This window comes from Epilithonimonas zeae (assembly GCF_023278365.1).
Classification (GTDB): Bacteria; Bacteroidota; Bacteroidia; order Flavobacteriales; family Weeksellaceae; genus Epilithonimonas; species Epilithonimonas zeae_A.
In genome coordinates, this window is the sequence record NZ_CP075338.1 from 3,171,022 (window position 1) to 3,401,707 (window position 230,686).

209 protein-coding genes, 5 tRNA genes, 6 rRNA genes and 1 other RNA gene (2 of these 221 running past the window's edge) are annotated in these 230,686 nt (G+C 35.6%); 124 read left to right on the forward strand and 97 right to left on the reverse strand.

Annotation, left to right across the window (positions count from 1 at the left end; translation table 11 throughout):
- The 6 genes from KI430_RS14440 to KI430_RS14465 all read right to left on the reverse strand — a co-directional run.
- Nucleotides 1–866 carry the 5' portion of a DUF4421 family protein gene (locus KI430_RS14440; RefSeq protein ID WP_248875644.1) on the reverse strand. It extends 133 nt beyond the left edge of the window, so 866 of the gene's 999 nt are visible here — the first part of the coding sequence; its start codon is at nt 864–866; its stop codon lies off the left edge, out of view.
- Between the two features lie 47 nt (nt 867–913).
- Nucleotides 914–1,057: a FeoB-associated Cys-rich membrane protein gene (locus tag KI430_RS14445; protein ID WP_248875645.1), complete on the reverse strand. Its 144-nt coding sequence runs from the start codon at nt 1,055–1,057 to the stop codon at nt 914–916.
- 7 nt (nt 1,058–1,064) lie between these two features.
- Nucleotides 1,065–3,092 carry a ferrous iron transport protein B gene (feoB, locus tag KI430_RS14450; protein WP_248875646.1) on the reverse strand — a complete coding sequence of 676 codons (2,028 nt, stop codon included), beginning with the start codon at nt 3,090–3,092 and terminating at the stop codon, nt 1,065–1,067.
- Entirely contained in the window at nt 3,092–3,346 is a 255-nt protein-coding gene (locus tag KI430_RS14455; RefSeq protein WP_248875647.1) for a ferrous iron transport protein A, read from the reverse strand. Before KI430_RS14455 ends, feoB begins: the two co-directional genes overlap by 1 nt.
- A 97-nt stretch (nt 3,347–3,443) precedes the next feature.
- Nucleotides 3,444–4,340, reverse strand: coding sequence for a GLPGLI family protein (locus tag KI430_RS14460; RefSeq protein ID WP_248875648.1), 897 nt, complete (start codon nt 4,338–4,340; stop codon nt 3,444–3,446).
- Nucleotides 4,341–4,399: 59 nt separating this feature from the next.
- Nucleotides 4,400–5,149 (reverse strand): Rossmann-like and DUF2520 domain-containing protein, encoded by a 750-nt coding sequence (locus tag KI430_RS14465; RefSeq protein WP_248875649.1) that lies wholly within the window; start codon nt 5,147–5,149, stop codon nt 4,400–4,402.
- 139 nt (nt 5,150–5,288) lie between these two features.
- Here KI430_RS14465 and KI430_RS14470 point away from each other — a divergent pair, with 139 nt between their 5' ends.
- The 13 genes from KI430_RS14470 (at nt 5,289) to serS (ending at nt 18,572) form a co-directional block, all read left to right on the forward strand.
- On the forward strand, nt 5,289–5,846 hold the full coding sequence (locus KI430_RS14470) for an RNA polymerase sigma factor (RefSeq protein WP_248875650.1): 558 nt from the start codon (nt 5,289–5,291) through the stop codon (nt 5,844–5,846).
- A 66-nt stretch (nt 5,847–5,912) separates the two neighbouring features.
- Nucleotides 5,913–6,488 carry a hypothetical protein gene (locus KI430_RS14475; protein WP_248875651.1) on the forward strand — a complete coding sequence of 192 codons (576 nt, stop codon included), beginning with the start codon at nt 5,913–5,915 and terminating at the stop codon, nt 6,486–6,488.
- 17 nt (nt 6,489–6,505) lie between these two features.
- Nucleotides 6,506–7,105, forward strand: a complete 600-nt coding sequence (locus KI430_RS14480; protein WP_248875652.1) for a hypothetical protein — start codon at nt 6,506–6,508, stop codon at nt 7,103–7,105.
- A gap of 128 nt (nt 7,106–7,233) precedes the next feature.
- Nucleotides 7,234–9,378, forward strand: coding sequence for a SurA N-terminal domain-containing protein (locus tag KI430_RS14485; protein ID WP_248875653.1), 2,145 nt, complete (start codon nt 7,234–7,236; stop codon nt 9,376–9,378).
- Between the two features lie 121 nt (nt 9,379–9,499).
- Nucleotides 9,500–10,453 carry an MlaD family protein gene (locus KI430_RS14490; protein ID WP_248875654.1) on the forward strand — a complete coding sequence of 318 codons (954 nt, stop codon included), beginning with the start codon at nt 9,500–9,502 and terminating at the stop codon, nt 10,451–10,453.
- Between the two features lie 3 nt (nt 10,454–10,456).
- Nucleotides 10,457–11,773, forward strand: coding sequence for a 4Fe-4S dicluster domain-containing protein (locus tag KI430_RS14495; RefSeq protein ID WP_248875655.1), 1,317 nt, complete (start codon nt 10,457–10,459; stop codon nt 11,771–11,773).
- Between the two features lie 50 nt (nt 11,774–11,823).
- Nucleotides 11,824–12,609 carry a (Fe-S)-binding protein gene (locus KI430_RS14500; protein ID WP_248875656.1) on the forward strand — a complete coding sequence of 262 codons (786 nt, stop codon included), beginning with the start codon at nt 11,824–11,826 and terminating at the stop codon, nt 12,607–12,609.
- A gap of 28 nt (nt 12,610–12,637) precedes the next feature.
- On the forward strand, nt 12,638–13,774 hold the full coding sequence (locus tag KI430_RS14505) for a hypothetical protein (RefSeq protein WP_248875657.1): 1,137 nt from the start codon (nt 12,638–12,640) through the stop codon (nt 13,772–13,774).
- A 24-nt stretch (nt 13,775–13,798) separates the two neighbouring features.
- The gene (locus tag KI430_RS14510; protein WP_248875658.1) at nt 13,799–14,287 is read left to right on the forward strand and encodes a hypothetical protein; all 489 of its coding nucleotides are present in this window, start codon (nt 13,799–13,801) and stop codon (nt 14,285–14,287) included.
- A gap of 36 nt (nt 14,288–14,323) precedes the next feature.
- Nucleotides 14,324–15,451 (forward strand): glycosyltransferase, encoded by a 1,128-nt coding sequence (locus KI430_RS14515; protein WP_248875659.1) that lies wholly within the window; start codon nt 14,324–14,326, stop codon nt 15,449–15,451.
- A gap of 11 nt (nt 15,452–15,462) precedes the next feature.
- Nucleotides 15,463–16,710, forward strand: coding sequence for a polysaccharide biosynthesis C-terminal domain-containing protein (locus tag KI430_RS14520; protein ID WP_248875660.1), 1,248 nt, complete (start codon nt 15,463–15,465; stop codon nt 16,708–16,710).
- Between the two features lie 6 nt (nt 16,711–16,716).
- Nucleotides 16,717–17,226, forward strand: coding sequence for a hypothetical protein (locus tag KI430_RS14525; protein ID WP_248875661.1), 510 nt, complete (start codon nt 16,717–16,719; stop codon nt 17,224–17,226).
- A gap of 77 nt (nt 17,227–17,303) precedes the next feature.
- The gene (serS, locus tag KI430_RS14530) at nt 17,304–18,572 is read left to right on the forward strand and encodes a serine--tRNA ligase (protein WP_248875662.1); all 1,269 of its coding nucleotides are present in this window, start codon (nt 17,304–17,306) and stop codon (nt 18,570–18,572) included.
- Nucleotides 18,573–18,666: 94 nt separating this feature from the next.
- On the opposite strand, the gene KI430_RS14535 is transcribed toward serS, so the two are convergent.
- On the reverse strand, nt 18,667–20,793 hold the full coding sequence (locus tag KI430_RS14535; protein WP_248875663.1) for a helix-turn-helix domain-containing protein: 2,127 nt from the start codon (nt 20,791–20,793) through the stop codon (nt 18,667–18,669).
- A 122-nt stretch (nt 20,794–20,915) separates the two neighbouring features.
- A complete protein-coding gene (gene ruvC / locus KI430_RS14540; RefSeq protein WP_248875664.1) occupies nt 20,916–21,470 on the reverse strand; it encodes a crossover junction endodeoxyribonuclease RuvC in 555 nt (184 codons plus the stop codon).
- A 101-nt stretch (nt 21,471–21,571) separates the two neighbouring features.
- Here ruvC and KI430_RS14545 point away from each other — a divergent pair, with 101 nt between their 5' ends.
- Both KI430_RS14545 and KI430_RS14550 read left to right on the forward strand, forming a co-directional pair.
- The gene (locus KI430_RS14545; protein ID WP_248875665.1) at nt 21,572–24,304 is read left to right on the forward strand and encodes a M16 family metallopeptidase; all 2,733 of its coding nucleotides are present in this window, start codon (nt 21,572–21,574) and stop codon (nt 24,302–24,304) included.
- A gap of 320 nt (nt 24,305–24,624) precedes the next feature.
- A complete protein-coding gene (locus KI430_RS14550; RefSeq protein WP_248875666.1) occupies nt 24,625–26,739 on the forward strand; it encodes a hypothetical protein in 2,115 nt (704 codons plus the stop codon).
- An 86-nt stretch (nt 26,740–26,825) separates the two neighbouring features.
- On the opposite strand, the gene KI430_RS14555 is transcribed toward KI430_RS14550, so the two are convergent.
- From KI430_RS14555 to KI430_RS14565, 3 genes are all read right to left on the reverse strand, one after another.
- Nucleotides 26,826–27,275: a DinB family protein gene (locus KI430_RS14555; RefSeq protein ID WP_248875667.1), complete on the reverse strand. Its 450-nt coding sequence runs from the start codon at nt 27,273–27,275 to the stop codon at nt 26,826–26,828.
- Between the two features lie 17 nt (nt 27,276–27,292).
- Nucleotides 27,293–28,327 carry a ferrochelatase gene (hemH, locus tag KI430_RS14560; protein ID WP_248875668.1) on the reverse strand — a complete coding sequence of 345 codons (1,035 nt, stop codon included), beginning with the start codon at nt 28,325–28,327 and terminating at the stop codon, nt 27,293–27,295.
- A gap of 135 nt (nt 28,328–28,462) precedes the next feature.
- Nucleotides 28,463–29,341, reverse strand: a complete 879-nt coding sequence (locus tag KI430_RS14565) for a NifU family protein (protein ID WP_248875669.1) — start codon at nt 29,339–29,341, stop codon at nt 28,463–28,465.
- Between the two features lie 279 nt (nt 29,342–29,620).
- On the opposite strand from KI430_RS14565, the gene KI430_RS14570 reads away from it, so the two are divergent.
- Entirely contained in the window at nt 29,621–30,139 is a 519-nt protein-coding gene (locus tag KI430_RS14570) for a gamma carbonic anhydrase family protein (protein ID WP_074235694.1), read from the forward strand.
- Between the two features lie 38 nt (nt 30,140–30,177).
- Entirely contained in the window at nt 30,178–31,122 is a 945-nt protein-coding gene (locus KI430_RS14575) for a YihY/virulence factor BrkB family protein (protein ID WP_248875670.1), read from the forward strand.
- Here KI430_RS14575 and KI430_RS14580 read toward each other — a convergent pair.
- The gene (locus tag KI430_RS14580) at nt 31,112–31,552 is read right to left on the reverse strand and encodes a hypothetical protein (protein WP_248875671.1); all 441 of its coding nucleotides are present in this window, start codon (nt 31,550–31,552) and stop codon (nt 31,112–31,114) included. The two genes, KI430_RS14575 and KI430_RS14580, sit on opposite strands and share 11 nt — an antisense overlap.
- Nucleotides 31,553–31,727: 175 nt before the next feature.
- On the opposite strand from KI430_RS14580, the gene KI430_RS14585 reads away from it, so the two are divergent.
- On the forward strand, nt 31,728–32,786 hold the full coding sequence (locus KI430_RS14585; RefSeq protein ID WP_248875672.1) for a DUF4407 domain-containing protein: 1,059 nt from the start codon (nt 31,728–31,730) through the stop codon (nt 32,784–32,786).
- Between the two features lie 32 nt (nt 32,787–32,818).
- Here KI430_RS14585 and KI430_RS14590 read toward each other — a convergent pair whose 3' ends face one another.
- Nucleotides 32,819–33,166 (reverse strand): hypothetical protein, encoded by a 348-nt coding sequence (locus tag KI430_RS14590; RefSeq protein WP_248875673.1) that lies wholly within the window; start codon nt 33,164–33,166, stop codon nt 32,819–32,821.
- A gap of 102 nt (nt 33,167–33,268) precedes the next feature.
- Here KI430_RS14590 and KI430_RS14595 point away from each other — a divergent pair, with 102 nt between their 5' ends.
- Nucleotides 33,269–33,469: a KTSC domain-containing protein gene (locus KI430_RS14595; protein ID WP_248875674.1), complete on the forward strand. Its 201-nt coding sequence runs from the start codon at nt 33,269–33,271 to the stop codon at nt 33,467–33,469.
- Nucleotide 33,470: 1 nt separating this feature from the next.
- Here KI430_RS14595 and guaB read toward each other — a convergent pair whose 3' ends face one another.
- The 10 genes from guaB to KI430_RS14645 all read right to left on the reverse strand — a co-directional run bounded on the left by guaB (nt 33,471) and on the right by KI430_RS14645 (nt 43,040).
- Nucleotides 33,471–34,931 (reverse strand): IMP dehydrogenase, encoded by a 1,461-nt coding sequence (gene guaB, locus KI430_RS14600; RefSeq protein WP_248875675.1) that lies wholly within the window; start codon nt 34,929–34,931, stop codon nt 33,471–33,473.
- Between the two features lie 168 nt (nt 34,932–35,099).
- On the reverse strand, nt 35,100–36,707 hold the full coding sequence (locus tag KI430_RS14605) for a hypothetical protein (protein ID WP_248875676.1): 1,608 nt from the start codon (nt 36,705–36,707) through the stop codon (nt 35,100–35,102).
- A gap of 67 nt (nt 36,708–36,774) precedes the next feature.
- Nucleotides 36,775–37,119 (reverse strand): GIY-YIG nuclease family protein, encoded by a 345-nt coding sequence (locus KI430_RS14610; RefSeq protein WP_248875677.1) that lies wholly within the window; start codon nt 37,117–37,119, stop codon nt 36,775–36,777.
- A gap of 107 nt (nt 37,120–37,226) precedes the next feature.
- Nucleotides 37,227–38,021 carry an SDR family oxidoreductase gene (locus tag KI430_RS14615; RefSeq protein WP_248875678.1) on the reverse strand — a complete coding sequence of 265 codons (795 nt, stop codon included), beginning with the start codon at nt 38,019–38,021 and terminating at the stop codon, nt 37,227–37,229.
- Nucleotides 38,022–38,681 carry a hypothetical protein gene (locus tag KI430_RS14620; RefSeq protein WP_248875679.1) on the reverse strand — a complete coding sequence of 220 codons (660 nt, stop codon included), beginning with the start codon at nt 38,679–38,681 and terminating at the stop codon, nt 38,022–38,024.
- A 10-nt stretch (nt 38,682–38,691) separates the two neighbouring features.
- Nucleotides 38,692–39,186, reverse strand: coding sequence for a hypothetical protein (locus KI430_RS14625; protein ID WP_248875680.1), 495 nt, complete (start codon nt 39,184–39,186; stop codon nt 38,692–38,694).
- Between the two features lie 10 nt (nt 39,187–39,196).
- Nucleotides 39,197–40,414: a 3-phosphoshikimate 1-carboxyvinyltransferase gene (locus KI430_RS14630; RefSeq protein ID WP_248875681.1), complete on the reverse strand. Its 1,218-nt coding sequence runs from the start codon at nt 40,412–40,414 to the stop codon at nt 39,197–39,199.
- A gap of 73 nt (nt 40,415–40,487) precedes the next feature.
- Complete coding sequence (locus tag KI430_RS14635) at nt 40,488–40,814, reverse strand: nucleotide pyrophosphohydrolase (RefSeq protein WP_248875682.1); 327 nt, start codon at nt 40,812–40,814, stop codon at nt 40,488–40,490.
- Complete coding sequence (locus tag KI430_RS14640; RefSeq protein ID WP_248875683.1) at nt 40,814–42,205, reverse strand: hypothetical protein; 1,392 nt, start codon at nt 42,203–42,205, stop codon at nt 40,814–40,816. Before KI430_RS14640 ends, KI430_RS14635 begins: the two co-directional genes overlap by 1 nt.
- A gap of 220 nt (nt 42,206–42,425) precedes the next feature.
- Nucleotides 42,426–43,040 (reverse strand): T9SS type A sorting domain-containing protein, encoded by a 615-nt coding sequence (locus KI430_RS14645; protein ID WP_248875684.1) that lies wholly within the window; start codon nt 43,038–43,040, stop codon nt 42,426–42,428.
- 163 nt (nt 43,041–43,203) lie between these two features.
- Here KI430_RS14645 and KI430_RS14650 point away from each other — a divergent pair, with 163 nt between their 5' ends.
- The 11 genes from KI430_RS14650 to KI430_RS14700 all read left to right on the forward strand — a co-directional run bounded on the left by KI430_RS14650 (nt 43,204) and on the right by KI430_RS14700 (nt 55,589).
- Nucleotides 43,204–45,279, forward strand: coding sequence for a thiamine pyrophosphate-dependent enzyme (locus KI430_RS14650; RefSeq protein WP_248875685.1), 2,076 nt, complete (start codon nt 43,204–43,206; stop codon nt 45,277–45,279).
- Between the two features lies 1 nt (nt 45,280).
- Nucleotides 45,281–45,880, forward strand: coding sequence for a TetR/AcrR family transcriptional regulator (locus tag KI430_RS14655; RefSeq protein ID WP_248875686.1), 600 nt, complete (start codon nt 45,281–45,283; stop codon nt 45,878–45,880).
- A 107-nt stretch (nt 45,881–45,987) separates the two neighbouring features.
- Nucleotides 45,988–47,070, forward strand: coding sequence for a 1,2-phenylacetyl-CoA epoxidase subunit PaaE (gene paaE / locus KI430_RS14660; RefSeq protein WP_248875687.1), 1,083 nt, complete (start codon nt 45,988–45,990; stop codon nt 47,068–47,070).
- Nucleotides 47,071–47,269: 199 nt separating this feature from the next.
- On the forward strand, nt 47,270–48,229 hold the full coding sequence (paaA, locus tag KI430_RS14665; protein ID WP_248875688.1) for a 1,2-phenylacetyl-CoA epoxidase subunit PaaA: 960 nt from the start codon (nt 47,270–47,272) through the stop codon (nt 48,227–48,229).
- A 144-nt stretch (nt 48,230–48,373) separates the two neighbouring features.
- Nucleotides 48,374–48,661, forward strand: a complete 288-nt coding sequence (paaB, locus tag KI430_RS14670; protein WP_248875689.1) for a 1,2-phenylacetyl-CoA epoxidase subunit PaaB — start codon at nt 48,374–48,376, stop codon at nt 48,659–48,661.
- Nucleotides 48,662–48,745: 84 nt separating this feature from the next.
- Complete coding sequence (gene paaC / locus KI430_RS14675; RefSeq protein WP_317231433.1) at nt 48,746–49,501, forward strand: 1,2-phenylacetyl-CoA epoxidase subunit PaaC; 756 nt, start codon at nt 48,746–48,748, stop codon at nt 49,499–49,501.
- Nucleotides 49,502–49,574: 73 nt separating this feature from the next.
- Nucleotides 49,575–50,060 (forward strand): 1,2-phenylacetyl-CoA epoxidase subunit PaaD, encoded by a 486-nt coding sequence (gene paaD / locus KI430_RS14680; protein WP_248875691.1) that lies wholly within the window; start codon nt 49,575–49,577, stop codon nt 50,058–50,060.
- Nucleotides 50,061–50,111: 51 nt separating this feature from the next.
- A complete protein-coding gene (locus KI430_RS14685) occupies nt 50,112–51,269 on the forward strand; it encodes a 3-hydroxyacyl-CoA dehydrogenase NAD-binding domain-containing protein (RefSeq protein WP_248875692.1) in 1,158 nt (385 codons plus the stop codon).
- Between the two features lie 117 nt (nt 51,270–51,386).
- Nucleotides 51,387–52,592 carry a 3-oxoadipyl-CoA thiolase gene (gene pcaF / locus KI430_RS14690; RefSeq protein ID WP_248875693.1) on the forward strand — a complete coding sequence of 402 codons (1,206 nt, stop codon included), beginning with the start codon at nt 51,387–51,389 and terminating at the stop codon, nt 52,590–52,592.
- 113 nt (nt 52,593–52,705) lie between these two features.
- Complete coding sequence (paaZ, locus tag KI430_RS14695; RefSeq protein WP_248875694.1) at nt 52,706–54,751, forward strand: phenylacetic acid degradation bifunctional protein PaaZ; 2,046 nt, start codon at nt 52,706–52,708, stop codon at nt 54,749–54,751.
- A gap of 82 nt (nt 54,752–54,833) precedes the next feature.
- Nucleotides 54,834–55,589 carry an enoyl-CoA hydratase/isomerase family protein gene (locus tag KI430_RS14700; RefSeq protein ID WP_248875695.1) on the forward strand — a complete coding sequence of 252 codons (756 nt, stop codon included), beginning with the start codon at nt 54,834–54,836 and terminating at the stop codon, nt 55,587–55,589.
- A gap of 41 nt (nt 55,590–55,630) precedes the next feature.
- On the opposite strand, the gene KI430_RS14705 is transcribed toward KI430_RS14700, so the two are convergent.
- The 7 genes from KI430_RS14705 to KI430_RS14735 all read right to left on the reverse strand — a co-directional run bounded on the left by KI430_RS14705 (nt 55,631) and on the right by KI430_RS14735 (nt 61,247).
- Nucleotides 55,631–57,133: a T9SS type A sorting domain-containing protein gene (locus tag KI430_RS14705; RefSeq protein ID WP_248875696.1), complete on the reverse strand. Its 1,503-nt coding sequence runs from the start codon at nt 57,131–57,133 to the stop codon at nt 55,631–55,633.
- A 134-nt stretch (nt 57,134–57,267) separates the two neighbouring features.
- Complete coding sequence (locus KI430_RS14710; RefSeq protein ID WP_248875697.1) at nt 57,268–57,801, reverse strand: phage tail protein; 534 nt, start codon at nt 57,799–57,801, stop codon at nt 57,268–57,270.
- Between the two features lie 186 nt (nt 57,802–57,987).
- Nucleotides 57,988–58,335, reverse strand: a complete 348-nt coding sequence (locus KI430_RS14715) for a hypothetical protein (protein ID WP_248875698.1) — start codon at nt 58,333–58,335, stop codon at nt 57,988–57,990.
- 95 nt (nt 58,336–58,430) lie between these two features.
- Nucleotides 58,431–59,111, reverse strand: coding sequence for a response regulator transcription factor (locus KI430_RS14720; RefSeq protein ID WP_248875699.1), 681 nt, complete (start codon nt 59,109–59,111; stop codon nt 58,431–58,433).
- A gap of 6 nt (nt 59,112–59,117) precedes the next feature.
- Nucleotides 59,118–59,804: a sensor histidine kinase gene (locus tag KI430_RS14725; protein WP_248875700.1), complete on the reverse strand. Its 687-nt coding sequence runs from the start codon at nt 59,802–59,804 to the stop codon at nt 59,118–59,120.
- A gap of 59 nt (nt 59,805–59,863) precedes the next feature.
- Nucleotides 59,864–60,490, reverse strand: coding sequence for a hypothetical protein (locus KI430_RS14730; protein WP_248875701.1), 627 nt, complete (start codon nt 60,488–60,490; stop codon nt 59,864–59,866).
- Between the two features lie 4 nt (nt 60,491–60,494).
- On the reverse strand, nt 60,495–61,247 hold the full coding sequence (locus KI430_RS14735) for a hypothetical protein (RefSeq protein WP_248875702.1): 753 nt from the start codon (nt 61,245–61,247) through the stop codon (nt 60,495–60,497).
- 261 nt (nt 61,248–61,508) lie between these two features.
- Between KI430_RS14735 and KI430_RS14740 the strand changes: the two genes are divergently transcribed.
- From KI430_RS14740 to rrf (KI430_RS14810), 15 genes are all read left to right on the forward strand, one after another.
- Complete coding sequence (locus KI430_RS14740) at nt 61,509–61,760, forward strand: type B 50S ribosomal protein L31 (RefSeq protein WP_116037167.1); 252 nt, start codon at nt 61,509–61,511, stop codon at nt 61,758–61,760.
- Between the two features lie 139 nt (nt 61,761–61,899).
- Nucleotides 61,900–63,060 (forward strand): GlmU family protein, encoded by a 1,161-nt coding sequence (locus KI430_RS14745; RefSeq protein ID WP_248875703.1) that lies wholly within the window; start codon nt 61,900–61,902, stop codon nt 63,058–63,060.
- 139 nt (nt 63,061–63,199) lie between these two features.
- Nucleotides 63,200–64,852, forward strand: coding sequence for an Ig-like domain-containing protein (locus tag KI430_RS14750; RefSeq protein WP_248875704.1), 1,653 nt, complete (start codon nt 63,200–63,202; stop codon nt 64,850–64,852).
- The gene (locus tag KI430_RS14755; protein ID WP_248875705.1) at nt 64,849–65,289 is read left to right on the forward strand and encodes a heme-binding domain-containing protein; all 441 of its coding nucleotides are present in this window, start codon (nt 64,849–64,851) and stop codon (nt 65,287–65,289) included. The genes KI430_RS14750 and KI430_RS14755 overlap by 4 nt, the downstream gene beginning before the upstream one ends.
- Nucleotides 65,290–65,350: 61 nt before the next feature.
- Complete coding sequence (locus KI430_RS14760) at nt 65,351–66,097, forward strand: DUF3575 domain-containing protein (protein ID WP_248875706.1); 747 nt, start codon at nt 65,351–65,353, stop codon at nt 66,095–66,097.
- A 723-nt stretch (nt 66,098–66,820) separates the two neighbouring features.
- Nucleotides 66,821–68,337 (forward strand): 16S ribosomal RNA (locus tag KI430_RS14765).
- A 152-nt stretch (nt 68,338–68,489) separates the two neighbouring features.
- Nucleotides 68,490–68,563 (forward strand) — tRNA-Ile (locus KI430_RS14770).
- An 80-nt stretch (nt 68,564–68,643) separates the two neighbouring features.
- Nucleotides 68,644–68,717 (forward strand) — tRNA-Ala (locus KI430_RS14775).
- 157 nt (nt 68,718–68,874) lie between these two features.
- Nucleotides 68,875–71,633, forward strand: a 23S ribosomal RNA gene (locus tag KI430_RS14780).
- Between the two features lie 159 nt (nt 71,634–71,792).
- Nucleotides 71,793–71,900 (forward strand): 5S ribosomal RNA (gene rrf / locus KI430_RS14785).
- 1,132 nt (nt 71,901–73,032) lie between these two features.
- Nucleotides 73,033–74,549: ribosomal RNA gene (locus KI430_RS14790) — 16S ribosomal RNA — on the forward strand.
- Between the two features lie 152 nt (nt 74,550–74,701).
- A tRNA-Ile gene (locus KI430_RS14795) sits at nt 74,702–74,775 on the forward strand.
- 80 nt (nt 74,776–74,855) lie between these two features.
- Nucleotides 74,856–74,929 (forward strand) — tRNA-Ala (locus tag KI430_RS14800).
- 157 nt (nt 74,930–75,086) lie between these two features.
- Nucleotides 75,087–77,845, forward strand: a 23S ribosomal RNA gene (locus tag KI430_RS14805).
- Between the two features lie 159 nt (nt 77,846–78,004).
- Nucleotides 78,005–78,112 (forward strand): 5S ribosomal RNA (gene rrf, locus KI430_RS14810).
- The 16S, 23S and 5S rRNA genes sit together here with 4 tRNA genes alongside, the layout of an rRNA operon.
- A gap of 445 nt (nt 78,113–78,557) precedes the next feature.
- Here the strand turns inward: rrf (KI430_RS14810) and rnpB are convergent.
- The 3 genes from rnpB to KI430_RS14825 form a co-directional block, all read right to left on the reverse strand.
- Nucleotides 78,558–78,854, reverse strand: an RNA gene (gene rnpB, locus KI430_RS14815) — RNase P RNA component class A.
- 26 nt (nt 78,855–78,880) lie between these two features.
- Nucleotides 78,881–80,242, reverse strand: coding sequence for a M64 family metallopeptidase (locus tag KI430_RS14820; RefSeq protein WP_248875707.1), 1,362 nt, complete (start codon nt 80,240–80,242; stop codon nt 78,881–78,883).
- Between the two features lie 2 nt (nt 80,243–80,244).
- Nucleotides 80,245–80,685, reverse strand: a complete 441-nt coding sequence (locus tag KI430_RS14825) for a hypothetical protein (protein WP_248875708.1) — start codon at nt 80,683–80,685, stop codon at nt 80,245–80,247.
- A gap of 164 nt (nt 80,686–80,849) precedes the next feature.
- On the opposite strand from KI430_RS14825, the gene KI430_RS14830 reads away from it, so the two are divergent.
- The 5 genes from KI430_RS14830 (at nt 80,850) to yajC (ending at nt 83,975) form a co-directional block, all read left to right on the forward strand.
- Nucleotides 80,850–81,344, forward strand: coding sequence for an RNA polymerase sigma factor (locus KI430_RS14830; protein ID WP_248875709.1), 495 nt, complete (start codon nt 80,850–80,852; stop codon nt 81,342–81,344).
- A complete protein-coding gene (locus tag KI430_RS14835) occupies nt 81,337–82,023 on the forward strand; it encodes a beta-carotene 15,15'-monooxygenase (protein ID WP_248875710.1) in 687 nt (228 codons plus the stop codon). The genes KI430_RS14830 and KI430_RS14835 overlap by 8 nt, the downstream gene beginning before the upstream one ends.
- Nucleotides 82,024–82,207: 184 nt before the next feature.
- Nucleotides 82,208–83,113, forward strand: coding sequence for a transcription antitermination protein NusB (locus KI430_RS14840; protein ID WP_248875711.1), 906 nt, complete (start codon nt 82,208–82,210; stop codon nt 83,111–83,113).
- A 21-nt stretch (nt 83,114–83,134) separates the two neighbouring features.
- The gene (locus KI430_RS14845; RefSeq protein WP_248875712.1) at nt 83,135–83,641 is read left to right on the forward strand and encodes a DUF1573 domain-containing protein; all 507 of its coding nucleotides are present in this window, start codon (nt 83,135–83,137) and stop codon (nt 83,639–83,641) included.
- Nucleotides 83,642–83,645: 4 nt separating this feature from the next.
- Nucleotides 83,646–83,975 (forward strand): preprotein translocase subunit YajC, encoded by a 330-nt coding sequence (yajC, locus tag KI430_RS14850; protein ID WP_248875713.1) that lies wholly within the window; start codon nt 83,646–83,648, stop codon nt 83,973–83,975.
- Nucleotides 83,976–84,073: 98 nt separating this feature from the next.
- Here the strand turns inward: yajC and KI430_RS14855 are convergent, their stop codons facing one another.
- The 3 genes from KI430_RS14855 to aroC form a co-directional block, all read right to left on the reverse strand.
- Nucleotides 84,074–84,631: a TlpA family protein disulfide reductase gene (locus KI430_RS14855; protein WP_248875714.1), complete on the reverse strand. Its 558-nt coding sequence runs from the start codon at nt 84,629–84,631 to the stop codon at nt 84,074–84,076.
- Nucleotides 84,632–84,791: 160 nt separating this feature from the next.
- A complete protein-coding gene (locus KI430_RS14860; protein ID WP_248875715.1) occupies nt 84,792–85,358 on the reverse strand; it encodes a thioredoxin family protein in 567 nt (188 codons plus the stop codon).
- The gene (gene aroC / locus KI430_RS14865) at nt 85,358–86,419 is read right to left on the reverse strand and encodes a chorismate synthase (RefSeq protein ID WP_248875716.1); all 1,062 of its coding nucleotides are present in this window, start codon (nt 86,417–86,419) and stop codon (nt 85,358–85,360) included. Before aroC ends, KI430_RS14860 begins: the two co-directional genes overlap by 1 nt.
- 48 nt (nt 86,420–86,467) lie before the next feature.
- Between aroC and KI430_RS14870 the strand changes: the two genes are divergently transcribed.
- Together KI430_RS14870 and KI430_RS14875 are read left to right on the forward strand one after the other, a co-directional pair.
- Nucleotides 86,468–87,196: an SDR family NAD(P)-dependent oxidoreductase gene (locus tag KI430_RS14870; protein ID WP_248875717.1), complete on the forward strand. Its 729-nt coding sequence runs from the start codon at nt 86,468–86,470 to the stop codon at nt 87,194–87,196.
- Nucleotides 87,197–87,273: 77 nt separating this feature from the next.
- Nucleotides 87,274–88,185, forward strand: a complete 912-nt coding sequence (locus KI430_RS14875) for a cupin-like domain-containing protein (protein WP_248875718.1) — start codon at nt 87,274–87,276, stop codon at nt 88,183–88,185.
- A gap of 35 nt (nt 88,186–88,220) precedes the next feature.
- Here KI430_RS14875 and KI430_RS14880 read toward each other — a convergent pair whose 3' ends face one another.
- Genes KI430_RS14880 through aspS form a run of 3 tightly spaced genes read right to left on the reverse strand, consistent with a single transcriptional unit; the run spans nt 88,221 to nt 90,772 of the window.
- Nucleotides 88,221–88,448 (reverse strand): hypothetical protein, encoded by a 228-nt coding sequence (locus tag KI430_RS14880; RefSeq protein ID WP_248875719.1) that lies wholly within the window; start codon nt 88,446–88,448, stop codon nt 88,221–88,223.
- A 6-nt stretch (nt 88,449–88,454) separates the two neighbouring features.
- Nucleotides 88,455–88,985, reverse strand: a complete 531-nt coding sequence (locus KI430_RS14885) for a hypothetical protein (RefSeq protein WP_248875720.1) — start codon at nt 88,983–88,985, stop codon at nt 88,455–88,457.
- Between the two features lie 32 nt (nt 88,986–89,017).
- Complete coding sequence (aspS, locus tag KI430_RS14890) at nt 89,018–90,772, reverse strand: aspartate--tRNA ligase (protein ID WP_248875721.1); 1,755 nt, start codon at nt 90,770–90,772, stop codon at nt 89,018–89,020.
- Nucleotides 90,773–91,129: 357 nt separating this feature from the next.
- On the opposite strand from aspS, the gene KI430_RS14895 reads away from it, so the two are divergent.
- Nucleotides 91,130–91,348 (forward strand): 30S ribosomal protein THX, encoded by a 219-nt coding sequence (locus KI430_RS14895; RefSeq protein ID WP_248875722.1) that lies wholly within the window; start codon nt 91,130–91,132, stop codon nt 91,346–91,348.
- A 29-nt stretch (nt 91,349–91,377) separates the two neighbouring features.
- On the opposite strand, the gene KI430_RS14900 is transcribed toward KI430_RS14895, so the two are convergent.
- Both KI430_RS14900 and KI430_RS14905 read right to left on the reverse strand, forming a co-directional pair.
- Nucleotides 91,378–92,031 carry a DUF937 domain-containing protein gene (locus tag KI430_RS14900; protein ID WP_248875723.1) on the reverse strand — a complete coding sequence of 218 codons (654 nt, stop codon included), beginning with the start codon at nt 92,029–92,031 and terminating at the stop codon, nt 91,378–91,380.
- A 66-nt stretch (nt 92,032–92,097) separates the two neighbouring features.
- Nucleotides 92,098–92,598 (reverse strand): DUF2480 family protein, encoded by a 501-nt coding sequence (locus tag KI430_RS14905; protein ID WP_248875724.1) that lies wholly within the window; start codon nt 92,596–92,598, stop codon nt 92,098–92,100.
- A gap of 292 nt (nt 92,599–92,890) precedes the next feature.
- On the opposite strand from KI430_RS14905, the gene lpxB reads away from it, so the two are divergent.
- The 6 genes from lpxB to KI430_RS14935 all read left to right on the forward strand — a co-directional run bounded on the left by lpxB (nt 92,891) and on the right by KI430_RS14935 (nt 97,533).
- Entirely contained in the window at nt 92,891–93,997 is a 1,107-nt protein-coding gene (gene lpxB, locus KI430_RS14910; protein ID WP_248875725.1) for a lipid-A-disaccharide synthase, read from the forward strand.
- 5 nt (nt 93,998–94,002) lie between these two features.
- Nucleotides 94,003–94,452: a DUF1569 domain-containing protein gene (locus KI430_RS14915; protein ID WP_248875726.1), complete on the forward strand. Its 450-nt coding sequence runs from the start codon at nt 94,003–94,005 to the stop codon at nt 94,450–94,452.
- Nucleotides 94,453–94,553: 101 nt separating this feature from the next.
- The gene (locus KI430_RS14920; protein ID WP_248875727.1) at nt 94,554–94,934 is read left to right on the forward strand and encodes a GxxExxY protein; all 381 of its coding nucleotides are present in this window, start codon (nt 94,554–94,556) and stop codon (nt 94,932–94,934) included.
- Between the two features lie 100 nt (nt 94,935–95,034).
- On the forward strand, nt 95,035–96,831 hold the full coding sequence (locus KI430_RS14925) for a ComEC/Rec2 family competence protein (RefSeq protein WP_248875728.1): 1,797 nt from the start codon (nt 95,035–95,037) through the stop codon (nt 96,829–96,831).
- A gap of 42 nt (nt 96,832–96,873) precedes the next feature.
- Nucleotides 96,874–97,146: a hypothetical protein gene (locus KI430_RS14930; RefSeq protein WP_248875729.1), complete on the forward strand. Its 273-nt coding sequence runs from the start codon at nt 96,874–96,876 to the stop codon at nt 97,144–97,146.
- Between the two features lie 3 nt (nt 97,147–97,149).
- Nucleotides 97,150–97,533, forward strand: coding sequence for a hypothetical protein (locus tag KI430_RS14935; protein ID WP_248875730.1), 384 nt, complete (start codon nt 97,150–97,152; stop codon nt 97,531–97,533).
- A gap of 391 nt (nt 97,534–97,924) precedes the next feature.
- On the opposite strand, the gene KI430_RS14940 is transcribed toward KI430_RS14935, so the two are convergent.
- The 4 genes from KI430_RS14940 to ppk1 form a co-directional block, all read right to left on the reverse strand.
- Nucleotides 97,925–98,944, reverse strand: coding sequence for an LLM class flavin-dependent oxidoreductase (locus KI430_RS14940; RefSeq protein WP_248875731.1), 1,020 nt, complete (start codon nt 98,942–98,944; stop codon nt 97,925–97,927).
- A 241-nt stretch (nt 98,945–99,185) separates the two neighbouring features.
- A complete protein-coding gene (locus tag KI430_RS14945) occupies nt 99,186–102,236 on the reverse strand; it encodes a choice-of-anchor I family protein (RefSeq protein ID WP_248875732.1) in 3,051 nt (1,016 codons plus the stop codon).
- A gap of 189 nt (nt 102,237–102,425) precedes the next feature.
- Nucleotides 102,426–103,310 (reverse strand): exopolyphosphatase, encoded by an 885-nt coding sequence (locus KI430_RS14950; protein ID WP_248875733.1) that lies wholly within the window; start codon nt 103,308–103,310, stop codon nt 102,426–102,428.
- A gap of 42 nt (nt 103,311–103,352) precedes the next feature.
- Nucleotides 103,353–105,422, reverse strand: coding sequence for a polyphosphate kinase 1 (ppk1, locus tag KI430_RS14955; protein WP_248875734.1), 2,070 nt, complete (start codon nt 105,420–105,422; stop codon nt 103,353–103,355).
- Nucleotides 105,423–105,656: 234 nt separating this feature from the next.
- Here ppk1 and KI430_RS14960 point away from each other — a divergent pair, with 234 nt between their 5' ends.
- The 4 genes from KI430_RS14960 (at nt 105,657) to KI430_RS14975 (ending at nt 110,535) form a co-directional block, all read left to right on the forward strand.
- On the forward strand, nt 105,657–106,904 hold the full coding sequence (locus tag KI430_RS14960) for a M43 family zinc metalloprotease (protein ID WP_248875735.1): 1,248 nt from the start codon (nt 105,657–105,659) through the stop codon (nt 106,902–106,904).
- A 146-nt stretch (nt 106,905–107,050) separates the two neighbouring features.
- Complete coding sequence (gene dnaK / locus KI430_RS14965) at nt 107,051–108,940, forward strand: molecular chaperone DnaK (protein ID WP_248875736.1); 1,890 nt, start codon at nt 107,051–107,053, stop codon at nt 108,938–108,940.
- 333 nt (nt 108,941–109,273) lie between these two features.
- On the forward strand, nt 109,274–109,789 hold the full coding sequence (locus KI430_RS14970) for a thioredoxin family protein (protein WP_248875737.1): 516 nt from the start codon (nt 109,274–109,276) through the stop codon (nt 109,787–109,789).
- Between the two features lie 104 nt (nt 109,790–109,893).
- Nucleotides 109,894–110,535: a hypothetical protein gene (locus KI430_RS14975; protein WP_248875738.1), complete on the forward strand. Its 642-nt coding sequence runs from the start codon at nt 109,894–109,896 to the stop codon at nt 110,533–110,535.
- Nucleotides 110,536–110,572: 37 nt separating this feature from the next.
- Here the strand turns inward: KI430_RS14975 and KI430_RS14980 are convergent, their stop codons facing one another.
- A complete protein-coding gene (locus KI430_RS14980; protein ID WP_248875739.1) occupies nt 110,573–110,887 on the reverse strand; it encodes a hypothetical protein in 315 nt (104 codons plus the stop codon).
- 800 nt (nt 110,888–111,687) lie between these two features.
- On the opposite strand from KI430_RS14980, the gene KI430_RS14985 reads away from it, so the two are divergent.
- The 6 genes from KI430_RS14985 (at nt 111,688) to KI430_RS15010 (ending at nt 119,655) form a co-directional block, all read left to right on the forward strand.
- Complete coding sequence (locus KI430_RS14985) at nt 111,688–113,121, forward strand: T9SS type A sorting domain-containing protein (protein WP_248875740.1); 1,434 nt, start codon at nt 111,688–111,690, stop codon at nt 113,119–113,121.
- Nucleotides 113,122–113,257: 136 nt separating this feature from the next.
- Nucleotides 113,258–114,286: a nucleoid-associated protein gene (locus KI430_RS14990; RefSeq protein ID WP_248875741.1), complete on the forward strand. Its 1,029-nt coding sequence runs from the start codon at nt 113,258–113,260 to the stop codon at nt 114,284–114,286.
- A 181-nt stretch (nt 114,287–114,467) separates the two neighbouring features.
- Nucleotides 114,468–114,827, forward strand: a complete 360-nt coding sequence (locus tag KI430_RS14995; RefSeq protein ID WP_248875742.1) for a hypothetical protein — start codon at nt 114,468–114,470, stop codon at nt 114,825–114,827.
- Nucleotides 114,828–115,190: 363 nt separating this feature from the next.
- Complete coding sequence (locus KI430_RS15000) at nt 115,191–117,572, forward strand: TonB-dependent receptor (protein ID WP_248875743.1); 2,382 nt, start codon at nt 115,191–115,193, stop codon at nt 117,570–117,572.
- A 28-nt stretch (nt 117,573–117,600) separates the two neighbouring features.
- Complete coding sequence (locus KI430_RS15005; RefSeq protein WP_248875744.1) at nt 117,601–118,161, forward strand: hypothetical protein; 561 nt, start codon at nt 117,601–117,603, stop codon at nt 118,159–118,161.
- Between the two features lie 159 nt (nt 118,162–118,320).
- Nucleotides 118,321–119,655: a trigger factor gene (locus tag KI430_RS15010; protein WP_248875745.1), complete on the forward strand. Its 1,335-nt coding sequence runs from the start codon at nt 118,321–118,323 to the stop codon at nt 119,653–119,655.
- A gap of 48 nt (nt 119,656–119,703) precedes the next feature.
- Here KI430_RS15010 and KI430_RS15015 read toward each other — a convergent pair whose 3' ends face one another.
- Nucleotides 119,704–120,225 carry a DUF4269 domain-containing protein gene (locus KI430_RS15015; RefSeq protein WP_248875746.1) on the reverse strand — a complete coding sequence of 174 codons (522 nt, stop codon included), beginning with the start codon at nt 120,223–120,225 and terminating at the stop codon, nt 119,704–119,706.
- Nucleotides 120,226–120,271: 46 nt separating this feature from the next.
- The gene (locus KI430_RS15020) at nt 120,272–121,102 is read right to left on the reverse strand and encodes a M23 family metallopeptidase (protein ID WP_248875747.1); all 831 of its coding nucleotides are present in this window, start codon (nt 121,100–121,102) and stop codon (nt 120,272–120,274) included.
- 242 nt (nt 121,103–121,344) lie between these two features.
- Between KI430_RS15020 and KI430_RS15025 the strand changes: the two genes are divergently transcribed.
- Nucleotides 121,345–122,361, forward strand: a complete 1,017-nt coding sequence (locus KI430_RS15025) for an NAD(P)H-dependent glycerol-3-phosphate dehydrogenase (protein ID WP_248875748.1) — start codon at nt 121,345–121,347, stop codon at nt 122,359–122,361.
- Between the two features lie 97 nt (nt 122,362–122,458).
- Nucleotides 122,459–122,797, forward strand: a complete 339-nt coding sequence (locus KI430_RS15030) for a YkvA family protein (RefSeq protein WP_248875749.1) — start codon at nt 122,459–122,461, stop codon at nt 122,795–122,797.
- Nucleotides 122,798–122,852: 55 nt separating this feature from the next.
- On the opposite strand, the gene KI430_RS15035 is transcribed toward KI430_RS15030, so the two are convergent.
- From KI430_RS15035 to KI430_RS15055, 5 genes are all read right to left on the reverse strand, one after another.
- Nucleotides 122,853–123,101 carry a NifU family protein gene (locus KI430_RS15035; RefSeq protein ID WP_074236980.1) on the reverse strand — a complete coding sequence of 83 codons (249 nt, stop codon included), beginning with the start codon at nt 123,099–123,101 and terminating at the stop codon, nt 122,853–122,855.
- A gap of 4 nt (nt 123,102–123,105) precedes the next feature.
- A complete protein-coding gene (locus KI430_RS15040) occupies nt 123,106–124,215 on the reverse strand; it encodes an Mrp/NBP35 family ATP-binding protein (RefSeq protein WP_248875750.1) in 1,110 nt (369 codons plus the stop codon).
- Between the two features lie 519 nt (nt 124,216–124,734).
- The gene (locus KI430_RS15045; protein ID WP_248875751.1) at nt 124,735–126,183 is read right to left on the reverse strand and encodes a serine hydrolase; all 1,449 of its coding nucleotides are present in this window, start codon (nt 126,181–126,183) and stop codon (nt 124,735–124,737) included.
- A gap of 280 nt (nt 126,184–126,463) precedes the next feature.
- The gene (locus KI430_RS15050; protein WP_248875752.1) at nt 126,464–127,021 is read right to left on the reverse strand and encodes a hypothetical protein; all 558 of its coding nucleotides are present in this window, start codon (nt 127,019–127,021) and stop codon (nt 126,464–126,466) included.
- 42 nt (nt 127,022–127,063) lie between these two features.
- Nucleotides 127,064–128,299 (reverse strand): dicarboxylate/amino acid:cation symporter, encoded by a 1,236-nt coding sequence (locus KI430_RS15055; RefSeq protein ID WP_248875753.1) that lies wholly within the window; start codon nt 128,297–128,299, stop codon nt 127,064–127,066.
- A 373-nt stretch (nt 128,300–128,672) separates the two neighbouring features.
- Here KI430_RS15055 and KI430_RS15060 point away from each other — a divergent pair, with 373 nt between their 5' ends.
- Entirely contained in the window at nt 128,673–129,497 is an 825-nt protein-coding gene (locus tag KI430_RS15060) for a UDP-2,3-diacylglucosamine diphosphatase (protein ID WP_248878328.1), read from the forward strand.
- A gap of 156 nt (nt 129,498–129,653) precedes the next feature.
- The gene (locus KI430_RS15065; protein ID WP_248875754.1) at nt 129,654–130,622 is read left to right on the forward strand and encodes a glycosyltransferase family protein; all 969 of its coding nucleotides are present in this window, start codon (nt 129,654–129,656) and stop codon (nt 130,620–130,622) included.
- Nucleotides 130,623–130,665: 43 nt separating this feature from the next.
- Here KI430_RS15065 and KI430_RS15070 read toward each other — a convergent pair whose 3' ends face one another.
- From KI430_RS15070 to pncB, 4 genes are all read right to left on the reverse strand, one after another.
- Nucleotides 130,666–133,320: an outer membrane beta-barrel protein gene (locus KI430_RS15070; RefSeq protein ID WP_248875755.1), complete on the reverse strand. Its 2,655-nt coding sequence runs from the start codon at nt 133,318–133,320 to the stop codon at nt 130,666–130,668.
- Between the two features lie 81 nt (nt 133,321–133,401).
- The gene (locus KI430_RS15075) at nt 133,402–133,818 is read right to left on the reverse strand and encodes an SH3 domain-containing protein (protein ID WP_074236974.1); all 417 of its coding nucleotides are present in this window, start codon (nt 133,816–133,818) and stop codon (nt 133,402–133,404) included.
- 6 nt (nt 133,819–133,824) lie between these two features.
- Complete coding sequence (locus KI430_RS15080; RefSeq protein ID WP_074236973.1) at nt 133,825–134,304, reverse strand: BON domain-containing protein; 480 nt, start codon at nt 134,302–134,304, stop codon at nt 133,825–133,827.
- A gap of 170 nt (nt 134,305–134,474) precedes the next feature.
- Complete coding sequence (gene pncB / locus KI430_RS15085; RefSeq protein ID WP_074236972.1) at nt 134,475–135,650, reverse strand: nicotinate phosphoribosyltransferase; 1,176 nt, start codon at nt 135,648–135,650, stop codon at nt 134,475–134,477.
- Between the two features lie 289 nt (nt 135,651–135,939).
- Between pncB and KI430_RS15090 the strand changes: the two genes are divergently transcribed.
- The gene (locus KI430_RS15090) at nt 135,940–136,272 is read left to right on the forward strand and encodes a hypothetical protein (RefSeq protein WP_248875756.1); all 333 of its coding nucleotides are present in this window, start codon (nt 135,940–135,942) and stop codon (nt 136,270–136,272) included.
- A gap of 167 nt (nt 136,273–136,439) precedes the next feature.
- Here KI430_RS15090 and KI430_RS15095 read toward each other — a convergent pair whose 3' ends face one another.
- Nucleotides 136,440–137,537 carry a DUF3667 domain-containing protein gene (locus KI430_RS15095; protein ID WP_248875757.1) on the reverse strand — a complete coding sequence of 366 codons (1,098 nt, stop codon included), beginning with the start codon at nt 137,535–137,537 and terminating at the stop codon, nt 136,440–136,442.
- 214 nt (nt 137,538–137,751) lie between these two features.
- On the opposite strand from KI430_RS15095, the gene rplM reads away from it, so the two are divergent.
- From rplM to rpsB, 3 genes are all read left to right on the forward strand, one after another.
- Nucleotides 137,752–138,207, forward strand: a complete 456-nt coding sequence (rplM, locus tag KI430_RS15100) for a 50S ribosomal protein L13 (protein WP_074236969.1) — start codon at nt 137,752–137,754, stop codon at nt 138,205–138,207.
- A gap of 5 nt (nt 138,208–138,212) precedes the next feature.
- Nucleotides 138,213–138,599, forward strand: coding sequence for a 30S ribosomal protein S9 (rpsI, locus tag KI430_RS15105; RefSeq protein ID WP_074236968.1), 387 nt, complete (start codon nt 138,213–138,215; stop codon nt 138,597–138,599).
- 185 nt (nt 138,600–138,784) lie between these two features.
- Nucleotides 138,785–139,546, forward strand: coding sequence for a 30S ribosomal protein S2 (gene rpsB, locus KI430_RS15110; RefSeq protein WP_074236967.1), 762 nt, complete (start codon nt 138,785–138,787; stop codon nt 139,544–139,546).
- Nucleotides 139,547–139,897: 351 nt separating this feature from the next.
- Here the strand turns inward: rpsB and KI430_RS15115 are convergent, their stop codons facing one another.
- On the reverse strand, nt 139,898–140,854 hold the full coding sequence (locus KI430_RS15115; RefSeq protein WP_074236966.1) for an acetyl-CoA carboxylase carboxyltransferase subunit alpha: 957 nt from the start codon (nt 140,852–140,854) through the stop codon (nt 139,898–139,900).
- 99 nt (nt 140,855–140,953) lie between these two features.
- Nucleotides 140,954–142,462 carry a glutamate--tRNA ligase gene (gene gltX, locus KI430_RS15120; RefSeq protein ID WP_248875758.1) on the reverse strand — a complete coding sequence of 503 codons (1,509 nt, stop codon included), beginning with the start codon at nt 142,460–142,462 and terminating at the stop codon, nt 140,954–140,956.
- Nucleotides 142,463–142,601: 139 nt separating this feature from the next.
- Here gltX and KI430_RS15125 point away from each other — a divergent pair, with 139 nt between their 5' ends.
- The 3 genes from KI430_RS15125 to KI430_RS15135 all read left to right on the forward strand — a co-directional run bounded on the left by KI430_RS15125 (nt 142,602) and on the right by KI430_RS15135 (nt 145,006).
- Complete coding sequence (locus KI430_RS15125) at nt 142,602–142,943, forward strand: phosphomannose isomerase type II C-terminal cupin domain (RefSeq protein WP_248878330.1); 342 nt, start codon at nt 142,602–142,604, stop codon at nt 142,941–142,943.
- A 102-nt stretch (nt 142,944–143,045) separates the two neighbouring features.
- The gene (locus KI430_RS15130) at nt 143,046–144,179 is read left to right on the forward strand and encodes a glycosyltransferase family 4 protein (RefSeq protein WP_248875759.1); all 1,134 of its coding nucleotides are present in this window, start codon (nt 143,046–143,048) and stop codon (nt 144,177–144,179) included.
- Complete coding sequence (locus KI430_RS15135; protein WP_248875760.1) at nt 144,176–145,006, forward strand: glycosyltransferase family 2 protein; 831 nt, start codon at nt 144,176–144,178, stop codon at nt 145,004–145,006. Before KI430_RS15130 ends, KI430_RS15135 begins: the two co-directional genes overlap by 4 nt.
- Before the next feature lie 81 nt (nt 145,007–145,087).
- On the opposite strand, the gene KI430_RS15140 is transcribed toward KI430_RS15135, so the two are convergent.
- Nucleotides 145,088–146,053, reverse strand: a complete 966-nt coding sequence (locus tag KI430_RS15140) for a glycosyltransferase family 2 protein (protein ID WP_248875761.1) — start codon at nt 146,051–146,053, stop codon at nt 145,088–145,090.
- Between the two features lie 209 nt (nt 146,054–146,262).
- Between KI430_RS15140 and KI430_RS15145 the strand changes: the two genes are divergently transcribed.
- Nucleotides 146,263–147,132, forward strand: a complete 870-nt coding sequence (locus KI430_RS15145) for a hypothetical protein (RefSeq protein ID WP_248875762.1) — start codon at nt 146,263–146,265, stop codon at nt 147,130–147,132.
- A gap of 30 nt (nt 147,133–147,162) precedes the next feature.
- Here KI430_RS15145 and KI430_RS15150 read toward each other — a convergent pair whose 3' ends face one another.
- From KI430_RS15150 to pdxA, 7 genes are all read right to left on the reverse strand, one after another.
- Entirely contained in the window at nt 147,163–147,915 is a 753-nt protein-coding gene (locus KI430_RS15150) for a glycosyltransferase family 2 protein (protein WP_248875763.1), read from the reverse strand.
- Between the two features lies 1 nt (nt 147,916).
- Nucleotides 147,917–149,155: an ornithine--oxo-acid transaminase gene (rocD, locus tag KI430_RS15155; protein ID WP_248875764.1), complete on the reverse strand. Its 1,239-nt coding sequence runs from the start codon at nt 149,153–149,155 to the stop codon at nt 147,917–147,919.
- A gap of 101 nt (nt 149,156–149,256) precedes the next feature.
- Entirely contained in the window at nt 149,257–150,615 is a 1,359-nt protein-coding gene (gene accC / locus KI430_RS15160) for an acetyl-CoA carboxylase biotin carboxylase subunit (RefSeq protein ID WP_248875765.1), read from the reverse strand.
- A gap of 87 nt (nt 150,616–150,702) precedes the next feature.
- Nucleotides 150,703–151,179: an acetyl-CoA carboxylase biotin carboxyl carrier protein gene (accB, locus tag KI430_RS15165; protein WP_248875766.1), complete on the reverse strand. Its 477-nt coding sequence runs from the start codon at nt 151,177–151,179 to the stop codon at nt 150,703–150,705.
- A 105-nt stretch (nt 151,180–151,284) separates the two neighbouring features.
- The gene (rpmF, locus tag KI430_RS15170; protein ID WP_027383684.1) at nt 151,285–151,488 is read right to left on the reverse strand and encodes a 50S ribosomal protein L32; all 204 of its coding nucleotides are present in this window, start codon (nt 151,486–151,488) and stop codon (nt 151,285–151,287) included.
- 43 nt (nt 151,489–151,531) lie between these two features.
- Complete coding sequence (locus KI430_RS15175; protein ID WP_248875767.1) at nt 151,532–152,059, reverse strand: YceD family protein; 528 nt, start codon at nt 152,057–152,059, stop codon at nt 151,532–151,534.
- Nucleotides 152,060–152,161: 102 nt separating this feature from the next.
- Complete coding sequence (gene pdxA, locus KI430_RS15180; protein ID WP_248875768.1) at nt 152,162–153,250, reverse strand: 4-hydroxythreonine-4-phosphate dehydrogenase PdxA; 1,089 nt, start codon at nt 153,248–153,250, stop codon at nt 152,162–152,164.
- A 220-nt stretch (nt 153,251–153,470) separates the two neighbouring features.
- Between pdxA and KI430_RS15185 the strand changes: the two genes are divergently transcribed.
- The 3 genes from KI430_RS15185 to KI430_RS15195 all read left to right on the forward strand — a co-directional run bounded on the left by KI430_RS15185 (nt 153,471) and on the right by KI430_RS15195 (nt 156,392).
- Nucleotides 153,471–154,085, forward strand: a complete 615-nt coding sequence (locus tag KI430_RS15185; protein WP_248875769.1) for a riboflavin synthase — start codon at nt 153,471–153,473, stop codon at nt 154,083–154,085.
- Between the two features lie 52 nt (nt 154,086–154,137).
- The gene (locus tag KI430_RS15190) at nt 154,138–155,592 is read left to right on the forward strand and encodes a sensor histidine kinase (protein ID WP_248875770.1); all 1,455 of its coding nucleotides are present in this window, start codon (nt 154,138–154,140) and stop codon (nt 155,590–155,592) included.
- Nucleotides 155,593–155,687: 95 nt separating this feature from the next.
- Nucleotides 155,688–156,392: a tRNA1(Val) (adenine(37)-N6)-methyltransferase gene (locus KI430_RS15195; protein WP_248875771.1), complete on the forward strand. Its 705-nt coding sequence runs from the start codon at nt 155,688–155,690 to the stop codon at nt 156,390–156,392.
- 42 nt (nt 156,393–156,434) lie between these two features.
- Here KI430_RS15195 and KI430_RS15200 read toward each other — a convergent pair whose 3' ends face one another.
- Complete coding sequence (locus tag KI430_RS15200) at nt 156,435–157,145, reverse strand: cell division ATP-binding protein FtsE (RefSeq protein WP_248875772.1); 711 nt, start codon at nt 157,143–157,145, stop codon at nt 156,435–156,437.
- Between the two features lie 135 nt (nt 157,146–157,280).
- Nucleotides 157,281–157,439, reverse strand: coding sequence for a 50S ribosomal protein L34 (rpmH, locus tag KI430_RS15205; RefSeq protein ID WP_039365072.1), 159 nt, complete (start codon nt 157,437–157,439; stop codon nt 157,281–157,283).
- A gap of 297 nt (nt 157,440–157,736) precedes the next feature.
- Between rpmH and KI430_RS15210 the strand changes: the two genes are divergently transcribed.
- The gene (locus tag KI430_RS15210) at nt 157,737–158,081 is read left to right on the forward strand and encodes a cupin domain-containing protein (RefSeq protein ID WP_248875773.1); all 345 of its coding nucleotides are present in this window, start codon (nt 157,737–157,739) and stop codon (nt 158,079–158,081) included.
- A gap of 3 nt (nt 158,082–158,084) precedes the next feature.
- Nucleotides 158,085–159,353: a 3-deoxy-D-manno-octulosonic acid transferase gene (locus KI430_RS15215; RefSeq protein ID WP_248875774.1), complete on the forward strand. Its 1,269-nt coding sequence runs from the start codon at nt 158,085–158,087 to the stop codon at nt 159,351–159,353.
- A gap of 90 nt (nt 159,354–159,443) precedes the next feature.
- Here KI430_RS15215 and KI430_RS15220 read toward each other — a convergent pair whose 3' ends face one another.
- Complete coding sequence (locus tag KI430_RS15220; protein ID WP_248875775.1) at nt 159,444–160,070, reverse strand: deoxyuridine 5'-triphosphate nucleotidohydrolase; 627 nt, start codon at nt 160,068–160,070, stop codon at nt 159,444–159,446.
- A complete protein-coding gene (locus tag KI430_RS15225) occupies nt 160,070–160,825 on the reverse strand; it encodes a glycosyltransferase family 2 protein (protein ID WP_248875776.1) in 756 nt (251 codons plus the stop codon). The genes KI430_RS15220 and KI430_RS15225 overlap by 1 nt, the downstream gene beginning before the upstream one ends.
- A gap of 458 nt (nt 160,826–161,283) precedes the next feature.
- On the opposite strand from KI430_RS15225, the gene leuS reads away from it, so the two are divergent.
- The 10 genes from leuS to KI430_RS15275 all read left to right on the forward strand — a co-directional run bounded on the left by leuS (nt 161,284) and on the right by KI430_RS15275 (nt 171,142).
- Nucleotides 161,284–164,094 carry a leucine--tRNA ligase gene (leuS, locus tag KI430_RS15230; RefSeq protein ID WP_248875777.1) on the forward strand — a complete coding sequence of 937 codons (2,811 nt, stop codon included), beginning with the start codon at nt 161,284–161,286 and terminating at the stop codon, nt 164,092–164,094.
- Nucleotides 164,095–164,380: 286 nt separating this feature from the next.
- A complete protein-coding gene (locus KI430_RS15235; RefSeq protein ID WP_074236944.1) occupies nt 164,381–165,244 on the forward strand; it encodes a MotA/TolQ/ExbB proton channel family protein in 864 nt (287 codons plus the stop codon).
- Between the two features lie 77 nt (nt 165,245–165,321).
- Nucleotides 165,322–165,924, forward strand: a complete 603-nt coding sequence (locus KI430_RS15240; protein WP_074236943.1) for an ExbD/TolR family protein — start codon at nt 165,322–165,324, stop codon at nt 165,922–165,924.
- Between the two features lie 11 nt (nt 165,925–165,935).
- Nucleotides 165,936–166,475, forward strand: coding sequence for an ExbD/TolR family protein (locus KI430_RS15245; RefSeq protein WP_248875778.1), 540 nt, complete (start codon nt 165,936–165,938; stop codon nt 166,473–166,475).
- A gap of 33 nt (nt 166,476–166,508) precedes the next feature.
- Nucleotides 166,509–167,330 (forward strand): energy transducer TonB, encoded by an 822-nt coding sequence (locus tag KI430_RS15250; RefSeq protein ID WP_248875779.1) that lies wholly within the window; start codon nt 166,509–166,511, stop codon nt 167,328–167,330.
- 71 nt (nt 167,331–167,401) lie between these two features.
- Nucleotides 167,402–167,587 carry a C4-dicarboxylate ABC transporter gene (locus tag KI430_RS15255; protein WP_248875780.1) on the forward strand — a complete coding sequence of 62 codons (186 nt, stop codon included), beginning with the start codon at nt 167,402–167,404 and terminating at the stop codon, nt 167,585–167,587.
- A 2-nt stretch (nt 167,588–167,589) separates the two neighbouring features.
- Nucleotides 167,590–168,462 carry a PstS family phosphate ABC transporter substrate-binding protein gene (locus KI430_RS15260; RefSeq protein WP_248875781.1) on the forward strand — a complete coding sequence of 291 codons (873 nt, stop codon included), beginning with the start codon at nt 167,590–167,592 and terminating at the stop codon, nt 168,460–168,462.
- A gap of 118 nt (nt 168,463–168,580) precedes the next feature.
- The gene (locus KI430_RS15265; RefSeq protein WP_248875782.1) at nt 168,581–170,224 is read left to right on the forward strand and encodes a tetratricopeptide repeat protein; all 1,644 of its coding nucleotides are present in this window, start codon (nt 168,581–168,583) and stop codon (nt 170,222–170,224) included.
- Nucleotides 170,225–170,308: 84 nt separating this feature from the next.
- Nucleotides 170,309–171,031 carry a bacillithiol biosynthesis deacetylase BshB1 gene (gene bshB1 / locus KI430_RS15270; protein WP_248875783.1) on the forward strand — a complete coding sequence of 241 codons (723 nt, stop codon included), beginning with the start codon at nt 170,309–170,311 and terminating at the stop codon, nt 171,029–171,031.
- Between the two features lie 35 nt (nt 171,032–171,066).
- A tRNA-His gene (locus KI430_RS15275) sits at nt 171,067–171,142 on the forward strand.
- Between the two features lie 104 nt (nt 171,143–171,246).
- On the opposite strand, the gene KI430_RS15280 is transcribed toward KI430_RS15275, so the two are convergent.
- Complete coding sequence (locus KI430_RS15280) at nt 171,247–171,582, reverse strand: DUF3276 family protein (protein WP_063971170.1); 336 nt, start codon at nt 171,580–171,582, stop codon at nt 171,247–171,249.
- Nucleotides 171,583–171,721: 139 nt separating this feature from the next.
- Complete coding sequence (locus KI430_RS15285) at nt 171,722–173,410, reverse strand: ABC transporter ATP-binding protein (RefSeq protein ID WP_248875784.1); 1,689 nt, start codon at nt 173,408–173,410, stop codon at nt 171,722–171,724.
- A 170-nt stretch (nt 173,411–173,580) separates the two neighbouring features.
- Between KI430_RS15285 and mqo the strand changes: the two genes are divergently transcribed.
- Both mqo and KI430_RS15295 read left to right on the forward strand, forming a co-directional pair.
- On the forward strand, nt 173,581–175,062 hold the full coding sequence (gene mqo / locus KI430_RS15290) for a malate dehydrogenase (quinone) (RefSeq protein ID WP_248875785.1): 1,482 nt from the start codon (nt 173,581–173,583) through the stop codon (nt 175,060–175,062).
- Entirely contained in the window at nt 175,062–175,457 is a 396-nt protein-coding gene (locus tag KI430_RS15295; RefSeq protein ID WP_074236933.1) for a hypothetical protein, read from the forward strand. The genes mqo and KI430_RS15295 overlap by 1 nt, the downstream gene beginning before the upstream one ends.
- 31 nt (nt 175,458–175,488) lie before the next feature.
- Here the strand turns inward: KI430_RS15295 and KI430_RS15300 are convergent, their stop codons facing one another.
- The 3 genes from KI430_RS15300 to dapA are packed head-to-tail and all read right to left on the reverse strand — an operon-like array spanning nt 175,489 to nt 178,413.
- A complete protein-coding gene (locus KI430_RS15300; protein ID WP_248875786.1) occupies nt 175,489–176,550 on the reverse strand; it encodes a M48 family metallopeptidase in 1,062 nt (353 codons plus the stop codon).
- Nucleotides 176,551–177,510: a YjgN family protein gene (locus KI430_RS15305; protein ID WP_248875787.1), complete on the reverse strand. Its 960-nt coding sequence runs from the start codon at nt 177,508–177,510 to the stop codon at nt 176,551–176,553.
- A 24-nt stretch (nt 177,511–177,534) separates the two neighbouring features.
- Nucleotides 177,535–178,413, reverse strand: a complete 879-nt coding sequence (dapA, locus tag KI430_RS15310) for a 4-hydroxy-tetrahydrodipicolinate synthase (protein ID WP_248875788.1) — start codon at nt 178,411–178,413, stop codon at nt 177,535–177,537.
- 236 nt (nt 178,414–178,649) lie between these two features.
- Here dapA and KI430_RS15315 point away from each other — a divergent pair, with 236 nt between their 5' ends.
- From KI430_RS15315 to KI430_RS15345, 7 genes are all read left to right on the forward strand, one after another.
- Nucleotides 178,650–179,417, forward strand: a complete 768-nt coding sequence (locus tag KI430_RS15315) for a 5'-nucleotidase C-terminal domain-containing protein (RefSeq protein ID WP_248875789.1) — start codon at nt 178,650–178,652, stop codon at nt 179,415–179,417.
- Nucleotides 179,417–180,367, forward strand: a complete 951-nt coding sequence (locus tag KI430_RS15320) for a bifunctional metallophosphatase/5'-nucleotidase (protein ID WP_248875790.1) — start codon at nt 179,417–179,419, stop codon at nt 180,365–180,367. Before KI430_RS15315 ends, KI430_RS15320 begins: the two co-directional genes overlap by 1 nt.
- A 1-nt stretch (nt 180,368) precedes the next feature.
- Complete coding sequence (locus KI430_RS15325) at nt 180,369–182,675, forward strand: T9SS type A sorting domain-containing protein (protein ID WP_248875791.1); 2,307 nt, start codon at nt 180,369–180,371, stop codon at nt 182,673–182,675.
- 3 nt (nt 182,676–182,678) lie between these two features.
- Entirely contained in the window at nt 182,679–183,356 is a 678-nt protein-coding gene (gene recO / locus KI430_RS15330; protein WP_248875792.1) for a DNA repair protein RecO, read from the forward strand.
- Between the two features lie 3 nt (nt 183,357–183,359).
- A complete protein-coding gene (locus KI430_RS15335) occupies nt 183,360–183,854 on the forward strand; it encodes a GNAT family N-acetyltransferase (RefSeq protein WP_317231434.1) in 495 nt (164 codons plus the stop codon).
- A gap of 696 nt (nt 183,855–184,550) precedes the next feature.
- The gene (locus tag KI430_RS15340) at nt 184,551–186,014 is read left to right on the forward strand and encodes a hypothetical protein (protein ID WP_248875793.1); all 1,464 of its coding nucleotides are present in this window, start codon (nt 184,551–184,553) and stop codon (nt 186,012–186,014) included.
- A 13-nt stretch (nt 186,015–186,027) separates the two neighbouring features.
- Complete coding sequence (locus KI430_RS15345; protein WP_248875794.1) at nt 186,028–186,561, forward strand: hypothetical protein; 534 nt, start codon at nt 186,028–186,030, stop codon at nt 186,559–186,561.
- Nucleotides 186,562–186,573: 12 nt separating this feature from the next.
- Here the strand turns inward: KI430_RS15345 and recG are convergent, their stop codons facing one another.
- The 6 genes from recG to KI430_RS15375 all read right to left on the reverse strand — a co-directional run bounded on the left by recG (nt 186,574) and on the right by KI430_RS15375 (nt 194,452).
- Entirely contained in the window at nt 186,574–188,661 is a 2,088-nt protein-coding gene (recG, locus tag KI430_RS15350) for an ATP-dependent DNA helicase RecG (RefSeq protein ID WP_248875795.1), read from the reverse strand.
- 87 nt (nt 188,662–188,748) lie between these two features.
- On the reverse strand, nt 188,749–189,483 hold the full coding sequence (locus tag KI430_RS15355) for a hypothetical protein (RefSeq protein ID WP_248875796.1): 735 nt from the start codon (nt 189,481–189,483) through the stop codon (nt 188,749–188,751).
- Between the two features lie 33 nt (nt 189,484–189,516).
- A complete protein-coding gene (locus KI430_RS15360) occupies nt 189,517–190,257 on the reverse strand; it encodes a hypothetical protein (RefSeq protein WP_248875797.1) in 741 nt (246 codons plus the stop codon).
- Nucleotides 190,258–190,486: 229 nt separating this feature from the next.
- Complete coding sequence (locus tag KI430_RS15365; RefSeq protein ID WP_248875798.1) at nt 190,487–191,020, reverse strand: thioredoxin family protein; 534 nt, start codon at nt 191,018–191,020, stop codon at nt 190,487–190,489.
- A gap of 61 nt (nt 191,021–191,081) precedes the next feature.
- The gene (locus KI430_RS15370; protein ID WP_248875799.1) at nt 191,082–192,557 is read right to left on the reverse strand and encodes a peptide MFS transporter; all 1,476 of its coding nucleotides are present in this window, start codon (nt 192,555–192,557) and stop codon (nt 191,082–191,084) included.
- 179 nt (nt 192,558–192,736) lie between these two features.
- Nucleotides 192,737–194,452 (reverse strand): peptide MFS transporter, encoded by a 1,716-nt coding sequence (locus tag KI430_RS15375; RefSeq protein ID WP_248875800.1) that lies wholly within the window; start codon nt 194,450–194,452, stop codon nt 192,737–192,739.
- Nucleotides 194,453–194,584: 132 nt separating this feature from the next.
- Between KI430_RS15375 and KI430_RS15380 the strand changes: the two genes are divergently transcribed.
- The gene (locus KI430_RS15380) at nt 194,585–195,094 is read left to right on the forward strand and encodes a GNAT family N-acetyltransferase (protein ID WP_248875801.1); all 510 of its coding nucleotides are present in this window, start codon (nt 194,585–194,587) and stop codon (nt 195,092–195,094) included.
- 81 nt (nt 195,095–195,175) lie between these two features.
- Here KI430_RS15380 and KI430_RS15385 read toward each other — a convergent pair whose 3' ends face one another.
- From KI430_RS15385 to KI430_RS15395, 3 genes are all read right to left on the reverse strand, one after another.
- Nucleotides 195,176–196,846, reverse strand: coding sequence for a peptide MFS transporter (locus tag KI430_RS15385; RefSeq protein WP_248875802.1), 1,671 nt, complete (start codon nt 196,844–196,846; stop codon nt 195,176–195,178).
- An 83-nt stretch (nt 196,847–196,929) separates the two neighbouring features.
- Complete coding sequence (locus KI430_RS15390; RefSeq protein WP_248875803.1) at nt 196,930–197,637, reverse strand: hypothetical protein; 708 nt, start codon at nt 197,635–197,637, stop codon at nt 196,930–196,932.
- A gap of 95 nt (nt 197,638–197,732) precedes the next feature.
- The gene (locus KI430_RS15395; RefSeq protein ID WP_248875804.1) at nt 197,733–199,868 is read right to left on the reverse strand and encodes a S9 family peptidase; all 2,136 of its coding nucleotides are present in this window, start codon (nt 199,866–199,868) and stop codon (nt 197,733–197,735) included.
- 332 nt (nt 199,869–200,200) lie between these two features.
- Between KI430_RS15395 and KI430_RS15400 the strand changes: the two genes are divergently transcribed.
- The 3 genes from KI430_RS15400 (at nt 200,201) to KI430_RS15410 (ending at nt 202,558) form a co-directional block, all read left to right on the forward strand.
- Nucleotides 200,201–201,571 (forward strand): rhodanese-related sulfurtransferase, encoded by a 1,371-nt coding sequence (locus KI430_RS15400; protein ID WP_248875805.1) that lies wholly within the window; start codon nt 200,201–200,203, stop codon nt 201,569–201,571.
- Nucleotides 201,572–201,638: 67 nt separating this feature from the next.
- On the forward strand, nt 201,639–202,163 hold the full coding sequence (locus tag KI430_RS15405; RefSeq protein ID WP_248875806.1) for a 5-formyltetrahydrofolate cyclo-ligase: 525 nt from the start codon (nt 201,639–201,641) through the stop codon (nt 202,161–202,163).
- A 158-nt stretch (nt 202,164–202,321) separates the two neighbouring features.
- A complete protein-coding gene (locus tag KI430_RS15410) occupies nt 202,322–202,558 on the forward strand; it encodes a hypothetical protein (RefSeq protein WP_074236910.1) in 237 nt (78 codons plus the stop codon).
- A 33-nt stretch (nt 202,559–202,591) separates the two neighbouring features.
- Here the strand turns inward: KI430_RS15410 and KI430_RS15415 are convergent, their stop codons facing one another.
- On the reverse strand, nt 202,592–203,188 hold the full coding sequence (locus tag KI430_RS15415) for a hypothetical protein (RefSeq protein ID WP_248875807.1): 597 nt from the start codon (nt 203,186–203,188) through the stop codon (nt 202,592–202,594).
- Entirely contained in the window at nt 203,172–204,263 is a 1,092-nt protein-coding gene (locus KI430_RS15420; protein WP_248875808.1) for a hypothetical protein, read from the reverse strand. The genes KI430_RS15415 and KI430_RS15420 overlap by 17 nt, the downstream gene beginning before the upstream one ends.
- 165 nt (nt 204,264–204,428) lie before the next feature.
- On the opposite strand from KI430_RS15420, the gene KI430_RS15425 reads away from it, so the two are divergent.
- The gene (locus KI430_RS15425) at nt 204,429–204,644 is read left to right on the forward strand and encodes a hypothetical protein (protein ID WP_248875809.1); all 216 of its coding nucleotides are present in this window, start codon (nt 204,429–204,431) and stop codon (nt 204,642–204,644) included.
- Nucleotides 204,645–204,694: 50 nt separating this feature from the next.
- On the opposite strand, the gene KI430_RS15430 is transcribed toward KI430_RS15425, so the two are convergent.
- Nucleotides 204,695–205,465, reverse strand: coding sequence for a TrmH family RNA methyltransferase (locus KI430_RS15430; RefSeq protein WP_248875810.1), 771 nt, complete (start codon nt 205,463–205,465; stop codon nt 204,695–204,697).
- Nucleotides 205,466–205,724: 259 nt separating this feature from the next.
- Here KI430_RS15430 and lptB point away from each other — a divergent pair, with 259 nt between their 5' ends.
- Nucleotides 205,725–206,453 carry an LPS export ABC transporter ATP-binding protein gene (lptB, locus tag KI430_RS15435; RefSeq protein ID WP_074236905.1) on the forward strand — a complete coding sequence of 243 codons (729 nt, stop codon included), beginning with the start codon at nt 205,725–205,727 and terminating at the stop codon, nt 206,451–206,453.
- A 193-nt stretch (nt 206,454–206,646) separates the two neighbouring features.
- Nucleotides 206,647–207,129, forward strand: a complete 483-nt coding sequence (locus KI430_RS15440; protein WP_248875811.1) for a DinB family protein — start codon at nt 206,647–206,649, stop codon at nt 207,127–207,129.
- A gap of 151 nt (nt 207,130–207,280) precedes the next feature.
- Here the strand turns inward: KI430_RS15440 and KI430_RS15445 are convergent, their stop codons facing one another.
- Nucleotides 207,281–208,237, reverse strand: a complete 957-nt coding sequence (locus KI430_RS15445) for a helix-turn-helix transcriptional regulator (RefSeq protein ID WP_248875812.1) — start codon at nt 208,235–208,237, stop codon at nt 207,281–207,283.
- Nucleotides 208,238–208,376: 139 nt separating this feature from the next.
- Nucleotides 208,377–210,104 (reverse strand): ABC transporter ATP-binding protein, encoded by a 1,728-nt coding sequence (locus KI430_RS15450; RefSeq protein ID WP_248878350.1) that lies wholly within the window; start codon nt 210,102–210,104, stop codon nt 208,377–208,379.
- Nucleotides 210,105–210,376: 272 nt separating this feature from the next.
- Here KI430_RS15450 and KI430_RS15455 point away from each other — a divergent pair, with 272 nt between their 5' ends.
- The 5 genes from KI430_RS15455 to KI430_RS15470 all read left to right on the forward strand — a co-directional run bounded on the left by KI430_RS15455 (nt 210,377) and on the right by KI430_RS15470 (nt 213,854).
- Nucleotides 210,377–210,949, forward strand: a complete 573-nt coding sequence (locus KI430_RS15455) for a cob(I)yrinic acid a,c-diamide adenosyltransferase (RefSeq protein WP_248875813.1) — start codon at nt 210,377–210,379, stop codon at nt 210,947–210,949.
- 4 nt (nt 210,950–210,953) lie between these two features.
- Nucleotides 210,954–211,082, forward strand: a complete 129-nt coding sequence (locus KI430_RS18060; RefSeq protein ID WP_262494443.1) for a hypothetical protein — start codon at nt 210,954–210,956, stop codon at nt 211,080–211,082.
- Nucleotides 211,072–211,707 (forward strand): thiamine diphosphokinase, encoded by a 636-nt coding sequence (locus KI430_RS15460; protein WP_248875814.1) that lies wholly within the window; start codon nt 211,072–211,074, stop codon nt 211,705–211,707. Before KI430_RS18060 ends, KI430_RS15460 begins: the two co-directional genes overlap by 11 nt.
- Before the next feature lie 34 nt (nt 211,708–211,741).
- Complete coding sequence (locus tag KI430_RS15465; RefSeq protein ID WP_248875815.1) at nt 211,742–212,392, forward strand: hypothetical protein; 651 nt, start codon at nt 211,742–211,744, stop codon at nt 212,390–212,392.
- A gap of 70 nt (nt 212,393–212,462) precedes the next feature.
- Nucleotides 212,463–213,854: an arginine decarboxylase gene (locus KI430_RS15470; RefSeq protein WP_248875816.1), complete on the forward strand. Its 1,392-nt coding sequence runs from the start codon at nt 212,463–212,465 to the stop codon at nt 213,852–213,854.
- 150 nt (nt 213,855–214,004) lie between these two features.
- Here the strand turns inward: KI430_RS15470 and KI430_RS15475 are convergent, their stop codons facing one another.
- Complete coding sequence (locus KI430_RS15475) at nt 214,005–214,637, reverse strand: nitroreductase family protein (RefSeq protein ID WP_248875817.1); 633 nt, start codon at nt 214,635–214,637, stop codon at nt 214,005–214,007.
- Nucleotides 214,638–214,806: 169 nt separating this feature from the next.
- Between KI430_RS15475 and KI430_RS15480 the strand changes: the two genes are divergently transcribed.
- The 6 genes from KI430_RS15480 to KI430_RS15505 all read left to right on the forward strand — a co-directional run bounded on the left by KI430_RS15480 (nt 214,807) and on the right by KI430_RS15505 (nt 224,492).
- Entirely contained in the window at nt 214,807–215,154 is a 348-nt protein-coding gene (locus KI430_RS15480; protein ID WP_248875818.1) for a winged helix-turn-helix transcriptional regulator, read from the forward strand.
- Between the two features lie 87 nt (nt 215,155–215,241).
- On the forward strand, nt 215,242–216,723 hold the full coding sequence (locus KI430_RS15485) for a helix-turn-helix domain-containing protein (protein WP_248875819.1): 1,482 nt from the start codon (nt 215,242–215,244) through the stop codon (nt 216,721–216,723).
- Nucleotides 216,724–216,725: 2 nt separating this feature from the next.
- Nucleotides 216,726–217,811 carry a tetratricopeptide repeat protein gene (locus KI430_RS15490; RefSeq protein ID WP_248875820.1) on the forward strand — a complete coding sequence of 362 codons (1,086 nt, stop codon included), beginning with the start codon at nt 216,726–216,728 and terminating at the stop codon, nt 217,809–217,811.
- 157 nt (nt 217,812–217,968) lie between these two features.
- A complete protein-coding gene (locus KI430_RS15495; protein WP_248875821.1) occupies nt 217,969–219,399 on the forward strand; it encodes a GEVED domain-containing protein in 1,431 nt (476 codons plus the stop codon).
- Between the two features lie 108 nt (nt 219,400–219,507).
- A complete protein-coding gene (locus KI430_RS15500; protein WP_248875822.1) occupies nt 219,508–221,487 on the forward strand; it encodes a T9SS type A sorting domain-containing protein in 1,980 nt (659 codons plus the stop codon).
- A 101-nt stretch (nt 221,488–221,588) separates the two neighbouring features.
- A complete protein-coding gene (locus KI430_RS15505) occupies nt 221,589–224,492 on the forward strand; it encodes a reprolysin-like metallopeptidase (RefSeq protein ID WP_248875823.1) in 2,904 nt (967 codons plus the stop codon).
- 184 nt (nt 224,493–224,676) lie between these two features.
- Here KI430_RS15505 and KI430_RS15510 read toward each other — a convergent pair whose 3' ends face one another.
- The 5 genes from KI430_RS15510 to KI430_RS15530 all read right to left on the reverse strand — a co-directional run bounded on the left by KI430_RS15510 (nt 224,677) and on the right by KI430_RS15530 (nt 229,693).
- Nucleotides 224,677–226,335 (reverse strand): serine hydrolase domain-containing protein, encoded by a 1,659-nt coding sequence (locus KI430_RS15510; RefSeq protein WP_248875824.1) that lies wholly within the window; start codon nt 226,333–226,335, stop codon nt 224,677–224,679.
- Nucleotides 226,336–226,348: 13 nt separating this feature from the next.
- A complete protein-coding gene (locus KI430_RS15515; RefSeq protein ID WP_248875825.1) occupies nt 226,349–226,921 on the reverse strand; it encodes a hypothetical protein in 573 nt (190 codons plus the stop codon).
- A gap of 4 nt (nt 226,922–226,925) precedes the next feature.
- Nucleotides 226,926–227,192, reverse strand: coding sequence for a DUF2089 family protein (locus KI430_RS15520; protein WP_248875826.1), 267 nt, complete (start codon nt 227,190–227,192; stop codon nt 226,926–226,928).
- Nucleotides 227,193–227,336: 144 nt separating this feature from the next.
- Nucleotides 227,337–228,029, reverse strand: coding sequence for a hypothetical protein (locus tag KI430_RS15525; RefSeq protein ID WP_248875827.1), 693 nt, complete (start codon nt 228,027–228,029; stop codon nt 227,337–227,339).
- Nucleotides 228,030–228,064: 35 nt separating this feature from the next.
- Nucleotides 228,065–229,693, reverse strand: coding sequence for an acyl-CoA carboxylase subunit beta (locus tag KI430_RS15530; protein WP_248875828.1), 1,629 nt, complete (start codon nt 229,691–229,693; stop codon nt 228,065–228,067).
- A 291-nt stretch (nt 229,694–229,984) separates the two neighbouring features.
- Here KI430_RS15530 and KI430_RS15535 point away from each other — a divergent pair, with 291 nt between their 5' ends.
- Nucleotides 229,985–230,686: the 5' portion of a DMT family transporter gene (locus tag KI430_RS15535; protein WP_248875829.1), read on the forward strand. Its footprint extends 198 nt past the window's final position; the window shows 702 of its 900 coding nt (coding positions 1–702); its start codon is at nt 229,985–229,987; the stop codon falls past the right edge of the window.

Genomic DNA, 230,686 nt, shown 5'->3' on the forward strand with positions numbered 1-230,686 from the left:
TGATTTCCAGCGTAATTGAACTTGGATCCAAAAAATATTTTCTCTGAATTGTAACCTAAATGAAGTCCGGCGCCAAAGTTTTGAGTGAAATAGTTAGCTTTATCTCTTTCACTTTGATTGACATCATTTTTATAATTGCTCCATTTTTTTCCCAATCCACCATATAAATAAGGCGCAATATTGATTTTTTCTGTAAGAAGATAATTGTAATGATAACCCAAATCTACACTCAGATCCAAACGTTTTTCACGAGATTTTATATCATTCTGAATGTCGGAGAATATAACATATTCATAATTGAAAGCAGGAACGAAACTTCCATTGCTTTTCGTTTGCCATTCTTTTTTATAGTAAATTCCTTTCAAGGAAAAATCTTTATTAATAATGTAAGAAGTGGAACCTCCGAAGCTCTGAAATCTCAAATTAGGAAAAGTCAAATAAGAATCTCTATTTTTTCTCCAGTTATCAATATAATCCTGTGTATTTCTCAAATAATAACCTTTGCTGTTTTTGTAAGAAATTGTCTGGATCAAGTTTTTTGGAAAAAATCTGAAAGTATAACTGGTAAAACTGCTTTTTCCCTTTAGGTGATTATTGTTTCCGATTATAAATTTTGGCGCAAAAGATATGCTTGCACTTACGAATTTGTAATCGACGCCAATCGTTGTATTAATCTGATTGTTGAGTGCTAATCTTGGAGTAATGCTTAAGTCTTTGGATATGATGACGAGTTCATTTGTATTCGTATCAATATTTAGCCGAAGCATCAATTTTTCATGGTAAGAAATCAAATTATTATTAATGCTGTCATTTTGTGCAAGTGTAAAAATGCAGAAATGAAGCAAAATAATAGCAAGAATCCGCATTGTTTAGTTCTAATTTTCTAAAACTAAAATACTAAAAACATTCTGGATTAAGAACATCCGCAATCCGGACCGCAGTTTTTTCCTTTGTCTTTCTTAGAAAACGTTTTTGAGAATTTTCGGACAATCGCATAAACAGCAGCTAAAACGATAACGCCAACTATAATATATTGTATAAGTAATGAATTGTCCATTTTAAAATTACTTTAAAATCTGATAAACAATCAACGCCGAAAAGTATGCCAAAAAGGTCATTGAAACAGTTTGTAACATTGTCCACTTCAAGCTTCTTGTTTCTCTATAAACTACGGCAATTGTCGAAATACATTGCATCGCAAATGCATAGAAAATCAAAATCGAAACGCCTGTTGCAAAGCTGAAAACTTTTTCGCCGTTTGGATGAACGTCTAGTCTCATTTTCTCGATCAGTTTTCCTTCAGGTGCTTCATCATCCAGACTGTAAAGTGTTGATAATGTACCAACGAAAACCTCTCTTGCTGCAAAACTTGTCAGGATTCCAATTCCCATTTTCCAATCATAACCAAGCGGAGCAATCGCAGGCTCCATCGTTCTTCCGATTCTTCCAAGATAAGAATGGTCAAGTGAAGAATCTGTTGCTAAAACTTCGTTTTTATGTTGTGGCGGACCAAAATAACTCAAAGCCCAAAGAATAATACTGACTGTGAAAATTACTTTTCCGGCTCCCGAAATGAATTCCCAAACTTTACCCAATACCAATTTGAAATCATATCCGAACAAAGGCATTTTGTAAGTTGGTAGATCCATTACCAAGAAACTTTTAATTTTAGTTTTAATGAAACTTTTCAGAACAAATGATGATAACAAAGCCATTAGAAAACCTAACAGATACATTATCATCAAGGCGATTGCTCTGTATTTGATACCATAAAAATTCTCGTCAGGAATAATCAATCCGATGATAATACTATAAATCGGAAGTCTCGCAGAACACGTCATAAAAGGTGTTACAAGAATCGTAATCAATCTTTCTTTAACGTTTTCGATGTTTCTTGTAGACATAATCGCCGGAATTGCACAAGCTGTCCCGGAAACCAAAGGAACGATACTTTTTCCATTGAGTCCGAAAGGTCTCAGCATTCTATCCATCAGGAAAACAACTCTCGCCATATATCCCGAATCTTCCAAAAGATAAAGGAAATATAAAAGAATTCCAATTTGAGGCGCAAAAACCAAAATCCCACCAATTCCCGGAATAATTCCGCTGGAAACTAAAGAATTGATTGGTCCTTCCGGAAGATGCTTACCTGAAAATTCTGATAACCAAGTGAAGAAATCCTCAATCCAAGTCATTGGATATTCTGCTAGGAAGAAAACACTTTGGAAAATCAATAATAGGATTAATAAGAAAACAACGTAACCCCAAAATTTGTGAACCAAAACTTTGTCCAATTTTTCAGTTAATAACTCTTTTAACTGAGGTTTTTTCTCCGTTATTTCAGAAGTAATTTTATCAATATTCTGATAACGTCTTACCGTTTCTGTGATTTGTAATCTTTTTGGAACACTACATTTGTTATCTTCCTGAGTGATGATTTCGTGGATATTTTCAATTTTTCCAAGATAAGTGTCGGCTGCTAACAGTGTCCAGATTTTGTAAAGATTCTTTTCTGAGGTATTAGACGAAATCTTATAAACCAAAGACTTCTGTTCTAATGGAATTTCGAAAGAGTTGGTCTTGGCAATTTTGAACTCGTTATTGAAAACCGCTTCGCGAACCGTTTCTATTCCAACATTATTTTTGGCGTTAGTCTCAAAAACCGGAATGTTCAGAACCTCTGAAAGCTTGGAAATATCAATTTTAATCCCTCGTTTTTCAGCTTCATCCACTTGATTGACAACCAAAATCGCAGGAATTCCCAAATCCTGAATCTGCTGAAAGAGAAGTAAACTTCTTCTCATATTGATTGCGTCGACAATGTAAACAACACCAGAATAATCTTCCTGAATCAGATAACGAGAAAAAATAGCTTCGTCCTCAGAAGTTGGATAGATGCTGTAAGAACCAGGCAAATCGATAACCTCGACTTCCTCGTTTTTGTAAATGTAATTTCCGGAATGGCTGGCAACTGTAACACCAGCATAGTTTCCCGTTTTTTGTTTTCTGTTACAAAGGATATTAAAAAGAGTAGATTTCCCAACATTGGGATTCCCTACCAAAAGAATTTGTTTTTGCTTTTTGTCCTGCATTATTCTGAAACTTCTACCTGGATAAATCTTGCTTCTGCTTCTCTCAGGGCGATTTTGGTTTTATCCGAACCATATTCTATATAAAGCGGTCCGTTAAAAGGAGCTTGATATAGAACTCTGAAAGTGGTTTCCGGAAGCAATCCCATTTCGATGATTTTGGTTGGCATCTGAAGGTTTTCATTATCATAACCAAGAATTTTCCCGATTTTATTTTTCGGAAAACAACAGAGTTTATCGATGTGTTTTGTTTGCAAGACTAAAATTTTTGGACTACAAAGATAGCTTATTTCAAATTAATCTAAATAAGATGTTTGTCATAAAAAAAGCCGGAATTAATTTCCGGCTTTATGTTTATTTTTTCTTTTTCTCTGTAACCTGCTGAACTTCTATTGGGTTGTCTGTAGATTTGAAGAAATCGTTTAGCATTTTCTCCTGATTCTTCAACATTTCTCCAATGGTAAGGTCGCTTCCTGGCATTTTCATAGAAAGCATATTTTGCGGAACCTGAGTTCTTACTTCTGCCATCGGATCTTGTTTGAAGGCAGCATAAGCTTTTTCGAATTTATCTTTAGCAATCGTTTTCTTCTCATTGCTCATCCCGTATTTTGCATTAACTTCTTCAGCGTAAGTGAATTCTTTCCAGTCTTTCACCGATTTGTTACCAGATAATAACCAAGAGTAATTTTTTTCATCATCTTCAATCTTCACAATTAATCCTGGCAATCCGTAGAATTTGTAAGGTCCATCTTGGAAAGGAATATCAGTTGAGAACCAAGCAGTCCATTTTCTTCCTCCAAACTCAGTTGTAGCTTTTTGGGTGTTGTAAGTTCCAATTTTTTCTTTGTCAGTCAGGATTTTCCAATCAAATTTTAGACTTTCCTCGTAGGCAAAAAGATTTCTGTTGATTCTGTCAACGTACATTTCTGCCATTGCAGGATAATTCTTGTAGATTTTATAGGAAAATTTAGGCCATTTTATCATTTTGGACATATCCTTGAAGGTTTTTGTTTTCTCCATTTCTTCAACTGCAGATTTGATGATAGAATCTTGCGCAGGCAAAGTAAAATCCTGATAAATCGATTTGTCTTTAGCAATGTCAAGCGTTGTCATTACTTTATCCAATCTTGTTGAATCTTTTTTCGGTTTATATGTCAGTTCATAGAAGAAACGGTTGGCTGTTTCTTGTGCGGAAACCATTAATCCTAATAATAACAAAGGAAGAATGACTAATTTTTTGAGAGATTTCATAATTTCTATATTTTCTGTTTTCAAATAATTAGTGTAAGATTATAGAAAATGTTACAGAATTATTGATACATTTTTTTAATTGATTCATTCATCAGTTTATAAATCTTCAAATGCTCTTCATCTGCAATCAAGTCTTCGTGAAGCTTCAGGACTCTTTCGTCACCTCTTACTGCCGGACCGGTTTGAGCCAATTTTGGTTCCAAATGATGAATCTTCTCAACAGTTTCATCAATCAACGGAATAAAATAATTGAAATCTAAATTCTGAGAATCTGAAATTTCTTTAGCTCTTGCAAAAAGATGATTCACGAAATTGCACGCAAAAACGGCTGTCAGATGAATGTATTTTCTCTTTTTATAGTCTGAGGTTTCGACATTCTCAGAAATAATTGAGGCCAGTTCAAATAATGATTTTTCATCAATCTGATTTTCAGCCTCAACGAAAAAAGGGATTTTGGAATAATCCAGATTTTTGGTCTTAGAAAAAGTCTGTAGAGGATAGAAACTTGCTTTCCTATAATTACCTTTCAGTATTTCCATTGGCAACGAACCGGAAGTGTGGGCAACTAAAGCATTTTCTTTTTTAATTAATTCAGAAACATTTTCCACGGCAGAATCGGAAACGGCAATAATATAAAGTTCTGCATCTCCCAATTGATTAGTTGAAAAAGGAATGTTGAATTCAGTCGAAATTTTTAATAATTCAGCTTCATTTCTGCCAAATATCTGATGAATTTCAATATTATTTTGCTTAAAAGCTTTCACAAGATGATAAGCTACATTCCCCGAACCGATAATTACTGTTTGCATCTAACAAAGGTAATAATTTGATGAATTGAAACCACCTATTAATAGGAAAGGCTTGATTTTGGATAGAGGTTTTCAGAGAAAATTGAAAAAATAATTTAACTTTGGTTTTATTTTTTAATCAAAACAACGAAACATCTGAATGAAGCTCAAGGATGAGGACATTGTAAAGCTTTTAACTGCACCTCAGACTGTAGAGAAAGGTCTGCGCGCGATGATGGATAACTATCAGAGTCGCCTTTATTGGCATATCAGACGGTTGATTGTGGATCACGACCAAGCTCAGGATGTTTTGCAGGATACTTTCATCAAGGCGTATCAGAATATTCACCAGTTCAAGAGTGACAGCAAATTGTACACTTGGCTCTACAGAATTGCAACCAATGAGGCTTTGCAGCAACTCAACAAAATGAACCGGATGAGGAAGACAGATGAGGATGCAGAATATTATATGCAGAATCTAGTCGCTGATAATGCTGGAAGAGATGGAGAAGAGATTATGATATTGCTCCAAAAAGCAATTCAGACGTTGCCAGAAAAGCAGAAGTTGGTTTTCAACATGCGTTATTATGATGATTTACCTTATGAAGAGATTTCGAAGATTTTGGATATGTCCGTTGGAACTTTGAAAACCAATTATCATTACGCCAAAGATAAGGTAGAGCAGTATATAAAGGACAATTACTCGGAAGAGTTTTAAAATAATAAGAGAATAATGATGAAATGTTTTTGACATTTCATTTGATAAAAAATAAAATAAGAGCAAATGAAAATTGATATAGAAAAACTGAACAGAAAAACACCGTATCCTGAACCTTCGGATGAGTTTTTCAAAACGCTTCAGGATCAGGTGATTTCGAAAACGATTGGTGAGAAAACTCCTGTCGTTCAGAAAGAAGCAAAAGTTTTCTCTCTGAATTTCAAATGGATGGCTGCCGCTGCAGTTGTTTTGATTGCGGGACTTACAGCGTTTTTAGGCTTCGATAATTCTTCTGAAACACAGAGCTTTGCTAGTCAAAAACCAATTGTAGATTCTGTTTATAATATTAATGAGCCTAAAAGCAATACATCGGAACAATTGGCAAATAACACTGTGACTGAAGATCATCATACAGATGTTATCAAAAAACAAAATGTTAAAAATCATCACATCACTTCTGCTAAAGTAAATGTTTCTAATGCAAAATCTTTTAATAATACCGACCGACAAGATTACGCTGTAGAAACTAAAAGAAAATCTGAGTCAGAAGTGGAGAAGGTTTTAGTGGCTTTTACGCCAGACCAGTTGAAAGACTTAGATAGAAATAGTGAGCAAGATGTTTATCTTGATCTTTATAATTAATAACAAAATAGAGAGAAATGAAAAAATTGTTATTGACTATTTTAATTGCCGGATTCTTTTCTGCTCACACAGTTAGTGGACAAGACAGAAGATCCGGGACTACAAATTTAAGGTCTAATTCGGGTTCGAATTCTAGCTTGCGTGGCACTTCTTCATCGTTATCGCCAGTTGGAACTATGCAAAGACAGACCAATATTCCTAGAACTTCTGAGTGGAGAAGTATGAATACACAGGAGAAAAGAGAAGTGGTGAACAATATGTCTACAAAAGAACGCTCTCTTTTTCTACAAAAAATGAAGGAAAATATTGTCATCGATGATATTGATATTTCTGCAGATAAACAAGACGAGTTCAAGGCGCTTTATGCTGAATATCAAACCAATCAGAAGCAGATTAAAGAAAAATTCCTTGTAGAAAATAACATTGGAAATCTTTCGGACGAAGAAGCTACGAGAAGACTTAATCAAAGTTTTGATGTTGGTCAGCAACTTCTAAACAACAGAAGAACTTATGCTGATAAATTTTTAAAAATTCTTACACCACAACAGGTTCTGAAATTATTCCAGACGGAAGGAAAAATGCGGGAAAAAGTTCTCGATAAGAAAAACGATAAGTAAACAAAAAACCTCTAAATCTAGAGGTTTTTCTTATTTTATATTGCACATTCACAAATGTATCCAAATAATTTTCCTATTCTGCTAAAAATATGTATTTTCGCAAACTGATTATAAACACATAATATAAAATGGCAATTTTAGGCGAAATTAGAAAGAGATCATGGCTTCTGTTAGGTGTAATAGCCTTAGGGTTGGTGTCGTTTCTTTTCAACGCAGATACTTTTGATAAGATGTTCTCAAAAAACCCGAATGTTTTTGGTAAAGTGAATGGCGAAGATATTACAAGAGATGAGTACAACGACCAGTTATTCATCATGCAGCAACAGGCTCAGCAGCAGGGTCAACCTACAAAAGGTCTTGAAGAGCAGGCTTGGCAGATTCTTGTACAGTCAAAATTAATCAAACAGCAGTTTGATAAAATGGGTCTTCAGTTGACTGATGATATTTTCTGGAGCCAATTGCAATATGATCCAATGTTCGCTCAGAATCAACAATATTTTGATGAGAAAGGTAATTTCAAACTTCAGGAAATTAAATCTGAAATAGAAAAGGCACAAGCGTCTAGCCCTGAAAATTATTCTTATTGGTTGAAAAATAAAAAGTCTATCGAGTACAGAATGATGGCCAGAATGTTATTCGGAAATATCACTTCAGGAATCACAACCAGCAAAAAAGAAGCTGAATTGATGATCAAATTCCGTGATGATATGGCAAACATCGATTTTGTGAAAGTTGACTACCTTGAGTTTGCTAAAAAGAATAACGTAAAAGTGACGACTCAAGATCTTGCAGATTATATCAAATTGCATCCAACAAGATTCAAAGCTACGGCTAGCAGAAATTTGGCTTATGCTTATTTCCCAGCTGCACCAAGTGCTCAGGATGATGCTGCAACTTTGAACGAAATCAACAAATTATACCTTAAAGGAACAGATGCTTCTAATGGAGCAGAAAATTTCCAGAATACAAAGAACGATTCTATGTTCGTAGAATTGAATTCTGATGTACCTTTCATTCCTCAGTATGTAAGCCCTGCTCAATTGCCAGCTGAATTGAAAGATAAAATTGCAACTGCAGCGATTGGACAAACTTTTGGTCCTTATAAAGAGCAAACGCTTTATGTTGTTTCTAAATTGCTAGATAAAAAAGCGTCTGATTCTACATTGTCAAAACATATCTTGATTGGATACAAAGGAGCGGAAAGATCTACAGCAACCAGAACAAAAGAAGCAGCGAAGAAAACTGCAGATAGTTTGTTAGCAGTAATCAAAGCTGATCCTACAAAATTCGCTGAAGGACTAAAATTGTCTGATGAGCCAAATGCCGTAGAAAGAAACGGAAGTGTGGGTTGGACAACACCAGCAAGTCAGTTTGCGCCAGGTTATTTAAGCTTTTTAGCAAATAATCCTAAAGGAGCAACTGGATTACAAGAAACAGCTTTCGGATACCATATCATCAATATTGAAGATAAAAAAAGTGGTGCTATGACTTATAAAATTGCACACTTAGCTAAAAATATCAAAGCTTCTGACAAAACAGAAAATCAAGTTCTTACTCAGGCAACGAGATTTATTCAACAAACTGAAGGTAAAAGTTTCAATCAATTCAAAAGCTTAGCTGAGAAAAACAAATACAGATTTGATAATCCTAAAACAGTTGGTCGTTTCCAAGGAACGCTTCCAGGTCTTAACACAGACAAGGATGGAGATGTGATTGCGTGGGCTTTCGATAAGAAAAGAAATATTGGAGATACAGATATCTTCACAGTGGAAGGAACAGGTGACAGAATTGTGGCTTACGTTGTAGGAAAACAGGATGAAGGTCTTGCTGATCCGGAAACTGTAAGAGATCAAATTGAGCCAATTGTAAAAAATAAAGTTCTTGCTAAGAAAATCATTGAGAAAATCAACTCAGGGAAGTATTCTACTCTTGACCAAGCAGCGAAAGCATTTGGAACTACAAAAGGAAATGCAGATGTTAACTTGTTCAACCCAGCTGTAAATGGCGCTATGGAACCTAAAGTTGCAGGTGCAGCATTTGGAGTAGCAACAAACAAATTGTCTCAGCCAGTTGAAGGGATGACAGGTGTTTATCTGGTGGTTAAAAAATCTGTTAAGACTAACAAATTGCCAGGTGATATCAAACAGATTACAGAATCTATCAACCAGCAAAACTCTCAGCAGTTTACAGGTGCATTCTTGAAGAGTCTTCAGGATAATGCTAACATCAAAGATTTTAGAATCGAAGTTTGGGATAAGGCAGCTCAGCAATAATTTCCCAACATTTATCAATATAAACAAAAGCGGCATAATTGTCGCTTTTGTTGTTTTTTATTTATATCAATTATAAACCCAATATTCTTATATTTGCTAATTAGTAAAACCCAAATAAAACGTGAAGTTAAGTAAAGAATTAAAAACAGGATTAATCGCTATATTCGCCATAATTGGTTTCGTTGTACTTTATCAGTTTATGAAAGGAAAAAACCTTTTTACAACAGATAATGCTTTCTATGCCAAGTATGATAATGTAGAAGGACTTTCTGTTTCCAATCCGGTTTCTATAAATGGATTGAAGGTAGGACAAGTAGATGAGATAAAACCGATAACTACAAAAGATGGCAGATTACATTTTGTTGTTAAGTTGACAATAGATGATAATTTTGAGTTTTCAAAAAATTCTACATTAGAGATTTTTGAACCAGGATTGATGTCTGGGAAAGAAATGAAAATCAATCTTGCTTATGGAGGAGGAATTGCAAAAGATGGTGATACGCTGAAAGGAAATTATCAATTGTCTATGCTTAACTCTCTTTCTTCACAAGTAAAACCAGTTAAAGATCAACTTTCCGGAGTACTACTGAAGTTGGATTCAACTTTAGCAAGTACAAACAAAATTGTCGATGAGCAAAACAGAAGAGAGATCAAATTATTATTAATGAATCTCAACAGAACCATCGAGTCTTTCAAAGGCGCATCTGACAGAACAAATGCTATCCTTGCCAACAATGAAAAAGGTCTGCACGAAGTTGTGGCTAATGCTAACAATGCGATGATGACAGCCAATAAAACTTTGGATAAATTTGGATCTGTTGCAGAACGTGTAGATATTGATAAACTGAACGGCACAATTGACCAATTCAACCAAACCGCAGGGAAACTGAATAACGTTATTTCCGGCATACAAAACGGTGAAGGTTCTCTTGGTAAATTGGCGAAAGATGAAGAGCTTTACAATAATCTTGAAAAGACTTCTAAAAACCTGAATGCTCTGGTAGAAGATTTCAAGGCTAATCCGAAAAGATATGTGAACTTCTCGGTTTTTGGTAAAAACGCTGATAAAAAATAATCTATGCAATATATTGACAATGTAATATTTCTGATTTTATTGATTGCAGGTTTCGGCTTATTTGCTAAAAGCCTGAAAGAATTATATCGCAATATAAAACTCGGAAGAGAAATTGACCGAACCGACAGAAAAGCGGAACGCTGGGCAATAATGACCAGAGTGGCGCTAGGACAGAGCAAAATGGTGAAACGTCCTATTGCAGGGATTTTACACATTTTCGTTTATGTTGGGTTTGTCATTATCAATATCGAGTTATTAGAAATTATCATTGATGGTATTTTTGGAACGCACAGATTTTTGCAAAGTGTTTTAGGAGATTCTTTCTATGCATTTTTCACAGGATTTTTAGAAATTTTAGCGGCTTTGGTTGTCTTAGCAGTGGTCGTATTTTTTATCAGAAGAAATTTCTATGGTGTCAAAAGATTAACGATGAAAGAATTATTCGGTTGGCCAAAACAAGATGCCAATTGGATCTTGATTATTGAGTTTGCTTTGATGGTTGCTTTCTTCACAATGAACGGAGCAGATTTCTATGCAGATTCAACTCGTTTCAGTTCAAACTTTCCAATCTCAAAACATCTATTTCCATTCTTTGGAAATTTCAGTATAGAAACACTTCATATTTTTGAAAAATCAGCTTGGTGGTTTCATTTTGTCGGCATTCTTTTCTTTATGAATTATCTATATTATTCTAAGCACCTTCATATTATTTTAGCGTTTCCTAATACTTGGTTTGCGAATCTTGAGAAAAAAGGGAAATTCAATAATCTGGATTCTGTAACTAAAGAAATCAAGTTAATGATGGATCCGAATGCTGATCCTTATGCAGCTCCTGCAGAAGGCGAGGCAGAAATTCCTTCAAAATTCGGAGCAGAAGATATTTTTGATCTGAATCAACATCAATTGATGAGCGCTTATTCTTGTACCGAATGTGGAAGATGTACTTCGGTTTGTCCGGCTAATATCACTGGCAAAAAATTATCTCCAAGATTGATTATGATGAAAACCAGAGATCGTCTGGAAGAAGTCGGAAAAAACCTTAATAAAAACGGAGGTAAGTTCGTCGATGATGGCAAAAAGCTACTGAACGATTATATTACCAAAGAAGAACTTTGGGCTTGTACGACTTGTAACGCTTGTGTAGAAGCTTGTCCTGTTTTGATTGATCCACTTTCCATCATTTTTGAAATGAGGAGATTCTTGGTAATGGAACAATCTGCAGCACCACAAGAATTAAACTTAATGATGACAAACGTCGAAAATAATGCTGCACCTTGGCAATATAATCAGGCTGACAGATTGAATTGGGCTAACGATTAATTTTGAAGTAAAAGTACATCTTACATTAATACAAAATACATTTATAACAAATGGATTTCACTATAAAAACAATGGCAGATTATGCTGCTGAAGGCAAATCTCCCGAAGTTCTCTTCTGGGTAGGTTGCGCTGGAAGTTTTGATGATCGTGCGAAAAAAATAACACGGGCATTCTGCAAAATCCTTAATAAAATCAATGTGGAATTTGCTGTTCTGGGACAAGAAGAATCTTGTACGGGCGATCCTGCAAAACGTGCCGGAAACGAGTTTGTCTTCCAAATGATGGCTTTGACCAACATCGAAGTTCTGAATGCTTACGAAGTCAAAAAAATAGTTACAGCCTGTCCGCATTGTTTCAATACTTTGAAGAACGAATATCCAAGTCTTGGCGGAAATTATCAAGTTTTGCATCATACTCAATTCCTGAAAGATTTGATGAATGAAGGCCGATTGAAAATCGAAGGCGGAAGTTTCAAAGGAAAAAAAATCACATTCCACGATCCTTGTTACCTTGGAAGAGCTAATGACGAATATGAAGCGCCAAGAATGCTTTTGGAAAAACTTGATGCAGAATTAGTAGAAATGAAGCGTTGCAAAACCAATGGACTATGTTGTGGAGCTGGTGGGGCGCAAATGTTTAAAGAACCTGAAAAAGGAAATAAAGACATCAATATCGAAAGAACAGAAGAAGCACTTTCATTCGAACCTAAAGTGATTGCTACTGGTTGTCCGTTTTGTAATACAATGATGACAGATGGTGTGAAGCACTTCAATAAAAATACAGAAGTAGAAGTTAAAGATATTGTAGAACTTTTGGCAGAAGCGGAAGATCTCTGATTAATTCTTTGGTTTTGATTTATTATTCATGAAAAGTAAATGGACATTTTCTTTTTTCTTTTTGTTACCTGTTTTATTTGTTCTTTGTCTTTGGAATTATAATAATAGAGTCTATGATTGGGATATGCCAGGCTATATTGGCAGTATGTACACTTCTCAATATCCCAACAATCCAGAAAAAGTAAAAGAATTAACCTTTAGTTCCATACAAAAAGAAGCGCCAATAGATCAATATAATGATGTTATTGGCAAAAATCCTAAAGATGTTGCAAGACAATATTTTGAAAAAAGTACCAAAGCTTTTTCCGAACAACTTCCTTATTTTCAGATAAAAGTCGGGTATAATCTTGCAATTACCATTTTATACAAAATAGGTTTTACTGCCCCTATGTCGGTTCTTTTTTTGAGCCTTCTCTCGTATTTTTTCTCAGGAATACTTTTGTTTTTTGTATTTAAGATTATTTTTCCAAATAACATTTTAATAGTTTTTTTCATAACATTGGCAATTTTATTATTACCACCTATGACATATATGGCCAGAGTTTCTACACCAGATATGTTTATTCTGCAATTTTTATTAATCTTTATGATAGGATTGTTTAGCCGGTGGAAAAGATGGATAATGTTTTCCATTTTATTTGCGATTACTTTTATAAGACCAGATTATATTACGTTTACATTGACTTATCTTATTACTGATTTTCTTTTTAATTTTTATGAAAGAAAGAAAATAAATTTTAATGTTATTTTACAAACAAGTATTCTCTTTTTCTTATATATTTTCATAGTGAAGTTTTATCATTACCCAGGTTGGAAAAATCTTTTCTATGATTCTTTTATTTGCAGACGACCAATTATTTCTGAAGAACTTGCAGACTTTGGGATAACTGATTATTTAAGAATATTATTAAGAAAAATTATCTATTTTAAGAAAGTAAGTTTAATTGCATTTGGTAGTCTAGGATTGATTTTCTATCTATCGAAAGATAAGTGGACAAGATTTTATTCAGTTTTTATTTTTGCTAATATCTATATCAAATTTGTTTTTTTTCCACATTCTTCTGGACTAAGATTTTTCTTTGGATTTATTTTATTATTACTAATCATGCTGATGTATTCTATCAGTCAAAGATATAATCGGTATGAACTCGATAAAAATTCTTAATTTTACTTATTTAAAATCATTATAATGAAAATCGAGGCATCCAGTATTGTAGAAACAAACGATTACCGTGTAATTATATATCCAGCGTCTAGACCCTTTACAGCAAAAGAGAGTAAAGTGATTGCAGAGAGATTGTATGATTTCTTGGGCGATTGGGCAGCTCACGGAAAAGAATTATCTTCTTCTTTCAAAATTGAAAAAAATCAATTTATTATTATTTGTGTTGACGAAGAGAAAGAAGCAGCTTCTGGCTGTAGTATAGATGCACTTGGGAAAGTAATGAGAGAGCTGGACGCCCAATTTGATCTTGGATTATTTGATAGGATGAAAGCAAGCTACGTAGAAAATGGAGAGGTGAAAACTTTGAAATTATCAGACTTTAAAAGTAAGATTAGAAATGGTGAAATATCAAAAGATATCGAGGTTTTCGATTTCTCTAAAAACACTTACCTAGACTTTCTTAGTCACTTCTTACAACCTTTTGCAAGAAGTTGGGCTTCAACAATTTCTTAATCTTTAATTAATTTCTATTAATTTCAAAATAATACTTTGAAAGTACTTTTTCTGACTACGGCTCACAAATATAATGATGATCGTATATATTATCATCAAGCAACGGAACTTGTGAAACGAGGTTTTGATGTGAAAATTTGTAGTTTGTGTTCAGATTTCCAAGGAGATTTTAATAATATTAAAATCGAATCTTATCCAATTCTGGATTCTAATGCAAAAGAAAAAATTAATACTTTTCTGAAGGTTTGTCAGGATTATCAGCCGGATTCTATTATTTGCTCAGAGCCTCTTGCTGTCATTGCAGCAGGAAAATTCAACAAAAAGAAAAAAACAAATATCACTTATGATATTACAGAATGGTATCCATCTTTTAGGATGATAGAAGAATATTCTATCTTTTTAAGATTTATTCACGCTATCAAATTTTTTCTTATCCAGATTTATGCAGGCTTCTTAAGTCATAATTTTATTTTTGGCGAGAAAACAAAAAAATTTCCATTAGCATATTTTTTTCCATTTAAAAAAAGTATGATTCTGCCTTATTACCCAGATCATATTTATATTCATGAAAATAAAAAAAGTTTAGATCCTAATAAAATAAATCTTTGTTATACAGGAGTTTTCTCAAAAGAAAAGGGAATTGGCAATTTCTTTGAAACGGTCAATCAATTACAACAAGAAAGACCGAATTTACAAATTGACATTACATTGATTGGTGGTTCTCGCAGGAAGAAAGACGAAGATTATTTTTCAGAATTACTTAAGAAATATAATAAGTTTAATATCAATATAAAAAAGCCTACATCATTTGAAAATTTTACAAAAGCTTATGCTAATGCGGATATTTGTTTTGACTTAAGGGAAATCAGTTTGGAAAATCATCATTGTTTACCAATTAAAATATTCTATTATGCCGCTTCTGGGAAACCTGTAATTTATACAGATTTGAAAGCTACCAGACAGTTTGTAGAAGTTTCAAAGTTTGGATTTTTGGTTGATCCTGAAAACGCTTTTCAGATTGCGGATTGTATTGGGAAATATATTGATAATCCTAATTTATATAGTACTCACGTCCATAATGCAAGAATGTTGTATGAGGAAAAATATAATTGGGATATGATTCGGGATTCTTTTGTAGATTTTGTAAAAAGCTCAATAAAATAAAATTTCAGAGGATGAATATTATCCAGACTTTTGTTTCTCGATTCTTGATATTGATTCTCAATTTTGGTCTTGTCATCTATTCTACTAATATGTGGGGGAGTGATGGTAAAGGTATTATTTCTATTGTTATTGCAGATCTTACGATTATCAGTTTCATTAGTAATATTTTCTCAGGAAGCAGCGTTACCTATTTTGCATCAAAATATAAATCCGAACAGATTTTATTATATGGATATCTTTGGTCTCTCACAGTTGGTATTTTAGTTCCACTGATACTTCTATTATTTCATGATTCAGAATACACTTTTTATCTCATAGCATTATCAATTTTATCATCTTTATTAACTACCAATATCAATCTTTTTGTAGGGCAGAAGAATATAAAAATGTTCAATTTATACACAATTCTGCAACAAGCTGTTCATATTGTTTTTCTGATATTAATAATCTATGCTTTAGGTATTCTGTCTGTTAAGGCCTATTTTATGGCACAAATTGCATGTTGTGCAATTTTGTTTTTGGTAAGTTCTTATCAGATTCTGAAAAACTGTAGATTTTCAAAAATTAGATTCTCTGGTAAAGTCCAGAATTTACTCTTTAGCTATGGTTGGAAAACACAGCTTAGTGCATTTATTCAATTCCTAAATTACAGGTTGTCATTTTATTTTTTAGAATTTTATAAAGGTATTGCTAGTGTTGGTATTTTCTCAATTGGTGTAGCATTCTCAGAAGCCATTTGGACAGTCAGTAGGAGTTTGTCGGTTATTCTATACTCAGATGTCGTTAATAATAGCAATGAAAACGAGATTTTGGTCAAAGCCAAAACTTCTCTCAAAATAAGTTTTCTGATCACCTTAGTATTCATTATTTTTGTTGTAATAATACCATCACAATTTTACTCGATGATATTTGGCAAAGATTTTAGTCAGACGAAAAAGATTATTTTGCTTTTGTCACCCGGTATTTTGGCAATAGCTGTAAGTAATATTATTGGTTTTTATTTTGCAGGAATTAATAAACTTCGGATACTGAATATTAAATCTATATTTGGATTGATATTCACAGTAATAGCTTCTGTTTTTATAATTCCAAGATGGGGTATTGTAGGTGCTTGTATTGTTACATCTATTTCATATTGCTTATCTTCGTCAGTATTATTTTGGAAATTTTATCAAATAACGGATTTTCGAATCAAAGATTTTTTCTTTTCGAAGTTGGAAATTCAAATATTGACTCAAAAATTATCCGGAAAAAAATAGCGATAAATGAAACTAAGAATATCCATAATTTTAACAGCAGTTGTTTTATTATTTTCTTGTAGAGGAGATGAGGAAAATGTACAGGCAATTGACCAAGTTTTGATGCTTTATGTTAGAAGTGCGACTAATAATCAGGACTTATTGAACTCAAAAATTGATGGTTCCTACTCAACTGTTGCTTTGTTGGACCAATTGGATGAAACGACTGCGAATAAACCAATTACGGGATATTCTCTTCTCAAAGATGCAGATACAGTTGTTTATATGGATTACGCTGCAGGAGCAGTGAGGGAACTTAAGGATTCTATCAGCCCTGAGCTAAAAACCTACAGATCCAGATTTATAATTCGATATTCAAAGACTGTGAATTCGCAGACTGTAAATGACGACGACATTATTGAAATCGAATATAACTGGACTCCGTCATTGTTTCAAATATCAAAACTTTGGTACGACAATGAACTAAAATTCACAAAAGTTCCAGGTCAGAGAAATGTGGTTCAAATCGTGAAATAAAATCCTTAAATTTGCAATTGTCGGAAAATTAGAATAATTATTCTGATAACGAAATACTATCAACCAACAACCAAACTATGTTACAGGTTAATTTTTTGCGCGAGAACAAAGAGCGCGTTTTGGAAGGCTTGAAGAAAAGAAACTTCAAGGAATTAGATTTGGTCGATGCAGCGGTAAATGCTGACGACGAAAGAAAAAGATTACAGTTTGAGCTAGACTCACAACTTTCCGAAATGAACAGAATTTCCAAAGAAATTGGAATTCTGATGAAAGAGGGAAAGAAAGAGGAAGCAGAAGCTGCTAAATCCCAAACGTCGCAATACAAAGAGTCCAGCAAAGAATTACAAAATGAATTGAATGAAGCTGAGAAAACACTTCTCAATATTCTTTATCAAATTCCGAATATCCCTTACGAAAAAGTAGTTGCCGGAGTTTCTGCCGATGACAACGAGATTGTTTACGAATCTACAACTGTGGAAGGTCTTGGTGAAGGTGCAATTCCACATTGGGAGTTGGCTAAAAAATATAATTTGATTGATTTTGAATTAGGAGTGAAAGTCGCTGGTGCTGGTTTTCCTGTTTATTTCGGGAAAGGTGCTAGATTGCAGAGAGCTTTGGTTCAATATTTCTTAGACAAAAATATAGATGCAGGTTATCAGGAAGTGAACGTTCCACATGTTGTGAACGAAGCTTCTGGTTACGGAACTGGACAATTGCCTGATAAAGAAGGACAGATGTACTATGTTGGAGCAGATGATTTGTACTTGATTCCAACTGCTGAAGTTCCAGTGACCAATATCTACAGAGATGTGATTATTGACGAGAAAGATTTGCCAATCAAGAATACCGCTTTTTCGCAGTGTTATAGAAGAGAAGCGGGAAGTTACGGTGCGCACGTAAGAGGTTTGAACAGACTTCACCAATTTGAAAAAGTGGAGATTGTAAGAATCGAGAAGCCTGAAAATTCTTATGCTGTTTTGGAAGAAATGGTAGAGCACGTAAAATCTATTTTGGAAGATTTGGAGTTGCCTTACAGAATATTAAGACTTTGCGGTGGTGACACAGGTTTTGCATCTGCAATGACTTACGATTTCGAAGTTTGGAGCGCTGCACAGGAAAAATGGTTGGAAGTAAGTTCTGTTTCCAACTTCGAAACTTTCCAGGCAACTCGTTTGAAATGCCGTTACAAAGGTGATGGCAAAACTCAGTTGGTTCATACACTGAACGGTTCTGCAATGGCTTTGCCAAGAATTATGGCTGCTCTTTTGGAAAATAACCAAACACCAGACGGAATCAAATTGCCAAAGAAAATCGCAGAATATGCAAGATTTGAATTGATTAATTAATTTGAATTTTTTTAATAATATGAAAGTCGCAAAGTAAAATTTGCGACTTTTTTGTTCAATATTTAAAAAAACTTTGTCGCCTTTGCGTTTAAAACTACTTCTTCAAATTCAAAAAGTAATTCCAAATCAATCGGATCTCACCATAATCAAAATCCGAAGGCAAGACAGACTTCCAATCATTGATATTCTCTTTTGGATCAGCCTTGAATTGTTTTTCGAAAGCTTCAACTTTATTTTTCGGATAAATTCTTAAAAGGTCACTTCTGTCCAGTAAACTTTGCTCAGCATATTTTGAAAGATGCCCGAAAATAGTCGAATTCACCAAACCTCTTTCTTTTGCAATCTCAGAAACCGTTTTTCCATTTTGGAATAGTTGGTAAGTCAAAACGTGCGTCGGAACTTTCTTGATGGCCATAGAAACTTCAACATCTTTTTCTTTATCGAATAATGGCGTTTCCAAAAGATAAACATCTTTCAGATCCTTCAGGTAATCTTCTATATCATCCAGCCATACACGAAAATCTTCGTTGAAGGCTTTCAAACCTTTTACGCCTTTGGTTTCAGAATAGAAATCTTTGAGTGGAGAAAATATTTTCTCATTCACATTCGAGAAAAAGAAATTGACAGCACCTTTTGCCTTGATTTCAATCTCTGGCCATTCTTCTTCTCCCTGAAGGAATTTTTGGGTTTTCTGAATTAGTATTCGTTCAAATTTTTGGAAAATAGTAATGTAATTTTCGATATCAGCTTTTAAACAATGATAGAGATAATCTGCTTTTTCTTTGTCAATGAATTTGCTGCTTCGGCTGATGACCATCCAGTTTTCCAAAGCGGACTGAAACCAAACACAGTCAATCCTTCTAATGACTTTTTGGATGCTGTAATCGTATTTTTCAGAATTAAGGATTTCCTCGATTTTTGCGTTAGCGTGCGTCTCATCCTGAAATTTAGAAACTCGTTTGTCAGAGAAAATCACTTCAGGCGTAATCTTAGATTTCAAGACGATTCCTTCCAAAGTTCGGCAACGTGACAATGCAACATAAACCTGTCCGGAAGCAAAACTTTTTCCTGCATCAATAATTAATCTATCAAATGTCAAACCTTGACTTTTATGAATCGTAACCGCCCAAGCTAAGCGAATCGGAAACTGTTTGAAACTCCCCAAAACTTCTTCCTTGATGTTCTTTTCATCATCCAAAGAATATTTTTTCTGTTCCCAAGTCTCTGCTTTTAGCGTGATTTCTTCTTCACTTCCATCTAGAATTACCGAGATTTCATCTTCATCGAGATAAGAAATCTGAGCTAGTTTTCCGTTGTAATATTTTTTGTCAGGCGAAGTGTCATTTCGGATAAACATAATCTGTGCACCGACTTTCAGTTCCAGAACCTCATCATTTGGATATTGTGTTTCCTTGAAATCTCCAACAACATCGGCTGTATAAGAATGAGCTTTTCCGCCCAACTCTTTTATTTTTTTCTGGTTGATGTCATCTGCAATCTTGTTGTGCGAACAGAGGTAAACGTAAGCTTCATCTTTCGGGTCGAAGTCAGGCTGATATCTTTCGTTCAAAGCTTCAAAGTCTATATCTTCTGTTATTCCGTCACGGATGGCATTGAGAATTTCAAGAAAATGTTCATCGGTTTGTCGGTAAACTTTGGTCAGTTCCAGCGTGATGAAATTACTTTCTTCCAAAGCTTTAGCGTGAAAGAAAAACGGAGAAGAATAATACATTGATAAAATGTATTCGTCTCTTACAACTGGTGGTAACTGATAAAGGTCGCCAATAAACAACATCTGAACTCCACCGAATTTCTGCTGATTTCTACGAACGTGACGGAGAGAAAAATCCATCATATCCAGAACATCTGCTCTCAACATTGATGCTTCATCAATAATAATGATTTCGATTTCACGGAGAAGTTTTAGTTTGTCTTTTCGGTACTTGAAATGTGGCATCAAGTCGGCAATGTTGTTTGCCAGATTTTGATCGATTCTTTCCGTAGTTGGAAGAAAAGTTCTAAGCGGCAAACCGAACATAGAATGGATAGTTACGCCACCAGCGTTGATGGCAGCAATCCCAGTTGGCGCTACAACAATGTGTTTTTTCTTGGTTTTTTTTACAAAATCATTTAGAAATGTAGTCTTTCCGGTTCCTGCTTTCCCGGTGAGAAAAATGTTTCGGTTGGTGTGTTCTACGATTTCAAAAAGAGAGTCATTCATCGATTCAAAGATAGAGAATCAGGAGACAAGAATCAAGAGATAAGAATCAAGAAAAAAGGAAAAAGATTTAATGAAATGGCTTCGAGAGCCTGAGCTTAACAAAAATAATTACTTTTAAGAAATTACTTAATCCTATCCGGATTCTGTTTCAAAAAACTATCCCAACCAGAGTAAGATTTATCTGTGGCAATACTTCCTGAGTTGAAGTGGTGACAAACAGCAACTGCTAATCCATCAGAGGCATCAAGGTATTTTGTAGGGAATTCTTTCAGTTTCAAAAGATTCTGGAGCATTCCTGCAACTTGTTCCTTGCTGGCATTTCCATTACCCGTGATAGCCATTTTGATTTTCTTGGGAGAATACTCGATGATGGGAATGTTTCTGTGGAGACTTGCTGCCATTGCAACGCCTTGAGCTCTTCCCAATTTTAGCATACTCTGGACATTCTTTCCAAAAAAAGGTGCTTCCAAAGCGGTTTCGTCGGGATGATATTCATCAATCAAAGCTAAGGTTTTATCGAAAATAACTTTAAGTTTAGTCTCGTGGTTCTCATATTTTTTTAGGATCAATTCGTGGATAGCTATTAACTCCATTTTACTCCCTTTTACGGAAATAATTCCAAAACCCATAATACTTGTTCCAGGGTCAATCCCTAAAATGACTTTTTCAACTAACATATCGGCAAAATTACGTTAAGATTTTCATAAATATCGAATCCAAAATGTATTTTAAACGAAAAGTATTTAATTTTAGAAACTTAAAAATTAACAATCAAAATATGAAGAATCTTCTACTGACTGCGGCGGTCGTATTTTATGCAGGTTATGCGACACCTGTGTTTTCTCAAAAAGCCGAAACACCCAAATTTATTAGTAATACAGAAGGAATCAAAGAATATTCCTTGAGCAACGGAATGAAAGTTCTTTTGCTATCAGACCCATCTCAAAGTAACGCCGTTGTGAATATCGTTTATAATGTTGGTTCTAAACACGAAGGCTATGGAGAGAAAGGTATGGCTCACTTGCTGGAACATATGTTGTTCAAAAGCACAAAAAAATTAGGTGATATCAAAAAAATGTTGTCTGACAAAGGTGGAAACGCCAACGGAACAACTTGGTATGACAGAACCAATTATTATGAAGTTTTCCCTTCTAATGATGAGAATTTAAAATGGTTCTTGGAAATGGAAGCAGACAGAATGATTAATGCAACCATTCTTCAATCCGATCTGGACAAAGAGTTCTCTGTGGTGAGAAATGAATTTGAAATTGGGGAAAATAGCCCGAGTGGTGTTTTGATGGAGCGGGTTATTTCTGCCGCTTATCTATGGCACAACTACGGAAACAGCACGATTGGAAGCAAAGAAGATGTAGAAAGAGTAAAAGCGGTAACGCTTAGAAAATTCTATGAAAAATATTATCAGCCAGACAATGCAACTTTGATAGTTGCGGGAAAATTTGATGAGAAAAAAGCATTGGAATATATTTCCCAGTATTTTTCAACTATTGCAAAACCAGCGAGAGTTTTGGATGCGCCTTATACAGTAGAACCAGCTCAGGATGGAGAACGTTTTGTAGAGCTGAAACGTGCCGGGGACAGCAAAGTGATTGGAGCGCTTTATCACACTGCGCCTTACGCAGATAAAGACTATGCAGCGTTGGATGCTTTGCAGGAGATTTTAACGGCTGACCCTTCCGGTTACCTTTACAAAGCGATGATTGATTCTCACAAAGCAGCTTCTGTTTATGCTTATCAGCCATTGGTGAGAGATGCGAGTTTTATGTACTTTGGTTTGGATATTCCGGCGGATAAAGATTTGAAAATAACGGAGAATGATTTCCGGGCCGAGTTGGACAAAATCGCCACTATCAAATATACAGACCAAGACGTTGCAAGAGCAAAAGCAAAAATCCTTAAGCAAGTAGAAAATATCAAGAACAACACAATTGGTTATGCTGTTAATTTGACAGAAATTGTTGGCGCTGGAAACTATAAATTGGGAATGATTTATCGTGACACAGTGGAGAAGCTAACAGCCGCAGATATTCAGAGAGTAGCTGCCAAGTATTTCAAGACCAACAACAGAACGGTTGGTGTTTTCATCCCTTCAAAAGATGAGGTAAGAGTCAAAAATGTAGAATATACAGATGACCAAATTGCTACTTTGACCAAAGATTATAAAGGAAAAGCATTGGAAAAAGAAGCTGCACCTTTCGAAGCAAGCATCAAAAATCTGAAAGCTAATTTGACAGAAGGCAAACTGAGCAACGGAATGAAATACGGCTTAATCAAAAAAGATATCAAAGGAGGTAAGGTTCTTGGAAGTTTCAAATTCCCGGTAAGTAATGCTAAAGATTTGAACGGAAAATCTGATGTAGGCTCTCTAATGGCGCAAGTTCTGAAAACAGGAACTAAGTCTCACACCAAAGAACAAATCCAGGACATGTTGGATGAGTGGAAATCTAATATTAACTTTGGATTCAGCGGTCAGACTTTGTTTGTGAACTTTAGTACTTATAAAGACAGCTTGCCAAAAGTAATGTCATTAATTAAAGAAATCTTGACCGAATCTACTTTCCCGGATGCAGAATTGGCAAAAACAGTGAACGAGTACAATACTTATCTCGAAAGTTCTTTGAATGACCCTCAGTCTATCGCTTTCACAGAAATAGAAAAAATCACTGAGAATTACCCTAAAGAAAGCATCTATTATACAGCTTCTACTCAGGAACAAATTGATAATAACAAGAAAGTGAAGAGAGAGCAATTGGTAGATTTCTATAACAAAATCTTAGGAAGTAACAATGGTGTAGGTTCTGTAATTGGTGATGTAGATGCAAAAACAACGGCTGCATTATTAGAATCGACTTTCGGAAAATGGAATTCCAAATCCAATTACGAATACATTAAGCCAGAATTATTTGCAACAAAAAAACAAGATAAAGATTATCTGACGCCGGACAAAGAAAATGGTGCTGCAGTTGGAAAAATCAGTTTCTCTATGGATAGAAAATCTCCTGATTATCCAGCTTTCGTTATTGCCAACGAAATGTTAGGAAGCGGTGGTTTCTTGACTGCGAGAATACCTACAAGACTTCGTGAGAAAGAAGGAATCAGTTATGGTGCAGGTTCTTACGTTAATATTCCTATTGATAATAATGTAGCGTCTTGGGCTTGGTATGCGTTCTTTAACCCAACCAAGAAAGATGCAGTGAACAAGGCTTTGAAAGAAGAAGTTAACAAAGCGGTGAAAGATGGTTTCACAGAAGAAGAATTCAAATCCAATTTGACTTCTTGGTTAAACTCCAGAAAAACAGGCTTAGGAAACGACAATACTTTGATGGGATTAGTCAATTCTCAGCTTCAGTACGGTCAATCTTTGGATGAGTATGACGCTTTGGAGGCGAAAGTTTCTGCGTTGAAAGTTTCTCAAGTGAATGATGTTCTTAGAAAGTACATCAGCGAAGATAAAATGACTTCCGTATTCGCAGGAGATTTTAATAAGAAATAATTATTTGTCACGTCCAAAAAAACCGTCTCATTATTGAGACGGTTTTTTTATTTTTTTTAATTTACAAATTACTTTTCGAAGCCGGGAACCTGCTTTCCGCTGCAATCTTTTTTGCATCACATTTAGTCAATCAAAATATCCGAAAGTAAACGCAAAAAAGGATTTCCACTACAATCAGGGCTATGTGTTTTCAGGGTAAAATGAGATTCTTTGATTTTTTTTATTACGTCAAGTTTTGGCGTTGGCTCCATATACATTTGTTTCAGAAAATAATTCTTGCAAGAATTCAATTAATTATTAACACTTAAAAATTTTATAAAATGACATATACAGAAGATTTTTTCATCTATGGCTATTCTAATCAAAATGATGATTTAGTACAATTAATAGACAGCTACACAAAAGAAAATGTAAATTACATCAAAACAACATTAGGCTTCGATGGATTACCCGCCGATCCAAATAATCCAGCTGGGAGCAATCTGGATGGTATCATATACAGACAAAAAGGACCAAATCTTTACTATAAGCGAGTATTTGAAAATGAAATTAATGTTTTATGGTTTAAAGCGAAAGCAGGTGGTGTTGCCAGCGATTGGGAAGCATTTCAAACAGCGCATTTTTTTGCTTCTAAAACAAATCACAAAACTATTTTGATTCCAGAAACTTGCGATTTAGATTTTGGGGGAGCATCTCAATCCTTTGGTAGCAACATTACCTTAAAATTTGATGGTGGGACTATCAAAAATGCAATACTTACAGGCGGACAAACGATGATAATAGCCGCCCCTTATCATATTTTTGACAATGTAACACTTGATGGGAGCTGGAAAACCCCAGACAATTTTGCGTACCCTGAATGGTTTGGGACTATTGCTAATGATAAAACATCTGTAGACCTTAAAGTAAGTCTTGAAAAATTAAATGTATTTTGGAATATTAAATTTGGGCATGGAGAGTATTTTTCAAAATTAGGAGAAATCCCTGTTAGACATTTTGAAGGTACATCAAGAAAATTATCCAATATAACAATACTTCTTGACGAGACTAATCAGCAGATAAAATATGGTTTGTGTCTTGGAGAATACGAGGGACTTGTTCTTAGCCCTCATACAAGGAGTGAGTATAATACATTGAAAGAAATAATTGTTAGAACAGATTCTACTGTCAGAAAGACACATTATTCTGGAGTTGTAATGGGGAATGCTCATATGGGAAGAATTGAAGATATAACTGTTTTGCAGAATACACCCGAAATGCAGTTGTCAAAATCCGAATTGGAATTTTTGCTAGAAGATGTTGAAAATAATTATAAAATGGCAAATATTGGCGTTGAGTTCAGAGGTTGTTCGGAGCTTTGCATAATCAATAATTTAGAAACTTACTCTGATGTAGGAATTGGATTCAATACAACATTGATTGACTCATCACAGATTCAGGGTGTTGATTTTCCATCCATCTATAATTTTTATTCTGCTTGTGGAATTTTTGGTTTAGCTAGTGTTTTCTTTGGAGCTCCAAATGTTTTTAATCTAACTATGAAAGGAATACAAAGCTGGGCTCAAGGAATGTACGGTCTATATTCTTGTAAAAGTCCAGCGGGTATGTATACCTCTTTAATGCATTGCGAAATCAACAATGTAAGAGTAGAACAATTGACCCAACTAAAAGATTCCAACAACAGAACCAGATCAACAAGTATCTACATCGATGAACAGGATAATATTGAAAATTTTATTATTAATAATATTAGATTTTCTGGTCTTTCTAATGGATTATATCTTGGTGGTGCAGTCCGTGGATATTTTGAAATTAATAACGTTTCAATAGGAGGTGATAATGTGGCGCTTCAATATTTCATCCAAACCAACCATAGTGAATATTCTTCATTTGCTGTGAAAATGAGAAATGTCACTGCTGATATGAATTATCCAATTTTGCATAACAACGGAACAGTTATAGATAATCATTATTATGAAAAATCTCCAGTTGCCCCGGATAAAATTAATTATCATGATGTTACCGTTCTTAGAAAAACAAACGCAATTTTTAAGAAGGAGATTGATGGCACTAGAAAATTTGTACAGACAGATGTAAGTCCATCACAGCAATGGGTGAAACTTTATCATGGACATATTAAAAATCTAAATCCTAGTTTGAACTATGAAATTTGGGATGCAGATGAAGATTTCACAGTGTTTAATATTGAAGCTATTGCATCATCTTTTTATGCCAAGGCTACAATGACTTTGTTTAAAGATGGATCCCATACTAATGAACCTTATGATTCTAATAAAATTCATATTGGAGAGACATCAAATATTCAATCTGAAAAAATTAATATTGTTTACGAAAACTCCACTGGATTTTGGTTCTTAATTAATACTTTGACCAACAAAGAGGTACAATATAATATTGAAGGTTTAATTAACTAATGAAATGAAAATATTCTAAAAATACTCTATTAAACCAAACAAAAACCACTTCAACTAGTTGAAGTGGTTTCTATTTTTATAAATTTCTAGTACTTTTCTATCAATCGTCTGTGGTAATTGATTTGTCCTAAATGATAATTCAAATGCGTTGCGAGATGAACTAAGAAATATTCGGTTGAAGTTTTCCCCGACAACACCAAAAGCGGATATTCTTTCTTCAAATCATCATCTGATACAGATTTCAAAGAATCTTTTATTATCACAATCGTATTCCTCAAATCGACAACGATTTTTTCTCTCAGAACATTCTTATCTGAAAACTCCAAATCCCTGTTTCGCACATAGTCAAATTTCCCAATCTCTTTCCCTATATAAGTTTTGAGATTCCCAACAAGATGCAAAGCTAGATTTCCTGCCGAATTAGAAATATTCCCTTCAACTTGCCAAATATTAGACTCCGATTGATAAAGATTAAGTTCATCAATCACTTTATTCAAATCTCGTTCGAAAAGAGAGATTAAGGTATTGGATAACATAATTCTATTAGTATAAATTAAAATTCAGCTAACTTCTCCTCACTCAAAGTCTTTACCACATTCACCCAATTTGAGTCTTCATTCAGGCAAGGGATATAGTCGAATCTCTCGCCTCCACCGTGTAGGAAAATCTCTTTCCCTTCTACAGAAATCTCCTCCAGAGTCTCAAGACAATCAGAAACAAAAGCTGGACAAACAATCGCCAGTTTCTTGATGCCTTTCTTTCCAAGACCTTCCAAAGTAGTGTCGGTGTAAGGTTCCATCCATTTGTCTTTCCCCAACCTAGATTGGAAAGTGACTAAAACTTTCTCCTTAGGCAAACCTAATTTCTCACGAACCAACTCCGTCACTTTATAACATTGATGTCTATAACAGAATTTATGCGACGGATGATCATCTTTTTGACAACAGTTGTCCATACTACAGGTCTTCGTTGGGTCGGTTTTATAAATATGTCTTTCCGGAACACCGTGATAAGAAAACTGAAGCAAATCATAATCTGACGGCAACTTTTCGCCAATACTTTTCGCCAAAGCATCGATATAAATCTCACGATTATAAAACGGCTGAACATAATTGATTTTAATATCGGGAAAGAATTTCAGTCGAACTTCTTCGGCTTTATCAATCACAGTTTCTGTCGTGCTCATCGCATATTGTGGATAAAGCGGAACCAAAGTGATTTCTGTAATACCTTTGTCAACCAACTCCTGAATTCCGGTTTGTATAGATGGTTCGGCATAACGCATTCCCAATCCAACAGGAACATCCACTAATTTCTGAAGTTCTTTCTGCAGATTCTTAGAAATCACAATCAAAGGTGAACCTTCATCTGTCCAAACCGTTTTGTAAGCTTCTGCAGATTTTTTCGGCCTGGTTTTCAGGATAATTCCTTGAACCAATAATGCTCGGAAAATCCAACGGTAATCAATGACTTTTTCATCCATCAGAAACTCGTCCAGATAGTCTTTTACATCTTTTACATCAGTCGATTTTGGCGAACCTAGGTTTACGAGTAGAATTCCTTTTTTGTTATGAACTGGTTGATTCAAAATAATATATTTTTAGAAATAAACGCAAATTTGTCATTCCGTAGGAATCTCTATTATCTAGATTTCTTTGGAATGACAAATTTAAGATTAAATTAATTCTTTTTACACATTGTCAGGCTGAGGCTCTCGAAGCCATTATCCATTTACTGCTTCCACGTTCTCTACCAATTCAGGTACGAACTGTTTCAGAATGTTCTGGATGCCGTTTTTCAAAGTTGCTGTGGAAGATGGGCAACCACTGCAAGCGCCTTGTAGAAGCATTCTGGCGGTTTTGTTTTCTCCGTCGTATTCAATCAGAGAGATTTTCCCACCGTCATTTTCTACTGCAGGCGCAACATATTCGTTAAGAATATCACTGATTTTCTGCTCGTCATTCGTATATTCTCTGTTGATGATTTTCAAAACAGGATTCTCGTGCTGATGAGGTTCTGCATTAGAAATTGTTTTTCCAGCCTGCAAAAATTCTGCGATGAAAGAACGAACTCTGTTCATAATTTCGTGCCATTCAAATTGACTGTCTCTGGTTACCGCCACGAAGTTGTCACTCACATAAATTTCTTTCACAAAATCAAAAGCTTCATATAATTCTTTTGCCAAAGGCACTTCATCGGCTTCTTCTCTGTTTTTAACTTCTATAAATCCATCCATCAGCATTTTGCTGGAAATGAATTTCATAACAGCAGGATTTGGTGTCATCTCAGAATAGATTTGATACATCTCTTTTCTTTTCTGAAGATAGATTCTTGGGTTTGCCAGTAATTCGTCTTCGATGACGTTCTTCAGACTTTCTGCAACGTGTTCCCATTCTACAGTGTCTTCTTTTGCTACCGCAATGAAATTGGCTGTAATGAAAATTCTGTTCACGAATGGATAATTGAACAACTCTTGAGCTAACGGAATTTCAGAAACGTCAGAATCTCTGTCTAATTCCAATGAACCGGGAATCAAAGTGTAGTCCGTCACGAACTTCATCACTTTTTTATTTTCCGTAGGTTCTATAATGATTTCTCTCATTTTAAGTAAATTGAACTACAAAATTATCGTAATTTGGTGGAACAAAAAAGCTGATAAATCCCAATGTTATGTTAAGTTTTGATTATGAGAAGCTTTGCGGATTTTCGATTTTTTCTATTGGTTTGATTTTGGCTCAATGAATACCGAAATTGGATTGAAAGACCAATCTGCGCCCCGGCCTGAACGGAGCTCTTTTTATTTTTTCTTTGGAAAAATAAAAAAGCGGGAGTGGAGGACGGATAAAGGCGCCCAAAATAATTAACATAAATCAGTTAAAAAATGGCAATTATTAGAGAACTTTTAGGCAAGACGCCTCAACTTGGAGAGAATACTTTTGTAGCAGAAACGGCTGTGATTATCGGCGATGTGACAATGGGTAAGGATTGCAGTATCTGGTACAATGCAGTTTTGAGAGGCGATGTTCATTTCATCAAAATGGGAGATAAAGTGAATGTTCAGGACAATGCGATGATACACTGTACTTATCAAAAAAGCCCAACGACAATTGGAAATAGTGTTTCGATTGGTCACAATGCGATTGTGCATGGCTGTACAATAAAAGATAATGTTCTGATAGGAATGGGCGCTATTGTAATGGATGACTGCATTGTAGAAAGCAACTCGATTGTAGCCGCAGGCGCTGTGGTAACGGCCAATACACACATCAAAGAAGGCGAAATCTGGGCTGGCGTTCCGGCAAAAAAAGTGAAGGATGTGTCTCAAAATCTGATTACAGGCGAGATTGATAGAATCGCCAATAATTATGTTAAATACTCCAGCTGGTACAAAGAAGACTAAGTTGGTATAAAGATTGAATTTCCCAATAAAAATAAGCAATGAAAAAACTTAATTCTTTTTGGGAAGTTCTCAAACAAACCTTCGGTGAATGGATGTCTTCCTCTGCAGCCAAAGACAGTGCAAGTATGGCTTACAATGCGATATTTTCTTTGCCCGGTTTGATGATTATCGTGATTTGGGTTGCAGGACATTTCTTTGGCGAAGAAGCTGTAAATGGTGAAATCCGCCGACAACTGCAAGGTATAATGGGCTATGACGGCGCAAAAAGCATTCAGGATATTATCAAAAGTGCAATGGTTGATAAACAGAATTTCTGGATGAAAGCTCTTGGAGTTGGAACCTTGGTTTTTGGTGCCACCAGCTTATTTTTTCAAATGCAGAGCACGCTTAACAATCTTTGGGATGTAGAAGCGGCTCCTAAAAAAGCCTGGCAAAAATTCATTCTTGATAGAGCTAATTCTCTGGGAATGATTCTTATTATCGCATTTCTTCTTCTCGTAAGTATGCTTTTATCTTCTGCTATTGGACTTGCAAATAATTTAATTACTCAATATTTTGGACTGGAAACTTATGTGATTATCCAGGCAAGTAATTTTATTTTAGGATTAGCAATCGTTACTATTTTATTTGCTTTTATGTTCAAGGTTTTGCCCGATGTGGAAATCAAATGGAAATCTGTTTGGATTGGTGCAATTGTAACGGCATTGCTTTTTAATCTTGGAAAAATGCTGATGAGTTTCTACTTCGATGTTTCTAAGCCAACTTCCATTTTTGGAGCAGCAGGAACAGTGATTTTATTAATGATGTGGATTAATTATTCTTGTCAATTAATATTTTTTGGTGCTGAGTTTACCAAGATTTATGCATATAGAAAAGGACACACAATTATTCCTTCCAAACACGCCAAATGGAGTAAAGAAAAATTATACAGAGATTCTGAAGCACAAAAGATTACGCCTCAGAATCCGGATTCTAATATTTGAAGACAGGATTTCCGTTTTCACACTCGATTTTTTCGGGTGGCATTACCAGCATACAATCTGAAACCAGATTGTATTTTTTATTATATTCTGTTGATTTCTGATTATATAAATTGACTTTTTCCAAAAATCTGGCTTCATCTATTTTTGACGAATAAGCAATATAAGAAACAGGTCCACCACAAGCTTTCACACCTAACCCGACAGTTTTCCAATCAGCAGAGCTGGTGCATTTTTCACTTTTTGCCATTGTGAGAATTTCTGATTTCAAACCCTCCATTTCCTGCTCTTCTTGTTGCGTCAGATTTGTTGTATCATCCGGGTTTTGTTTTGGTCTTTCTGGAAGAGGTTTTGGGAGATTATCTGGATTAATTGTGGATTTACAAGACAATGAAATCGTTGCAATTGCTGCTAAGAACAGTAGATTTTTCATAAAACATTTTTAAATCTGTCATCAAATATAATACCTACAAATTTAATACTAATAAAAATAAATTGGTACAGATTTAGTTATTAGGTAAAACCTAATACTATTTGTAACAAATTAACGTTTTAAATGACAAATTATGATGAATTGTAATTAAATGAAAAATACTAACACACATAAAATGAATTGGTTTCAGCATTTTCTGATGATTTGTTCCGGAGGGAATATTCATCTGCTGAAAAAATCGCCATCCGAATGGAACAAGTTTGCCGGAATCGGCGGTATCGTTTTGTTCACTGCTATTTTTGCGACGTTGTCTGCGGGATATGCAATGTTTACAGTTTTCGATAATCTTTGGGCATCTGTAGGATTCGGGGTTCTTTGGGGATTGATGATTTTCAATTTGGACAGATATATTGTTTCCTCAATCAAAAAAACTGGAACTTGGTGGAATCAGGTTTTGATGACTATTCCGCGTTTGATTTTAGCGACTTTTCTTGGAATCATTATTTCAAAACCTTTGGAGTTGAAAATCTTTGAGAAAGAAGTTAACAAACAACTGAATACAATTATTCAAAGGAATAAAAAACAATTGCAGGCAGAAATGAGCGGAAGAATTCTGCAACAATCCGGGCCTTTTGATTTGGAAAAGAAACAAATCCAAAATCAAATCAAAAATTATCAGATGGCTTATGATTCTGCTTCTGTAGAATTAGAGAAAGAAATTCTTGGAAAACAATCTGGCTTAACCAGTGGAAAAGTGGGTTACGGAACCAATGCCAAAAGAAAAGCAGAACTTAAAGAACAAAAACGAGCTGACCTAGAAAATTACCAAAAGCGACAACAGGAAAGATTGCAATATCTCGATAAAGAAATTTCGAAAGTTTATTCTAATCTTGAAACCGAAAGAAAATCGACTGAAGGAGTTGAAGATAAATTCAATGGTTTTGCAGCGAGATTGCAGGCTTTGGATGAATTAGGAAAGAATTCAGCCATCATCGCTCTGGCGGCAAGTTTCATTATGGGATTATTTGTCTGTCTGGAAATTTCGCCGGTTTTGATTAAACTGATTTCTTCGGTTGGCCCTTACGATTTTCTTTTGGAAAAAACGGAGAATGAATTCAAACTTTATTCTAAAGAGAAAATCAGAAAAGGAAACTCATTGACGGATTATCGGATTGATGATTTTGAAGATGACCTGAAAATCAGGAAAGAAAGAAAACGACATCAAAATACATAAAAGAAAAGCTTCCAAATTTGGAAGCTTTTCTTTTATTTTAAATTACCTACAACAAAAGGCTGTTCGGCATTGTCATTATAGTCTCGCATAAAACCAATTTCTGTGTTTTTTGTAATCACAGATTTTGACGTTCCTGAAAAACCATCCCCAAAATCGATACTGAAATCGATATAACTCAATCTATTTTTAGTGAATTTCATTTTGTTAAAAACCAGGATGATGTTTTTATCCTTCAGGTTTTTCTGAAGACTCATTAGGTCCTGTCTTGTCATCTCTTTGTTGAAAACAACGGCAATTACTTTCTTGTTTGATGTGAAAGAAAGCATTCCGAAAACAAAAACGGTTAAGAATAATAGTGGGAAAAGTGTAGTCTTCTTCATTGGTTTAATAACGCTGCAAAATTATAAAATTATCATCAAACTTGACACCAAAGTTTTTGTTTTTTAATGATTTATAGGAATATTTTTTGTAATTAAGAAATTATGCCTTCGTCAGTTGTCAACAATTACAATTATCTCGAGGATAAAAAAATACTCCGAATCGTTTACCAATCCGGAGCAGTTTATGATTATCTGAATGTGTCTCAGAAAATTTTTGATGAATTCAAATCGGCTTTCTCAAAAGGAATTTATCTGAATAAAGTGATTAAACCAAAATTCAAATTCAAGAAAATCAGCGATTGAATTACAAAGAATAATTCGGCGCTTCTTGCGTAATAATCACATCGTGTGGATGCGATTCTTTCAATCCGCTTCCGGTAATCATAACCAATTTTGAATCTTTCTGCAACGCTTCGATATCTTTCGCACCACAATAGCCCATTCCAGCACGTAAACCACCTGTTAATTGGAAAATCACATCTTCCAATTTTCCTTTGTGAGGAACTCTGCCTTCGATGCCTTCCGGAACAAATTTCTTCGCTTCACTTTGGAAATAACGCTCTTTTCCGCCACGTTTCATTGCCGAAAGAGAACCCATTCCCTGATAAGATTTGAATTTTCTTCCCTGGAAAATAATTTCTTCTCCCGGAGCTTCATCTGTTCCAGCTAAAAGAGAACCAAGCATTACAGCACCTGCACCACTCGCAATAGCTTTTACAATATCACCAGACAATTTGATTCCACCATCAGCGATAACAGCAACATTTTTCTTTTTAGCGAATTCGTAAACGTTGTAGATGGCTGATAATTGAGGAACTCCAACTCCGGCAACAACTCTGGTTGTACAAATTGAACCTGGTCCAACACCAACTTTCAAAACATTAGCTCCTGCTTTTATCAAATCTTTAGCAGCATCAGCGGTTACAATATTTCCACCAACGATATCTAAATCTGGAAACGTTTTTCTGATTTCAGAGATTTTGTCCAAAACACCTTTCGAATGTCCGTGAGCTGAATCAATTGCAACAATGTCAACGCCTGCTTTTACCAATGCTGTGATTCTTTCGATTGTATCTTCGCCAACGCCAACGCCAGCGCCAACAATCAATCTTCCGTTTTGATCTTTGTTGGCATTTGGGTATTCTAATTGATTGTCAATATCTTTAATGGTAATCAATCCAACCAGTTTATTTTTCTTATCAACGATTGGAAGTTTCTCGATTCTGTTTTTTAGCAAAATTTCTTTCGCCTTTTCAAGATTCGTGTTTTTATCAGAAGTAATGAGATTTTCTTTGGTCATAATTTCCTCAACTTTAATATCAAGGTTTTCCTGATATTTCACATCACGGTTGGTAATGATCCCGATAAGGTAATTGTTTTTGTCTACAACGGGAAGTCCGGAGATTTTATAATTTGCCATCAGCGCTTTAGCTTCTGCCAAAGTATGGTCTTTTGACAAAGTGACTGGGTCGGCAATCATCCCGTTTTCGGAACGTTTTACGCTGTTGACCTGCGCAGCCTGTTCTTCGATGGTCATATTTTTATGAATAAAACCCAAACCACCAACTCTTGCCAATGCAATTGCCAAATCTGCTTCCGTAACTGTATCCATCGCTGCGGAAACTATCGGAACATTAAGCGAAATTTTGTCTGTAAGTCTTGATTTTAGGGAAACCTGATTAGGTAAAACTTCTGAATAAGAAGGAACTAGAAGCACGTCATCGAAAGTGATGGCTGTCTCTACAATTTTGTTATGAATAGACATCTTTACTTTCTTTGCAAAATTAAGTTATTTTTATTGAATTTGAAAATATCATAATTTATTTGATAAATAATTAATATTCAGAGAAATGATGACGAATTAAATTGATGGTTGATAAATGATTTTCAAATTCTTATTAGTATCAACTATCATTTTATAGTTTATCAATTATCAAAACCTACTGAGGATTCCCCAATGAATTTTAATTTCATTGAATTTGAAAGGATTACCAAATTCATTTCCATTGGAAATCTGAAAACTCATCAAACCGACGGGAAGAAAAAAGTTGAAACCTAAACCTAAGCTATAAAGCTTGGGCGTGATTCCAAGTGCTTTGTTGGACATTTGTCCGTACTGTGCAAAGATGTCGAAAAATGCCTGATCATTGACGAGATAGCGATATTCAGCGCCGGCAAATGCATAAAAATCGCTGATGAGACTTTGTTCATTGAAACCTCGCATCGAGTTCCAGCCTCCAAACCGAAAAAGTTCGTTGGTTGATAATTCGTTTTTGGAACTGAGCAAAGCGGATTCTCCTTTGATGTTGAGAAAGTGATTTCCTGACAAATTGAAGTTATGCTCCGCAAAAAGAAAATACCGGATTTGGTCAAATTTTTCCTGCGTATCGTCATAAGTTGTTTTGAGAAAATCAGCTTCAAGACGAATGTTGCTCTTGTTGATGAACAGCGGAATGTCGCTTCCTTCCTGATATTGATAATAAACACCAATCCCTTTTTTGCTGTAATCTCGACCGCTTGTATAAAGTGAATCCAGAATTGCAGAAGATTCGAAAGTTCCTTTGAGACCGAGTTTTTGTTTCGGAGAAAGATGATAATAAACCGCGGGCAGAAATTTGACATTTGCAAAAGTGGAATCCTGACGGAAAATATTGACATTGACATTCAAGCCGACGTTGCTTCCAAATGTGTAAGGGATATCGGTCTGCAAATCAAAAGTCTGGCCTTTGTCAGGATTTCTTTGCCAATAGATACCAATGCTTTCGAAGCTGTTGAACATATTTTTCATCTGGACATTCAAAGTTCCGTTGACTGTGAATTTTTCTGTTTTATCGTTTCCGAAGCCAATCATTCCGTCAAACGTGTTGGTTTTTCGTTTCTGAGTGAAGAGAAAAACTTGCGTGGAATCTTTGGTAAATAATGTCTGTGGTGGTTTTTCCAAAGCGACAAACTGATGATTTTGCAAAGATTGATTCATCGAAACCAAATTCCTGTCATCATAGTTTTTACCAAGATATTGCTTGTTGAGGTTTTTAACGAATTGTTTCGGTAAACGTGTGTAACCTTTAAAAACAATGCCATCAATTTTTCTTTGAGAAGCCGGAACAACTGAGATTTTAACCGATGGGATTCCATTTTCCATTTTCCGGAATTTGGTTTTCACACGGTTGAAAGCGAAACCTTTATCGCGGTATTTTTGATTAATGTTTTTCTTAAGTGAATCTAAATTCTTGGTGTAAATTTCATTCTTCTGCAACTTCAAATCTGTCATCAAAGAATCTGAAAACTGGACTTTAGCCTGATTGAAATTGGGGCCTTTGTCATAATAGATTTCTGTCCGATTGTCTATTCTTTTGACTTCTTTCAGTTCTGTAAAGAAGTAAGAGGTTTCTGCTAAAGAATCAAGAAATTTGACTGCTTTTGCTGAATCGGAAACGATTTTTTTTGCGCTGGTTTCTTTATCGATGAGCCAATATTCTTTTTTCTGTGCATAAGAAAGTACGCTCAGTAAAAAGAAAAATATGTAAAATGTTTTTTTCAATTAGGGTTGCATCTTTAAACGCTTCGACTCCGCTCAGCGTGACATCTCTAGTATTAAACGGTTTGTTTTAAACAGTGTCAGGCTGAGCGGAGTCGAAGCCTTTATACATATTATCTGAGTGGCTATTATTTCGACAAATAGATAATCCTTTTAATTTCTCCCAATTGTCATTGATAATAGCTTCCTTTTTCTTTTTACTCCAACCTTTTACCTGTTTTTCGAAAGCAATAGCTTGTTCAATTTCATTAAATTCATTGTATAAAACCAATTGAACAGGTCTTCTACTATGTGTATAACTTTCAGGATAATATCCTGATTGATGTTTGATAAGTCGAGACTCAAAATCGCTTGTAACTCCTGTGTAATAAGAGTTATCAGAACATTTTAATATGAAAAGAAAATATTGTTTCATTTTGTGGGAAGCACTTCGACTCCGCTCAGTGTGACATCGCTAATACCAAATGTTTTCAATTCCGGTCTGAGTGGAGTCGAATACTTTGTCAATTTAAAAACAAAAAATCAATCCATTTTATTATACTTCTTCATCAGATTTTCGTAAGTATTCTGAGGAAGAATCCATTTCAAAGGAACACCAATTTTTTGTCCGAATTTACCAAAATAATAATGGGCTTTCCATTTTGACTTTCCTAAAAGCTGGTCCACGTAAACTGCAACATCCAAAGGTTCTGTTCCGTCACCAACGTGAGAATTCATCAAAGCATAAACTTTATCAAAGACATTTTTATAAGGCTCAGAAACTTTTGTTTTCACACGGTTTTCTGCAATATTGGTTTTGATATCGCCTAAATGAAGCGAGCAAACGTGGATGTTCCAAGGATAAACTTCGTAGCGCATTGCTTCCGTCACTTTATCTAATGCCGATTTGGAAGCAGAATAAAATCCACGGAAGGGCAATCCCATTTCTGAACCGATGCTGGAAACATTGATGATTTTTCCGGATTTCTGTTCTCTCATCTTTGGAAGAACAGCCGTCATCATTTGGACAGAACCAATTAAATTAAGGTTGAATAATTTCGAAATATCTTCTTTCGTAGAATCTTCAACTGCACCTACCATTCCCATCCCGGCGTTATTAATCAGAATATCAATTCTGGTTTCCGTTTTCAGTATTTCAGAAATCGCATTATCGATCTGTTCTTTCTCTGTAATATCCGTTGGAATCGAAACGAAATAATCGGAGCTGACGACTTTTCTGCTCAACCCGTAGACTTTGTTGCCTTTCTTTCCAAAATATTCTGCCAAGGCATACCCAATTCCGGATGAAGCGCCTGTGATGATAATAACTTTTGACATTTAGTAATTAAATGATTTTGTTGAATTAGGGATTTTGATTTCATTTTCACCAATCCTGAAATCGTTCATCTTGATGAGTTTAGGAAATTTTTGCGTAAATTCTTTGTAATAGTTTTCCGGTATTTTTCTATCTGAGCCGTCATCACAATATGAAAATTGCTCATCAATAATGATTTTTCCTGTCGAGAAATTAACTTCATTTTTAAAGTTAAATTCACAAGTATCATCAAACTGAATCGATGCGCCTATCAAATAAAAATCGCCGTTTTGAAAACGGAAAGTGTATTTTGACGTATCGGTATGACGCGAATTGGTAAAATACATTTGAGAAATATTAAGGCTGTTATTTTTGATGTTGATGTTCAGTTCGTTGTCAACAGGATAAAATCCCAATTTGTTGTCAAAAATCAAGGTTGAGTTTTCTTTCCAGATTTTGAGTTTTCCATTGATGTTTTTAAGGATGTAAAATTTCCTTCCCGAAACTTCTGCTTTTGGAGTTGTATTGAAAACCATCACGACTTCATCTTTTCCATCTTTATCCAAATCACCTTTTGTTTCCAAGATTTTTTCATAAGTTTTTGGAATTGCGAAATCTTTCAATTCCTGAGATTGGAGAACTGAACAAAGTACTAAGGCTAAAAAAGAAAAGAGATATTTCATTTTCTGTGATTTAAAAACTTAATCCAATATCTTCTATTTCAATCATTCCCGTGTCTTGCAAATTGCATATGCAACCTTTTACGGTCTTATAATTTCCAATGATCCGAGTTGTTTTTTTAGTTTTATTAGTGACAATTATTCCCGCTGAATATACCTCACCTTCAGCATGATAAGTTCTAAAAAGTAAATATTCTACACCATTATTGAAGAATTGCAGATTATCTATTTCCATTCCTGCATTGGCTACACCGCCACCACGCCAATAAGAATTGTAGTGGAACTGTTTCCAACTTTCTTTTGTTCTCTCTTTCGGAAATTCCATTTCAATTTTACTTTTGGTTCCAAAGCGGTACTGAATGTACTTGTTGGTTTTATCCTTGACCAAAGCCATTTTCTTCCCATTCTTTGTTTCAAAAGAATACACGATTTCCTCATTTGGTAAAAGATATTGAGACCAAATCGTGGATGGAATTAGAAACAGTAAAATGAGAATATAGTTTTTCATTAATGTAAAATTAATTCGTTGTTACCTTCTCAAAATCCTCCCAAAATTCGGGATAAGATTTTTCTACAACATCTTCGTTTTCGATATTCAATTCCTTAATCAGAGCAAACGGCGCAAAAGCCATCGCCATTCTATGGTCATTGTAAGTCGCAATAGAGATATTTTCTTCTGGTTCGATGAATTCACAAGATTCAATTTTCTCAACCGTAATATGTGTTTTTCCTCCGATTTTCAATAATTCATTTTGAAGCGCCACCAATCTATCTGTTTCTTTCACTTTCAAAGTGTGAAGTCCTGTGATGACAAAAGGGATTTTCAATGCCGTCGCCGTCACACAAAGCGTTTGAGCGATGTCCGGACAATCGTTCATATCCAAAGAAATCGATTCAGGATATTGAAAGGCCGGTTCTGGCAACAATGAAATCGAATTTTCCGCATAATCCGAAACTGTATTGATTCCGAAATATTTCCAGTAGATTTCCTTAATCACGCTATCGCCTTGTAAAGACAATGTGTGATAACTTCTAAGGTTGATAGATTTTCTACCAATTGCCGCCAAAGAATAAAAATAGGAAGCTGAAGACCAGTCGCTTTCTACTTCGTAATGTTCGATTCTTGCATTTTCAGGGTGAGGTAGGATTTCAATTGTATTTTCAGCAAAATGAGACTTGATTCCGATTTCGTTTAGGATTTTCAAAGTCATTTCCAGATAAGGACGAGACGTAATTTCGCCTTCCAATTCCAATGTTAATCCGTTTTCTAATTTTCCTCCAATTAAAATCAAAGAAGTTAAAAACTGGCTTGAAACATTGGCGGAAATTTTAACCGAATCTTTTTCAATCTTTTTTCCGATGATTTGTAATGGTGGATAACCTTCTTTTTCAAGGTAAGTAATATCAGCACCAAGCAATTGAAGAGCGTCTACCAAAGGTTTGATAGGGCGATTTTTCATCCTGTCAGAACCTGTCAAAATGGTTTTTCTGCCTTCAAAAATGGAATAATAAGAAGTCAGAAATCTCATCGCAGTTCCAGCGTGGTGAATATCAATGGTTTCGGAATCTGATTCCAAAGCTTTTTTCAATAAAGTTGTGTCCTGAGAATTGGAAAGATTAAGCATATCAATATTCCCAAACAATTTCCCTAAAATCAAAAGACGGTTCGAAATACTTTTCGAACCGGTAATTTGTATATTTTTTCCGTCTATTAATTCTGATTTTTTTAATATCATAGTTTTGTAAGATGTGAAAAGTAAAATGTAAAAGGTCAATAAAATTTTTTGAATTCTTACATTTTACCTCTCTCTATTTTAATTTTTCATTATTGGCGTGTCGGTCTCTGTCACGCTCTGTTTTAACTTTTAATTTTTTATCAAATGCTGACTGCAAATCCGTTCCTGTTTGATTCGCTAAACAAAGTGTCACAAAAAGGACATCAGCCAATTCTTCGCCCAAATCTTTGGATTTGTCTGATTCCTTTTCAGATTGTTCGCCGTATCTTCTGGCAATGATTCTGGCAACTTCACCTACTTCTTCTGTCAGCATTGCCATATTTGTCAATTCATTGAAATAACGAACACCAATGGTTTTTATCCATTCATCAACCTGATTTTGTAGTGTTGTGATTTCCATTATTGATAAGCCCCTAAAGTTGCAGGATAAGTCCGAGTGATTCCGACAATATCTTTTGTAGTATTGTTATTATTTAGATTTGTGCCCTTCTTTTTTGCAGGCGAGTCATCCTTCACTCGAAGATTCATTTTCTGAGTGAAATAGTTTTGGAATTTTGGGTCTTCGTTTTTGATTATGTTATCCCCAATCGGAGTGAAGGCTGAGTTAGAACTTAGTTTCAGTAAAGTATTATCAAAACGCGCACTGATTGCTGTCCCAGCCGAATTATTGCTTAAAGAAACTAAATCTAAAGTGTCTCCATAAATAATAGAATTCTTTACATTTAAAGTTACAAGACCAGATTCTAATTCACCATTTTCATTTTCCCAAGTATTGCTCGCAAAGATTCCAACCGCAGACATAGAAGAGTTAAGGTTCCAATAATTAGCCAATGTAGAATAATTTATATTGTAAGTTCCGCTTCCTGCAATAGCAAGGTCTGCTTCTCCACAATTGTTCATTACTAGGTTGTTAGCTGTGATGTTCGAATGAATTCCATAGATTCCGGCATTTTGGAATGTATGGAAAATAGAATTATTAATTTCTGCAGTACTTTCTTTTAATTGAAGTCCAACATTCCCACCGAAAACTCTGGCGTAATTCATATTAAGAAGAGAACCTTCTTCCATTTTGATTCCGTTCCAGTTGGCAGGGAGAGTGTCATACTTCGTGTCGCTTCTATCACCTCGAAAAATCACTTCTTCACCTAAAACACCTTTTACATCAAGAATCGAATTTTTTGCGAAATTCATTCCGCTATTTTTTCGGAAATAGACTTTCGTCCCTTGTTCCATTGTCAGAGTTTTACCTTCGGCAATAGTCAAATCTCCAAAAATCACTTTCACTTTATCTTTTGTCCAAGTGGTATTTTCAGAAATGATGTTAGGATTCGTATCCGTTTTGATAAAATATTCTGCATCTTGAACCACGGAAAGAAGTGTTACTTTTTGTTCGCCCGCTGGTGTGTTGAAAACTACCTTGTCTTCAGCAATCATTTCTGGAGCACTGGCAACTGGCGCAATTTCTACGAAAACATAAAGACTGTCTTTTTTTCTCAAAGCTACATTTTCGAAACTCGTTCCGACTTTTCCATCCACATTGATTCTGTAAAGCGAACCACTTCCGCCTTCCAAAGCAATTCTTGGAATGAGAACATCCTTATTTTCATTATTGTAAACCTTCACGGCATAAGTTTCCGAACGCATTTGGTTGTAAACTGTATCACAGAAAACCGTGTCAGTAGAGAATCTCAAAAGTTGAGTGGGTGAATCAAAGGAAATATCATCACGATTACAGCCTGCTAATAGCAAAAGTGACCAAAATGCAATTCCAAAAAGTATTTTAATTTTCATCTATTCTTATTTATCTTTTTTATATGGTCAGATGGAACGCCAATAATTGTTTTTATTAATAATATTAAAGAAGTTTTGAACGTTGGCGTTTCATCTGTCTTGTTTAATCTTCAAAACTACAAAATTTAAATTTTTATTTCGTGAAGAGAAAGATATTTTAATAATATTAAACAAAAAATCCCTTCAATAGCTGAAAGGATTATATAATTAAGAAAGGAATTTATTCTTTTATAAACTTCTTATTGATGGTTTCTCCCGATTTTGTAGTTGCGGAAATAATGTAAGTTCCTTTCCCAAGTTTTGAAATATTAAGGGATTTTTCTGAATTGGAAATTTGTTTAACAATCTTTCCGGAAAGGTCTATTATTTTGATATTTGAAATTTCTTCTGAAAAGTTGAGAATATCTTTTGCTGGATTTGGAAATATACTTATTGATTTCAATTTAAAATCAGTAACATCCAACATCACACCTCCTACTTCAAAAGAAAAAGATTCTGATTCAATATTTCCTTCATAAACAGCTTTGACAAAGCCTGTAAATGAGCTGCCATTATTATAATTTAGAAAATCACAGCCAGAAGTTATACCCCAATCAGGATTGCAACCTACAGATGTTGTTGTCTGAAATTTATATAATTCATTTCCGCGGTAGATATTGTATCCGATCAATTCATTATGTGGTGTTTCGGGTGATTGCCAAGAAAGAGAGTAGATATCCCTGTAATTTGTATGATCATAATAATGATTCCAGATTAAATTTTGGATAGGATTTATTTGTCCAAATCCAAAACCACAAGTAATTACGATGGAAATAAAAAGGAAAGATTTTTTCATAGGTTAAGTTTTGATAAAAGTAATGATTTTCAATGAGATTCAAAAATTAAGTTCAACTAACTAACATTTGTTAGTTAAATAAAAAAGTGTATTTTTGAATAAATCACATTCAATTATCAAAACTGATAATAATAGATTGAATGTCAAATGTTTAAATATGGAAATGACCAAAAAACATTTTTTAAACAAAGAAATTAGCCTGACTGATTTACTAAAATCGGCTTATCGATTGATGTTTACGGCCAAAACAATGAGCGATTTGTTTGAACAGGAGAAAAAGATCACTTCAAAATACGTGCACGCTACTTCCCGTGGACATGAGGCGATTCAATTGGCTTTGGGAATGCAATTGTTACCACAGGATTTTGTGAGTCCTTATTACAGAGACGATTCAATTTTGTTGGGCGTTGGATTGACGCCTTACGAATTGATGCTTCAGCTACTAGCAAAAAAAGACGATCCGTTTTCCGGCGGAAGAACTTATTATTCTCACCCAAGTTTAAGACGGGATGATTTTCCAAAAATGATTCACCAAAGTTCTGGAACAGGAATGCAAGCCATCCCAACCACAGGAATTGCAATGGGAATGAAATATAAGGAGGAAACCGGAATTGATGACAACCTTGAACAAAAACCAATAGCAGTTTGTTCACTCGGCGATGCAAGCTGTACAGAAGGCGAAGTTTCCGAAGCATTTCAAATGGCCGCTTTGAAGCAATTGCCAATTCTTTATCTCGTTCAGGACAATGAGTGGGATATTTCTGCCAACGCCAAAGAAATCCGTGCACAGGATATCACAGAATATATGAGAGGTTTCAATGGCATCGAAACCAGAACCATAGACGGAACTGATTTTATTAAGTCTTATGAAACCGTCAAAGAATGCATCAGAATCATCCGTGAAGAACGCCGACCAATGTTGATTCATGCAAAAGTACCTTTATTGAATCACCACACGTCTGGTGTTAGAAAAGAATGGTATCGTGATGATTTGGAAGAATGCGCAAAGAATGATCCATTAATCAAATTAAGAAATACACTTTCAGAATTTAGTATAGAAGATTCTGAAATTGAAATCATAGAAAAAGAAGTTGCTGAACTGGTACGAACCGATTTTGAAAATACTGTTTTAGCGGAAGACCCAAAGCCTGAAGATACTTACAAACACGATTTCGCACCAACACCAATTACCGAAGAAAAAGGAGAACGTTCTCCAAGCGGAAAAATTCCAACCGTAATGGTAGATTGTGCGTTATTCGCCATCAGAGAATTGATGCAGAAACATCCGGAAGCTTTATTGTATGGGCAAGATGTAGGTTTAAGATTAGGCGGTGTTTTCCGTGAAGCGATTACTTTAGCGGCACAATTCGGAGAGAAAAGAGTTTTCAACACACCAATTCAGGAAGCATTTATCGTTGGTTCAACAGTTGGGATGAGCGCCGTTGGATTGAAACCGATTGTCGAAGTTCAGTTCGCAGATTACATTTGGCCGGGCTTGAACCAGTTATTCACCGAAGTTTCCAGAAGCTATTATTTGTCTAATGGAAAATGGGCGGTGTCAATGATTCTGCGAGTTCCGATTGGCGCTTACGGAAGTGGCGGACCTTACCACTCGAGTTCTGTGGAAAGTGTTTTGACGAATATCAAAGGTATTAAAATCGCTTATCCTTCAACAGGCGCAGATTTAAAAGGTTTGATGAAAGCCGCTTTCTATGACCCAAATCCGGTTGTGATGCTGGAACATAAAGGATTGTATTGGTCAAAAATCGAAGGAACCGAAGCAGCGAAAACCATTGAACCGGACGAGGATTACATCATTCCGTTTGGAAAAGCCAGAGAAGTTTTGCTTTGTGATAATCAAAAAGATAAGCCAACTGTGACCATCATTACTTATGGAATGGGCGTTTATTGGGCTTCGAATGCAGCGAAACAATTTGATAATCAAATTGAAATCATCGATTTAAGAACGCTCGCACCTTTGGATGAAAACCGGGTTTTCGGAAGTGTGAAAAAACATAACCGATGCATCGTTTTGACAGAAGAACCTGTAAACAATAGCTTTGCACAAAGTCTGGCAGCGAGAATCAGTGAAAATTGTTTCAGACATCTGGATGCGCCTGTAAAAGTAGTTGGTGCAAAAAATCTTCCTGCAATTCCTATCAATTCTGAATTGGAGAAAGAAATGCTGCCGAACACAGAAAAATTAATTAAAGAAATAGAACAATTGTTGAAGTATTAGAATGATGGAAGAAAATGTTCTTATACCGAAAATTAAAATCAATAAAAAAGAATTGATTTTGTCAGAAGCCGCCAAGCTTTTCAAAGAAAAAGGTTTCGGCGGAACAAGTATGCGCGACTTGGCAGAAAAAGTCGGAATGGAAGCCGCAAGTATGTACAATCACATCAAATCCAAAGATGAAATTCTGGAATTGATTTGTTTCAAAATTGCCAATCAATATATTTCCCAATTGCAGGAAATCGAAAATACGAATCAAAGTTTTCAGGAAAAACTGAGAGCAATTATTGGACTTCACGTTCAGTTGATTATAGAAGATTCGGCTTCGGTTTCTGTAGCGAATAACGACTGGAAATATCTTTCGGAAGAGAAGAAAAATCAATATAAGCAAATCAGAAAATCCTACGAAAAAAGCTTTGCCAATATCATAGAACAGGGAATGGAAAGCGGAGAATTCAAAAAAATGAATGTTTCCGTCGCATTGTTCACAATGCTATCTTCCTTAAGGTGGATAGAATTATGGTACAAACCAAGCCGCGACATCACACCTCAGGAATTGGAAGAAGATTTGAAAACTTTATTAATGAACGGCTTAAATAATTAGAATATAGATTGAATCTTTATTAAGTTTTACGCCTTTGTGAACCTTAAAATATTTTCAATAATTTCAAAAAAATCTTTGTGCACTTTGTGTTCAAATAAAAAATAAAAATGTCAACAACATTTCATCCATTACGAGTAAAGAAAGTCAAGAAAGAAACACCAGATTGTGTTTCCGTGAGTTTTGATGTTCCTGCAGAATTATCGGAACAATTCAAATTCACGCAAGGACAATATTTGACATTCCGGCAAATGAATGGCGAGCAAGAATTGCGTCGTTCTTATTCTATTTGTGCAAGTCCATATGAAGGCGAATTAAAAGTCGCTGTGAAAAAAGTTCCCGAAGGTTTGTTCTCTTCTTTTATGAATGAGAATCTGAAAGAAGGCGATGTTTTGGAAGTGATGCCGCCAATGGGGAAATTCTACACGGAACTCAACCCTGAAAATAAAAAAACTTATGTTGCTTTTGCTGCAGGAAGCGGAATAACGCCGATTATTTCAATTATCAAATCAGTTTTGAAAAACGAGCCTCAAAGCCAATTCATCCTGATTTATGGAAACAAGAATAAAGGAACAATTATTTTCAAAGAAGAAATAGAAGCTTTGAAAAACCGTTTTATGGAACGATTGAGCATTTATCACATTCTCAGCCGAGAAGTGGCAGATGCTGACTTGTTGAGCGGAAGAATCAATTCTGAAAAAGCAGAATCTTTTATTAAGAATATCATTCCGGCAGAAAAAATCGATGAAGTTTTCCTTTGCGGACCTGAAGAAATGATTCTGAGCGTGAGAGATACATTAATCCAATCAGGAGTTGAAGCTAAGAAAATTCATTTCGAATTATTCTTCAGTGCGGCTTCGGCGGAAAAGAAAAAAGAACACGAGCTGGCAGTTAATAAATCCGATGATGACTTTAGTAAAGTCACAGTAAAATTAGACGCGACCGCGTTAAAATTGGATTTAGCTTATCACGGACCAACGATTCTGGATGCGGCTTTACAAAACGGCGCCGATTTGCCTTACGCCTGCAAAGGCGGTGTTTGTGCCACTTGCAAATGTAAATTAGAGAAAGGCGAAGTAGAAATGGACATCAATTATTCTCTCGAACCTGATGAGATTGAAGCAGGATTTATCTTGTCTTGTCAGGCACATCCGCGTTCGGAAGAAGTAGTGGTGAATTTTGATATTAAATAGATAATAATTATGGCAGCTTAATCCGTCCTCCGTTCCCGCTATTTTTTGCCAAGCTTTTCCAGCCGCAAAAAATGAGCTCCACTCAGGCCGGGCTGCGGATTCGGTATAAAAAAGAGAGGTCGTAATCAAGAAATAAATTTTTAAAATTAAAATCTTTGCGCTCTTTGCGTTTAAATAAATTCCATTAAACAAAAACATTATGGAAACAACAGAAATCAATTTAGAAGAACATTTTCAGAATAAAATAGATAACGAAATCCGTATCGAACCCAAAGACTGGATGCCAGACGCGTACAGAAAAACCTTAATTCGTCAGATTTCTCAGCACGCCCATTCCGAGATTGTCGGGATGCTGCCGGAAGCCAATTGGATTACTCGCGCACCAACTTTGAACCGAAAGAAAATCCTTCTGGCAAAAGTTCAGGACGAGGCCGGACACGGACTTTATCTCTATTGTGCTGCCGAAACTTTAGGCGTTACAAGAGATGAAACCATCAATGATTTGCATTCAGGAAAAGCCAAATATTCAAGCATTTTCAATTATCCAACTTTGACTTGGGCAGATATGGGTGCCATCGGCTGGCTGGTAGATGGTGCTGCAATTCTGAATCAGGTTCCGCTTTGCCGAGCGTCTTACGGACCTTACGCCAGAGCGATGGTTAGGATTTGTAAAGAAGAAAGTTTCCATCAGAGACAAGGTTACGAGCTGATGATGAAGTTGGCTCAAGGTTCGCCGGAGCAGAAAGCAATGGCTCAAGATGCATTCAATCGTTGGTGGTGGCCAACTTTGATGATGTTCGGACCCAAGGATGCCGACTCTGGAAACACAGAGCTCTCGATGAAATGGAGAATCAAACGTTTCACTAATGACGAGCTGAGACAGCGTTTCGTAGATGTTTCCGTTCCACAGGCTGAATATCTGGGCTTGACAATTCCAGACCCAGATTTGAAATTCAATGAAGAAACCGGACATTACGAATTCGGAGAAATCGATTGGGACGAGTTTTGGAAAGTGGTCAAAGGAAACGGACTTTGCAACAAAGAAAGAATCAAAACCCGTAAAAAAGCCTTCGATGATGGTGCTTGGGTAAGAGAAGCAGCAACCGCTTATCACGAGAAAAGAAAATTAAGAGAAGAACGAAACAGAAAAACAGTATAAATTATTTCTCGCTGATTTTGCAAATTTGACAGATTATGTATTTTAAATTAGCAAAATTTGTGTAATCTGCGAGAGATAACTAATAATATACAAAAAGATTAAGGTCTATTATCTCTAATCTTTTTGTCTCTAATCTGAAATATTATGCAAAATACAGAATGGCCGCTTTGGGAGGTTTTTATCAGAAGCAGACAGGGTTTGGACCACAAGCACGTCGGTAGTCTTCATGCTGCTGATGCAGAAATGGCAATCCAAAATGCACGTGACGTTTATACGAGAAGGATGGAGGGTATCAGCATTTGGGTTGTAGAATCCAAGCACATCCACGCTACTAATCCCGATGATTCCGAAGCCTTTTACGAACCTTCGGAAGACAAGGTCTACCGTCATCCGACCTTTTACCACGTTCCGGAAGAAGTGAAGAATATGTAAAAAAATTCCCCTCCCTTGGAGGGGCAGAATTTCAAATATTTTGAAATTCGGGGTGGTTTATAACGCCAATTACAAATGAAACCAATGAACAATAATTATCTCAATTATATATTACAGCTCGCCGACACCAGCCTGATACTCGGTCAGCGCCTCTGCGAATGGTGCGGAAAAGGACCAGTTTTGGAGCAGGATATTGCAATGTCGAATATTGCTTTGGATTTGTTGGGAGAATCTTCTAACTATTATCAGTATGCAGCCGAAATTCAGAATGAAGGAAAATCAGAAGACGATTTGGCTTTCCTTAGAAACGAACGAGAATTCAAAAATCTGCTTTTAGTTGAAAGGGATAATGGACATTTTGGAGATACGATTGCAAGACAATTTTTTTTCGATGCCTATCATCATCTTCTATTGACGGAACTGAAACATCATTCCGATTTGAAACTCGCTTCCATTGCTGAAAAGTCTTTGAAAGAAGTGACTTATCATTTAAAATGGAGCAGTGAATGGATGATTCGTTTAGGAGATGGGACAGAAGAAAGTCATAACAGAATTCAAAAATCAGTTGAAAGTATCATTGACTTTACAGACGAAATGTTCATTCCAACCAATTGGGAATCAGAATTAATTGAACAAAATATAATTCCGGATATCAGAACGTTCCGAACTCAATGGGAAACCAAAGTTCTTGAAATCCTAAACGAAGCAACTTTATCAGTTGATTTTTCAAAATCAAGACAATTAACTGGTGGGAAAGATGGAAAACATACCGAGAAAATGGGTTACATCTTAGCAGAAATGCAAATGATGCAGCGCACTTATCCTAATATGGAGTGGTAGAGCAGTAAGGCAAAGGCGCACGAGTTGTGAATAAAGAATATTAATTTTTGTGCCTTCGCGATAAAAATAAAAAATGATAGTCACAGAAGAACATATCTGGCAAATCTTAGAAGAAGTTCCTGACCCGGAAGTTCCTGTTCTCAATCTCCTAGATTTGGGAATCATTCGTGATGTGAATCTCAATGAAGATGAAATCGAAATTGTCGTTACACCAACTTATTCCGGTTGTCCGGCAACCTCGATGATTAATATTGCGATTAAAATGAAGCTGATTGAAAAAGGTTTCAATAACATTAAAATCACCAATCGGCTAAGCCCGGCCTGGACCACCGATTGGATGACAGAAGAAGGAAAACAAAAACTAAAAGCTTACGGCATTGCACCACCTGTTTACTCAAAAAATAATGACGAATTATTTTCAAAAACAGATGAGGTCGAGTGTCCGCTTTGTGGCTCTAAACATACCCATTTAGTCAGTCAATTTGGTTCCACAGCCTGCAAAGCATTATATCAATGTGATGATTGCAGAGAGCCTTTTGATTATTTTAAATGTCATTAACCAAACAAAAAAGTCATTGTACTTTTTACATAAAACATTTTACAAAAAGGAATGAAAATAGGAATAGTTGGTAGCGGAGCTATGGGGAGCGGAATTGCACAGGTTTTGGCAACAGCCGGAAATCAGGTTTTGTTGTATGACAGCAATCCAATAGCCGTAGAAATAGCGGGGCAAAATCTTGACGTTCAGTTTCAGAAATTAGCAGAAAAAGGAAAATTGACTTATGAAGAGGCGGAAACATATTTCGATAATATCCGATTGAGCGATAAGTTATCTGAACTGAAAGACTCAGAGTTAATAATCGAAGCGATTATAGAAGATTTGGAAATCAAGAAAGATTTGTTCCAAAAGTTGGAAAGTCTTGTTTTCGAAGATTGCATTCTGGCAACCAACACTTCATCTTTATCTATAGCATCCATTGCGTCGGCTTGTCAAAAACCAAGTCGTGTGATTGGAATCCACTTTTTCAATCCTGCGCCTCTGATGGCTTTGGTAGAAATTATTCCCGCAGTTCAAACGGATAAAGATTTAATTTCAAAAACTAAAAGCTTAGTAGAAGGCTGGAAAAAACTTCCGGTAATTGCGAAAGATACGCCCGGATTCATCGTCAATCGTGTGGCAAGATTATTTTACGGCGAAGCAATCCGAATTTTAGAAGAAGGCATTGCCGACTGTGCAACGATTGATTTTGCAATGGCCAGTTTGGGTGGATTCAAAATGGGACCATTTCAATTGATGGATTTTATTGGTCACGATGTGAATTACCGAGTGACGGAAAGTGTCTTCAAAGAATTTTTCTTTGATCCGAGATTCAAACCGTCATTCACTCAAAAACGATTATTCGAAGCGGGATTTTTCGGGAAAAAGACGGGAAGAGGTTTTTATGATTACTCTGAAAATTCTGAACAACCAAAACCAAATGACAATCCGGAATTATTAGAATCGATTTTCAAAAGAATCTTAGTAATGCTGATGAACGAAGCTGCAGATGCTTATTTCTTAAATATTGCTTCCGCAGAAGACATCGATTTGGCAATGACAAAAGGTGTCAATTATCCAAAAGGATTATTGCATTGGGCGGATGAATATGGATTAGAAAATCTTGAAAAAGAATTAGATAATCTTTATGATTATTACCACGAAGACCGCTACAGATGCAGTCCAATCATTAGAGATTTAGTAAAACAAAATAGAAAATTCTATAATTAAATATCATAGACGCTTCGACTCCGCTCAGCGTGACAACGCTCTAAAACAATGTCAGTCTGAGCGGAGTCGAAGACTATAACTAATCATTTATAGATTATCATTTATCAATCATAAAAAATGAATAACGTATATATAATAGACGGTGTCCGAACACCAATCGGAAAACTGAAAGGAAGTTTATCTTCCGTTCGTCCCGATGATATGGCGGCTTTTGTCATCAAAAAATTATTGGAAAGAAATCCAAACATTGACCAAAGCAGAATTTATGATGTTGTGTTAGGCTGTGCCAACCAAGCTGGCGAAGATAACAGAAACATCGCAAGAATGTCGGCTTTATTGTCTGGTTTGGATTATCACGTTCCTGGTGAAACGGTCAACAGGCTTTGTGCTTCCGGTTTATCTGCTGCAATTAATGCGGCGAGAGCAATTCAGGTTGGCGACGCCGGTTTGATGATTTCGGGTGGTGTTGAAAATATGACACGTGGACCATTAGTGATTTCCAAATCTGAAAGTCCTTTTGGTGGCGATGCAAAAATTTATGATACGACTTTCGGCTGGCGTTTCATCAATCCGAAAATGAAAGAAATGTACGGCGTTGATGCAATGGGCGAAACGGCTGAAAACCTGGCTGAACGTGACCAAATTTCCAGAGAAGACCAGGATTTGTTTGCTTTTAATTCTCAACAAAAAGCAAAATTTGCTCAGGAAAACGGAAGATTGTCTCAAGAAATTGTTGGCGTTAATATTCCTCAAAGAAAAGGCGACGATTTGATTTTCGATAAAGACGAATTTCCGAAAAATGATACCACTTTGGAAGGCTTATCAAAATTAAGAACGGCTTTTAAAAAAGATGGAACAGTCACTGCGGGAAACGCTTCCGGATTAAATGACGGTGCAGCGGTAAACTTATTAGCATCAGACAACGCCATTAAAGAATTTGAATTGATACCAAAAGCAAGAATCGTTTCAAGTGCTGTTGTTGGTGTTGAGCCAAAGTTTATGGGAATTGGCCCGGTAAAAGCAGCAGAATTGGCATTGCAAAAAGCAGGATTAACCTTTGATGATATCGATGTTATTGAACTGAATGAAGCATTTGCTGCACAAAGTTTAGCGTGCATCAGAGCTTGGAATTTAGATGATAACGACCCGAGAATAAACCCGAACGGCGGCGCCATTGCGCTTGGGCATCCGCTGGGAATGAGTGGCGCAAGAATCCTGAATTCTGCAATGTATGAATTACAAAATCAAAATAAAAAATATGCGCTGGCAACAATGTGTGTTGGTTTGGGACAAGGTTTTGCGGTGATTATTGAGAAAGTTTAGTGAACTGTAAAATGTATTGATGTAAAAAGTATTCACGATTTGCATCAATATTTGAAGTAGTTACAATAAGTCATAAATACCTTTTACATTATACATAAATACAAAAAGAAATAATGCAACTAGAAAATTACGCGCTCGGAAAATGGATAAAAGGAGAAGGAGAAGGGCAGGCTTTATATAATTCTATCAATGGAGAATTGGTGGCAACAGCAACTTCCAAAGGTTTGGATTTTGGTGAAATGATGGATTATGCCAGAAAAATCGGCGGTCCAGCACTTAGAAAACTGACGTTTCAGGAAAGAGGGCTGATGTTGAAGAAACTCGCTTTTCATTTGATAGAAAAGAAAGATATTTTCTACAAAGTCAGTTGGGCAACGGGCGCAACCAAAGCAGATTCCTGGGTAGATATCGAAGGCGGGATTGGAAACCTATTCTCGAATGCATCGCTGAGAAGGCAATTTCCGGACTTACCTTATTATATTGATGGCGATTCAGTGAAACTTTCGAAGGAAGGAACTTTTATCGGTCATCATATTTGTACACCGAAACACGGTGTTGCGATTCATATTAATGCCTTTAATTTTCCGGTTTGGGGAATGCTGGAGAAAATTGCAGTCAATCTTTTGGCTGGCGTTCCGGCAATCGTAAAACCTGCGACAGCAACAAGTTTTCTCACCGAAGTCGTCGTAAAAGAAATTATCGCTTCACAAATTTTACCGGAAGGAAGTCTTCAATTGATTTGCGGCTCAGCCAACGGAATATTGGATAATGTGACAATGGAAGATGTTGTGACGTTTACAGGTTCTGCTTCTACTGGAAAAATGCTGAAAGCGCATCCAAAAATTATTGAAGAATCGGTTCCTTTTAATTTGGAAGCAGACTCTTTGAACGCAATGGTTTTAGGAGAGGATGCAAAACCGGGAACTGCTGAATTCGATTTGTTCATCAAAGAAGCAACCCGCGAAATGACCACCAAAGCCGGACAAAAATGTACGGCAGTCAGACGATTATTAGTTCCTGCAGATTTGGTTGAAGATGTTCAGATTGCGCTTGGACAAAGGCTTTCAACGGTTGTCATCGGAGATCCGAATGTGGAAGGTGTGAGAATGGGTGCTTTGGCGAATAAAGATCAGGTAAAAGAAGTTTCCGAAAAAGTTCAGGAATTAGCCAAAACTCAGGAAATCGTTTTTGGAAATCTCGATAATTTTGAGGTGAAAGGCGCGGACAAAAACAAAGGCGCATTCATTTCTCCGATTTTATTCCTTAATTCTGACCCATTTAAATATACAGATTGTCATAACATCGAAGCTTTCGGACCTGTGAGTACAATTATTCCATATAATAATCTCGACGAAGCGATTGAGTTGGCAAGAATGGGAAAAGGTTCGCTTTGTTGTTCAGTTGTGACGGCTGATGACGATTTTGCAAGAGATTTTGTTATCGGAGCTGCATCGATGCACGGACGAATTCTGATTCTCAATTCCGATTGTGCGAAAGAAAGTACAGGTCACGGTTCGCCTTTGCCAATGCTGATTCACGGAGGTCCGGGAAGAGCCGGCGGTGGCGAGGAAATGGGCGGAAAGCGAGGTGTTCTTCATTATATGCAACGTACGGCGATTCAGGGCTCTCCAACGACTTTGACGCACATTACTCAGCAATATCAATACGGTGGAAAACAATGGGAAGATAATATTCATCCTTTCAGAAAACATTTTGAAGAACTGAAAATCGGCGAAACTTATATCACTGCGAAACACACGGTTACAGAATCTGATATTACGAATTTTGCTAATGTTTCCGGTGATAATTTCTATGCGCATATGGATACAACGTCTTTGGAAGGAACGATATTCGAAGGCAGGGTTGCTCACGGCTATTTCATTTTGAGCAAAGCCGCGGGATTATTTGTTGACCCAAGAAAAGGTCCTGTTCTACTGAATTATGGTTTGGACGAATGTCGTTTTGTAAAGCCTGTTTATCCAGGAATGACGATTGGTGTGAAATTTACCTGCAAAGAAAAAATTAATCAGGAAAAACGTGACGAAGAAGATATCGCCAAAGGAATCGTGCGATGGCTAGTCGATGTTTATGATGAGACTGGAGAGACTGTCGCAATTGCTACGATTTTGACAATGGTAAAAAAACTGAATCAAGAATAAACTTAAGAAACAAAGAGAAAAGAATAAAGATAAAGGATTACAATTCGAAATTTTTATTCTTTCAATTATTTAATATTAATAAATGGAAGCATACGTAACATCAACCATACAAAACGGAATAGGAACTATTGAGTTTTTTCATCCGCAAAGCAACTCGATGCCGAGTTCTCAACTTAAAAATCTGGTAGAAGAAATTAATGACCTCAGTAAAAATGATGAGGTCAAAGTTATTATTCTGAAAAGTGGAGGCGAAAAAGCATTCTGTGCAGGTGCATCTTTCGATGAATTGATCTCCATCAAAGATTTTGAAACTGGGAAAACATTCTTTTCTGGCTTTGCCAATGTCATTAATGCGATGCGAAAATCCTCAAAACTAATTATTGCAAGAATCCACGGAAAAGCCGTTGGTGGAGGAGTGGGAATTGCGTGTGCGGCAGATTATACCTTTGCAACAGAAAATGCTTCTGTAAAACTAAGTGAATTGGCTGTTGGAATTGGACCTTTCGTGATTGGACCAGTTGTGGAAAAGAAAATTGGTACTTCATCTTTTGCACAATTAGCAATCAATGCAACCGAATTTTATTCTGCGGAATGGGCACAAGAAAAAAGTATGTATCAGGATGTTTATGAAACGCCAGAGGAAATGGATGCGGAAATTCAAATTCTGGCTGAGAAATTAGCAAACTCAAATCCGGAAGCAATGTCTCAACTGAAAGAAATCTTCTGGGAAGGAACTGAACATTGGGACGATTTATTAGCAGAACGAGCTGGAATCAGCGGTAATTTGGTTCTGTCGGATTTTACTGTGAATGCGATTAATAGTTTTAAGAATAAATAATTTTCAACAAAAAAAGCCTTTCAAATCTGAAAGGCTTTTTTTTATTCTTTAATAATTTTCTGGGTAATATTATCTTTATCAGTCTTGATTTTCACTAGATAGTTTCCTTTTGGCAAATTAGAAAGATCGACTTCTGTTGATTTTGAAGTTTTCAAAAGTTGTCCTGTCTGAGAATAGATTTCAATAGTTTCTATTTTATCGTTGGTATTGATAATGAATTTATCTTTTACAGGATTTGGGTAGATTTGAATTGTTGATTTTTTAATATCATTTACTGACAGGCTACAGTTCGTGTTAAAATTCGTCCAGCTGTCTTTATTTAACCAATAGGTATTGGAATAATTAATATCATCAACTTGAATACATTTTAGCTCAGGATTGTTAAGGGTACTAAATGCTCTGTAACTGTATTCATAAGCTGGAAAAATAAGAGAATTATGATTATTCTTAAGGTTCAGACTTGTTAAATTATTTTTTTCTAAATCAATATTAGTCAATTTTACATTTTTTGAGAGATCTAGATTTTTCATTTGATTCTCAGAACACCAGAGTACTTTAAGATTTAAATTTTTAGACAAATCAAGGTTGACGAATTTATTGTTGTCACAGTGTAGCTGTTCTAAATTTAAATTGTTTGACAAGTCAAATGTTGAGAATTGATTTCCCGAAATATATAAATCTCTTAGAAAACTATGGTTTGACGTATCCAAAGTAGTTAAGTAGTTATATCTACAGTCTATTGTTTCTAATTTGGTGTTCTTTGAGAGATCAAGTGCTTCCAAATTATTAAATGTACTTGAAAAATATTTTAGCTGAATATTTTTAGAAATGTCAAAATTAGTCACGAGACTGTTGGAGCAAGAAAGACTTGTTAGACCAAGATTATTTTGAAGATTCAAATTAGAAATGGGATTTGCTGAGCAGTTCAGATCATTTAACATTAAATTGTTTGATACATCTATATTATGAATCTGATTACTACTGAAGTGAAGAAAGTATAAAAAGGTGTTCTTAGTGACATCCAGCTCAGAAAGCATATTGACAGAAGCGTCTAAAAAGTTTAAATTGATGTTTTTCGATATATCTAAAGTTGTTAATTTATTGACTGCACAGTTTACATAGTTTAGCGGCATATTTTTTGACAAGTCTAGATTTTCTAACTCGTTACCTACGCATATTAATTGCTTTAATAATTGATTTTTTGAAATATCCAGAGCGGTCAATTGATTAAACGTACACTCCATAGTATTAAGCATTAAATTTTTTGATAAATCCAGTTGCGTGAGTTTATTAGATGAACAGTTGAGTGCTGTCAGTTCTGTGAAGTGTTCAATTCCTTTTAAGTCAGAGATATTTTTGCCTTGACAATCAATCTTACCAATAAAGCTATTAGCCTCAGAAACCTGGATCTCATCATCACCATTGGTATTGATTTCTGGGTTTTCAACCAGGTAAGCTTTGAAATTGACATCAGGAATATTGATGGCTTGTGCAGAAATAGTAAATGATATTATTACAGCAAATAATGTAAAGATGGTCTTCATAAGTTGGTTATTATTCTTTATTGCGCAAAAATAGTATATTAAATTAAAAACCACTCTTCAAATTTGAAAAGTGGTCTTAACTTACTAACTTAGAATGTTTATTAGTCTCTCACGATTATTAGTTTTTGTTTATTTTAGGGGCGAGATGGATAGATTCCTTCAACGCAAATAATATAATTCAACGCAACAGATGGCGGTGTAATATCGATTGGTGTATTAGTGGAACTCAAAGTGACAGATTGAGGATTCATTGTCACAAGATTTGGAGTAGCAGCATTAGAAAATCCTAGAGATGGGATAAAATCTCTTCCGCTAACAGATCCTGGGATGGATAAAAAACTATCGGAAGCAGGAACTGATGCTGTTGAATCTGTATTACTAACTCTTAGGTTTAGACTAAGGTTAGGCAAATTCTGCGTCCCAATGGTAACTGTTTTATTACCTCCGATAACGCCTATTCCCGTTGTATTATTTGTACCTATTGGAAATTTTTGTCTCAGATCAGGAAGTGCAAACGTTGTCTGACCATTACCACCATAGTTTGTACCTAAAATTGAAAATAATGCTGTATACTGCTGTATGTTTAATATCTGACCATCACAAAGCAAATAGCCTCTAGGTGCAAAATTACCTGCAAATAACTTGATGATTCCAATGTACTCTTCCATAATAAATTGTTTTTATAATTAATATTTTGTTTTTTGATATTCCAAAGTAACAATAGGTAGGAGAAAAGAGATAGAGTAGAAAATACTAAAATCTAAATTCAGTATTTCTACGAACATTATTTTTCAACCAAAAAAAAGCCCCATCAAAAATTTTGATGAGACTAAAAAAGTATGGATTGGTTGGTTTTAAATTTTTTCCAAAAACGTTGGATTGTACGAGTCAAGCATTGCTGATTTTTCAATGGTTGAATTTCTCACTCTCAATACTTTAAAAACATTTTCTTTGATCTGTACAACTTCAAACAAACTATGGGTTGTTCCGATAGAAATATAAGGCTGGGCAGCAAAAAGTCCTCTTGGTGTTCTTACGGTTGCAGAAACCTCAATAATTGGACAAATGCCACGTTTTTCTGCTTTCCAATCGTTGTGTGGTTTCACAAAGAAATAATGATTGGAGCAAAAAACAGTCATATAAGACACCTCGCCTGAGATGATATAATCCGTAGAATTTATTATTTCCAAAGGAGATGACATAAGATGAAAGTTGATTGATTTGTGTTAACGTTTTCTTATGTCAAAGAAAGCACAAAAGTGGAAATTGGAATAGCGTATAAATACTGAATTTTAAATTAAAGTTTAATAGGAACTGAATAGATGTCGTTGACAACCGCATAAATAACAATTCCAACAGTATTTTTCGCTCCAATTTTATCAAGAATTCTTTGGCGGTGACTTTCTACAGTTCTGGGACTTAGGAAAAGAGTGTCTGCAATTTGTTGGTTGGTTTTTTCCTGACAAATTAGTTTCACCACATCTATTTCACGAGCGGTTAATGTTTCTTCGTTATCGAAAAGCGACTTTTTGCGCGCAGGGGAATTAAGATAAGTGCCTAACATCTGATGATCTTCTTTTGTGAAGTACATCCCATTCTTGTTAACAGCTTCTATAGCCTCTATAAAAACCGTTTTACTGGAATTCTTTGGAAGAAAAGCTGAAACACCTAATTTTATCATGTAGCCCAAAACACTGCTTTTATAATGGGAAGAAAGAATAATGATTTTAAGATTGGGATAATTTTTTTTCAGAATTTCTACCAACTCAAAACCATCCATTGGTTTCATCTGAACATCTACCATCGCAATGTCCGGAAAACTATCTTCTTCAAGTGTTTCCAAATGGGCTAATATTTCTGCGCCACTTGTTGCCATAAAATCCACGGAAAGATTCTCTTTAGTAGAAAGCAGCATTTTCACACCTTCCAGAATCAGCTGTTCATCATCAACAAGAACTATTTTGATTTTTTCACTCATCTTAGATTAATTAGGAATATTAATAATTAAACGGCTTCCTTTTCCAATTGTGTTTTTCCATTTGTAGAAACCTTTCACAGAAGTTATCCTGGACTCTATGTTTTTAAGTCCCATTCCCTTGCTGGCTTTGCTATAATCAAAACTTTGTCCGTTATCAGACAAAATCATCGTCAGATATTTTTCATGATTTCTGATATAAACAATCACTTCATCAGCATTAGAATGTTTGATAACATTGGTTGTAAATTCCTGAATGACTCTGTAAATCTGAACTTCTGAGAAATTATCTTTCTTTTCATACTTGTAATCAATATTCAATATTAGATTAATGTTATGAGACAGATTGGTTACCAATTCCTGTAAATACAAAACCAGTCCCAATTTTTCCAAATTCACAGGATAAAGTGAGTGAGAAATATTTCTTGTTGAATCTATCAGTTCAGTAATCTGTGAGGTAATCACTTTTTTGGAAGCTTCTTGGTTTTCCGGTTCCAGGTTATTGAGCCAAAGAGAAAGGATATTCAAACGATTTCCAATATCATCGTGGACAGAAACTGCTATTCTTTTTCTTTCATCCTCTTGTCCTTTGATATTTTCTAATGTCAGTTCTTTTTGATGTTCCATCTCTGCTTCAAATTGCAGATCTTTTTCCTGAATAATTCTTTGGATAAAGCTTTTGTAAGCTAATAGCATAAAAGATATGATGATTATCAAAACGAGAATCAGTACAACAAGAAAAATGATATTGAGTTTTACTTCTTTAATTGTAAAAATGTTTTAATGAATAATGCGTATACAATACAAATCATTAAATTGTTAATAACCCATACAGTAGAAAAATATTCTAATGGTAACTCAACAAGCTGATGTTGCAACATAAAAATAAATATACTTACTATAAAATATAGAAAAAATACTTTATCTATAATTTGAAAAGAATTTTTGATTCTCACATTTTTAATATCCTGAATCAATGAGTATCCAATCAAACTTATAATAATAATATTTGATATTGCTTTAGAATAATCATTATTATATTGAAACGGGATCAAAATTTTGTCTCCAATTAAAAAAAATAAGCTTAATAATCCGGTTAAGATAAAAGCGTTTTTTTCCAAATTTAATTTTTTTATAAATATACCTGTGACTGTAAAAAATTCTCCAGCAATATAGATTGGATATAAGAATGAATTGGATTTAATTTTTAATAAAGGAAGAACTAAATATGATATGAACTCAATAAAAAAAATGAAAATGATATAATAGCTATACCATTTTTCATTTTGAGTTAGATTTTTATACTTAATTATCGCAATTATCAAGGCACTTGTTAATAAGATAACAGATACCATTCCTGAAATTAATGAGAATTGCTCCATTAGATTATGGGGTCAAGCAAACAGGTGGGCACGGCTTTGTCCAATCATAAGTATTAGATGGATCAGATTGTACTGCATATACAGCCCCAGGAGTACCAATTTTTGCTCCCAATTCATTGCTAACGAAAATTATTGTAGCCAATAATCTCTGATAAACTTCAGAATATTTAAAACCAAAAACACAAACAACATCGTGCATCTTTTCTTTATCGTGTAATAAGTCCGCTTTTGGGATATAGAAACTTTGGAAAATCCTTTGTCCTTTGAACTCCAGAGATTCTCTTTGCAAATAATCCATTGCATTTTCTTTCCAGGACTCTATTTCGTCTACGGCTTTGAGCTGTCCTGTTACAGGTTTGTCCATAATTGGAAAATCAATGTCAGAATCTTCTTTCCCTTTGCTCAAATCTTTTGTCAGGGTATAAGTACTGGTTACAGTATAAGTTTTGGTCTGTTTTAGGGTAAGATCGCTTTCAAGAAATTGTAGAGGCGCATATTCATAATTATCTAAAGTTTTCACATCACCAGCGCTTGTTCTTGGCGTTAAAATTAGAGCTAATTTGTTTTCCCAAACACCAATATCTGCACGAAAATAAGTTTCTTCTTCATTTTCCTTATCAAACCATTCGATTTGTTCACGGGTTAAGATAAAAACCTGTTCAGGTGATAGAACGTTTTGGATTTCAGAATAATTTGATTTTACTTCCGCCCAGCTTTTAATAGCAGTGGTATAATTCTCACGAGTTAAGATTGCCATAAGTTTTTATATAATTTTAGTTTGGGATAAAAGTATATAAAGAATTTTATAGATGCAATACAAATATTTGTTTATTGGTATAAAATTGATAAAAATTATAAAATAAGTTAATATCTTTTTAAGATGGTATTATTTTTTGATTTTCTGAATAAATATTTGCAGAATAAAAAATAATTCCTATTTTTGCATCCTCAAAACCAGAGTTGTCGGATCCATTAGTCCACTGCTCATATTATAACAAATTTTAAAACTTCTGAAACAATGAAACAAGGCATACACCCAGAAAATTATAGATTGGTAGTTTTCAAAGATATGAGCAACGACGAGATGTTCCTTTGCAAATCTACTGCTGATACAAAAGATACTATTGAGTTCGAAGGAACTGAATATCCATTAATCAAAATGGAAATTTCTTCTACTTCTCACCCTTTCTACACAGGTAAAACTAAATTAGTTGATACTGCTGGTAGAGTTGATAAGTTTATGAACAAATACAAAAAATTCGCTAAGTAATCTTAGTCAATTTGTACAAATATCAAAGCCTTTCGGATTTCCGAGAGGCTTTTTTTATTATTTTTGCCTTCAGATGCTGGAAGTTTGATGTCCTATGTCAGATGTCTCATCCAGCTTCCATTATCTAACATCCATATTTATGCAATTAGTATTTTCCGACGCACAATATTGGGAAGATTTTCTTCCACTCACTTTTACAAGACCAGTTGCAGAAATGCGAATGGGAATCCTGACTTTCTCCGAAAGATGGAAAAATTTGCTTGATATTGATGAGGTTTTCTACATTACAGAAAATTATCTTCAGGACAAATTCAAAAAGCCAGAACCAAAACAAAGTTTGTTTATTGTTCCGAATTTCTTCCCGTCTGATGAGGTTTTGAAACAAATCAAGGAATTGCAGCCTGGCGAAGCTCTGGTTTATGAAAACGAAGTTTTGGTTGCCAACATCAATATGGAGAATTTCTCATTGAATCAAATCAATAAAATGACAGATATTCACGAGAAATTGTTTTTCATCGAGAAACCAACCGACATCTTTTCTTATAATGATAAAGCCATCGATTATGATTTCAAATTATTGACGGAAGGTAGAGCTTCTCAGGAATTGTCTTCAACTAATGGTTTTATAGGCGACAGCGAAAATCTATTCATAGAAGAAGGTGCTGTAATAGAATTCTCAACACTCAATTGCAAAACCGGAAAAATCTACATCGGAAAAAATGCCGAGATTATGGAAGGTTCTAATATCCGTGGTTCACTAGCACTTTGCGAAGATTCTAAAATTAATCTGGGAACCAAACTTTATGGCGGAACCACGATTGGTCCACATTCAAAAGTTGGTGGAGAAGTTAATAATATTGTGATTTTCGGATATACAAACAAAGGCCACGATGGTTTTGTTGGTAATTCTGTGATTGGAGAATGGTGTAATCTGGGTGCGGATACCAATTCGTCAAACCTAAAAAATAATTACGCTTCGGTAAAACTTTGGAATTACAAAAAGAAAAGATTCCTCGATACAGGTTTGCAATTTTGCGGATTGATAATGGGCGACCATTCCAAAACAGCTATCAATACACAGCTGAATACAGGAACGGTTGTTGGTGTTGCAGCTAATATTTTCAAGTCTGGTTTTCCGCCAAACTTGGTTGATAGTTTTTCTTGGGGCGGAATGAAAGGCGATGAGAAATTCAAGCTGGAAAAATCTTATGAGGTTGCAGAAAAAGCAATGGAACGTAGAAAAATCGCAATAACCGAAACGGATAAAGATATTCTGAAGTACATCTATAATGAGTTTTAATTTTAAAACTCATTTTTTATTTCCAATTTAACTTACTTTCCAATTCACGAAAGCATTTTGTCTCAAAGTTTGCTTATTTTTGCGCTTAAGTAAAATTGATTTTAGTACAATTTCTAAAATCTAACATCATAATTTAATAATGAAGCAGTTTCTTCTTTGGCTTTTTGCATCGTTGGTTTTGGTAAGTTGTGCCAGGGTGGGTTCGCCGGTTGGTGGCAACAAAGATTCTATTCCACCAAAGATGATAGGATCAAATATCGATACGACAAGAATCAACGTTTCAAGAAATCTCAAAAAACTGAGAATTGATTTTAATGAGTATATTATGTTGAAGGACGTAAGTAAAAACCTCATTATTTCGCCTCCAATTCAGTATACCAAGATTATTCCTTCTTCTATGGGAAACAAATATCTGGAGATAGAATGGAAAGATACTTTGCAGGCCAATACGACTTATAATTTCAATTTTGGAAATTCGGTAGTTGATCTTAACGAGAGTAATCCTTTGCCTTATTTCAATTTTGCCTTTTCTACAGGAGAAAAACTGGATGATACTTACATCAGCGGAACCATTTCTGATGCTTTGGGTAATGAAAAAAACTCAGAAGGAAAAGATCGAAATCTCGTGATTGGACTTTATCAGTTGAAAGACACGATGAATTACCGTCAGAAACCTTACTATATAACGAAAGCGGATCCGGATGGTTATTTTGAGCTGAATTATCTTACACCAGGCAAATATAGAATTATTGGTTTTGATGATGAAAATAATAATTCCATTTACGATTTAGGAAAGGAAAGTATTGCTTTTCAAAAACAGGAAATTAATCTTGAGTCGAGTATTTCCGGAATGAAGCTTAGGATTTTTCCATCCAAGAAAGCAATCAGATATAAAGAAATGACGGCTTCCGTTGGTGGTATTGTTATGGCTTTCGAAGGTAATCCTGAAAAAGTAATTGTAAAAAGAGTTGGCGAAAAACCTGCGGATTATAAAGTCACACATAAACTAAGGTCGGATTCTGTAAGGATTTGGTTTGATGCTGCGAAAGAAAACATCGGAGCTACAGTCAGTGAGAATCTCAAATTTTCTTATGATACAAATTCCAAACAAGACACTGTTTCCGTTTTTTATAAAAAACCTGCGAAGGATGAAATGACAATTGCCAATCCGTTCTCTAATAAATTGGCGCCGGAAACGGACTTTAGATTTTCATCCAATTATATTATTAATAGAATCCAGCCGGAAAACTGGAAACTGGAGTCGGATAGTATTGCTCAGGACTTCACAGCAAGTATTTCAGAATTAGACTCAACGCAAGTGATTGTAAAATCTAATTTCATCATAGGAAAAAAATATCAATTAACGGTTCCTAAAAATACAGTGGTTTCGTACTTCAATCGTTCCAGTGAAAGTGTTCGTTTTGATTTTGAGGTGGCAAAACCTGAAGAATTCGGAAGTTTTACGGCTCGTATTATCAATTTACCGAATCAGAAATTTTGGATTCAACTTTTGGATGATAAAAACGAAGTGGTTTACCAAAGATATACAGATCAGTCGGAAGTTAAATTTGTCAATCTAAAACCAGCTTCTTATAAACTGAGGATTTTAGTTGATAATAATGGAAACGGAACTTGGGATAATTCCAATTTTGCCGATGAGACTTTGGCAGAAGATGCTTATCTGTTCAAAAAATCAGGAAGCAAAGATGCTATGACTAAGATTAATATCCGTCCGATGTGGGAAATCAATGAAAATTGGGATGTAACTTTAGATGAACAACCGACGAATTGAAAAAGATAATTTTTTGGATAGCTGTTGTTTTTGTAGCAATACAATTGATTCCTGTTGATAGAGAAAACAAAGCTGTTGATAAACGCGATAATTTTGTTGATATTTATAAAACGCCGGAGAATATCAAATCGATTTTGAAAAATGCCTGCTACGATTGTCATTCCAATGAAGTCAAATATCCTAATTATGCTTATGTTGCTCCAATCTCGTGGACAATAAAAGATCACATCAATGAAGGTCGTGAGCGTCTCAACTTTTCTGAGTGGGGAACTTACAATAAAGATCTTAAGCAAAGTGCCATCGAGAAGACCATAAGTTCGGTTCATAACCTTCAAATGCCACTCCCTTCTTATATTGGCTATCATCCCAATGCTAATTTGACAACAAAACAAAGACGTGAACTCGAAAATTATTTTTCAAATTTAGAGTCAAAATAGTTTAAATATAATTTTTATTCATAATTCAATTATTTTATATATTTGGTAAAAACTAAAGGTTATGAATAAGATATTATTTGCACTGGTATTCATTTGTTCATTTGTTGCAAAATCTCAAGAAGTAGATGCTGATAATCAAGATAAAAAAAGAAATCTAATAAAAGTCAACCTGACTTCTATTGCATTTAGGAATTATCAATTCGCTTACGAGAGAACGATTACAAAACGAATGGGAGTTCAGGTTTCCTATGGATTCATTCCTACAGGTCAGGTTCCTTTGGTTGATGAGTATATCAAAGACGAGGATATCAATAATATAAAAATGGGTGGAAGCAATTTTACTTTAGAACCTAGAATTTATTTAGGTCGTGGTTACGGTCACGGTTTTTATATTGCTCCCTATTATAGATATTCTCATTTTAACATAGATAATCTAACCTATAACTATAGATCGGAAGATCCGGCGGTTTCAGGAGAAAAAATTCCAATTGCATTCACTGGAAAGACAAATTCCAATAATGTGGGTTTAATGATTGGTGCACAATGGCTGTTAGGTAGAAAAGACAATTGGGTTTTGGATGTTTGGTTTATCGGAGGTCACTACGGCGGTGCAACGGGAACGATTACTGGTAAATCTGCAAGGCCGCTCACCTCTTATGAACAAAACCAGTTAAAACAAGATATTGAGGATTTAGATATCAGTTTATTTGATTATAAGGTAATGACGAATGCCAATGGAGCGGTGATTGATTTAGATTCTAAGTGGTTGGGCGTAAGATCGGGTATCTCGTTTGGCTACAGGTTTTAAAATTTATTTAATATTATGTAAGAATGTAATCTGAAAGGGTTGCATTTTTTATTTTTAAATATTTAAGGACTAATAATTTTAACGGGTTATAAAAATTCCTTTTTTCAAGGTATATTTTGTTATATATTGAATAATATTGATTCATTCCAAGTCCGGATAAATATTCCAGAGAATATTTTATTTATGTCGAGTATGCTTTCAATAATAATAATCGAGTATATTTTCCAAATTAAACTTCCTACAAGTCAGCGTTATAAGAAAAACTCACCTAAATAAGTTTGCTAATATTTGCGAGGTGAGCTAAGAAAGTCTATTTTTGCCACCGCTTTGAGAGATAAGCAGCGCAGGAGTTACAGGTTAATAGATATTGAGTATTTAATGAGAATAAAATTATTGAATATAAAATAATAAAAAGCTTGTAGGAATAAAAAGATTACTTATCTTTGCAATCCGAAATCGAGAGATCTAGGGGCGCAGGAGAGGGGTTAAGAACATACTAAAATAATTTTCGAGGTTACGAAAAAAAAACTTCAAAAAAGTTTTGGTAGTTTGGGAAAAACTTTTTACTTTTGCACTCGCAAATCAGGGACAAGATGACAGATTAAGAATCCTGAGGAAGCGAAAAGAACAAAGTTCATTGACATAACATATAACAACCAAGTAAGGAAAAAAAACCAAAGCGTCAATTTAAAATTGAGTTTGAGTATAAGGACAAACAAACATACAATGGAGAGTTTGATCCTGGCTCAGGATGAACGCTAGCGGGAGGCCTAACACATGCAAGCCGAGCGGTATTGTTTCTTCGGAAATGAGAGAGCGGCGCACGGGTGCGGAACACGTGTGCAACCTGCCTTTATCTGGGGGATAGCCTTTCGAAAGGAAGATTAATACCCCATAATATAATTGATGGCATCATTGATTATTGAAAACTCCGGTGGATAGAGATGGGCACGCGCAAGATTAGATAGTTGGTAGGGTAACGGCCTACCAAGTCAGTGATCTTTAGGGGGCCTGAGAGGGTGATCCCCCACACTGGTACTGAGACACGGACCAGACTCCTACGGGAGGCAGCAGTGAGGAATATTGGACAATGGGTGAGAGCCTGATCCAGCCATCCCGCGTGAAGGACGACGGCCCTATGGGTTGTAAACTTCTTTTGTATAGGGATAAACCTTTCCACGTGTGGAAAGCTGAAGGTACTATACGAATAAGCACCGGCTAACTCCGTGCCAGCAGCCGCGGTAATACGGAGGGTGCAAGCGTTATCCGGATTTATTGGGTTTAAAGGGTCCGTAGGCGGATCTGTAAGTCAGTGGTGAAATCTCATAGCTTAACTATGAAACTGCCATTGATACTGCAGGTCTTGAGTGAGGTAGAAGTAGCTGGAATAAGTAGTGTAGCGGTGAAATGCATAGATATTACTTAGAACACCAATTGCGAAGGCAGGTTACTATGTCTTAACTGACGCTGATGGACGAAAGCGTGGGGAGCGAACAGGATTAGATACCCTGGTAGTCCACGCCGTAAACGATGCTAACTCGTTTTTGGGTTTTCGGATTCAGAGACTAAGCGAAAGTGATAAGTTAGCCACCTGGGGAGTACGTTCGCAAGAATGAAACTCAAAGGAATTGACGGGGGCCCGCACAAGCGGTGGATTATGTGGTTTAATTCGATGATACGCGAGGAACCTTACCAAGACTTAAATGGGAAATGACAGATTTAGAAATAGATCCTTCTTCGGACATTTTTCAAGGTGCTGCATGGTTGTCGTCAGCTCGTGCCGTGAGGTGTTAGGTTAAGTCCTGCAACGAGCGCAACCCCTGTCACTAGTTGCTACCATTCAGTTGAGGACTCTAGTGAGACTGCCTACGCAAGTAGAGAGGAAGGTGGGGATGACGTCAAATCATCACGGCCCTTACGTCTTGGGCCACACACGTAATACAATGGCCGGTACAGAGGGCAGCTACCAGGTGACTGGATGCAAATCTCGAAAGCCGGTCTCAGTTCGGATTGGAGTCTGCAACTCGACTCTATGAAGCTGGAATCGCTAGTAATCGCGCATCAGCCATGGCGCGGTGAATACGTTCCCGGGCCTTGTACACACCGCCCGTCAAGCCATGGAAGTCTGGGGTACCTGAAGTCGGTGACCGTAACAGGAGCTGCCTAGGGTAAAACAGGTAACTAGGGCTAAGTCGTAACAAGGTAGCCGTACCGGAAGGTGCGGCTGGAACATCTCATTTTAGAGACTATACGTCAAAAAATATTAAAGTGCTTTATACAAAAGCTTTGGTTTTTTTACTCGGTTGATTATATAAAAAATAAACCCACTAGAAATTAGTAAAGGGAATGAGATAATTATTAATTAATAATTGTTAATTATTAATTATTTAATAGTCTCGTAGCTCAGCTGGTTAGAGCGCTACACTGATAATGTAGAGGTCGGCAGTTCGAGCCTGCCCGAGACTACTAATTAAAGTTTAAGGTTTAGAGTTTAAAGTTGAGGGTTTTAACCCGAAACAAAAAACCTAAAACCCGAAGCACCTAGCGGGGAATTAGCTCAGCTGGCTAGAGCGCCTGCCTTGCACGCAGGAGGTCAAGGGTTCGACTCCCTTATTCTCCACAGTTTTAGGAGTTTGATTTAAAAGTTACGATTGGAGCCAACAACAACAATTGTTCATCAGACGAATAGAAAGCAAAAAGATCATTGACATTAACGGTAAAGACATCACAAAGAGAAAACCGAGCGCAAACAAGCGCTTGAGTAACCTAAAAATAGGAAAGAAATCGTTAAGGGCGTATGGCGGATGCCTAGGCTTTCAGAGGCGAAGAAGGACGTGGTAAGCTGCGAAAAGCTGCGGGGATCGGCACACACGAATTGATCCGCAGATGTCCGAATGGGGCAACCCAATACATTGAAGATGTATTACCCGCCGTAAGGCGAGGAGCAAACCCGGAGAACTGAAACATCTAAGTACCCGGAGGAAAAGAAATCGAAGAGATTCCGTAAGTAGTGGCGAGCGAAAGCGGATTAGCCCAAAAGTTTTTATATGTTTAAAAGAATGTTCTGGAAAGAACAGCCATAGAGGGTGATAGCCCCGTATTTGAAAGGCATATTTGGATGATAAATGAGTAGGGCGGGACACGTGAAATCCTGTCTGAATATGGGGGGACCATCCTCCAAGGCTAAATACTCCTGAAAGACCGATAGTGAACAAGTACTGTGAAGGAAAGGTGAAAAGCACTTCGAATAGAAGGGTGAAATAGAACCTGAAACCGTACGCCTACAAGCGGTCGGAGCACCTATATGGTGTGACGGCGTGCCTTTTGCATAATGAGCCTACGAGTTAATTTTACTAGCGAGGTTAAGGACTTCAGGTCCGGAGCCGGAGCGAAAGCGAGTCTGAATAGGGCGCATAGTTAGTAGGATTAGACGCGAAACCTTGTGATCTACCCATGGGCAGGTTGAAGCTTTGGTAACACAAAGTGGAGGACCGAACCGGTTGACGTTGAAAAGTCTTCGGATGACTTGTGGGTAGGGGTGAAAGGCCAATCAAACTGGGAGATAGCTCGTACTCCCCGAAATGCATTTAGGTGCAGCGTTGAGACAAGTTTATTAGAGGTAGAGCTACTGATTGGATGCGGGGGAGTCAAATCCTACCAATTCCTGACAAACTCCGAATGCTAATAAATGTTTCTCAGCAGTGAGGGCGCGGGTGCTAAGGTCCGTGTCCGAGAGGGAAAGAACCCAGACCAACAGCTAAGGTCCCTAAATATATGCTAAGTTGAAACAACGCGGTTGGACTGCATTGACAGCTAGGATGTTGGCTTGGAAGCAGCCATTCATTTAAAGAGTGCGTAACAGCTCACTAGTCGAGCGGTCCGGCATGGATAATAATCGGGCATAAGCATATTACCGAAGCTATGGATTTATAATTAATTATATCTGGTAGGGGAGCATTCTATTTGCGCCGAAGCAGTATCGTGAGGTATTGTGGAGCGGATAGAAAAGAAAATGTAGGCATAAGTAACGATAAAGGGGGCGAGAAACCCCCTCACCGAAAGACTAAGGTTTCCTCAGCCATGCTAATCAGCTGAGGGTTAGTCGGGACCTAACGCGAACCCGAAAGGGGTAGTGGATGGACAATGGGTTAATATTCCCATACTTGCTCACACTAAAAAGGGGACGGAGTGACGTAGCTACTGGAGACTGACGGAATAGTCAAGGCCTAGCCTTCGGGCGAAGCTGCTGTAGTGAACTCGCTTCCAAGAAAAGCCGAAGTGAAGCAACCCGTACCAAAACCGACACAGGTAGTCGAGGAGAGAATCCTAAGGTGCTCGAGTGAGTCGTGGCTAAGGAACTAGGCAAAATAGTCTCGTAACTTCGGAAGAAGAGACGCCATCAGCAATGGTGGCCGCAGTGAAGAGGCCCAGGCGACTGTTTATCAAAAACACAGGACTCTGCTAAATCGAAAGATGCTGTATAGGGTCTGACACCTGCCCGGTGCTGGAAGGTTAAGGAAGGGCGTTAGCGTAAGCGAAGCGTTTGACTGAAGCCCCAGTAAACGGCGGCCGTAACTATAACGGTCCTAAGGTAGCGAAATTCCTTGTCGGGTAAGTTCCGACCTGCACGAATGGTGTAACGATCTGGGCACTGTCTCAGCCACGAGCTCGGTGAAATTGTAGTATCGGTGAAGATGCCGATTACCCGCAATGGGACGAAAAGACCCTGTGAACCTTTACTATAACTTCGTATTGACTTTGAGTAAGTAATGTGTAGGATAGGTGGGAGACTATGAAGCGGGCACGCTAGTGTTCGTGGAGTCAACGTTGAAATACCACCCTTTACTTACTTGGAGCCTAACTTCTTTCAGAAGGACATTGCGTGGTGGGTAGTTTGACTGGGGTGGTCGCCTCCAAAAGAGTAACGGAGGCTTTCAAAGGTACCCTCAGCACGCTTGGTAACCGTGCGTAGAGTGTAATGGCATAAGGGTGCTTGACTGTGAGACCTACAAGTCGATCAGGTGCGAAAGCAGGACATAGTGATCCGGTGGTTCCGTATGGAAGGGCCATCGCTCATAGGATAAAAGGTACTCCGGGGATAACAGGCTAGTCTCCCCCAAGAGCTCATATCGACGGGGAGGTTCGGCACCTCGATGTCGGCTCGTCACATCCTGGGGCTGGAGAAGGTCCCAAGGGTTGGGCTGTTCGCCCATTAAAGTGGCACGCGAGCTGGGTTCAGAACGTCGTGAGACAGTTCGGTCTCTATCTATTGCGGGCGTTAGATGTTTGAGAGGGCTTGATTCTAGTACGAGAGGACCGAATTGAACAAACCTCTGGTGTATCAGTTGTACCGCCAGGTGCACCGCTGAGTAGCTACGTTTGGAAGAGATAAGCACTGAAAGCATATAAGTGCGAAACTCGCCTCAAGATGAGACATCTTTTAAGGGTCGTTGGAGATGACGACGTTGATAGGCTACAGGTGTAAAGACAGTAATGTCATAGCCGAGTAGTACTAATTACCCGTAGATTTATAGCCTATTGGTTACACTAACCCAGGCGTTTGTTGCGCAACAAAGGTTCTCTCTTTGTGAAAGTTTTTATCGATAAATATAATTTAACAATATAATAATTTAACGATGTATCAATTTAATTGTTACACTGTTACATAAGATAAATTGTTACATTAAACCATATTTAGGGTGGTTTTAGCAGAGGGGCTCACCTGTTCCCATTCCGAACACAGAAGTTAAGCCCTCTAGCGCCGATGGTACTGCGAAAGCGGGAGAGTAGGTCGCCGCCAGTTTTTTTTAAAAGCTCATCAATTTATTTTGATGAGCTTTTTTTATGACCATACCTCAAAGAAGAATCGATGCAAGGATACCTCTAATTATATATTGAAATCATTTTCAATACTAAAAACTAGACTGTATGTATTTTAATGAGATTTTTTCGTTTTGAAGTTTCAATCTATAGCATACTAAAGTAATGCAAATTAGTACTTATTAGTCACTGTCTTTACTGAAACCAAAAACTCTTGTTTTTTTCCTTTGTTAATAAAAATACCTACAACATATAAATTAATCTTTGTATTATGTAATAAATATCGTTTATGACTCTACTTCCTCAAGAACAAGAAATCAATCAATTATTCATTCAATCCTAATCAGAATCAATGTTATTTAAAATGATAACTAAGAATTATCGGAATGTATTAGAAAAATAATATTATGTAAGAATGTAATCTGAAAGGGTTGCATTTTTTATTTTTAAATATTTAAGGACTAATAATTTTAACGGGTTATAAAAATTCCTTTTTTCAAGGTATATTTTGTTATATATTGAATAATATTGATTCATTCCAAGTCCGGATAAATATTCCAGAGAATATTTTATTTATGTCGAGTATGCTTTCAATAATAATAATCGAGTATATTTTCCAAATTAAACTTCCTACAAGTCAGCGTTATAAGAAAAACTCACCTAAATAAGTTTGCTAATATTTGCGAGGTGAGCTAAGAAAGTCTATTTTTGCCACCGCTTTGAGAGATAAGCAGCGCAGGAGTTACAGGTTAATAGATATTGAGTATTTAATGAGAATAAAATTATTGAATATAAAATAATAAAAAGCTTGTAGGAATAAAAAGATTACTTATCTTTGCAATCCGAAATCGAGAGATCTAGGGGCGCAGGAGAGGGGTTAAGAACATACTAAAATAATTTTCGAGGTTACGAAAAAAAAACTTCAAAAAAGTTTTGGTAGTTTGGGAAAAACTTTTTACTTTTGCACTCGCAAATCAGGGACAAGATGACAGATTAAGAATCCTGAGGAAGCGAAAAGAACAAAGTTCATTGACATAACATATAACAACCAAGTAAGGAAAAAAAACCAAAGCGTCAATTTAAAATTGAGTTTGAGTATAAGGACAAACAAACATACAATGGAGAGTTTGATCCTGGCTCAGGATGAACGCTAGCGGGAGGCCTAACACATGCAAGCCGAGCGGTATTGTTTCTTCGGAAATGAGAGAGCGGCGCACGGGTGCGGAACACGTGTGCAACCTGCCTTTATCTGGGGGATAGCCTTTCGAAAGGAAGATTAATACCCCATAATATAATTGATGGCATCATTGATTATTGAAAACTCCGGTGGATAGAGATGGGCACGCGCAAGATTAGATAGTTGGTAGGGTAACGGCCTACCAAGTCAGTGATCTTTAGGGGGCCTGAGAGGGTGATCCCCCACACTGGTACTGAGACACGGACCAGACTCCTACGGGAGGCAGCAGTGAGGAATATTGGACAATGGGTGAGAGCCTGATCCAGCCATCCCGCGTGAAGGACGACGGCCCTATGGGTTGTAAACTTCTTTTGTATAGGGATAAACCTTTCCACGTGTGGAAAGCTGAAGGTACTATACGAATAAGCACCGGCTAACTCCGTGCCAGCAGCCGCGGTAATACGGAGGGTGCAAGCGTTATCCGGATTTATTGGGTTTAAAGGGTCCGTAGGCGGATCTGTAAGTCAGTGGTGAAATCTCATAGCTTAACTATGAAACTGCCATTGATACTGCAGGTCTTGAGTGAGGTAGAAGTAGCTGGAATAAGTAGTGTAGCGGTGAAATGCATAGATATTACTTAGAACACCAATTGCGAAGGCAGGTTACTATGTCTTAACTGACGCTGATGGACGAAAGCGTGGGGAGCGAACAGGATTAGATACCCTGGTAGTCCACGCCGTAAACGATGCTAACTCGTTTTTGGGTTTTCGGATTCAGAGACTAAGCGAAAGTGATAAGTTAGCCACCTGGGGAGTACGTTCGCAAGAATGAAACTCAAAGGAATTGACGGGGGCCCGCACAAGCGGTGGATTATGTGGTTTAATTCGATGATACGCGAGGAACCTTACCAAGACTTAAATGGGAAATGACAGATTTAGAAATAGATCCTTCTTCGGACATTTTTCAAGGTGCTGCATGGTTGTCGTCAGCTCGTGCCGTGAGGTGTTAGGTTAAGTCCTGCAACGAGCGCAACCCCTGTCACTAGTTGCTACCATTCAGTTGAGGACTCTAGTGAGACTGCCTACGCAAGTAGAGAGGAAGGTGGGGATGACGTCAAATCATCACGGCCCTTACGTCTTGGGCCACACACGTAATACAATGGCCGGTACAGAGGGCAGCTACCAGGTGACTGGATGCAAATCTCGAAAGCCGGTCTCAGTTCGGATTGGAGTCTGCAACTCGACTCTATGAAGCTGGAATCGCTAGTAATCGCGCATCAGCCATGGCGCGGTGAATACGTTCCCGGGCCTTGTACACACCGCCCGTCAAGCCATGGAAGTCTGGGGTACCTGAAGTCGGTGACCGTAACAGGAGCTGCCTAGGGTAAAACAGGTAACTAGGGCTAAGTCGTAACAAGGTAGCCGTACCGGAAGGTGCGGCTGGAACATCTCATTTTAGAGACTATACGTCAAAAAATATTAAAGTGCTTTATACAAAAGCTTTGGTTTTTTTACTCGGTTGATTATATAAAAAATAAACCCACTAGAAATTAGTAAAGGGAATGAGATAATTATTAATTAATAATTGTTAATTATTAATTATTTAATAGTCTCGTAGCTCAGCTGGTTAGAGCGCTACACTGATAATGTAGAGGTCGGCAGTTCGAGCCTGCCCGAGACTACTAATTAAAGTTTAAGGTTTAGAGTTTAAAGTTGAGGGTTTTAACCCGAAACAAAAAACCTAAAACCCGAAGCACCTAGCGGGGAATTAGCTCAGCTGGCTAGAGCGCCTGCCTTGCACGCAGGAGGTCAAGGGTTCGACTCCCTTATTCTCCACAGTTTTAGGAGTTTGATTTAAAAGTTACGATTGGAGCCAACAACAACAATTGTTCATCAGACGAATAGAAAGCAAAAAGATCATTGACATTAACGGTAAAGACATCACAAAGAGAAAACCGAGCGCAAACAAGCGCTTGAGTAACCTAAAAATAGGAAAGAAATCGTTAAGGGCGTATGGCGGATGCCTAGGCTTTCAGAGGCGAAGAAGGACGTGGTAAGCTGCGAAAAGCTGCGGGGATCGGCACACACGAATTGATCCGCAGATGTCCGAATGGGGCAACCCAATACATTGAAGATGTATTACCCGCCGTAAGGCGAGGAGCAAACCCGGAGAACTGAAACATCTAAGTACCCGGAGGAAAAGAAATCGAAGAGATTCCGTAAGTAGTGGCGAGCGAAAGCGGATTAGCCCAAAAGTTTTTATATGTTTAAAAGAATGTTCTGGAAAGAACAGCCATAGAGGGTGATAGCCCCGTATTTGAAAGGCATATTTGGATGATAAATGAGTAGGGCGGGACACGTGAAATCCTGTCTGAATATGGGGGGACCATCCTCCAAGGCTAAATACTCCTGAAAGACCGATAGTGAACAAGTACTGTGAAGGAAAGGTGAAAAGCACTTCGAATAGAAGGGTGAAATAGAACCTGAAACCGTACGCCTACAAGCGGTCGGAGCACCTATATGGTGTGACGGCGTGCCTTTTGCATAATGAGCCTACGAGTTAATTTTACTAGCGAGGTTAAGGACTTCAGGTCCGGAGCCGGAGCGAAAGCGAGTCTGAATAGGGCGCATAGTTAGTAGGATTAGACGCGAAACCTTGTGATCTACCCATGGGCAGGTTGAAGCTTTGGTAACACAAAGTGGAGGACCGAACCGGTTGACGTTGAAAAGTCTTCGGATGACTTGTGGGTAGGGGTGAAAGGCCAATCAAACTGGGAGATAGCTCGTACTCCCCGAAATGCATTTAGGTGCAGCGTTGAGACAAGTTTATTAGAGGTAGAGCTACTGATTGGATGCGGGGGAGTCAAATCCTACCAATTCCTGACAAACTCCGAATGCTAATAAATGTTTCTCAGCAGTGAGGGCGCGGGTGCTAAGGTCCGTGTCCGAGAGGGAAAGAACCCAGACCAACAGCTAAGGTCCCTAAATATATGCTAAGTTGAAACAACGCGGTTGGACTGCATTGACAGCTAGGATGTTGGCTTGGAAGCAGCCATTCATTTAAAGAGTGCGTAACAGCTCACTAGTCGAGCGGTCCGGCATGGATAATAATCGGGCATAAGCATATTACCGAAGCTATGGATTTATAATTAATTATATCTGGTAGGGGAGCATTCTATTTGCGCCGAAGCAGTATCGTGAGGTATTGTGGAGCGGATAGAAAAGAAAATGTAGGCATAAGTAACGATAAAGGGGGCGAGAAACCCCCTCACCGAAAGACTAAGGTTTCCTCAGCCATGCTAATCAGCTGAGGGTTAGTCGGGACCTAACGCGAACCCGAAAGGGGTAGTGGATGGACAATGGGTTAATATTCCCATACTTGCTCACACTAAAAAGGGGACGGAGTGACGTAGCTACTGGAGACTGACGGAATAGTCAAGGCCTAGCCTTCGGGCGAAGCTGCTGTAGTGAACTCGCTTCCAAGAAAAGCCGAAGTGAAGCAACCCGTACCAAAACCGACACAGGTAGTCGAGGAGAGAATCCTAAGGTGCTCGAGTGAGTCGTGGCTAAGGAACTAGGCAAAATAGTCTCGTAACTTCGGAAGAAGAGACGCCATCAGCAATGGTGGCCGCAGTGAAGAGGCCCAGGCGACTGTTTATCAAAAACACAGGACTCTGCTAAATCGAAAGATGCTGTATAGGGTCTGACACCTGCCCGGTGCTGGAAGGTTAAGGAAGGGCGTTAGCGTAAGCGAAGCGTTTGACTGAAGCCCCAGTAAACGGCGGCCGTAACTATAACGGTCCTAAGGTAGCGAAATTCCTTGTCGGGTAAGTTCCGACCTGCACGAATGGTGTAACGATCTGGGCACTGTCTCAGCCACGAGCTCGGTGAAATTGTAGTATCGGTGAAGATGCCGATTACCCGCAATGGGACGAAAAGACCCTGTGAACCTTTACTATAACTTCGTATTGACTTTGAGTAAGTAATGTGTAGGATAGGTGGGAGACTATGAAGCGGGCACGCTAGTGTTCGTGGAGTCAACGTTGAAATACCACCCTTTACTTACTTGGAGCCTAACTTCTTTCAGAAGGACATTGCGTGGTGGGTAGTTTGACTGGGGTGGTCGCCTCCAAAAGAGTAACGGAGGCTTTCAAAGGTACCCTCAGCACGCTTGGTAACCGTGCGTAGAGTGTAATGGCATAAGGGTGCTTGACTGTGAGACCTACAAGTCGATCAGGTGCGAAAGCAGGACATAGTGATCCGGTGGTTCCGTATGGAAGGGCCATCGCTCATAGGATAAAAGGTACTCCGGGGATAACAGGCTAGTCTCCCCCAAGAGCTCATATCGACGGGGAGGTTCGGCACCTCGATGTCGGCTCGTCACATCCTGGGGCTGGAGAAGGTCCCAAGGGTTGGGCTGTTCGCCCATTAAAGTGGCACGCGAGCTGGGTTCAGAACGTCGTGAGACAGTTCGGTCTCTATCTATTGCGGGCGTTAGATGTTTGAGAGGGCTTGATTCTAGTACGAGAGGACCGAATTGAACAAACCTCTGGTGTATCAGTTGTACCGCCAGGTGCACCGCTGAGTAGCTACGTTTGGAAGAGATAAGCACTGAAAGCATATAAGTGCGAAACTCGCCTCAAGATGAGACATCTTTTAAGGGTCGTTGGAGATGACGACGTTGATAGGCTACAGGTGTAAAGACAGTAATGTCATAGCCGAGTAGTACTAATTACCCGTAGATTTATAGCCTATTGGTTACACTAACCCAGGCGTTTGTTGCGCAACAAAGGTTCTCTCTTTGTGAAAGTTTTTATCGATAAATATAATTTAACAATATAATAATTTAACGATGTATCAATTTAATTGTTACACTGTTACATAAGATAAATTGTTACATTAAACCATATTTAGGGTGGTTTTAGCAGAGGGGCTCACCTGTTCCCATTCCGAACACAGAAGTTAAGCCCTCTAGCGCCGATGGTACTGCGAAAGCGGGAGAGTAGGTCGCCGCCAGTTTTTTTTAAAAGCTCATCAATTTATTTTGATGAGCTTTTTTTATGACCATACCTCAAAGAAGAATCGATGCAAGGATACCTCTAATTATATATTGAAATCATTTTCAATACTAAAAACTAGACTGTATGTATTTTAATGAGATTTTTTCGTTTTGAAGTTTCAATCTATAGCATACTAAAGTAATGCAAATTAGTACTTATTAGTCACTGTCTTTACTGAAACCAAAAACTCTTGTTTTTTTCCTTTGTTAATAAAAATACCTACAACATATAAATTAATCTTTGTATTATGTAATAAATATCGTTTATGACTCTACTTCCTCAAGAACAAGAAATCAATCAATTATTCATTCAATCCTAATCAGAATCAATGTTATTTAAAATGATAACTAAGAATTATCGGAATGTATTAGAAAAATAAGTTGATAGAAATACAGTAAATCAAAGAAAAGAGAAGCGCTGTAAGCCGGATTCTGTTGAAGCTTGTTATTTATCTGCGTGATACATTGCTGCATCACTTTTGCTGCCTACCCCTCATCAATGGCCGGGCTAACCTTAAATGATGATATACTTGGCATTGCACCGCATAGAGTTTACCTGGTTTCACTACAGCCGAACTGTACATACTTTCTGTTGCACTTGTCCTATTTTCACAAATGACGGATGTTATCCGCTATGCCGCCCTATGGTGTCCGGACTTTCCTACCCAATTCGAAAATTGAATCAACAAGCCACGCTTCTCTGAACTGCAAAAGTAACCAATATCTTTCTATTTTTTAATCATTTTCTTAGATAATATCAGTTGTCCTTTTTGATAAACATTAATCCAATAATCCTGAGAAATCAATTTTGATATATCAATCTTCTCTTGTTTGCACAAATCTACATTTTGCTTTTTGATGAGCTTACCAGAGTTATCAATTATTCTAACTTCAACCTTTTCTGTAAAGCCAGATTTACTTTCCATAATCACAAAATCTTCTGCAGGATTTGGATAAAGTATAAAATCAAATTGTTTTGCTCTAATATCATTAATGCCCAATTGTGTCTTATTAATTGTCCAAGAAATAGTTGATAAATGGATTGTACTGTGGTTATCTGTTCTTACCATCGTAGTATTATCATAGACATTAAATAAAACAGTGTTGGTTCCGGTATTTAACTGTGAAGATTGAATTGTTATTTCACTTACGTCGTTTGCAATAGAATTGTTATTTAATTTCCATTCAGATTTTAATGTATTGGGAATTGGTAAAATTAAATTGACTTTTAAGTCTAAGTTTTGATTAGTTGTTATAGTTGCGGAATTGGAAGGAGTAAAACTATCAATCGGGTTTTTTGTCAAATGTATTTTCTCAACCAAAGCCTCTCTACAGACATTACAGAATTGACGATTCAGATATCGCATTTCACAATTTTGATGGGGACGATACCAAGCCGTATTTTCCGTGAATTGGTAAATTCCAATATTTCCTGTATTCAACCAGTTTTTCCAACGCACGGTTTCTGTATTCGAGGTTTTAGTTTTATTCGGGGACTCTCCTGAACCGGAAAACCAATATTCATCTGCCAGTTTACCAAAAGAATGTCCCAATTCGTGATATGCAACATCTGGAGCTTGATCGTTTCTCGATAAGAAGGCATAAGTTCCTCCACAACCTCCATACTCTGTATCATTTCCTAAAACCAAAGCAATATCAAATTCAGGGATATTGGCAGCTAGAGTTTGAGTCACTTTGTTTACACTTCCGTAGATGCAACGGTGCGTTCCAGAATTGTCATAAGAACTATTGAGATAATTATTAGGATTAGAAATCGGAATCACAGGTTCTGAAACATCGGAAGCCGTTCCGGGATGCTTAACTCCACTTTCTTGTGAAATAACCTTCAATGCATAAACATTGAAGTAGTTTTTATAATTAGAATAAGGCGCTTTGTTCATCAAATAATTTGAAACAAATGTCGCATCTGTTAGAAATGTAGATTGTTCACTTGCCGTATAACCATCCCCTAAAATAACAAGATTGATCCTTTTATCTTTTGCACCACTTTCTATTAATGGAACCAGATCAAATATTTGACCGAAAGATATAGTATAAAATAAAAGACATAATAAGTAGATGTGTTTCATAATTATAATTTTATAGTGAATATTAAGTTGGATTGATTATTCTCTGATTTGTGAATTTCTAATTTTGAGATATTACCGTTATCATTATATCGGTAGAAAAATTCTGCTTTATCCAGCTTTCCAATTTGCTTTTCCATAGATTCTTTTCCATAAGACTCAAAAACCGGAGAAAAAGGATTATCTATTATCGAGGTTTTGTAAACTTGATTATTTCTATCAAACAAAACCATCTTGTAAAAGGTGTTGGTAACGTCTTTCGCCGTTCCAAATTCTTCGTTCTTGAAAAAACCATCAGACACTTTTTTGTCTACCAGCTTTATGCTTTCTTTTCCATTATTTGTTTTCTCTCCTTCGAAAAAAAGATAAACAATTTTGGAAACTGGATTTTCATTAATGTTATCCTGATTAAAAGATGATTGTACAGACTGAGTGTTACAACTCAATATTAAAATGAGAATAAAACAAAAAAGGAACTTGGCAACTTTATTGATAATCATAAGGTAAATATAACCAATAATTTATATAGAAATTAACAGTATTTAACAAAATAAATTAAACCTTAGGAATTTGATAGAAAAACGATAAAATCCTTATCTTCGTTTCCGGAATGGAGAGTAAACAGAAAGAGTTTTCTAAATTGATAAAGAATAACCAAGGACTTATTATCAAAGTCTCACGTCTTTATACCCATTCTTTGGAGGATCAGGAAGATCTTTTTCAAGAGATTGTGTTACAACTTTGGAAATCTTACGACTCATTCCAAGGTAATTCCAAAATTTCTACATGGATGTATCGTGTTGCACTTAATACGGCTATCACATTATTCAGAAAAAAAACAAGACAGCCGCAGACAGACGAATTACAAGATTTTCACAGCAAGAATTTTCTAGAAGATTCTGATGAAAAACAGCAACAGATTTCCTTATTGTACAAGGTTATAAAAATGTTGCCCGATGTAGAAAGAGCTATTGTGATGATGTATCTGGATGATGAACCTTATAAAGAAATCGCAGAAACATTAGGAATTACAGAAGTAAATGCAAGAGTGAAAATGAACAGATTAAAGAAAACATTAAAAGAATTAATGATAAAGCATGCCTAACTCAGAAGACTTTGATATAGATTCTCTCAAAAAATCCTGGCAGGAACAGGTGATTTCTGATGGCTACAATCAGGATGAGATTGAGGTGATGCTCAATAAAAAATCCAGAAATTATGTAAAATACATTCTGTGGATTAGTGTGGCCGAATTTATCATTTTTGGGATAATCAATTTTATAGCATTATTTTCATCCAGTTTCCATACAGATTTTACCAGTATTTTGAACAAACTTCAGATTAAAAATCAAAGTGAAGTCGAGTTTTCTTTGGACAAAATTTATTATTGGATTAAGATTGCAAGCCTTGTAATTACGGGAGTCTTTGTCATCATTTTTTATAAAAACTATAAAAAGATAGATGTAGAAGCTAACTTGAAGAAATTTATCATTCACATTATTAATTTCAAAAAATCAGTCAATCTTTTTATCTTCAGTAATATCGTTTTGTTATTCCTTTTCATAGGAAGTTTCACGAGTTTTATCATCTTTACAATTAGACGACAGAATATTGAGATAGATAACCCTACGTTTTGGGGCTTGATTACAGGTGTTATTTTCAGTCTTTTAGTTTGCATCATCCTCATTTTGCTCTACTACAAAATCGCTTACGGGATCATCCTGAAAAGGCTTTCAAAGAACCTGAAACAACTGGAAAAGATAGATTCTGAGAAAGATAATTAATTATTATTTGGGCAGCTTTTTCCGCGCTCCGTTCCCGCTATTTTTGCCAAAGCTTTTCCCAAGCAAAAAATGAGCTCCACTCAGCTCGGGCTGCGTGTGATTCAACTTTATCAATTCAACCGATTAAGGATTATGCGGTTGGAACAATTTTCCTTATCTTTGCACCCACTAAAAGTTCTTTGAAATGCTGGGAAGAAGACAAATCCGCGAAAAAGTTGTAGAATCTTTGTATTCTTACTATCAAAACCCTATCAAGTTTGATGTTCTTGAGAAAAATATGTTCTCAGAAATCAACAAAATCTATCATCTCTACATTTACGAACTCAACTTTCTTGTTGGTCTCAAACGTTTGGCAGAAGACCAAATGGAAATCGGGAAAAACAAATTCCTGAAAACTAAGGAAGATGAAAATCCTAATCAAAAATTTACCAGAAACCAAATTCTTCTTCAAATTGAAGACAATGAAGAAAGAAGAAGTTTTTCTGAAAAGCACAAAGAATTGATCTGGGATCCGAATGATGAGATTTTGGTAAAAACATTCCAAAGAATCAAAGCCGGAAAACGTTATCAGGATTATATGCAGGACGAAGAAATTTCGTTTGAAGATGACCAAAAATTCATTGGTAAACTGTTCCTGCGATATATTGCGGAAAATACAGATTTACACGAGAGATTCGAGGAAAAAGAAATGTCTTGGGCAGATGATTTTCACATCGCCAACTCTATGATTCAGAAAACCATTGGTTTTATGAAGGAGTCAGAAGCTTCCCATACTTTAATCAAAATGCTAAAAGATGACGAAGACGAGGATTTTGCAAGAAAACTTCTAAGGTCATCTCTTAACAATTGGGAAGAGACAGAAAAGAAATTGGAATCCAAATTACTGAACTGGGATTTAGACAGAATTTCTTTGATTGACAGAATTATTTTGGTGGCTGCCATTACAGAATTGGATCGTTTCCCATTAACAGCATCAAGAATTATTATTAATGAATATATTGATGTTTCCAAAGTGTACGGAACAGAAAAATCCAATATCTTTATCAACGGAATTCTTGACAAATACACAAAAGATTTAAATCGAATTTAATCAAAATATATTTTTAGTATTATGAAATCTATCAAAATATTAGCAGTCGCTGCACTTTGCACACTTGCTTTTTCTTGTAACAAAAAAGAGGAAAACAAACTAGACCATACTCCTGGAGCTGATTCAACTCAAGCAAGTACAGTTGTTGAAGCAATGTCTCAGGAATCTGTTAACCCAGAGGATGCAGCATTGGTAAAAGAAGCACAAAGCAAACCATTGACAACTATTGCATTCAGCGAAACTGACCATAACTTTGGCGATATCAAAAAAGGCGAAAAAGTAGAGCACGTTTACGAAGTAACGAACACAGGAACTAATCCTTTGATTATCTCAAACGTTAAGCCTGGCTGTGGATGTACAGTTCCAGATTATACAAAAGAGCCAATCTTGCCAGGTAAAAAAGGTAAAATCACTTTACATTTTGATTCTACAAACTTCGACGGAGCAGTTAACAAAGTGGCTGATGTTTTTGTAAACGTAGAAAAAGCACCAGTAAGATTAACTTTCTCAGCAAACATTTTACCATAAGACTATGTTGACAGTATTTTTACAGGCAGCGCCGGCACAATCAATGACGCCAACGTTATTGATGATTGGATTGATGTTCGTTGGATTTTATTTTCTGATGATTCGTCCGCAAATGAAAAAACAAAAGCAGGAAAAAACGTTTCAGGAAGCTTTGAAACCAGGCGCAAAAGTGGTTACAACTTCTGGAATGCACGGAACAATCTTCTCTATTAATGAAGATGGCGTAGTTTTGGAAACGCTAAGCGGAAAATTAAAATTCGAAAAAGCGGCTATTTCAAGAGATTTCACCATCGCGAGATTCCCTGAAACTTTTGGAGTTGATAAAAAGAAATAGTATTAATTATTATTCTAAATATAAATCGCCCGAAATCGAAGATTTCGGGCGATTCTTTTACCATCAAATCGTCAATCAACTCATCGTCGAATCAACAATTATTTCGTCACATTGTCAATAAACTCCAAAACCGAATCCTTGCTCCAATCCATCGAGCTATCTTCTTTTTTCAGGATTCTGCCATCCTTTCCAATCAGATAAGTTGTAGGAAAAGCAACGGGCAAAACTTTCGGATCCAATGGGCTTTCTGCGATATAAACAGGAGCCGTATAATTATTTTCTTTCAAGAATTTTTTCACATCTTCCTCTTGGTCCTGCATCGCAATCAGTGCAAACTCCAGCTTATCTTTTTTCAATTGATAAAGCTTCTCAATCGTCGGCCATTCTGTTCTGCAAGGTGGACACCAGGTTCCCCAAAAATTTAGGAAAAGAACCTTTCCGCGCAGATTTTTCAGATTGGTGCTGCTTGTATTGATCCCTTTCAAATCGATGTTCAGAACGTCGTCGGAAAGTGTTGTCTCATCATTGATTTTTGCAACTGTCGGACTCATCGCAATCTGTTCCGATACAAAATCGCGAAGCGGTTTTATCAAAGCAAAAGCCGACAAAACAACAACCAGAATAATATAGATTATATTTTTTCTCAGAAAATTCATATCAAATAATTTAAAAATTGGGGCGTATCCCTCGCCAACGCTTATCATCCAGCCGCTCGGGTCGGGCTATCCACTACTATCTTTTGCTTGTCTTGCAAGACAAGCAAAAGGATATCCGTTACTATCCCTTACGCAGATTCGTCATCAATAGAAAAGAACATTACAATAATTCCAAAAGTTCCTCTATCGTATCAAAACCTCTGTTTTTAGCATAGTACGTTTGCAGTTCCACATAGAATTGGTCTTTCGTGAATTCTTCAGGATTTGCTTTATGTTTATTCAAAAGTTCAGTGCCGTGCTTTGGTCTCGGTCCCCAATGAGCAATCTCCTTAAATTCTTCATCCAGAAAAATAACAATCGGGATTGATTTTCCGCCATTAGTTAAATAGCTGTCAATCAAGCTTGGTTCTTGGTCACGATAAGTAATTCTAACTTCGAACTGTTCAAAAAATTTAACAACAACCGGAATTACCTGACTAGCGTCACCACACCAAGATTCAGAAATAATCAATATTTTCCCATTGAATTTCTTTTTCGCCAAAGTTTCAACTTGTTCAGAATTCGGGAGGTATTTCTCCGTCATTCTGTTCATTCTTTGGATTCCTAATCGGTAATATTCTGCGTAATCAGCTTCTTGAGTATCTTTCGGATTTCCTAATCTTTCTCCAGCATTACGAATATATTCTGTATAAGAAACAGCGTTGTCCCAATATTGTTTGATATCCATTATATTTTTCTGGTTTTATTAATTAAATACATATCTGCTAAAACAAAAGCGGCCAAACTTTCTACAATAGGCACAGCTCTTGGAACCACGCAAGGGTCGTGTCTACCTTTACCTTCAACAGTTACAGATTCGCCATCTTTATTGATGCTTTCCTGCGGACGAAGAATCGTTGCCACAGGTTTGAAAGCTGCTCGGAAATAGATATCCATTCCGTTGGAGATTCCACCTTGGATTCCGCCAGAAAGATTAGATTGTGTTGTTCCATCTTGATTGAAAAGGTCGTTGTGTTCCTTTCCTGTCATTTTTGCACCGCAGAAACCGCTTCCATATTCAAAACCTTTGCAGGCGTTGATATTTAGCATTGCTTTTCCTAATTCAGCGTGCAGTTTATTGAAAATCGGTTCACCCAATCCGGTTGGAACATTTTTTATGACACAAGTCACCGTTCCTCCAATCGTGTTACCTTCTTTCTTAATTTCTTTGATTCTTTCAATCATCTTTTCGGCAGTTTCCTCATCCGGACAACGTACGATATTGCTTTCGGTTTTAGAAAAGTCCAAAGCCTGATAAGGTTTCTCACAGAAGATTTCTCCTACCGAAGAAACGTAAGCATTGATTTCAATTTCCGGAAGAAGTTGTTTGGCCAGAGCACCGGCAACAACCCAATTCAGCGTTTCGCGGGCAGATGATTTTCCGCCGCCGCGATAATCTCGGATTCCATATTTTTGGTCGTAAGTATAATCGGCATGACTTGGACGATAAGCCTGTGCGATATGGTCGTAATCTTTGGAACGCTGGTTTTCATTTTCTACAATGAATCCAATTGGCGTCCCAGTTGTTTTTCCATCAAAAATTCCGGATAAAAATCGAACTTTATCGCCTTCTTTTCTTTGTGTAACAATAGCAGATTGTCCTGGTTTTCTACGGTCAAGTTCCTGTTGAACTTTCTCAATATCGATTTCAAGACCAGCGGGAAAATTAGTAATAATTCCACCATAAGCTTCTCCGTGACTTTCGCCAAAGGAAGAGAGCGTCAAAAAGTTTCCTAAAACATTAAACATATTACAAAATTAAGGATTTTAAAGTGTTCTATTCTATATTTTTGTAAAATGAATTCTAGTAAAACTGTTCTGATTCTCGGTGCTAATTCGGATGTTGCAAAACAAGCTATCAAACTTTACATCAATAAAGGCTATTCTGTGATTGCAGCTTCCAGAAATCTAAAATCTCTGGAAAAATTTGCTGATGAAAATCATTTGGATCAATCTAAAATTGAGATTAACTATTTTGATGCAACTGACTTTTCCTCGCATCAGAATTTCTATGATGAATTATCTGTAAAACCCAACATCGTTGTTTATTCCGCAGGATTTTTAGTGGAAAATCAGGAAGCTTTGAAGAATTTTGACGGAACATTTGAAATGATGAAAACGAATTACATCGGTGCAGTTTCCATTCTTAATATTATTGCAACAGACCAATCAAATAAAAACTTAGAAAGGATTATTGGTTTATCATCGTTATCAGGTGTTCGTGGTCGTAAAAGTAATTTCGTTTATGGAAGCACTAAGTCTGCTTTTACACAATATTTGGCTGGACTAAGACAAGAATTAGCTTCGAGAAAAATCATAGTAAATGTTCTTGTGATTGGATACATTAATACGAAAATCAATGCAGGATTAGAACTCAATAAAAATCTGATTATGGAACCTGATTATGTTGCTAAGTTTATTATTGATGCAGGAAACTCTTTCGAAATTGTTCCGAACTGGAAATGGAAAATCATCTATTGGATTTTGAAATTGTCTCCGGAATTTTTGGTGGCAAAGTTACCTTAATACAAAAATTTTAATTCATATTATTTTAGTATGAATTGAATTATTTTAATAGATTTGTTCCTTTAAAATTGTTTTTAATGGAACTGAAATCATTAGATAAAGTCAGTAATCTTACTTCGGACCAATTTATTTCTCAATATATGAAACAGAATATTCCGGTAATACTAGAAGATTTTGTTGATTCTCAGAGTGCTGCATTTCAAAAATGGAATTATGATTATTTCAAGGAAATTGCCGGAGAAAAAGAAGTGGATGTTTATGGTGGGGAAATCCATTCTCTCAACAGAGCGGCCAGTAAACCGATTGCAAAAATGACTTTTGCAGAATATCTTGACCTCATCTCAGAAAAAGCAACAGAATATCGTTTGTTTCTTTTTAATCTACTGACCATCAAACCGGAACTCAAAAAAGATATTAATTACAGAGACATTACAAAAGGTAAAGTTCTTCATTGGCTGCCGTTTATGTTTTTCGGAGGCGAAGGTTCCAATACCCGAAATCACGTTGATATCGATATGTCACACGTTTTTTTGACACAATATCAAGGTGTGAAAAGAGTTTGGCTTTTTCCACTCAACCAATCTGATTTGCTTTACAAGTTGCCTTACAATTTTCATAGCATTGCCAATCTTAAAACTTCAACCCAAGAAGAATTCCCAGGATTGAAATATCTTAGAGGTTACGAAGCAATTCTCAAACCGGGAGAAACACTTTATATGCCTTCTGGCTGGTGGCATTTTATCCAATATGAAACGGAAGGCTATTCTATATCAGTAAGAGCATTGCCGTCTAAATTGATAGAAAAATGGCGAGGATTTAGGAATCTTGTATTTACAAGACATTTTGATAATCTGATGAGAAAACTTTTCAAAGAAAAGTGGTTTGATTATAAAGTTTCTGTTGCGAAGAAAAGAGCTCAAAACGCCATTGATAAAATCGAAGGAAAACATATTCTGGATGATATTCCTGATATCCCGATACATTTTTGAAAATATTTATGTGTCTAAAAAGTTGAAAAATCGATTTATTCGTAGATAGAACTTCCTTTCAATATATCTGAGAAAACTTTCCAATCAATTTTTTCTAAATCAATTTCTTGATTGATATTTTGATAATATCCATCTATATCTTCAACATATCTTGCCATTGCTTCCAAAAAGTCTTCGATTGTTTTATTTTCCCATTGGGCATTGTTTTTTATAAATTCAACTCTAAGGTTTTCTATAAATTGAATGAATTCTTGTTTTGTCATAACTATTTATTGAGATGTAATACTATCATTTTTAATAAAATCAAATGCGGAAGTTCTTACATCTCCAATTGTAGCATCGATACTATATTTTTTCGAAATGATAGTATATCTTTTGTCTTCATAACAATGTCTAAAGACTTCAATCGGAATATTTTTACCATTTTTAAAATTAATAAATCCCTTGCATTTTTCGCATCTAAAACGACCTTCTGAAGATTCAAAATTCTTGAAAGCATCCCTTATCTCATCTGGATTTATGAAAAAGTTATCTACTTCAAATGAAATAATTTTATTTTCACTTAAAGTATTATTGAAATCTTGTTTTATTAATTCTTTTGATAGCATAAAACAAATGAAACTAATAATCATTGCAATTCCAGCAATACTGTTAATTTTAAATATTTTATCAGAAACTTCTTCCTGTCTGCTTGAAGGATAAAAGGTGGATTTTTTTATTATTAATAAAATCAGAAATACTACTACGATTATAGCAGAAATATATCCAAATGTTACAATTGTTGAAATCACTGTTTCCATAAAAAAAGCGAGAAAAAATTCTCGCTTCTAATTTATGATTTTAAATCTAATTTCAATTCCAACTCAGTAAGTTGTTCCTGATGAATTGGTGCCGGCGCATCAATCATTACGTCTCTTCCTGAATTGTTTTTCGGGAATGCGATGTAATCTCTAATCACTTCGTTTCCGTCCAAGATTGCAACCAATCTGTCAAACCCAAAAGCTAAACCTCCGTGAGGCGGCGCTCCGTATTTGAAAGCATTCATCAGGAATCCGAACTGTGCTTCAGCTTCTTCTTTTGAGAATCCTAATAAGTCAAACATTTTGGACTGCAAATCTTTATCAAAAATTCGGATAGAACCTCCACCGATTTCGTTTCCGTTAAGAACTAAATCGTATGCGTTGGCTCTTGCTTTTCCAGGGTCAGTTTCCAATAAATGGAAATCTTCGGTTTTCGGAGAAGTGAATGGATGGTGCATTGCGTGGTATCTTCCAGATTCTTCATCAAATTCCAATAATGGGAAATCTACAACCCAAAGTGGTGCAAATTCATTTCCTTTTCTGAGTCCAAGACGATTTCCTAATTCCATTCTCAAAGCTGAAAGCTGTGTTCTTACTTTATCCGCGTTTCCGCTCATTAAGAACATCAAATCTCCAGCTTTTGCGCCAAACTTTTCAGTGATTTTCTTCAAATCGTCTTCAGAATAGAATTTGTTAACGGATGAAGTTACAACACCGTCGTTCTGGAATTTAATCCAAACCATTCCGGTTGCTCCGATTTGTGGACGTTTTACCCAATCAATTAATTCATCGATTTGTTTTCTGGTGTAATCCGCAATTCCTTCAACATTAATCCCAACAACCAATTCAGAATCATCGAATATTTTGAAATCCTTTCCTTTAACCAATTCATTCAGTTCCACGAATTCCATTCCGAAACGGATGTCCGGTTTGTCGTTTCCATATTTCTGCATTGCATCAGCAAACGTCATTCTTGGGAAATCTTGAAAATCTTGTCCTGTAATATCTTTCAATAATGTTTTGGTCATTCCTTCGAAAACATTCATAATGTCTTCTTGCTCTACGAACGCCATTTCGCAATCGATTTGAGTGAATTCCGGCTGTCTGTCGGCTCGCAAATCCTCGTCACGGAAACATTTCACGATTTGGAAATATCTGTCCATTCCGCCAACCATCAACAATTGTTTGAAAGTTTGTGGTGATTGAGGAAGCGCATAAAACTGTCCGGGATTCATTCTGCTTGGAACTACGAAATCTCTCGCACCTTCTGGAGTTGACTTAATCAAAACAGGTGTTTCAACTTCGATGAAGCCGTTATCAGAAAGATAATTTCTCACTTTCTGCGCCATTTTGTGACGGAAAATCAGTTTGTCTTTCACAGGATTTCTTCTGATATCCAGATATCTGTATTTCATTCTCAACTCTTCTCCACCATCAGTTTCGTCTTCGATAGTGAATGGAGGAAGTTCAGAAGCATTTAATATTTTTAAATCGGAAACCAAAATTTCGATGTCGCCGGTTGGGATTTTCGGGTTTTTGGAAGCACGTTCTATAACAGTTCCTTCTACCTGAATCACAAATTCACGACCTAATTTCTTAGCCGATTCCAACAATTCTTTTGAGCTTCTTTCCTCGTCCAAAACCAATTGTGTAATGCCGTAACGATCTCGCAAATCGACCCAAATCATAAAACCTTTGTCACGGATGGTTTGTACCCAACCGGAAAGTGTTACTTTTTCATTCAGATTTGCCAGCGTCAGTTCGCCGTTTGTGTGTGTACGGAACATAAAATTTAGTTTAAAGTTTAGATGTTCAAGGTTTAAGGTTCGATGTGTCAACTTTGAATTGTGAACTTTGTACCTTGAATTTTCGAGTGCAAAGATAAGGTTTTGTGAGAAATAATTTTGATTGATGTTAAAAGGTTTTTTGATGTCAAAAGTTGAATCTTGGCGCAGCGCGTAAGGGATAGTAGTGGATATCTTTTTCTGTTCTGTGAACAGGAAAAGATAGGAACGGATAGCCCGACCCGAGCGGTTGGCCCTTCGAGAGCCTCAGGATGATGAGCACCGGCGAGGGATACGCCCAAAGTATTGGATAATTAAAAATTAATTCATAAATTCGTAATAATCAAATACTTAATTATTATGGGAAAAGGTGATCAAAAATCTACCAAAGGTAAAAGAGTGCGCGGAAGCTATGGCAAAACGAGACCGAGAAAATCTTCTCAACCAATAGCTGTATCAGAAAAACCGACCAAAGTAAAAGCTGAACCAAAGCCGAAAACAGCGAAACCAAAAGCTGAAAAAGCAGAGGAAACCGAAGAAAAACCAAAAGTAAAACGAACAAAAAAAGCCGAAGAATAATCTTCGGCTTTTATATTTTAAATGTGGAATTATTTTCCAAAAATGCTTCCCAGCAATCCACCCAATCCGCCTTGTTGAGATTGTTGCTGTTGGTTTCCACCGCCAAGAACATTGCCTATAATATCTCCCAAACCGCCGCCAGAAGATTGCGTTGCTCCGCCGATAACGCTTCCTAAAATATCACTCAAAGGATTGTTGGATGCCTGAGCTTCCTGAGCAGAACCGCCAAGAATCCCACCTAACAAATCTCCTAATCCGCCTCCTGAATTAACATTGTTGGCTTGCTTTTGCTGACCGATATAACCCATAATGACAGGCGCCAAAGTTGCCAAGACCGGTCCGATTTTGTCCATAGAAATTCCTGTATTTGCGGATAATTGATTTTCTACGTTGGTTTTGTTTCCGCCAAAAATATGGTCAAGGATTGAGTTTCCTTCTTGTTCTCTTTCTAGAGCTTGAGCAGGATTATTCAAGATGCTTCCATCGTGATGTTTGTCCAAGGTTGCATTCAGTTTGTCTGCTTCTTCAGCGTTTTCTGATTTCTTTTTCAAATAGCTAATCACCAAAGGTGCTGCTACAACCAATAACGCAATGATTTGATTTTTGCTGATTCCGAATTTGTTTTCAGCCTGTTCAGCGACTTGATTACCGGCGCTTCCCGTGATAAGGTCTAATAGACTCATAATTTATGTTTTTAAAAATGTTATTAGTAAAGATAAAAACATTTGGCAATTTTTACACAAAAAATTTTAGTTTTTAAAAATCGGAACATTGCTGCAAGCTTCGCCAAACATCAGAGATTTCACAAGAGGTTTCAGCTGTTCCACCAATTCCACATAGGCGTTATTGGGGATCAACTCGTCGCTGCAGCCTTTTACCAGAACACGTTTGTCTCTCATCTCAGAGAAATCATAAGTTTGGATAGCGTTATGCATTAGCAAAACTTCCAAATCTTCTCTGTTTCCGAAAACAATTTTCTTCGCAGCACCTGTAACTTTGGACGTAATCAGAAAGTAAGCCCAAAGTGGAATGATCACATCCTCAGAACAATAGATGTAAACATAAGCATCTCTGTAAACTTCCTCGTCAATATTTTTAATTTTCTCACGGAAATCCTTCTCCTTCAAAATCATTCCTTCCCAAAGAAAATCTTTGATGTCGATTCCCAAACGTTTTCCTTTCGGAACAAGGTCAGAAATATCAAAATTCACCAATCCGCTATTTGCAACTTTATTTACGATTTCTTCCATTTTTCTTAGTAATAATATTTTTTAGGAGCTTAATCCCGCTATCCACTATATCTTTTTTGTCATTGCGAACAAAGTGAAGCAATCTTTAGAAATTTTCACCGCAATGGCAAAAAAGGATGCCGTTACTATCGGGGCTAGGCATTGGTCTGTAAAACAAATTTTCTCATATCAGAACTTTCCCAATCCTAATCGCTTAAAAAACTTTAATTTTGTTCAAAGTTAATTATTTTGAACGGAAAACTTCTTTAGATTTATCTATCGAAAAGACTTTCAAAATCTAAAACCCAAAACCTTGAAATATTACATCATAGCAGGCGAAGCTTCCGGCGATTTGCACGCTTCCAACTTAATGAAAGCCATCAAACAGAAAGACCAAAACGCAGATTTTCGTTTTTGGGGCGGTGACCTGATGCAGAAACAAGGCGGAACTCTGGTTAAGCATTACCGCGATTTGGCTTTTATGGGTTTTCTGGAAGTAGTTCAGAATCTGAGAACGATTCTTAATAATATCAAATTCTGTAAAAAAGACATTCAGGAAAACAAACCCGATGTTTTGATTTTAGTGGATTATCCAGGATTCAATTTGAGGATTGCGAAGTTTGCGAAAGAATTGGGAATTAAGGTTGTTTATTATATCTCACCTCAGCTTTGGGCTTGGAAAGAAGGTCGTGTAGAAACGATTAAAAAATACGTGGATGAGATGCTGGTGATACTTCCTTTTGAGAAAGATTTCTATAAAAAACATCAAGTCGAAGCACATTTTGTGGGACATCCTTTATTGGATGCGATTGACGGTTTACCACATATTGACATTCAGCAATTCAAAAAAGAAAATCATCTTAATGATAAAGAGATTATTGCGCTTTTACCGGGCTCCAGAAAACAAGAAGTTTCTAAAATGCTTGAAACGATGCTGTCTGTGAGAAATGACTTTCCGGATTACCAATTCGTAATTGCCGGTGCGCCAAGTCTTGATAAAGATTTTTATGAGCAGTTTGTGGATGATGATGTTCATTTCGTTTCCAATAGAACTTACGATTTGCTGAGATGCTCCAAAGCCGCTTTGGTAACTTCGGGAACGGCAACTCTGGAGACCGCTTTGCTCAATATTCCGGAAGTGGTTTGCTACAAAGGAAGCAGGATTTCTTACGAAATTGGGAAACGACTGATCAAGAATATCAAATATATTTCCCTTGTGAATCTGATTATGGACAAAGAAGTTGTTACGGAATTAATTCAAAACGAATTGAATACTAAAAATCTCGTTGAAGAACTTAATAAAATTCTCAATACTAAGAAAAGAGATGATGTTTTGAATAATTACGAAGTTTTAAGAACCAAACTCGGAGGAAGCGGCGCCAGTCAAAATGCAGCAGAACTTATTGTAAATCTGAAATAATGAGATTGGAAAAATTATTACAAAAAATAGAATCATTACTTCCTGAAATTAATAAAGAAAATTTAAAAGTTTCCAAAGCTTCTGTTGGTTGGCACCTGGAACATTCTTTACTAATTCTGAATGGAAGTCTGAAAGGTCTCACGATGACCAATTCTGACAATTATAATCCAAAATTCAGCATCAAAAAATTTATTTTTATCAATTTCGGAATCATTCCAAGAGGGAAAATCAAGTCTCCGAAGCAATTTATTCCATTAGAAATGCCAACCAAAGAAAGTGTAGAAAAGCTTTTGAATCTGGCGAAAGAAAGATTAGAAGCAGTACAAAATCTTCCTTCAAAATCCTACATCACGCATCCTTTTCTTGGCGACTTCGATAAAAAAACAACACTCAGATTTTTAGGTCTTCATACCAATCATCATTTGAAAATTATTGATGATATTTTGAAAGCATAGATGTCTCGCTAATTTTCCAGATTTAACAGATTAATTGTGTCGAAATTTGTGTACTTAATAAAAATTATTATTAATTTAGAAAATCAAATAAACACAAATGAATGACCGAAAACGAAATATCTTACATTGTAAGAAAAGCCATTTTTAATGTATATAATGGCTTAGGACCAGGATTGTTAGAATCCGTTTATCACAAAATTTTAATTTATGAATTGCAAAACTTAGGATTGAATGTTAAGTCTGAAGTTTCTATGCCAATAATTTACAAACAGGTAACTTTTGATTGTGAATTTAGAATTGATATTTTGGTTGAAAATAAAGTGATTATTGAAATCAAATCTGTTAAAGAATTAGAAAATGTCCATTTCAAGCAATTATCAACCTATCTCAAATTATCAGATAAGAGATTGGGGATCTTGGTAAATTTTAATTCGGATAATATTATAGACTCCATAAAAAGAATCGTTAATAATTTGGAATAATCTCTCGTAAATTTTGCTAATTATGTAGATAATTATCCTTTCAATCTGCTTAATCACCTAAATCTGCGAGACAAAATAATAAAAACACAAATGAACTTCAATGAAAAAACAGCCATTGTTAATATTGCTGCTATGGTTTGTTCTGGGAATCTTGTTCCAAGAGCACCTGATTATGAGGCAGGTGGTCGTCTTTTCACTTCTAATAATTTCAGCGGTTTCTCTTTTTTCAATATTAATCAAGAATAAATTTTTCCAAAGTATCAAATATTACTGTTTAGAATTTTTCTTTTTCTCGATTGGGATGTTTGTCCATTTTCAGAATTCCCAACAACCAAAACTTCCAACTTTAAAAGAAAAAGAAACGATTGTTTTTCAATTAGATAAAAAGCTTAATTCTAATGAGAAGAATAGAAAATATTATGTTGAGGTTCTTGATGTTTCGGATTTAAAACAAAAAGAAAATTTACCTTTCAAAACTGTTATTAGTATTCCGAAAGATATTGAAGCTCTGGATTTTCAACATTACTATAAAGCGGGAATTTACATTCATCAGCCGAAAGAAACCAAGAATGATTTTCAGTTTGATTACAAAAAATATCTGGCAAGACAGGATGTTTATTTTCAGGCTTACCTTCCGAATGATATTCTGAAAACTGAGAAACAATCCATTTCTTTTGAGAATAAAATTAAACAGAAGCGATTGGATATTCTCAATAAAATTAACCATTCTTCTTTGTCTCCGAAGATTCAGGAGTTTCTGAAAGGAATTATTCTCGCTGACAGAACTGAGATGGATGCTGAAACGGTCAAAGACTTTAATCAAACCGGATTGGTTCATCTTTTAGCGATTTCTGGTTCGCATATGGTCATTATTTTCTGGATAACACTTTTGATTTTGAACCAAATTCTTCCTGTGAAATTTAGAAAAGTTTCTATTGTTCTGAGCATTCTTCTGATTTGGATATTTGCCATTTTTATCGATTATGGAAGTTCCGTGATGCGAAGCTGTCTGATGATTACGTGTTATTATATGATGGTTTTGCTGCAGCGGAAATCAGATTTACTACATTCTTTGGCATTATCGGCTTTTATTCTTTTGATTTTTGATTCGCAGCAATTGTTTGATGTAGGATTTCAGTTGAGCTACGTTGCTGTTTTGGGGATTTGGTGGCTGACGAATCCAATTAAAAACTTGTTCAGAAAACCGAGATTCAAAGCTGAAAAATTCTTTTACGAAATCTCTGCAATGACTTTTGCAGCGCAGATTGCGACGTTGCCTTTGGCGATTTACTATTTTCATCAGTTCTCTTTTGTTTCCATCATTGCGAATCTTTTGATTATCCCGTTATCAGAGATTATTATTGTTTCTTCTTTGTTGATTGTAGTTTTGATTGCTTTTGGGTTCAATAACATTCCGTTTCTCTATAAGGGTTTTGATGTTTTTGTCGAGTATGTTTTAAAAGTCATTCATTGGTTTTCCAGCTTTGAATCGTTGATGACGCGAAATATTCCACTTGATGTTTTGGAATTAAGTCTTCTACTTTTGGTTATTTATTTCTTGAAATTCTTAATCAAAGATATTTTCAATCCGAAGAATCTGTTGAGGTTTGGGTTTTGTTTTCTGGCATTTTTCGCAGTAAGAATTTCATTCAATATTTTTAATTATAACAAAGAAGAAATGTTTGTTCACAACTTTTACAAAGAGAAAATTGTAAGCATTAAAAATAAAGACCACGCAATATTTTGGATGAAAGAAAGTAAGAACGAAGACAAGATTCGGGACTTCGTCATAAATCCATATTTGACTTGGAGAAGAATTAAAGACTTTAAAATCAATTATATTCCTGGAGATTCAGAAGTTTTTGTTTATCAAGGAAATAAATTTGAGTTAAAATAGTTTGAGTTTTATAAAAAGACTTAACCATTAAAACTTAAATTAATGAAAAACTTGATTTTATTTTCATTTTCACTGTTTCTATTTATTATTGCGTTGGCGATTGTTTCTCATCCTGGCGATTCTTCTAAACTCTTATTCTTTGTTTTGTTAACTAATCTAATTTGTGGATTAAGCATTTCTTTTATGGTATTTGCATTATCTAAAACCAACAGTAAAAGAGCTTTTGTGGAAAGCTTAAAATACTCTTTCGGAATCAGTTCTCTGATAATGATTCTCGGATATTTAACATTTTGTCTTGAACCAATAATTTTTTAATTGATGAAGGTTTTGTATAAAATATTAGCATCTGTATTATTGTTTTTCTCAGTTGCTATGACATTTGTTATGGGAGGAGCATTAACTATAGAAGGCAAGAATATCTTTTCTCCATATATAGATACTCAATTCGCGCCTCAATATTTGCCCGAGAAATTTGAATTAATAAAAGCAGAACAAACTATAAAGGATGTTGAAAAGATTCTTGGTCAACCTTTGCGAAAGAATGTAGATTCTACAAATCACAGAACCGAATATTGGTACACGATGGATGGGAAATTGTCTGTAAATAATAAAGACGGGGATTTTGCTTGGTATACATCGGTGGTATATTTTAATGATAAGGGAAAAGTAGTTGAAGTAGGAAAAGGATGGGGCTATGATTAGAAATAGAAATGTTTTTGATAATTAAAAAAACATCCTTATCTTTTATCAAAAGACGCAGACGTTTTAATAAAAACACACGAGAGTTTTGTTCAAAAGACACGAGAGTTTTAATGAAAAGACACGTGTGTTTTTGACTACTTCAGCAAACCTTCTGTTCATCGGACTTACAGAATGATTATTTTTTGTCTTTATTAATATCAAAAAAGGTCAAGACTTTTTGAGCAAAACATCAAGTTGTTTCAGAGAAAACATCAAGATGTTTTTAGCTATTTCTGCGAACGTTCTATCCATCGGGCTTGCCAAAGGGCAAAAAAAATCATTAAAAAAATAATAAAAAAACCCTTCAGAAATTGAAATCCTGAAAGGGTTTGATTGAAAAAATCATATTGTTTTATCTTACTATTGGGGCTACTTTTTCCCCGAATAATTCTATAGAATTCATCATCACATCGTGTGCTGGATCGCCCACATCCATATGTCCGATAAATCTTGTCAAGCCAAATAGCTCTTTCATCTCATTGATTTTATCTGCAACCTGGTTAGCAGTTCCAATAAATAATGCGCCGTCTTTGCTTCTTCCACCTTCATACTGCTCTTTGGTATAGGGCGCCCATCCACGGGTTCTGCCAATTCTGTCCATCTGAGATTTGTAGTTGAAGAAATATTGGTCAATATCTTTCTGGTCATCGCTAACAAAAGCGTGAGAATGAATGGCAATCTGCATTTTGCTTTCGTCGTGTCCTGCTTTCAGGTATTCCTGCTTGTAGAATTCGATAAGGTTCTTGAACTGTCTTGGCATTCCACCAATGATTGCGACAATTAATGGTAAGCCTAACTTAGCCGCTCTTAGAACAGATTCCGGAGTTCCGCCAACAGCAACCCAAATCGGTAATACACCATTGTTGAAAGCTCTTGGATAAACCGTCTGGTTTTCCATTGGTCTTCTCAAGATACCGCTCCAGCTTACATTTTCTTCATTATTAATTTTCAGTAATAAGTCTAATTTCTCTTCAAAAAGCTGATTGTAATCTGACAAATCATAACCGTACAAAGGAAACGACTCGATAAAACTTCCTCTTCCAACAAAGATTTCTGCACGACCTTTTGAAATCAAATCAATCATCGAAAAATCTTCATAAACTTTCACAGGTTCTGAAGAACTTAGAACCGTTACACCACTTGCTAATTTGATATTATTGGTGATGCTTGCCGCTGCTGCCAAAAGGATTTCTGGAGAAGATACGGCATAATCTGCACGGTGATGCTCACCCATTGCAAAAACATCCAGGCCGACTTGGTCCATTAGTTTTACCTGCTCAAGGATTTCGTTAAGTTTTACGCTTGCATCTCTATATTTTCCGGTTTTGGTGTCTAGAGAAACATCTCCAAACATCCCTATTCCTAATTCCATAATAGTCTCAATTTTTTATGAAACAAATTTACGGCTTCATATTTTGGTTCGCATTGATGTAGGGTAATTATGGAATCTGTACAAAAATTCAAACAAAATAAAAATATAGGTGATAAGATATTACATATCTGAAAACAATCAATTCTCACTGATTTTACGGATTCTGCAGATTTAGAATATTGAATTTGCAAAATTTGCTTAATCAGCGAGAATTAGAAAATATTAAAAGAAGAAAAAAGATTTATTTTACAATGACTCTCTTTGTTTCACCTTCAGAAGTTTTTACCAGGTAGACACCTGTTGAAAGTTTGGAAGTATCAATAGTTAAAGCATTACTTTCTTTGGACAACATTTTTCCTGACATATCATACAACTCATAGCTTTGAGCTCTGTTGAAATATAAAATATTTCCTTTATTAACAGGATTCGGGAAGATGTTGAACGTCGCTTTTTCATTTTTAACATTGCCTGTTGCTAAAGTTGGTGAAAGCGCTACTTCGTACATCGATAAAGTTCCGCTGATTTCATTAGCCACGACCACATAACCTTTTCCAGTAGCTGAGTTTTGAGGTGCAATGTAGGTGATCCCTTCCGGACCATTGTCGCCACCATAAGCAGAAGTCATTCTGGAGTGTTTGTAATCTGTAAAGGTTACATTATTGGGGTCTGTGACGTTATAAACCATTACACCGCCGGTTCTTTCCAAAGTGATGAAAGCAAAAGTCTGTCCTGCTATCGTTCCCAATGTAACACCTTCTGGTTCCGGACCTTTGGCGCGGCTTCTTACTTTGATGCCATTTGCTTCGTTATCTGAATTGAAAATCAAAGGATGATTGGTTGCTATGTATCTCTCGAATTGGTCACCGCTATCATAAACAATAGCTTTTGTATCTGTATTGAAGATAGAGAAAGACCTTGCCCCCAAAGCATTGATTTCTTCAAAATCTGAATTAGAATCCGTATTTCCGTTCACATTAGTTACTCGGAATCTCCCTAAGTTGTGAGAAGCTTTCAAGATGGAAGAGTTGGGGAAATTATTTGGATTTAAAACATAGCCGTTAGCACCAACAGTCGTTCTCTCACTGAATCCACCTAAATCTTTTTCGTCTCCTTCATTAGCTGTCACTAGATAATTGGTGTTTCCGATTTTAAAGGAAGCCATTGCATCCGGATTATAGTAAGCTTTTACCGGCCAGTTTGCAATCAGAACTTCGCCATTGTTATCAGAAGCATCAAAACCATTTCCTGGCAGATTCATATCTTTTTTGCCTAATCCCCAAATGTTTCCTAAAGTATTAGTCGTAAGGTCAACCTCAATAATACCGTTGTTTTCCTGACAAGACACCCAAGCTTTCTGACTGTCTGAACTGATAGCGATATATTCCGGTTCCAAATCCTGAGCAAGTGTACTCGTAGATTTTACTTTTCTCCCGCCAGATGCTATGAAAGCAGTTTCCTGAGCATTATATCCCTGGAAAGAAAGTGTCTTGACATTAGATTGAGTTAAATTTGCAATTCCACCGGAAACATCAATAACACTGATAGAACCTTCCGGGTCAACCGTGTAAGCATCATTTGGTTCGCCCTCGTTAGCGGTCATTACTTTGTTGCCGTCTGGTGTGAAAGTTACCATATCAGGCAGAACCCCAACTGTTAATTGTTTCAGGAAGTTACCATTAATGTCAAAGAAAACAACCGAACCATTTCCTTGAGCATCCGTTCCATTAGGAGAAGCAACAGCAAGGAATCCGTTTTTCACAGCAATACTTGTGATTCCTCCATAAGGCTTCATATCCACAGTTTTGATAACTGTTGGAGTTAATGGATTGGAGAAATCAATAATATCAAAAACATCCGTTAAAGAGCTGATGGTGAATAATCTCTGCGTTGCTGGGTCGTGAACAACAATCTCTGTGGAGCTGTTGCCGTTGCTGGAAGGGTCAAAACTTCCGATGTAATTCAACGTGATTTGATTAGATGGTACAGGCGCTGGTTTATCATTGTCGATAATATAAACTGTAGAAGATGCATCTCCAGAAATTGTTGCACCAACAGGATTCTCAAGACTTAGAACAAAATATTCAGCCTGCTGTTCTTGTGTAGCATCATCAGTAATTGGAATGTTAACTGTGTAAGTTGAAGTTTCGGGAACAATATTAATAACCTCGGAAATGAAAGTGTAATCATTACTATCTGCAGTTCCGAAAGTTGGTTTTGCAACCAAATTAACTGTCGCATTAGAGGGATTAGTTATATTGATTTTGAATGCTAAAGTTCCTGCATTTTCATCAACTTTAATTAGAGCTTTGTCTAATGAAATACTTGTCCCAGCAGTCGTGAACGTACTCGAAGTTGAAGCTGTGACAGCATTGTCACTTTCATCCTCAATCATATTTGGTTTTAATGCCAAATAATAAGTTTGATTAGGATTTAAAGCTGCAGTCGGGCTAATTGTAATTTGATTATCTGCAAATGTCGTTGTGAATGGGATTACGTTTCCTGAAGCGTTATTTAATTTAAATTCAATAAGATTCTGAGCATTAGCAGAAGTGATTGGAGAATTGTCAATCAATCTTACATTCTCATTGAATTTGATAGTAGGATGAACACTTGTTGAAGCATTATTGATATTATTTGCAGGAGAATAAGTTACGGTCGGTGCTGTTATATCAGTTCCACCGATGTTATTTCCATCCACTGTGAAATTGTCAAATCTGTTATTTCCAACAGCACCGCCGACGCCTTGAGTAAACTGAACTTTGAGCTTGAAATTAGGATTGTTGGCAACACCTGCAACACCTGAAAAATCAAAAGTAATCAACTCAGGATTAGCATCCTTTGAAACAACCGTTTTATATTCAATAAAATTGATTCCGTCCAAAGAGTACGTCCAAACTTGATTCCCTGCACCGGAACCGGACCTTCTTGTTGAGAATTTGATAACTACATTATTATAGCCAGTTGTTGGAATATTGAACTGAATATTTCCATTAATAGGATAGTTATATCTCAAATGTGTTCCGGAAGCATCTCCGTTTCTGGCATTCAGATTATTTACATTGAAGTTTTGTCCTGTTCCTCCTGCAAAGTCAACAAATGTGTCAGAACTTCCTGTTCCTGTGGAAGTAGCAGTAATGGAACCATTCAGTAAAGTTGAGGTTGGCGTGGTAATGGCTGCAACATTTGCATTGTTGTTGAAGTTCCAGTAATGGATTAATGTTTGCGCCTGAGTTGTACTATAAAACATAGCAGCAATCGGCAAAAGACCTTTGAAAAGGTAGTTGTTTTTCATTTTTACTTTTATTTAGATTGGCGTAAAGATGAAACAATATCCTCTTCGGGTACTTTAAATCAATTTTAATTAATGTTTAATAAAGCTTGTAATAATGGGCGTTTTCGATAAGATTTGGAATGAAAATTAATTCAGAATTATTATTAATATAACTGAATCTGGGGACAATTTTTTGCAATTTGGTTGTCCTTATTTTTTATCCATAAGATTTGTGTAAATATTATGAATCAAGCCATCTGCAACAGAAATCTTTGGAACATAGATGTGTTTGATTTCTGCCCAATTCATCACATTGTTGAAGATTTGAAGCGCCGGAACAATTACATCTGCACGGTCTTCACGAAACTGGTAAAGCTGCATCCTGTCTTCTACGGAAAGATTTTGCATCTCTTTCAGATACTTTTTGATAACAGAAACAGGCATTGGTTTGCCATCTTTGGTTTTGCTTAGAGAAAATATTTTGTTGATATTACCGCCGGAACCGATAGCTACGACAGGTTTTTTACTTTTGATTTTATCTTTGATTTCCTCCTTCATCTCATCCCAAGCAGATTGAGAAACTAAATTATTCAACAATCTTATTGTTCCGATATTGAAAGAATGTTCATACTTCATTTTGTCATTCTCATAAAAAGTGAGTTCCGTAGAGCCACCTCCAACATCTACATAGAGATAGGCGAAGTTTTTGTCAAGACCTTCTGCAACGTGGTTTTCATAAATCAAAGTCGCTTCTTCGTCTCCTGAAATGATTTCTATATTGATATCGGCTTGTTCTTTTACAATGTCAATAATCTCCTGACCATTTTTAGCATCTCGCATTGCACTTGTAGCGCACGCACGGTAATGTTCCACTTTGTACATCGTCATCAATTGACTGAAGATTTTCATGGTATTAATGGCCATTTGCTTTCTTTCCGCACCAATTTCGCCCTTGCTGAAAACATCGAAACCTAATCGTAAAGGGATTCTCAGAAGATTCAGTTTCGTGAATTCAACATTTCCTTTAGACTCTTTTACTTCATTGATAAGCAGTCTTGCGGCATTACTTCCTATGTCTATTGCGGCGATTATCATTTTCTTGTGACAAATTTTAAAGCATAAATTTAAAGTAAATTCTTAATATTTCTGGTTTTTCAGGTAATTATAAGTTTCTATTTGTGACCTTTTCTGGTCTGTTTTATTACTTTCAACATATTCGTTTCGCATATTTTTGTCAAGGATTCTAGCTTTCACATTATCCTCAAGCTGAATTTCCAAAAGTTCTTTCAGTTCTTTCTTAAGATTTTTCTGAAGGATTGGCGTTGCAGCTTCTATTCTGTAATCCAAATTTCGGGTCATCCAATCGGCAGAAGAAATGTACATATTTTCCGCTCCTTTGTTATAAAAATACATCACTCGGGCATGTTCCAGATATTCGTCAACAATACTTATCGCATAGATTTTCTTCTTGAATTCTTTCTGATTCACAGCGCAATAGATGCCACGGACAATCATCTTGGTATTCACGCCAGCTTGTGCCGCTTCGTAAAGTTTTAAAATCAAAGTTTTATCACTCAGTGAATTAACTTTGACAATCATTTCTGCTTTTCTGCCAGCTTTGGCTTCTTCTATTTCTTTATCGATGTGAGCGATGATTTTTTCACGCATAAAAACCGGACAAACCATCAATGTTTTACAACTTTTCAAAGCGATAGTTGGGTCAGCTTTTGGTTTGTTAAGGGCATGAAAAACTTTGTTGATGTCTGCCATTATAGCCCTGTTGGAAGTCATTAACAAATGGTCTCCATAGATTTTTGCCGTCTTTTCGTTGAAATTTCCTGTGCTGACAAAACCGTATTGGATGGTTCGGTTATTCACTCTTTTCTTAATGATGCATAATTTGGCGTGGACTTTTTTATTCGGAATTCCGAGAAGAACTTTTACACCTTCCAGCTCGAATCTGTCCTTCCACCAAAGATTAGACTCTTCATCGAACCTCGCCCTCAGTTCCAGCATTACAGTTACTTCTTTACCATTTCGAACAGCATTAATCAAAGCATTGGCGATTTTGGAACTCGATGCCAGTCTGTACGCCGTAATTTGGATTGATTTCACATCCGGGTCCATCGCGGCTTCTCTTAGCAAATCGATAACCGAGTCATAAGAATGATAAGGAAAAGTCAGTAAAACATCTTTCTTGATAATCACATCCGTGACTCTTTGTTTCTTGGCAAATTCCGGATGGATGAAAGTGGTTCTTTCGACAGGTTTCTGATAAGCTTTAAAAACATCAGGGAAATCCATAAAATGTCTGAAATTATGAATCTTTTGTCCCGGAATAATGCTGTCTTTTTTGCTTAAGCTTAACTTTTTGATGAGAAATTCCAACAGAGCTTTATCAATTTCTTTATCGAAGACAAAACGTGTTGGTTTCCCTTTTCTTCGGCTTTTAATTCCTTTTTCGATTTTATCAGCTAAGGTTGTTTTGATATCATTGTCCAAATCAAATTCTGCATCTTTTGTCACCTTGAAACAATGTGCCGTATACTCGTCATATCCAAAATAAGAGAAAATATGCGGAAGATTATAGATAATGACGTCTTCCAAAAGCATCACATCTTTTTGTTCTTTGTCTTCTGTCGGCAAAAGAACAAATCTCCCGTTAGCGGTTACAGGAAGTTCAATAATCGCATACTGGCTTTCGTATTGCCATTCTTTTCTTCGCATTGCCACACCAATGAAGAGACTTTTTTCCCGAAGGTAAGGCATTGGTTTATTGTCGTGAAGTAAAATCGGGATGACATTAGATTCTACTTCTTCATCAAAATATTTGACAACAAATTCTTTTTGCTCTGCAGTCAGATGTTTATAATCTTTGATGAAAACTTTTTCCTTTGCCATTTCGCGCTGAACATCTTTCCAAGTCTTGTCAAAATCTTCCTGCTGATGGATAACCAATTTATTGATTTTTTGAAGAATTTTGGAAGGTGCATCGTAAAAAGATTCGGCAAGAAGCTTTTGTTTAAAGTCCATTGCACGTTTCAATCCTGCAACTCTCACGCGGAAAAACTCATCCAAATTATTGGAGAAAATTCCTAAAAAACGAATTCTGAGATGTATCGGAACGCTTTTGTCCATTGCTTCCTGCAAAACTCTGGCATTGAAAGCAAGCCAAGTAACGTCGCGCGGATTAAATTCTTGTGCCATTATCGGGTTTTTGATTATCTCAAAATTAGTAAAATTCATTGTATTAATTTGGGTAGGAAAACTACAATCTTAATGAGCTTATTAATGTTTCGAGAATGTCAATTAAATTTTAAATTGAGTATAATGCTTTGTATATGTTGCTTTTTTGAGGTTGTTTTAAATTTTTAATAAAATTATCTTGTTGTTTTGAAAAATTTAATACATTTGCTTCCCTTTTATTGAAAATTTAAAAATATGAAGAAAATTCTATTAACATTAGTAAGCATTCTAAGCTTGAGTGCTTACGGACAGAGGACTTGTGGTACAAGTAAGAAAATGGCTGAGTTTTTTGCAGCTAATCCAGAAGCAGCGGCGAACAGAACTACTTTAAAAGATTTTTTAGTTAATAATAAATCTCAAGTCAACAGAAAAGCTGGAGTTATTACAATTCCAGTTGTAGTGCACGTAATTTATAAGAATAACACACAGAATGTATCAGATGCTCAAATTGCTTCTCAGCTAAAAGTATTGAACGATGATTTCAGAAAACTAAATGCAGATTTCAGCACAGTTGTGCCATCTTATTTTCAAGGAAATGCTTCTGATATGGAATTAGCATTCTGTCTGGCGACCAAAGATCCTAATGGGAATACTACAACAGGAATTGAGAGAAAATCTGTTGCTTCAGGTTTTGATTTTGATACTAAGTATTATACAACATCAGGATTAAAAGCTTGGGATACTACAAAATATCTTAATATATGGGTTGGTCCTTTTACTGATACTGATTTGTTAGGCTGGGCCTATTTGCCAGATGCAGCTGGACAAGCATATGATGGATTGTGTATTGGATATTACTGTTTTGGAACAAATGGTACTGCCGCTGCACCTTATAATAAAGGAAGAACAGCAACTCACGAAATTGGACATTATTTTGGACTGGAACATCCATGGGGTGAAGAAGATTATGGTGATAGTCCAGATAAAAGTGTTTGCGGGACAACAGGTTGGAGTGATTTCTGTAATGATACTCCAGCAACATATTACCCTCACTTTAGTAAGCCTAGCAATGTTAATATTTATACTTGTGTAAGTACACCAAATGGTGCAATGTTTATGAACTATATGGACTATGTACAGGATAATCAGATGGCATTTTTTACTAATGATCAGAAAACAATCGCCCAAAATACAATGGCTGGCCCAAGAGCTAGTTTGTTAAATTCCAATGCTTGTTCTCTTTTAGCAGTTGATGATGTAGAGAAATCAAACTCAATCAATGTTTTTCCAAATCCTGCTGTTAATTATATTTCGATTGCTTCGCCTTTGGTGAAAATCAATGAAGTTGAGATCTTTAGTAATGACGGAAGATTGGTAAAAAGAGCTAATATCAAAAATGAAACAGACAAGATTGATGTGAAAAGTCTTCCTGTCGGAACTTATTATGTGAGAACTTATGACAATGGTAACTTCATCAAGTCAATGAAGTTTATCAAGAACTAAACTAACTAAAATTTTGACTTAAACGAAACTCCGTCTCATACGGAGTTTTTTTTATTAATGACAATTTGTCACTTTTTATGTCGTGGTACAGATATTGAGAATTGCAGATTGTAATCATTAATAATAACAAAAAATAACATATAAAAATGAGTAAAATAATCGGAATTGACTTAGGTACTACCAACTCTTGCGTAGCAGTAATGGAAGGTAAAGATGCTGTAGTTATCCCTAACGCAGAAGGTAAAAGAACTACGCCATCTATTGTGGCATTCACAGAAGATGGTGAGAGAAAAGTAGGTGACCCTGCAAAAAGACAAGCTGTAACCAATCCAAAGAAAACGGTTTATTCAATCAAAAGATTTATCGGAACTCACTTCAAAGAAGATGCTCAGGAAATTTCTAGAGTACCTTATGAAGTAGTTGCTGGACCAAACGATACTGTAAAAGTAAAAATCGACGACAGAGAATATACACCACAAGAGATTTCTGCAATGACGCTTCAGAAAATGAAGAAAACTGCTGAAGATTATCTTGGACAAGAAGTAACAAGAGCGGTAATTACTGTTCCTGCTTACTTTAACGATGCTCAAAGACAGGCTACTAAAGAAGCTGGTGAAATCGCAGGTCTTAAAGTAGAAAGAATTATCAATGAGCCTACAGCAGCAGCTTTGGCTTATGGTATGGATAAGTCTCACAAAGATCAAAAAATTGCAGTTTATGATTTAGGTGGTGGTACTTTCGACGTTTCTATCCTTGATTTAGGAGACGGCGTATTCGAAGTATTGTCTACAAATGGTGATACACACTTAGGAGGTGATGACTTTGATGATGTAATCATTAACTGGATGGCAGACGAATTCAAAGCTGAAGAAGGTGTTGATTTGAAAGCCGACGCAATTGCGCTTCAAAGATTGAAAGAAGCAGCTGAAAAAGCTAAAATCGAGTTGTCTTCTTCTCCTCAAACAGAAATCAACCTTCCTTATATCACAGCTACAGCTTCAGGTCCTAAACACTTGGTTAAGACTTTGACTAAAGCTAAATTCGAGCAATTATCTGCTGACTTGGTAAGACGTTCTATGGAGCCTTGTAAAAAAGCGCTTTCTGATGCAGGTCTTTCTATCAGCGATATCGACGAGGTAATCTTGGTAGGTGGTTCTACAAGAATCCCGATCATCCAGGAAGAAGTTGAGAAATTCTTCGGTAAAAAACCTTCAAAAGGAGTTAACCCGGATGAGGTTGTTGCTATCGGAGCAGCTATCCAAGGTGGAGTTTTAACGGGAGACGTTACAGACGTTCTTTTGTTAGACGTTACGCCACTTTCTTTAGGTATCGAAACTATGGGTTCTGTTTTTACTAAATTAATTGAAGCGAACACTACGATCCCAACTAAGAAATCTGAGGTTTTCTCTACAGCGTCTGACAATCAGCCTGCAGTAAGCATCAGAGTAGGACAAGGTGAGAGACCAATGTTCAACGATAACAAAGAGATTGGTAGATTTGATTTAACAGATATTCCACCAGCACAAAGAGGAGTTCCTCAGATTGAAGTAACTTTCGATATCGATGCTAACGGAATCTTGAGCGTTTCTGCAAAAGATAAAGGAACAGGTAAAGAGCAATCTATCAAAATCCAAGCATCTTCTGGACTTTCTGACGAAGAAATCGAAAGAATGAAAAAAGAAGCGCAGGAAAACTCTGCAGCTGATGCTAAGAAAAAAGAAGAAGTTGAAATCTTCAACAAAGCTGACGGATTGATTTTCCAAACTGAAAAGCAATTGAAAGAATTTGGTGATAAGTTATCTGCTGACAAAAAAGCAGCAATTGAAACTGCTCACGCAGAATTGAAAACAGCTTTCGAAGCTAAGAATGGAGATGATGTTAAAGCTAAAACAGAAGCTCTAGACGCAGCTTGGATGGCAGCATCTGAAGAAATGTATGCGCAAGGACAAGGTGCAGATGCAGGAGCTCAGCAAACTCAAGGTCAAGCAAACGGAGCAGAAGATGTTCAGGATGCAGACTTCGAAGAAGTTAAGTAATTTATTGATTAGAATTAATCACTAAACATAATCAAACCGCTATAGACAAATGTCTGTGGCGGTTTTTTTTGATATTATCTTGATTAAATCCAATAAAGAAAGAAGTTTCTATAATTAATTGATTTTAACATAATTATAACATTTATTGTGAAAATTTTAAAATTTCGTGGCTTAGTTATTGCTTCTAGTTGAAGCGATTCTCATGTTTAATTTGAGTTTTCATGGTTATTAGTTTTTACCCAGCTTAGGCTGGGTTTTTTATTTGCTACCAATTGATGAATTTTATTCGGAAAGAAATAATCCTTACATTCGTTTATATTAAATATTTAATTAATGAAAATTCCAAAAATTCTTATGCTTTTCGCATTGTTTCTGATACAAATGAACTTTGCTCAGGAAAAAGCAGATGTGATTCTAAATAAAACTTTAACCCAAGCTAAAGCAGAAAATAAAAATGTTCTTTTGATATTTCACGCTTCTTGGTGTGGCTGGTGTAAGCTGATGGAGAAGAATATGAATCTGCCAGCAACAAAGCCACTTTTCGATAAGAATTATGTGACGGCTTATGTGGATGTTCAGGAACGTGGAGAGAAGAAAAGTTTAGAAAATCCAGGCGGGCAGGAATTAATGAACAAATATAAAGGACAAACAGCAGGACTTCCTTTTTGGCTGATGATAAATCCTGAAGGTGAGGTTTTAGCTGATTCTTTTGATGACAAAGGTGAGAATATCGGTTCGCCAGCATCGAAGGAGGAGGTTGCTTTTTTCTTAGCTAAACTCGAGAAAACATCTCATCTCAACAAGGCAGAACTCCAAACTGTACAACAAATTTTTGTAAAGAAAAATTAAAACAATTCCTTGAGTGAGAGCTAAAGGATTTTCTTTTTTCGAAGTAAGTTGTCTGTGGTATTGATTTTTTTTATAATTTTCAACTAATTCTAAACCAAAAAATTATGAAAAAATTATTTATTTGCATGATGGCTTTTGCCACATTGACTTCTTGCGACAAAATCAAAGAAACATTGACTTCTGCTAAAGAAGCAACAGCTGGCGCAGATGAAATCGATTATCAGTTTTTGTCCAAGCCGGAAGAGACTAAAAAATGGTACGATGAGATTGTAAAAAGATCCGGTGAAGGAGCTAAGGTGATGGATGAGGTTTCTTTCAACATTTACAGACCTTCTCTGGAAGGAATGATCCAGAGAGCAGGCGAGAAAGATCATCTTTATCTAAGTATCGTTTATCAAGACAATGTTGATAAAAGAAGAGTGGAGGAGATACAATACCACGGCAATAGCAATGGCTGGACCCAACCGGAGAAAAAAGACATTCAGGTTACAGGGATTGGAGCGGAAAATTTTAAATTGGAAGACGAGCTTTACGATTTTGGACAGGTTTCTCTGGAGACCTTCAATAAAGTAATGGCAGATGCGCTTAAAAAATATAAAGACGATGCCAAGTATGAATACCAATATATCTCCAGCGTCTTCATCAAGAAAAGCGGTTTTGATGTTTCGGTGAAAGGGAAATTGAAATCCAATTCACAATTAAAAACGGAAACTTACAGAACGGATCTGAAGGGCACTGAACAATAAACCAAAAAAAATCCCTTAGCTTTTTGCTGAGGGATTTTTATTTGGAATCTGTTTTTGGGATACATTTTCCTACCAACTGATATACAATTTTTAGTCTTTCGACAGTTTCTTCCATATTTTTTGTCAGTCTTTTGACTTCTTGTGGATCTTTGGATTTCAGGACTTCGTCGCCACTTTTGGAAATGCATCTTTTGGTTTCTGTCTGGGAGATGATTCCTTCCGGGGATAGTTTGCTGTGGATGCATTCGCAGGATTTTTTCGCTACTTCTTCCTCTATGGTTTGCGCTTTTGACAGAGAGAATGTCATTAATAAAAATAAGAACAGCATATATTTTTGAGAGGATGAGGTCATTTTGATAAAGGTTTGTATCAAAGATAAAATATTCTGGGTATTTGTGATTATTTGTCTTAATAATGGCTTATCGATTTTTAGAATTCAATCATAATTTTATAGTTGAAGGTTTTTTGTTAATTGTAATATTTATTAAAAAATGACTTAAGTAAATAATCAAAGCTCTTGAACTAACAACGAGAATATTGAAGGTGCTGTTTACGATTTGAGAGAAGTGCTTCCATTTCTTGATAGCCCATCAGACAGAACTGGATACGGGAAATATGCCGAAAGATTTTTTGAAGTGTTTTCCTTCAATTCTTCCTCAGCTGGAAGCTTAGAATGCGGAACAAATTGCTGTCATAAGTAACCGAAAATCTCTCGTGGAAGCTAATAAGATTTTGTTTGAAAATGCTTACCGCTACATCGCTAAAGCCAGGGCAGAAGGAAACGTGCAAGAAAGCCTAATCCTTAGAATCTTTAAATTTTTATATGGAATCCCTGAGTGTGAGCTTGGGGATTTTTGTTTTTCAAAACGTGCTCGAAATTCAAATTGCGAAAAGAATTAAAAGTTAAATTATAATGAATTCTAGAAAAATTAATGTTGATGATAATTAAAAAATATGGTGTTATAGGTTCATATTTGATTGTTTTATGAATTATTATAATTTACGGAAAAGATGTTATGTATAGCTTTGACTAATAGGTCTTTGTTTGTGCAATAAGTAGGAAAGGAATTCGGAAATCATTCGATGAATTGATTGTTTATAGGTTAATTTGTATTGTAATATTGTCTTGTTAATCAATAAAAATAAAAGATTATGTTACAAATTTTATCAACTCTAAAAATCCAAACAAAAGGCTTGTTGGCTGGCGGATTATTACTCTCTACGCAAGTTTTTGTTAACGCGCAATGTTCAATCACAGGTTGGAAAAAAGTTTCTCAAGGAGAGAATTACAGTATTGCTCTTAAAGAAGATGGAACTATTTGGATTTGGGGGCAAAATACTTATGGGCTGCTTGGTAATGGATCTACTGCTGCCACAGAAATTAAACATCCTACCCAAATTGGTACAGACGCAAACTGGACAGATATATCTACGGGGCGTAATTTTGCTTTGGCTATAAAAGGCAATGGAGATTTGTATGGTTGGGGAGCTAATTATTATGGAGAACAGGGGACAGGAAATAATACAGATCTTTCCGCACCAACATTGATTCAGCAAAATGTTAAAGCATTTTCTGCAGGGTACTACCACACTATGATTGTTAAAACAGATGGGACTCTTTGGGGTGCTGGTTATAATGACTACAGTGGTCTTGGTGTAGGAACCAGCACGTTTTCATACAACACATTCCAGCAAGAAGCTACAAAAGCAACAGACTGGGCGACTGTTACTGCTACTTATTACAACTCATTTGCAATTAAAACAGATGGTACACTATGGTCAGCCGGAGCCAATGCTGAAGGGCAAAATGGTTTAGGAACTCCAGGTTCTGTTGGTGCTCAAACTGCTACTTTTACACAAGTAGGTACAGACAAAAACTGGAAAGCAATTGCTGGAGGTTTACATCATACACTTGGATTGAAAACTAATGGAGAATTATGGTCTTGGGGAAGAAGTCTTTATGGAAATTTGGGGTTAGGTAATACAACTCAGTATTTTACTCCACAACAAATTCCTGGTACCACTTGGGCAGCAATTGGAGCGACAAACGAGTCTTCTTCTGCTCTTAAAACTGATGGTTCTCTATGGACTTGGGGCTACAATGGATATGGAATATTAGGAATTGGAACTACGACAAGTGTTAGTACTCCTACCAAAGTGGGAACGGAGAATACTTGGAAAAATATCCCTGTAAGATCTGGAGAGAATTCTTCTGGAGGAATAAAGACTGATACTGCTTTATTTACTTGGGGAGCTGATAGCTACTGGCAGTTAGGTAATAATGATGGAACTGCAACTAATAGTACTGTTCCTACACAAGTGACTTGTGTAGATAATCAACTGGCTGTGAATGATGTTTCTTCAGAGAAAAAAGTTTCTTTATATCCTAACCCAACGAAGGATGTTGTAGTATTACAATCTGCAAAAGCTGTTTCTGAAGTGAAAGTTTATAATCTTGCCGGTTCATTAGTAAAATCATTTACCAATGTTTCTGATAACAAAATCAATGTTTCGGATTTATCAGCAGGTGTTTATGTTGTGAAAATCAATGACTCAGCAGAAGGCGTGAAGTTGATTAAAAAATAAGATCAAACTAATTTGATTTTGAATCCCTGGATTAAGTTCTGGGGATTTTTTTGTATAAATAATTTCATTTTAATAAAGAATCTCATTCGCAAGAAAAGCAGATAATGAATATCTTTGCAATCCTAAACAACAAACAATGTTTTCAAAAATTACAGTTCATAGAGTCGGGAATAAAATCAATGGAGAATCTTTAACGCTTTCTCAGGAAGAGCTACAGCTGGAAGATGAGATGAAAGAATTGCTCGGGAATTACTTCATCAATGCTTTCAAATCTGAGGAACAATTTCAGTTTTATAGTGATTCTTATTTGGTTAATAATCCTGTTTACAGTGCTGTTTCAGAAATTTTTGAAGACAAATCCAAATTCCAGTGGGAATCTGAAAACATTGCCAAGCATCTTTACGAAGCAGCGGAAAACCCTAGAGTTCAGGCAGGAGAGTTGTTTCTGGTTTATTTTGAGGGCGAAGTTTTTGAGTCTGCAGATGGACAAAGTGAAAAGACGGACTCTATCGGGATTTTCAAAACCGAAAAAAGAGAAGGTTTCCTGAAAATCAATCCTCAGGACGAATCTTTTGAAATCGAAAGAGATTTCGGAATCAGTCTGTCAAAGATTGATAAAGCGGCTCTGATTTATAACAGCGAAAAAGAAAGTGGCTACGTTTTGTCTGTGATAGACAACAACAAAAACGGCGACATCTATTATTGGTTTGAGGATTTTCTAAAAGTAAAACAGCGCGATAACGAGTACTTCCATACACAGGAGACTTTGTCTGTTTATAAAGATTTTATCACACAACAATTGCCTCAGGAATTCGAAGTTTCTAAGGCTGACCAAGCCGACTTCTTGAATAAGTCTATTAATTTCTTTAAGGATAAAGAAGAATTCAAATACGATGATTTTGTGAAAGAAGTTTTGGTGGATGATAGTGTGATAGAAAGTTTTTCTAACTTCAAATCCGACTATGAGCAGGATATGCAGATTGCGATTGCAGAAGATTTTCCTATTAATAATCAGGCGGTTAAAAAGCAGCAGAGACATTTCAAATCCATCATCAAACTTGATAAAAATTTCCACATCTACATCCACGGCGACCGAGACAAATTAGAAACTGGACAGGATGATAAAGGGAAATATTACCGTTTATACTTCGATGAAGAGAAATAGAAATTTGAAATAATTCGATAAAATTATTCTTTCAGATTTTGCAAATTAAGCAGATTTATGAATCATCTGCGGGATCTGTCAAATCTGTGAGATTTTTTTTACATTGTTTTTAAAGTCTAAATATTTCCAGAATTTAACATAATATTAGATTCAGTTATAAAAAATTTCTACCTTTGTGGCTATGTTGAACAAGAAAAACAAACAATTTCAGAAAATCATTTCGGTATTTATTACTGCGATGTATGTTTTTGTGGTTTTGTTTTCTTCAGAATTACATAACCACAAGGGCGAATCTTTTTTCAAAGATTCTGGTTCCAAAAAAACAGAAAAGTCTATTACGAAGGAGCTTTCGAGCAACCAATCGGGTGACTGTCTGGCTTGTCATTTTTTGGCAACGGGCAACTCGCTGGTTCCGGAGCAGTTCACTTTTCATTTTGAGAACCACACACAAGAAACCGAGCAGATCATCTCCGCTCAGGAAAAAATTTGGGAACAAACCAAATCAACCATCCAACTCCGCGGTCCACCCGCATTTTCTTAAATTTCAACTTTCTCAATAATCCATTGAGAACTTCTTTGAATTAATTCAAACCATTTTGGCAAGAGACGAAGTCTCGTAATTTCGGTAACATAAATATCAGCCATTTAAAAAAAGACGAAGTCTTGACAGATTGGTATATGAATCCGAAAATTATTTGGGCAGCTTTATCCGCCCTCCACTCCCGCTTTTTTCTTTTTTAGCAAAAAAAGAAAAAGAGCTCCGTTCAGGTCGGGCTGCGTGTGATTCTACGTTTCAAAATTGCGTCAAGAATTAATTTCAATAAAAAAGATGGACTTTAGAATTGAGTTTTAATATCTCTAATCTAAATTCTAGCATCTACTTCATATTATACATTTTACAAAAATGAAACACATTATAAATCTGATGTTGGTCTTTTTCGGACTTACATTAGTAACCGCGCAGAGCTATTCTGTAGAAGGAACTGTTCAGGATTTCCACGACAAAACGATGCTGGAAAATGCCGTTGTAACGTTAGGAAATTCTACCACGAAAACCGATAAAAAAGGAAGGTTTTCATTCAGCAACATCTCTGCAGGGTCGCATCAGCTGGTCGCAAAGCATCCTCTCTGCGACGATTATACTGAAAATGTAAAAGTCGACAGAGACTTGCATTTGGCCATCACATTGGAACACCATTCCAACGAGATACAAGGCGTCACACTCCACGGCAGTCACAAAACCAAAAGTTCTGTGATTATGAGTACGCTGGACAAGACAGAAATTGAGAGGAATTCCACGGAAAATCTGGGAAATTTATTATCCAGAATCACAGGTGTTTCAGCTTTGAAAACAGGAAATAATATCACAAAACCGGTTATACGTGGCTTATACGGAAGCCGAATTTCTATCCTGAACAACGGTGTGAAAATGGCTGAGCAAGAATGGGGCGTAGAGCACGCTCCGAATATCGATGTCACCGATTTTGAACACATCGATGTCATCAAAGGTGCTTCCGCTCTGAAATATGGGAACGAAGGTGTTGGCGGCGTTGTCGTTTTGGAACCTGCGATTTTACCAAAGAAAGATACAATAATGGGCAACATTAGACTTTCCGGAATTTCTAATGGAAGAGGAGGGGAATTAGGCGCTACAATTATTAAATCTTGGGAAAATGATTGGTTTGTAAAAGCTGGTGGAACTTACAGAAAAACGGGTGATCAATATATTCCGCATCATACTTTGCAAAATACAGGGCAGGAGTTTAATTCTTTCAATTTTGCGTTTGGGAAACATAGTTTCCTACAAGGGTTTGATGTTTCTTACAGTGGAACCAATCAGGAATTCGGGATTTATAAAGGTGCACATTTGTCGAGTCCGGAGGATTTTTACAATGCTGTTAACTTTGGGCAACCTTATTTTTTGGATAACTTCAGTTACGATATTGATAATCCTAAGCAGGAAGTGGCGCATCATATTGCTAAAGTTTCTGCTTACAAACGTTTCTCCGATTTTGGGAAACTGACTTTTCAATACAGCTTCCAATATAATCGAAGAAAGGAATTTGATATCCGAAGAGGAGAATTGCTGAATGTTCCATCGATGGACTTGAGGTTAATTACGCATTCTGCCAGTCTGGTTCATTTGATTGAGCGTCTGAATTGGAGTTTGGAAAGCGGCATCTCCGGAAGTTTTCAGGATAATTTTCCAGATCCGGCAACCAAAGCAAGACGTCTGATTCCTGATTATTACCGATATGATGCAGGCGCATTTTCAATTTTCAAATATAGATTCAGTTCAAAATTGAATGCAGAAGCCGCAGTTAGATATGACTTCAGCAGATATGATGCTTACAAATATTATGATTCTGATAAATGGAATGATAACTATGCCAGCCAATTTTCGGAATTCTTTGTAAGCGAATCCGGAAGCCGAATTCTGACAAGACCAATTCTGGATTATCATAACCTCTCTGCCAATGTCGGTCTGAATTATAAACCAACTCAAGATTTTGAATTCAAACTCAATCTTTCCAGAGCGGAAAGAACGCCGAATCCTGCGGAACTTTTTGCGGACGGATTACATCATTCGGCAGCCATAATGGAGGAAGGGAATCTGAGTATCAAAAAAGAAACGATTTACAACGTGAATCTTTCTTTGGCAGGTCAGTTTGATGTCTTGAAAGGTCTTCATATTGAAGCGAATCCTTATCTGATGTATTCTGATAGTTTTATTAATCAAATTCCAACGGGTGTTATGAATACTAACCGAGGTGTTTTCCCTGTGGAATCTTATCAGCAAGTTAAAGCAAGAATGCTAGGTGTGGATGTGGATGCAGAACTGTCAATTTTGGATAATCTGAAATGGAAATCAGGGTACAGCGTTTTGAGAGGCGATGACCTCACGAACAATCAGCCATTGATTCTGATGATGCCGGCGAGAAACAGAAACTCAATTGAAATTATGCTTCACAAACCTTCTCAATTCTATGTAACATTAGAAAATGACAATGTGTTCAGGCAGAAACGTTATCCGATTGCCAATCTTCCTGTTACTTTTATAAAAGATGGTGTGGAGAGAAGTGAGATTGTCGATTTCAGTACGCCGCCTGCAGCTTATACAAGTTTCAATGCGACATTGGGCGCTAACTTATTCAAACATCTGAATGTCAATTTCAGAATCAACAACTTATTTAACACAGAGTATCGAGAATATCTGAACAGGCTTAGATATTATATGTACGAGCCGGGAAGAAACTTCGTGGTGACTCTGAAATACAACTTTTAATTATTACAAACTTAAAATTTAAATCGAAATGAAAAAATTATTAAATATTACACTAGCACTTTTAGCAGCCTTTTTTATCTTGTCTTGTAGAAACAGCGATGATGATGTTCCTGAAGACGTACACGAGCACGATGAAATTGGAAAAGTAGTTTTGACATTAACTAATAAAGCTAATGCTAGTGATGTTCAAACTGTTAGTGTAATTTCTGGTGTTGCAGATGGGCATTTGCATTTGCACGCTGGTGATACTTATTCTGCTGTTTTGGATTTCCAAATCAAGCACGATGATCATTACCATTCTTCGGATGAGATAGAGGAAGAGAAGGATCATCATTTTATTACATTCAATCCTGCTAATGCGGATATTGTTGTAGTGAGAGCTGCTAATGATATTGTAAGAACAGATGGACAAAAATTAGGTCTTAGAACAGAATGGACCATTAATTCTACACAGGAAACCGGAAAAATGAATATCAAGTTGGTTCACGGGCCAGCTACAGTTAATCAAAATTATCCTTCTGCAGCTAATCAGCTAGGTCAGACTACCGGAGGTGAAACAGATGTTGATATTACTGTAGATGCTCATTAATCCAATATTTATTTAATATGTTGAAATAAAGATGTCTTTCCAAAAGGCATCTTTATTTTTTTGCGAAAACTTTATGATTTTTTTATAAATATCAAGGAAGTAAATAATTTTGAATTTCCTCAGAATTTACCTACTTTTGCAACCTAAAAATTTCAATTAATGAACGTTACAGCTAAAAACCACGATGAGGTAAGTGCATTACTTACAGTGACATTGGAGAAAGCAGATTATAAGGAAAAAGTAGAAAAGCAATTAATCAACTATGCAAAAAATGCGCAGGTTCCTGGATTCAGAAAAGGGAAAGTGCCATTGAGTATGGTAAGAAAACAATATGAAGCTGGTATCGCTTTCGAAGAAATCAACAAGCAGGTTTCTGAGGCTCTAAACGGTTATGTAAACGAAAACAAGCTAAGATTAGTTGGTCAGCCAGTTCCTCAGCCAGTAAACGATTTCAACCACAATGCAGAGTCTTTATCTGTAGCTTTTGAAGTTGGATATGAGCCAGAATTCACTGTAGATTTGACTAAATATGAAGCACCTCATTACAAAGTAGAAGCTTCTGACAAAGAAATCTCTACAAGTGTAGAAAATATGCAAAAGCGTTTTGCAGAAAGAGTTCCTGAAGAAAAAATTGGTAAGGATTCTTATGTAGCTTTAGAAGTTTCTCAGGTTGTAGAAGCTGACGCAGAAGGTGAGCACCACCACGCTCCGAAAAATGTAACGATTTCTAAAGAGCAAAAAGAAGCTTACGATTTGGTTAAGAAATTGAAAAAAGACGATTCTGTAAAAGTTTCTAAAGAAGATTTAGCAGCTAAAGAAGAATTGGCAAAACAATTAGGTTTCTCTAAAGAAGAAGTGGAGCACCTTCACCACAATGAGGTTGAAGTAACTGTAAAAGACATCTACGGATTGAACTTGGCAGAACTTAACCAAGAATTGTTCGACAAAGTTTACGGTAAAGATGTTATCACGACTGAAGAAGAATTGAAAGCAAGAGTGAAAACTGAATTGGATGAGTATTTCCAACAAAATGCTGATGTTCATTTCGTAAACAAAATTTTGGAGCAAGTAAACGAGAAAGAAGAAATCAAGTTACCTGAGGCATTCTTAATCAAATGGTTATTGTTCTCTAACCAGAACATCACTTCCGAAGAGCAAGCAAAAGAAATCCTTGAAAACGAGAAAAATATTATCAAAGGTCAAATCCTAGAAGGAAAATTGATGAATGATAACGAAATCAATTTGGATTATGCAGAAGTTCTTGGACAAGCTGAGCAATTGGTAAGAAACCAGTTGGCAATCTACGGAATCCACCATTTAGGTGATGATGAAGTTCAAAAATACGCTGCAGAAATGTTGAAAGATGAGAACCAAGTAAGACAAATTTCTTCTGAAGTGGCTATGGCGAAGCTGAAAGACGTTATCCTTGAGAAATCTAAAAAGAAAGAAACTAAAATCTCTCACGATGAGTTTCTTGATGTATTGAAGAAGTAATTTTCCTCAAAATATATTGAAAAACGCTCCAATTTTTTGGAGCGTTTTTTATTTTGTATAATTCAGAAGTTCGAGATAAGGATTTCCTTTTAAGCCGAGTAATTCCGCAAAAGCAGGTTCAGTTTTCCAGCCTTTTTCTTTTAGATTAATGATTTGTTTTCGGAATTCTTCGCCTTTCTGTTCCAGAATGTCATATTCTATCATCATATGACGATAAGCATTTTGAAGTTTCGTCTGAACGTTCTGAGCAAATAACTCTACCGGAAATTCTTCTATAGTGAAATTGCAAACCAGAGAATCAATGCCATTCATTTTGCAAAAATGAATTTCAAAGTCTTTTTCATTCTGAAATTCATTAATGATAAAATCTTGAGCTTTAATCAAATCATCACTCTCCAAAATAATATCCAAATCGCTTTTTTCGATATTGATATTAATGGGAAAAGTGCCTGTGAGAATAGGATTGTATTCCTTTAGTTTATCAAAAATCTGATGTTTTTCTAAGACAAAATAAATTCTTTTCTGGATTTCAGAACCGTTTTTAAGATAATCTAAAGTCAGAAAATTCATTATTACTATTTATTTGTCAGTCTGAAGCTCTCGAAAACCTTGTAAATTAGAAATTTAAAAACAACCTTGGATTGATAGGCTGATTGTTTTTATGAACTTCATAATGAAGATGCGGACCGGTCGAACGTCCTGTGTTTCCAGATTTTGCAATGATTTGATTGACTTTCACTCTGTCATTAGTTTCAACCAAAAGCTCGGAAAGATGACCGTATAAAGTAACAAGACCGTTGCCGTGTTCTATCATTACACAATTTCCGTAACCGCCCCTTACGCCAGAGAAGATTACTTTTCCTGCCGCTGCCGCTTTTACAGGACTTCCGTAAGCAACTGCAACGTCCAATCCTTTGTGGAACTGCATTTGATCTTTCTCTGCAGGTGCATTGCTGGATGCATTTTTATCCTCTTTTACGATGGCTTGCCTTTTAATAACATTGCCAAGACTGTCTTTTTCCTCTGCAATGTGCGAAGGATTCTCTACTTTCGATAGGTCTGCTTTTGGTGGAATTGGATTTTTTCTTTGACCAAAATTAGAAGAGATGTAGCCATCTGTCGGAATTCCCAATGGAACTTGCTGTAATCTTTGTTCCAAATCTACCAAATATTGGCTGTATCGGTTGCTCACTTTTGCCAGATAAACTTCATTTTGAAGGCTGTCTTTAGCCAAATTTTCTATGCGAAGGTCAGAAACATTTTTAGATTTTAGGAATCCATCGATGCTGCGGATACTTTGGTCCACCATCGCCAAATCGGTTTTCAGCTGAAGATGGTCAATGCTGTCTTTCTCGTTATTGATTTTGACGATGTTTACCTGATAGACTTTATCATCTTTGTCATTGTAAAATTTCCCGATGACTAAGCCTTCTATAAAACAAATCATTAGCAATATTATAAGAACAATATTTTTTTTCTTTTTCGATTTTAGAAATTGGACCATTAATAGATTTTTAAAATGGATTGCAAAAATAATAAATTTTTATTTTTCCTAATGTTAATCGTACTTAGGAATGTGATTTGTTATAATGAAAGTTAATTTTTATTAATTAATTGTTAAACGGGATTTACATTGATGTAAAATCATAAATTATATTAGATTTGTAGCAATGAAAAAGACGACAAAGAATGAGTAAGAAATCGACTAAATCATCTAATAACGTGCGCGTTGGCGTTTTAGGAAGCGGAAGCTTTGCTACTGCGATCGTTAAAATGCTGGCCGAAAACTGTAAAACTGTCAATTGGTGCGTGAGAAACGAATTTGTGAAAGGTGCCATTGAGCAACGCGGACACAATCCTAGTTATTTGACGACTGTTTCTTTCAACCTGAAAAAACTTGAAATTACGACAGATATCAATGAGTTGGTTTCTAATTCTGATGTGATTATTTTGGCAGTTCCATCCATTTATTTGGCAGAAGCTATGGAGAAACTGACTTGCGAATATCAGGACAAATTATTCTGTTCGGCTATTAAAGGGATTGTTCCAAAGCATAATGATATCGTTGCGCATTATTTGAAAGACGAATTTAAAATCGGGTTCAAAAATCAAGCGGTGATTGCTGGTCCTTGTCACGCAGAAGAGGTGGCGATGGAGCGTTTGTCTTATTTGACGGTTGCTGTGGCGCAGAAAGAGGATGCTGATGTTTTGCGGGAGATTTTGTCTTCCTGTTATATCAAAGTTAATACAAGTTGCGATATTCTCGGAAACGAGTATTCTGCAATTCTAAAGAATATCTATGCAATTGGTGCTGGGATTGCGAGCGGATTGGGTTACGGAGATAACTTCATTGCGGTTTACGTTTCCAATGCCATTCGTGAGATGGAAGCTTTTCTGGAAGCGATTTATCCCGAACCAAGAGATGTGAATGATAGTGCTTATCTTGGAGATCTGATTGTAACAGCTTATTCATTATTCTCAAGAAACAGAAACTTAGGGAATCTGATTGGAAAAGGTTATACAGTAAAATCTGCCATTCAGTCGATGAGTATGGTGGCGGAAGGTTATTATGCAACAAAAGGGATTTACGCTATTTGTCAAGAGAAAAAATTAAAGTTACCGATTATTAATGCCGTTTATGACATTCTTTATGAAGGGAAAAATGCAGAGAAACAATTTGCCAAACTGACGGATAAATTGACGTAAACAATTGTTAATTAACAAAACATTACGATTTTCTATTAAGTGATTGGAATAGAATTTGCGAAATTTGATTCGTTGAAAAATAAACACAAAAACAAAAATGAAATATTCAAAATTTAAACTGGCTCAGGAAGCTATTAAACACAAAGGTTTTTTGCAAAAGATTCCGTCTGTTTTCAGGATGATAAAATTGTATTACAAAGGCGAATACAAAATGAAGTTTACAGATATCCTTTTGCCGGCTTTGGCTTTAATTTATGTCATTTCTCCCATCGATATTATTCCGGATTTCGTTCCTGTGATTGGCGCTTTGGATGATTTGGCCATCTTAGCTTTAGCAATTCCTTTATTGATGAAAGAAGTTGACAAATTTTTACTTTGGGAAAGTCAAAAGAGTAATCCTGATACAAAAATCATCGACGCAGAAATTGTAGAGTAATAAAATACTTAGAATAAAAAAATCCCGACTCAGTTTTGAATCGGGATTTTTATTTTTAAACGCTAATCACCTCCTGTATCTCAGGAGCAAATTGTTTGATGGTGTTTTCCACACCGAGTTTCATTGTAGAAGCACTGATACCACAGCTAGAGCAGTTTCCTAGTAGTTTCACATAGACTTTGTCTTCCTGCACATCTACTAACTCAATATCGCCGCCATCTTTTTGCAAAAACGGACGGATGCTGTCCAAAGCGTCCATCACTTTGGTTACCAGTTCTTCTTGAATTTGATTAATATTATTCATTTTATTATTTTTTCTTAGGCGAGCAACCAGCCATCGTCGTGATTTTCACAGCTTCGGTTGGTGGCAAATTGGTGTTTCTTTCTACAAGGCTCTCAACCATATTTTGAGCAGTTTTGGTGTAGATGTCAGAGATTTTAGAATTTTCCTGCAAAGCAGCTGGTCTTCCTACATCTCCGGCTTCTCTGATACTTTGAATCAAAGGAATCTCTCCCAAAACCGGAATTCCTAAATCCTCCGCCATAAACTGAGCGCCCTGTTTTCCAAAGATATAATATTTATTCTCAGGAAGCTCTTCCGGGGTGAAATAAGCCATATTTTCTATCAATCCCAAAACCGGAATGTTGATGCTTTCCATATTGAACATTGCGATTCCCTTTCTTACATCGGCCAATGCAACGTGTTGAGGCGTACTCACAATCACAGCGCCTGTTACCGGCACTTCCTGAATAATAGAAAGATGAATGTCCCCAGTTCCCGGAGGAAGGTCAATCAAAAGGAAATCCAATTCTCCCCAATCTGCATCACGAATCATCTGATTCAATGCTTTGGAAGCCATTGGTCCTCTCCAAACTACAGCCTGGTTAGCACCTGAAAAATATCCAATCGATAACATCTTCACACCGTAATTCTCTATGGGTTTCATCAGATTTCTACCGTTCACTTCTACAGAAATTGGTTTTTGACCTTCTGTGTCAAGCATTGTAGGAACAGATGGTCCGTAGATATCCGCATCCAATAATCCAACTTTGAAACCCATTTTTGCCAACGTAACTGCCAGGTTTGCAGAAACTGTGGATTTTCCAACACCACCTTTTCCGGATGCAATAGCAATGATATTCTGAATTCCAGGAATTTGTTTTCCTTTAATTTCATTGGTTGGAGGCGTTGCAGGCAATTCAGGAGAAACGATTTTCAATTTCAAATTGATATGTTCTCCGAATTCTGAAGCAAAAGCTTGTTTCATAGCAACTTCCAATTTTTTTTTCTCGTGCATCGCAGGCGAGTGAGACGTCATATCGATATATACATCATCGCCCATCACTTGGAAATTACTTACCAGGTCATCCACTTCTATCTCTTTCAGAAAATCCTGAACTTTTGATTTCGTCAGCATAAAATTTATTATTCTTTAAGTGGCTACAAAATTACGGATTTTAAAATTAATTTAGAATTAATTGAATTTATGATTTTGTCTATGCTGATGATTTTTAACAGGGTTTTTGAGTAGCAGGGTTTGAGCGTTTTAGTGTTCGAGAAATTAATGATAAGGTAAAAACTCGCATACTCTCAAACTCTCCAACTCATTTTAGGAGCCGGGAATCTGCTGTCCACTATATCTTTTTTGTTTTGCGAACATTTTGTCATCGATAGAAGCTGACATCAAAAAACAAAAAAGGATGCCGTTCCCATCAGGGCTATGGATTTAGTCCACCGATTTTAACTTCGTCTACAAAACGCAATTTCGTCATTCTGAAAGAAACCCAACGAAGTGGTTCGACGAAGTCAATCTCAGCCTATTATGGAGTTTGAATTTATAAAGTCTTCGAGAGCCTCAGACTGACATTCGTGAAAGAAGAACTATTAATATCAAAATGTCAAACTGAGCGGAGTCGAAGTATTTTTTTAATTTAGATTAATCAATTCTCAACGTCAGATTATTATCATTCGGATTCCCATTCGTGTTGAGTGCGCTGTAAGGCGTCGTAAACCAACCATTTTTGTTCATCACAAATCTGAACTCATAAGTCTTTCCTTTCTCGAATAGAGATTTAGGCAAAACCAATTCAAAAGTATTCTTGTCTTTGGCAATCATTTGATACATTGTATTAGCAGGATTCCAATCGTTGAATGAACCAGCAACAGCCATTTTCGTTATCGCTTCAGCATTTAAATTTTTAGGAACATTATAATTGAAAATTACTTTATCATTTTCAATTCTATAACCATAAATTTCCTTTTTAATATTAGGTTTATTAATAATTTCAGAAGCAACTGATTCTTCCCTTGACCAATACGGATTTGCTAATTGTTTATCAATCAATCCTGCAATATGATTGACTATAAAATAAAGTGGGGGAAAAGAATTGTATTTGTAGCCGTTCGACATAAAAATGATTGACAAATCATTATCAGGAAAAATACTGTAAGCATTTATGTTTCCGCCGGAAAAACCATAAGACGTTACATTTCCAGTTTTGGTAATTTCCCAACCGTGCGCAAAAATATCTTGTTTATTGGTATAATCAAAAGGTTTCCACATCAACTTTTTTGTTTGATCTGTGAGGAATTTGTTGGTGTCAAGATTAATGCTCCATTGCAAGAAATCTGGAAGCGAAATTGCTAGTCCATTGGCTGGATGCGCCCTCAAACCACCAACGTGTGTAGATTTATTAAACTGTTTCAAAGAATCATTATATCTGTAAAGTTGGATTCGATTAGGGATTTCTTCAAGAGAATTGGAATTGATTATGATTTTGTTCTTCGCATCAGAAAACTGATTTTTCAGAACAAAATCTTCAAATTTTTGTCCACTTATCCTTTCAATAATCATTGCTAACATCATATAATTAGTCTGATTATAACTATATTGATTTCCCGTCTCAAACTCCATTTTTTCTTTGGATAGTCGTTCAAAAACTTCAGAGTTGGAAATGTTTGTAGGCAAATTATGACGCTCAAAATCGGGAATGCCAGATGAATGCGACAATAGGTTTTTTATTTTCACATCTTGCCACTCTTTTGGAAGATTATCAAGATATTTTGAAATGTTATCTTCCAAAGACAATTGACCTTTCTCAATCAATTGGAAAACGGCAATATTGGTAATTAGTTTCGTCGTAGAATAAACTCTGAAAAGAGAATTAGCATCTACTTTCTTCTCAGACTCTAGGTTTTCTCTGCCATAATATTTTTGAAAAATAATTTTATCATTTTTGACAACACCAACCGCCATACCAGGAATTTCAAAAGTTTTCATCACTTCGGTTAGGTAATTGTCGATGGCTTTTGTCTGTTGTGTTTTTTGACAAAATCCTAAAAATGAAATATTTAAGAATAATAGAATTAAGAATGCTTGTTTCATTAATTATTGGTTTACGACATAAAGACAACTATGAGCTTTGATTTGTTACATCTAATTTCGCGAAAATCAAACTTTGAATTTTCAAGAGCCGGGAACCTGCTGTCCGCTACAATTCCTCGCGCTTAGCTTTTCCCATCGCTTGCTGTGGAATTTCCACTACCATCAGGGCAAGGGATTCCCACTTCTTTCTAGCCTTGTCAAGGTTCAAAACCTTGACAAGGCTTTTCTGTAAACGAATTTTTTAAGCGATACTTTATTTTCAGATGTTTACATATTAATATTATAATACAACTAACTCCGATATATTACCAGAATCTGAGACTCCAACTAGTTCTAAAATTTCTTTAGGAATACATTCTTTATTGAAAAAAGATTGAACTTTTTCATCATCCATATTCTTCCGTAAACTAGAATCTGCTATTGGAACCCAAAAATTTAATCCTCCATTCCTGACTTTAATCTCTTCTGAAAAAAATAAATATTGTTCTTTAAACTTTATTTCAAAATTATAGCCATAATATTCTGTAAATATATTTGTTGCTTCAATATATTCTGTCAAGTATTCATTAATTAGTGATAACTTATCAAAAATTATTTGTCCTTGTTTTTCTTCATCATTTACTAAATAATTCCAAGCTATTTCTAGTACGTCTTTAAAAATCAGGAATGAAAAATCTAATTTATCATATCTTTTGATTTTAGGATGAACAAATTGAATATCAAATATCTCAAGATTTATATAAGGAATTATCAGGTTATTTTTGAAAATGAATATATTTTTATTATAGGATTCTGAAGTATTGACTTCGAAAATTTCATTTTTTGCACCAATGATCATCTTAATTCGTTTTTAAAATTATCATTAATTATTATTTTCATCCTAACTCTCCAACTGCCCTTCCCATTTACTCACAGCAGAAGTAGCCAAAGCATTTCCAAGAACATTCGTCATACTTCTTCCCATATCGCAGAAATGGTCGATTGGTAAAATCAAGGCAATCCCCTCAACTGGAATATCAAACATTCCGCAAGCTGCAACAATGATGACAAGACTCGCTCTCGGAACACCTGCTATTCCTTTACTCGTTAACATCAAGACCAAAAGCATTATAATTTGTTGCCCGAGAGGCATATCAATACCGTAAATCTGAGCAATGAAAATCGAAGCAAACGTCATATACATCATACTTCCGTCCAGATTGAAAGAATATCCCAATGGCAAAATAAAAGAAACAATCCTGTTGTTGCATCCGAATCTCTCCAATTCTTCTACCAACTTAGGGAAAACCGCTTCAGAACTGGTTGTGGAAAATGCAATCAACAAAGGTTCTTTTATTCTTCTCAACAAATCGAAAAGACGGTTGCCAAGAATCATATATCCAACTAACAAAAGTACAACCCACAGAACACCAAGCGCAAAAAAGAAATCGCGAAGATAAATTGCATAAACTTTGAAAATTGTAAATCCATTGGTTGCAACCACCGCAGATATCGCTCCGAAAACGCCCAAAGGTGCCACCCACATTATGTAGCCTACCATTTTCAAAATAGCATGAGCGATAATATCCAATCCTTTGATAACTGGTTTTGTGTATTCTTCGCCCATTGCGGATAAAGCAATCCCAAACATTACGGAGAATATCACAATTTGCAAGACTTCATTAGTCGCAAATGCCTCGAATAAACTCTTTGGAATGATGTGTTTTACGAAATCTTCCATCGTAAAACCTTTACTGTTATTTACGATTTCGGAAGCGGAAGAAGTGTCCTGGATTGGTAACTTGGTCACGTGACCTGGTTCCAGCCAATTCACTAGAACCAAACCGATTAATAAGGAAACTAAGGAAGCGGATATGAACCAAAGCATTGCTTTTGTCCCGACACGACCCACCATTTTGATGTCGCCCATTTTTGCAATCCCAACTACCAACGTTGAGAAAACCAAAGGCGCAATGATCATCTGAATCAATCGGATAAAAACTGTTCCCAACAATTTGATGTTTTGAGCGAATTCTTCCTTAGAATCCGGATAGGTTGTGTGGACAATTCCTCCTAAAACAACACCCAAAATCAATGCGAAAATAATCGCGAAAAACAGTTTATTCTGACCTTTCATAACTTTTAAATATTTTGAACACAAAGTCCACGGAGATTTACTTTTATCACAATGTTTTTAAGGCTCAGAAAGGAGTAAACATAATTCTTATCTAAGCGAAGTGTCTTCGTGAACTCTTTAGCATTATTCTGTAAAATTCTTTGTGGGCTTGTGTTCCAATTACATTAAACAATTTTTTCAATATAAATTGAAACTGAACAAAACTAATATTTTTGAGAGAATAACCACTAATATTTTAAATTAATATTAAGACAATCAATCAAAAACACACGATTCTCATCAATAAAAATAAAATAGCATTCACGCACAGTTAAGATTAGAATTCGTTCTTTGTATAAATCTGATTGTGAATGAAATCAAATTCAAGGACGATATGAAAAGGGATGTGGAAATCGTCATTATTTCTGATGTACATCTTGGAACTTACGGTTGCAAGGCGAAAGAGCTATTGAGATACCTAAACTCTATCCGTCCCAAAACTTTGATTTTGAACGGCGATATCATCGACATCTGGCAGTTCAAGAAATCTTATTTTCCGAAGTCTCATTTGAAAGTGGTTAAAAAGTTAATATCGTTTGCAACCAAAGAATCCGAGGTTTTTTACATCACTGGAAATCACGATGAAGCGTTTAGGAATTTCACAGATTTCGAATTAGGAAAACTGAAGCTTTGTAACAAACACGTTCTGAAACTGGGCGATAAAAAAGCCTGGATTTTTCACGGTGATGTTTTTGATGCATCGGTTCAGCATTCCAAATGGATTGCAAAATTAGGAGGAAAAGGTTACGACTTGCTGATTGCGATTAATAATCTCGTGAATTGGTTTCTTGAGAAAATTGGCAGAGAGAAATATTCATTCTCCAAAAAAATCAAGAATAATGTCAAAAAAGCTGTTAAGTATATCGGTGATTTTGAATTGACAGCTTCTGAATTGGCAATTGAAAATGATTTTGATTATGTGATTTGCGGACATATTCATCAGCCTCAAATCCGGGAAGTAGTTGGTAAAAAAGGAAAATGTATGTATCTGAATTCTGGAGACTGGGTAGAAAATCTTTCGGCTTTGGAATATCATAATGGCGACTGGAAACTTTTCGTTTACGAGGAGGAAAAACATACTCTTATGGATGAAGAACCGGAGGAAATGAAAGAAATAGACAGTGCAGAGCTGATGAAAATCGTGACTCAGATTGTTTAATTTTTTACAATCGCAAAGGTGGAAAATGAAATAAACTAACTTTTAAATCGCAAATTTCCTAGTCGTACTTTGCGACTTATAGTATAAAAATTTAAAAAAATAATTGCGTCTTTGCGATTAAAATAAAAACACAAATATTTAATTTTTTAAATCCTTATGAAAATATTATACGCCTTTCAAGGAACAGGAAACGGACATCTTGCCAGAGCTCAGGAAATTATTCCGATTTTGAAGAAACATGCATTGGTAGATACTTTAATCAGTGGACATCAGACTCAACTGAAGTCCGATTTTGATATCGATTACCGGTTCAAAGGCGTGTCCTTGCTTTACAATAAAACAGGTGGTTTGTCTTACAAAAAAACTTTGCTGGAGAATAATTTCTGCAAAGCTGCGAAAGTAATTAAAGATTTGGATTTGAGTGCGTATGATTTAATAATCAATGATTTTGAACCTTTGACAGGCTGGGCAGCAAAACTAAGGAATCTTCCTATTATAGAATTGAGCCATCAGGCTTCTTTAACATTTAAAGAAACACCGAAGCCAGAGAAAAAAGATTGGTTTGGAGATTTTATCCTGAAACATTATGTGCCTTGCGAAAAGAAAATCGGATTCCATTTTGAAAATTATAACTCCCATATCAAAAAGCCGGTTATCCGACAAAAAATTAGAAAACTGAATCCTGAAAATAAAGGTCATTATTTGGTTTATCTACCAAGCTTTTCTGATGAGGTCATCACAAATTTTCTGACAAGAATCGATGTTCAGTGGAAAGTTTTTTCCAAATATGCCAAGCAACATCAGAAATTCAGCAACGTAGAAATCTTCCCGATTGATGAGAGAAAATACCTGGAACTGTTCGAATCTTGCGAAGGAATCCTATGTAATGCAGGTTTTGAAACGCCGGCTGAGGCACTGTTTATGCACAAAAAACTATTCGTCATCCCAATCGAAAATCAATATGAGCAGGAGTGTAATGCTTTTGCGTTAGACAGATTAGGTGTTGCGAATTCGGAAAAATTGGATCCAATTAAAATTCGTGAATGGATTAATTCTGACCAATTAATCGAGGTGGATTATCCGGATAATATCGAAAGTATTTTGACAAAAGAGGTTTTGTATTGATTAAATCAAATAGTCACAATAGATTTTATTTACAAAAATAAAATCAGTTTTTCTTGCCTCCGAACTTATTTAGATTCATCATCAGCGATAGCATAAAATAACGTTTCAGGACAAGTTCTTCTCTGTCTTCGATGTAATTGTCGCCGATGTTTCTGATGGCATTTTGACGTTGATTCAGAACATCATTGATGTTGAATCGCAGTGTCATTTGTTTTTTGTAGAATTTGTAATTCACACTGGCATTCCAGAAATAGGAAGTCCTGTTGAAACCTGCGGAAATGTTATTATTCTTGGTCACATTGATATCGTTGCTGAAATAAAGATTGGATTTCAAAAAGTAATTCACCATTCCGATAGTGTAATTCTGTTGAGCCGCCCGCGTTTTATCAACCCGATAATTGGTGTAATTGGAGAAATTATAATTAAGATTGGCAGAGCCGGTCAGGTCCAGAATATCTCTCAGGTTGAGCCTAACAGTCATCTTCGGTGCAATATTGTAAATCGTGTTGGTGTATTGGACACCATCCACAAAACCTTTTCTGTGGGTGTAGCTTGTCAGAAATGATGGCGAAATTCGGAATTCATTTTTATCCCATTTGTAGGTTTTTGAAAAACGGCCATCCCAACTCAGGGTTTTGTTTCCGCTAATGTTGGCAAAAGTTCTGAACTGCCTTCCCGTATCATCATAATAAGAAAAATCGGAAACGTTATTATCCGTATAACTAAATTTCAGCGAAGTTGAGTAAGTCATGTGCTTGGGAAGATTCCTATTCACAAAATAAATGGAGCTCGTATTTTTCCAGGTGCTTTTCAAATCAGGATTCCCCTGTGTGGTAAGCAACGGATTGGAAAGGTCTATATAAGGATTGAGCGCCGTCATCTGAGGTGCTGTGAAATCGCTTTGGTTGGATAGTTCCAAGGATTTGCTACTGGAAAATTTGTAAACGAATCTTGTGTTATAATTCGGGAAAATGAAGTTTTTTCTAAAATCGATATTGTCATTGTTGAAGAAAGAATGAAAATCGTTGTTGTTGATTTCCAGATTAGCATTGAAGAAAAACCGGAATTTAGTTTTGTTCAAGTCATAACCAGCCACGGCATAAAGCGAGTTGATATCCTGATCGATTGTATTGGATAGTAAAGAATTGTATGTGGAAAATTCTCCTGTTGCTGTATCAAAATCGTGAACTTTTCTATCATTTCTGAGAGACAGAGATTTGTAAGTAATTTCTGTGGAAACGATGGCCGAGTCGGAAACTGGTTCATCGTATCTTGCATTGAAGCTAAAATCTGTGTTTTGATTTTTAGAAACTGAGCGCTGATTTCGGTAATCATTTTCTTCGGTAGACTGATGAAAAATGGTCGTTGTCAGATTATAATCGGTGCCGCTGTTATCCATCACATTGCTGCTGACAGACGCAGAAAACGTTCGTCTTTCTTTCTGAAATTTTCTTGTAATTCCTAATGATTGTGAGAAACCATTATTGACAGATTTTTGTTTGACAGAACCCGAACTGGAGTTAAGTAGAACATCATCCCGCAAGGTCACAGACTGATTATCAGAAGTGCTTTCGGTGGTATTGTTATTAAAATTGGAATTGAAAATAATGTTTGTGAACTTATCCAATTTCAAAATTGAATTGGTGCTGAATCCCAATCTTCGCAAATCTCTGTCGCCAGTACGTTCCGTATTTCTATCTAATTTGTAGTCGGGCAGAAAGGTGGTTCGGGCAGATTTGGAGTAAGTTTCGGAGTTTCGTTCATAATAATTGGCATTCAATCTTTCCAAATCGAAGTTGTCAAACTTGTTAGAATAGGTCGCATTCACAATTGTTGTACTGAAAATTCCGGCTCCGGAACCCGTTTTTCCTGATAATCCGGCATTAATATTATTGGAGCCAGCCGCTAAAGAAAGACGTGAATCCTGTTTTATTTTTGTAAAAAAAATGGCGCCGTCATAACGTTCATCCGAACCATAACCTAACCTTATGTTGCTTGTAACTCCGACTTTATTTTTAGGATCCATTTCAAAATTCACTGTGAGGCTGTCCGTGATTGGCGCTCTTCCCGTCAGTTCTTCTTCCTTGGTTTTAGAAGTGGTAACCTGTATTTTTTTGATGATGCTGGCAGGAATTGTTTCCAGTTCCGTTTTTCCGTCTTTATCAAATAACGGTTTCCCATTGATGTGGATTTTGCTTACTGATTTTCCGTTAACCGTAATTTTTCCATCCGCATCGATTTCAGCACCTGGAATTTCTTTTAGCAAGTCGTCTATCTTGGAGTCAGGTTTTACTTTCAGGTAAGAAGCGTTGTACTCAACAGTATCTTTTTTAATTTTTACAGGCGAAACCGTGATTTTGACTTCCTCAATATTGGTTACAAGTTCTTTGCTGAGTTTTATTGCTCCTAGATTTTCATTTTGATGAATGGACTCGAATTTTCGAGAGAATGTTTTGAGTTTATCTCCGGAAATCTGTAGAAATGAAGCTTCGTTTTGTGGGGGAACTTTGATGCTGAAGTTTCCGCTTTTACTTGTTCCAATGTAATTGATAATCGCCGAATCCTTTTGTTTCATCAAAGAAACGGTGATATTTTCCAACGGATTATTATTTTCATCCGTCACTTTTCCTGTTACGTTGTAGGTCTGCGCATTCAGTTTCAGAAAAGTGAATATGAAAATAAGCCAGAATTTTTTCATCAAATGTTAATAGTTTTCGGCATCAAAAATAGAAAAAACCCCTGAAAAATCAGAGGTTTTAATTTTTATTAAGTTTTGAAATTAAGCTTTCAAATATCTTGCATAAGCATAACCTTCCTCACCGTCAGCAGTTTTGATTTTCCACCAGTCGTCTGAAGACTGCTCAACCAAAGTTACTGTTTCACCTTTAGCAGCTTTTCCAACAATAGAAGCTTCTGTAGAAGGTTCTTGTCTGATGTTAAGATTAGACTCATCTGTTGCAACAGTTAAAGAAGCACCAGCTGCCAATCCGGAAACTTGCACATCGATATTAATATCTGTTGCTGTATAAGAAGAATCAATGGCGCCCAAAGCATTCCAAACTGTATCTTTTGCTGCGCTGCTAGACGCTTTTCCTGTGATATATAGAACACCGTCTTGCTCCTGCACAGAAAGGTCGGATAGTCCTGCAGACTGAGCTGCTGAAACTACACTTGCATATTTGTCTTGTAAACTCATTTGTGATTATTTTACAGTGATTTTGTTATCGTATTTACCAATTTTAAGAGCATCTACAGACTCTTTCACTTTTCTTGCGTTAGCAGAAGTTGTAGAACCTGTCAACGTCAATGTTCCCGCAACATCTTCAGCTTTTACGCCTGGGATATCTTTCAATGCAGTATTTACTTTAGCTAGAACAGCAGCGTCAACCATATTCACTTCCACAGGAGCAGCCATTGGCGCTACAGTTGCCATATCGTGAACATCTTTCACACCCTCTACTTTTTTAAGAGCTGCAATAGCTGCTTGTTTGTCAGCTTCTGTTGCGAAAACTCCGCTCAAATGCGCTTGTCCTTCCTTCACTTCCACAGAAGTTCCAGGATAAGCAGTGATTGCTGTAGTTGCGTTGGTTGTTAATTCTGCATCAGAAACTTTCTTTTTGCAGGAAACGGCTGTCATCGATACCATCAAGGCAAGAGCAGCGATTTTGAATGTTTTTTTCATAGGATAAAATTAATTAAGTTGTGTTTTTTAAAGAGTAAAATTGATGCCAAAAGATTTTGTTGACTTTTTCTTGATATTCAGATTTTAAACTTTCACTTATTGTAAAGTTAATTTTTTTTTTGATACAGCACTGAACTTTAAATAAATTTAACAGACATTATTATAATGTATTATTTAATCCTCAAAAACTCCTTCGCCAATTCTATCATTTTTGGGTCGCCGGTATATTTTCCTTTTTCGTCAGATAGTTTCACAGTCGGAATCCATTCATTATTAATTCCTTTTACACTGATGAGTTTCATTACGATGTTCATTGGTTTAAGTCCAACATCATTAGTAAGATTGGTTCCGATTCCAAAAGAGATTCCGATTTTACCTCTGCAGTAATTGGTGATTTCTTCAACTTTTTCAAGATTCAGTCCGTCAGAAAAAATAATGTATTTGAATAATGGATTGATGCCGTGCTTTTGATAATGCGCAATGGTTTTATCAGCAAATTCAAACGGGTCGCCGCTGTCGTGACGTACGCCGTCAAACAACTTTGCAAACTTTTTATCAAACTGCTGGAAGAAAACATCCGTGGTGTATGTGTCGGAAAGTGCAACTCCCAAATCGCCACGGTAAACATTAACCCAATTTTCCAAAGCAATAGAATTGGCCGTTTTGAAACCAAATTCTGCGGCGTGAAACATAAACCATTCGTGGGCATGTGTACCAATTGGTTTTACGTTGTAAAGCATAGCCAGATGAACATTGGAAGTTCCTGTAAAAGTCGATTTTTTATCCTGAATCAAGGCATCCATCACCAATCTGTGAACTTTGTAAGAATGTCTTCTTCGTGTTCCAAATTCAGCAAAAGGAACGCCCAATTCTGTCAAATGAACCGCTTTTTCTACAGTTTTATTAATGACCTCTTCGTTGGTTTGTCGCTCCATATGATTCATCTCATAATGAAGTTCGCTGATGAGCGCCAGAAGCGGAACTTCCCAAAGAATGGTTCTGTACCAGAGACCTTCCACCGAAACTTTTAGTTCGTTGCCATTTTGTTCAATCTTCACTTCAGAAGGGTCGTAATGAAAACCTTCCAAGAAATCGAGGTAGGGTAGAGCAAGATATGGACAAGTGGCTTTCAGATATTTTTTTTCGTCTTTGGTCAGCTTCAGTTCTGCCATTGCGTTGACAGACTTTCTAAGTTCTTCTGCAAAACCTTCCGGAAACTGATGTTTTCCACGGTTGATGAATTCGTATTTTACAATCTCGTTTGTGAATAATTTCACTACTGCATTTTGCATTGTAATCTTGTAGAAATCGTTATCCAGAATAGAGTTTAGTCTTACCTCGCGCATAAAAAAATCATTTAAACAAATCTAAGGAATTTTGTTGAGGAGATTTTAGAATCTTGCGGAATTTATCATAATGGCACAAAGATTTTCTTTTTGATTTATAGTATGTTTTTGAGGCACAAAGTTAACTTCGTCAATATGAAAATCTTTGATTTCTATCGTGCCTTAAAAACAGTAAGAGGAAAATATTTTCATAGTGCTTTTGTGTTAGACTTCATGGATTAAATTAAAGCAAAACTTTCCAAAAGTAATTTTCAAATTACAATCCTTACTTTTGTAAAAATTATTTAGAATGATAAAAGCGCTGATATATTTTGTAGTTGGAACCTTGATTAGTTTTTTCTTGAGACGTTTTACAGGAGAACCTGCAGAATTTTTGGTAGAACTATATGTGGCTTCTGCTTTCGGAATTGGTTGGGGATTAGCTTATTTTGTAGACCATCCGGAGTGGCCGCTTCCAAAGAAAATGGGAATCTCCTTTATTGGGATTATTGTTCTTGTAGCTATTGGCTTAATATTTTTCAATTTCGAAACTGCTTTGCCGTCCATTATCAAGTTTTCTACGGTCTTTGTAGCTTATTATATGATAGCGAGTTTCCGGGAAAGTAAATCGTTGAGGTATTAAATATATTTTGGGCAGCTTATCCGCCTTCCGCTCCTAATCTTTTTGTTCCGCTGCGCTACACAAAAAGGATTTCCGCTCAAGTCGGGCTGCAGCAATTCAATGTACAAAACAAAACCTTTCAAAGCTTGAAAGGTTTTTCATTTATATTAAATCTTAGTAAATCATATTTAATGAATCATCAGGAAGCTGACTACGCCTAAACCCATCACCAGAAACATAAAAGCAAAGAAATTAAACATAAACAAAATGCTTCCAATCATAAAACTGATAATACCGTGCGTATGATAAACCTTATAATGGGCTATAAAAAAATAAATGATACTGTAGAAGAATAGAACATTCATCAGCAGATATATAAAGATATTGATTGAATTATTTAAAACATCGGTTAACTTATATAGTGTTGAGAACAGTAAAATTGTCAGTAGCAGGAAGCAGAAATAATGCAGTGTAAAAATGCCGTGGTCAAAATACCACCATTTTTTCTTGTTGTGGAAAATCCATAGGAAAAATGCAAAAATCGGAAGATAAATGAATAAGGCTTTTGGCAAATTATGAAAAGATACCTCGCCCAGTTTTTTTAGGATTTCTCCTTTTGTAATACCTTTTTCCTTTAACTCGAAAAATTTGTGAGCAACAGGAACATTAATGAAATCGAAGAATGATGGGTTTTTTGCTTTTGCAGAGTCAAATGATTTTCTGGTTGTATAACCATTATATTCAAACTTATCATCCAGTTTCTTACTCATATCAAAGCTGTCTTCGATATCACTTAATTTTGCAGAATCTTTTAGTAAAGTATTAACTTTACTAATTGTGACAGAATCCGTTCCCTTCATTTTTTCTTGCGCTCTGATGCTGTCAAGCTGTTTCGAAGTTTCTGCAAGTCTGTTCAGTGAGATTATCTTTTCTTTTCCAGAGTCCTTTTTTCCTTCAAAATTAATGTCGAAAGGCGGGAAAACAGCAAATAGGAAAAATGTTATGAAACTGATGAAAATGTAAAGTTTAACCGGCGGAACAAATTTTTGTCTTTTACCTTCCAGATAAGTATTGGTCAATTTACCGGGTTTGAAAAGCAGATTTTTAAGAGTTCCCCAAAATTGTCCGTCGTAATGTGTAAAATCCTCTACAAAGTGAGTGAAAAGATAATAGAAAGGCTGCCTTGTCTCTATGTTCTGCTGTCCGCAATGGGGACAATAATGTTCCTCAACAATATGTCCGCAGTTTAAGCAGTCTTTTTCTTCTCTCAGTTTTCCGTGGCTCATTTTATAGAATTTTTTCAAAAATATAAAAAAGCAACATTATATAATGAGTCCAGTATTAATTAATTTTTAAAATCAATGTCAGGATTTATTTCAATAACTCATTAATAATTAGAAATTTAAAATATTTCTTTGGGGAAAATTTTTCATCCGGGAAAATTTTGCTACCTTTGCACACCCGTAAGGGAAAATTATGTTTAATCGTAAACGATAAATTGTGAATACATTAAGTTACAAAACAGTATCGGCAAACAAGGCTACAGCAAATAAAGAATGGGTTGTTGTAGACGCTGCTGAGCAACCGTTGGGAAGACTAGCTTCTACAGTTGCAAAGATTTTGAGAGGTAAGCACAAAACGAATTACACGCCACACGTAGATTGTGGAGACAACGTAATCGTTTTGAACGCTGGGAAAGTTACACTTTCCGGAAACAAGTGGGCAGACAAAACTTACATTTGGCACACTGGATATCCAGGTGGTCAGAAGTCTATGACTGCTGAGGAGCTTAAGAAAAAAGATGCTCTTAAAGTATTAGAAAAATCTGTAAAAGGGATGCTTCCTAAAAACAGATTAGGTTCGGCTTTATTCAAAAACCTTTATTTATATGAAGGAACAGAGCACAAACACGAAGCTCAACAGCCAAAAGTAATCAATGTTAACGAATTCAAATAATTAATATGTCTACAGTACACAAAATCGGAAGAAGAAAAACTTCTGTTGCAAGAGTTTATGTGAAGCCAGGAACTGGTAACATCACTATAAACGGTAAAGATGCTAAAACTTATTTCTGTACGGATGTTTTAGTTTATAAAGTGAATCAGCCATTTTTATTGACAGAAACTTTGGGTCAGTATGACTTAACTGTTAATGTTTTTGGAGGAGGTATTACTGGTCAGGCAGAAGCTATTAGACTAGGAGTTTCTAGAGCATTGTGTGAAATTAATGAAGAATTCAGATTACTTCTTAAGCCACACGGATTGTTGACTAGAGATGCAAGAATGGTAGAGAGAAAGAAACCAGGTCAGAAAAAAGCGAGAAAGAGATTCCAATTCTCAAAACGTTAATTTTTCAGATTCAGGATATCAGATACAAGATACAAGACTTTATGTTTTCTTCTTGGTTCTCGATTCTTGGCTCTATTATCTAAACAAAATATTGCCCGTTACGTTTAGCATCCAAACTTTACTCCCATCTAAAGTAAAGTTGATTGCAGAAAAGCGGAAAGTAAACTAACAAAAAACAAGAAAACATGGCAAAAGCAAATGTAAAAGACCTTTTAGAGGCTGGCGTACACTTCGGTCACATGACTCGTAAGTGGAATCCAAATATGGCTCCATACATTTTCATGGAGAAAAACGGTATTCACATCGTAGATTTACATAAAACAGCTGTTAAATTGGACGAGGCTTGTACAGCTTTGGAAAAATTAACTTCTGCAGGTAAAAAAGTTCTTTTCGTAGCTACTAAAAAGCAAGCGAAAGAAGTAGTAGCAAAACACGCTGCTGAACTTAATATGCCTTACATCACAGAAAGATGGCCAGGTGGTATGCTTACAAACTTTGTAACTATCAGAAAAGCAGTTAAGAAAATGAACTCTATCGATAAAATGAAGAAAGATGGTACTTTCGAAACTTTATCTAAAAAAGAAAGACTACAAGTTGATCGTCAAAGAGCAAATCTTGAGAAAAACTTAGGTTCTATTTCTGACATGGTTCGTCTTCCTTCAGCTATTTTCGTAGTTGACATTATGAGAGAGCACATCGCAGTAACAGAAGCTAAAAAATTGGGTATCCCAGTTTTCGGTATAGTAGATACTAACTCAGATCCTAGAAAAGTGGATTTTGTAATCCCAGGAAATGATGATGCTTCTAAATCTATCGATATGTTGTTGAGCGTTGTTTCAGCTTCTATCAAAGATGGTTTGTCTCAAAGAAAAGCAGATAAAGAAAAATCTAAAGAAGAAGGCGAAAAAGTTTCTGCAGAAGCAGATGCTGATTTCGATGCTGAATAATTAGAATCTTTTCTAAAATATAAAAAGCGGTTCAATTTATTTGAATCGCTTTTTTTATGAATTATTTGGGCGCCTATTTCCGCCTTCCGCTCCCTATCTTTTTGCACGAAGATTTCAGATTAAATAGAACTCAAAGTATAAGCAAAAAAGGATTTCCGCTCAAACCTAACGAAGTGGTTCATCGATTCAAATAAATTAAATATTAAATTGAAGATAAGTCAGGGCGCAGATTCGGCTTCCAATCAACAGTCGTCAATCAATACAAATAAAAACCCCTTCAGAGTTTCAAACTCTGAAGGGGTTGTATTTTATACCAATAGCAAAAAGCTAATAGCCAGTAGGCAAATTACGTTATCCTTTGAATTCTCCCATTGCAATAAACTTATCTTGTCTTTCAGCAACCAATTTCTCAACCGGCAATTTAGAAAGCGTTTTGATGTCTTTCAAGATGAATTTCTTCACGTTGTCGAAAGTTGCAGCATTATCATAATGAGCGCCTCCAAGAGGTTCAGGGATAATGTCATCAATCAATTTTTGCTTCAACATATCATCAGCAGTAAGTTTCATTGTAGTGGCTGCAGTTTCTTTGTATTCCCAACTTCTCCAAAGAATAGCTGAACAGTTTTCCGGAGAAATCACAGAATACCAAGTATTTTCTAACATATAAACTTTGTTTCCAACACCAATTCCTAATGCACCACCACTAGCACCTTCACCAATGATGATGGTAATAATCGGAGTTTTCAATTGGCACATTTCATAGATGTTTCTAGCAATCGCTTCACCTTGTCCGCGTTCTTCTGCCTCAAGACCAGGATAAGCGCCAGGTGTATCAACAAATGTTACCACAGGAATGTTGAATTTCTCTGCTAATTTCATCAATCTAAGAGCCTTTCTATAACCTTCCGGGTTAGACATTCCAAAACGTCTGTGCTGACGTTCTTTGGTAGTTCTTCCTTTCTGAGTTCCGATTAGCATCACCGTGTTTCCGCTGATACTGGCAATTCCGCCAACCATTGCCGGATCGTCCCCAAAGTTTCTATCGCCGTGCAATTCAACAAAACTCCCTGCATCTGCCAAACCGTTGATGTAATCAAGTGTATAAGGTCTGTCCGGATGTCTGGAAAGCTGTACTTTTTGCCAAGGCGTAAGGCTTCCGTATATTTTTTTCTTAGTCTCTTCTATTTTTGTTTTGATCTTTTTGCAGGATTCATCTACATCAATTCCGCTTTCTGTGCCTAGTTGTACACATTTTTCGTATTGCTCGATCAGTTCTTTTACAGGTTGTTCAAATTCTAAATACTCCATATTTTGTTTGGATTAAACCGTTCAAAAATAATCTATTTTTTTTAAATGGATTTCTAATATTAATAAAAAGTCTTCGAGAGCTTCAGACTGACAAATTAATTAATTTAAACTAATTGCTTTTTCTATTCTTGCCAATGTTTCTTCTTTCCCGATAATGTTCATAATGTCTGGAACATCCGGGCCTTTCAATTCACCTACCAAAGCGAGACGAAGAGGCATCATTACTTTTCCCATCCCGATAGAATGTTCCTCTGCAAAATGATGAATAGTATTTTTCAAAGTTTCCGAATCAAATTCTGAAGTTTCCAGTTTAGTAGAAAAGTCTTTCAGAACTGCAGAAGTGGTTTCGTTCCAAGCTTTTTTAGTGGCTTTCTCATCGTAAGAAGTTGGTGCTTCGAAGAAGAATTTTCCGTCGTTATAAATATCAACCACGAAAGTCGCTCTTTCTTTCATCAAAGAAACGATTCTCAATAATTTATCATCAGAAATATTTAATGCTTTTACTTCATCGATTTCTTTCAATAAAACCAAAACTTCTTCATCAGATTTCAGTTTCAAATATTCCTGATTGAACCATTTCGCTTTCTGTGGATCGAATCTTGCGCCAGCTTTATGAACTTTATTAAGATCAAATTCTGCAATCATATCATCCATCGAAACTATTTCTCTATCATTTGCTGGTGTCCAACCTAACAAAGCTGTCATATTGATAAAAGCTTCGGGAAAATAACCCGATTCTTTATAACCTTTCCAAATCTCGTCACTTTCCGGATCTTTAAAATCCATCGGGAAAACTGGAAATCCGAATTTTGCACCGTCTCTTTTGCTGAGTTTTCCTTTGCCTTCTGGTTTTAGAATTAATGATAAATGAGCAAATTCTGGAGCTTCCCAATTCATCGCTTCATATAATAAAACATGCAAAGGCATAGAAGGTAACCATTCTTCACCACGGATAACGTGAGAAATTTTCATCTCGAAATCATCCACCACATTAGCAAAATGGTAAGTTGGCATTCCGTCATTTTTGATCAAAACCTTGTCATCAAGCGTATTTGTATTCACAGAGAAATTTCCTCTGATGATATCCTGAAGATTCAAAGTTCTATCAATTGGCATCTTGAAACGAACAACATATGGAACATTCGCATCTAGTAATTTCTGAACTTCTTCCTGAGAAAGAGAAATGCTGTTTTTTAACTGTTGTCTTGTCTGATGATTATATGCAAAAACCTCGCCCCTAGCTTCGAAAGCTTTGCGGATCGCATCCAATTCTTCAGGCGTGTCAAAAGCTAAATAAGCGTAATCGGTCTTTAGAATCAGCTCTTTATATCTGTCGTAAATGTCTCTTCTTTCAGATTGTCTGTAAGGCGCATAAGGGCCACCAACTCTTGGGCTTTCGTCAGGAATAATTCCGCACCATTCCAAAGAATTCATAATATAATCTTCGGCACCTTCCACATATCTTGCAGTATCCGTATCTTCGATTCTAAGAACAAATTCTCCACCTTGATTCTTAGCAAAAAGATAATCATACAAAGCAGTTCTAACACCTCCTAAGTGTAAAGCTCCCGTTGGACTTGGTGCAAAACGCACTCTTACTTTTTTCATATTCAGATAATTATTTTACAAGTCATAAAGATGACTAAAAAATTGTGGTGCAAAATTAATAAATTCTGAGCGTTTTGCCTTTCGAATTTGGTTAATCTTTTCCGAAATACTATTTTTGTAGATTAAAATAAAAGCTATGCTGGAAATCGGAGAAAGACCTTGGGGAAAATATTATGTTTTGGCGGATGAGCCAAATTACAAACTGAAAAGAATAGAAGTAAATCCCGGTCAGAAATTATCTTACCAGTTCCATCACAAAAGACAGGAACAATGGACAATTATTGAAGGAAATGCAACTATTGTTTTAGACGGAGAAGAAATCCCTTTGACTTATGGACAAAGCATTTTTATTCCACTAGGAGCGAAACATAGAATCATGAATCTTACAGAAAAACCTGTTGTTTTCATAGAAGTTCAGACAGGAACTTATTTTGGAGAAGAGGATATTGTACGATTGGAAGATGAGTATGATAGAAGTTAAATTCTAATCTCCGAAACACTTACCTTTTTTGAATCTACTTATCCAACATTATAAATCATTATATCTCAACTCCAAAAGTATGATTTTTCCCACGATAAAAAAATGAAAATATTATTAGATCCGCAGATTTTTAGTCAGCAAACTTATGGTGGGATATCAAGATATTATACAGAAATATTTTCTGAACTTGATAAAAGAGAAGATGTTGAAGTCGTTTTACCAATATTTTATACAGATAATTCTTATCTCAAAACAAGCAATCTTCTTTCTAAAAATAAAATTCTAGTATCATTTTATAATATTCTTTCATTTTTTAAAATAAGTACAAAAACACTTAGAAAGAAAAAATCCGAGAAGTTTTTAAAACAGGTATGTCGGGATAATAATTACGATGTTTTTGTTCCCACTTATTACAATCCCTATTTCCTTGATTTAATAGGAGAAAAACCTTTTGTGTTGACTGTTTATGATATGATTCACGAATTGTTTCCAGAGTATTTTTTTGATGATCCTTATAGAGTAACAGAATATAAAAAGGAACTGATTTATAAAGCGACTCGCATCATCGCAGTATCTTACAATACAAAAAAAGATATTTTAAGAATTTTCCCAGATATTAACAGTGAAAAAATTCATGTGATTCACCACGGCAGTTCAATAAAAATTGAAGAGCACAACAAAGTGAATTTGCCGAAGAATTATATTTTATACGTCGGATCCAGAGCTGATTATAAAAATTTCAGATTTTTGGTCAATGCCATTAAACCAATTCTAAAAGAAAACCCAGACTTGGTTTTATTAGCCGCAGGTGGTGGTGAATTTAAAGGTGACGAAATCAACTACATCGAAGAAAAGGGTCTGAGCCAACAAATTCGGCAAAAGAATTTTGAGGAAAACGAGTTAGGACAATTCTATAAAAATGCGAAATTTTTTGTATTTCCATCTCAATATGAAGGTTTCGGAATACCAGTTTTAGAAGCAATGGCTTGCGGATGTCCAATCATCCTGTCCAACAGCGCATCTTTCCCAGAAGTTGCCGGAGATGCAGGTATATATTTTGATAGTACATCAGAAAAAGATTTACGAGACAAAATCAGAATGTTACTAGATAATGATAATTTAAGAAAACAATTCTCAGAAAAAGGATTGGAGCAGGTGAAGAAATTTAATTGGAAAGTGGCAGCAGAACAATGTTTAGAAGTTTACAGACAAGCAGTAGAAGATAAGAGAAAATGAAATTAACGGTATTAACAATCAACTATAATAATAAAGAAGGTCTTATTAAAACATTTGATTCTGTCCAAGCTCAGACTTGGAAGGATTTTGAGTTTATTGTGATTGACGGCGGAAGCACCGATGGCGGTAAAGAATTGATTGAGCAGAATGATCAGGTTGATCATTGGGTTTCTGAGAAAGATTCTGGTGTCTACAATGCAATGAACAAAGGAATTAAGAAGGCAAACGGCAATTATATCATCTTTATGAATAGTGGTGATTTCTTTTACGATGAGTTTGTTCTGGAAAAAATAAAAGATCAATTCGATTCTAATATCGATATTTTGTATGGAGATTCCGTTTTCTTTAATGACCAAGGTTATCGAAAAGTTATTAAGGCTCCGGAAAAATTAACTTTTGGTTTTTTCTATGATGGTGGACTTAATCATCAGGCTGTATTTATCAAAAAATCTTTATTTAGTGACTACTTTTATTATAATGAAGAGTACAAAATTTGTGCAGACTGGGAGTTTTTTATTATCATGGTTTGTCTTCATAATGTATCGTTCAAACATTTGAAGGAGATTATTTGCTATTATGATTTCTCCGGTATTTCTGCAAAAGTGGAAAATCTGCCAATTTATATCCAGGAAAGAGATATAACTCTGAATAAATATTTTCCAGCATTCATAGATGATGCGGAACTAACTAGGGAAAGTCGTGCAAAAAGAATAAAACAAGTTTTACATATCAAAAAGTATCCTGTAGCTTGGCGGATTTTTAAATGGATGATCAGCTTATTTCTTTTATTTTTACCAAGAATTCAAAAAAAAAATTCGGACAAATAATTTGTTTTTTTTAATGTAAAAGATTAGAAAAAAGGGTTAAGTCATTTTTCTATAATACAATACAGAAACTAATCTGAAATATTACTTTGAGATCAATATCGTGTACAAATTTGGATAATAATAGTATAGTCTTACATGAAGATAAAATTCAATACCAATATCTCTAGCAGGATATACCAAAAGTGGTTTAAAAGATTGCCGGATTATTTCCTTTTCAGTCCGCATTTCTTCTTCGGTTGTGCTTCTTAGAATACGTTTAAGAACCATCAGGAGTTTTCTGATAAAATCTTTTATGACTTTTCCGTTATTTTTAAGATGTGTTTTACTTTGCCAAAATTTGTAAACATCCATTATTGCCAAATAAAAATAATAGGCAGTTTCAGGGGAGAGACTATGAGAAAGACTGTCATCAAGCTGTATATAATGATAAAGCTTATCATTGGATTTAACAACCTTTTGGGCTTTATCAAAAACCTTATAAAGTGTTGAGTAATCTTCAAAGCATTTCAGGTTTTCTGGGAAGTATACATTGTTAAAAAAAGATGTTTTATATAATTTTCCCCACGGATGGCTTTGGATAATATTGTCTTCCAATAAAAGAGATAACGCCCTTTTTCCGTCCAATACTTTTTCTTCCGATGTGGGTTTGTCAAATACCACATTTCCGTTTTCATCTTCATACGAAGCTTCTATGATTGAAATATCAGCATTTTCATCGGTCAATAATCGATACAATTCTGAACAATATTCCGGTTCTACCCAGTCATCAGAATCGACAAAACAAATATATTCACCTGTGGCAGCTTTTAAACCTTCATTTCTCGTTTTTGAAACACCTGAATTCTCTTGCCGGAAAATTTTTATTCTGTCATCTCTACGTTGGAAGTCTTCATATATTTTTGAAGTATTATCGGTCGAACCGTCATCAATCAAAATAATTTCTAGATTAATGTAAGATTGTTGAATTACAGAAGTCAGACATTTCTCCAACGACCTTTCGGCATTATAACAAGGGATGATTACGCTGATCAATGGATAATTATTCATAAGAATTTTTGATGAAGAAAAATTTATATTTGAATAAAAATCATTCCTTTTTATTTTTTAATGGCTATACTTGCCGAATATTTATGCCAAAATTAGTAAAAATATATCAAGCGGAAAAAATAGAGACCTGCTTGTTTTTATTAATTTTGGCATAAAGTTGAATAAACTTAGTATTATATTAAAAATTTTTAAACGAAATTTCCACCGATATGAATATAATTTATCTGGTATTTGGCAATAATATGGACAATTATCAGCAAGTCTATTTTTCTATCTACACAGCTTTTGAGCATAAAAATACTGAAGACAGGATTATCGTCGTTGCAGAAGATCCATCATTATTCGCTTCTTTTCAGGATAAGATAGAAATAATACCAATTAGCCGTGCACTTATAAAAGACTGGGAAGGCAAATATCAATTTTTTTGGAGAGTGAAAATCAAAGCGCTGCAATTAGTTGCCGAAAAATATCCATCAGACTCTATTCTATATTTGGATGGTGATACTTTTTTTTATCAGAATATGGATTATCTACGTGATGGAATGAAAAACGGACAAAATTTTATGCACGTAGAAGAAGGAAAATTATCGGCTCTTTCATCAAAAACCGAAAGACTGATGTGGAAACAAATGAAAGGAAAATCGTATTTTAATACCAAGATAGACGAAGATTCTACAATGTGGAACGCGGGGTTGATCGGTGTTTCTCCGAAACATTTCGGCTGCTTGGAATTAGCTTTACGGATTAATGATGCGATGTGCGCAGATGGCGTAACAAGAAGGCTAATAGAACAATTTGCTTTTTCTTTAGGATTGAATGAATATTCACCCTTAAAGCCTGCGGATCAGATTGTTGGACATTATTGGGGAAATAAACCAGAGTGGAACAAAATCATTGGCAATTTTTTGAAAGAAATCTTTATGAAGAACTATTCTTTAGATCAAATTATAGAAAAAATAGGAGAAATAGATTTTACTCAAATTCCAATTAAGGTGAAGGAATCTAATACCCAAAGAAAACTCAAAAACTTTGTTGATCAATTTTATAAGAATAAAAAGCCGCTTTACATCAATAAGTAATAAAGTTCTAAATTTCTCCAAAAAATTAAGTTATTGTTTCAAAGTTCTATAAGTCTCATAGACATATAAACTTTGAAGGTAGCTGATTTTTAGGCCATTAATTCCGTCTAATATTCCGAGCTTTAGAATGTAAGTTTTGAAAAATTTGAAAATAACTTTGCTCCACTGTATCATGAATGAGTATTTTTTGCCTTTCAATCCAAGTTCTTGTCCTTTCAATCTTCCATAAGACAACATTTTATTTCTGAATTGCTCATAGTTTTCAAAGGAATAATGAAGAAGTTTATGTTTTAAAACTCCTGTTGTTCCATTGATTTCCAAAGTCTCATGAACTTTTTTATTTTCAGAATAACGTGCTTTTGACTTTCTGAATAAACGGAAATTTTTATCATTCTGAGTTCCGGAAAAATTGATTTGTTTACTTCCGAGAAAAAATATTCTGTAAAAATAATAAGCATCTTTAGCATCAGGATTTTTAACAGTTTCGATAATTTCCTCTCTTAGTTTCGGTGTGATTCTCTCATCGCCATCTAAAAATAAGACCCAGTCATTTTTTGCTTCCTCCAAAGCGAGATTTCTTTGTTTGGTGAAATCTTCAAATTTGTTTTGAATAATTTTTACTTTCTGAAATTGTCTTGCGATTTCTAAAGTTTTATCTGAGCTGAAAGAGTCGACGAGAATAATCTCATCGCAAAAATCAAAACATTCAAGAACTTCCTGAATGTTTTTTTCTTCATTATAAGTGATGATGAGTCCGCTTATCTGCTCTTTCAGCTGCTGCATTTTATTTTTGAAATTCTAAAATTGTATTTTCGATAATCTTTATACAATCCAAAAGTTGTTCTTTTGTAATGACCAAAGGAGGTGCCAATCTAATAATATTACCGTGCGTAGGCTTAGCCAAAAGACCATTTTCTTTCAGTTTTACACAAAGATTCCAAGCGGTTTTGCTATCTGGAGTGTCATTAATAAGAATAGCATTTAATAAGCCTTTCCCACGAACTTTTGTGATTAGGTCTGTTTTCTGAATTAATTTTTCAATTTCCGAACGGAATAACTGTCCTAATTCTTCCGCTCTTTCGGATAATTTTTCTTCGGCTACAACATCCAAAGCAGCAACAGCAACAGCACAAGCAATTGGATTGCCTCCGAATGTAGAACCATGTTGGCCAGGTTTGATTACATTCATAATCTCATCATTTGCTAAAACTGCAGAAACAGGATACATTCCTCCAGATAATGCTTTACCTAAAATCAAAATGTCTGGTTGAACATCCTCGTGATGACAAGCAATCAATTTTCCGGTTCTTGCGATTCCTGTCTGAACTTCATCAGCAATGAATAGTACATTATATTTTTTACAAAGGTTAGATGCACTTTTTAAAAATCCTTCATCCGGAACATAAACACCAGCTTCTCCTTGAATTGGTTCCACTAAAAATGCAGCAATATTGTGAGCATCATTTTTAAGTGTTTCTTCCAAAGCAGCTAAATCATTGTAAGGAATTTTTATAAATCCAGGTGTGAAAGGTCCGTAATTTTGATTAGCATCCGGATCATTAGAGAAAGAAACTATTGTAGTAGTTCTCCCGTGGAAGTTGTTCTCACAAACAATTATTTTTGCTGCGTTTTCAGAAATGCCTTTTACTTCGTAGCTCCATTTTCTGGCTAATTTCACGGCAGTTTCCACCGCTTCAGCGCCAGAATTCATTGGTAGAACTTTATCAAAACCAAAAAGAGTGGTGATTTTCTTCTCATATTCTCCAAGATTTGCATTATAAAAAGCTCTTGAAGTCAAAGCTAGTTTTTTAGCCTGATTGACTAATGCTTCTACAATTTTTGGATGAGAATGGCCTTGATTAACAGCAGAATATGCAGAAAGGAAATCAAAATATTTATTGCCTTCAACATCCCAAACAAAAACACCTTCACCTTTTTCCAAAACTACAGGAAGCGGGTGGTAATTGTGAGCGCCATATTGATTTTCTAAGTCAATGAAATATTGAGAAGACTTGTTTTCCATAATAAAGATTTTGCCAAAAATAGTAATTAGAATGTTATTGGTAATAATAAAAATGCCTAACTTTTAAAGTCAGGCATTTTTATCTATAAGGATGATATTCTTTAGATATGATTATCAAAACTTTTATCCATTACAAAATCTTCCATAAACTTGGTAGTGTAATTTCCGGCAAGGAAATCTTCATTTTCCAATAATTGTCTGTGGAAAGGAATGGTAGTTTTTACACCTTCGATATAGAATTCTTCCAAAGCACGTTTCATTTTTGCAATCGCTTCTTCTCTTGTTTGAGCTGTCACGATTAATTTTGCAATCATAGAATCGTAGTTGGACGGAATTGTATATCCGGAATAAACGTGCGTATCAACTCTTACACCATGTCCACCAGGAATATTAAGTTCTTTAATCTTTCCAGGAGAAGGACGGAAGTCTGCGTAAGGATCTTCTGCATTAATTCTGCACTCGATAGCGTGCATTTTTGGATAATAATTTTTTCCGCTGATTGGCGTTCCAGAAGCTAATAGAATCTGCTCACGAATCAAGTCATAATCTACAACTTGCTCAGTGATTGGGTGTTCTACTTGGATTCTGGTGTTCATCTCCATAAAATAGAAGTTTCTGTGTTTGTCTACCAAAAACTCAATAGTTCCAACACCTTCATATCCAATATATTCAGCAGCTTTTACGGCTGCAGCTCCCATTTTTTCGCGAAGTTCATCCGTCATAAAAGGAGAAGGTGTTTCTTCAATCAGTTTCTGATTTCTTCTTTGGATAGAACAATCTCTTTCAGAAAGGTGACAAGCTTTTCCAAATTGATCTCCTGCAATCTGAATTTCAATATGTCTTGGTTCTTCGATTAGTTTTTCCATATACATTCCGCCATTTCCAAAAGCAGCAACAGCTTCTTGGATTGCAGAATCCCAATGTTCTTTCAAATCTTCTTCTTTCCAAACAGCTCTCATCCCTTTTCCACCACCACCAGCAGTAGCTTTTATCATCACGGGATAACCAACCACTTTTGCGGTAGCTTTTGCGTCTTCATAAGAATCAATCAAACCATCAGAACCTGGAACACAAGGGATTCCAGCTTCTTTCATAGTCGCTTTAGCCGTAGCTTTGTCGCCCATTTTTTCGATTTGCTCAGGAGTTGCTCCAATGAATTTGATTCCATTTTTTGCACAGATTCTAGAGAAGTTGGCATTCTCTGAAAGGAATCCGTAACCTGGATGGATTGCATCTGCATTGGTAATCTCTGCAGCAGCAATAATATTAGGGATTTTAAGATAAGAGTCTTTGCTCATTGCGGGACCGATGCAAACTGCCTCGTCTGCAAAACGAACGTGAAGACTGTCTTTGTCTGCTGTAGAATAAACTGCAACAGTTTTTATCCCCATTTCTTTTGCCGTACGCAAGATTCGCATTGCGATCTCACCACGGTTTGCGATCAATATTTTTTTGAACATCCTTTTATAATTAAAAATTAAGAATTAAAAATTAAGATAAAGTGTATCAACTAATAATCACTTATCACTTATAATTTATCAATTATATTAAGATGGGTCTACTAAAAATAATGGTTGGTCATATTCTACAGGAGAAGAATCCTCTACCAATATTTTTACGATTTTTCCACTAACTTCTGATTCGATTTGGTTGAAAAGTTTCATTGCTTCTATTACACAAACCACTTTCCCTTCTGTTACAGAATCGCCTACGTTTACGAAAACATCTTTATCCGGAGATGGTTTTCTGTAGAAAGTTCCAATCATTGGAGATTTGATAGTGATATATTTGCTGTCATCAGCAGCGCTAGCAGCATCAGAGTTTGCAACAGGAGCAGAAACTGGATTTGCAGCCGGTGCAGAAACAGGAGCTTGATAAGCAACTTGTGGAGTTACATAGCTTACAGCTTCGCCTCCTAGTGGAGTTTTGATATAGATTTCGAAGTCTTTATTTTTATATTTCACTTCGGAAACACCTGCCTTTGCAACAAATCTTACAAGATTCTGAATGTCTTTTATATCCATAAAATTTTTAAATTGTTTTGAACGCCAAATATAATAAAAAACCACTCAAATTGATAAAATCCGAGTGGTTTTTTATGCTAAGTATAAGATTATCAAAGATAGATCTTAGTTTTCTTCTGTAGTTTCTACGGTTTTCTCTAATACAACTTTTCCTCTGTAATAAAGTTTTCCTTCATGCCAGTGTGCTCTGTGGTATAAGTGCATTTCTCCAGACGTAGCGTCTTTTGCCAATTGAGGAACTACAGCTTTGTAGTGAGTTCTTCTTTTATCTCTTCTTGTAGACGACTGTCTTCTTTTAGGATGTGCCATTGTTAGTACTTTTTAAAATTCTTGCGAATTATATTGTTATTGCTTAATTGTTATCTTTCAATTTTTTCAAAGCTTCCCATCTTGGGTCTGTGCTTTCCTTTTCCTCTTCGACTATTTTTGGACTGTATTGGTCTAATATCTTTTGATATTCATCATTGTCTCTTACAGATGGTGCCAGTTTTTTCATCGGAATTGATAAAACAACCGCTTCATATATAAGGTTGGCAAGGTTGAATTCGCCATCTTTTTTATTGATGGTAATGACATCTTCATCGCTGTCATCATATTCTTCTCCAAATTTTACAAGAATTTTCAAATCATTCTCAATATTTTCAGAAAATTCATCATTACTAATGTCGCAAATCAATTGAACGGTTCCTGAAACATTAATGAAGAACTCCAAAAAAGTTGTATGCTTGTCCAAAAGAACATTAGCATTGATTTTTGGATTAAAAAATTCCTGCTCAGTCTCAAATAAATCAAAGAACTCTTGATCAATTTCAAATATGAAATCGTGTTTTCCCGGTTTTAAGCCTAAAAAGGCAACGTCATAGTTTCTAATTCTGTCCATAAAAACGGTTTGCAAAAATAATTTATTTTTTTTAAATAACAAAATCTTTTTTGGAAATACTTGACTTGCAAAAATTTACTCCTCAAAAACTGATTTTTTTGTCTAATTATTTTCAATAGGAAGGTCTTCGTCTATCCCATTGTTGGCGTGAGAAGCCTTCGGACGAAGACGATTGCTCATCAAATCGTGATATTCTTCTCTGTTTTTGAAAATATGGATGGCTGTAAAAATAGCTTCTGAAAAAGAAGTTTCGTCTGCCAGATTTTTTCCTGCAATATCATAAGCAACGCCGTGATCCGGAGATGTTCTGATGAAAGGTAATCCTGCGGAATAATTCACACCTTCTTCATAAGCGATTGTTTTGAAAGGTGCTAAACCTTGGTCGTGATACATTGCTAAAACCGCATCGAAAGCCTTATATTTTTCCGGCTGGAAAAAACTATCCGCCGGATAAGGGCCAAAAGCTAAAGTTCCATTATTAAAAAGTTCTTTTATCGCAGGTTCTATAATTTCGATTTCTTCTTTACCGATTACACCGCCATCGCCAGCGTGTGGATTGAGTCCCAGAACTGCAATTTTTGGTTTTTCTACACAGAAATCTTCCTTCAGAGTTTTCGCCAATTGAGTGATTTGCTTTTTCAATTTCTCTTTGGTGATATTCTGTGCAATCTCAGCAACAGGAATGTGATGTGTGGAAACAGCCACTTTCAAATCGTTCGTTACCATAAACATTACCGCTTTTTTGCCTGCTTTTTCTTCGAAATAACCAGTGTGTCCAGCGTGAGCGAAACCATATTTCATCATTTCGTCCTTATTAATAGGAGCAGTTACGATAACATCTACTTCATTATTCAGAAGAGCTTGGGTTGCAGATTCCAGAGAATCAATCGCCATTTTTGTGGATTCTTCCGTTGGAATACCGAATTCTACATTGCTGTTTTCTTTGGTAAGATTCACCATATTGATTTTCCCAGACTGCGCTTCTCTTGCAGAATTGATGTAATTGAAGTTGGTCTGAAGCTTGAAAATATTTTTCTGATAGGTGAATAATTTACCCGAACCAAAAATAACCGGCGTGAAAAAATCTGTTATGCTTTTATCTTTCAGAGATTTCAGAATAATCTCGGGTCCGATTCCGTTGAAATCGCCGATTGAAATTCCTACTCTGATTTTATGATGTTTGGAGCTCATTTGTTTATCTTTGACATTTAAAAAGAATTTTACAAATTTAGGTTTTTTAGGTTGTTTTTATAACTATTTTTTACATATTATACTAAGCAGTTAGTAAAATATATAACATTTATAGCCCCGATTGCAACGGCATCCTTTTTCTTTTTTTGCTAAAAAAGAAAAAGATAGAGTGGAAAGCGGGAAATAGCTCCTAAAAAATTTAACAATATTAATTATACAAATGTTTACAGGAATAATAGAAGCGACCGGGAAGGTTGAGAAAATCGATAGAAATGAAGGGAATATTGATTTTGTGTTGAGTTGTCCTTTTACTCAGGAATTGAAAATCGATCAAAGTCTTGCGCACAACGGCTGCTGCCTGACAGTTGTAGAAACCAATAGTGATTCTTACAAGGTGACGGCCATCAATGAAACGCTTGAAAAAACGAATCTTGGTGCGTGGAATGTTGGAACGGAAGTGAATTTGGAACGTTGTTTGAAATTCGAAGGTAGATTGGATGGTCATATTGTGCAAGGTCACGTGGACAAAACAGGAATAGTTGAAAATATCGAAGACCAAAACGGAAGTTATTTCATTACTGTTTCTTACGAGGAAACTAATGAATACACGACAGTTCCGCAGGGTTCTATCACTCTAAATGGAACGAGCCTGACGGTTGCTGAAAGCGGAACCAATCAATTTTCTGTGGCAATAATTCCGTACACTTGGGAGTTTACGAATATGAAACATTTGAAAATTGGCGATGTTGTGAATTTGGAATTTGACATCATCGGAAAATATGTTGCGAAACTTTTGAAATCGCCATTGTCTAATATGGTGCAAAAATATCAGTAGAATTGGCAATTGCATAACCTCCAAAAACTAAAAACTACATTTGAAAAGCAAAATGCCATTAAGTGATTATAAAGGTTACCGATTAAGAAACAGGGTTTTTATTGGATTTCTCGCTATTTGTTTCCTGAGTGTCATTGCTTCGGCTACTTTATCTTATGTGATTTTGAGAGACAATGCGAAGAAGCAAAGCCAGCAGGATATGCAAAACAAGTCCGAAGCTCTTATGTCTTCTTTGGATTACGCGCTCAGCCATTCTCAGGTAGAAACCTATGATATTCCTAAAATTCTTGAAAACGAAATCTACGAAATTGCTGATATCAACAAGCACGACATTATTATTTATGATTTAAATGGTAATTATCTTTTGTCTAACAAAGACCCGAATCTTGTTGCCCAAAAGAAAATGCCTGCAGACGTCATAAAAGCTATTAAGAAAAACGGTAAACAATACGATGATAAAGCTTACGACGAAAAACTGAAAGCGACGATTGTTTCCTCTTATATGGTGTTGAAAAATAATATGTTAGAAAATATTGCTTATGTGTATTTTCCGTATTATCACAACGAGAGTGCTTATATGGAGGTTTTTAAAGAGTATTTTATATACATCATCGGTGTCAATCTTCTTATTATATTGTTCAGTATTTGGTTTAGTTGGATTATTTCGAATAATTTGACGGAAGCGATTATCCGATTTACTTCTATGATTAGCAAAATCAATTTGTTTGATAAGAATCTCAATCCCATCAAATATTATAAAAACGATGAGCTGAATGCTTTGGTTAAGGCTTACAACAAAATGATTGCTGAAATTGCTGACCAGCGCGAACGTCTCAGTTATATCGAAAAGCAATCGGCTTGGCAGGAAATGGCAAAGCAAGTAGCACACGAGGTGAAAAATCCGTTAACGCCAATGAAGCTGATGATGCAGAACTTCGAAAGAAAATTTGACCCGAACGATCCTAATAATGCTACTAAAGTTAAAAATCTAAGTGAAATTATCATTGGACAAATTGATGTAATAAGTAGAGTAGCGAGTGCGTTTTCTGAATTTGCACAATTACCGAAAAGAAATGATGAGGAAATTTCTTTGAATAAAGAAGTGAGGAATGTGCTAACGATTTTCAGTGATGAAAATATTTTTGTCCACGCCAACCACGATAACATTCCGATGAAAATTGACAGAGATTATCTTTCGAGAATTATCACCAATCTAGTGACCAACGCTAGTCAGGCCAAAGCTGACGATAGAAAATCTGTTATCAATGTAGATTTGGAGAAAATTGAAAAACGAATCAGAATCACCGTTCAGGATAATGGAGTAGGGATTTCTGAAGATAAAATAACGAAGATTTTCGACCCGAATTTCACTTCCAAAAGCAGTGGAATGGGAATAGGTCTTACGATGGTAAAACGAATGGTCGAAGATTATAACGGAACGATAACTGTAGTTTCTGAGCCAGATAAAGGAGCGACATTCACCATCTCTATGCCTTCCAATTTATAGATTTCAAAGTGGTAAAGCGATGAAGTCGTGAAATAGAGGTAGAAAACGACAAATCGAATTTCGTAGTGCGAAATGTCGGTTTTCATTATTATAATATGAAGGATTTCCAATTTCAAAAATTTTCAATTCAGCAAAGTTCTGATGTTTTCCGAGTGGGAACAGATGCTGTTTTGCTGGGGATTTTATCCAATGTTCATCAAGCTAAACAAATTCTAGAAGTAGGAACTGGAACGGGAATTATTTCATTAATGTTAGCTCAGAGAAATCCGGATGCAAATATCTTAGCAATCGATATCAACTCTGAAGCTGTCAAAACTTCTCAAAATAATTTCTCCAATTCTCCTTTTTCTGAAAGAATCAAAAGCCAATTTCAGGATTTTAAAAATTTTGAAACCCAAGAAAAATTTGATTTAATCATTTCCAATCCACCTTATTTTGAAATCAATAATTCTGAAAAAGATATTTTGGCAAGACAAAGATTAGAATTGGATTTCTCTGATTTAATTCAGAAAGCTTCACAATTACTTTCTGATAAAGGTTTGTTTTCTGTTATTATTCCCATTGATTCAGATAAACAATTCACTCAAATTTGTAGAGAGAATAATCTGTTTCTCAAAAGAAAAGTTATCATCAAAGGAATCGAAACGGCTGAACCCAAAAGAGTAGTTTTAGAATATTCATTCCAACAATCAGAAACGAAAGAAGAAAATTTCATCATAGAAAAATCGCCGAGAGTTTATTCCGACGAATATCTTGAGTTGACAAAAGAATTCCATATATTCAACAAAAAAGCTCTCTGAAAATTTCAAAGAGCTTTTTCTATCTATAACTAATAATTTTTCTTATTCGAACAATTCCGCTGTATCCAAAACAGAAACCTGTCCGTTTTCGCATCGGATGGCTTCGCCAGGATAATTCTGAATCATATGATAATCGTGCGTTGCCATTACAACAGCACAATGGTTTTCTTCCGCCAGATTTTTCAAAAGCGTCATAATATCGTTAGATGTTTCCGGGTCAAGATTTCCTGTTGGCTCATCTGCAAGAATTAATTCAGGGTGATTCAGAAGCGCTCTTGCGATTGCAGCACGTTGTTGTTCACCACCAGAAAGCTGATGTGGCATTTTGTGCTTTTTAGTTTTCATTCCAACGCTGGATAGAACTTCATCTATTCTCGCTTCCATTTTGTGTTTGTCTTTCCAGCCAGTCGCCTGGAGAACAAAAAGAAGATTCTTCTCGATATTTCTGTCAGATAACAATTGGAAATCCTGGAAAACAATTCCTAATTTTCTTCTCAGGTTTGGAACATCAGATTGTTTCAGTTTCTTCAAATCAAAACCGGCAACTTGTCCGCTTCCGCCTTGTAAAGGCAATTGTCCGTAAAGCACTTTCAAAAGAGAACTTTTTCCGGAACCAGTTTTTCCAATCAGGTAGCAAAATTTTCCTTTCTTGATATGAAGGTCAACATCATTCAGGACAGTGAAGTTTTTCTGAACAATCTTAGCGTTGCTCAAATCTATAATATCGACTCCAGGGTCATTTCTGTGCGGCATAATTTCAAATTGAAAGTTGTGAAACTCAAAAATAGCAAAAACTTATTTTTTGTCTTCTACTTTTGGCAAATTTTAACAACAAAAAATGTCTGAAAACAAATCCAGACATTTTTGTATATGATAATTTTGAAGAAATTATCTCTTAGCGCGCGCTGCACTAACAGTTAAGCTCTTTCTGCCTTTTGCTCTTCTAGCTGCCAACACTCTTCTTCCGTTTGGTGTAGACATTCTTTCACGGAAACCGTGCTTGTTTCTTCTTTTTCTTTCAGATGGTTGGAATGTTCTTTTACTCATCACTAATATATTTAGTTCGTAATTCTATTAAATTTTCAGATTGCAAATATAGAGATTTTATTTTGAGTGGCAAATATTTAAAAACTTTTTTATGTTAATTTTTCACTTTTCATTATTCCAATTATTTGGGCAGCTGTTTCCGCCTTCCGCTCCCGCTATTTTTGCCATCACTAGAATCCTCAGCAAAAAATGAGCTCCGCTCAAGTCGGGCTGCGCTTCGCAAAGTTCAACATTCAAATTGAATTCAACTTTCTCAAAGATACATCAATAATTATATTTGTATCAGAAAAGAGAAAGATGATAAAATCAAAACAAAATACAGAACACTATAATTGGGGCGGAAACTGTGATAGTTGGGTTTTACTGAACTCAGATAATCTTTCAATTAAACAAGAAGTAATGCCGCCTAACTCAAAAGAAGAACTGCATTTTCATAAAAATGCACAACAGTTTTTTTTTATTTTAAAAGGAAAAGCCACTTTTGTCGTGGATGAAGAAGTTTTCGAAGTGGCTGAAAATTCAGGATTTCACATCGCATCAAATAAAAAGCACTTGATAAAAAATCAATCAGATTTCGGTTTGGAATTTCTTGTCATATCAAATCCTTCAACAAATAATGATAGATTTGCAGTAGAAAAATAAAAGATGAAATCGCTATACAATCTTTCTATCCATCTAATGATTTTGGGGATGAAAATCTTTTCCCTGTTTGATTCTAAAACAAAAAAAGGAGTACGGGGAAGAAAAGAATCTTCGAAAATCGTTCGGGAAAAAATCCAAGGGCAAAAAGTGATTTGGATGCACGCAGCAAGTCTTGGCGAGTATGAGCAAGGTCTTCCGGTTCTCGAAAAACTAAAAGAACAATTCCCAGAACATAAAACTTTGGTCACTTTTTTCTCACCTTCCGGTTACGAAAATGTGAAGAAAAGAAAGCAGATTGCTGACGCCGTTTGTTATTTGCCTTTCGATAGGAAAAAAGATATAAAAGAGTTTGTTTCCACTTTCGAGACGGAGATTTTTTTCACTGTAAAATATGATTATTGGTACAATCTTTTAGAAGAATTAAAAAATCGAGGAACTAAAGTCTATGTGATTTCCGCACTGTTTTATGAACATCAGCTGTTTTTTGAAAGCTATGGAAAATGGTTTGCAAAACAGCTTCGTAAAAATATCGATTGGTTTTTTCATCAGACTATCAAGTCTCAGGCTTTGGCAAAAAAAATTGGGTTGACCAATTCTACGGTTTCCGGCGATACCAGATTTGACAGGGTAAAGCAGTTTTTGGATAGAGATAACCATTTGGAATTTATACAAGAATTCAAAGGCGATCAAAAATTGATTGTGTTTGGAAGTAGCTGGCATGCGGAAGAAGATATTGCGCAGGTTCTTGTGAAAAAATTGCCTGAAACCAAAATAATTATTGTACCTCACGATTTGCATCGGGTTCCGCATTTGCAAAGATTATTTCCAAATGCAAATCTCTATAGTTCACTTTCCAACTCTCAAACTCCAGAACTTTCAAATGTTCAAATTCTCATCATCGATTCCATTGGAAAACTTTCCAAATTATATTCTTATGCAGATTTAGCAGTAGTTGGTGGTGGATTCCATTCGGCGGGATTGCATAATATTCTGGAAGCTGCGGTTTATGGCGTTCCTGTGGTTTTCGGAAATCAATACAAGAAAAATCCGGAAGCAGATACATTGATTGCAGCAAAAGGCGCAAAGAGCTTTGATGATTTTGTTGCTGCTTCAACTTTCATCACGGAATTGATTAACAAAGATTCTAAAACTGAAATCGGTGAAAAGTCTTATCTAAAGGAAATGGCAGAGAAGGCAAATGAATTTGTCAATTCTCAACCGAATTCTACTGAGATTATTGTGAAGAAAATTTTGTCTTTTGAGGAAATTTAATTCTCGCAGATTGAGCTAATTTGGCAGATTTAATTGAACTAAAATCTGCTTAATCTGCCAAATCAGCAAGATGAAAAATGAGTTCTAAGTTTATCTCAGGAAACCTTCACTCTTGATATTTTTTACAATCAATTCAAAATGGTCAGGAATGTTTTCACATTTCAGCCAATTGAAATCGAAGCTATTATTGACACAAAGTTTGCTTAAATAAATATTGTTGTCGATTTTCTCATTAAGGTTTTCCAGTAGCTCATCAAATTCCAACCAATAATCTTCGTCCAGTTTTTTGATTTGGATTAAGGCTTTGATGATTTTGTTGATGAGATAAATGTAAAGTTTGTAAACGGCATCAAATCTCTGTCTTCCCAGTTTTTCGTTATGTTCAAGGATTTTATTGACTAAAAATAAATTAAGATAAACGTCTCCAAATTTATCTGTTGTAATTTTGACGTGTTCCGTGATTTCTGCGCTCAGTTTTCTGATTAAAACCAAAAAATATTTCTGATTGGCAACATATCTGGAAATCTCGGTAACTTTTTCGTTGATGATTTCTTCCATCGTATTTCGTTTGTCATCCGTCGTTTCCGGGTCGATGAGTTCAAAATAGAGTTTCTTAGAAAGCAATTTGTCCTTCTTCAATAATCGGAAAATCAACCGATCTTTCTCAATTGGAGAAAACTCGCTCAAAGCCTGTTTGAATTCTTTTGAATATTCCATTAATTAAAGATTTTAGAATATTTGATAAAACCGTTAAAAGCCCAATTGGCAGTATAATACAGAGATTTTAATGTTGAGAATTTCATATAATCTTTGTACACCAAATATTGGTCCTTCATTATATTGGTCTTTTTTCTGGAAACGCTGTTGGGCAACATTCGGTATTTTGATAAAGTTTTTTTCAGAGGTTTTCCTTGCGGAATTTTTTTTAATAATTCCAGCCACATTACGTGGTCTTCACGTTTTGTGCCTTCCGGAAAATAGAATTTCCCAACTCTTTTAGAATCATACATCGATGCTAAAAGAGACAATCTGCAGGTTTTCAAAAGATTATTAAATGTCACAATTGTATCAGCTTCGTAATCTCCAATTTTAGTTGGATTCAGGTTTTCGTCACAGCGTGAATACGTGGAATAAGCCAATTCTGAATTTTCTTTTTTCATGAAATTGATCATTTCTTCAAGAAAATTCGGTTCCCAAAAATCGTCAGCATCCAGAAAAGTGATGAATCTTCCTGTTGCATTTTCAAGGGAAATATTTCTTGCGTGACCTGCGCCTCCATTTTTTTCAGCTTTGAAAACTTTTATTCTCGGATCGCTTTGTTTTTCTAGGATTTCCACCGAATTATCCGTCGAACAATCATCTGTTATCAGCCATTCCCAGTCCTGGAAAGTTTGATTGAGTACAGAATCAATGGTGTCGTTCAGATATTTCGAAGAATTATAACTCGGTGTGATGATAGAAATTTCAGGCACTTGTGAATTTTTTACAAAGATAGATAAAGACAAGAAGATAAAAGAATAAAGAAAAAAGACTTCTTTATGGTTAAAGCACTTCGATGGAGTTTATATTGAGCGAAGTCGAAATGCTCAGTTTGACATCTCTAATGCTAATTTTTTTTTAAGTTGTCAGTCTGAGCGGAGTCGAAGACTTTTGTATTTGTGTTTGTTCGTCGTTTAAAAAACAAATGTTGATTCGAAGCTGAAACTCGCAACCCGAATTATCTCCTATTTATATATTATTTTTATTTGAATCAATGAATCTCGTTCCTCGATTTGAGCGGAAATCCTTTTTACGCAACGTAGTGGAGTGAAAAGATTGGGAGCGGAAGGCGGATTAAGTTGCCCCAAAATTTAAAATTGTCATTTCCTCTCAAAATCTTAACTTTGTGAATCTTAAAAAAATTATTCATTATTAATTCTTACTTTATAGAATGTTTTACGACCATCAGCAGATAGAAAAAAAGTGGCAGAAATATTGGGAAGACAACCAAACTTACAAAACTTCCGACTCAACAGATAAACCGAAATTTTACGTCCTCGATATGTTTCCGTATCCTTCCGGAGCCGGACTTCACGTGGGACATCCGCTTGGTTATATTGCTTCTGATATCTATGCGAGATACAAAAGACATCAGGGTTTCAACGTTCTTCATCCGGTTGGTTACGATAGTTTCGGGCTTCCGGCGGAGCAATATGCCATCCAGACAGGAACACATCCAGCCATTACAACCGAACAAAATATCACGAGATATGAGGAACAATTAAGAAAAATTGGTTTCTCTTTCGACTGGAGTAGAGAAGTCAGAACTTCAGACGCTTCTTATTATAAATGGACGCAATGGATTTTTATTCAGTTGTTCCATTCCTGGTATAATAAAAATACGGACAAGGCAGAATCTATCGAAACTTTAATCAAACATTTTGAGGAAAAAGGAAGCGAAGGATTAAATGCCAATCAAAATGAAGAACTGAATTTCACTGCAGAAGAATGGAAAAATGCTTCTGAAATTGATAAAGGTGCAATCTTATTGAATTATCGTTTGGCTTACAGAGCGGAAACGACTGTGAACTGGTGTCCGGCTCTCGGAACAGTTTTGGCTAATGACGAAATAAAAGATGGAAAATCCGAAAGAGGAGGTTTTCCTGTTTTCCAAAAGAAAATGATGCAGTGGAGTATGAGAATCTCTGCATACTCAGAAAGATTGCTGCAAGGTTTGAAAACTTTGGATTGGCCACAACCTTTGAAAGATTCTCAGGAATATTGGATTGGAAAATCTCAAGGTGCGCAAGTTAGATTTGCAACTGAAAATGGAGAAACAATTGAGGTTTTCACAACAAGACCAGATACAATTTTCGGAGCGACTTTTATGGTTTTGGCGCCGGAAAATCCTTTGGTTCAAAATTTAACAACCGAAGAGCAAGCGACGGAAATTGCAAATTACATAGAAGAAACCTCCAAAAAAACAGAACGTGATAGAATGGCTGACGTGAAAAACGTGAGTGGTGCTTTTACGGGAAGTTATGCGATTAATCCTTTCAATGGAAACAAAATTCCGGTTTATATCTCGGATTATGTGTTGATGGGTTACGGAACGGGTGCTGTGATGGCGGTTCCTGCACACGATGAGCGTGACCACAGATTTGCGAAGAAATTTAATTTGGAAATAATCAAAGTTGTGGAATCTGATGTAGATGTTCAGGAAGAAGCTTATGATTCGAAAGATTCGGTTTGTGTGAATTCTGATTTCTTGAATGGTCTTAATTATAATGATGCGAAAGCAAAAATCATTGCTGAAATCGAAAATAAAGGAATTGGTCACGGTACTACGAATTACAGACAGCGTGATGCGATTTTCTCAAGACAAAGATATTGGGGCGAGCCGGTTCCTATATATTATAAGGATGGAATGCCGTACACATTACCAAATTCTGCTTTGCCTTTGGAATTGCCTGAGGTTGAAAAATATTTGCCAACTGAAGATGGAGACCCACCATTAGGAAATGCAAAAACATTTGCTTGGGACGAATCGAACCAAAAAGTGGTTGATACAGATTTGATTGATAACAAAACCGTTTTCCCATTAGAATTATCCACAATGCCGGGTTGGGCGGGAAGTTCTTGGTATTTCCTAAGATATATGGACCCGAATGATGATGAGGTTTTTGCTAAAAAAGAACTGTCAGATTATTGGGGTCAAGTTGATTTGTATATTGGCGGAAGTGAGCACGCAACAGGGCACTTGTTATATTCTCGTTTTTGGAATATGTTCTTAAAAGATAGAGGTTATATTGAACAAAACGAACCTTTCCAAAAGTTGATTAATCAAGGGATGATTTTGGGGATGAGTGCTTTAATTCATAGAATTGACGGAACAAATAAAATTGTTTCAAAAAATCTAGCAAGTGAATATCAAACTCAAAAAATTCCTGTTGATATTTCTATGTTGATTGGAACAACTGATGAAATTGATGTTGAAAAACTTAGAGTTTGGCGACCAGAATTTAATAATGCTGAATTTATTCTTGAAGATGGAAAATTAATTACCGAAAGGGAAGTAGAAAAAATGTCCAAGTCTAAATACAATGTTGTAAATCCTGATGACATCTGTAACGAATATGGAGCAGATGGATTAAGATTGTATGAAATGTTCCTTGGTCCATTAGAACAGTCTAAGCCTTGGAACACGCAAGGTTTAAGTGGAGTTTACGGCTTCCTGAAAAAATTCTGGAATCTTTACTTTGACGGAGATAATTTTTCTGTTTCAGAGGAAGAGCCAACAAAAGAAGAATATAAAGTTCTGCATACCTTAATCAAGAAAGTGGTTTACGATATTGAGAATTTCTCTTTCAATACTTCTGTATCATCTTTTATGATTGCTGTGAACGAATTGCAGAAATTAAAATGTAATAAACGCAATATTTTGCAACCTTTAGCTGTTATTATCTCACCATATGCGCCACATATTTGCGAAGAGGTATGGAATTTGCTGGGAAATAATGCTTCTATTGAATTTGAACCGTTTCCAACTCTTGATGAAAGCTATCTGATTGAAGATGAGATAGATTATCCGGTAAGCTTCAATGGTAAGATGAAATTTAAAATCAAATTGGCTGCTGATTTAGGAAAAGAAGAAGTTGAGAAAATAATGATGGAGAATGATGATGTAAAAAGATTCTTAGGAGATAAATCAGTTAAAAATTTCATCTTCGTTCCAAAGAAAATCATTAATATTGTTATATGATTTTGGAATTCTTTAAGAAACGTTAAGAAAAATTGTTATTCTATACATTGGAATTTATTGAAATTAAAATCGTAATTAATGCAAGTCAATTTTATATATCTTCCATTAATGTTTCTAAAAGAGATAATGATTTCATAAAAACAAGGTTTTAATTTAATTAATAATTAAATAAAGCGGTTTTAGTAGATAAAAAAATTACAAGTCAAACGGAAAATAATTTTGCATTTTCCAAATATTTGACTTTATTTTACACGATAAAATTTAACAATTATAATTTAGTTTTAATATGGAAATGAATGTTTCAAACACAGATGAGCAAGTAGTTGCTAAGAAAAAAGGAGGACTTAATCCTGCGGTAATTATTCCTATTTTATTAGTGATAGGTATTGCCATTTATTTATTTGTTTGTGGTAACCCGTCAAACTTTACTGCTGACCCTCGTATTGATGGAGTAGCTTCTGTTGCTTTTGCAGATATCGAAAGTAAGGAATTACACCCACACGGTTTAGGAATGGTTTATATGGGTGGATTTATCGTACCAATCCTTATTACATTCATGATCACGGTTATTGTATTTGCTATCGAGCGTGCATTCGTTTTGAGCAAAGCGGCTGGAAATGGTAGCGTAGATAACTTCGTTTTAAAAATCAGAAGTTTGCTAAACCAAAACAAAGTTGACGAAGCTCTTGAAGAGTGTGACAGACAACAAGGATCTGTAGGTAATGTTGTGAAAGAAGGTCTTACGACTTACAAAGCATTAGCAAAAGATACTACACTAGACAAAGAACAAAAAATGGCTGCGCTTACAAAAGCAATCGAAGAAGCTACTACGCTTGAAATGCCAATGTTGGAGAAAAACATGATGATCCTTTCTACACTAGGTACAGTTGCAACTTTGGTAGCACTACTTGGAACGGTAATCGGGATGATTAGAGCGTTTGCTGCTTTAGGTGGTGGAGGTGGAACTCCTGATGCTGCTGCATTATCAATCGGTATTTCTGAGGCCTTGATGAACACAGCTTTGGGTATTGGTACTTCTGCAATCGCAATTATTCTTTATAACTTCTTTACGTCTAAAATTGACGGATTGACTTACAAGATCGATGAGATCTCTATGAGCATCCAACAGTCTTTTGCTGAATTTCACTAAGAAATAAAGCAACAAGGGAAAATGTAATTTTGCATTTTCAAAATTCATAAATTAGTTAAACAAAGACATTTATAATAATGGCGAGAATTAAACCAAAAAGACATGGAGTAGTTACGGACATGACCGCGATGTGTGATGTTGCGTTCCTACTACTTACATTCTTTATATTAACCACACAGTTCAAAAAACCTGATGTGGAGCAAATAAAACCGCCTTCTTCTATATCAGAGAAATTGCTTCCTGATGCAAGTCTTATGACAATAAATGTTACTCAAGCTGGTACATTCTATTTTCAACCTGTTGAAAACGGGACAGAAAGAATTCAGCTTCTTGATAAAATGGGTCAGAAATACGGAATGAGTTTCACTAACCCAGAAAAAGTAGCATTTACAAAAGTACAAGCGGTAGGAGTACCAATGGGACAGCTAAAAAGTTATTTGAATCTTCCTGAAGATCAGCAAAAAGCTTTCAAAGCAACTACAGGTATTCCAATGGATAGTACAAATAAACAATTGATTGATTGGGTACAGCAAAGTTTAGCCGTTAATCCTAATTACAAGTTAGCGATTAAAGGTGACGTAACTACAAAGTATCCAAAAGTGAAAAGTTTATTTGAAGGTTTAAGAGATATTGATTTTCTTAAATTTTGGTTGATCACATCACAAGAAAAATCTAATTAATTCTATTAGAAATGGCAGAAGTTCAAGTAAAAGAGGATAGCGGGAAAGGCGGCAAGGTCCGTTCGAAGAAACAGAACACCCGCGTAGATATGACGCCGATGGTAGATTTAGGTTTTCTTTTGATTACATTCTTTATGTTTACAACAACATTTAGTAAACCTAATGTAATGGATCTTGGTCTTCCGGCGAAACCAAAGGAAAACCAAAAACCACCTGATACAGAAATCAAATTGAATAATTCAATTTCTATCATCATAGGTAAGGATAACAAGATTTTTTATCATCAACAAGATCAGGCTGGTCTTAATGAGCAAACACTTGTTGAAACTAACTTCGATAGAGAAGGCATTACGAAAGTAATTGAGAGAGCAAAAGCTGGAGCATCTGATAAAGACAAATTCACAGTAATTATCAAGCCAACAGACGATGCAGTATATAAAAACTTTGTAGACATTCTAGATGAGATGGCTGTTACCAAAAACGAAAGATATGGGGTTACCGATATCAAACCTTGGGAATTAGCAATCTACAAAAAGAAAGTAGGAGAATAATCCACTACAAGTATTACATTTAATAATATTAAAATGGCAGAAGATAATTTGAATTACAATCCAACTTTGGATGAGATTGTATTCGAAAATAGAAATAAAGTATATGGAGCCTATGATCTTAGGACTGCATATCCTAAAATGCTGACAAAATCTTTCCTAATTGGTACTGCTTTTTTCCTAGCTCTTGCAGTTTCTCCACTTGTATATCTTAAGATTCAGCAAATGAATGCTAAGGATAAAGTGGAAGTAGAAGCGAAGTTGGTTGATATTTTGGAGGAAGAGCCAATCATCGAGCAACCTAAAGAAGAAGAGCCACCTCCACCACCTCCACCAAAAGAAGAGGAAAAGCAAGAGGTAATTCAGAACGTTGTTCCGGAACCTAAAAAAGCACCTAAAATTGAAACACCACCGCCGCCAATTACAAAACAATTGGAAACTACGACGGGGCTTCAAAACCAGGAAGGTGTAAAAACTCCGGTTTATGCACCACCTCCACCACCAGTAACAGGTAAAGGAGTTGCAGCTGAGGTAAAACCAGTGACGAATGAGGTTTATGAATCTGTAGATCAAAATGCAGAATTCCCAGGTGGAACAAACTCATTTAGATCTAAATTCCAAAATAACTTTGACGCTAGTAATTTGGAAGGTGAAGGTACTTTGAAAACTGAGATTACTTTCGTTGTAGAAAAGGACGGATCTTTAACTCAGGTTAAAGCAACTGGACCAAATTCAGATTTCAATAGAGAAGCTGAATCTACAGTAAAAGGAATTAAAACAAAATGGACTCCAGGTAAAGTTAACGGACAGCCTGTAAGATCTAGATTTAGATTCCCAGTTACGATGAACTTCCAATAAGGATTTAATTTGTAACATATTATATAAAAGAGAAGTTTTTATAACTTCTCTTTTTTTATTAGATTTGTCTTATGTTTAATTGGCTTTCTTTGATAACCGGACTTTTCTACATTGTTTTAGGAATTGTTGTTATCGTATATAAATTCTTCATCGTTATTTTGGAACCTAATGTGGCTTATCCATTAGGCGGATTGCTTATGGCTTACGGAATCTTTCGTATAGTAAGAGCTATCATTTCATTAAAAAATAATCAATAGAAATGAAAAAAATCTTTTTCCTGCTCGTAGCAACTTTTGCTATTGCTATTTCGTGTTCCAAAGAGAAACCGAAAGAAATTGATACACCTAACAAAGGTGAAATAACGATAGAGACCGATGAGTCTTTTAAAAGTGTGATAGAAGCTTTGACAGAAAGATATATGGCACTTAATCCTGATACAAAAATCAATGTTGTTATCAAAAAAGAGGATTTTGGGTTATTGGATTTGTTGGATAGAAAAGCAAGAGTTGTTGTGATGTCCAGAGAGCTTTCTGTTAAGGAAAAAGAAGCTTATGATAAAAAAATAGATTTGCCCTGGCTTCCAGGTAAATTTGCAGCTGATGCAGTGCTTTTTGTCGTTCCAAAAGATTCACCATTGGAGTCTATATCTATGGATGAGATTTCTAATGAACTTTCATCAGACAAAAAAAGGCTAATATTTGATGGAACCAATTCAAGCAATCTCAATTTTATTGCTCAAAAATTTAAAAAGAATCCGGGAGATCTTAAGTTTTCTATCATCAACGGAAATGAAAATGTAGCGGAACAATTGAAGAATTATCCGGATAAAATTGGTGTGATTAGTTATAACACAATCAGTAGGCCTTTTGGAGAAGAAGCAACAAAACTGAGGAATGAATTAAAAGTTCTTAAAGTTGTTAAAGACAATAAAGCCTATGAAGTTTCTTCTGAAAATCTGAAAGATATGACTTATCCTTTTACCAGAGTTTTGTATTTCTTAAGCAACGAAGCTTACTATGGATTAGGGAATGGTTTTATCAGATTTTCTTGTCAGCAATTGGGACAGATTGTTGTTGAAAAAGAAGGACTTCAGCCCTACAATATCTTCAGAAGAGAAGTTCAGATGAGATGATTTAATTTTTAATATTTATTTAACAGAAGATTTAAATTTAATTATCTATTTTGGTCTAAATATTGACATTAAAACCAGAATTTTACAGTTACGAAAAAAAATGAAAAAAGAGAATATAATGAATTTATCAAAAAAAATTGCTGTAACAGCAGCAGTCGGCTTTTTTACTAGTTTTAGTTTTGCACAATCTGTTCAGGACGGGATTAACTTTGTAGATAGCCAAAAATATGCGAAAGCAAAACAAAACTACACAGATCTTATCAATCAAAATCCTAAAGATGCGAATAACTATTTCTATTTAGGTAATACATATTTAACTCAATTCGACCCTAATTTTGATTTAGCAAAAGAAAGCTTTGACAAAGGTCTGGCAGCTGATCCAAAAAGTTATTTGAACAAATTAGGCTTGGCTTCTGTGAAATTAGGTAAAGGAGACAAGTCTGCTATCACGGAAATTCAGCAGATTGTAAAAGATTCTAAAGAAAAAGATGCAGAAGTTCTTTTCAGAGCTGGTGAAGCATTGACATTATTTGAAAAATACAGTGCACCGGATTTAGCAATAACGTTCTTGAACAAAGCTGTTGAAAGAGCTCAAAAAGCTGGTGTTCCTGCTAATTACTATTATTCTTTGGGTGATGCTTACAGAATTAAAAAAGACCCGGGAAATGCAATGACTGCTTATGATAAAGCAGAAGCTGTTGCTAAAAATAAAGCTTCGGTTTATACAAGAAAAGGAACACTTTGGATTGCTGCTCAACAATGGCAACAAGCTAAAACTAATATTGATAAAGCGATTGCTGTAGATCCAACTTATGCGCCGGCTTACAAAGCTCTAGCAGGATTTAATATCAAATATCAGAAAAATGCGGAAGCAACTCAGAATTTGATTAATTATACCAAATATGCAGATGAGGATCCATATACTCAATTAGAGATTGCAAAACTTTATTTTTCTAATGACGATTATGCTAATGCAAAATCGACTTTGGATTCTGTATTCGATAAAGTAGATGATCCTATCAAATATAAATTGAGAGCTTATATCCAATATGGTGAAGCTAAATATGCAGATGCACAGCAGAGTATTAATACTTTCTTGTCTCAGGCAGATAAGTCAAGAGTTCAGGCTTCTGACGAAGGTTTGCAAGGTTTGATTGCTGCAGGTCTAGCAAAAGATGAGAAAGACTCAGCTAAAAAAGCACAATTAGAAGCTACTTCCCAACAGAAAATTGCTATTGCAAAAAATGCAAAAGATGAAACAATGAACTGGGACGAAGAGCTTGGCAAAATCAAAGGTGGATTGGTTGGTGTTTCTGCAGATGCAGGCGGAACTTCACCAGAAATCGAAGCTCTGAAAGCCAAAGTTGCTGCAAATGCTCAGGATACAGATGCCATTTATAAATTAGCTCAAGCTTATCAGGACATCAAAAACTGGAATGGTGCTATTTTAACTTGGCAGAAAATGATAACATTACTTCCTACTTGGGAGCCTGCTTATTATAGTCAAGGTTATGCTTATCAACAAGCTGGAAGCCAAGAATTAGCTTCTGCTGCATACCAAAAATATATTGATACATTATTGGCTAAGCCAGCAGCAGACCAAGAAGCGAACAAAGAAACAATGTCTTATGCTTATTTCGCAATTGCATTTATAGCAAAAGACAGTGATAAAGAAAAAGCGAAAGCTAATGTTGCTAAGTCGTTAGCTCTTAATCCAACTTATGCAGATGCACTTTCTCTGCAAAAAGCTCTTAATCAATAATATCAATTAGATTAATATTAAACTTCCCAATTCTTGAAATTGGGAAGTTTTGTTTTTAGTAATTTTGTGCAAAAATATTTTGATATGAAATGTGATTTTCTTGCAATAGGAGCACATCCGGATGATGTGGAATTAGGTTGTGGAGGAACAATTATAAAATTAATTTCTGAAGGAAAAACAATTAGTGTTATTGATTTAACAGAAGGCGAACTAGGAACCAGAGGAACCGCTGAAACACGCGCTGAAGAAGCTGCCGCTGCCGCAAAAATCTTAGGAATAAGTTCAAGAGAAAATCTTAAGCTGAAAGATGGCTTCCTTAATAATTCGGAGGAGTATCAACTTAAAATTGTCGAAAAAATAAGAAAATACAGACCTGAAATTGTCTTAGCAAATGCAATCGATGACAGACATCCTGATCATGCAAAAGCTGCAAAATTAGTTTCTGATGCTTGTTTTCTTTCAGGTTTGAAGAAAATAGAAACTTTTGAAGATGGTCAGCCACAAGAAGTCTGGAGACCCAAACATATCTTCCATTATATCCAATGGAAAAATGTTGTTCCAGAGTTTGTGATTGATATTTCCGGATTTATGGAGCAAAAAGTCGAAGCTTGTTTAGCATATAAGACACAATTTTATAATCCGGAATCCAATGAGCCGATTACACCAATTGCAACAAAAGATTTTCTGGAGAGCTTGACTTACAGAGCACAAGACTTAGGAAGACTCTCCGGAGTAGAATATGCGGAGGGCTTTACAACCGAAAAATTGATTGCTCTGAAAAATTTCGATGGAATTATTTGTGATTAATAAAGAAAATATTATATATTTGCACACGCAAAAACGGTGATTGTAGCTCAGTTGGTTAGAGCGCCGGATTGTGGTTCCGGAGGTCGGGGGTTCGAGACCCCTCATTCACCCACAGATAAAGCATTTCATAAAAATGAAATGCTTTTTTTATTATCTCCAAATTTTCATAGTTAAATGATAAAAAAGGCGCATTCTAAAATGCGCTTTTTTTGTTTTTAAACTTCGTCGTCTGACTCTATTGTAAAAGATTTGGATTTGAAGTCTTTATCGTGTCTTTCAGAGATCACATCTTCGCCTTTCTGCTGGATGATAAAGTCTGTAGATTCATTGAATAATTCCTGGAAACTTTTGAAATCCTCTTTGTAAAGATAGATTTTGTGTTTTTCAAAAGTTGCCTCACCGTTTTCCCCGAAGTTTTTCTTACTTTCTGTAATGGTCAAATAATAATCACCCGCCTTTGTCTCCCGCACATCAAAGAAATAAGTTCTTCTTCCTGCTTTCAACACTTTAGTGAAAATCTCATTCTCATGTCGTTCCTTAAATTCACTCATTGTTAAATATTTTTTAGAAATCTGTTTTAACAAATATAACAGAATTCTCGGAATTTCAAAATATTTTGTTAAAAAAATCTGTTAAATGAGCTTTTTTCTTAAAATTTTAATAAAAATATTATTGATATTGTAGTTGAATTTAATTGAGATATAAAATTTCGTCAGCTCTTTTCGCGCTTGATTCTCTGTGAGTTATTATGATAGAAGTAGTAGTTTTGATGTCGTTATCAATATTCTGCAAGATGTTTTCCTCTGTTTCTGTATCCAAGGCAGAAAGACAATCATCAAAGATTAGAATATTCGGTTGTTTTATCATCGCTCTGGCAATGCAAATTCTCTGTTTCTGCCCACCAGAAAGCATTACACCGCGTTCGCCAACCATCGTTTTGTATTGCTCTTTGAACTCTTCTATATTTTTGTGGACATCTGCTTTTTTCGCCATTTCTACCACCAAGTCACGATTTGGGTTATCAACAGCGAATCCAATATTGTTCTCTATCGTATCAGAAAAAAGATAACTTTCTTGTGGTGTATAGCCTAATTGGTCTCGATAAAGTTTCAGATTATGAGTTTTCAGATTCTTTCCATCGATGAGGATTTCACCTTCATCCGGGTCAATTAGTCGGCAAAGCAATTGTGCAATGGTAGATTTTCCACTTCCGGTTTTACCCATTATTGCGAGAGATTTTCCAGCGTCAATTTTAAAACTTAGATTTTCGATAGCTTTGATTCCTGTATTTGGATAAGTGTAACTCACATTTCGGAATTCAATTTCTCCAGTGATTGGATAAACTTCATTATTGGTATTAATAATATCAGATTTCATATCCAAAAACTCATTGACACGTTGCATACTGGCATCTGCTCTTTGATTGACAGAAGTTACCCAGCCCAACATCGAGAAAGGAAAAATCAACATATTAATGTACATAAAGAAATCTGCAATTGTTCCGACACTCATTTCTCCTGCAATATATTTTTGTCCGCCAATGTATAGAATCGCTACATTAAGAAGTCCGATAACGAAAATGATAATCGTGAAAAAGTAAGCCTCAGTTCTGGCTAAGTCAAGTGCTTTGTCCTGATAATCTTTTACTTTGATTCCATAATTTTTCTCAATATATCTTTCTTTGCTAAAGAACTTCACTACACGGATCCCCGAAAAACTGTCTTGTACAAAAGTTGAAATGCCGGACTGGCTTTTCTGCATTACCTTCGATTTTTTATTAATAATGTCGCTCACTTTGTAGATTCCGTAAGACAGAATTGGTAGCGGAACCAAAGTCCAAAGCGTCATCTGCAAATCCGTCATAAACATATAAGAGCTGGTAATGATCAACAAAATAATCAAATTCACAACGTACATTACGCCAGGACCGAGATACATTCTGATGGCCACAACGTCCTCACTCAATCGGTTCAGCAGGTCTCCAATTGTTGTCTTTTTGTAATCTGTGATGGAAAGTTCCTGATAATGGCGATAGATTTTGTTCTTCAATTCATATTCAATTCTTCTGGATGCCACAATAATGGTTTGTCTCATCATAAATGTGAAAAAACCAGAAAGCAGGGAACAGCCAATTAAAATTCCGGAATTGATGAAAATTATTCTGAAGTAAGTCCAGTTATTTTTAACATTATCAATGATATTAAGGTCAGATGATAGGTTTAATGTTGAGTAATTTTTTTCGATAATATTGATAGTCTGTCCGATATATTGGATTTTGTAGATCGCAAAAAAGTTACTCAGAATGATGAATAAAAATCCCCAAAAAAGTAAGACGCGATGTTTCCAGAAATAGGGATTCAGTGTTTTTAAAGCTTTCATTTTTTACACTTTGATTTTCCAAAGTCTTTGCAAAATTAATGATTTAAAATTTCAGAAAAGACTTTAAAAGCAGATTTGAGATTTCTTAACAAATGATAAGATATTTAAAAAATGACGAGGCACAGAAGTTGACATTTATCACTAATTTTGTATCCGAAAAATCTAAATAAATGAATCCAAAACCTAAATACGATATTGCGTTGGTAGGCGGTGGAATTATGAGTGCAACTTTGGCAACAATGCTTCACGAATTTGACCCGAGTCTGGAAATTGCAATTTTCGAAAGACTGGAAAAAGTGGCCAAAGAGAGTTCTTCTGCTTGGAACAACGCTGGAACAGGACATTCTGCTTTCTGCGAACTGAATTATACGCCTGAGAAAGAAGGCAAAATCGATATCAAAAAAGCGGAATATATCGCAGAACAATTTGAAGTTTCTAAGCAATTCTGGTCTTATTTAATCAACAAAGGAATTATTGACAATCCGAAGGAATTCATCAATTCCTGTACACATATGAGCTTCGTCTTTGGAGAAAAGGATGTGAATTATCTTAAGAAAAGGCACGAAGCTTTGCAAAAATCACCTTTGTTCCAAGGAATGGAATATTCTGATAATCATCAACAATTAGAAGAATGGCTTCCGCTAATGATGCAGAAAAGAATGGCGACAGACAAACTGGCTGCTACGAAAATGGATCAGGGAACCGATGTCGATTTTGGAAGTTTAACTACGAAATTGATAGACCATCTCAAAAAAACGGAGTCTGTAGAAGTTTTCACTTACCACGAAGTAAAAGATGTGGAAGCGGATGGGAACGGAGGCTGGAATCTGAAAGTGAAAGACAGACAGAACCTACATAAACAAACTGTGAATGCAAAATTTGTTTTCATTGGTGCTGGTGGATACGCACTTCCACTTTTGGAAAGTTCTGGAATTGAAGAAAGCAAAGGTTACGGTGGTTTCCCTGTGAGTGGACAATGGCTGGTAACAACCAATCCTGAGTTAGTGGAAAAACATCACGCAAAGGTTTATACACAAGCAACTGTTGGTGCTCCGCCAATGTCAGTTCCGCATCTTGACCTAAGAATTATTGATGGTCAAAAAGCATTGTTGTTTGGACCTTTTGCAGGATTTTCGACTAAGTTTTTGAAAGAAGGAAGTTATCTGGATTTGCCGGAAAGCGTGAATTTCAAAAATATCCGTTCTCTGTTTGGCGCTTGGTGGCACAATATGCCTTTGACAAGATATTTGATTCAGCAGGTGACGATGAGCAAATCTCAGAGAATGTCGCACCTGAGAGACTTTGTGAAAGATGCCAAAGAAGAAGATTGGGAATTGAAACACGCCGGACAAAGAGTTCAAATTATCAAAAAAGACAGATTCGAAGGTGGAAGATTGGAGTTCGGGACAGAAGTGGTTGTGAACAAAGACAAAAATATCGCATCACTTTTGGGGGCATCTCCGGGAGCTAGTACTTCTGCATTTGCAATGATCATGGTTTTGGAAAACTGTTTTGCTGATAAGTTGAAAACCGATTGGAAAAACAAATTGGTAGAAATGGTTCCTAGTTATGGGAAGAAATTAGCAGAACATCCGGAACTCATCAACGAAATAAGAGATTATTCTAAAGAGAAATTAGAATTGGAATATTAATGAGTGAAACTATTGTAAAACCAATCATTGCTGAAGAAATTCTATTGGAGCTTCAGTCCAAAATGAAAGAAGAGAAGCAGGTCATCTTGCATTGCTGTTTCAAATCAGACTTCATTATGGAGGAAAAAATCAGGATTTGGTCATCAACTTATCTTGTTGATAGGAATTCTGACCATATTTCTAAGCTCATTCATTTTGAAAATATCAGCCTATTCCCAACTTGGACAGATGTCCCTGTTGCAAAAGAATATTGGTTTACATTGATTTTTTCCGGATTGCCAGATGATTGTAAGGTTTTTGATTTTATAGAATTGATTCCTCAGTCGGGCGGATTTTTTCAAGAAGGTATTGTGAGGAATTCCTCTGATATTTACAGAATTATCCTAGATATATAAAAAGAAAGGTTTAGAAATCTCTGAACCTTTTTTATTTTTTTAAATTATCAAATGCCTTTTGTAATTCGGGATTTGAAGAAAAAGAGTAGTCATTTTTGTCCATCAGAGTTTTGGAATAGTTCATTCGGTCTTTGGTTAATGGATGCGTGGACAAGATTTTTGGAACTTCTATATTATCATTTTTTTCAAGTAATTTGAAGAGTTGATACATCCCTTCCGGATTGATTTTATTTTGTTTCAAAATCACATAAGAACCTTCATCTGCTGATTCCTCAAATTCTCGGGAAAAAGACAAATTATTCAGCTCATTTGCGTTATTCGCTAAAGTGGTCATAATTCCATTCACATCGCCAACAACTAAAGAAACGATGGCATATCCAGCGATACTTCTTGCGAGAATTTTTGTGCTGTGTCTTTCTTTGATGTGAGTAGCTTCGTGTCCTAAAAGCGCTGCTAATTCGTTCGGATTTTCAACTTTTGAAAGCAAGCCGGAATAAACAACAATAGTTCCGTCAGGCAAAGCAAAAGCATTGAGCTCATCATCATTAATAACTTTGAAATGGAGTTTTCTCTCAGTCCCAAAGTTGATGAGATTGGCAAATTCCTGAAGTTTTTCAGACTGTTTTTCATCAATATCAGAAGTCGATTTGATTTGCTGAAAACTCGTATTTCCAATCTCTTCATCAAAACTGATTGGTAAAATATCAGTTACTTTTTCGCTGACATACGGAATGATGAAAATGTAAAAACAAGCAATAAGTGTGATAACGAAGACAAAAGCGGTCAAGTAAAACTTAGGGCCAAAATCCAGAATATTTTGATACCACGATAGATTTTGGGAAATTTTTGCTGACTTGTAAATTATATCGGCCGTTTCGGGATTTTCGATTTTGATAATTTCGTGGAAGTTGTCTTTTTTTGTAATGGACAATATTTCTCCGTTTTTTTCAAACTTAATATCCTGAAAATTCCATACAAATCTTCTATTTTCAAAGTAAAAGGTTACCTGATTATGCAGAAAAACTTCTAACTCCACAAAATGCGGTTTAGAAGTTTTCCCGTCAAAATATTTAGCCTGCGATGTGATTTTCATTTAGATGATGCCAGAAAGATCCATTGCATCCAGAGCCTCGTCGCCAAAAGCATTTTTGTATTCTTCTTCTGTTTGCTGCAGCGTGTCCAAATTGATATTTCCAACAATTTCCAAACTGCTGAAAAGTTTCGTCAAAGTTCTTACTTCTACAAAAGCATATCCTAAACCTAATGTAAACATCAAAATCAACATATTGATAATCAGTAACTCAAAAATATCTCCTGCTGATAATTTGGATTGAAATCTTACTTTCTCATTACCATTATGCAAAGTCAAATGGTCAAAATAAAATCTCAAAATATCTCTCTGGAACCAAAAACTGTAAATTCCTAAAGTAACATATGTCAAAATAATACCTTTAACATTTAGCCAAAAGTAATCACTTCCGCTGGCTTTGTATTTGAACTCAGCACTTCCAAATTTTACATTGCTTAATGTATAATTACGCAAATCCGTCGTCATCCAGAAACTATAAATTCCGAATGTAATGATCGTAAGGAATAGATCTTTGAAATATATTTTCATCAATGTTCCTCTGTCGCCTCTGTATCCAAATCTTACGCCTCTCCAATTGGTTCTGGACATTCTGTATTTGTAAAATCCGTGGATGGCGAAAGGAATGATTCCTAATAAGAACACATAAAAAGCCAGCAGAAATACAAACATCAAAATTGTATTCTGAGTTTTTGCTGCAATGATAATCCCAATGTAAAATGCCGCAACGATTCCAAAAATTTTCACAAAACCAACAAACATCTCTTTTCCGGTTCCGGTGAACTGAAAATTATCGCCCTCCAAATAAGAATTAGAATAAAGATATTTAAGTATTTTCTCTTTTGCCCAAGGATAATAAAGCCCTAGTGTGATAATTGTTAAAAGCCAGTTTACTACTACGACTCCAAAAAACTCTCCGCCTTTTCCTTTGAAAGAAAAGTCATACGTTTTCATTTGTGTTTCCATTAGTTTTTAATTCTGTTGTGTTTATTAATGTTCTAATTTTTGCATTTCTTGTTTTATCTTTTCCTGCAGACCTTCCGAAGCCGGAACTAAAGGAAGTCTCAAATAATTTTTAATCAAACCTTTTTCAGCAAGAATAGTTTTCACGCCGCAAGGATTACCTTCAGCAAAAATCAATCTTGTGATTTCTACCAAAGAATTGTGAATTTTGTAAGCTTCGTCAACTTCTCTGTTACGAGCCAGTTTTACCATTGTAGAAAATTCTTTTGGGTATGCCTGTCCGATTACGGAAATCACACCATCGCCTCCAGCCAAAGTTACCGGCAAAGTATATTCATCATCGCCCGACATTAATGAAAAATTTTCAGGCTTTTGTCTCAGGATATCGAAATATTGTAGAATGTTTGGCGCTGCTTCTTTAACCATGAAAAGATTCGGAAATTCCTTAGCTAAACGTAGCGTTGTTGAAGCTTCAACATTTTGTCCGGTTCTTCCCGGAACGTTATAAATAATGATTTTTTCTCCAGTTTCAGCTAAAGCTTTATAATGCTGATAAAGCCCTTCCTGATTTGGTTTGTTGTAATAAGGAGAAACCGATAAAACGGCATCAAAATCCGAAAGATCTGTTTCTTTGATTTGTGTTACAACCTCGGCCGTATTATTTCCACCAATTCCTAAAACTAATGGCAATCTGTTATTATTGATCTTAGTGATGTGAGCAACAACTCTGTCCTTTTCTTCCTTGGAAAGCGTTGCAGCTTCTGCTGTAGTTCCCAGAACAACGAGGAAATTGGTTCCGTTGTCTATATTATAATCGATTAATTTGGTAAGAGAATCAAAATCTACGGATAGATCTTCATTAAAAGGTGTTACCAAAGCTACACCTACGCCTTTTAGCTGACCCATTTTTATTTTAAAATTAAATTTCTCAAAGTTAATTTTATTTTAATAATTGACAAAGATTATGTTTGGCTTTGTTAGCTGGTAACAATTTTTTTAATCTAAACTAAAATGAATGTTCTTTTGACTTCTCTAACAATTATTTAGTTAGTTTTAAAACCCGAAAATCATTAGATTTGTATCCATATTATTTTTAAATGAAATCGGAGATTCCCGAATTCAGTAATTAAGATAAAAATTCAATGATAAAAAATAGATTATTAGGATTTGGTATCATCAGTTTGCTTTTGATTGGTTGTAAAGCACCACTCAATATCGCAAATATCCACACCGAAAAGAATATTTACATCACAAGCGATCTCGCTGAAGATAAGGAAATGGCTGCCATCATCCAACCTTACAAACATGAGTTGGAAGGTAAAATGAATACCAAAATTTCTCATACCAATACAGAACTTAACAAATCAGGCGATAATAGTAATCTTGGAAATCTTTTAGCAGATTATACTTTCGAAGGTGCCGATGAGTGGGCAAAAAAGAATAATGTTCCGCCAATGGATGCAGCTGTTATCAATATCGGTGGAATCCGAACCATTATTCCAAAAGGTGATATTTTGACGAAGCAGATTTATGAAGTAATGCCATTTGAAAATGAAGTGGTAATCATCAAAATGAATGGAAAAGATGCGGAAGGATTATTTGATTATTATCTGAAAACTCAGAAAAATAATCCGGTTTCTCATTTGGTCATTGAAACAGACGAAAATAATTCGATTTCTAAAAAATTAATTAACGGAAAAACAGTCGATTATAATAAAACATATTATATCGCAACTTCTGATTATCTGGCTTTAGGTGGAGATAATATGTTCTTTTTTAGCAAAGGTGAAATGATATCAACAGGGATAAAGATGCGTGATCTTTTCCTGGAAAAGTTCAAACAAAATCCAGAGATTTCTTCTCCAGACGACGTAAGATTGATTTTTAAAAACAAAAAAGTGCAGGAATAATGAAAAGAAAAGAGTTTCTAAAATATATTGGAGGCGGAAGTCTTGCTTTGACATTGGCACCTAATCTTTTGTTGGCAGAGCAATTTGATATTCTGAAAAAAGAGTCAGCACATAAACTAACTATTCTTCACACGAATGATCAACACAGTAGAATCGAACCATTCGATGCTTCTTACACCAAAAATCCAAATCAAGGTGGTTTTGCGAGAAGAGCTTCATTAGTCAATAAAATCAGAAGTGAGGAAAAAAATGTTTTGCTTTTGGATTCAGGAGATATTTTTCAAGGAACGCCTTACTTCAATTTTTTTGGCGGCGAATTGGAATTTAAATTAATGAGTATGATGCAATATGATGCTTCAACAATGGGAAATCACGATTTTGATAATGGTTTGGAGGGTTTTCTAAAAGTCCTTCCGAATGCAAAATTTCCTTTCATTTGTTCCAATTATGATTTTAAGAATACAATCCTTGACGGAAAAACTGAACAATATAAAATCTTTAACAAAGACGGAATCAAAATCGGGATTTTTGCTGTAGGAATCGAATTGAATGGCTTAGTTGGTAAAAAGAATTATGGAGAAACAGTTTATCAAGATCCAATTGAAATTGCTCAACATTATGCTGACTTTTTGAGAAATGAGAAAAAATGTGATTTGGTAATTTGTTTATCTCACATCGGATTTGATTATAAAGATGATCCAAAGAAAATGTCTGATAAACATTTGGCTGCAAAAACTTCCGGAATAGATTTGATTTTAGGCGGTCATACGCACACTTTCCTAAAAGAACCAGTAAATTTCCAGAATAAGGATGGTAAAAATGTCATTGTCAATCAAGTAGGTTGGGCAGGCCTTTTATTGGGTAGGTTAGATTTTTATTTTGATAAAAATAAGAATGTGAAAAATATTTCGTGGAATAATCAGTTAATAGATGAAAACATAATTGTTTAGAATGAAGAAAATTTTATTAATTATATCAGTTTTTACAGCACTGATTTTTCAAGCGCAGACCAGTAAATGGAGCGATCTTTTCTCATACAATAACGTCCTGAAAATAAGAGAAGACGGTGACCGCTTAATTGCTGCCACAGAAAACGGAATTTTTTATTATTATCCGGGAACTGGTGAAATCAAAAAACTGTCAAAAGCCAATGGACTTCATGAAGTGAAAATTTCGGCCTTCGATTATAACCCTGCAACTCAGATGGGAATTGTTGGCTATCAGAATGGTTCTTTAGATGTTATTACACCTAATGGAATTTTTTTGATTGTAGATATTCCTTTGGCAACCGGAACAACAAATAAAAAGATTAATCATATTGCTATTAACGGTGACAGAGCAGTTATCTCTGCTGGTTACGGTGTGTCATTATTTAATATGAATAAGAGAGAGTTTGGAGACACTGTATTTTTTCCTGCAACTGGGACTAATATAGAAACGGTGAACTCTGCGGTCATTAAAGATAATGCTGTTTATGTAGCTACAAGTAAAGGGGTAAAATTCCATGAGATTAATGCAACTTTTGCCCTTTATTCTGATTGGAATTTATCTTCCAATATTATAGAACCAGCCGAGAATACTAATGTGACATTTACAAAAATTGACGTTGGAAATTGGATTGTTTATGCAAAGAAAATTGTTACAAAGGTAGCTACCTCACAAACAGCCGAAGAGTTTTATTATACAGTCAAATATAGATCTGGAAATTCTGTTTCTACGATTAATAGACAATTTATAGATGTACAAGACTTAAAAATTACAGACAGTCAGATCATTATTTCTGATAAAACAAATGTTTATCTTTATTCAAACAATGGTGTTCAACAGAAAGTTTTTGATGTTGGAGAAAATATAAATACAGCTTTAATTTCAAATAATTTATTATATACAGGAACTAAAGTTTCAGGGTTGTTCAACGAACAAAAAAATAGTTTTAAACCAGATGGTCCATATAGCAATACATCTTACAAATTATCACTTTTAAATGGACAAATCTGGGTTTCTACTGGCAGCAGGACATCGTATAACCAAACGATAGCAAAACCTTTAGGGTATTATCATTACGATGGTAATTCATGGATTTATCCAGATTTATTTAAGTTACGTCCAGATATTTATTATAATATTTTGGATGTAACTCCAAATCCTTCTGATCCATCTGAAGTGTTTTTCACAAATTATTATTCTTATGAATTTTATCATTCCTCGAAAGGTATTTATAAAATGACAAATGATAAATTAGTTAAAACATATGCTTCTGAAGGAAAATGGGATCTTTCCAGACCAGTAGGGTGTACTTTCGATTCTAATAATAATTTATTTTGTACACTTTCACAGATAGAAGCAACAAGAACTTCAGGATTCTACTATTATAACAGAACTGCTGATAATTTTGTGTTGAATGGAACATCTCTTAATGACGGCGCACAGAAACCAATTGCAAAAGACGGAGTTTTATACATACCTTTGCCAAGAGGTTCTGGAGGATTGTTGATGTATAACTATAATAATACACCACTTAATAATTCTGACGATGCTCTTAAACTTTTGAATAAAAACAATAATCTTCCTGTAGAAAATGCAGTAAGTGCTTCCTTAGATAATAATGATGATTTATGGATTGGTACATCAGATGGATTGAGAATTTTATCTAACCCAAAAGCTGCGATTTCTGAAGAAAATCCACAGACTGAGGAGATTATTATAGAAGAAAATGGATTGGCAGAAGAACTTTTTAGAGATGCTAATATTTTACAAATAACTACTGATTCAGGAAACCAAAAGTGGATTTCTGTAGATGGAGGCGGTGTTTTTTACATAAGCCCATCAGGAGATAAAACCATATATCACTTTACAAAATCGAATTCCCCTTTACCTAACGATAGTGTAACAGATATCCAGATTGATGAAAAAACAGGAAAGGTTTACTTTGCAACTATAGATGGGATTATGGCTTATCAAGGAGATGTATCCGAGGTTACTTCCAATTTTGGTAACGTATTAGTATATCCAAATCCAGTTGTTTATGCTCAATATAAAGGCAATGTCAGAATAAAAGGTTTGGCGCAGAAAACCAATATCAGAATTACAGATGCAGCTGGTAATTTGGTACATTCAGCAGTGGCTAACGGTGGTTATTTTGAGTGGAATCTTAACAATCAAAGAGGTGTAAGAGTAGCTTCTGGAATCTACTATGTTTTGATGACCAACGAGGACGGAACTGATACTGCAACCGCAAAAATTGCTGTCGTAAATTAAGAAATGACCCAAGAAGTTTTTTTACTGTCTTATACAAAATATGGAGATCACGATGCTGTTCTCCATTGTTTTTGCAGAGAAAACGGATTCGAAAGTTTTTTTGCCAAAGGAATTTATTCTCCAAAAAATAAAAAGAAAGCATTTCTTTTTCCTTTAAATGAACTATTGCTTTATACTTCCGATAAAAAGAAGAATATCCAGAATGTTATCAAATTGGAACAGATAAATTCGGAACTTTTTACTTCTGATATCAGAAAGAATTCGATTTTATTTTTTATTTCTGATTTACTGAATCAAGTTCTAAGGAATGAAAACCAAAACCAAAATATTTACTCGGAGATTTCGCTTTTTTTGAATCAATTACAAATGGATAATTTCCAATCTCATTTGATATTTATTTTTAGATTGTTGAAACAGCAAGGTTTACAGCCATTATTTTCTGATAAAACTTATCTGAATCCAGAATCAGGAAACTTCGAAGAAAATGAATCTCATCATTTTTTTGATAAAGACATTTCCGCCATTTGGAAAGAATTGATCGTATCACAAAACCCTTATGATATCAAACTGAGCCGATTCGGAAAACAAAATTTCCTCGATTCTATTTTAGTGTATTATCATTATCATTTTACAGATTTCAGAGAACCAAAATCTCTTGAAATTATCAAAGAAATTTTTTAAATTATGATTATCAAAGCCGAACAAAAAGACATTCCTATTATTCAAAATTTAGCAAAAAAATCATGGGCTTTTGCTTATGCTGATATTTTGGAACAAGATCAGATTGATTATATGCTGAATATGATGTATTCCGAAGAGGCACTGAAAAAACATTTCAAAAATCCCAATTATCATTATTATTTAGTTTCAGAAAATGATGAATTTCTTGGTTTTGTTGGATTTGAGTTTCATCAGGAACCTGAAACAACAAAACTTCACAGGATTTATTTTTTAAAAGAAGCACAAGGAAAAGGTTTGGGTAAAAAAGCGTTGAAATTTGTCATCAATGAAGCGGAAAATGTGAATGATAAACGAGTGACGCTCACCGTCAATAAAAATAATTCGGCACATAAATTCTATGAATCCCAAGGTTTCAAAGTTTATGAAGAAGCCATTTTAAATATCGGAAATGGTTATGTGATGGATGATTATCTGATGGAATTTATTATCAATCAATAATAAACCAAAGCATTTGCAAACACGCAGATGCTTTTTTTGTGATTGATTTTCTACTCTTTTCACATACTGTAAGTTAACTAAGAATGAACCACTTTCAAACTTCAAATTTCTATAAATTAGATTAATGACTTTCGATTTTGCTTAAATTCTGATTTTAAGACCATTAATAAAATTAAAAATATCAGTCTCCTAAAGCAATATTATGAAGGTGTTAATTCTCAATAAAACTTCATTTAATTTATCCTTAAGTATTATTAATACACAGATAATAATTCATTAAACTTATATCTGCTGCATAATTTTAGATTTGTCCCAGAACGAAATCAGTAATGCCTGATAGTAATTTTTCTTCATATACTATTTTTTAAATTTAGAAAGCCTGCTATTTATAGTAGGCTTTTTATTGTCATATTGAGGTTGTTAATAATGATGTGTTAAGTGTTAAAAAATCATTATTATGCTTTTATGGTATAAATAATGTTATATAATTATTTAAATTTGCACTACAACACAAATAAATGAAAAAAATGAAAAATTCAATTAGCACAACTGTGCACTCTATTTTCTTAGATAGGAAACCTTATTTTCTACAAATCTTTATCAATCCGAATAAGCTATAATTAAGTTACAGCTATAATTCTTTCTATTTCAAGTTTACACTTGAGAAATTTTATATCTATTTAAAAAAACACAATAATGAAAAGAATAATTTTCGTCTTCTTTTTGTTTTCTGCATTATCAAAACTTTTTTCACAGGCAACAACTCCAATACCTTGTACTAGTGGAAAAGCTTATGTTGTAATGCAAAACATAACTGGAACAAGTGGTATCTCTGGTTTTTATTCTATTGATGCCAATAGCGGAGCAGTAACTACAATTAAAAATCCAATTATCCCAGCATCTACCGGAATTACCGGAAGAAGGATCAATTGTATTGGTTATAATAAGCTGGATGGATTTATATACGGATACAGAGCAAACTCTAATCAGATTATTAGATTGGATCTTAATGGCAATTATGACCTTATTACTGTAAGCGGCTTAACTGCAGGAACGGTAGGTGCGGCTACCGCAGGAGATGTTTATAATAATGAGCTGTATATTTTCAGGAATTCTAATGCTCAGATTTACAAAATTAATCTCAGCACCTTAGCTGTTACTGTAATTCCTTTTACGACACCTACTGCCATTACCAACTTTCAAATCAACGATTTTGCTTTTGCATCGGATGGTAATATTTATGGAATTACCCAGATTGGTAGTGCAAGAAAAGTTTTTAGAATCAATTTAACCACCAATGCACTTCAATTTTTGGGAGATGCTATAGGTGCTCAAATCAATTCTGAAGCTGATGATTCTTGGGGAACAGCTTTTATTGATTCTGCGGATAATCTATATGTAGGAAACAATGGTAGTAGAAATGCCTATAAATTTCAGTATAATTCTGCAACGACATCGTATAGTATGAATGCCAGTTTGTTTGCAACCGCGAATGATGCAGGTCAAGTTTTGGCAGATGGCGCAAGTTGTGCACTTACATTGCCTCCAAATCCTAAAGATGATACAGGTTGTATTGCAGATCCAACGCTTTCACAAACTATTACAATCAATGTTTTAAGTAATGATGTGTCTGGAACAAGAGCTATTAATCCTGCAAGCGTAAGGCTCATCAATCCGTCAACGATGGCTACGGCTACTACGGTTACAATTCCTGGACAGGGAACTTTTACTGTCAATACAACCACTGGTGTAATTTCATTTTCCTCTTTAACCACTTTTACGCAACCAGTAACGATCCAATACAGTGTAGCAGATACGGCTGGACTTGTTTCTGCTCCTGCAACAATTACGGTTTCTATTTGTTATTGTACAAAAACGCCGGCAACAGGAACACCCAATGCATATACTCCAATCGGGATAACTTCACAACAGAAACAGGACAGCTGGCCGCAAAGTATTCCTAATGGTTTTATAGCTTTAGAATCAAAACAGAAAGGACTTGTAATTACGAGAGTCAATCACGTGAGTACAACGCCTCAAACTACAGATTCTGTTACAGATCCAAAAGAAGGGATGATTGTGTATGATATCCAGGACAAATGTGTGAAGCTTTTCAACGGAACAAGATGGAAATGTATCAATAGAAGTTGTAACCAATGATAATAAAAACCAATTGAAAAATAAAATTTATAATATAATTTTCTGTGCTATAGCAGGCATTGTAAACGCCCAAGTTTCTATGGGTGGTAAATTAAATGTAGATGGTGCATCAACAATTCTAGATTTCAATGATGCAACTGGTAATACCAATGGCATCATACTTCCTGCTGTAGATGATACAACCAACGCCTTTAATTCTATGGCATCGGCTAATAATGGAACATTCCTTTTTGATAAAAGTAATAACAGAGTAAGGATGTACGAGAATAATACTTGGGTTAATCTTACCGATGAAGGAGTATCGAGTTCCATTATTCCAAATACTTCAGATGAATCTGGTTCTAAGTCTGGTGTTATTATGGGATCAGAAACTAGTGATGCAAAAGGGATATTGATTTTGGAAGCTGCAGATAAAGCTTTGATATTACCCAAAATTGCCAATCCCCACTTAACTGTAAAAAGTCCTTATCCAGGGATGTTATGTTATGACACTGTTGGTCGTGCGATTGCGGTTTACGATGGGAATGTCTGGAGCTATTGGAAATAGATTTTAAAAGTCTTAGCTGATCTGTGACCACTTATTCTTCCCTTTATATTGTCTGATGTAATATTGTTTCATCACCTGATTATCGGGATGATTGAGAAGCGAATCTTTTTCTAGGATTCGCTCAACGGTTAGTTTCGAAGCTTTTATAATGGCAGAATCTTCTATCAGACTTAATTTTTTGAAATCTACGACACCACTTTGCTGAGTTCCCAAAATATCGCCCGGACCACGCAATTCCATATCAACTTCGGAGATTTTGAAACCATCATTGGTCTGAACCATAGTTTTGATTCTCGTCCGGCTTTCTTTGCTCAGTTTATCATCTGTCATAAGGATACAATAACTCTGTTCTGCGCCTCTTCCAACGCGTCCTCTCAACTGATGAAGCTGTGATAATCCGAATCTCTCGGCACTTTCAATCACCATTACAGAAGCATTCGGAACGTTGACACCAACTTCTATCACAGTTGTTGCTACCATAATTTGAGCATTTCCTGAAGCGAAAAATTGCATATTAATATCTTTCTCCGCAGGTTTCATTCTTCCGTGAACCATTGTCACATTGTAACTTTTGAAAAAATTCATAACTTGGTCCAGACTTTCCATCAGATTTTTGTAATCCAGAGTTTCTGATTCCTCAATCAATGGATAAACAAAGTAAATTTGACGACCTTTTTCTATCTCTTCCCGACAAAAACTGTAAACCGAAAGCCTGTCTTTTTCTCGTCGATGGGCTGTGATAATTGGTTTTCTTCCGACTGGCATTTCATCAATCACAGAAACATCCAAATCCGAATAAAAACTCATTGCCAAAGTTCTAGGAATTGGCGTCGCAGTCATTACCAAAATGTGGGGCGGAATATTATTTTTTGCCCAAAGTTTAGCCCGTTGAGCCACCCCGAATCTATGCTGTTCATCGATAATCGCTAATCCCAATTTATGGAATTTAACTTTGTCTTCAAGGATTGCGTGCGTTCCAATCAAGATAGAAAGTTCGCCATTTTCCAATTCTTCGTGAATGATTTTTCTCTCAGAAGTTTTGGATGAACCGGTCAAAAGTTTGACATTAATCTCTGTATTTTGTAATAATTCTTTAATTGAATTAAAATGTTGCTGAGCTAAGATTTCTGTCGGTGCCATCAAACAAGATTGAAAACCGTTATCCATCGCTATTAGCATAGTTAATAATGCGACCATCGTTTTCCCTGAACCAACATCGCCTTGCAACAGTCGATTCATTTGGGTCGAACGTTTCATATCGGTTCGGATTTCTTTCAGAACTCGTTTTTGGGCGTTCGTTAATTCGAATGGAAGATTGTTATTATAGAAATTAGTGAAATGGTCGCCGACAATCGGAAACGGATTTCCGAAGGATTTCGTTTTCTGGTGCAGTTTTTTCAGTCCATAACCTAACTGGAAAAAAAATGCTTCCTCGAATTTCAATCGCCTGTCAGCCGCTTCAAAATGTTTAAAATCTTTTGGAAAATGAATGTTGTAATAGGAATTCAATCTCCCCATTAACTTCATCGATTTCAAAAGATAATCGGGTAGATTCTCGGAAATCAGTTGAGGTAAATCTTTTAAAATGTTGAAAATAACATTTTGAAAAAACTTATTATTGATTCCTCGTTTACTCAATTTTTCGCTTCCAGGATAAATTGGTAAAAGCGTTCCTGATAATGCTTTTTTTTCATCGGCTTCAATCTCAGGATGTGGCATAGAAAAATTACCATTGAAGAAGTTGACTTTCCCGAAAATAAAAATTTCTTTATTCAATGGAATAGAGTCTTTCATCCAATTGGTGTATCGGAACCAAACCAAATCCATCGTACCAGTCTCGTCTCTGAATTTCGCTGACAAGCGTTTCCCCTTTTCGTAAACAACTTCCTGGATATCTGTGATTTTCCCTCTCAGCTGGATATCTGCATCCGGCTCTTTGGTTAAATCTCCTATTTTGTAAATTTTACTTTTATCGATATAACGGATTGGATAGAAGGTCAGCAAATCTTCCACAGTCGAGATTCCCAACACGTTTCTGATAAATTTTGCGCGTTCGGTTCCGATGTTTTTGAGAAATTCTATGGAAGTTTCTAAAGTCAAAAAAGGAAAATTTGTTCCGACGAATTTCGGGAAAATTTATGAAATTTCAGTTTAGAATCAATTCAAATCAAAAACAAAATTGGAGCATTATCGGTTACTTTTTTCGAGGAGTTTCGGAATCGTATTAAAACCTAACCAGAGAACTGCGAGGAGGAGTGCAATCCCGACAAAAACTTGTACGCAGGACATCAGCAAAGAATAACTGCTGGAATTACTTACTAAGATTTTTTCTGTGGTAATGAACAATTTACTCTCGTCGTTTTTTGGATTGAAAAAGATCTTATATGCTTTATTTTTTTTGTAATTCTCGATATTCTGAGAAAGCTCATTTTTTATTTTTTCTTTTTTTTCTTCTGTCTTACGGAAATACCAAGGATAAACAATTTTGATAGCTTCAAATTCTGTCATCTTTTTGATTTGATTATTATAGAGGAAAGAATATTGGATATTCGCAATCGCTTTTGGACCTTTTCTTCGGGTGATTTCTTCCCATTTGACATACTGATTTTCTATGGTTCCATTGGTTTCTTTCCAGTTCCAATGAAATAATTTGAAATCCTTCACCTGAAGATATGGAGAAATAGAGTAGATGCTAGTCAGGGAAAAGTGAAGCAATAAAAAAATCACCAATAATCTTTTCCATCTTATTTTAGTTTTGAATTGTGGTATGCAAATCAGAAGCGAAATGATGACCGAAAGAATAGACGCACTAATTGGCGAAAATATGAGGTAAATAATCAAAATTATAGGAAACAGCACTTTCCAAGTCAAAAAATCAGTAATGCCTTTTCCTTTTTTTTGATAAGCTTCGTTAGAATTCATATCATTTCTGTGTATTAACCAACTTAGTCGCGATTAAGAACCTTCCGCCAATGGTTCGGGATTTACAATAAATCGGTTTTTGACTGAATTATAATTCACAATTAAATAACCGCCAACCCGACCGTAACTATTGGAAACCATGAAGTCGTTGGTTTTATTAGTCGTCACATTGTCAAAAATAATTGTCATTAAATTTCCTGTAGGCGTTTCGATAGCATCAAAATTCAATGTTTGGAAAATCTGATTGGTTTTTTTGTTGATGATTTTCAATTCGTGCATAAAAGCATCTGATTGGCTGTTTTTTTTATAAACTCCAACAAAATAATAATCTTTCAACGATTGGTTTTGTAGAATTTGTATGTTTTGAAATTGCTCATTGGACAAATCGCTCAATTTATCTTTCAACTGAAGTACGACATTGAATTGTTTTTCATTATTTTTCCAAGTTCCGGACAACTTATTGGATTTTAAAATGAGTGAAAAAGTAGCAGAGATTTTATCGTTCTTATCCAATTCATAAACTTCAATTCGATTCGATTTTTGGTCAAATTTTCCTTCCAACCGAATAGGATTATTGAATTTATCATATTTATAAACACCAATAATGTTGTAGTCTTTTTTAGCAGGTTCTCCAAAATATCCTGGCTTAAGCTGTAAAGAAAAAGTCACAGGGAATTTGTCAATCTTTCCAGTGAAATTGTAAACTTCATACCAGCCTGCGAAGCCTTTGATAGCAACAAAAATAAAAAGGAATAAAAGAAATTTTACTTTCATTTGTGTTTTATTGATTTTGATTTCAACTTTTATTATAATTGATTTTAGTTTAAAGTATTGTTGCAAAAATAGATTTTAGAACAATTTAAAATTTTTTATATTTTATTTTGATTCAAAAAAAGTGCCTTAGCAATAAAGTTGTATTAAGCTTGTTAAATTATAATCTTGAATATAATTATACAATGATAGGAACTAAAAAAAACATCCAAGTTTTTGGATGTTTTTGTAATTATTCTTTGATTTTCGATTTGAACTTTTTCTGGTAGCCTTCCCATTCTTTTCGGGTCTTGATGGTCTTGTACTCGTTGGAAGCAATCATAGAGAAATACGGTTCCACTTCTTTGGCTTTCAGTGCACCAGAAAGACTGGTAATTGGGTCAGTTTTCTCATCCAGAAAAACCATTGTTGGAATCATATTGATGTTCATATATTTGGAAAACTGATGAAGTCCGCTTTTAGATTTTTTGCCTTTATAATCCGGGTTTGTGAATGTATGTCCGGCAAAAATAACTGTTTCGTTCCCATCACTTTCGAACTTTACAGCATAAAATTTATCATTAATAATTTTAGCAATTTCCGGATGGTTAAAAGTGAATTTATCCATTTCTTTACAAGGGGCACACCAATCTGCATAGAAATCAATCAGGATTTTCTTTGGTTCTTTTTTCTGAGCCGCGAGAGCCTGAGTCATCGTCATCCATCGGACTTGTGCAAAACCTGAAACTTGAATCAGAAATAAGGTTAATAATAAAATTTTTTTCATCTGTGTGTTTTTTATGTTTTCAGTTAACTCTCCATAATAGTAGACGTTTTAAAGTTTCTATTTACTTTACACCTTGCATCAATTTTTTCACAAGTGGCGAAAGAACAATGAGGATGACTCCGGCAATCAAGGCATAAATTCCTAACGTTTTGTAGCCGTCTGTGTAGGCTATTAATTTGCTTGTCAAAGTTCCTCCGGTGTTAGCTTCGGACATTTCTGCACCTATTTTTCCTGCGAAAAATTGCCCAAATGCACTTGCCAGAAACCACATACCCATCATCATTCCAAAAAGCTTCTTTGGAGAAAGTTTCGTTATGATAGACATACCAATTGGCCCTAAACATAATTCTCCAAATGTGATTACGAGCCAAGTGAATGTGAATAAATTAAGAGAAGATTTCCCATCATCATTAGCAAAAAACCTTAACGAATAGAATAAGAAAAATCCTGCTGCAAGAAATAAAAATCCAATTCCGAATTTAATAATAGTATTAGGTTCTAATTTTTTACTTGCCAACCAAACCCACAATAATCCTACTAACGGGCTGAAAATAATAATGAAAAATGAATTGGAACTGTTGTTAATAATATTCGGGTCGATATGGAAAAATAAAAGGTTATCAACAAGATTGTCCTTTGCGAATAATGATAAAGAACCACCACTTTGTTCATAAATAGCATTGAAAATCAAATACATTACAATGAATATGAATGCCGCAATTACTTTTTTCTGATAGCTTCTGTCTAGTTTCACTATTTCATAACCCAAATAGAGCAATGATACAACGCCGATTCCGTACATAAAGTAATCTGTAAAATCACTATTTTGAATAAGGAAATAAATGACTGGTAACAGCAAAAGCGCTCCAACAATTACAATTGTTTCTTTCTTGATTCGGGTTGATTCCTGATTATGTAATAACGGAGAATTTCCGATCGGTTCAATAGATTTTTTGATGAAAAAATAAGTAATTAAACCAATGAGCATCACCACAGCTGCTGCTAAAAAGCAAAGACTCCAAGAATAATATTTACCAAGATAAACGCAAAGTGCTCCGCCTAAAAGTCCTCCAATATTGATTCCTGCATAAAACATCCCGTAACCAGCATCTCTTCTCACGTCATCCTCTTTGTAGAGTTCTCCAACCATCGAGGAGATATTTGGCTTAAAAAATCCTGTCCCGATAATGGAGCACGTAATTCCAAAATAGAACAAATCGTGAGGATTATAAGCGATGATAAGATTTCCCAACGCCATTATGATTCCTCCAAAAACCAAAGATTTTTTGAATCCCAGAATTTTATCCGCAAAAATTCCACCGATGAATGTAAAGGCGTAGATGAAAGCCTGTATGGCTCCATATTTTAGATTGGCATCTTTCTCGAAGAGTCCGAGCTGGTCTGTCATAAAAATAACCAGGACACCTCTCATTCCGTAGAAACAGAAACGTTCCCACATTTCTATTGTGAAAAGATACCAAAGTTGTTTAGGATATTTGCCTTTGAAATTCTGAATTTCTTCGAGGGTAAGATTCATAATATAATTGATAAATAATTCGATTTGTGACGCAGTGGTTCACTAATTTATTTTGATTAAAATTTTTTTAATTCAATTGTTGACACAATGGGTTAATAAGTGAAATTCTATCATACGAATGTAACAAAAAACCACCGAATATTCGGTGGTTTGTATTGATAAATAAATGCGAAAGTTTTTTACTTCACACCGTGCATCATTCTCTTAAGAATAGGCGATAAGAAAGCTAACAATACTGATGCAATTCCACAAAGAACTACGAAAACCATAAAAAATTCGAAAAGGTTGTGGATTGTGAAACCTGCGAATGTTGTATATTCTGTAGGCAATTGTGCCGTAGAGAAAGCTTTTACTTGGTCAGCATTCAATGTTACTTTTTTATCTAAAACATCCTGAAGGTTAACACCAATCTCTTGTGCTTTTGCAAATTTGTCTCCTGTTGCAGGGATGATTGCTCCCAAAGTTCCTGCTAACGCATAACCTGCAGCATTCGCGATGAAGAAGACACCATATAATAAAGACGAGAATCTCTTAGGCGCTAATTTACCAACCAAAGACAAACCGATTGGCGATAAGCAAAGTTCACCCATTGTTTGGATCAGATAAAGTAAAATCAACCATTTGATTGCCAATAATCCTGAGTTTCCAAGGTCTTTTACGTTGTAAGCGATGATGAAATAAGACAATGCAATCAAAGCTAAACCAATCGCTTGTTTCAAAGGAGAAACTGGTTCTTTCCCTTTTGCTCTCAATTTGTCCCAAAGTAAACTGAATGGTAAAGCCAAAAGCACCACAAAAAGTCCGTTGAATATCTGAACCATTGATGGCGGCATATCCCAGCCAAAAATATTTCTGTCAGTTTGATTATCTGCGATGAAGGTTAGTGATGAACCTGCTTGTTCAAAAGCTGCCCAGAAGAAAATAATGAAAAACGAAACAATGTAGATTACCCAGATTCTCTGTCTTTCGATTTTATTTTCAGCAGAACTCATAATTAAGAATGCTAATGAAATGCCGGCTGCATAGATGAAAGGGTAAATAATTCCCTTAATCAATTGACCCATTTCCACAGAGTTAAATCCAAATTCACCTACCAAAAAGTATCTGAAAATGAAAAACAGGATTACAAATAAAATTGTAGTAATTCCAATTGATTTTCCTGTGAATTTTGCAGTCTGAGATTCTCCTTCTTCAAAGTCTTCACTTGTATTATGCTTCGGCAATCCACCAATTGGTCTTCCTTCTGGTGTTACAACATATTTATTTTTAAGAATAAAGAAAGTTACAGTTCCAATCAACATTGCGATAGAAGCCGCAAGGAACCCCCATTTGAAAGCAAAAATATCTCTTACTCCGGCAGCGTCTTTTACATCACCAACGTAAGGACAGATGAACTGACCCAAGAATGCTCCAATGTTGATCCCCATATAGAAAATCGTGAAAGCAGAATCCAGTTTAGATTTTTCTTGTTTTGGATAAAGACTTCCAACCATTGATGAGATATTCGGTTTGAAGAACCCGTTTCCGAAGATAATTACAAAAAGAGCAAACCACATTAGACCTTTTGCACCGCCAAGGTTGTCAGAAAAAGTTGAAGCACTTAAGAAAAGCAAGAATTGCCCAATCGCCATCAAACTTCCTCCTAAAATAATACAGTTTCTGTTACCCAAATATTTATCAGCAATGAAACCTCCCAAAAGTGGCGTTAAATAACACAATGCCAAGAATCCACCATAGATGATAGAAGCATCGGCTTCTCTTATCAGTAGAGAGTTTACCATAAATAAGGTAAGCAATGCTCTCATCCCGTAAAAATTAAAACGCTCCCACATCTCCGTCCCAAATAGGACCCACAAGCCTTTAGGATGTTTCGAACTAGTCTTTACTGTCTCCATATAAATTAATTGTTAAATTTTCTTAAAGGTAACAAATATAGTTTTTTTTCATCAACGTAAGTGATTCAAGTTGCTGTTTATGTAAGATTTAATAATCCATATTTTACAGATTTGATTTAATTTTGTCTTTTTATGGAAATGAATTTAGAATTTAGAAAGGCAATTGCCGAAGATTCTTCGGTGATTTGGGAAATATTACAGGACGCTATTACAAGGAGAAAAAACGATGGCAGTCGTCAATGGCAGGACGGTTATCCAAACTTAGAAACTGTAAAGTCTGATATCGAAAAAGGATTCGGGTATGTTTTATTGGTGGACGGAATTGTTGCAGGTTACAGTGCACTGATTTTCAATGATGAGCCAGCTTATGACGCTATCGAAGGAGAATGGCTGACTAACGGAGACTTTTTGGTAGTTCATAGAGTTGCGATTTCAGATAAATTTGCGGGGAAAGGTTTATCTAAAAAGATTTTTAGCTTTATAGATGATGTTGCAAAAGAGAATAATACATTCAGTATAAAAGTGGATACCAACTTTGATAATCCGGCAATGCTGACGATTCTGGATAAATTAGGCTATCAATATTGCGGAGAAGTTCATTTCCGGGGAAGTGCAAGAAAAGCTTTTGAAAAAGTGCTTTGACTTTATTGAAATTTGAGCAAACAAAAAGCGAAATTAATTAGACTAATTTCGCTTTTGTTTTTATTATAAGTCTTTGTCGATTTAATGTCCACTTTCTTTCATTATTCTGTTCAGTCTTTTTAGCATCATTAATCCTAGCAATGTTGCAAATATCAATAAGCCGAAATTAACAAGAAAATAGTTGGCTTTGTTTTCATAATTGTACCAGGTGCTTGCAAGGATTCCCGACAATTTATTCCCAACAGAATTGGCTAAGAAGAAACCTCCCATCATCAGCGCTGTCAATCTTGCCGGAGATAATTTGGAAACGAATGACAATCCCATCGGCGACAGGCAAAGTTCGCCAATTGTAACAACACCATAACCTGCAACCAACCAAAGTGAAGAAACCTTTTCTGCGCCGTTATTTCCAGCATAAACAGCAGCAACCATTACCAGGCAAGATAAGCTGGTGATGAACAATCCCAAAACAATTTTACTTGGTGTCAAAGGTTCTTTTCTTCGTTTTCTAAGCATTGCCCAAACTCCGACAATTACAGGTGTTAATGCAATTACCCAAAATGGATTTATCGATTGAAATAATTCTGTATTATACAGGAAAACAGGTTTGTCGGGATTGGATTCTAATTCTGCTTTTTTCCCAGCGGAAACATTTCTAAAGTAAATATCTTTTCCTGTTTCTTTCAAAGCTTTTCCGTTAGCATCTTTCTGAGAACGGAATTGCTCATCAAAAATAGGTGTTTCTTTATCCGCATAGCTTTTTTCTTCAACAAGATAAAGCGAAGCCAAAGGTTTTTCCACAGATTCGGAAACACTTCTATCAGTATAATAATTCGCCCATCTGGTCAAAGCTGTTCCATTTTGTTTGAAAACTGCCCAGAAAAACATACTGATTAAGAATATCGAAAGCAAAGCCCCAATCGCCGGTTTCTCCAATGGATTCGATTTGAAATAAAGTGAAACATAGAAGTAAATAACAGGGACACAAGCGAAAATAAAGGCATCTGTATTTGTACTTGCAAAGATATTAGCTCCTAAAACCATTGTTGGAACAAACCAACCGATAACACCTGCAATAATTGCAGGAACAAAAACCTTCATCAGGATTTCAGATAATTTGGTGTCACCTTCCTGACTTGGCTTCATTATCGCTGCGTGTCTGTAATGTTTCAGTCCGATTGTGAAAATCACCAATCCAAGCAACATCCCAACGCCGGCTGTTATAAATGCTTCGCCCCAACCGAATTTGTTACGCATAAACGCCGCAATAATATTACAGATAAACGCTCCGATGTTGATTCCCATATAGAAAATATTGTAACCAGAATCTTTGTTCGCTTTGTAAGGTTCTTCAGAATAGAGATTTCCTAAAAGTGTAGAAATAGTCGGTTTAAAGAAACCATTTCCTATAATAATCAATGCAAGAGAACCATAGAATAAAGGCAAATCTTTGAAAATTCCAACACCAATATAGCCTGCAGCCATCAAAACACCACCAAGATAAATGGATTTGATATAACCTAAAACTCGGTCAGCTAAAAATCCACCTAAAAACGGAGTAAGATAAGTCAGTGCTATGAAGGTTCCGAAAATATCATCGGCATCTTTATCAGGAATTCCCAATCCTCCGGCAACGCCTTGTGGTTCTATCAGATAGAGAACGAAAATCCCAAGAATCAAATAATAACCGAAACGTTCCCACATCTCAGTAAAAAACAAATAAGGTAAACCTTTTGGATGTTTAGTCTTCATAGTATCAATTTTCACAACGTTCCCAAAAATAGGATTTTAAATTTAATAAATAAGAAAGCCTCTCAAATTTGAAAGGCTTTTGTTTATTTTTTTGTTGACATTGGTGGAGGTGGAGAAGTATATTCAATAATTTCTGTAGTTTTTGATTTTTCAGCTTTTACCAGACCATTGATGAAATTTTGCATTTCAGCTTTTCCCTTATCAAAATTGTTTTCATACGAAAAAGCAAAAGAACTTGCATAGCCTTCTTCTGTAAGATAATAATTTCCAATATATCGGAAATCTATTCCTTTTGTGTTGACAGAATAATCCATAAACAAAACTTTGATTCCGTTAACCGTTCTATACTCTGTCTTATTAATTTTAAAAAATTCTACGGATCCTTGTAAAGTAGATATTTTAAGATCCAGAAGATTTTTAAGGGTTTGTATAGGAATAACCTCAGAAATCAGACAACCCATAACCATTACATTTGGATTTTCCGAATTTTGGAAAGTGTACTCTGCTGTAGGTAGGTTGGATGTTTTAGCAGTTCTCCATTTTTTTGGATTGATATAGATTCCGGCTTCAATTTTTTTGCTTTTCAGAAGAAAAGTAGATTCTTTTGATTTTACAAATGCTGTCTCATTTGTTTCAATTTCATCCAATGTTTTTTCATCACTTTCATTCACAAAACGCCAAGTTTTATTATCAAAAAGAACAACCTCTTTTCCATCTTCGGTAAGTGCTTTTACTTGAGAGCTCGATAATGAATAAATTGTTATAAATAAAAATGTAAAGATTTTTTTCATGGCTGTTTTGGATGAAATTTTTCCCAAAAATAAGTCTTTAACTTTTAATAAATGCCTCTCAATATTGAAAGGTATTTATTAAAAGTTTATGTTGATTACAAATTCTCCAAAATAAAATTTGTCATTTTCTCATAAAGTTGAGGTCTGGTTTGTCCGCCATAAATACCGTGGTTTTTGTCCGGATAAGCCATAAAATCAAATTGTTTTTTATTTTGAATCAATGCTTCCGAAAACTCCATAGAGTTCTGGAAATGAACATTGTCATCAGCTGTTCCGTGGATTAATAGGAATTTTCCTTTTAACAGATTCGCAAAAGTTGTCGGTGAATTCTGGTCGTAACCTTCAGGGTTTTCCTGCGGCGTCTGTAAGAATTTTTCTGTGTAAACTGTATCATAATATCTCCAGTTGGTCACCGGCGCGACTGCAATTCCCAATTTGAAAACGTCCGCACCTTTTGTCAAAGCCAAAGAACTCATATAACCACCAAAGCTCCATCCGAAGATTCCTATTCTTGATTTATCAATGTAAGATTGATTTCCGAACCATTTTGCAGCAGTAATCTGGTCTTCGATTTCATATTTCCCCAATTGTTTGTAAATAACTTTTTTAAATTTTGCACCTTTATAACCTGTTCCACGGCCGTCCACACAAGCAACGATATAGCCTTTTTGAGCAAGCATTTCGAACCAGATTCCGTTTCCGCCGTCCCATGAATTGGAAACCTGCTGAGAACCCGGACCGGAATATTGGAACATAAACAATGGATATTTTTTGTTCGGGTCAAAGTTTTTCGGTTTGATAATCCAGGCATTCAGTTGGTCGCCAACCGAGTTTGGAATGGTCATGAATTCTTTAGTTACAAAATTATCTTTCTGAAGCTTAGAAAGCAATTCGTTATTGTTTTGAAGTTCTTTGATTTCTTTTCCGGAAGCATCTTTCAAAACATATTTATTTGGAGAAGAAGCTGTCGAATTCGTATTAATAAAATAATTAAATGACTTACTGAAACTTGCCGAGTTATTGCCTTCAGGATAAGAAATCAAGGTTGTTTTTCCTGAGTTGATATTCAATTTTGAAACCACTTTGTTCAGACTTCCTTTTTCAGTAGTTTGAATATAGGCTTCTTTGGTTTTTGGATTGTAACCGTAATAATCTGTGATTTCCCAATTGCCTTTTGCGACTTGTTTTTTCAGTTTTCCATCTTTCTCGTACCAATACAATTGTCTGTAACCATCACGTTCCGAAGCCCAAAGGAAAGAATTATCGTCTAAAAACTCCAGAGTCAAGTTGTCGGTTTCTATCCAGGCGTTGTCTGTTTCAGAAAGCAATTTGCTTACGTTTCCAGATTTGGTATCCACTTTTAACAAATCCACTTTGCTGTGATGTCTGTTGCTTGTTGCCAAAGCGATTTCGTCTTTACCGTTCGTTTGCCATAGTTGTGGAATGTAATAATTCTCAAAACTTCCAAGATTCAGAGCCGTTGTTTTTGCTGAGTTTAATTGATAAAGATTGGCGGTAACTGTTGAGTTGGTTTCGCCTGCTTTTGGATATTTATATCGCATTTCGGTTGGGTAAAGCGATTTTCCATAAATAGGAATATAGATTTCCGGAACTGCAGATTCATCGAATCTTACAAATACGATCGCATCTCCCGCTTTGTTCCATTGATAAAAATCGGCGTGACCAAATTCCTCCTCATAAACCCAGTCTCCCAATCCATTGATGATTGAATTTTTCTTCCCGTCATTCGTAATCTGCGTGATTTTTCCAGAAGTCAAATCCTGATAAAATAGATTGTTATCAACAATGAAAGCGACTTTGCTTCCGTCCGGAGAAAACTTCGGTTCCTGAATATAATTTCCGTTATTAAGCGGCGTTACTTTATTTGATTTCAAATCCTTCACATCAAATTTTCCTAAAAATGAATGCCTATAGATATCCTGACTTTCTTTTTGCAACAAAATCTTAGATTCATCTGCAGAGAAAATATAAGATTCGAAACTTCCGTCTACAATGTTTCCAACTTTTTGGAAAGTCTTGTAACTGTATTTTGCGATGCCGTCTTTTTCGATGGTTGCATAATTCTCCCCGTCATTCAACGATGCAATTCCTGCAATACCTTTTCCACGATAGTATCCGGAGTAGATTTTATTTAATGTAATTTCTTGTGCATTAATATTTTGTGAGAAAACTGCTGTCATCATAACAACAGAAACAAATATTTTCTTCATTTTTCAAATTTTAGAGTTGTAAATATATTTATTTTTTGTCTAATATGTTGAGTTGTAGCCTAACCCTTTCAGAGCTTCTAATTCTGAAAGGGTTTTCTAACATCGAATTGCAAATGCGTGAAGGATAGTAGTGGAAATCCTTTTTTGTGTGGAATTGGTGCAGGAAAAAGATTGTAACGGATAGCCCGACCCTAGCGTTGGCCCTTCGAGAGCTTCAGTATCGCAAGTGTTGGCGAGGGGCACGCCCAAATACTGATAACTGTCAACTGAAAACTTTCAGCCAAATTCCTTATCTTTGCGCCATTATTTTTCTCACTTAAACCGTTTATAGCATGCAACTGTACAACACCTTAAGCGCAGAAGAAAGAGCTCGACTTATCGATGAGGCCGGACAAGAGCGCCTTACATTGTCTTTCTATGCGTATGCCAAAATTGAAAACCCTAAGAAATTTCGCGACGACCTTTTTATAGTCTGGAACGCTCTTGATGCGTTGGGTCGGATCTATGTGGCGCACGAAGGAATCAATGCTCAAATGAGCGTTCCTGCAGAAAATTTTGAAGCTTTTCGTGATACGCTGGAAGTTTACGATTTTATGAAAGGTATACGTCTTAATGTAGCTGTGGAGCAGGATAATCACTCTTTTTTGAAGTTAACAATCAAGGTTAGAAATAAAATTGTGGCTGATGGTTTGAATGATGAGACTTTTGATGTGACCAATAAAGGAATTCACTTGAAAGCTCAGGAATTCAATAATATGTTGGAAGACCCGAATACGATTGTGGTGGATTTCAGGAATCATTACGAGAGTGAAGTTGGCCATTTTGAAGGTGCGATTACGCCGGATGTTGAGAATTTCCGTGAAAGTTTGCCGATTATTAATGAGCAATTGCAGGATTATAAAGAAGATAAAAATCTTTTGATGTATTGCACCGGCGGAATCCGTTGTGAAAAAGCGAGTGCTTACTTCAAACATCAGGGTTTCAAAAATGTTTACCAATTAGAAGGCGGAATTATAGAATATACACGCCAAATAAAAGAGGAAAATATTGAAAGTAAATTCATTGGAAAGAACTTTGTGTTTGACCACAGGTTAGGAGAAAGAATTACGGACGATATTATTTCTCAATGTCACCAATGCGGAAAACCTTGTGATAATCACACCAATTGTGCGAATGATGCTTGTCATTTGTTATTTATCCAATGTGATGAATGCAAAGCAATTATGGAAAATACTTGCTCAACAGAATGTCATGAGATAATCCATTTGCCTCAGGAAGAACAAGTTGCGAGAAGAAAAGGACTTCAGGTTGGAAACAAAGTATTCAGAAAAGGTAAATCTGAAGCTTTGAAATTTAAAAATTCGGGAGACTTGTCAACACAAACTTTGGCAAAAGCTACAACAAAACCTGAAACGAAGGATATTCGTCAGAAAATTAAAGTTAAAAAGACTTTGATTGGAAGAGCGGAACATTATTTTACCAAATCTAAGATTGCACAGTTTCTAATTGAGAATAATGAACTTGCTGTAGGCGATAAAGTTTTAATTTCTGGCCCTACAACCGGAGAACAAGAAATTAAAATAACTCAGATTTTTGTTGACGGCGAATTCAGCAGTTCGGCAAAAGTTGGAGATCAGATTACCTTTGAACTTCCATTCAGAGTGAGATTGTCAGATAAGTTGTATAAAATTTTACAAGATTAAATCATTTTTTACGATGAATTTTAGTCTCACAAAAAGGGAACTTAGAACCATTTATAAAGAAAAAAGAATGGCCTTATCACAAGATGAGGTCAGTTTTTTGTCTAAAAAAATCTTTGAACAATTTGTTTTACAATTTAATATTATTGAAAATCAAAAAGTTAATGTTTTTTTGCCGATTAAAAAATTTAATGAGATAAATACTCAATTTTTTATCGATTATTTTTTTGATAAAAAAGTTCGTGTTTTTGTGCCTAAAATTCAAAGCGAAAAAATGATTTCTGTGGAGATTTTTCCGGATTCAGAATTCGAAATTAACAATTGGGGAATCAAAGAACCGATTTCTAATATTGACGCTAATGATGAATTGGACTATGTTTTAGCACCATTATTATATTGTGACCGATTTGGAAATAGGATTGGTTATGGAAAAGGGTTTTATGATTCTTTCTTTATGAGTGATTTGAAGATTCATAATAAAATTGGTTTAAATTTCTTTTCTCCGAATGAAGCTATTATAGATGTTTTTGGAAAAGATGTTGCCTTGGATGGGTTGATTACACCTTCAGAATTTGTGAATTTTACTATTAAATAATTGGTAATCAAGTATATTTATTTGTAAATCACTTTACAATGATATTACAAGTTATTTATTAATGATTTTTGTCAGACCGTCCTACATTTGTAATGTAATTATGACACAATAATTAGGAACAACAAATCAATAATAATAATTAATTAAAATTTTAGAACATGAAAAAGTCATTATTCGTAGCTGCTATCGCTGCAATCTCTCTAGTTGCTTGTAACAAAGCTGATAAAGTTGAAACTGCTGCTGTTGATTCAGTAGACGCTACTGCTGATTCTGCAATCGCTGCAATCGATTCTACAAAAACTGCAACTGTTGATTCAGTTAAAGCTACTGCTGACTCTGCTAAAGCTGAAGTAAAAGCTGACGAGAAAGCTGCTAAAGAAGAAATCAAAAAATAATTAGATTCCAAATCTAGTTTAAAACAAAACCCGCTAATTAGCGGGTTTTGTTGTTTTTATAGTATCAGAATCCTTTTTGTAGAAATTGGTAAAGTAAAACTTAAACTCTTTCTGGAATTTGACTGGTGATGCTTTCAGTGTATATTGAGCTTTTCTGTTGACTGTTGTGATGTAAGTTCTTTTGTTGTCATAATATTCTACATCAAAATTGGCAAAATCCAAAGTGTCATTTTCTTTTACAGTTTTAGACGTCGTGAGTTTGCTCACTTTAGCAAATTTCACCTTCAAACTGTCCATTTCTTTTAATAGTGGTGTCAGATTGCTGGAATCTTTTAATAAAAAGTGAGCTTGCATTTGTGTGTAAATCACAGAATCTATTTCTGTATCCTTGTTTCCGGAAGTATAAAGGGCAGATAAGTCTAACAAATCCTGAACTTTTTGAGTCGTAATCAGGTTGATTGCCTGTAAGCTATCTAGTTTTGTCTTAGAATAAGTTCCGTTGTTATTGGCGTTTCTAATGACTTCTATAGAATTTTCGTCGCCTTCATATTTTTTATTGCAGGATATTACTGTTGCAGTTACTATAGTTATACCTAATATCCAATAATATATTTTATTTTGTTTTTTCATCGTCAGTGATTTTGAATTTAATCATTACAATTTTTCCGTTTTTCATTTGAGAATCTATCACTTCCAGATTTTCCAAAGTTGTAGTAGGAAGCGTAACCAGCGAGATATATTTCTGCTTGTCCATAGTTTCTATCCCATAAATATCACTATCAACTACCTGATAGATCAGCGCATTATCACTAATTAATCTATTCAGTTGTTGGGTTTTTTTCTTGAAATCTTTTATCGATTTTGAGTAATAATATAACTGAACAGCATATTCGTTAGGTTTCAGCTCAATATTCTCTGTGTCAGGCGCATTGGTCAAGTCTCTTGTTATTTCTTCAGCTTTATAGAAAGGAGAAGAAATAATCATTTTCAAGCTTTTGCTTTTTGTTTCATAAACAAATTTTGAATTTGGTTTTACCTTAAAAAGAATAGGAGATTCGTTTTCTCTGATGATTTTAACGTCGAGTTCGCCTTTTATTGAGGAGTTTCTGTCTGCATCTGTAAAAGCATAAGTGTACTTTTTATAAAACAAATTATCATAAAATACTAATATCAAAACTATTGCAAACAGGAAAGCCGAAATTCCCAACCACAAATATCTTTTTAAAAAATTTTGTTTTTGACTTTTGAAATTGATATTTTGATTAATCTCGTCAAAAGCCTGATTGTCTACAGAAACTGGAGGCTTTTCAGTAACTGAAGTTTGATTTTGTCCTACTGTAACTATTTCTATAGGTTCTTCAATCTGCGTTTCTGAAACTACAGTGGCAGTCATTTCCTCTGCAGAAGTAGCAATAGGGTTTTTCTTTTTAAACTCAGACCAAGAATTGAATCCGGAATAAACGGATAAGATATTCAGCATATCAATTCTAGGAATTTTTTCCTGAGAATTATTCTTGAAGTAAGTGTAAAAAGTTTTTTCGCTGATATTCCCTTTGGCTTTTTGTCTCAAATCTTCTTGGAAATAAATAATATCTATTCCTTTCCATTTGGAAATATCATCATATGCTGGGGAATGCGTCTCAAGATATTTGCCCTGAACAGCCTTTTTTAAGGATTGAAAATGTAAAAATTCGGTATCGCTCAAAATTCTATTTATTCTTAAATTGTTGATTTACAGTAATTGTTATTTGTAAATCGTGTTTTACAAATATATTACAATTAATTTTCAAAACAAAAATATTTTATCGATATAATTTTGCCCTGTTCAAATAATGGACAATCTATTAACTAACAATTTAATTAAATTATTATGAAAAAGTCATTCTTCGTAGCTGCTATCGCTGCTGTAGCTCTTGTAGCTTGTAAAAAAACTGAAACTGTTGATACTGCTGCTGCTGATTCTGCTGCTGTTGATTCTGCTGTTGCTGTAGTTGATTCTGCTACTACTGCTGGTGTTGATTCTGTTAAAGCTACTGCTGATTCAGCTGTTGCTAAAGTAGATTCTGCTGCTACTGCTAAAAAATAATCTTAACCAAGTTAAGAATTTTAAACCGTTTCTTTCGAGAAGCGGTTTTTTTATTTCTCCAATTTCTGTCTTAGGATTTCGTAGCAAGTAATTGCGGCTGCATTACTTAAGTTTAAAGAATCTATACTTCCGGACATTGGAATCAAAACATTTTCTCCTTTATCTTTCCAGAAGTCACTTAAGCCGGAATGTTCTGTTCCGAATAAAATCGCAGATTTCTCTTTTAAATTTTTTGTCTGAATATTTTTTGCATCTTCACTCATAAAGGTTGTGAAAATTGGATATTCGTAAGTTTTTAAAAATTCCAAAGTTTCTTCGTTGGAAGCTTGAAAGATATTCATCCCGAAAAGACAACCAACACTAGATCGGATAACATTCGGGTTGTAAAAATCTGTTCTAGGGTCTGTTACAATCAAAGCGTTGATGCCGAAAGCTTCGCAACTTCTCAAGATTGCTCCAAGATTTCCTGGTTTTTCTACACTTTCTAAAATAATAATTGCGGAATCTTTTTTTGGACTAAAATCTTCTAGAGTTCTTTCTTCAAGTTTATAAATCCCGATGATTCCTTCTGTTGTTCCACGGTAAGCGATTTTTTCATAAAGCTTTTCTGAAACGTAATGGATTTTAGAATCTGGTAATTTTCCTTTGAAAATAGATTCGCAGATGAAAAATTCTTCCGGCTGATTGCCAAAATGCATTGCTCTTTCGTTTTCCTGCTGACCTTCTACGATGAAAACGCCGGCTTTTCTTCTGTCCTGATTTTTGGTCAAAAGTCGGGTTAGTTTTTTTATTTTTTCGTTTTGAAGGCTTTCTATGAGCATTTTGAGAATTTTTGCAAAGGTACAAAGTAGTTATGAGTTATGAATGATGAGTTCTTTAAAATGACAAGGTTGGATTTGTGACTAATATTCGACTTGGCGAAGCGCGTGAGGGATAGTAGCGGAAATCCTTTTATGTCCGACTAGTCGGACATAAAAGATTGTAGTGGATAGCCCGACCCGAGTATTGGATTTTGCGTTGGCAAGGGGCACGCTCAAATTAGATGTAATGAGAAGATGAAAATTTGTATATCTTTGTTTTATGATTTTACGAGGAGAAAATTTGATCAAAGAATACGGACCGAAAAAGGTTGTGAAAGGCGTTTCATTGGAGGTTCAGCAGGGCGAAATCGTCGGACTTTTGGGACCAAACGGAGCCGGAAAAACGACGTCTTTTTATATGATTGTTGGATTGGTGAAACCTACTTTTGGCAATGTTTTTTTGGATAAACAAAATATCACTAAAGATGCGATGTATAAAAGGGCGCAGAATGGCATTGGTTATCTGGCGCAGGAAGCTTCGGTTTTCAGGAAGTTGTCTGTTGAAGATAATATTCTGGGCGTTTTGCAATTGACAAAGCTTTCTAAAAAAGAACAGCAAATGAAATGTGATGCGCTGATTGAGGAATTCCATTTGGAACACGTTCGTAAAAACCGTGGTGATTTGCTTTCCGGAGGTGAAAGACGTAGAACCGAAATCGCACGTTGTCTGGCGACAAGCCCGAATTTTATTCTTCTAGATGAACCTTTTGCAGGAGTTGACCCGATTGCTGTGGAAGATATTCAGAAAATCGTAAGGTCTCTTGTAGAGAAAAATATTGGGATTTTGATTACCGACCACAACGTTCAGCAGACTTTGGCGATTACGAACAAAACTTATATTATGTTCGAAGGGAAAATTCTGAAAGAAGGTCTGCCAGAGGATTTGGCGAATGACCCAGATGTTAGAAAGGCTTATCTTGGAGAGAATTTTAGGTTTGAGAAGTTTTAAATTTTATAGCGAAGGCAGAAAGTTTTTAATTTATTATAAATATAAAAAGTCGCAAAGGAAAACTTTGCGACTTTTTTATTGCTCAAATCGAATACCTACGCACCTTTGCGAAAAAAATAAATTATTCAAAATCCTACTGACAAACTCTTGTCACAACTGCATTATAAATTTGTATCAAATAAAACAAACTATTATGAACGCAAACGCAAAAGTCTTGGACTCACAACAACTTTTAATCCATTGGCAAGGACACAGAAATCTTACTAGAAGGGTAATTGAAGCTTTTCCAGAGAAAGATTTATTTGAGTTTTCAATTGGCGGAATGAGACCTTTCGCAAAATTAGCTTTGGAATTATTGGCAATCGGCGGGCCGGCGCTTAAAAGTATCGTTGGTCAAACTATCGATGCTTTCAACGAAGAAGCTTTCCAACCAAGTACCAAAGCCGAAATCCTAGTTAAATGGGACGAAGAAACGGAAACAATCAACGAATATTTTTCTCAGATTTCAGAAGAACGTTTTCAGGAGATGTTTAATCTTTTCGGACAATACGAATTTCCAATCTACCAGAATATTCTTTATTTTGTTGATAATGAGATTCATCACCGAGGTCAAGGTTACGTTTATCTGAGAGCCTTGGGAATTGAACCGCCGTTTTTCTGGGAAAGAGAAAGGTAAGAAGATGTAAGAATCAAGAACAAAGAGAAAAGACAATAACCGTTTCGTTTGAAGCGGTTTTTTTATAAGGTATAACTGTCGTCTTTGTCATTCCGGAGGAATCTCAACAGTCTGGATTCCTCCGGAATGACAAAAAACTGTCTAATTATTTTTATGTTAGATTCTTAGAAATATTACCAATCAAATTAGTCATAATCACTTTCAGATTTTCAGGTTCTATGATTTGAGCATAATCCAAAAAAGTAATCAACCAACGAGGAAAACCCTCATCAATCCATTCGGTTTCGAAGGTCAGAAGCATTCCGTTTTCAGTTTCTTCTTCGACAGTCAATCCGTAATAAATTTTAGAATTCACAAGATGAGGCATTATTTTCTTTTCAACCAAAAGTTTGATCTGTACTTTTTTGTTTTCTGATTTTTTCCTGTAATCATTGATATTCCCATAATTCTGCAAAAATTGATTTTCAGTTTTCTCGATTTTTAAAATTCTATCTACACGGAATTGCCGGAAGTCTTTTCGCATCGTACAAAATGCCATCACATACCAATAATTGACTTCATAGAAAATTCCAACCGCTTCTATGATTCTTTCGCTAGCTTCATCTTTGACGTTTTGATAGTGGATTTTTAACTGATTTTTTTCGGCGATGCTTTCCAAAATTGTAGGAATAATATTCTTGATAGCATCTGGTTTTTCTGGTCGATGGGTATAAATATCTATTTGATTTTCAATATTCTGAACCATATTTTTCTCTGAATTTCGAATGACTGCTTTCACTTTTTCCATCGCAGAATTGTAATGAGAATCGAGACTTTCGTGAGAAAATTTCTGCATCAGTTTTTCTGCTGTGATGAAGCTCAAAACTTCTTCTTTCGTAAACATCACGGGTGGAAGTTTGTAGCCATCCACCAAAGAATAACCCGAACCAGCTTCTCCAAAAACCGGAATTCCTGCATTTTCCAATGTCTTGATATCTCTGTAAATCGTCCTGATACTCACATCAAATTTATCCGCCAAATCCTGTGCACGGACAACGGATTTAGTTTGAAGTTGCGTCAGAATCGATGTGACTCGGTCGATTTTTTTTATGTAATGGTCTTCGTTCATTCTTTTTGGTTTTCAATGACTCATTAATAGAAACTCATTTTAGAAAATTTTTTGAAGTTAATTTTCTCGCAGATTAATTGGATTTTGCAGATTTAACAAAATAAAATCTGCCCAATTTGCTAAATCAGAGAGACTTTAATTATTCATCTTTATAAGTTTTTACCAATCTGTCAAGATTCAAACTTCTGGCGGAAGCATCAAAAATTTCTCGATAAGTTCCTTCTTTTTCGTACAATTCTTCGTGTGTTCCGTTTTCCACCACTTCGCCTTTCTTCATCACATAAATCATATCAGAATCCAAAATTTGTGATAACGAATGCGAAATAATAATCACAGTTCTATCTTTTTTAATTGCATCCAAAGAATTTTTGATTTGTTCTGTTGCAATCGCATCCAGGCTCGCCGTTGGTTCATCAAGAAAAATAATTGGTGGATTTTTCAGGAATAATCTGGCGATGGCGATTCTCTGTTGCTGACCTCCAGAAAGTTGTGTGGCGTCGTGATTATAATCGTCTGGTAAATCCAAAATCTGCTCGTGAAGATAAGCTTTTGTTGCTGCTTCTTTGATTTCTTCTAAAGTGGCGTGAAGATTTCCGTAACGAATATTATCCTCAATACTTCCTTTGAAAATGTGATTTTTCTGAAGCACCAAACCGAGGTCATCACGCAGATAATCATTATCAAAATCATTCAGATTGTTGCCATCCAAAAGAATTTCCCCCGAATCAGGTTCATAAAATTTACAAAGCAAATTGATAATCGTGGATTTTCCTGCGCCACTCAATCCAACCAAAGCTGTGGTTTTTCCATTTTCGATTTTGAGAGAAATATTTTTCAAAGCTTTCATCCCGTTCGGATAAGTGAAATCGACATTTTTGATTTCAAAATTACCTTGGATTGGGATGTTGTTGATAGTTCCGTTTGGTTCGGTTTCGTCGTCGTCATTTAGGATTTCAAAATAACCTTCGGCATAGATGAACGCATCATTCATATCATCATAAATCCTGTGAAGCTGACGAATAGGCGCAGAAACGTTGTTGAACAACATAATATGAAGCATAATCGCACCAATCGTCATTTGCTGGTCGAGAACCAAATAAACCGTCAAAAGGATAATCAAAACAACACCAAATTGCTCGATAAAAGTTTTTAAACCATCGAAAATAAAACTCGTTCGGCGTGTGTACAACTGACTTTCCATCAAATGCATCTGAAGATTGTACTGTTTTCTCCCTTCAAATTTTTCACGAACAAAACTCTTGATAACCATTATGGAATTAATCAAATTCAAAAGTCCCGACGTTTTTTGCTCGCGTTGATTTCTCAAAGTTCGCCTGACGTTTCCAAGTTTTTTAGCTTGTCTGGAAGTCACATAAAAATAGATAGGAATCACAAAAGTCGAAACCAAACCAACGTAGAGATTCTGCATATACATCACAATCAAAGCGATAATGGCAGTTGAAAATAAGGGCAAAATATCAATGAAAAAATTCTGAACGAGTTTTGTTAAGCTTTCAATTCCTCTGTCGATACGGATTTGGAGTTTTCCGGATTCATGTCGGTCATCATTATAATAAGCAATTCTGTAGGTCAGGATTTTGTCAATCGCCGCTTGTGCCAATTCTGAACTGACGTTAATTCTAATTTTTTCGCCATAAAATTTCTGTCCAAACTGAATGAAAATATTGGCTAGTTCTTTTCCTAAAAGTATAATTGAAATCAGAATCAAAACGTGAATGCCTTCCTGCATTGGATTTGACAATCCAACTAATTTCGTTACCTCATCCACTGTATACTTCAAAACAATCGGGTTGACTTGTGCAAATAATGCACCAATAAAAGTCAAAGCTAAAGTCCCAAAAACCATCCATTTGTAAGGCTTTATGAAGCTTTTTAACTGATTGAAAATATGAATAAGATTGGTTGTTTTCTGAAAAGGTTTTTTCATAACAGCAAGTTAAGAATTATTAGAGTTTAACACAAAGGCACAAAGTTCTTTATTGTCGTTGATGCGTTTTAAGACAAAAATTAAATCGGAGATAAATATTCGAATACTTTAAAATAATTATTTGTGCCATTGTGTTTGACCTCTGTATTCAAATAAAAAAAGTTAATTTTAAACTTTCGTAAAAAGAAACAATGAAAATATATACAAAAACCGGCGATAAAGGTGAAACCGGACTTTACGGCGGAAGCAGAATTTCCAAAGCCAGTGCAAGAGTAGAATCTTACGGAAATATTGATGAACTGAATGCGAACATTGGCGTTGCAAAATCTCATATCGACGATGAAGGTGTCATTAATCAACTCAAAAAAATCCAGTTTGATTTGTTTACAGTTGGTTCCGAAGCTTCGACACCGATTGATAAATTGTTTTTGGCTAATGGAAAAGCAAGGTTACCATTGGTGATTTCTGACAAAGAGATCGAAGAATTGGAAATTTGGATGGACGAAATGGAAACAAAATTAGAACCTTTGCAATATTTCATTTTACCTGGAGGCGGAACAGCGGCGACTTTTCTTCATGTGGCGAGAACGGTTTGCAGACGTGCGGAAAGAAGTTTGGTTTTCCTTAATCAATCCGAAGAAATACGTGCGGAATTAATCAAATATCTGAACCGTTTGTCAGATTATCTTTTTGTTTTGGCAAGATATGTTTCGAAGTTAAATAATGAATCGGAAGAATATTGGAATCCTAATGATAGAAGTTAAGATGATGAGAAAATTAAGTATAATCTTAATTGGTGCAGTTTTTTTATCCTCTTGTACAGTTGCAAAACCTACAGATGAAACTGGAAAAGGCTTTTTCTTGAAATGGAAACATAAAAAAGATAATGAGAAATAAAGCCCTTCTTTTCATCAACGGAGATTCTCCGAAATCCATTCCCAATTTGTCAGGTTATGATTTGATTGCTTGCACAGATGGTGCATTTCATTATTTGAAACAATTGAAATTTCCTTTAGACAAACTTAGCTTTATTTCCGGTGATTTCGATTCTCATACAATTGAAGAAGAGATTATTAAACAGTCTGAGAATCATCAATTTGAAATTATAGAAACGCCTGACCAGAACAAAACAGATTTTCATAAAGCTTTGGAAATCATTATAGAAAAAGGTTTTGAAAATATTGATGTTTATGGCGGTAGTGGAGGAGAACAAGACCACTTTCTGGGGAATCTAAGTGTTGCTTTTGCTTTTAAAGATAAGTTGAACCTTAGGTTTTTTGATGAATATTCGTCCTATTATTTTATTCCTAAAGATTTTTCAATTTCTGGTGTGAAGGATAAAATGATTTCGTTAATGCCTTTCCCTATTGCAAAAAGCATCGAAACAGTTGGTTTGAAATGGCCTTTGTATCAGGAAGATTTAATACTCGGAGAAAGAATCGGCACGAGAAATGTTGCAGATAGCCAGGAAGTTTCAATCCAATATAAAGAAGGCGATTTGCTGATTTTTATCCAGAAATAGTATGAGTAAATTTTTGTGTTTTTTACTTCTTTTAATGACCTTGCTGAGTAATTCTCAAGTCATTGATTATCTGAATCCTCAATTCAAAGGAAAGGTGAAAAGTGCACATTACATCATTTATTTTGATGCCGGAAAAAGTGATTTTGCTGAGCCTTATGACGGGGAAATTGTAAAAGAATATCAGTATAGTTTTGATAAAGAAGGACATTTGGAAGCTATTTTGGAAATTCAGAATGCTGGAGATTGTCCATTTACACTAGAATTTGATAACGGAAAAATCAAAGCTTTTGTACAGAATCTTTGGAACGGCAATTTTTTACAGAAAGGAGAAATTAGTTGGAATGATAATTCGTATCAGATAACGAGTTTTGATATATTTAAAAATACAACCAAGCAGAAATTTGTCCTTGATACAAAATCTGAAATACAAGAAGCTACAATTGAAACTTATACAGAGTCAAAATTGTCTAAACAAGAACATTTGAAAGTCGTTCGGCAAGCGTCGGTTGTGAAGAAAATTTTATCTTCAAAATCTTATCCGAATGCGAAAACTGTGGAAAATTGTGAAATTGAATTCTCGGATTTGCAATTTGATTCTACTGGAAACCTGATAGCTTACAGAACAAAAGATTCTTGTTCTTTAACTTATGAAAAACACAAAATTAATATTGTGTATTGGGAATAATTCAGCTTTCAGAATCCATTATTTTTATGCAATTTTGCATCGTAAAACAATTAAATTTTTTTAGCCAGAAATGAAAATAAAATATTCTGAACTAATTGACCAAACGCTTTATTTTCCGACTGAGGAATTCAGTGTAGAAGAAAATAATCTGAAGTTCCACGACATCAATCTGATGGAAGTTGTGGAAAAATTCGGGACTCCTTTGAAGTTCAATTATTTACCAAAAATATCTCAGAATATAGAAAGGGCAAAATTCTGGTTCAAAGAAGCTTTTGAAAAGAACGATTATCAGAAAAATTACAGATATTGCTACTGCACAAAGTCCAGTCATTTTGCGTTTGTTGTAGAGGAAGCGTTGAAAAATGATATCAGTCTGGAGACATCTTCTGCTTACGATATGGATATCGTGAAATCGCTTTACGACAAAGGAAAAGTGGCTAAAGATATTGAAGTAATTTGTAACGGTTTCAAAACTGATGATTATTTAGCAAAAATTTCGGAGCTAATTAATAATGGTTTCGAAAATATTACACCGATTCTTGATAACTACAGAGAGTTGGATAAGCTAACGGAAAGCATTGATAGAACTTTTGACATCGGAATCAGAATTGCTTCTGAGGAAGAACCGAAGTTCGAATTTTATACCTCGAGATTAGGAATCGGCTACAAGGATATCATTCCTTATTACAGTCAAAAAATTGCTGAACATCCGAATGCTAGGCTGAAAATGCTTCACTTTTTCATCAATACCGGAATCAAAGACACGGCTTATTATTGGAACGAATTGTACAAATGTCTTCGCGTCTATGCTAGATTGAAAAAGATTGCGCCGGAAGTTGACTCGTTGAATATCGGTGGTGGTTTCCCAATTAAAACATCCTTGAATTTTGATTACGATTATGCTTATATGGTGAACGAAATTGTATCCCAAATCAAAAAATTCTGCGAAGAAGAAGGTGTTGAAGAACCTAATATCTATACAGAATTTGGAAGCTTTACAGTTGGGGAAAGTGGTGGTCATCTTTATAAAATTATTTCTCAGAAACGTCAGAACGACAGAGAAAAATGGAATATGATTGACTCATCTTTTATGACAACTTTGCCTGATACTTGGGCGATTTCCCGTCACTTTATTATGTTGCCATTGAACCGTTGGGATGATTCTTATGAGAGAGTTTTTCTTGGTGGGCTGACTTGTGATTCAGATGATTACTATAATTCTGAACAACACACGAATGCGATCTATCTTCCTGTTTTCAATGAAACAAAACCTTTGTACATTGGTTTTTTCCACACAGGCGCTTATCAGGAAACTATTGGTGGTTATGGCGGTGTTCATCACTGTCTGATGCCTCAGCCAAAACATATTCTGATTGATAAGGATGAAGACGGAAACTTCACTTACGAACTATTCCGAGAAGAACAAAAACCGGAAGATGTCTTGAAACTTTTGGGATATTAATTAGAAAATAAACTTTTAAATAAAAGGTAATACACAAAAAAGCGTCACGATAATTTCGGGACGCTTTTTTATTAATTTTTCTCGCAGATTTGGATTAAGCCGATTTTTTACAATCAGCGCAATCTGTCTAATCAGCGATAGAAATAATTTTTATTTGATTTCAGTAACGAACTCGTCTTTTGGTGTTCTGTATTTTTTAAGATTCAAAAGCCAATCTCCGCTTTCTTCTCTGTAGCCCAAAGGCAGAATCACAACACTTTTCAATCCTTTGTCAGCGAATCCTAATAATTCATCCAGAGCTTGATTGTTAAATCCTTCCATCGGCGTTGCATCTACTTTTTGCTCAGCAGCTGCAGCAATAGCCAATCCAAAAGAGATATAGGCTTGTTTTGCTGCATGTGTAGCGTGCCATTCGTTTCCAAGTGGTTCGTACATTCCCCAAAGTCTGGTTTTGTAATCGTCCATCGTTTCTTTTGGAATTCCTCTTTCAGATGTTGTTTTTTCGAAAACTTCGGAGATGCTGTTGTGAGAATAGCCGTCCCAAGCAGCCCAAACCAAAAGATGAGAACCGTCCGTAATCTGAGCCTGGTCAAAAGCAATCGGTTGGATTTTTTCTAATAATTCTTTGTTCGAGATGACAAATAATCTGTAAGGTTGTAAACCAGATGAAGAAGGCGCTAATCTTGCAGCTTCTACAATGTAGTCTACTTTATCTTGAGGAACGGCTTGTCCGTTCATTTTTTTGGTTGCGTAACGCCAATTTAAGTCTTCTAATAAACTCATTTTTAGATGATTTTTGATTTGAAGTAGCAAAGTTAAAGAAGAAAAGTTTATTTTTGTAATCAAGTTACAAAAAGTTACCATTACTAAAAAGTAACGTATTTGATAATTAAATAGTTACGAAATAATGTTAATAATAAATTAATATTGTGAATTCTTAAATAAACTCAATATGAAAATTAAATGTTGTAAAACCAATCTTCTCGCCGTTCAGGACACGATGGATATTTTGAAAGGAAGATGGAAAGTCCAAATCATTGCGGCGCTTTGTTATGATAAAATGCGCTTCTCGGATTTGCAAAAGGAGATTGTAGGTGTTTCCGCAAAAATGCTAAGCAGTGAACTGAAGGATTTAGAAATCAATCAATTGGTGACGAGAACAGTTCTCAATACGCAACCGATAAGTGTAGAATACGCCTTGACAGACTATGGAAGAACGTTGAAAAAAATCATTGAGAATCTTGCAGAATGGGGAGTTGAGCATAGAAAAAAGATTATCGGAAAAGTATTAGAGAATTAGTCCGGTTTGTTTCTTATTTTAAATTAAAAATTGATTTGAGCTTAGATTTTTTTATCTTTATTGTTTGGTTTTGGGATTAAGCAGAATATGTGGAAAAAGGTCTTTTCTTTGTTGGTTTTTTTGATGTTGGCAGTCACTGCTAACTCGCAGATTACTGATGCGCAGAACCTGACCAAAGATGTAGAAGCATTAATGTATTCTGACCCTGAAAAAGCATTGAAAACGGCACACTATATTGTTGCCAATCAAAGTTTTGGAAGTGTAGATGATGTTTATAATGCTTGTCTTTTACAGGCAGAGATTTACATTAATCTTGAAAGATATAATGATGCTGTCGTAAAATTGATTGCTGCCGACAGGCTTTCTCTCAATGTCAATAGCGATTTTTTCAAAGCTAAAAACGAGTATCTTATTGCCAAAATTTATCAGATAATAGGGTTTCAGAAATCTGTTTCTCATTCTATTTTGGAGCTTGATGATTTGTCAAAATCATTGAAAGATGAGGAGAAAAAAGTAGTGGAACTTTGGAAAGCTGAGTTGGAGATCCGGACTCTGGTTGCAGGGAAAAAATATAAAGAAGCTCTGGCTTTGATTCAGAAAAATCAAAATCTACAATCTGATTTGTATCCTACTTTTGCGATGCAGCTTAATCAGATTCAGTCAGAAATAAAAAATCAGCCGAGTAAAATTGATTTTAAAGATAATTCTTATTTCAAATTTTTATCTGATATTAATCTCCTGAAATCAAAAATTAAAACTAAAGATTTTCAGGAATCAGATTTGCTGGCGCTCAAAAAACAAAATCCCCAATATGGAGATGTTTTCTACAAAGATTTGTACAAATATTGGTCTCAGGAAGTTTGTAACGCAGGAAATGCAGAAGACTGTTTCCGGGTAAAAAAAGAATTTATCAGGCTGTTGAAGCTTTCAATTTCTGATTTACAGAATGCACGCGTCAATATCATCAACCTTATCGACCAAAAGGAAAAACAAATTAATCTCTCGGAAAAAGATTTTCAAAACAAAATTCTATTTGCCTTATTTGTCATCGGATTTTTATCGGTTATAGGCTATCTAATTTACTTTTTAGTGTTAAAAAATAGAATTAAAATGGTTAATTCTGAAATAGAAAAACGAAATATTTCTGATGAATATGAACAGAAGTTGAGTGATCAATTGAAAGATTTTCAGGCAAGTAACGTATTCGTAATTCCGGAAAAAACCGAAAATCTGATTCTTTCCAAATTGGATATTTTCGAAAAATCCAAGGAAGTGACCAATCCACAATTGTCTTTGGCAGTTTTGGCAAAACGCTTGGATACGAACTCAAAATATCTTTCGGAAATCATCAATAAACATAAACAGAAAAATTTCAATAATTATCTTAATGAACTGAGAGTTAAATATATAGTTGATAAGTTGGAAAATAATCCGGAATATCTGCAATATAAAACAAGCTATTTGGCGGAAGAAGCTGGTTTCGCATCCAGAACTACTTTTACTACAATTTTCAAAAATGTGACAGGAACGAGTCCGTCGCAATTCATCGACCAACTGAAAAATAAATAATTATGAAAACTTTATTATTTATTTTCTTTTTGATGAGTTCTCAGGCTGTTTTTGGACAATCGGAAAATAATGTGAAGCTGGAAGAGCAAATAACATCAGCAGACAGAATGGCTTTTGTAAATCCTGATTCTGCATTGACTACATTGAAAAAATTGGAGCCCAAAATAGATGGTGGAAGACTAAAAAGTAAATTCTTACTCGCAAAAGGAAGTGCTTATTCGGTAAAACACCTTTCCTCGGATGCGCTCAAATGTGGCTTCGAATCTCTCAATAATTCACAAAAAGGAAAGGATTCTTTGATGATGATTAATGCGCTGGGATTCATTGGAAATCAGTATTATATCCTTAAGCTCAACAAAAAAGCGATTAATTACCTCAACAAAGCGGAAACGATTATCGATTACCTCAATGATGACTCTTTACAGCAGGTTACAGCGAATATCTATTTTGTTAAAGCATTGATTTACAAAGATAATCTGGATTCTGAGTTTGCAATTCGGTATTTTGATAAAGCGATTAACGAATATAAGAAGAGCAAAGATAAAAGCACTTTGCTGAATGTCAATATCACTAAAATGCAAAAAGGCTATTCTCTAATCGATATTGGAAGGGCTGACGAGGCGGAAAGTATTTATTTGGAAGTAGTTAAAGAAACTGAATTTCACAAAATTTCAGAACTTTATCCATATGCTAAGATTGGGCTCGCTGCTGTTTACGAAAGTAAAAAGCAATTTGAGAAAGCTAATAAAATTTTGTTAGAAGCTGAAAAACAAATAAGGAATACTTCTAACATAGGAATGTTGACAGAAGTTTATGATGCATTGAGTCAAAATTATCTCGGGCAAAATGATAAGGAGAAATATTTCTATTACAGCCAGAAACTAGAAAATCATCTGCTTCAAAATGATGAGATAGAAAAAAAATCTTTCTCAGATCTGTTAAATAAAAATATAGAATCTCGGGATTTGGAATTAGAAAATAATCAAAGATTATTCGGTATATTTATTATTTTGATATTTTTAATTGTATTAGGAAGTTTATTTTACATCAAAAAAAGAATAAATCAACTGAAATCGGTAAATAATTGATTTTAATTGCTTCTTTGTTTTAATTGTTTGTTTTTCAATGCTTTGTGTTTCTAAAATATTGTCGTAATTCTTGTAAATTCTACGATTCTAAACAGTAAACATTTTCTTTTGTTCAATTTCACAACTACATTTGATCCATAATTTAAATTTGAATGATATGAAATTGAAAAACGCTTTTTTTGCTTCTTTATTTTTATCGGGAATGTTATCTGCACAAACGATATCAATTAATACAGAAGTGCCAGGTAATCCTGCTGCAGCAAATAGTATATATGAATATTGGTATTGGGCTTACGGTATCCAGGTGACCGGAAGTGGTTTTGCAGCCAATTCTGCAATCAAATTTACATCGGTTGATCCGCAAGGTGGTTTAAGAAGTTTATCTTCTACAACAGACGCGAGTGGAAATGTGACGTTCCAGTTCAATGGTTGGACCAATGTTTCGCCATTAGGATATTATACTCTTAATGTTGAAGATGCTTCCGGAAAAACGGCTTCCGGAAATTATACGGTTATCAAAGATCCTAAACAGGTGATTACTGGTGAAGCTGCTCCTGGAGAATTCAAAATGGGAGATTTTGTTTCGGGAACTAAGATTAAAGTGAAAAATTTGGTTCCTTATGGTCAGGTTAAAATTAATGTTGGTGATCCTGCATCTAATGGCTGGGAACTGAATAAAGATGAAGAAATGTATGCAGATGAAAATGGAGAATTGAGTATTGATTTCAATTCCAATTCCAGACTTTTTGCGCCTGCAGGAATGGTTCCGCTTCAGCCTGTAGAAGGTAACTGGGTATTGAGCTATAACGATTGGTCTGGAGAAGGCTTGAAAGGAAGTACAAAAATAAGAGTATTGCCAAACAACCCAAATAATTCGTCTTATTGTTCAGTTTCAGCAACTACATCTGAGCCAATTACGTCTGTAACTTTTGCAGATATTTCTAACGCTTCTGATCCTAATGCCAGCAGTTCTTACGAAAATTTCCTTTCTAAAGTTGGAAATCTTGAAAGAGGTAAAGAATATAAAATCACAGTGCAGGGAAATACTACTGGATCTTGGAAAGTGAGCACTTTTACTGCCTTTATCGATTGGAATCAGAATGGAACACTTGATAATGCAAACGAAATCTACAGAATCGGTTTTGTGAAAGGAAGTACAGGGATGGATGATCAATTCGCTGAATTGATAATTAAAGTTCCTGAGGATGCAGTAGTTGGAAATACAAGGTTGAGACTTCTAAAAGTTAATTCACCTTCGACTTTTGCAATGTTCTGGCCAACCGGCGCTTGTGGCAACTATAATAATGGACAAGTTGAGGATTATACATTAAAAGTTACGGAAGCATTAGCAACTGGGGAAACTTCTTTGAACAAAGTTCAGTTGTATCCAAATCCGGTTAAAGATGTATTGACAGTTTCTTCAAACAAAAAAGTGAATTCGATTTCAGTTTACAATACTGCTGGACAATTGGTAAAAACAGTTCAGAACGCCAACACGGTTAATATGAACAATCTATCTGCTGGCGTTTATGTTGTTAAAACTGATGTTGAAGGGAAAACAGAGACTTCTAAAGTCATCAAGAAATAATCAAATTTCTTTCAAATAAACTAAAATCTTCTCGGCTATTGTAAAACTATCTTTTATTGATAGCTGGGATTTTTTTGCCAAAATTTAACCGAAATTCAAGAAATCTATATGAAAAAAACTATACTTTTTTTATCCAGTTTCATAGGAACTGTAGCAATGGCACAAGTAGACGTGGTTGCCTCTTCCGGAACTGAAACTGCTACTTATACCACAGTGAAAGGTGCTTTTGATGCTATCAATGCCGGAACACATCAAGGTGCAATCAATATCACGCTTACAGCAAACACTTCCGAAACTGCAACAGCGGTTTTGAACAGAAGCACAGGAACAACTTCAAACTTCACTTCGGTTTCATTGAAACCTGCGACTGGAACTACTGCTACAATTACCAACTCAACAACGGCTGGTCCGGTTCTGAGAATCTTGGGAAGTAATGTGACAATTGATGGAAGCAATAATGGTTCAAATTCCAGAGATCTTAGTATCATTAATGGCTTTGCAACGGGATCTGTTGTAATTGGAATGGGATCTTCTGATGCCGCTAATCCATTGAGTAATGTTACTATAAAAAATACCACAATCATTAACGGTGCAAAAAATACGGGAAGCGGAATCATTGTAAGTAATGCGGCTGGCGCTCAAACTGCGGGCTATTTCAATAATATCAGATTAGAAAACAATTCCATTCAAAAATCTTATCAAGGGATTTATATGATTGCAGTTTCTGCGGTTGGAAATGGCTCTGGCTCTGTGATTACAAAAAATGATCTTTCCACAAGCGGAGAGAATTGTAATCGATATATGGGAATTTATCTCGGTGGTACAGATGGTGTGGTTGTTTCTGAGAATAAAATCGGAAACTTCGAAAATACATCCAACGAAGGAAAAAGAGGAATTTGGTTGGCTGTTTCTACAATGAACTCCACCGTTTCTGATAATATCATAGATAACATCACTGTAAATAATGCAGGAGGAGGAAGTGCAACAGGAATCCAAATTTTTAACAATGCAGGAGCTGGAAATGCACCTTCATCTAATAAGATTCTCAGAAACAAAATTTCCAATTTGTCCAGTAATGGATTCAACAGTTCTGTTGTGGGAATTAGCTTGGGAGGTTCCACGGTTGGTACGGTTATAAGTCAAAATGAAATCAAAAATCTGACAGGTTTAAGAACGGCAACTACGGTAGGTTATGGAGCAGAGGCAATTATCTTGTCTGCAGGAACCGCATCAAACACATTAGTAAGCAACAATTTCATTTCAAAAATCTCTAGTTTTGCGGCTAATACTTCATCAGCAAATTATACTGGAGGCATCTTAATTAATGCAGGAACCGGCTACAAAGTTTATAATAATTCTGTTTACTTGACCGAAACTCAGAATGACGGAACTAATAAAGGTGTCCCGATCGCTTTCAGTATGACTTCTGGCGTTTCTGGCGCTGGTGCAATTGATCTTAGAAATAATATTTTCGCTGTTAATCTGGCCGATACTACAATTCCTGCTTTTGCAATGTCAACACCACCTGTCGCTTCGATTTATTCTAATATCGATAATAATATTGCCTACAGTTCTGGTCCGGCATTAGGTCAAACACCGGGCGGACCGCCTGCTTATACGGATATTGCTGGTATGAAAGGTATCTTAGGAGGAAATGATAATTCTATCAAAGCTCTTCCAAAATTCGTTTCTGATTCAGATCTTCACATTGCGCTTAATACAGAGAATTCTCCAATCGATAACAAAGGGGTTGTTCTGGAAGATGTGACAACTGATTTTGACGGAGCTGCAAGAAGCATAACAACGCCAGATATTGGAGCGGATGAATTTTCAATCGAGACAATGGCGGTGAATGATGTGGCTAACAAATCGAAAATTCAGGTTTATCCTAATCCTGTGAATGATGTTCTGACCGTTTCATCAGACAAAAAGGTGAATCAAATCTCGGTTTACAATGTTAGCGGACAATTGATTCAGGAAATCAATAATTCTAATGTCATTAATCTTACTAAATTATCTTCCGGAGTTTACTTTGTGAAAACAGTTGTAGAAGGTAAAACTGAAATGACAAAAGTGATTAAAAAGTAAATCTAATTCATCATAATTATTAATTCAATACGAGGTTGATCTTATCGGGAAAGGCCTCGTTTTCTTATTAGTTATTCATAATAATTTCATTAAATATATTTATGAAGAAAATATTCACTGTTGTTTCTATTTGTAGCGGGATGATCTGGTGTTTTGCCCAATGGAGTCCAACTACAATGAGTAGAACAAAATCAAAAGAAACGAAAGCTACCAATTTTTATTCTCTTGATCTTAATTCTATCAGGCTAAAGCTGACCTCAGCACAACCAACAGGAAAAAATAACAAACCGATAATAATTGATCTACCAACATTAAGCGGAAAGATTGAGCAATTTGAAGTTTACAGCTCACCCGTTGTAGAAAAATCTCTGGCAGATCGTTATCAACTGGGGTCATATGTGGGTGCCAAAGTAGGCGATCCTACCGTCTGGGTAAGATTCAGCGTGTCGCCTTATGATTTACAATCGATGATGTTCAGAGATGGAAAATATGAATTCATTGAACCATTGAATGCAGAAAAAACAGTTTATGGTGTTTTCCCAAAAACCGAAAAACAAAACGGAGAACTCGCATTTTCTTGTTCTACTAATGAATCGCCAATTAGTAAAAATCAAATTAATAAATTAACAAAAAGTTCAGATTTTTCAAATCCGGTAACAGATTTTAGTAAAGCAAGCGATAAGAAATACAGAACTTACCGATTGGCAATTTCAGTAATAGGAGAGTACACACAATATTTCGGTGGCGTTCCACAGGCTTTTGCTGCGATTAATGCTACAGTAACAAGAGTCAATGGTGTCTTTGAGAAAGATTTTGCCATTCATCTGGACGTACAGGATTTTCCTCAGTTGATTTATACCAATCCTTCTACCGATCCTTATTCCAGCGCCAACGTTGGAATCGGAGGTGCTTGGAATTTGGAATTGCAGCAGACCTTGACATCGGTTATTGGAAATGATGCTTATGACATTGGACATCTTTTTGGGAGAGCAGGAGGTTCTGGTAATGCCGGCGATGTTGGTAATGTTTGCAGAAATCCATCCAGCAGCAGCGATGCCAAATCCAAAGGTGCCGCTTTCAGTACCCCAAGATCAGGCGGTCCGGAAGGTGAACGCTTTGATATTGATTTGGTAGCGCACGAGATGGGACATCAATTCGGAGCGGATCATACTTATTCTTTCAATATTCAGTCGATGCCCAATGAGACTGCACACATGGAACCAGGTTCTGGATCAACTATTATGGGATATGCAGGGATTAGCAGCGGGACTTCTAATGTCCAGAATTACACGGATTCTTATTTCCATTCCAGAAGTGTAGAGCAGGTTCAGATTTATATTAATTCTCAAACTTGTGGAACGAGTAATTCAATTGATAATAATCCACCAGTTGTTACTGCGCTGGCAAATAAAACCATTCCAAAAGGAACTGCTTTTGTGCTGACAGCCGATGCAACAGATGCAGAAAATAATCCATTAACTTACAGTTGGGAAGAATATGACTTGGCAAAAACTCCGGTCACGACTGTTATCGGAAATAACACAACAGGTGCAAAGTTCAGATCTTTACCTGCTTCTAATTTGCCATACAGATTTTTCCCAAAATTAAATACAGTAATCGGTGGTAGCTTATCCAATGCTGCGGACTGGGAATCGGTTTCCGATGTTGAAAGAACGATGGATTTCCGTGTATTGGTCAGAGATAACAATCCTGATGTCACGCAGCAACAAACAGCATTTGGTTCTCAAACAATTATAGTTGGAGATGATGGACCTTTCAAAATGACAACTTCAAAAGTTTACAACAATGTCGCAAGCTCCGTGACGTGGGATGTTGTCAATACGAATGTTGCACCTTACGATGTTTCGAATGTTAAGATTGATTATTCAACAGATCAGGGTTTAACCTGGAATGTTTTGACTAATTCGACACCAAACGACGGATCCGAATTATTTGATTTCTCAGCTGTCACTTCGAATTCGCAAATTGTCGTGAGAGTTTCTGCTGTTGATAATGTATTTTATGCTTTAGGGAAAGTGCCTGTGTCTCATGTGGCTGCTTGTGATGGCTCTGCACCGACTAATTTATTAGCTGTAAATGTTACACAAACTACGGCAACTATTGATTGGGATTTGGTTGCAGGAGCATCTTACACTTTAAGATACAAAAAAACTTCAGAAAATAATTGGACAGTTGTTAATAATATTAATACCAATCATTACGACCTATCTCAATTAGAAATCAATAAATCTTATGATGTGAATGTAGCAGCAGTTTGTAATAGAACAACGGGAGAATTTGCTCAAAAAACATTCTTTACCAGCGCCTATGATTATTGTGCTGCAGCTTCAACGTATCTTTTTTCTGAGAAGATTTCTAATGTGAATTTTGCAGATATCAACAACAGTTCTACATCCAATGCGGGTTACGAAGATTTCTCGAACGTTGTTGGAAATGTAACGCCAGGCAAAAGTTATAGTTTTACGGCGTCTTCATCTACCGGTTCCTCGGATTATGATCAGGTTCTTGTTTGGATAGATCTTAATCAGGATGGCGATTTTGATGATGCTGGAGAGAAAGTTCTGACTTCCAGTTACAAAACATCGCCCTGGACTGGTGTTATTACGATTCCTGCATCTGCATCGGCTGGAAGAACCAAAATGAGAGTCAGACTTTATGGAGCAATCTCTAATCCGAATACAACACCTTGTGGAGATTCTTATTACGGACAAGTCGAGGATTACACTTTGAATATCGGACAGTTAAGCGTTTCCGATGTGGATAAAATTGCTATTCAATATTACCCAAATCCGGTTGATGAGGTTTTAACCATTTCATCTGATAGAAAGGTAAATCAGATTTCAGTTTACAGTGTGACAGGGCAATTGATGCAGAAAGTTAATGATACGAATATCATTAATCTGAGCAAATTATCTTCAGGCATTTACTTTATGAAAACACTTGTGGAAGGGAAAACAGAAACGACAAAAATTATCAAGAAATAAAGTTTATCATAATTGTGTTTTTATTAAACGAGGCTGATCCATCAAGGAAAAGCCTCGTTTTTTATGGTTTGAATATTATTATCGAATCGGTCGAGTCCTCTCTGCGCAGAGACGTTGTTGGGTGCGCAGCCGTCGAGTGAAACCTGCGCAACGATTGACCAGTCTCTGCGCAGGTTTTTATTAATTACTTTTTGGTGTAGTTGTAAGTTTTTCCGTTTTGGATTAGTTGTAACTGATTCGGGAAGAAAACCACCTCAATTTTTGCCGGTGCAAATTTGAACTGATCTTTATCAACATGTTCTAATGGAAATGCAGATTGTCCCTTTCCTTGGGCAAATAATTGATCACCTTCCGAATAGATTTTCAAATCCATAGCAATATCAGGTGAAGTATAATCGCCAATATATTTTTGGAATTTCTCAGGTGTTTTAGAAGTGGCATTAGTTCCGGATCCGAATTTGGGATATTCATAATCTAAATTATAAATCAAGCTCAGGATACCGATCGCTAGGTTGTTATGTGGAAATTCTTCTCCATTAATAACCATAGAAACCGAATAATTTTCTTTTGTATTATAAGATGTGATAGAGTGGCTTCCGGCTGTGTCGCCTCCGTGCCCAAATGAAACCTGATTGTAAAACGGGACAGGCATTATTCCTAATCCGAATTTTAAGTCTGAGCTTGGTTTCGGCATCATTTTTTCCAATGTCTCTTTCTTCACAAATTTGTTATTGAATAAGGCATTAATAAAAAGATTAAGATCATATGATGTAGAAACAATATCGCCCAAACCGATACAGTTATGGAAATCGAAATCCTCAATTTCTACCCATTTGCCGTCTTGGTTTTTATAAGATTTGAATACGTTTTCCGGATTGTCAAGAACCGAAAAAGTGTTCTTCATATTCGCTTTGCTGGTAATATTTTCTTTCAGAAGAACATGGTAAGGTTTCTTTGCCACTTTCTCCAAAATTCTACTCAATAGATAATAGCCCGAATTGGAGTATCTTGTTTTTTCACCCGGCCCAAACTCAACACCGTGTGCTTTGATGGTGTCAAGGATTGCTTTATCGCCCACTGGTTTTTTGAAAAGCCATTGATAATTTTCGCCAACATAATCGCCTAAACCACTCGTGTGATTCATCAGTTTTTCGATAGTGATTTTATCGGCATTTGGGATTTCAGGATAATATTTGGAAAGCTTGTCATTGAGGTTCAGTTTTCCTTTTTCCACCTGTTGCATCAGCATCACAGCAGTAAACAATTTGCTGATAGATCCAACCTGATATTGCGTGTTGGGATTCCATTTGACATTCGGTAATTGATCTTGCCCGAAGTTTCTTTGATAAATTTCTTTCCCCTTTCTGAAAATCGAAATACTTCCGACAGATTGCTTGTTTGCAGTCATATAGTTCAAGAAATCATCAATTTTCTTAGTATTGATTTCCCTGTTGCCGATGTCTTTGATCTTTTCATCTTTCGGACTTGATTTCTCGATGCCGTCAATTCGATAAAGATTTAATGGGAACGATCTTGAATTCTGTTCGAATGTTCCTTCAAAATGATCGGTTTTGTACTGACCTTTGTATGATGCCTTCAGTTCATTCATTTCAAAAATTAATTCATTATTATTGAATTCGGTTTTATCAACCTGGATGATTTTGTCGCCTTGTTTTGGACTTCTTGCAGTAGAAACGTAGCTGTTGTTTTCTTTTTTAATGTCAAGAATAAGAGGGAGTTTCATCGCTCCTAAATCGATTTCTCCTCTCCAAGAACCTGTTAAATCTTGGGCGTAAAAAGTCTGTGCTAATAAAATCAGCACCAATAAAAATTTGGTTTTCATAAAAAATTAGTATTTAGTTATTGAATATCTGGCAAATAACAACGGTGAAAAATGTAACTATACAAAAGAGTGTAATGTGCTGCCATTTTTTAATATTAGTCGCAGTTCTGAATCCATTATAAAAAAGAACGAAGCTGTAAATCAAACTTCCCATTGTTATAAAAATGACGAGCATCATTATTACAAAATCCAAGAAAGGAAAAGCGCTGGTTGGGTTCTCCTGATAAGTTCTTACTCTGTCGCCAACGGTTTTTATATAACGTATTTTTTCTGTGGATAGTAATAGGATAATAGGAATTTGTGAAATCAAAACTGTATTGATGATGTCAATGATTCTGGTTTTTCGGTATAAAATAATCCCTAAAATATACAGTACGATAATGGTTGAAACAAAACTAATAAGCGTAGGAACAATAATGCTGTAAAAATTGCTTTTTTCCAAATATGAGATTCTGTAAATGCTGGTAAAATAAGCATTGGTCCAGTAACCAATAGGAATCAGCAGAATCAGGAAAGTAATTCCAACAATCAATAATGTCTTCTCATCATATTTTTCAAACGGATTGAATATAGTTTTCCAGGTCATAGTTTTAGTTTTGAAGTTGTTTTACTTTTTCGATGAGGTCATCCATTTTGTTCCTCATTGTAGGATAAGAAAGTTCAGCTTGCTTCGCCATTTCTTTGATGCTTCCACTGGAAAGAAAAAAGTTAAGAATGAAGTCTTGATCATCCCTGCTCAATTTCAAAAGTGTAGGAAGTTCGTAATCGCCATTGACTTGTGTAGCGCAAGAAGGACACTTCATCTGACTTACATTCAGAGTATGATCGCAACTTGGGCAGATAATGGGAAGTTTCATTTAGTTTAATTTTGTTTTACAAATGTAATGATAATTTTAATAAAGTTAAAAAATATTTTAATTTTATTAAAAATCAATTCAAATTTGGTAATAAAAAAACTTCCATTGCCGGAAGTTTCTGTTAGTTTATTTAAGTTTCAAGACTTAATGTGACATTTTAGATTGGTCTTTAGGTTTCACATAATCGCTGTAGCTTATTGGAGAATATACTTTCTGCTCCACAATGTTTTTGGAAGCTTTCCAATAATTAGCATCAAATTTTTTGGACAATGTAATAGAGCACAAAAGAACTTTATTACTAATTTTAAGTTTTACAGAATTGATGTAGTTACTTTCCGAGTATGTGAATTGTGGAATCTTTTCTGTGGATTCGCTGGTTTCTCCATTGGCGTAAGATACAGTCCATTTGTAAAGATAATCTCCGGAATTGGCATTGGGAAAGAAAGAAATAATAGATTCGCTCACTTTCACATCTTTGAAATCATCGATATTAATACCACAACTGTTCTCAAGAAGATTTTGTTTAGCATCAACAATATCAATGTTCTTTTCGCATAACACAACGCCTTTATCTGTTAAGATAGAAACAGAGATTGTACTTTTTCCGAAACTTTTTCCTGCCAGATTTACACTTTTCAGTTTGCTGTTGCCTTCAATCTTTACAACTTGTTCGTTGGACGATTTCCAGGAATAACATTCATCACATTGTGCATCGGCATTAACTGTAATGGTTGTGATCTCGTTTGGGGTTGGGATTTTACTTGGTGTAATGGCACATTGTCCATACAAGTTTGTGATTGCCAGGAAACCGGCAATCGGAATAAATAAATTTTTCATCTTTATAAGTGTGTCTTGCAAAGATAAAATAAATTTTATACTTGAATCACACCTAGATTAAATTTTTCTGTAATTGGAGAATGATTAGCCGCTTCTATTCCCATACTGATCCATTTTCTGGTATCGAGAGGGTTAATGATAGCATCTGTCCAAAGCCTTGCTGCGGCGTAAGTCGGCTGGATTTGTTTGTTGTAATCTTTCAGAATTTTGTCAAGAATTTCTTTTCGTTCTTCTTCCGAGATTTCCTTTCCTTGTTTTTTAAGTGAAGATTCCTGGATTTGTAATAAAACATTTCCTGCCTGCGAACCTCCCATCACGGCTAATTCTGCCCACGGCCAAGCAACAATCAATCTTGGGTCATAAGCTTTTCCGCACATCGCGTAATTTCCTGCGCCATAAGAATTTCCTGTAATCACAGTGAATTTCGGAACCACGGAATTTGACACTGCGTTTACCATTTTGGCACCGTCTTTTATAATACCGCCTTGTTCAGATTTGGAACCAACCATAAAGCCTGTAACATCCTGAAGAAAAACCAACGGAATTTTTCTTTGATTACAGTTAGCAATAAAACGCGTTGCTTTATCAGCAGAATCAGAATAGATCACACCACCAAACTGCATTTCGCCTTTTCCGCTTTTTACGAGTTTTCTTTGGTTGGCAACAATTCCCACACTCCAACCATCGATTCTGGCAGTTGCACAAATAATACTTTTTCCGTAATCTGGTTTATATTCTTCGTATTCGGAATTGTCAACAAGACATTTTATGATTTCAAAAGTGTCATATTGCTCAGATCTCACAGCTGGCATTATTCCAAAAATATTGTCCGGATTTTCTTTTGGAGGAAAACTTTCGGTTCTGTCAAAGCCTGCTTTTTCAAAATCTCCGATTGATTTCATTATATTTTTAATGCGATCCAAAGCATCCTTGTCATCCTTGGCTTTATAATCTACGACGCCAGAAATTGAGCTGTGCATTGTTGCACCGCCCAAAGCTTCATTGTCAATAGATTCGCCAATTGCTGCTTTTACAAGATAACTTCCTGCTAAGAAAATACTTCCGGTTTTGTCAACAATCATCGCTTCATCACTCATTATCGGGAGATAAGCCCCACCAGCAACACAGCTTCCCATAATCGCAGAAATCTGAATAATCCCTGCAGAACTCATTTTAGCATTATTTCTGAAAATTCTGCCAAACATCTCTTTATCTGGGAAAATCTCATCCTGCATTGGCAAATAAACACCCGCAGAATCTACCAAGTAAATAATTGGCAAACGGTTTTCCATTGCGATTTCCTGAGCTCTAAGATTTTTCTTTCCTGTAATTGGGAACCAAGCCCCAGCTTTTACAGTCGCATCATTGGCAACAACAATACACTGTTTACCGGCAATGTATCCGATTTTTACTACCACACCGCCTGCAGGGCATCCGCCTTCTTTCTCGTACATCTCATAACCTGCAAATGCACCGATTTCTATAGTGTCAGAATTTTTATCAAAAAGATATTCTAAACGTTCTCTAGCCGTCATTTTTCCTTGATCACGTTGTTTTTGAAGCGTTTTTTCGCCGCCTCCCAATTTGATTTTGGACAAAATTTTCTTGGTATCAGAAAGTTTCAGTTTGTTGATATCTTCTCTTTTATTGAATTCTAAATCCATAGGGTTTTCTTTGGGTCTAAAGATAAAATTTTTTGATTGATGGCAAAACGAAAGAGTCTATTAATTGTTATTACTTTAAATTTAATATTCCTTTTTGTAATATATCTCTGGATTTTCCGTTTTAGGGATAAATGAAATAAATTTTTAGTTAGTTTATGTTTATTTTAATAAGTTTTCTTATTAGAGATCCGTATGAATTTTTGTACGGATTTTTCGTTGAGACATCACAGATTATTGGCTTCAAAACAAGAAATTTATCCTAATTTTGCAAATTGAAAATCAATATTCCTAATGAAGAATTCTTATCTGCTGAGGTTGCATTTTATCGTGTTTTTATGGGGCTTCACAGCTATTTTAGGAAAATTGATTTCTACGGATGCGCCACTTTTGGTTTTTTACAGAATGTCATTCGCTGCTGTTTTTCTTTACTTATATCTACGTATTGTAAAAAAAGAAAGTATTAAAGTTACAAAAGGCTTATTGCTAAAACTGGTGGGAATAGGAAGTGTAATGGCTTTTCACTGGCTGTTCTTTTTTCAGTCGATCAAGGTTTCCAATGTATCAATCGCGCTTTCCTGCTTATCATTATCAACATTATTTGCGGCTTTGATTGAGCCTTTGGTTTTTAAAAGAAAACCAGATTGGGTCGAGGTTATTATAGGAATCATTATTGTGATTTGTATTTCTTTGATTTTCAACGCGGAACTGAAGTATAAAGAAGGCATATTTTACGGAATTCTGTGCGCACTTTTCGGAACTATTTTTTCTGTTTTCAACGGTAAAATTTTTGGAAAAACCAGTTCCGGAAATATTATTTTCTACGAGATTGCCGGTGGATGGTTGGTCATTAGTCTGTTTTTTATTTTCACAGGACAAATTTCTTCTGTCAGCGAAATAAGTTATACCGATATTGCGTTAATAGTATTGTTGGCATCTGTTTTTACTGCTTATCCAATGTTTGAAAGTGTAAGGCTTATGAAGTTTATTTCACCA

Bases quoted from the DNA above. Each gene is read 5' to 3' on its own strand.
- KI430_RS14445 (WP_248875645.1), bottom strand. From the start codon at position 1,057: ATGGACAATTCATTACTTATACAATATATTATAGTTGGCGTTATCGTT.
- feoB (WP_248875646.1), bottom strand. From the start codon at position 3,092: ATGCAGGACAAAAAGCAAAAACAAATTCTTTTGGTAGGGAATCCCAAT.
- KI430_RS14460 (WP_248875648.1), bottom strand. From the start codon at position 4,340: ATGAAATCTCTCAAAAAATTAGTCATTCTTCCTTTGTTATTATTAGGA.
- KI430_RS14465 (WP_248875649.1), bottom strand. From the start codon at position 5,149: ATGCAAACAGTAATTATCGGTTCGGGGAATGTAGCTTATCATCTTGTG.
- KI430_RS14470 (WP_248875650.1), top strand. From the start codon at position 5,289: ATGAAGCTCAAGGATGAGGACATTGTAAAGCTTTTAACTGCACCTCAG.
- KI430_RS14475 (WP_248875651.1), top strand. From the start codon at position 5,913: ATGAAAATTGATATAGAAAAACTGAACAGAAAAACACCGTATCCTGAA.
- KI430_RS14480 (WP_248875652.1), top strand. From the start codon at position 6,506: ATGAAAAAATTGTTATTGACTATTTTAATTGCCGGATTCTTTTCTGCT.
- KI430_RS14485 (WP_248875653.1), top strand. From the start codon at position 7,234: ATGGCAATTTTAGGCGAAATTAGAAAGAGATCATGGCTTCTGTTAGGT.
- KI430_RS14495 (WP_248875655.1), top strand. From the start codon at position 10,457: ATGCAATATATTGACAATGTAATATTTCTGATTTTATTGATTGCAGGT.
- KI430_RS14500 (WP_248875656.1), top strand. From the start codon at position 11,824: ATGGATTTCACTATAAAAACAATGGCAGATTATGCTGCTGAAGGCAAA.
- KI430_RS14505 (WP_248875657.1), top strand. From the start codon at position 12,638: ATGAAAAGTAAATGGACATTTTCTTTTTTCTTTTTGTTACCTGTTTTA.
- KI430_RS14510 (WP_248875658.1), top strand. From the start codon at position 13,799: ATGAAAATCGAGGCATCCAGTATTGTAGAAACAAACGATTACCGTGTA.
- KI430_RS14520 (WP_248875660.1), top strand. From the start codon at position 15,463: ATGAATATTATCCAGACTTTTGTTTCTCGATTCTTGATATTGATTCTC.
- KI430_RS14525 (WP_248875661.1), top strand. From the start codon at position 16,717: ATGAAACTAAGAATATCCATAATTTTAACAGCAGTTGTTTTATTATTT.
- serS (WP_248875662.1), top strand. From the start codon at position 17,304: ATGTTACAGGTTAATTTTTTGCGCGAGAACAAAGAGCGCGTTTTGGAA.
- KI430_RS14535 (WP_248875663.1), bottom strand. From the start codon at position 20,793: ATGAATGACTCTCTTTTTGAAATCGTAGAACACACCAACCGAAACATT.
- ruvC (WP_248875664.1), bottom strand. From the start codon at position 21,470: ATGTTAGTTGAAAAAGTCATTTTAGGGATTGACCCTGGAACAAGTATT.
- KI430_RS14545 (WP_248875665.1), top strand. From the start codon at position 21,572: ATGAAGAATCTTCTACTGACTGCGGCGGTCGTATTTTATGCAGGTTAT.
- KI430_RS14550 (WP_248875666.1), top strand. From the start codon at position 24,625: ATGACATATACAGAAGATTTTTTCATCTATGGCTATTCTAATCAAAAT.
- KI430_RS14555 (WP_248875667.1), bottom strand. From the start codon at position 27,275: ATGTTATCCAATACCTTAATCTCTCTTTTCGAACGAGATTTGAATAAA.
- KI430_RS14565 (WP_248875669.1), bottom strand. From the start codon at position 29,341: ATGAGAGAAATCATTATAGAACCTACGGAAAATAAAAAAGTGATGAAG.
- KI430_RS14570 (WP_074235694.1), top strand. From the start codon at position 29,621: ATGGCAATTATTAGAGAACTTTTAGGCAAGACGCCTCAACTTGGAGAG.
- KI430_RS14575 (WP_248875670.1), top strand. From the start codon at position 30,178: ATGAAAAAACTTAATTCTTTTTGGGAAGTTCTCAAACAAACCTTCGGT.
- KI430_RS14580 (WP_248875671.1), bottom strand. From the start codon at position 31,552: ATGAAAAATCTACTGTTCTTAGCAGCAATTGCAACGATTTCATTGTCT.
- KI430_RS14585 (WP_248875672.1), top strand. From the start codon at position 31,728: ATGAATTGGTTTCAGCATTTTCTGATGATTTGTTCCGGAGGGAATATT.
- KI430_RS14590 (WP_248875673.1), bottom strand. From the start codon at position 33,166: ATGAAGAAGACTACACTTTTCCCACTATTATTCTTAACCGTTTTTGTT.
- KI430_RS14595 (WP_248875674.1), top strand. From the start codon at position 33,269: ATGCCTTCGTCAGTTGTCAACAATTACAATTATCTCGAGGATAAAAAA.
- guaB (WP_248875675.1), bottom strand. From the start codon at position 34,931: ATGTCTATTCATAACAAAATTGTAGAGACAGCCATCACTTTCGATGAC.
- KI430_RS14610 (WP_248875677.1), bottom strand. From the start codon at position 37,119: ATGAAACAATATTTTCTTTTCATATTAAAATGTTCTGATAACTCTTAT.
- KI430_RS14615 (WP_248875678.1), bottom strand. From the start codon at position 38,021: ATGTCAAAAGTTATTATCATCACAGGCGCTTCATCCGGAATTGGGTAT.
- KI430_RS14620 (WP_248875679.1), bottom strand. From the start codon at position 38,681: ATGAAATATCTCTTTTCTTTTTTAGCCTTAGTACTTTGTTCAGTTCTC.
- KI430_RS14625 (WP_248875680.1), bottom strand. From the start codon at position 39,186: ATGAAAAACTATATTCTCATTTTACTGTTTCTAATTCCATCCACGATT.
- KI430_RS14630 (WP_248875681.1), bottom strand. From the start codon at position 40,414: ATGATATTAAAAAAATCAGAATTAATAGACGGAAAAAATATACAAATT.
- KI430_RS14635 (WP_248875682.1), bottom strand. From the start codon at position 40,814: ATGGAAATCACAACACTACAAAATCAGGTTGATGAATGGATAAAAACC.
- KI430_RS14640 (WP_248875683.1), bottom strand. From the start codon at position 42,205: ATGAAAATTAAAATACTTTTTGGAATTGCATTTTGGTCACTTTTGCTA.
- KI430_RS14645 (WP_248875684.1), bottom strand. From the start codon at position 43,040: ATGAAAAAATCTTTCCTTTTTATTTCCATCGTAATTACTTGTGGTTTT.
- KI430_RS14650 (WP_248875685.1), top strand. From the start codon at position 43,204: ATGACCAAAAAACATTTTTTAAACAAAGAAATTAGCCTGACTGATTTA.
- KI430_RS14655 (WP_248875686.1), top strand. From the start codon at position 45,281: ATGATGGAAGAAAATGTTCTTATACCGAAAATTAAAATCAATAAAAAA.
- paaE (WP_248875687.1), top strand. From the start codon at position 45,988: ATGTCAACAACATTTCATCCATTACGAGTAAAGAAAGTCAAGAAAGAA.
- paaA (WP_248875688.1), top strand. From the start codon at position 47,270: ATGGAAACAACAGAAATCAATTTAGAAGAACATTTTCAGAATAAAATA.
- paaB (WP_248875689.1), top strand. From the start codon at position 48,374: ATGCAAAATACAGAATGGCCGCTTTGGGAGGTTTTTATCAGAAGCAGA.
- paaC (WP_317231433.1), top strand. From the start codon at position 48,746: ATGAACAATAATTATCTCAATTATATATTACAGCTCGCCGACACCAGC.
- paaD (WP_248875691.1), top strand. From the start codon at position 49,575: ATGATAGTCACAGAAGAACATATCTGGCAAATCTTAGAAGAAGTTCCT.
- KI430_RS14685 (WP_248875692.1), top strand. From the start codon at position 50,112: ATGAAAATAGGAATAGTTGGTAGCGGAGCTATGGGGAGCGGAATTGCA.
- pcaF (WP_248875693.1), top strand. From the start codon at position 51,387: ATGAATAACGTATATATAATAGACGGTGTCCGAACACCAATCGGAAAA.
- paaZ (WP_248875694.1), top strand. From the start codon at position 52,706: ATGCAACTAGAAAATTACGCGCTCGGAAAATGGATAAAAGGAGAAGGA.
- KI430_RS14700 (WP_248875695.1), top strand. From the start codon at position 54,834: ATGGAAGCATACGTAACATCAACCATACAAAACGGAATAGGAACTATT.
- KI430_RS14705 (WP_248875696.1), bottom strand. From the start codon at position 57,133: ATGAAGACCATCTTTACATTATTTGCTGTAATAATATCATTTACTATT.
- KI430_RS14710 (WP_248875697.1), bottom strand. From the start codon at position 57,801: ATGGAAGAGTACATTGGAATCATCAAGTTATTTGCAGGTAATTTTGCA.
- KI430_RS14715 (WP_248875698.1), bottom strand. From the start codon at position 58,335: ATGTCATCTCCTTTGGAAATAATAAATTCTACGGATTATATCATCTCA.
- KI430_RS14720 (WP_248875699.1), bottom strand. From the start codon at position 59,111: ATGAGTGAAAAAATCAAAATAGTTCTTGTTGATGATGAACAGCTGATT.
- KI430_RS14725 (WP_248875700.1), bottom strand. From the start codon at position 59,804: ATGCTATTAGCTTACAAAAGCTTTATCCAAAGAATTATTCAGGAAAAA.
- KI430_RS14730 (WP_248875701.1), bottom strand. From the start codon at position 60,490: ATGGAGCAATTCTCATTAATTTCAGGAATGGTATCTGTTATCTTATTA.
- KI430_RS14735 (WP_248875702.1), bottom strand. From the start codon at position 61,247: ATGGCAATCTTAACTCGTGAGAATTATACCACTGCTATTAAAAGCTGG.
- KI430_RS14740 (WP_116037167.1), top strand. From the start codon at position 61,509: ATGAAACAAGGCATACACCCAGAAAATTATAGATTGGTAGTTTTCAAA.
- KI430_RS14745 (WP_248875703.1), top strand. From the start codon at position 61,900: ATGCAATTAGTATTTTCCGACGCACAATATTGGGAAGATTTTCTTCCA.
- KI430_RS14750 (WP_248875704.1), top strand. From the start codon at position 63,200: ATGAAGCAGTTTCTTCTTTGGCTTTTTGCATCGTTGGTTTTGGTAAGT.
- KI430_RS14760 (WP_248875706.1), top strand. From the start codon at position 65,351: ATGAATAAGATATTATTTGCACTGGTATTCATTTGTTCATTTGTTGCA.
- KI430_RS14820 (WP_248875707.1), bottom strand. From the start codon at position 80,242: ATGAAACACATCTACTTATTATGTCTTTTATTTTATACTATATCTTTC.
- KI430_RS14830 (WP_248875709.1), top strand. From the start codon at position 80,850: ATGGAGAGTAAACAGAAAGAGTTTTCTAAATTGATAAAGAATAACCAA.
- KI430_RS14835 (WP_248875710.1), top strand. From the start codon at position 81,337: ATGCCTAACTCAGAAGACTTTGATATAGATTCTCTCAAAAAATCCTGG.
- KI430_RS14840 (WP_248875711.1), top strand. From the start codon at position 82,208: ATGCTGGGAAGAAGACAAATCCGCGAAAAAGTTGTAGAATCTTTGTAT.
- KI430_RS14845 (WP_248875712.1), top strand. From the start codon at position 83,135: ATGAAATCTATCAAAATATTAGCAGTCGCTGCACTTTGCACACTTGCT.
- yajC (WP_248875713.1), top strand. From the start codon at position 83,646: ATGTTGACAGTATTTTTACAGGCAGCGCCGGCACAATCAATGACGCCA.
- KI430_RS14855 (WP_248875714.1), bottom strand. From the start codon at position 84,631: ATGAATTTTCTGAGAAAAAATATAATCTATATTATTCTGGTTGTTGTT.
- KI430_RS14860 (WP_248875715.1), bottom strand. From the start codon at position 85,358: ATGGATATCAAACAATATTGGGACAACGCTGTTTCTTATACAGAATAT.
- aroC (WP_248875716.1), bottom strand. From the start codon at position 86,419: ATGTTTAATGTTTTAGGAAACTTTTTGACGCTCTCTTCCTTTGGCGAA.
- KI430_RS14870 (WP_248875717.1), top strand. From the start codon at position 86,468: ATGAATTCTAGTAAAACTGTTCTGATTCTCGGTGCTAATTCGGATGTT.
- KI430_RS14875 (WP_248875718.1), top strand. From the start codon at position 87,274: ATGGAACTGAAATCATTAGATAAAGTCAGTAATCTTACTTCGGACCAA.
- KI430_RS14880 (WP_248875719.1), bottom strand. From the start codon at position 88,448: ATGACAAAACAAGAATTCATTCAATTTATAGAAAACCTTAGAGTTGAA.
- KI430_RS14885 (WP_248875720.1), bottom strand. From the start codon at position 88,985: ATGGAAACAGTGATTTCAACAATTGTAACATTTGGATATATTTCTGCT.
- aspS (WP_248875721.1), bottom strand. From the start codon at position 90,772: ATGTTCCGTACACACACAAACGGCGAACTGACGCTGGCAAATCTGAAT.
- KI430_RS14895 (WP_248875722.1), top strand. From the start codon at position 91,130: ATGGGAAAAGGTGATCAAAAATCTACCAAAGGTAAAAGAGTGCGCGGA.
- KI430_RS14900 (WP_248875723.1), bottom strand. From the start codon at position 92,031: ATGAGTCTATTAGACCTTATCACGGGAAGCGCCGGTAATCAAGTCGCT.
- KI430_RS14905 (WP_248875724.1), bottom strand. From the start codon at position 92,598: ATGGAAGAAATCGTAAATAAAGTTGCAAATAGCGGATTGGTGAATTTT.
- KI430_RS14920 (WP_248875727.1), top strand. From the start codon at position 94,554: ATGACCGAAAACGAAATATCTTACATTGTAAGAAAAGCCATTTTTAAT.
- KI430_RS14925 (WP_248875728.1), top strand. From the start codon at position 95,035: ATGAAAAAACAGCCATTGTTAATATTGCTGCTATGGTTTGTTCTGGGA.
- KI430_RS14930 (WP_248875729.1), top strand. From the start codon at position 96,874: ATGAAAAACTTGATTTTATTTTCATTTTCACTGTTTCTATTTATTATT.
- KI430_RS14935 (WP_248875730.1), top strand. From the start codon at position 97,150: ATGAAGGTTTTGTATAAAATATTAGCATCTGTATTATTGTTTTTCTCA.
- KI430_RS14940 (WP_248875731.1), bottom strand. From the start codon at position 98,944: ATGGAATTAGGAATAGGGATGTTTGGAGATGTTTCTCTAGACACCAAA.
- KI430_RS14945 (WP_248875732.1), bottom strand. From the start codon at position 102,236: ATGAAAAACAACTACCTTTTCAAAGGTCTTTTGCCGATTGCTGCTATG.
- KI430_RS14950 (WP_248875733.1), bottom strand. From the start codon at position 103,310: ATGATAATCGCCGCAATAGACATAGGAAGTAATGCCGCAAGACTGCTT.
- ppk1 (WP_248875734.1), bottom strand. From the start codon at position 105,422: ATGGCACAAGAATTTAATCCGCGCGACGTTACTTGGCTTGCTTTCAAT.
- KI430_RS14960 (WP_248875735.1), top strand. From the start codon at position 105,657: ATGAAGAAAATTCTATTAACATTAGTAAGCATTCTAAGCTTGAGTGCT.
- dnaK (WP_248875736.1), top strand. From the start codon at position 107,051: ATGAGTAAAATAATCGGAATTGACTTAGGTACTACCAACTCTTGCGTA.
- KI430_RS14970 (WP_248875737.1), top strand. From the start codon at position 109,274: ATGAAAATTCCAAAAATTCTTATGCTTTTCGCATTGTTTCTGATACAA.
- KI430_RS14975 (WP_248875738.1), top strand. From the start codon at position 109,894: ATGAAAAAATTATTTATTTGCATGATGGCTTTTGCCACATTGACTTCT.
- KI430_RS14980 (WP_248875739.1), bottom strand. From the start codon at position 110,887: ATGACCTCATCCTCTCAAAAATATATGCTGTTCTTATTTTTATTAATG.
- KI430_RS14985 (WP_248875740.1), top strand. From the start codon at position 111,688: ATGTTACAAATTTTATCAACTCTAAAAATCCAAACAAAAGGCTTGTTG.
- KI430_RS14990 (WP_248875741.1), top strand. From the start codon at position 113,258: ATGTTTTCAAAAATTACAGTTCATAGAGTCGGGAATAAAATCAATGGA.
- KI430_RS14995 (WP_248875742.1), top strand. From the start codon at position 114,468: ATGTTGAACAAGAAAAACAAACAATTTCAGAAAATCATTTCGGTATTT.
- KI430_RS15000 (WP_248875743.1), top strand. From the start codon at position 115,191: ATGAAACACATTATAAATCTGATGTTGGTCTTTTTCGGACTTACATTA.
- KI430_RS15005 (WP_248875744.1), top strand. From the start codon at position 117,601: ATGAAAAAATTATTAAATATTACACTAGCACTTTTAGCAGCCTTTTTT.
- KI430_RS15010 (WP_248875745.1), top strand. From the start codon at position 118,321: ATGAACGTTACAGCTAAAAACCACGATGAGGTAAGTGCATTACTTACA.
- KI430_RS15015 (WP_248875746.1), bottom strand. From the start codon at position 120,225: ATGAATTTTCTGACTTTAGATTATCTTAAAAACGGTTCTGAAATCCAG.
- KI430_RS15020 (WP_248875747.1), bottom strand. From the start codon at position 121,102: ATGATTTGTTTTATAGAAGGCTTAGTCATCGGGAAATTTTACAATGAC.
- KI430_RS15025 (WP_248875748.1), top strand. From the start codon at position 121,345: ATGAGTAAGAAATCGACTAAATCATCTAATAACGTGCGCGTTGGCGTT.
- KI430_RS15030 (WP_248875749.1), top strand. From the start codon at position 122,459: ATGAAATATTCAAAATTTAAACTGGCTCAGGAAGCTATTAAACACAAA.
- KI430_RS15035 (WP_074236980.1), bottom strand. From the start codon at position 123,101: ATGAATAATATTAATCAAATTCAAGAAGAACTGGTAACCAAAGTGATG.
- KI430_RS15040 (WP_248875750.1), bottom strand. From the start codon at position 124,215: ATGCTGACGAAATCAAAAGTTCAGGATTTTCTGAAAGAGATAGAAGTG.
- KI430_RS15045 (WP_248875751.1), bottom strand. From the start codon at position 126,183: ATGAAACAAGCATTCTTAATTCTATTATTCTTAAATATTTCATTTTTA.
- KI430_RS15050 (WP_248875752.1), bottom strand. From the start codon at position 127,021: ATGATCATTGGTGCAAAAAATGAAATTTTCGAAGTCAATACTTCAGAA.
- KI430_RS15055 (WP_248875753.1), bottom strand. From the start codon at position 128,299: ATGAAAGGTCAGAATAAACTGTTTTTCGCGATTATTTTCGCATTGATT.
- KI430_RS15060 (WP_248878328.1), top strand. From the start codon at position 128,673: ATGAAAAGGGATGTGGAAATCGTCATTATTTCTGATGTACATCTTGGA.
- KI430_RS15065 (WP_248875754.1), top strand. From the start codon at position 129,654: ATGAAAATATTATACGCCTTTCAAGGAACAGGAAACGGACATCTTGCC.
- KI430_RS15070 (WP_248875755.1), bottom strand. From the start codon at position 133,320: ATGAAAAAATTCTGGCTTATTTTCATATTCACTTTTCTGAAACTGAAT.
- KI430_RS15075 (WP_074236974.1), bottom strand. From the start codon at position 133,818: ATGAGTTTACAAGACAAATATGCAAGTGTAGTTTCAGCAGCTCAGTCT.
- KI430_RS15080 (WP_074236973.1), bottom strand. From the start codon at position 134,304: ATGAAAAAAACATTCAAAATCGCTGCTCTTGCCTTGATGGTATCGATG.
- pncB (WP_074236972.1), bottom strand. From the start codon at position 135,650: ATGCGCGAGGTAAGACTAAACTCTATTCTGGATAACGATTTCTACAAG.
- KI430_RS15090 (WP_248875756.1), top strand. From the start codon at position 135,940: ATGATAAAAGCGCTGATATATTTTGTAGTTGGAACCTTGATTAGTTTT.
- KI430_RS15095 (WP_248875757.1), bottom strand. From the start codon at position 137,537: ATGAGCCACGGAAAACTGAGAGAAGAAAAAGACTGCTTAAACTGCGGA.
- rpsI (WP_074236968.1), top strand. From the start codon at position 138,213: ATGTCTACAGTACACAAAATCGGAAGAAGAAAAACTTCTGTTGCAAGA.
- rpsB (WP_074236967.1), top strand. From the start codon at position 138,785: ATGGCAAAAGCAAATGTAAAAGACCTTTTAGAGGCTGGCGTACACTTC.
- KI430_RS15115 (WP_074236966.1), bottom strand. From the start codon at position 140,854: ATGGAGTATTTAGAATTTGAACAACCTGTAAAAGAACTGATCGAGCAA.
- gltX (WP_248875758.1), bottom strand. From the start codon at position 142,462: ATGAAAAAAGTAAGAGTGCGTTTTGCACCAAGTCCAACGGGAGCTTTA.
- KI430_RS15130 (WP_248875759.1), top strand. From the start codon at position 143,046: ATGAAAATATTATTAGATCCGCAGATTTTTAGTCAGCAAACTTATGGT.
- KI430_RS15135 (WP_248875760.1), top strand. From the start codon at position 144,176: ATGAAATTAACGGTATTAACAATCAACTATAATAATAAAGAAGGTCTT.
- KI430_RS15140 (WP_248875761.1), bottom strand. From the start codon at position 146,053: ATGAATAATTATCCATTGATCAGCGTAATCATCCCTTGTTATAATGCC.
- KI430_RS15145 (WP_248875762.1), top strand. From the start codon at position 146,263: ATGAATATAATTTATCTGGTATTTGGCAATAATATGGACAATTATCAG.
- KI430_RS15150 (WP_248875763.1), bottom strand. From the start codon at position 147,915: ATGCAGCAGCTGAAAGAGCAGATAAGCGGACTCATCATCACTTATAAT.
- rocD (WP_248875764.1), bottom strand. From the start codon at position 149,155: ATGGAAAACAAGTCTTCTCAATATTTCATTGACTTAGAAAATCAATAT.
- accC (WP_248875765.1), bottom strand. From the start codon at position 150,615: ATGTTCAAAAAAATATTGATCGCAAACCGTGGTGAGATCGCAATGCGA.
- accB (WP_248875766.1), bottom strand. From the start codon at position 151,179: ATGGATATAAAAGACATTCAGAATCTTGTAAGATTTGTTGCAAAGGCA.
- rpmF (WP_027383684.1), bottom strand. From the start codon at position 151,488: ATGGCACATCCTAAAAGAAGACAGTCGTCTACAAGAAGAGATAAAAGA.
- KI430_RS15175 (WP_248875767.1), bottom strand. From the start codon at position 152,059: ATGGACAGAATTAGAAACTATGACGTTGCCTTTTTAGGCTTAAAACCG.
- pdxA (WP_248875768.1), bottom strand. From the start codon at position 153,250: ATGAGCTCCAAACATCATAAAATCAGAGTAGGAATTTCAATCGGCGAT.
- KI430_RS15185 (WP_248875769.1), top strand. From the start codon at position 153,471: ATGTTTACAGGAATAATAGAAGCGACCGGGAAGGTTGAGAAAATCGAT.
- KI430_RS15190 (WP_248875770.1), top strand. From the start codon at position 154,138: ATGCCATTAAGTGATTATAAAGGTTACCGATTAAGAAACAGGGTTTTT.
- KI430_RS15195 (WP_248875771.1), top strand. From the start codon at position 155,688: ATGAAGGATTTCCAATTTCAAAAATTTTCAATTCAGCAAAGTTCTGAT.
- KI430_RS15200 (WP_248875772.1), bottom strand. From the start codon at position 157,145: ATGCCGCACAGAAATGACCCTGGAGTCGATATTATAGATTTGAGCAAC.
- rpmH (WP_039365072.1), bottom strand. From the start codon at position 157,439: ATGAGTAAAAGAACATTCCAACCATCTGAAAGAAAAAGAAGAAACAAG.
- KI430_RS15210 (WP_248875773.1), top strand. From the start codon at position 157,737: ATGATAAAATCAAAACAAAATACAGAACACTATAATTGGGGCGGAAAC.
- KI430_RS15215 (WP_248875774.1), top strand. From the start codon at position 158,085: ATGAAATCGCTATACAATCTTTCTATCCATCTAATGATTTTGGGGATG.
- KI430_RS15220 (WP_248875775.1), bottom strand. From the start codon at position 160,070: ATGGAATATTCAAAAGAATTCAAACAGGCTTTGAGCGAGTTTTCTCCA.
- leuS (WP_248875777.1), top strand. From the start codon at position 161,284: ATGTTTTACGACCATCAGCAGATAGAAAAAAAGTGGCAGAAATATTGG.
- KI430_RS15235 (WP_074236944.1), top strand. From the start codon at position 164,381: ATGGAAATGAATGTTTCAAACACAGATGAGCAAGTAGTTGCTAAGAAA.
- KI430_RS15240 (WP_074236943.1), top strand. From the start codon at position 165,322: ATGGCGAGAATTAAACCAAAAAGACATGGAGTAGTTACGGACATGACC.
- KI430_RS15245 (WP_248875778.1), top strand. From the start codon at position 165,936: ATGGCAGAAGTTCAAGTAAAAGAGGATAGCGGGAAAGGCGGCAAGGTC.
- KI430_RS15250 (WP_248875779.1), top strand. From the start codon at position 166,509: ATGGCAGAAGATAATTTGAATTACAATCCAACTTTGGATGAGATTGTA.
- KI430_RS15255 (WP_248875780.1), top strand. From the start codon at position 167,402: ATGTTTAATTGGCTTTCTTTGATAACCGGACTTTTCTACATTGTTTTA.
- KI430_RS15260 (WP_248875781.1), top strand. From the start codon at position 167,590: ATGAAAAAAATCTTTTTCCTGCTCGTAGCAACTTTTGCTATTGCTATT.
- KI430_RS15265 (WP_248875782.1), top strand. From the start codon at position 168,581: ATGAATTTATCAAAAAAAATTGCTGTAACAGCAGCAGTCGGCTTTTTT.
- bshB1 (WP_248875783.1), top strand. From the start codon at position 170,309: ATGAAATGTGATTTTCTTGCAATAGGAGCACATCCGGATGATGTGGAA.
- KI430_RS15280 (WP_063971170.1), bottom strand. From the start codon at position 171,582: ATGAGTGAATTTAAGGAACGACATGAGAATGAGATTTTCACTAAAGTG.
- KI430_RS15285 (WP_248875784.1), bottom strand. From the start codon at position 173,410: ATGAAAGCTTTAAAAACACTGAATCCCTATTTCTGGAAACATCGCGTC.
- mqo (WP_248875785.1), top strand. From the start codon at position 173,581: ATGAATCCAAAACCTAAATACGATATTGCGTTGGTAGGCGGTGGAATT.
- KI430_RS15295 (WP_074236933.1), top strand. From the start codon at position 175,062: ATGAGTGAAACTATTGTAAAACCAATCATTGCTGAAGAAATTCTATTG.
- KI430_RS15300 (WP_248875786.1), bottom strand. From the start codon at position 176,550: ATGAAAATCACATCGCAGGCTAAATATTTTGACGGGAAAACTTCTAAA.
- KI430_RS15305 (WP_248875787.1), bottom strand. From the start codon at position 177,510: ATGGAAACACAAATGAAAACGTATGACTTTTCTTTCAAAGGAAAAGGC.
- dapA (WP_248875788.1), bottom strand. From the start codon at position 178,413: ATGGGTCAGCTAAAAGGCGTAGGTGTAGCTTTGGTAACACCTTTTAAT.
- KI430_RS15315 (WP_248875789.1), top strand. From the start codon at position 178,650: ATGATAAAAAATAGATTATTAGGATTTGGTATCATCAGTTTGCTTTTG.
- KI430_RS15320 (WP_248875790.1), top strand. From the start codon at position 179,417: ATGAAAAGAAAAGAGTTTCTAAAATATATTGGAGGCGGAAGTCTTGCT.
- KI430_RS15325 (WP_248875791.1), top strand. From the start codon at position 180,369: ATGAAGAAAATTTTATTAATTATATCAGTTTTTACAGCACTGATTTTT.
- recO (WP_248875792.1), top strand. From the start codon at position 182,679: ATGACCCAAGAAGTTTTTTTACTGTCTTATACAAAATATGGAGATCAC.
- KI430_RS15335 (WP_317231434.1), top strand. From the start codon at position 183,360: ATGATTATCAAAGCCGAACAAAAAGACATTCCTATTATTCAAAATTTA.
- KI430_RS15340 (WP_248875793.1), top strand. From the start codon at position 184,551: ATGAAAAGAATAATTTTCGTCTTCTTTTTGTTTTCTGCATTATCAAAA.
- KI430_RS15355 (WP_248875796.1), bottom strand. From the start codon at position 189,483: ATGAATTCTAACGAAGCTTATCAAAAAAAAGGAAAAGGCATTACTGAT.
- KI430_RS15360 (WP_248875797.1), bottom strand. From the start codon at position 190,257: ATGAAAGTAAAATTTCTTTTATTCCTTTTTATTTTTGTTGCTATCAAA.
- KI430_RS15365 (WP_248875798.1), bottom strand. From the start codon at position 191,020: ATGAAAAAAATTTTATTATTAACCTTATTTCTGATTCAAGTTTCAGGT.
- KI430_RS15370 (WP_248875799.1), bottom strand. From the start codon at position 192,557: ATGAATCTTACCCTCGAAGAAATTCAGAATTTCAAAGGCAAATATCCT.
- KI430_RS15375 (WP_248875800.1), bottom strand. From the start codon at position 194,452: ATGGAGACAGTAAAGACTAGTTCGAAACATCCTAAAGGCTTGTGGGTC.
- KI430_RS15380 (WP_248875801.1), top strand. From the start codon at position 194,585: ATGGAAATGAATTTAGAATTTAGAAAGGCAATTGCCGAAGATTCTTCG.
- KI430_RS15385 (WP_248875802.1), bottom strand. From the start codon at position 196,846: ATGAAGACTAAACATCCAAAAGGTTTACCTTATTTGTTTTTTACTGAG.
- KI430_RS15390 (WP_248875803.1), bottom strand. From the start codon at position 197,637: ATGAAAAAAATCTTTACATTTTTATTTATAACAATTTATTCATTATCG.
- KI430_RS15395 (WP_248875804.1), bottom strand. From the start codon at position 199,868: ATGAAGAAAATATTTGTTTCTGTTGTTATGATGACAGCAGTTTTCTCA.
- KI430_RS15400 (WP_248875805.1), top strand. From the start codon at position 200,201: ATGCAACTGTACAACACCTTAAGCGCAGAAGAAAGAGCTCGACTTATC.
- KI430_RS15405 (WP_248875806.1), top strand. From the start codon at position 201,639: ATGGCCTTATCACAAGATGAGGTCAGTTTTTTGTCTAAAAAAATCTTT.
- KI430_RS15410 (WP_074236910.1), top strand. From the start codon at position 202,322: ATGAAAAAGTCATTATTCGTAGCTGCTATCGCTGCAATCTCTCTAGTT.
- KI430_RS15415 (WP_248875807.1), bottom strand. From the start codon at position 203,188: ATGAAAAAACAAAATAAAATATATTATTGGATATTAGGTATAACTATA.
- KI430_RS15425 (WP_248875809.1), top strand. From the start codon at position 204,429: ATGAAAAAGTCATTCTTCGTAGCTGCTATCGCTGCTGTAGCTCTTGTA.
- KI430_RS15430 (WP_248875810.1), bottom strand. From the start codon at position 205,465: ATGCTCATAGAAAGCCTTCAAAACGAAAAAATAAAAAAACTAACCCGA.
- lptB (WP_074236905.1), top strand. From the start codon at position 205,725: ATGATTTTACGAGGAGAAAATTTGATCAAAGAATACGGACCGAAAAAG.
- KI430_RS15440 (WP_248875811.1), top strand. From the start codon at position 206,647: ATGAACGCAAACGCAAAAGTCTTGGACTCACAACAACTTTTAATCCAT.
- KI430_RS15445 (WP_248875812.1), bottom strand. From the start codon at position 208,237: ATGAACGAAGACCATTACATAAAAAAAATCGACCGAGTCACATCGATT.
- KI430_RS15450 (WP_248878350.1), bottom strand. From the start codon at position 210,104: ATGGTTTTTGGGACTTTAGCTTTGACTTTTATTGGTGCATTATTTGCA.
- KI430_RS15455 (WP_248875813.1), top strand. From the start codon at position 210,377: ATGAAAATATATACAAAAACCGGCGATAAAGGTGAAACCGGACTTTAC.
- KI430_RS18060 (WP_262494443.1), top strand. From the start codon at position 210,954: ATGAGAAAATTAAGTATAATCTTAATTGGTGCAGTTTTTTTATCCTCT.
- KI430_RS15460 (WP_248875814.1), top strand. From the start codon at position 211,072: ATGAGAAATAAAGCCCTTCTTTTCATCAACGGAGATTCTCCGAAATCC.
- KI430_RS15465 (WP_248875815.1), top strand. From the start codon at position 211,742: ATGACCTTGCTGAGTAATTCTCAAGTCATTGATTATCTGAATCCTCAA.
- KI430_RS15470 (WP_248875816.1), top strand. From the start codon at position 212,463: ATGAAAATAAAATATTCTGAACTAATTGACCAAACGCTTTATTTTCCG.
- KI430_RS15475 (WP_248875817.1), bottom strand. From the start codon at position 214,637: ATGAGTTTATTAGAAGACTTAAATTGGCGTTACGCAACCAAAAAAATG.
- KI430_RS15480 (WP_248875818.1), top strand. From the start codon at position 214,807: ATGAAAATTAAATGTTGTAAAACCAATCTTCTCGCCGTTCAGGACACG.
- KI430_RS15485 (WP_248875819.1), top strand. From the start codon at position 215,242: ATGTGGAAAAAGGTCTTTTCTTTGTTGGTTTTTTTGATGTTGGCAGTC.
- KI430_RS15490 (WP_248875820.1), top strand. From the start codon at position 216,726: ATGAAAACTTTATTATTTATTTTCTTTTTGATGAGTTCTCAGGCTGTT.
- KI430_RS15495 (WP_248875821.1), top strand. From the start codon at position 217,969: ATGAAATTGAAAAACGCTTTTTTTGCTTCTTTATTTTTATCGGGAATG.
- KI430_RS15500 (WP_248875822.1), top strand. From the start codon at position 219,508: ATGAAAAAAACTATACTTTTTTTATCCAGTTTCATAGGAACTGTAGCA.
- KI430_RS15505 (WP_248875823.1), top strand. From the start codon at position 221,589: ATGAAGAAAATATTCACTGTTGTTTCTATTTGTAGCGGGATGATCTGG.
- KI430_RS15510 (WP_248875824.1), bottom strand. From the start codon at position 226,335: ATGAAAACCAAATTTTTATTGGTGCTGATTTTATTAGCACAGACTTTT.
- KI430_RS15515 (WP_248875825.1), bottom strand. From the start codon at position 226,921: ATGACCTGGAAAACTATATTCAATCCGTTTGAAAAATATGATGAGAAG.
- KI430_RS15520 (WP_248875826.1), bottom strand. From the start codon at position 227,192: ATGAAACTTCCCATTATCTGCCCAAGTTGCGATCATACTCTGAATGTA.
- KI430_RS15525 (WP_248875827.1), bottom strand. From the start codon at position 228,029: ATGAAAAATTTATTTATTCCGATTGCCGGTTTCCTGGCAATCACAAAC.
- KI430_RS15530 (WP_248875828.1), bottom strand. From the start codon at position 229,693: ATGGATTTAGAATTCAATAAAAGAGAAGATATCAACAAACTGAAACTT.